The sequence below is a fragment of the Bacillus sp. SIMBA_026 genome (genome assembly GCF_046535335.1).
Lineage (GTDB): Bacteria > Bacillota > Bacilli > Bacillales > Bacillaceae > Bacillus > Bacillus velezensis.
The window spans coordinates 1834446-2063787 of the sequence record NZ_JAWRWX010000001.1; the positions used below are offsets into that span (position 1 = coordinate 1834446).

General features: G+C 46.2%; 251 protein-coding genes, 2 tRNA genes, 4 pseudogenes, 1 riboswitch and 3 other annotated features (2 of these 261 only partly in view). Of the genes and pseudogenes, 41 read left to right on the plus strand and 216 right to left on the minus strand.

What is annotated here, in order from left to right; genetic code table 11:
• The 6 genes in view from hemL to hemA are tightly spaced (at most 34 nt apart) and all read right to left on the minus strand, a layout consistent with a single transcriptional unit that may run on beyond the window.
• A protein-coding gene (gene hemL, locus SB847_RS08855; RefSeq protein WP_410561360.1) for a glutamate-1-semialdehyde 2,1-aminomutase crosses the window boundary here: on the minus strand, window positions 1-12 show its beginning. Its footprint begins 1278 nt before the window's first position; the window shows 12 of its 1290 coding nt (coding positions 1-12); its start codon is at window positions 10-12; its stop codon lies off the left edge, out of view.
• Between the two features lie 28 nt (window positions 13-40).
• Window positions 41-1015, minus strand: coding sequence for a porphobilinogen synthase (hemB, locus tag SB847_RS08860; protein ID WP_410561358.1), 975 nt, complete (start codon window positions 1013-1015; stop codon window positions 41-43).
• Window positions 1016-1020: 5 nt separating this feature from the next.
• The gene (locus SB847_RS08865; RefSeq protein ID WP_224223716.1) at window positions 1021-1800 is read right to left on the minus strand and encodes a uroporphyrinogen-III synthase; all 780 of its coding nucleotides are present in this window, start codon (window positions 1798-1800) and stop codon (window positions 1021-1023) included.
• A complete protein-coding gene (gene hemC / locus SB847_RS08870) occupies window positions 1790-2731 on the minus strand; it encodes a hydroxymethylbilane synthase (protein WP_007408155.1) in 942 nt (313 codons plus the stop codon). The genes SB847_RS08865 and hemC overlap by 11 nt, the downstream gene beginning before the upstream one ends.
• 34 nt (window positions 2732-2765) lie before the next feature.
• Complete coding sequence (locus SB847_RS08875) at window positions 2766-3596, minus strand: cytochrome c biogenesis protein (RefSeq protein ID WP_007408154.1); 831 nt, start codon at window positions 3594-3596, stop codon at window positions 2766-2768.
• A 7-nt stretch (window positions 3597-3603) separates the two neighbouring features.
• A complete protein-coding gene (hemA, locus tag SB847_RS08880; protein WP_003152628.1) occupies window positions 3604-4971 on the minus strand; it encodes a glutamyl-tRNA reductase in 1368 nt (455 codons plus the stop codon).
• A gap of 195 nt (window positions 4972-5166) precedes the next feature.
• Here hemA and SB847_RS08885 point away from each other — a divergent pair, with 195 nt between their 5' ends.
• Window positions 5167-5658 (plus strand): hypothetical protein, encoded by a 492-nt coding sequence (locus tag SB847_RS08885; RefSeq protein ID WP_265971160.1) that lies wholly within the window; start codon window positions 5167-5169, stop codon window positions 5656-5658.
• A gap of 32 nt (window positions 5659-5690) precedes the next feature.
• On the opposite strand, the gene yihA is transcribed toward SB847_RS08885, so the two are convergent.
• The 13 genes from yihA to ilvB form a co-directional block, all read right to left on the minus strand.
• Complete coding sequence (gene yihA / locus SB847_RS08890; protein ID WP_007612895.1) at window positions 5691-6278, minus strand: ribosome biogenesis GTP-binding protein YihA/YsxC; 588 nt, start codon at window positions 6276-6278, stop codon at window positions 5691-5693.
• Window positions 6275-8599 (minus strand): endopeptidase La, encoded by a 2325-nt coding sequence (lon, locus tag SB847_RS08895; protein ID WP_007612896.1) that lies wholly within the window; start codon window positions 8597-8599, stop codon window positions 6275-6277. Before lon ends, yihA begins: the two co-directional genes overlap by 4 nt.
• A gap of 198 nt (window positions 8600-8797) precedes the next feature.
• Window positions 8798-10456, minus strand: a complete 1659-nt coding sequence (gene lonB, locus SB847_RS08900; protein ID WP_007612897.1) for an ATP-dependent protease LonB — start codon at window positions 10454-10456, stop codon at window positions 8798-8800.
• A gap of 150 nt (window positions 10457-10606) precedes the next feature.
• Entirely contained in the window at window positions 10607-11869 is a 1263-nt protein-coding gene (gene clpX / locus SB847_RS08905; protein ID WP_007408149.1) for an ATP-dependent protease ATP-binding subunit ClpX, read from the minus strand.
• A gap of 271 nt (window positions 11870-12140) precedes the next feature.
• Entirely contained in the window at window positions 12141-13415 is a 1275-nt protein-coding gene (gene tig / locus SB847_RS08910) for a trigger factor (RefSeq protein ID WP_003152618.1), read from the minus strand.
• Window positions 13416-13631: 216 nt separating this feature from the next.
• Entirely contained in the window at window positions 13632-14636 is a 1005-nt protein-coding gene (gene ddcA, locus SB847_RS08915; RefSeq protein WP_012118117.1) for a DNA damage checkpoint antagonist DdcA, read from the minus strand.
• Window positions 14637-14753: 117 nt separating this feature from the next.
• Window positions 14754-15353 carry a 3-isopropylmalate dehydratase small subunit gene (gene leuD / locus SB847_RS08920; RefSeq protein ID WP_007408146.1) on the minus strand — a complete coding sequence of 200 codons (600 nt, stop codon included), beginning with the start codon at window positions 15351-15353 and terminating at the stop codon, window positions 14754-14756.
• A 15-nt stretch (window positions 15354-15368) separates the two neighbouring features.
• Entirely contained in the window at window positions 15369-16787 is a 1419-nt protein-coding gene (gene leuC / locus SB847_RS08925) for a 3-isopropylmalate dehydratase large subunit (protein WP_007408145.1), read from the minus strand.
• A gap of 49 nt (window positions 16788-16836) precedes the next feature.
• Entirely contained in the window at window positions 16837-17934 is a 1098-nt protein-coding gene (gene leuB, locus SB847_RS08930) for a 3-isopropylmalate dehydrogenase (protein WP_410561350.1), read from the minus strand.
• 20 nt (window positions 17935-17954) lie between these two features.
• Window positions 17955-19511, minus strand: a complete 1557-nt coding sequence (locus SB847_RS08935) for a 2-isopropylmalate synthase (protein WP_007612906.1) — start codon at window positions 19509-19511, stop codon at window positions 17955-17957.
• Window positions 19498-20526, minus strand: a complete 1029-nt coding sequence (ilvC, locus tag SB847_RS08940) for a ketol-acid reductoisomerase (RefSeq protein ID WP_003152600.1) — start codon at window positions 20524-20526, stop codon at window positions 19498-19500. Before ilvC ends, SB847_RS08935 begins: the two co-directional genes overlap by 14 nt.
• A gap of 22 nt (window positions 20527-20548) precedes the next feature.
• Window positions 20549-21067, minus strand: coding sequence for an acetolactate synthase small subunit (gene ilvN, locus SB847_RS08945; RefSeq protein WP_410561348.1), 519 nt, complete (start codon window positions 21065-21067; stop codon window positions 20549-20551).
• Window positions 21064-22788 (minus strand): acetolactate synthase large subunit, encoded by a 1725-nt coding sequence (ilvB, locus tag SB847_RS08950; protein ID WP_410561347.1) that lies wholly within the window; start codon window positions 22786-22788, stop codon window positions 21064-21066. Before ilvB ends, ilvN begins: the two co-directional genes overlap by 4 nt.
• Before the next feature lie 119 nt (window positions 22789-22907).
• Window positions 22908-23159: a binding site (T-box leader), on the minus strand.
• 422 nt (window positions 23160-23581) lie between these two features.
• Between ilvB and SB847_RS08955 the strand changes: the two genes are divergently transcribed.
• Window positions 23582-23932 (plus strand): DNA helicase, encoded by a 351-nt coding sequence (locus SB847_RS08955; protein WP_410561346.1) that lies wholly within the window; start codon window positions 23582-23584, stop codon window positions 23930-23932.
• Window positions 23933-23971: 39 nt separating this feature from the next.
• On the opposite strand, the gene SB847_RS08960 is transcribed toward SB847_RS08955, so the two are convergent.
• From SB847_RS08960 to SB847_RS09020, 13 genes and pseudogenes are all read right to left on the minus strand, one after another.
• Complete coding sequence (locus SB847_RS08960) at window positions 23972-24157, minus strand: hypothetical protein (RefSeq protein ID WP_007408136.1); 186 nt, start codon at window positions 24155-24157, stop codon at window positions 23972-23974.
• 250 nt (window positions 24158-24407) lie between these two features.
• Window positions 24408-24481 (minus strand) — tRNA-Arg (locus tag SB847_RS08965).
• 122 nt (window positions 24482-24603) lie between these two features.
• Window positions 24604-24677, minus strand: a tRNA-Arg gene (locus tag SB847_RS08970).
• A 113-nt stretch (window positions 24678-24790) separates the two neighbouring features.
• On the minus strand, window positions 24791-25300 hold the full coding sequence (locus SB847_RS08975; RefSeq protein ID WP_038459402.1) for a YfcE family phosphodiesterase: 510 nt from the start codon (window positions 25298-25300) through the stop codon (window positions 24791-24793).
• 15 nt (window positions 25301-25315) lie between these two features.
• The gene (locus SB847_RS08980) at window positions 25316-25912 is read right to left on the minus strand and encodes an XTP/dITP diphosphatase (RefSeq protein ID WP_108655001.1); all 597 of its coding nucleotides are present in this window, start codon (window positions 25910-25912) and stop codon (window positions 25316-25318) included.
• An 11-nt stretch (window positions 25913-25923) separates the two neighbouring features.
• Window positions 25924-26661 (minus strand): ribonuclease PH, encoded by a 738-nt coding sequence (gene rph / locus SB847_RS08985; RefSeq protein WP_044801605.1) that lies wholly within the window; start codon window positions 26659-26661, stop codon window positions 25924-25926.
• A 109-nt stretch (window positions 26662-26770) separates the two neighbouring features.
• Window positions 26771-27856, minus strand: coding sequence for a GerMN domain-containing protein (locus SB847_RS08990; RefSeq protein WP_007612936.1), 1086 nt, complete (start codon window positions 27854-27856; stop codon window positions 26771-26773).
• A gap of 105 nt (window positions 27857-27961) precedes the next feature.
• The gene (racE, locus tag SB847_RS08995) at window positions 27962-28780 is read right to left on the minus strand and encodes a glutamate racemase (RefSeq protein ID WP_410561344.1); all 819 of its coding nucleotides are present in this window, start codon (window positions 28778-28780) and stop codon (window positions 27962-27964) included.
• 7 nt (window positions 28781-28787) lie between these two features.
• Window positions 28788-29228, minus strand: a complete 441-nt coding sequence (locus SB847_RS09000; protein WP_003152580.1) for a MarR family winged helix-turn-helix transcriptional regulator — start codon at window positions 29226-29228, stop codon at window positions 28788-28790.
• A 184-nt stretch (window positions 29229-29412) separates the two neighbouring features.
• Window positions 29413-29499: pseudogene (gerE, locus tag SB847_RS09005) on the minus strand (spore germination transcription factor GerE); the annotation flags it as partial.
• A gap of 31 nt (window positions 29500-29530) precedes the next feature.
• Window positions 29531-31057 (minus strand): recombinase family protein, encoded by a 1527-nt coding sequence (locus SB847_RS09010; protein WP_071347927.1) that lies wholly within the window; start codon window positions 31055-31057, stop codon window positions 29531-29533.
• Window positions 31058-31197: 140 nt separating this feature from the next.
• Complete coding sequence (locus tag SB847_RS09015) at window positions 31198-31425, minus strand: LexA family protein (RefSeq protein ID WP_073982288.1); 228 nt, start codon at window positions 31423-31425, stop codon at window positions 31198-31200.
• The gene (locus tag SB847_RS09020; RefSeq protein ID WP_151296291.1) at window positions 31418-31645 is read right to left on the minus strand and encodes a WYL domain-containing protein; all 228 of its coding nucleotides are present in this window, start codon (window positions 31643-31645) and stop codon (window positions 31418-31420) included. The genes SB847_RS09015 and SB847_RS09020 overlap by 8 nt, the downstream gene beginning before the upstream one ends.
• A gap of 107 nt (window positions 31646-31752) precedes the next feature.
• On the opposite strand from SB847_RS09020, the gene SB847_RS09025 reads away from it, so the two are divergent.
• A complete protein-coding gene (locus tag SB847_RS09025) occupies window positions 31753-31941 on the plus strand; it encodes a hypothetical protein (RefSeq protein ID WP_410577547.1) in 189 nt (62 codons plus the stop codon).
• Window positions 31942-32053: 112 nt separating this feature from the next.
• On the opposite strand, the gene SB847_RS09030 is transcribed toward SB847_RS09025, so the two are convergent.
• Both SB847_RS09030 and SB847_RS09035 read right to left on the minus strand, forming a co-directional pair.
• Window positions 32054-32203, minus strand: coding sequence for a PhrK family phosphatase-inhibitory pheromone (locus SB847_RS09030; RefSeq protein WP_164972328.1), 150 nt, complete (start codon window positions 32201-32203; stop codon window positions 32054-32056).
• Complete coding sequence (locus SB847_RS09035) at window positions 32204-33316, minus strand: response regulator aspartate phosphatase (RefSeq protein ID WP_410577549.1); 1113 nt, start codon at window positions 33314-33316, stop codon at window positions 32204-32206.
• Between the two features lie 299 nt (window positions 33317-33615).
• Here SB847_RS09035 and SB847_RS09040 point away from each other — a divergent pair, with 299 nt between their 5' ends.
• Together SB847_RS09040 and SB847_RS09045 are read left to right on the plus strand one after the other, a co-directional pair.
• Window positions 33616-35436 (plus strand): T7SS effector LXG polymorphic toxin, encoded by a 1821-nt coding sequence (locus SB847_RS09040; protein WP_410577551.1) that lies wholly within the window; start codon window positions 33616-33618, stop codon window positions 35434-35436.
• 12 nt (window positions 35437-35448) lie between these two features.
• Entirely contained in the window at window positions 35449-35889 is a 441-nt protein-coding gene (locus SB847_RS09045; protein ID WP_410577553.1) for an SMI1/KNR4 family protein, read from the plus strand.
• Window positions 35890-35926: 37 nt separating this feature from the next.
• Here the strand turns inward: SB847_RS09045 and SB847_RS09050 are convergent.
• The 6 genes and pseudogenes from SB847_RS09050 to SB847_RS09075 form a co-directional block, all read right to left on the minus strand.
• Window positions 35927-36007: pseudogene (locus SB847_RS09050) on the minus strand (peptidoglycan-binding domain-containing protein); the annotation flags it as partial.
• 111 nt (window positions 36008-36118) lie between these two features.
• On the minus strand, window positions 36119-36520 hold the full coding sequence (locus SB847_RS09055) for a DUF1878 family protein (protein ID WP_410577554.1): 402 nt from the start codon (window positions 36518-36520) through the stop codon (window positions 36119-36121).
• Between the two features lie 18 nt (window positions 36521-36538).
• A complete protein-coding gene (locus tag SB847_RS09060) occupies window positions 36539-36994 on the minus strand; it encodes a hypothetical protein (RefSeq protein ID WP_410577556.1) in 456 nt (151 codons plus the stop codon).
• Between the two features lie 334 nt (window positions 36995-37328).
• A pseudogene (locus SB847_RS09065) lies at window positions 37329-37409 on the minus strand (peptidoglycan-binding domain-containing protein); the annotation flags it as partial.
• A 33-nt stretch (window positions 37410-37442) separates the two neighbouring features.
• Window positions 37443-37673, minus strand: coding sequence for a helix-turn-helix domain-containing protein (locus SB847_RS09070; RefSeq protein ID WP_127010282.1), 231 nt, complete (start codon window positions 37671-37673; stop codon window positions 37443-37445).
• Window positions 37674-37923: 250 nt separating this feature from the next.
• Window positions 37924-38067, minus strand: coding sequence for a hypothetical protein (locus SB847_RS09075; protein WP_164969218.1), 144 nt, complete (start codon window positions 38065-38067; stop codon window positions 37924-37926).
• A gap of 148 nt (window positions 38068-38215) precedes the next feature.
• Between SB847_RS09075 and SB847_RS09080 the strand changes: the two genes are divergently transcribed.
• Window positions 38216-38872 carry a DUF6338 family protein gene (locus SB847_RS09080; protein WP_410577559.1) on the plus strand — a complete coding sequence of 219 codons (657 nt, stop codon included), beginning with the start codon at window positions 38216-38218 and terminating at the stop codon, window positions 38870-38872.
• A gap of 218 nt (window positions 38873-39090) precedes the next feature.
• On the opposite strand, the gene SB847_RS09085 is transcribed toward SB847_RS09080, so the two are convergent.
• From SB847_RS09085 to SB847_RS09390, 62 genes are all read right to left on the minus strand, one after another.
• Complete coding sequence (locus SB847_RS09085; protein ID WP_410577561.1) at window positions 39091-40245, minus strand: N-acetylmuramoyl-L-alanine amidase; 1155 nt, start codon at window positions 40243-40245, stop codon at window positions 39091-39093.
• Between the two features lie 54 nt (window positions 40246-40299).
• Entirely contained in the window at window positions 40300-40563 is a 264-nt protein-coding gene (locus SB847_RS09090) for a phage holin (protein ID WP_410577563.1), read from the minus strand.
• Between the two features lie 15 nt (window positions 40564-40578).
• Window positions 40579-40848, minus strand: coding sequence for a hemolysin XhlA family protein (locus SB847_RS09095; protein ID WP_014470540.1), 270 nt, complete (start codon window positions 40846-40848; stop codon window positions 40579-40581).
• 76 nt (window positions 40849-40924) lie between these two features.
• Complete coding sequence (locus tag SB847_RS09100) at window positions 40925-41116, minus strand: XkdX family protein (RefSeq protein ID WP_410577565.1); 192 nt, start codon at window positions 41114-41116, stop codon at window positions 40925-40927.
• Entirely contained in the window at window positions 41106-41528 is a 423-nt protein-coding gene (locus SB847_RS09105) for a hypothetical protein (protein WP_253600232.1), read from the minus strand. The genes SB847_RS09100 and SB847_RS09105 overlap by 11 nt, the downstream gene beginning before the upstream one ends.
• Window positions 41529-41540: 12 nt before the next feature.
• Window positions 41541-42782, minus strand: a complete 1242-nt coding sequence (locus tag SB847_RS09110; protein WP_410577567.1) for a hypothetical protein — start codon at window positions 42780-42782, stop codon at window positions 41541-41543.
• A 14-nt stretch (window positions 42783-42796) separates the two neighbouring features.
• Window positions 42797-43426: a hypothetical protein gene (locus tag SB847_RS09115; protein WP_410577568.1), complete on the minus strand. Its 630-nt coding sequence runs from the start codon at window positions 43424-43426 to the stop codon at window positions 42797-42799.
• Window positions 43423-44607, minus strand: a complete 1185-nt coding sequence (locus tag SB847_RS09120; RefSeq protein ID WP_410577683.1) for a baseplate J/gp47 family protein — start codon at window positions 44605-44607, stop codon at window positions 43423-43425. The genes SB847_RS09115 and SB847_RS09120 overlap by 4 nt, the downstream gene beginning before the upstream one ends.
• Window positions 44591-44947, minus strand: a complete 357-nt coding sequence (locus tag SB847_RS09125; protein ID WP_410577570.1) for a DUF2634 domain-containing protein — start codon at window positions 44945-44947, stop codon at window positions 44591-44593. The genes SB847_RS09120 and SB847_RS09125 overlap by 17 nt, the downstream gene beginning before the upstream one ends.
• On the minus strand, window positions 44944-45291 hold the full coding sequence (locus tag SB847_RS09130) for a Gp138 family membrane-puncturing spike protein (protein WP_016938720.1): 348 nt from the start codon (window positions 45289-45291) through the stop codon (window positions 44944-44946). The genes SB847_RS09125 and SB847_RS09130 overlap by 4 nt, the downstream gene beginning before the upstream one ends.
• Window positions 45291-46259 (minus strand): phage protein, encoded by a 969-nt coding sequence (locus tag SB847_RS09135; protein ID WP_410577572.1) that lies wholly within the window; start codon window positions 46257-46259, stop codon window positions 45291-45293. Before SB847_RS09135 ends, SB847_RS09130 begins: the two co-directional genes overlap by 1 nt.
• Window positions 46243-46602, minus strand: coding sequence for a phage baseplate plug family protein (locus SB847_RS09140; protein ID WP_129003885.1), 360 nt, complete (start codon window positions 46600-46602; stop codon window positions 46243-46245). The genes SB847_RS09135 and SB847_RS09140 overlap by 17 nt, the downstream gene beginning before the upstream one ends.
• A gap of 14 nt (window positions 46603-46616) precedes the next feature.
• The gene (locus tag SB847_RS09145) at window positions 46617-47174 is read right to left on the minus strand and encodes a LysM peptidoglycan-binding domain-containing protein (protein ID WP_410577574.1); all 558 of its coding nucleotides are present in this window, start codon (window positions 47172-47174) and stop codon (window positions 46617-46619) included.
• On the minus strand, window positions 47175-51788 hold the full coding sequence (locus SB847_RS09150; RefSeq protein WP_410577576.1) for a transglycosylase SLT domain-containing protein: 4614 nt from the start codon (window positions 51786-51788) through the stop codon (window positions 47175-47177).
• Window positions 51789-51946: 158 nt separating this feature from the next.
• Window positions 51947-52243 (minus strand): hypothetical protein, encoded by a 297-nt coding sequence (locus SB847_RS09155; RefSeq protein WP_410577578.1) that lies wholly within the window; start codon window positions 52241-52243, stop codon window positions 51947-51949.
• A 100-nt stretch (window positions 52244-52343) separates the two neighbouring features.
• Window positions 52344-52739: a phage structural protein gene (locus SB847_RS09160; protein ID WP_410577580.1), complete on the minus strand. Its 396-nt coding sequence runs from the start codon at window positions 52737-52739 to the stop codon at window positions 52344-52346.
• 16 nt (window positions 52740-52755) lie between these two features.
• Window positions 52756-53790: a DUF3383 family protein gene (locus SB847_RS09165; RefSeq protein ID WP_014470554.1), complete on the minus strand. Its 1035-nt coding sequence runs from the start codon at window positions 53788-53790 to the stop codon at window positions 52756-52758.
• 4 nt (window positions 53791-53794) lie between these two features.
• Window positions 53795-54265: a phage neck terminator protein gene (locus SB847_RS09170; protein ID WP_042635086.1), complete on the minus strand. Its 471-nt coding sequence runs from the start codon at window positions 54263-54265 to the stop codon at window positions 53795-53797.
• Window positions 54222-54611 (minus strand): hypothetical protein, encoded by a 390-nt coding sequence (locus tag SB847_RS09175; RefSeq protein ID WP_103042008.1) that lies wholly within the window; start codon window positions 54609-54611, stop codon window positions 54222-54224. The genes SB847_RS09170 and SB847_RS09175 overlap by 44 nt, the downstream gene beginning before the upstream one ends.
• Window positions 54611-55114, minus strand: a complete 504-nt coding sequence (locus tag SB847_RS09180) for a hypothetical protein (RefSeq protein ID WP_410577583.1) — start codon at window positions 55112-55114, stop codon at window positions 54611-54613. The genes SB847_RS09175 and SB847_RS09180 overlap by 1 nt, the downstream gene beginning before the upstream one ends.
• 4 nt (window positions 55115-55118) lie before the next feature.
• Window positions 55119-55454 carry a phage head-tail connector protein gene (locus SB847_RS09185; RefSeq protein ID WP_410577585.1) on the minus strand — a complete coding sequence of 112 codons (336 nt, stop codon included), beginning with the start codon at window positions 55452-55454 and terminating at the stop codon, window positions 55119-55121.
• A 14-nt stretch (window positions 55455-55468) separates the two neighbouring features.
• Window positions 55469-56338: a phage minor head protein gene (locus SB847_RS09190; RefSeq protein ID WP_410577587.1), complete on the minus strand. Its 870-nt coding sequence runs from the start codon at window positions 56336-56338 to the stop codon at window positions 55469-55471.
• 11 nt (window positions 56339-56349) lie between these two features.
• Entirely contained in the window at window positions 56350-56553 is a 204-nt protein-coding gene (locus SB847_RS09195) for a DUF7302 family protein (RefSeq protein WP_016938712.1), read from the minus strand.
• Window positions 56554-56566: 13 nt separating this feature from the next.
• The gene (locus SB847_RS09200; RefSeq protein WP_014470561.1) at window positions 56567-57427 is read right to left on the minus strand and encodes a phage capsid protein; all 861 of its coding nucleotides are present in this window, start codon (window positions 57425-57427) and stop codon (window positions 56567-56569) included.
• Window positions 57428-57441: 14 nt separating this feature from the next.
• A complete protein-coding gene (locus SB847_RS09205; protein WP_410577589.1) occupies window positions 57442-58161 on the minus strand; it encodes a DUF4355 domain-containing protein in 720 nt (239 codons plus the stop codon).
• Window positions 58162-58428: 267 nt separating this feature from the next.
• Window positions 58429-59862, minus strand: a complete 1434-nt coding sequence (locus tag SB847_RS09210) for a phage portal protein (RefSeq protein WP_410577591.1) — start codon at window positions 59860-59862, stop codon at window positions 58429-58431.
• A 3-nt stretch (window positions 59863-59865) separates the two neighbouring features.
• Window positions 59866-61077, minus strand: a complete 1212-nt coding sequence (locus SB847_RS09215; RefSeq protein ID WP_410577593.1) for a PBSX family phage terminase large subunit — start codon at window positions 61075-61077, stop codon at window positions 59866-59868.
• Window positions 61064-61819, minus strand: coding sequence for a phage terminase small subunit (gene terS / locus SB847_RS09220; RefSeq protein ID WP_410577595.1), 756 nt, complete (start codon window positions 61817-61819; stop codon window positions 61064-61066). Before terS ends, SB847_RS09215 begins: the two co-directional genes overlap by 14 nt.
• Window positions 61820-61991: 172 nt before the next feature.
• Window positions 61992-62309, minus strand: a complete 318-nt coding sequence (locus SB847_RS09225; RefSeq protein ID WP_003237415.1) for a hypothetical protein — start codon at window positions 62307-62309, stop codon at window positions 61992-61994.
• Between the two features lie 167 nt (window positions 62310-62476).
• Entirely contained in the window at window positions 62477-62938 is a 462-nt protein-coding gene (locus SB847_RS09230) for a sigma factor-like helix-turn-helix DNA-binding protein (RefSeq protein ID WP_315956692.1), read from the minus strand.
• Window positions 62938-63144 carry a hypothetical protein gene (locus SB847_RS09235; protein WP_016938703.1) on the minus strand — a complete coding sequence of 69 codons (207 nt, stop codon included), beginning with the start codon at window positions 63142-63144 and terminating at the stop codon, window positions 62938-62940. The genes SB847_RS09230 and SB847_RS09235 overlap by 1 nt, the downstream gene beginning before the upstream one ends.
• A 14-nt stretch (window positions 63145-63158) precedes the next feature.
• Complete coding sequence (locus SB847_RS09240; protein WP_014470571.1) at window positions 63159-63287, minus strand: hypothetical protein; 129 nt, start codon at window positions 63285-63287, stop codon at window positions 63159-63161.
• A gap of 174 nt (window positions 63288-63461) precedes the next feature.
• Window positions 63462-63665, minus strand: a complete 204-nt coding sequence (locus SB847_RS09245; RefSeq protein WP_410577597.1) for a hypothetical protein — start codon at window positions 63663-63665, stop codon at window positions 63462-63464.
• Between the two features lie 46 nt (window positions 63666-63711).
• Entirely contained in the window at window positions 63712-64002 is a 291-nt protein-coding gene (locus SB847_RS09250) for an alpha/beta hydrolase family protein (RefSeq protein ID WP_151296268.1), read from the minus strand.
• A gap of 33 nt (window positions 64003-64035) precedes the next feature.
• Window positions 64036-64470: a hypothetical protein gene (locus SB847_RS09255; RefSeq protein ID WP_410577599.1), complete on the minus strand. Its 435-nt coding sequence runs from the start codon at window positions 64468-64470 to the stop codon at window positions 64036-64038.
• 211 nt (window positions 64471-64681) lie between these two features.
• Complete coding sequence (locus SB847_RS09260; protein ID WP_410577601.1) at window positions 64682-64921, minus strand: hypothetical protein; 240 nt, start codon at window positions 64919-64921, stop codon at window positions 64682-64684.
• A 233-nt stretch (window positions 64922-65154) separates the two neighbouring features.
• Entirely contained in the window at window positions 65155-65580 is a 426-nt protein-coding gene (locus SB847_RS09265; protein ID WP_410577603.1) for a YopX family protein, read from the minus strand.
• Window positions 65577-65909: a hypothetical protein gene (locus SB847_RS09270; protein WP_410577605.1), complete on the minus strand. Its 333-nt coding sequence runs from the start codon at window positions 65907-65909 to the stop codon at window positions 65577-65579. The genes SB847_RS09265 and SB847_RS09270 overlap by 4 nt, the downstream gene beginning before the upstream one ends.
• Window positions 65909-66508, minus strand: coding sequence for a dUTP diphosphatase (locus tag SB847_RS09275; protein WP_410577607.1), 600 nt, complete (start codon window positions 66506-66508; stop codon window positions 65909-65911). The genes SB847_RS09270 and SB847_RS09275 overlap by 1 nt, the downstream gene beginning before the upstream one ends.
• Window positions 66505-66903 (minus strand): hypothetical protein, encoded by a 399-nt coding sequence (locus tag SB847_RS09280; RefSeq protein ID WP_410577609.1) that lies wholly within the window; start codon window positions 66901-66903, stop codon window positions 66505-66507. Before SB847_RS09280 ends, SB847_RS09275 begins: the two co-directional genes overlap by 4 nt.
• Before the next feature lie 12 nt (window positions 66904-66915).
• Window positions 66916-67053, minus strand: coding sequence for a hypothetical protein (locus tag SB847_RS09285; protein ID WP_016938691.1), 138 nt, complete (start codon window positions 67051-67053; stop codon window positions 66916-66918).
• A gap of 109 nt (window positions 67054-67162) precedes the next feature.
• A complete protein-coding gene (locus tag SB847_RS09290) occupies window positions 67163-67987 on the minus strand; it encodes a DNA adenine methylase (RefSeq protein ID WP_410577611.1) in 825 nt (274 codons plus the stop codon).
• A gap of 3 nt (window positions 67988-67990) precedes the next feature.
• Window positions 67991-68248: a hypothetical protein gene (locus tag SB847_RS09295; protein WP_101605420.1), complete on the minus strand. Its 258-nt coding sequence runs from the start codon at window positions 68246-68248 to the stop codon at window positions 67991-67993.
• 12 nt (window positions 68249-68260) lie between these two features.
• Window positions 68261-68662, minus strand: coding sequence for a hypothetical protein (locus tag SB847_RS09300; RefSeq protein WP_239819260.1), 402 nt, complete (start codon window positions 68660-68662; stop codon window positions 68261-68263).
• The gene (locus tag SB847_RS09305) at window positions 68659-68889 is read right to left on the minus strand and encodes a hypothetical protein (protein WP_410577614.1); all 231 of its coding nucleotides are present in this window, start codon (window positions 68887-68889) and stop codon (window positions 68659-68661) included. Before SB847_RS09305 ends, SB847_RS09300 begins: the two co-directional genes overlap by 4 nt.
• The gene (locus tag SB847_RS09310) at window positions 68886-69317 is read right to left on the minus strand and encodes a hypothetical protein (protein ID WP_410577616.1); all 432 of its coding nucleotides are present in this window, start codon (window positions 69315-69317) and stop codon (window positions 68886-68888) included. The genes SB847_RS09305 and SB847_RS09310 overlap by 4 nt, the downstream gene beginning before the upstream one ends.
• A 31-nt stretch (window positions 69318-69348) precedes the next feature.
• The gene (locus SB847_RS09315) at window positions 69349-69552 is read right to left on the minus strand and encodes an XtrA/YqaO family protein (protein WP_003155894.1); all 204 of its coding nucleotides are present in this window, start codon (window positions 69550-69552) and stop codon (window positions 69349-69351) included.
• A gap of 80 nt (window positions 69553-69632) precedes the next feature.
• The gene (locus SB847_RS09320; RefSeq protein ID WP_196213796.1) at window positions 69633-69785 is read right to left on the minus strand and encodes a hypothetical protein; all 153 of its coding nucleotides are present in this window, start codon (window positions 69783-69785) and stop codon (window positions 69633-69635) included.
• A gap of 119 nt (window positions 69786-69904) precedes the next feature.
• The gene (locus tag SB847_RS09325; RefSeq protein ID WP_410577618.1) at window positions 69905-70363 is read right to left on the minus strand and encodes a DUF1064 domain-containing protein; all 459 of its coding nucleotides are present in this window, start codon (window positions 70361-70363) and stop codon (window positions 69905-69907) included.
• Window positions 70364-70507: 144 nt separating this feature from the next.
• On the minus strand, window positions 70508-70651 hold the full coding sequence (locus SB847_RS09330) for a hypothetical protein (protein ID WP_410577620.1): 144 nt from the start codon (window positions 70649-70651) through the stop codon (window positions 70508-70510).
• A 9-nt stretch (window positions 70652-70660) separates the two neighbouring features.
• Window positions 70661-71443, minus strand: a complete 783-nt coding sequence (locus SB847_RS09335) for an ATP-binding protein (protein ID WP_410577622.1) — start codon at window positions 71441-71443, stop codon at window positions 70661-70663.
• Window positions 71433-72392: a hypothetical protein gene (locus tag SB847_RS09340; RefSeq protein ID WP_410577623.1), complete on the minus strand. Its 960-nt coding sequence runs from the start codon at window positions 72390-72392 to the stop codon at window positions 71433-71435. Before SB847_RS09340 ends, SB847_RS09335 begins: the two co-directional genes overlap by 11 nt.
• Before the next feature lie 181 nt (window positions 72393-72573).
• On the minus strand, window positions 72574-73413 hold the full coding sequence (locus SB847_RS09345; RefSeq protein WP_205161030.1) for a recombinase RecT: 840 nt from the start codon (window positions 73411-73413) through the stop codon (window positions 72574-72576).
• A gap of 2 nt (window positions 73414-73415) precedes the next feature.
• Window positions 73416-74366 (minus strand): YqaJ viral recombinase family nuclease, encoded by a 951-nt coding sequence (locus tag SB847_RS09350; RefSeq protein WP_410577625.1) that lies wholly within the window; start codon window positions 74364-74366, stop codon window positions 73416-73418.
• The gene (locus tag SB847_RS09355; RefSeq protein WP_103041985.1) at window positions 74366-74551 is read right to left on the minus strand and encodes a hypothetical protein; all 186 of its coding nucleotides are present in this window, start codon (window positions 74549-74551) and stop codon (window positions 74366-74368) included. The genes SB847_RS09350 and SB847_RS09355 overlap by 1 nt, the downstream gene beginning before the upstream one ends.
• Complete coding sequence (locus tag SB847_RS09360) at window positions 74544-75161, minus strand: hypothetical protein (protein WP_315956707.1); 618 nt, start codon at window positions 75159-75161, stop codon at window positions 74544-74546. The genes SB847_RS09355 and SB847_RS09360 overlap by 8 nt, the downstream gene beginning before the upstream one ends.
• A 111-nt stretch (window positions 75162-75272) precedes the next feature.
• On the minus strand, window positions 75273-75473 hold the full coding sequence (locus SB847_RS09365; RefSeq protein WP_315956708.1) for a YqaI family protein: 201 nt from the start codon (window positions 75471-75473) through the stop codon (window positions 75273-75275).
• A complete protein-coding gene (locus SB847_RS09370) occupies window positions 75460-75738 on the minus strand; it encodes a hypothetical protein (RefSeq protein ID WP_315956709.1) in 279 nt (92 codons plus the stop codon). Before SB847_RS09370 ends, SB847_RS09365 begins: the two co-directional genes overlap by 14 nt.
• Window positions 75735-76307: a helix-turn-helix domain-containing protein gene (locus tag SB847_RS09375; RefSeq protein WP_127010345.1), complete on the minus strand. Its 573-nt coding sequence runs from the start codon at window positions 76305-76307 to the stop codon at window positions 75735-75737. The genes SB847_RS09370 and SB847_RS09375 overlap by 4 nt, the downstream gene beginning before the upstream one ends.
• A gap of 68 nt (window positions 76308-76375) precedes the next feature.
• The gene (locus SB847_RS09380; RefSeq protein WP_410577628.1) at window positions 76376-77074 is read right to left on the minus strand and encodes a BRO family protein; all 699 of its coding nucleotides are present in this window, start codon (window positions 77072-77074) and stop codon (window positions 76376-76378) included.
• Window positions 77075-77126: 52 nt separating this feature from the next.
• On the minus strand, window positions 77127-77267 hold the full coding sequence (locus tag SB847_RS09385) for a hypothetical protein (protein WP_016938671.1): 141 nt from the start codon (window positions 77265-77267) through the stop codon (window positions 77127-77129).
• A 54-nt stretch (window positions 77268-77321) separates the two neighbouring features.
• Complete coding sequence (locus SB847_RS09390) at window positions 77322-77555, minus strand: helix-turn-helix transcriptional regulator (protein ID WP_073981974.1); 234 nt, start codon at window positions 77553-77555, stop codon at window positions 77322-77324.
• A gap of 192 nt (window positions 77556-77747) precedes the next feature.
• On the opposite strand from SB847_RS09390, the gene SB847_RS09395 reads away from it, so the two are divergent.
• From SB847_RS09395 to SB847_RS09405, 3 genes are all read left to right on the plus strand, one after another.
• Entirely contained in the window at window positions 77748-78161 is a 414-nt protein-coding gene (locus SB847_RS09395; protein ID WP_073981975.1) for a helix-turn-helix domain-containing protein, read from the plus strand.
• 432 nt (window positions 78162-78593) lie between these two features.
• Window positions 78594-79631 (plus strand): hypothetical protein, encoded by a 1038-nt coding sequence (locus tag SB847_RS09400; RefSeq protein ID WP_239033933.1) that lies wholly within the window; start codon window positions 78594-78596, stop codon window positions 79629-79631.
• Window positions 79632-79775: 144 nt separating this feature from the next.
• A complete protein-coding gene (locus SB847_RS09405; RefSeq protein WP_016938667.1) occupies window positions 79776-80252 on the plus strand; it encodes an ImmA/IrrE family metallo-endopeptidase in 477 nt (158 codons plus the stop codon).
• Window positions 80253-80263: 11 nt separating this feature from the next.
• Here SB847_RS09405 and SB847_RS09410 read toward each other — a convergent pair whose 3' ends face one another.
• From SB847_RS09410 to sdhC, 5 genes are all read right to left on the minus strand, one after another.
• Complete coding sequence (locus SB847_RS09410; protein ID WP_016938666.1) at window positions 80264-80443, minus strand: helix-turn-helix domain-containing protein; 180 nt, start codon at window positions 80441-80443, stop codon at window positions 80264-80266.
• 120 nt (window positions 80444-80563) lie between these two features.
• Window positions 80564-81001: an acyl-CoA thioesterase gene (locus tag SB847_RS09415; protein WP_012118126.1), complete on the minus strand. Its 438-nt coding sequence runs from the start codon at window positions 80999-81001 to the stop codon at window positions 80564-80566.
• Window positions 81002-81060: 59 nt separating this feature from the next.
• A complete protein-coding gene (gene sdhB / locus SB847_RS09420) occupies window positions 81061-81819 on the minus strand; it encodes a succinate dehydrogenase iron-sulfur subunit (RefSeq protein ID WP_003152575.1) in 759 nt (252 codons plus the stop codon).
• A gap of 2 nt (window positions 81820-81821) precedes the next feature.
• A complete protein-coding gene (gene sdhA, locus SB847_RS09425; RefSeq protein ID WP_003152573.1) occupies window positions 81822-83582 on the minus strand; it encodes a succinate dehydrogenase flavoprotein subunit in 1761 nt (586 codons plus the stop codon).
• 33 nt (window positions 83583-83615) lie between these two features.
• The gene (gene sdhC, locus SB847_RS09430; protein WP_003152571.1) at window positions 83616-84224 is read right to left on the minus strand and encodes a succinate dehydrogenase cytochrome B558; all 609 of its coding nucleotides are present in this window, start codon (window positions 84222-84224) and stop codon (window positions 83616-83618) included.
• Between the two features lie 296 nt (window positions 84225-84520).
• Between sdhC and SB847_RS09435 the strand changes: the two genes are divergently transcribed.
• On the plus strand, window positions 84521-84967 hold the full coding sequence (locus SB847_RS09435; RefSeq protein WP_007612940.1) for a YslB family protein: 447 nt from the start codon (window positions 84521-84523) through the stop codon (window positions 84965-84967).
• 46 nt (window positions 84968-85013) lie between these two features.
• Here SB847_RS09435 and SB847_RS09440 read toward each other — a convergent pair whose 3' ends face one another.
• The 9 genes from SB847_RS09440 to SB847_RS09480 form a co-directional block, all read right to left on the minus strand.
• Window positions 85014-86243 carry an aspartate kinase gene (locus tag SB847_RS09440; protein ID WP_032873773.1) on the minus strand — a complete coding sequence of 410 codons (1230 nt, stop codon included), beginning with the start codon at window positions 86241-86243 and terminating at the stop codon, window positions 85014-85016.
• A 125-nt stretch (window positions 86244-86368) separates the two neighbouring features.
• Window positions 86369-86548, minus strand: a riboswitch (Lysine riboswitch).
• Window positions 86549-86609: 61 nt separating this feature from the next.
• Complete coding sequence (gene uvrC, locus SB847_RS09445; protein ID WP_410577632.1) at window positions 86610-88382, minus strand: excinuclease ABC subunit UvrC; 1773 nt, start codon at window positions 88380-88382, stop codon at window positions 86610-86612.
• Between the two features lie 141 nt (window positions 88383-88523).
• Window positions 88524-88838 (minus strand): thioredoxin, encoded by a 315-nt coding sequence (trxA, locus tag SB847_RS09450; RefSeq protein WP_003152560.1) that lies wholly within the window; start codon window positions 88836-88838, stop codon window positions 88524-88526.
• Between the two features lie 153 nt (window positions 88839-88991).
• Entirely contained in the window at window positions 88992-90482 is a 1491-nt protein-coding gene (locus SB847_RS09455; protein ID WP_101670117.1) for an alpha-N-arabinofuranosidase, read from the minus strand.
• A gap of 208 nt (window positions 90483-90690) precedes the next feature.
• Window positions 90691-91668 carry an electron transfer flavoprotein subunit alpha/FixB family protein gene (locus SB847_RS09460; RefSeq protein WP_101670118.1) on the minus strand — a complete coding sequence of 326 codons (978 nt, stop codon included), beginning with the start codon at window positions 91666-91668 and terminating at the stop codon, window positions 90691-90693.
• Window positions 91669-91699: 31 nt separating this feature from the next.
• Window positions 91700-92473: an electron transfer flavoprotein subunit beta/FixA family protein gene (locus SB847_RS09465; RefSeq protein ID WP_007612949.1), complete on the minus strand. Its 774-nt coding sequence runs from the start codon at window positions 92471-92473 to the stop codon at window positions 91700-91702.
• 13 nt (window positions 92474-92486) lie between these two features.
• Window positions 92487-93266: an enoyl-CoA hydratase gene (locus SB847_RS09470; protein WP_101670119.1), complete on the minus strand. Its 780-nt coding sequence runs from the start codon at window positions 93264-93266 to the stop codon at window positions 92487-92489.
• Between the two features lie 13 nt (window positions 93267-93279).
• Window positions 93280-93864, minus strand: a complete 585-nt coding sequence (gene fadR, locus SB847_RS09475; RefSeq protein WP_007408119.1) for a fatty acid metabolism transcriptional regulator FadR — start codon at window positions 93862-93864, stop codon at window positions 93280-93282.
• Between the two features lie 88 nt (window positions 93865-93952).
• On the minus strand, window positions 93953-95641 hold the full coding sequence (locus tag SB847_RS09480) for an AMP-binding protein (protein WP_038459415.1): 1689 nt from the start codon (window positions 95639-95641) through the stop codon (window positions 93953-93955).
• Between the two features lie 105 nt (window positions 95642-95746).
• On the opposite strand from SB847_RS09480, the gene SB847_RS09485 reads away from it, so the two are divergent.
• A complete protein-coding gene (locus SB847_RS09485) occupies window positions 95747-96424 on the plus strand; it encodes a DUF2711 family protein (RefSeq protein ID WP_410561335.1) in 678 nt (225 codons plus the stop codon).
• Between the two features lie 137 nt (window positions 96425-96561).
• On the opposite strand, the gene SB847_RS09490 is transcribed toward SB847_RS09485, so the two are convergent.
• The 5 genes from SB847_RS09490 to zapA form a co-directional block, all read right to left on the minus strand.
• Window positions 96562-96966 carry a DUF350 domain-containing protein gene (locus tag SB847_RS09490; RefSeq protein ID WP_003152541.1) on the minus strand — a complete coding sequence of 135 codons (405 nt, stop codon included), beginning with the start codon at window positions 96964-96966 and terminating at the stop codon, window positions 96562-96564.
• Window positions 96967-96982: 16 nt separating this feature from the next.
• Window positions 96983-99340 (minus strand): endonuclease MutS2, encoded by a 2358-nt coding sequence (locus SB847_RS09495; RefSeq protein WP_101670121.1) that lies wholly within the window; start codon window positions 99338-99340, stop codon window positions 96983-96985.
• Window positions 99341-99360: 20 nt separating this feature from the next.
• A complete protein-coding gene (polX, locus tag SB847_RS09500; protein WP_410577636.1) occupies window positions 99361-101073 on the minus strand; it encodes a DNA polymerase/3'-5' exonuclease PolX in 1713 nt (570 codons plus the stop codon).
• Window positions 101074-101178: 105 nt separating this feature from the next.
• On the minus strand, window positions 101179-101712 hold the full coding sequence (locus tag SB847_RS09505; RefSeq protein WP_038459421.1) for a CvpA family protein: 534 nt from the start codon (window positions 101710-101712) through the stop codon (window positions 101179-101181).
• A gap of 7 nt (window positions 101713-101719) precedes the next feature.
• Window positions 101720-101977, minus strand: coding sequence for a cell division protein ZapA (zapA, locus tag SB847_RS09510; protein ID WP_007408114.1), 258 nt, complete (start codon window positions 101975-101977; stop codon window positions 101720-101722).
• 133 nt (window positions 101978-102110) lie between these two features.
• Between zapA and rnhC the strand changes: the two genes are divergently transcribed.
• Window positions 102111-103052 carry a ribonuclease HIII gene (gene rnhC / locus SB847_RS09515; RefSeq protein ID WP_007408113.1) on the plus strand — a complete coding sequence of 314 codons (942 nt, stop codon included), beginning with the start codon at window positions 102111-102113 and terminating at the stop codon, window positions 103050-103052.
• 36 nt (window positions 103053-103088) lie between these two features.
• Here the strand turns inward: rnhC and pheT are convergent, their stop codons facing one another.
• The 3 genes from pheT to SB847_RS09530 all read right to left on the minus strand — a co-directional run bounded on the left by pheT (window position 103089) and on the right by SB847_RS09530 (window position 107659).
• Window positions 103089-105503 carry a phenylalanine--tRNA ligase subunit beta gene (pheT, locus tag SB847_RS09520; RefSeq protein WP_101670122.1) on the minus strand — a complete coding sequence of 805 codons (2415 nt, stop codon included), beginning with the start codon at window positions 105501-105503 and terminating at the stop codon, window positions 103089-103091.
• A 13-nt stretch (window positions 105504-105516) separates the two neighbouring features.
• Window positions 105517-106551, minus strand: coding sequence for a phenylalanine--tRNA ligase subunit alpha (gene pheS, locus SB847_RS09525; protein WP_130570731.1), 1035 nt, complete (start codon window positions 106549-106551; stop codon window positions 105517-105519).
• A 361-nt stretch (window positions 106552-106912) separates the two neighbouring features.
• Window positions 106913-107659: a TrmH family RNA methyltransferase gene (locus tag SB847_RS09530; RefSeq protein ID WP_410577639.1), complete on the minus strand. Its 747-nt coding sequence runs from the start codon at window positions 107657-107659 to the stop codon at window positions 106913-106915.
• Window positions 107660-107779: 120 nt separating this feature from the next.
• On the opposite strand from SB847_RS09530, the gene sspI reads away from it, so the two are divergent.
• From sspI to SB847_RS09550, 4 genes are all read left to right on the plus strand, one after another.
• Window positions 107780-107995: a small acid-soluble spore protein SspI gene (gene sspI, locus SB847_RS09535; protein WP_003152527.1), complete on the plus strand. Its 216-nt coding sequence runs from the start codon at window positions 107780-107782 to the stop codon at window positions 107993-107995.
• A 61-nt stretch (window positions 107996-108056) separates the two neighbouring features.
• Window positions 108057-109142 carry a CdaR family transcriptional regulator gene (locus SB847_RS09540; RefSeq protein ID WP_410577641.1) on the plus strand — a complete coding sequence of 362 codons (1086 nt, stop codon included), beginning with the start codon at window positions 108057-108059 and terminating at the stop codon, window positions 109140-109142.
• A 99-nt stretch (window positions 109143-109241) separates the two neighbouring features.
• A complete protein-coding gene (gene glcD / locus SB847_RS09545) occupies window positions 109242-110654 on the plus strand; it encodes a glycolate oxidase subunit GlcD (protein ID WP_015417962.1) in 1413 nt (470 codons plus the stop codon).
• Complete coding sequence (locus tag SB847_RS09550) at window positions 110651-111979, plus strand: (Fe-S)-binding protein (RefSeq protein ID WP_105937460.1); 1329 nt, start codon at window positions 110651-110653, stop codon at window positions 111977-111979. The genes glcD and SB847_RS09550 overlap by 4 nt, the downstream gene beginning before the upstream one ends.
• A 70-nt stretch (window positions 111980-112049) precedes the next feature.
• On the opposite strand, the gene cstA is transcribed toward SB847_RS09550, so the two are convergent.
• From cstA to SB847_RS09610, 12 genes are all read right to left on the minus strand, one after another.
• A complete protein-coding gene (cstA, locus tag SB847_RS09555; RefSeq protein ID WP_007408107.1) occupies window positions 112050-113846 on the minus strand; it encodes a carbon starvation protein CstA in 1797 nt (598 codons plus the stop codon).
• A gap of 110 nt (window positions 113847-113956) precedes the next feature.
• Window positions 113957-115456, minus strand: coding sequence for an arabinosylfuranosidase ArfA (gene arfA, locus SB847_RS09560; RefSeq protein ID WP_044801591.1), 1500 nt, complete (start codon window positions 115454-115456; stop codon window positions 113957-113959).
• A 16-nt stretch (window positions 115457-115472) separates the two neighbouring features.
• Entirely contained in the window at window positions 115473-116300 is an 828-nt protein-coding gene (gene araQ, locus SB847_RS09565) for an arabinooligosaccharides ABC transporter permease AraQ (RefSeq protein ID WP_007612991.1), read from the minus strand.
• Window positions 116301-116318: 18 nt separating this feature from the next.
• Window positions 116319-117260 (minus strand): arabinooligosaccharides ABC transporter permease AraP, encoded by a 942-nt coding sequence (gene araP / locus SB847_RS09570; RefSeq protein WP_007408105.1) that lies wholly within the window; start codon window positions 117258-117260, stop codon window positions 116319-116321.
• 41 nt (window positions 117261-117301) lie between these two features.
• On the minus strand, window positions 117302-118597 hold the full coding sequence (araN, locus tag SB847_RS09575; RefSeq protein WP_032873743.1) for an arabinooligosaccharides ABC transporter substrate-binding protein AraN: 1296 nt from the start codon (window positions 118595-118597) through the stop codon (window positions 117302-117304).
• A gap of 31 nt (window positions 118598-118628) precedes the next feature.
• Complete coding sequence (locus SB847_RS09580) at window positions 118629-119813, minus strand: sn-glycerol-1-phosphate dehydrogenase (RefSeq protein WP_410561326.1); 1185 nt, start codon at window positions 119811-119813, stop codon at window positions 118629-118631.
• The gene (gene araL, locus SB847_RS09585; protein WP_410561324.1) at window positions 119810-120616 is read right to left on the minus strand and encodes a sugar-phosphatase AraL; all 807 of its coding nucleotides are present in this window, start codon (window positions 120614-120616) and stop codon (window positions 119810-119812) included. The genes SB847_RS09580 and araL overlap by 4 nt, the downstream gene beginning before the upstream one ends.
• Window positions 120594-121283: an L-ribulose-5-phosphate 4-epimerase gene (gene araD / locus SB847_RS09590; protein ID WP_003152509.1), complete on the minus strand. Its 690-nt coding sequence runs from the start codon at window positions 121281-121283 to the stop codon at window positions 120594-120596. Before araD ends, araL begins: the two co-directional genes overlap by 23 nt.
• A complete protein-coding gene (araB, locus tag SB847_RS09595) occupies window positions 121276-122961 on the minus strand; it encodes a ribulokinase (protein WP_410577644.1) in 1686 nt (561 codons plus the stop codon). Before araB ends, araD begins: the two co-directional genes overlap by 8 nt.
• Window position 122962: 1 nt before the next feature.
• Entirely contained in the window at window positions 122963-124456 is a 1494-nt protein-coding gene (araA, locus tag SB847_RS09600; protein WP_410561320.1) for an L-arabinose isomerase, read from the minus strand.
• Between the two features lie 185 nt (window positions 124457-124641).
• Window positions 124642-125607: an arabinan endo-1,5-alpha-L-arabinosidase AbnA gene (gene abnA / locus SB847_RS09605; protein WP_406528335.1), complete on the minus strand. Its 966-nt coding sequence runs from the start codon at window positions 125605-125607 to the stop codon at window positions 124642-124644.
• 142 nt (window positions 125608-125749) lie between these two features.
• Window positions 125750-126835: a M42 family metallopeptidase gene (locus SB847_RS09610; protein ID WP_007408096.1), complete on the minus strand. Its 1086-nt coding sequence runs from the start codon at window positions 126833-126835 to the stop codon at window positions 125750-125752.
• Between the two features lie 183 nt (window positions 126836-127018).
• On the opposite strand from SB847_RS09610, the gene SB847_RS09615 reads away from it, so the two are divergent.
• Window positions 127019-127411 (plus strand): hypothetical protein, encoded by a 393-nt coding sequence (locus SB847_RS09615; protein ID WP_003152498.1) that lies wholly within the window; start codon window positions 127019-127021, stop codon window positions 127409-127411.
• Between the two features lie 13 nt (window positions 127412-127424).
• Here the strand turns inward: SB847_RS09615 and SB847_RS09620 are convergent, their stop codons facing one another.
• The 8 genes from SB847_RS09620 to SB847_RS09655 all read right to left on the minus strand — a co-directional run bounded on the left by SB847_RS09620 (window position 127425) and on the right by SB847_RS09655 (window position 133001).
• On the minus strand, window positions 127425-127691 hold the full coding sequence (locus SB847_RS09620) for a DUF1294 domain-containing protein (protein WP_088461280.1): 267 nt from the start codon (window positions 127689-127691) through the stop codon (window positions 127425-127427).
• A 57-nt stretch (window positions 127692-127748) separates the two neighbouring features.
• Complete coding sequence (gene rplT / locus SB847_RS09625; RefSeq protein WP_007613019.1) at window positions 127749-128108, minus strand: 50S ribosomal protein L20; 360 nt, start codon at window positions 128106-128108, stop codon at window positions 127749-127751.
• 31 nt (window positions 128109-128139) lie between these two features.
• Window positions 128140-128340 carry a 50S ribosomal protein L35 gene (rpmI, locus tag SB847_RS09630; RefSeq protein ID WP_003152493.1) on the minus strand — a complete coding sequence of 67 codons (201 nt, stop codon included), beginning with the start codon at window positions 128338-128340 and terminating at the stop codon, window positions 128140-128142.
• Between the two features lie 12 nt (window positions 128341-128352).
• Complete coding sequence (gene infC / locus SB847_RS09635) at window positions 128353-128874, minus strand: translation initiation factor IF-3 (RefSeq protein WP_071543361.1); 522 nt, start codon at window positions 128872-128874, stop codon at window positions 128353-128355.
• Window positions 128875-128932: 58 nt separating this feature from the next.
• Window positions 128933-129063, minus strand: a sequence feature (ribosomal protein L20 leader region).
• A gap of 181 nt (window positions 129064-129244) precedes the next feature.
• Window positions 129245-129928: an antiholin-like protein LrgB gene (gene lrgB / locus SB847_RS09640; RefSeq protein WP_007613020.1), complete on the minus strand. Its 684-nt coding sequence runs from the start codon at window positions 129926-129928 to the stop codon at window positions 129245-129247.
• Window positions 129929-129940: 12 nt separating this feature from the next.
• Window positions 129941-130378: an antiholin-like murein hydrolase modulator LrgA gene (gene lrgA, locus SB847_RS09645; protein WP_007613022.1), complete on the minus strand. Its 438-nt coding sequence runs from the start codon at window positions 130376-130378 to the stop codon at window positions 129941-129943.
• 129 nt (window positions 130379-130507) lie between these two features.
• On the minus strand, window positions 130508-131242 hold the full coding sequence (locus tag SB847_RS09650; RefSeq protein WP_410577646.1) for a LytR/AlgR family response regulator transcription factor: 735 nt from the start codon (window positions 131240-131242) through the stop codon (window positions 130508-130510).
• On the minus strand, window positions 131220-133001 hold the full coding sequence (locus SB847_RS09655; protein WP_032873724.1) for a sensor histidine kinase: 1782 nt from the start codon (window positions 132999-133001) through the stop codon (window positions 131220-131222). Before SB847_RS09655 ends, SB847_RS09650 begins: the two co-directional genes overlap by 23 nt.
• Before the next feature lie 186 nt (window positions 133002-133187).
• Here SB847_RS09655 and SB847_RS09660 point away from each other — a divergent pair, with 186 nt between their 5' ends.
• Window positions 133188-133982, plus strand: a complete 795-nt coding sequence (locus SB847_RS09660; protein ID WP_032873721.1) for an HAD family hydrolase — start codon at window positions 133188-133190, stop codon at window positions 133980-133982.
• 54 nt (window positions 133983-134036) lie between these two features.
• Here SB847_RS09660 and thrS read toward each other — a convergent pair whose 3' ends face one another.
• The 9 genes from thrS to SB847_RS09705 all read right to left on the minus strand — a co-directional run bounded on the left by thrS (window position 134037) and on the right by SB847_RS09705 (window position 143371).
• Window positions 134037-135968 carry a threonine--tRNA ligase gene (gene thrS, locus SB847_RS09665; protein WP_012118154.1) on the minus strand — a complete coding sequence of 644 codons (1932 nt, stop codon included), beginning with the start codon at window positions 135966-135968 and terminating at the stop codon, window positions 134037-134039.
• Window positions 135969-136378: 410 nt separating this feature from the next.
• A complete protein-coding gene (gene ytxC, locus SB847_RS09670; protein WP_410577649.1) occupies window positions 136379-137209 on the minus strand; it encodes a putative sporulation protein YtxC in 831 nt (276 codons plus the stop codon).
• Between the two features lie 65 nt (window positions 137210-137274).
• Window positions 137275-137916, minus strand: coding sequence for a TVP38/TMEM64 family protein (locus tag SB847_RS09675; protein ID WP_032874139.1), 642 nt, complete (start codon window positions 137914-137916; stop codon window positions 137275-137277).
• Window positions 137917-137947: 31 nt separating this feature from the next.
• Complete coding sequence (gene dnaI / locus SB847_RS09680; protein WP_032873717.1) at window positions 137948-138883, minus strand: primosomal protein DnaI; 936 nt, start codon at window positions 138881-138883, stop codon at window positions 137948-137950.
• Between the two features lie 24 nt (window positions 138884-138907).
• Window positions 138908-140317, minus strand: a complete 1410-nt coding sequence (gene dnaB / locus SB847_RS09685) for a replicative helicase loading/DNA remodeling protein DnaB (protein ID WP_012118158.1) — start codon at window positions 140315-140317, stop codon at window positions 138908-138910.
• A gap of 111 nt (window positions 140318-140428) precedes the next feature.
• Entirely contained in the window at window positions 140429-140887 is a 459-nt protein-coding gene (gene nrdR / locus SB847_RS09690; RefSeq protein ID WP_003152473.1) for a transcriptional regulator NrdR, read from the minus strand.
• 248 nt (window positions 140888-141135) lie between these two features.
• Window positions 141136-141516: an adenosylmethionine decarboxylase gene (gene speD, locus SB847_RS09695; protein ID WP_003152471.1), complete on the minus strand. Its 381-nt coding sequence runs from the start codon at window positions 141514-141516 to the stop codon at window positions 141136-141138.
• A gap of 238 nt (window positions 141517-141754) precedes the next feature.
• Window positions 141755-142777: a glyceraldehyde-3-phosphate dehydrogenase gene (locus SB847_RS09700; protein WP_310527725.1), complete on the minus strand. Its 1023-nt coding sequence runs from the start codon at window positions 142775-142777 to the stop codon at window positions 141755-141757.
• A gap of 207 nt (window positions 142778-142984) precedes the next feature.
• The gene (locus tag SB847_RS09705; RefSeq protein ID WP_003152469.1) at window positions 142985-143371 is read right to left on the minus strand and encodes a winged helix-turn-helix transcriptional regulator; all 387 of its coding nucleotides are present in this window, start codon (window positions 143369-143371) and stop codon (window positions 142985-142987) included.
• A 183-nt stretch (window positions 143372-143554) separates the two neighbouring features.
• Here SB847_RS09705 and SB847_RS09710 point away from each other — a divergent pair, with 183 nt between their 5' ends.
• Both SB847_RS09710 and SB847_RS09715 read left to right on the plus strand, forming a co-directional pair.
• The gene (locus SB847_RS09710) at window positions 143555-144754 is read left to right on the plus strand and encodes an MFS transporter (RefSeq protein ID WP_014305559.1); all 1200 of its coding nucleotides are present in this window, start codon (window positions 143555-143557) and stop codon (window positions 144752-144754) included.
• Window positions 144755-144812: 58 nt separating this feature from the next.
• Complete coding sequence (locus SB847_RS09715) at window positions 144813-145655, plus strand: aldo/keto reductase (RefSeq protein WP_038459459.1); 843 nt, start codon at window positions 144813-144815, stop codon at window positions 145653-145655.
• A 38-nt stretch (window positions 145656-145693) separates the two neighbouring features.
• On the opposite strand, the gene coaE is transcribed toward SB847_RS09715, so the two are convergent.
• The 14 genes from coaE to SB847_RS09785 form a co-directional block, all read right to left on the minus strand.
• Entirely contained in the window at window positions 145694-146287 is a 594-nt protein-coding gene (coaE, locus tag SB847_RS09720; protein ID WP_410561319.1) for a dephospho-CoA kinase, read from the minus strand.
• A 15-nt stretch (window positions 146288-146302) separates the two neighbouring features.
• Window positions 146303-146935: a sporulation membrane protein YtaF gene (gene ytaF / locus SB847_RS09725; RefSeq protein ID WP_003152461.1), complete on the minus strand. Its 633-nt coding sequence runs from the start codon at window positions 146933-146935 to the stop codon at window positions 146303-146305.
• 136 nt (window positions 146936-147071) lie between these two features.
• A complete protein-coding gene (gene mutM / locus SB847_RS09730; protein WP_410561318.1) occupies window positions 147072-147902 on the minus strand; it encodes a DNA-formamidopyrimidine glycosylase in 831 nt (276 codons plus the stop codon).
• A 24-nt stretch (window positions 147903-147926) separates the two neighbouring features.
• The gene (gene polA, locus SB847_RS09735; RefSeq protein WP_410561317.1) at window positions 147927-150566 is read right to left on the minus strand and encodes a DNA polymerase I; all 2640 of its coding nucleotides are present in this window, start codon (window positions 150564-150566) and stop codon (window positions 147927-147929) included.
• A gap of 246 nt (window positions 150567-150812) precedes the next feature.
• Window positions 150813-152552 carry a two-component system histidine kinase PnpS gene (gene pnpS, locus SB847_RS09740; RefSeq protein ID WP_032873702.1) on the minus strand — a complete coding sequence of 580 codons (1740 nt, stop codon included), beginning with the start codon at window positions 152550-152552 and terminating at the stop codon, window positions 150813-150815.
• Entirely contained in the window at window positions 152545-153264 is a 720-nt protein-coding gene (locus SB847_RS09745) for a response regulator transcription factor (protein WP_014418615.1), read from the minus strand. Before SB847_RS09745 ends, pnpS begins: the two co-directional genes overlap by 8 nt.
• Before the next feature lie 215 nt (window positions 153265-153479).
• Window positions 153480-154418 carry a malate dehydrogenase gene (mdh, locus tag SB847_RS09750; protein WP_003152455.1) on the minus strand — a complete coding sequence of 313 codons (939 nt, stop codon included), beginning with the start codon at window positions 154416-154418 and terminating at the stop codon, window positions 153480-153482.
• Window positions 154419-154463: 45 nt separating this feature from the next.
• On the minus strand, window positions 154464-155735 hold the full coding sequence (icd, locus tag SB847_RS09755; protein WP_007408075.1) for an NADP-dependent isocitrate dehydrogenase: 1272 nt from the start codon (window positions 155733-155735) through the stop codon (window positions 154464-154466).
• Between the two features lie 160 nt (window positions 155736-155895).
• A complete protein-coding gene (gene citZ / locus SB847_RS09760) occupies window positions 155896-157014 on the minus strand; it encodes a citrate synthase (protein ID WP_007613059.1) in 1119 nt (372 codons plus the stop codon).
• Between the two features lie 707 nt (window positions 157015-157721).
• On the minus strand, window positions 157722-157976 hold the full coding sequence (locus SB847_RS09765; protein WP_410561316.1) for a hypothetical protein: 255 nt from the start codon (window positions 157974-157976) through the stop codon (window positions 157722-157724).
• A 209-nt stretch (window positions 157977-158185) separates the two neighbouring features.
• A complete protein-coding gene (locus SB847_RS09770) occupies window positions 158186-158623 on the minus strand; it encodes a terpene synthase (RefSeq protein ID WP_130570714.1) in 438 nt (145 codons plus the stop codon).
• A 274-nt stretch (window positions 158624-158897) separates the two neighbouring features.
• A complete protein-coding gene (locus tag SB847_RS09775) occupies window positions 158898-159308 on the minus strand; it encodes a YjdF family protein (protein WP_410561315.1) in 411 nt (136 codons plus the stop codon).
• A gap of 214 nt (window positions 159309-159522) precedes the next feature.
• Window positions 159523-159699, minus strand: a complete 177-nt coding sequence (locus SB847_RS09780) for a hypothetical protein (RefSeq protein ID WP_410561314.1) — start codon at window positions 159697-159699, stop codon at window positions 159523-159525.
• 30 nt (window positions 159700-159729) lie between these two features.
• Window positions 159730-160194 carry a DUF441 domain-containing protein gene (locus SB847_RS09785; protein WP_003152447.1) on the minus strand — a complete coding sequence of 155 codons (465 nt, stop codon included), beginning with the start codon at window positions 160192-160194 and terminating at the stop codon, window positions 159730-159732.
• 97 nt (window positions 160195-160291) lie between these two features.
• On the opposite strand from SB847_RS09785, the gene ytvI reads away from it, so the two are divergent.
• Window positions 160292-161407 (plus strand): sporulation integral membrane protein YtvI, encoded by a 1116-nt coding sequence (ytvI, locus tag SB847_RS09790; protein WP_410561313.1) that lies wholly within the window; start codon window positions 160292-160294, stop codon window positions 161405-161407.
• Window positions 161408-161438: 31 nt separating this feature from the next.
• Here ytvI and SB847_RS09795 read toward each other — a convergent pair whose 3' ends face one another.
• The 7 genes from SB847_RS09795 to dnaE form a co-directional block, all read right to left on the minus strand.
• Window positions 161439-161822: an FxsA family protein gene (locus tag SB847_RS09795; protein WP_045208446.1), complete on the minus strand. Its 384-nt coding sequence runs from the start codon at window positions 161820-161822 to the stop codon at window positions 161439-161441.
• A gap of 111 nt (window positions 161823-161933) precedes the next feature.
• Window positions 161934-163691, minus strand: coding sequence for a pyruvate kinase (gene pyk / locus SB847_RS09800; RefSeq protein WP_326150451.1), 1758 nt, complete (start codon window positions 163689-163691; stop codon window positions 161934-161936).
• A gap of 39 nt (window positions 163692-163730) precedes the next feature.
• Window positions 163731-164690, minus strand: a complete 960-nt coding sequence (gene pfkA, locus SB847_RS09805) for a 6-phosphofructokinase (protein WP_007408068.1) — start codon at window positions 164688-164690, stop codon at window positions 163731-163733.
• 191 nt (window positions 164691-164881) lie between these two features.
• Window positions 164882-165859, minus strand: a complete 978-nt coding sequence (gene accA, locus SB847_RS09810) for an acetyl-CoA carboxylase carboxyl transferase subunit alpha (protein WP_007408067.1) — start codon at window positions 165857-165859, stop codon at window positions 164882-164884.
• Window positions 165844-166716 (minus strand): acetyl-CoA carboxylase, carboxyltransferase subunit beta, encoded by an 873-nt coding sequence (accD, locus tag SB847_RS09815; RefSeq protein ID WP_007613077.1) that lies wholly within the window; start codon window positions 166714-166716, stop codon window positions 165844-165846. Before accD ends, accA begins: the two co-directional genes overlap by 16 nt.
• Before the next feature lie 328 nt (window positions 166717-167044).
• On the minus strand, window positions 167045-168277 hold the full coding sequence (ystJ, locus tag SB847_RS09820) for an NADP-dependent malic enzyme (protein ID WP_007613079.1): 1233 nt from the start codon (window positions 168275-168277) through the stop codon (window positions 167045-167047).
• 139 nt (window positions 168278-168416) lie between these two features.
• Window positions 168417-171755, minus strand: a complete 3339-nt coding sequence (gene dnaE, locus SB847_RS09825; RefSeq protein WP_410561312.1) for a DNA polymerase III subunit alpha — start codon at window positions 171753-171755, stop codon at window positions 168417-168419.
• A gap of 143 nt (window positions 171756-171898) precedes the next feature.
• Here dnaE and ytrH point away from each other — a divergent pair, with 143 nt between their 5' ends.
• From ytrH to SB847_RS09840, 3 genes are all read left to right on the plus strand, one after another.
• Window positions 171899-172240, plus strand: coding sequence for a sporulation membrane protein YtrH (ytrH, locus tag SB847_RS09830; protein ID WP_003152438.1), 342 nt, complete (start codon window positions 171899-171901; stop codon window positions 172238-172240).
• A complete protein-coding gene (gene ytrI / locus SB847_RS09835) occupies window positions 172237-172740 on the plus strand; it encodes a sporulation membrane protein YtrI (RefSeq protein WP_007408062.1) in 504 nt (167 codons plus the stop codon). The genes ytrH and ytrI overlap by 4 nt, the downstream gene beginning before the upstream one ends.
• 105 nt (window positions 172741-172845) lie before the next feature.
• Window positions 172846-173037, plus strand: a complete 192-nt coding sequence (locus tag SB847_RS09840; protein ID WP_007408061.1) for a YtzJ family protein — start codon at window positions 172846-172848, stop codon at window positions 173035-173037.
• A gap of 17 nt (window positions 173038-173054) precedes the next feature.
• Here the strand turns inward: SB847_RS09840 and SB847_RS09845 are convergent, their stop codons facing one another.
• On the minus strand, window positions 173055-173996 hold the full coding sequence (locus SB847_RS09845) for a DHH family phosphoesterase (RefSeq protein ID WP_003152435.1): 942 nt from the start codon (window positions 173994-173996) through the stop codon (window positions 173055-173057).
• 116 nt (window positions 173997-174112) lie between these two features.
• On the opposite strand from SB847_RS09845, the gene SB847_RS09850 reads away from it, so the two are divergent.
• The gene (locus tag SB847_RS09850; protein ID WP_003152434.1) at window positions 174113-174415 is read left to right on the plus strand and encodes a YtpI family protein; all 303 of its coding nucleotides are present in this window, start codon (window positions 174113-174115) and stop codon (window positions 174413-174415) included.
• A gap of 28 nt (window positions 174416-174443) precedes the next feature.
• On the opposite strand, the gene SB847_RS09855 is transcribed toward SB847_RS09850, so the two are convergent.
• From SB847_RS09855 to sppA, 14 genes are all read right to left on the minus strand, one after another.
• Window positions 174444-175760 (minus strand): CBS domain-containing protein, encoded by a 1317-nt coding sequence (locus SB847_RS09855; RefSeq protein ID WP_007408058.1) that lies wholly within the window; start codon window positions 175758-175760, stop codon window positions 174444-174446.
• A gap of 138 nt (window positions 175761-175898) precedes the next feature.
• Window positions 175899-176585, minus strand: coding sequence for a metal-dependent hydrolase (locus SB847_RS09860; protein WP_160216546.1), 687 nt, complete (start codon window positions 176583-176585; stop codon window positions 175899-175901).
• Window positions 176586-176645: 60 nt separating this feature from the next.
• Window positions 176646-177413 (minus strand): SDR family oxidoreductase, encoded by a 768-nt coding sequence (locus SB847_RS09865; protein WP_410561311.1) that lies wholly within the window; start codon window positions 177411-177413, stop codon window positions 176646-176648.
• A 137-nt stretch (window positions 177414-177550) separates the two neighbouring features.
• On the minus strand, window positions 177551-177679 hold the full coding sequence (locus SB847_RS09870) for a hypothetical protein (RefSeq protein ID WP_257720510.1): 129 nt from the start codon (window positions 177677-177679) through the stop codon (window positions 177551-177553).
• A gap of 73 nt (window positions 177680-177752) precedes the next feature.
• Window positions 177753-179129, minus strand: a complete 1377-nt coding sequence (gene argH / locus SB847_RS09875; protein ID WP_410561310.1) for an argininosuccinate lyase — start codon at window positions 179127-179129, stop codon at window positions 177753-177755.
• Entirely contained in the window at window positions 179126-180337 is a 1212-nt protein-coding gene (locus tag SB847_RS09880) for an argininosuccinate synthase (protein WP_003152428.1), read from the minus strand. Before SB847_RS09880 ends, argH begins: the two co-directional genes overlap by 4 nt.
• A gap of 152 nt (window positions 180338-180489) precedes the next feature.
• Complete coding sequence (locus SB847_RS09885) at window positions 180490-181002, minus strand: MogA/MoaB family molybdenum cofactor biosynthesis protein (protein WP_007408054.1); 513 nt, start codon at window positions 181000-181002, stop codon at window positions 180490-180492.
• 99 nt (window positions 181003-181101) lie between these two features.
• Window positions 181102-182289 carry an acetate kinase gene (locus SB847_RS09890; protein WP_029326031.1) on the minus strand — a complete coding sequence of 396 codons (1188 nt, stop codon included), beginning with the start codon at window positions 182287-182289 and terminating at the stop codon, window positions 181102-181104.
• 310 nt (window positions 182290-182599) lie between these two features.
• Window positions 182600-183586: a class I SAM-dependent methyltransferase gene (locus SB847_RS09895; protein WP_410561309.1), complete on the minus strand. Its 987-nt coding sequence runs from the start codon at window positions 183584-183586 to the stop codon at window positions 182600-182602.
• Between the two features lie 61 nt (window positions 183587-183647).
• Entirely contained in the window at window positions 183648-184151 is a 504-nt protein-coding gene (gene tpx, locus SB847_RS09900; protein ID WP_007613091.1) for a thiol peroxidase, read from the minus strand.
• A gap of 115 nt (window positions 184152-184266) precedes the next feature.
• Window positions 184267-184707 (minus strand): GerW family sporulation protein, encoded by a 441-nt coding sequence (ytfJ, locus tag SB847_RS09905; RefSeq protein WP_003152423.1) that lies wholly within the window; start codon window positions 184705-184707, stop codon window positions 184267-184269.
• A gap of 12 nt (window positions 184708-184719) precedes the next feature.
• Window positions 184720-185409 (minus strand): DUF2953 domain-containing protein, encoded by a 690-nt coding sequence (locus SB847_RS09910; protein ID WP_007613093.1) that lies wholly within the window; start codon window positions 185407-185409, stop codon window positions 184720-184722.
• Between the two features lie 77 nt (window positions 185410-185486).
• Window positions 185487-185978, minus strand: coding sequence for an RDD family protein (locus SB847_RS09915; protein WP_410561308.1), 492 nt, complete (start codon window positions 185976-185978; stop codon window positions 185487-185489).
• 13 nt (window positions 185979-185991) lie between these two features.
• Window positions 185992-186999: a signal peptide peptidase SppA gene (gene sppA, locus SB847_RS09920; protein ID WP_410561307.1), complete on the minus strand. Its 1008-nt coding sequence runs from the start codon at window positions 186997-186999 to the stop codon at window positions 185992-185994.
• Window positions 187000-187180: 181 nt separating this feature from the next.
• Here sppA and SB847_RS09925 point away from each other — a divergent pair, with 181 nt between their 5' ends.
• On the plus strand, window positions 187181-187987 hold the full coding sequence (locus tag SB847_RS09925; protein ID WP_015240378.1) for an NAD kinase: 807 nt from the start codon (window positions 187181-187183) through the stop codon (window positions 187985-187987).
• Between the two features lie 16 nt (window positions 187988-188003).
• Here the strand turns inward: SB847_RS09925 and SB847_RS09930 are convergent, their stop codons facing one another.
• The 5 genes from SB847_RS09930 to SB847_RS09950 all read right to left on the minus strand — a co-directional run bounded on the left by SB847_RS09930 (window position 188004) and on the right by SB847_RS09950 (window position 194014).
• A complete protein-coding gene (locus SB847_RS09930) occupies window positions 188004-189599 on the minus strand; it encodes an amidohydrolase (protein WP_410561306.1) in 1596 nt (531 codons plus the stop codon).
• A gap of 23 nt (window positions 189600-189622) precedes the next feature.
• A complete protein-coding gene (gene mbcS / locus SB847_RS09935; RefSeq protein WP_410561305.1) occupies window positions 189623-191209 on the minus strand; it encodes an acyl-CoA synthetase MbcS in 1587 nt (528 codons plus the stop codon).
• A 148-nt stretch (window positions 191210-191357) separates the two neighbouring features.
• Window positions 191358-191579 (minus strand): alpha/beta-type small acid-soluble spore protein, encoded by a 222-nt coding sequence (locus SB847_RS09940; RefSeq protein ID WP_007408043.1) that lies wholly within the window; start codon window positions 191577-191579, stop codon window positions 191358-191360.
• A gap of 80 nt (window positions 191580-191659) precedes the next feature.
• Window positions 191660-192865: a tRNA uracil 4-sulfurtransferase ThiI gene (gene thiI / locus SB847_RS09945; protein ID WP_007408042.1), complete on the minus strand. Its 1206-nt coding sequence runs from the start codon at window positions 192863-192865 to the stop codon at window positions 191660-191662.
• A gap of 3 nt (window positions 192866-192868) precedes the next feature.
• Complete coding sequence (locus SB847_RS09950) at window positions 192869-194014, minus strand: cysteine desulfurase family protein (protein ID WP_410561304.1); 1146 nt, start codon at window positions 194012-194014, stop codon at window positions 192869-192871.
• 193 nt (window positions 194015-194207) lie between these two features.
• Here SB847_RS09950 and brnQ point away from each other — a divergent pair, with 193 nt between their 5' ends.
• Window positions 194208-195548 (plus strand): branched-chain amino acid transport system II carrier protein, encoded by a 1341-nt coding sequence (brnQ, locus tag SB847_RS09955; protein ID WP_032873674.1) that lies wholly within the window; start codon window positions 194208-194210, stop codon window positions 195546-195548.
• Window positions 195549-195660: 112 nt separating this feature from the next.
• Here the strand turns inward: brnQ and ezrA are convergent, their stop codons facing one another.
• A complete protein-coding gene (ezrA, locus tag SB847_RS09960; RefSeq protein WP_082998833.1) occupies window positions 195661-197352 on the minus strand; it encodes a septation ring formation regulator EzrA in 1692 nt (563 codons plus the stop codon).
• Between the two features lie 195 nt (window positions 197353-197547).
• Between ezrA and hisJ the strand changes: the two genes are divergently transcribed.
• Complete coding sequence (gene hisJ / locus SB847_RS09965) at window positions 197548-198360, plus strand: histidinol-phosphatase HisJ (protein ID WP_045208497.1); 813 nt, start codon at window positions 197548-197550, stop codon at window positions 198358-198360.
• Here hisJ and refZ read toward each other — a convergent pair.
• Entirely contained in the window at window positions 198350-198973 is a 624-nt protein-coding gene (gene refZ, locus SB847_RS09970) for a forespore capture DNA-binding protein RefZ (RefSeq protein WP_007408038.1), read from the minus strand. The two genes, hisJ and refZ, sit on opposite strands and share 11 nt — an antisense overlap.
• A gap of 125 nt (window positions 198974-199098) precedes the next feature.
• Here refZ and SB847_RS09975 point away from each other — a divergent pair, with 125 nt between their 5' ends.
• The gene (locus SB847_RS09975) at window positions 199099-199581 is read left to right on the plus strand and encodes a GAF domain-containing protein (protein ID WP_007613120.1); all 483 of its coding nucleotides are present in this window, start codon (window positions 199099-199101) and stop codon (window positions 199579-199581) included.
• 34 nt (window positions 199582-199615) lie between these two features.
• Here SB847_RS09975 and SB847_RS09980 read toward each other — a convergent pair whose 3' ends face one another.
• The gene (locus tag SB847_RS09980; RefSeq protein WP_061581286.1) at window positions 199616-201364 is read right to left on the minus strand and encodes a sensor domain-containing diguanylate cyclase; all 1749 of its coding nucleotides are present in this window, start codon (window positions 201362-201364) and stop codon (window positions 199616-199618) included.
• A gap of 290 nt (window positions 201365-201654) precedes the next feature.
• On the opposite strand from SB847_RS09980, the gene rpsD reads away from it, so the two are divergent.
• Together rpsD and SB847_RS09990 are read left to right on the plus strand one after the other, a co-directional pair.
• A complete protein-coding gene (gene rpsD / locus SB847_RS09985) occupies window positions 201655-202257 on the plus strand; it encodes a 30S ribosomal protein S4 (protein WP_003152406.1) in 603 nt (200 codons plus the stop codon).
• Window positions 202258-202510: 253 nt separating this feature from the next.
• Window positions 202511-203881 carry an aldehyde dehydrogenase gene (locus SB847_RS09990; protein ID WP_101670334.1) on the plus strand — a complete coding sequence of 457 codons (1371 nt, stop codon included), beginning with the start codon at window positions 202511-202513 and terminating at the stop codon, window positions 203879-203881.
• Window positions 203882-204017: 136 nt separating this feature from the next.
• Here the strand turns inward: SB847_RS09990 and SB847_RS09995 are convergent, their stop codons facing one another.
• Together SB847_RS09995 and hmpA are read right to left on the minus strand one after the other, a co-directional pair.
• Window positions 204018-204575 (minus strand): SMI1/KNR4 family protein, encoded by a 558-nt coding sequence (locus SB847_RS09995; protein ID WP_101670333.1) that lies wholly within the window; start codon window positions 204573-204575, stop codon window positions 204018-204020.
• A gap of 402 nt (window positions 204576-204977) precedes the next feature.
• Complete coding sequence (gene hmpA / locus SB847_RS10000) at window positions 204978-206168, minus strand: NO-inducible flavohemoprotein (protein ID WP_101670332.1); 1191 nt, start codon at window positions 206166-206168, stop codon at window positions 204978-204980.
• Window positions 206169-206404: 236 nt separating this feature from the next.
• Here hmpA and SB847_RS10005 point away from each other — a divergent pair, with 236 nt between their 5' ends.
• From SB847_RS10005 to SB847_RS10015, 3 genes are all read left to right on the plus strand, one after another.
• Window positions 206405-206632 (plus strand): hypothetical protein, encoded by a 228-nt coding sequence (locus tag SB847_RS10005; protein ID WP_007613133.1) that lies wholly within the window; start codon window positions 206405-206407, stop codon window positions 206630-206632.
• Window positions 206633-206801: 169 nt separating this feature from the next.
• Window positions 206802-207311: a type 1 glutamine amidotransferase domain-containing protein gene (locus tag SB847_RS10010; RefSeq protein WP_007408760.1), complete on the plus strand. Its 510-nt coding sequence runs from the start codon at window positions 206802-206804 to the stop codon at window positions 207309-207311.
• Window positions 207312-207453: 142 nt separating this feature from the next.
• Window positions 207454-207582 carry a hypothetical protein gene (locus tag SB847_RS10015; protein WP_007408761.1) on the plus strand — a complete coding sequence of 43 codons (129 nt, stop codon included), beginning with the start codon at window positions 207454-207456 and terminating at the stop codon, window positions 207580-207582.
• A 15-nt stretch (window positions 207583-207597) separates the two neighbouring features.
• On the opposite strand, the gene SB847_RS10020 is transcribed toward SB847_RS10015, so the two are convergent.
• Complete coding sequence (locus SB847_RS10020; protein ID WP_044801552.1) at window positions 207598-208350, minus strand: SGNH/GDSL hydrolase family protein; 753 nt, start codon at window positions 208348-208350, stop codon at window positions 207598-207600.
• Window positions 208351-208558: 208 nt separating this feature from the next.
• Between SB847_RS10020 and SB847_RS10025 the strand changes: the two genes are divergently transcribed.
• The gene (locus tag SB847_RS10025) at window positions 208559-208801 is read left to right on the plus strand and encodes a hypothetical protein (RefSeq protein WP_180960758.1); all 243 of its coding nucleotides are present in this window, start codon (window positions 208559-208561) and stop codon (window positions 208799-208801) included.
• 21 nt (window positions 208802-208822) lie between these two features.
• Here SB847_RS10025 and SB847_RS10030 read toward each other — a convergent pair.
• Both SB847_RS10030 and SB847_RS10035 read right to left on the minus strand, forming a co-directional pair.
• Window positions 208823-208873 (minus strand): annotated as a pseudogene (locus tag SB847_RS10030) (hypothetical protein); the annotation flags it as partial.
• Window positions 208874-209050: 177 nt separating this feature from the next.
• Window positions 209051-209920 carry a cation diffusion facilitator family transporter gene (locus SB847_RS10035; RefSeq protein ID WP_007408764.1) on the minus strand — a complete coding sequence of 290 codons (870 nt, stop codon included), beginning with the start codon at window positions 209918-209920 and terminating at the stop codon, window positions 209051-209053.
• Between the two features lie 222 nt (window positions 209921-210142).
• Between SB847_RS10035 and SB847_RS10040 the strand changes: the two genes are divergently transcribed.
• The 3 genes from SB847_RS10040 to SB847_RS10050 all read left to right on the plus strand — a co-directional run bounded on the left by SB847_RS10040 (window position 210143) and on the right by SB847_RS10050 (window position 212073).
• A complete protein-coding gene (locus tag SB847_RS10040; RefSeq protein WP_044801551.1) occupies window positions 210143-210949 on the plus strand; it encodes a TrmB family transcriptional regulator in 807 nt (268 codons plus the stop codon).
• A gap of 72 nt (window positions 210950-211021) precedes the next feature.
• Window positions 211022-211753: an AzlC family ABC transporter permease gene (locus SB847_RS10045; RefSeq protein WP_007613144.1), complete on the plus strand. Its 732-nt coding sequence runs from the start codon at window positions 211022-211024 to the stop codon at window positions 211751-211753.
• Window positions 211750-212073: an AzlD domain-containing protein gene (locus SB847_RS10050; RefSeq protein ID WP_007613145.1), complete on the plus strand. Its 324-nt coding sequence runs from the start codon at window positions 211750-211752 to the stop codon at window positions 212071-212073. The genes SB847_RS10045 and SB847_RS10050 overlap by 4 nt, the downstream gene beginning before the upstream one ends.
• A 40-nt stretch (window positions 212074-212113) precedes the next feature.
• On the opposite strand, the gene sr7p is transcribed toward SB847_RS10050, so the two are convergent.
• From sr7p to acsA, 3 genes are all read right to left on the minus strand, one after another.
• Window positions 212114-212239: a small protein SR7P gene (gene sr7p / locus SB847_RS10055; protein ID WP_007408768.1), complete on the minus strand. Its 126-nt coding sequence runs from the start codon at window positions 212237-212239 to the stop codon at window positions 212114-212116.
• Between the two features lie 119 nt (window positions 212240-212358).
• Window positions 212359-213624: a tyrosine--tRNA ligase gene (gene tyrS / locus SB847_RS10060; protein WP_101670330.1), complete on the minus strand. Its 1266-nt coding sequence runs from the start codon at window positions 213622-213624 to the stop codon at window positions 212359-212361.
• A gap of 50 nt (window positions 213625-213674) precedes the next feature.
• Window positions 213675-213907 (minus strand) — a binding site (T-box leader).
• A 53-nt stretch (window positions 213908-213960) separates the two neighbouring features.
• Entirely contained in the window at window positions 213961-215679 is a 1719-nt protein-coding gene (gene acsA, locus SB847_RS10065; protein ID WP_007408770.1) for an acetate--CoA ligase, read from the minus strand.
• Window positions 215680-215837: 158 nt separating this feature from the next.
• Between acsA and SB847_RS10070 the strand changes: the two genes are divergently transcribed.
• Genes SB847_RS10070 through SB847_RS10080 form a run of 3 tightly spaced genes read left to right on the plus strand, consistent with a single transcriptional unit; the run spans window position 215838 to window position 218302 of the window.
• Window positions 215838-216470: a GNAT family N-acetyltransferase gene (locus SB847_RS10070; protein WP_003152390.1), complete on the plus strand. Its 633-nt coding sequence runs from the start codon at window positions 215838-215840 to the stop codon at window positions 216468-216470.
• Window positions 216471-216494: 24 nt separating this feature from the next.
• Window positions 216495-217139: an acetoin utilization AcuB family protein gene (locus SB847_RS10075; RefSeq protein WP_082998841.1), complete on the plus strand. Its 645-nt coding sequence runs from the start codon at window positions 216495-216497 to the stop codon at window positions 217137-217139.
• Entirely contained in the window at window positions 217136-218302 is a 1167-nt protein-coding gene (locus SB847_RS10080; RefSeq protein WP_032873634.1) for an acetoin utilization protein AcuC, read from the plus strand. Before SB847_RS10075 ends, SB847_RS10080 begins: the two co-directional genes overlap by 4 nt.
• A 9-nt stretch (window positions 218303-218311) precedes the next feature.
• Here SB847_RS10080 and motS read toward each other — a convergent pair whose 3' ends face one another.
• From motS to SB847_RS10135, 11 genes are all read right to left on the minus strand, one after another.
• Window positions 218312-219001, minus strand: coding sequence for a flagellar motor protein MotS (gene motS, locus SB847_RS10085; protein ID WP_003152387.1), 690 nt, complete (start codon window positions 218999-219001; stop codon window positions 218312-218314).
• Complete coding sequence (gene motP, locus SB847_RS10090) at window positions 218991-219806, minus strand: flagellar motor protein MotP (RefSeq protein WP_007613155.1); 816 nt, start codon at window positions 219804-219806, stop codon at window positions 218991-218993. Before motP ends, motS begins: the two co-directional genes overlap by 11 nt.
• Before the next feature lie 68 nt (window positions 219807-219874).
• Window positions 219875-220879 (minus strand): catabolite control protein A, encoded by a 1005-nt coding sequence (gene ccpA, locus SB847_RS10095; RefSeq protein WP_003152385.1) that lies wholly within the window; start codon window positions 220877-220879, stop codon window positions 219875-219877.
• A 278-nt stretch (window positions 220880-221157) separates the two neighbouring features.
• Window positions 221158-222234 (minus strand): bifunctional 3-deoxy-7-phosphoheptulonate synthase/chorismate mutase, encoded by a 1077-nt coding sequence (locus SB847_RS10100; protein ID WP_003152383.1) that lies wholly within the window; start codon window positions 222232-222234, stop codon window positions 221158-221160.
• 235 nt (window positions 222235-222469) lie between these two features.
• Window positions 222470-222796, minus strand: a complete 327-nt coding sequence (gene ytxJ, locus SB847_RS10105; RefSeq protein ID WP_038459527.1) for a bacillithiol system redox-active protein YtxJ — start codon at window positions 222794-222796, stop codon at window positions 222470-222472.
• A 25-nt stretch (window positions 222797-222821) separates the two neighbouring features.
• Window positions 222822-223235, minus strand: coding sequence for a YtxH domain-containing protein (locus SB847_RS10110; protein ID WP_082998844.1), 414 nt, complete (start codon window positions 223233-223235; stop codon window positions 222822-222824).
• 32 nt (window positions 223236-223267) lie between these two features.
• A complete protein-coding gene (locus tag SB847_RS10115; protein WP_007408777.1) occupies window positions 223268-223690 on the minus strand; it encodes a DUF948 domain-containing protein in 423 nt (140 codons plus the stop codon).
• Window positions 223691-223845: 155 nt separating this feature from the next.
• Window positions 223846-225144 (minus strand): UDP-N-acetylmuramate--L-alanine ligase, encoded by a 1299-nt coding sequence (murC, locus tag SB847_RS10120; RefSeq protein ID WP_032873626.1) that lies wholly within the window; start codon window positions 225142-225144, stop codon window positions 223846-223848.
• Window positions 225145-225384: 240 nt separating this feature from the next.
• The gene (locus SB847_RS10125; RefSeq protein ID WP_410561296.1) at window positions 225385-227988 is read right to left on the minus strand and encodes a DNA translocase FtsK; all 2604 of its coding nucleotides are present in this window, start codon (window positions 227986-227988) and stop codon (window positions 225385-225387) included.
• A gap of 166 nt (window positions 227989-228154) precedes the next feature.
• Window positions 228155-228760, minus strand: a complete 606-nt coding sequence (gene ytpR / locus SB847_RS10130; RefSeq protein ID WP_003152375.1) for a YtpR family tRNA-binding protein — start codon at window positions 228758-228760, stop codon at window positions 228155-228157.
• Window positions 228761-228774: 14 nt separating this feature from the next.
• Window positions 228775-229342, minus strand: partial view of a DUF1444 domain-containing protein gene (locus SB847_RS10135; protein ID WP_410561295.1) — the 3' portion only. The gene runs 242 nt beyond the window's last position; 568 of the gene's 810 nt are visible here — the last part of the coding sequence; the start codon falls outside the window, past its right edge — the gene reads right to left on this strand; its stop codon occupies window positions 228775-228777.

Sequence of the window (229342 nt, forward strand, 5' to 3'; positions counted from 1 at the left end):
ATAGCTTCTCATCTGCCTCAGCTCCCGTCAAATGAAATCGTTACTCAGCAAGCCATTTTGCTGCGTCTTTTGCATGATACGTCATAATCAGATCGGCTCCTGCACGTTTCATGCTCGTTAAAATTTCCAACACCATTTCTTTTTCTTTAATCCAGCCGTTTTGGGCTGCCGCTTTCACCATGGAATACTCCCCGCTCACATTATATGCGACCAGCGGCAGGTGATGGCGGTTTTTCACATCACGCATAATATCTAAGTATGACATAGACGGTTTGACGATTAAAAAGTCAGCGCCTTCTGCCGCGTCTGATTCAGCCTCACGGAGCGCTTCCAAGCGGTTGGCCGGATCCATCTGATATGTTTTTCTGTCGCCGAACTGCGGCGTGCTGTCAGCCGCGTCGCGGAACGGACCGTAAAATTCACTTGAATATTTCACGGCATAAGACATGATCGGAATATTCGTGAATCCTTCTTTGTCGAGCGCTTCCCTGATCACTGTGACAAAACCGTCCATCATATTTGAAGGAGCGATGATGTCAGCGCCTGCTTTGGCCTGGCTGACGGCTGTCTGCGCCAGCAGCTCAAGCGACTCGTCATTTAAGATTTCTCCGTCTCTCACGACGCCGCAATGGCCGTGATCCGTGTATTCACAGAGGCATGTATCAGCGATTACGATCATTTCAGGATAATGCTTTTTAATTTCAGCAATTCCTTTTTGCACAATGCCGTGATCGTGAAAAGCCTGGGTTCCGCAGGCGTCTTTTTCTTCAGGCACGCCGAAAACGATGACCGATTTAATGCCGAGTGATATCAGCTCAGCCATCTCATCCTTCAATAAATCAAGGGATACATGGTAAACCCCCGGCATGGAAGGAACTTCTTTTTTTCCTTCAAGCCCTTCAACGACAAATAGAGGGTAAATAAAATCTGAAGGGTGAAGACGTGTTTCTCTTACTAAATCTCTCATCGCAGCGTTCGCGCGCAAACGGCGGTGTCTGTTAAATGTTTGATTCATCATTATCAATCCTTTCCCGACATGCTGCACATGACGTCCAGCATGCCTTCAATCGTATAAGTGTCAGGCACATGGGATGAGATCCCGTATTCCAAGAGCGCTTTCTCTGTCAAAGGGCCGATGCTGATATAGCTCGCACCGCTGTTTTTCCACGCTTGTTCTCCGTCTCCGACCGCGTGCATAAACGTATGGACCGCCGATGAGCTGGTAAACGTAATAAAATCAAAATGAGAGCGGGATGCAGCCCGTCTCAGCTCGTCCATGCCTTTTTCATCCTGAATGGTATTGTATAACACCCATTCCCTTATTTGATAGCCAAGCGGCTCAAGCTCCGCTTTTATGACATCGCGTGATAAATTGCCCTTTATCACTGAAATGGGTTCGGCAGCTGATGCGTGCCGTTTTAAAGTATCAGCCAGACATTCCGCCACATACTCGTCAGGCATCGCATCCGTCCGGGCTCCCCGCTCTTTCAGGGCGCGTGCAGTCTTTTCACCGACGGCTGCGATTTTTTTCCGTCCCGAAAGCGCAAGACCGTGCCGATCAAGATAGGAAAAAAAGAACCGGACACCGTTTACGCTTGTAAACACAAGCCATCCCGGCTCAGAAAGGTCTTCCCGGAGACTGTCCGCACATTCATCCGGGAGCGCTTCCTGAAAAGCGATCAGCGAAGCGGAAACAGCCGTTCCGCCGAGCGCCTCCACTTTTTTTCGGAACGGTGCGGCCTGTCTTTTGTTCCGGGTGACAAGCACGGTCTTTCCTTGTAAAGGAAGGTCATTTGCCATCCTGATCGAGCTCCTGTTTTACACTGTCGATTAATGCTTTGGCTCCTTTTTCAGACATCATCGCCGCACAGCGTTTTCCGATTTCTTCCGGATCATGTCCCGCCGCTGTTTCTTTATAAATCGTCTTTCCGTCCGGAGACGCGACAAGACCGACCAATTCAACCTCATCCCGGTCATTGACGGACGCATACCCGGCTATCGGCACTTGGCAGCCGCCTTCCATCGCGTGTAAGAAAGCCCGTTCGGCTGCCACCGTGCGCTGCGTATACTCATCGGTAAATTGCGCAAACAGCTTCAAAAGCTCCTCATCCGACTCTCTGCATTCAATGGCAAGAGCGCCTTGGCCGACCGCAGGCAGACAGCGGTCCGGTTCGAGAAATTCAGATACGACATCATCTTTCCAGCCCATTCTCGAAAGCCCCGCAGCCGCTAAAATAATAGCATCGTAATCTTCCGTTTCAAGCTTTTGAAGTCTCGTATCGATATTGCCTCTGATCCACTTAATTGTAAGGTCAGGGCGTTCAGCAAGAATCTGGGCGCTTCTTCTTAAACTGCTGGTGCCGATGATGCCCCCTTCTTTTATGTCGTCCAGCTTTTGATGCCCCTTTGAAATCAGCGCATCACGCGGATCCTCACGTTTCGGTATGCAGCCTATGACAAGACCCTCAGGCAAAACGGCGGGCATGTCTTTCATGCTGTGAACCGCCATATCAATCTCCTGATGCAGCAGCGCCTGTTCAATCTCTTTGACAAACAAACCTTTGCCGCCCACTTTTGACAGCGTAACATCGAGGATGCGGTCGCCTTTTGTGACAATCTCCCGGATTTCAAAGTTATAGGAAGGGTTCAATTCCTTCAATTTGTTAATCACCCATTTTGTCTGGGTCATAGCCAGTTTGCTCCGTCTGGAACCTACCTTAATCGTTCTCATTTTCTTTCCTCCCGAATCTGTTTGGGCGCGTGCGTTAACTGAACCAATGGAATTGCGACAGGCTTCCGAGCAGGAAGTAATTAATCATCAGCACGAGAAAACATGCTGAATTCCATAACGCCGCCACTTTTCCCTGCAGTTCCTTAATCATTCTGATATATAAATAGTAGCTGTATAAAAGCAGCACAATAAACGAACCGAGCACTTTTGAATCAAACCAGTACAGCGTTTCCAGCGACACATACGCCCAGATCACGCCTAATATCAGGCTCAACAGCAGCATCGGAACCCCGATGACATTTAAAACGTAAGCCATATAATCAAGTTTTGACAAATCTTCAATTCTCAACAGCCATTTTCCCCACTTTTTCTTCTTTAATAAAGAATATTGAAACTGATAAAGAAGCGAAAAAACAAAAGAAAGGGAAAAAGCGCCGTAAGACAGAATCGCCATTGTAATATGAATGACCAAAAGCTCTGAGACCAGCTGGCCGGAAAAAGCGGCCGAATGCTGATCCGTCGGTGAAAACGTATGGATCGCAATCATCGAGAAACCGATGACATTCGTGAAAAACACGATAAAATCAACGCGCAGAATCTGCGTGACCACAAGTGAGAGCGTGACAAGCACCCACGCATAAAAGTAAAGGGCCTCCGTAATATTCAAGACCGGAAATCTGCCCGTCTGCCACATGAAATAAGAAAGATAGACGGTTTGCAGAGTCCAGACAATAGAAAGCAACCAGAAGGCCATTTTCCCAGCCTTCCGGTTGTGTTGAAGAAAATCTATAAAGTAAAAAAGGACGCTTACTGCATAAATAACAATTGTCGCTTCATTAAGTCTTGCCATTGCTGTATCAATCATACAGCCCTCACTCACTTACAAGCGGACGTAAGCCCGTTTTTGCTTCTGCCTTTTGAAACGAATGAACCGTCTGGCGGTTATCCAGGCTTTTGTCCAGCTGGCGGCCGGCCTCTTCCTCAATATCGAAAATCTGCATAAACAGCTTCAGCTTTTCATCTGAATCCGCTTCAGCCGCAAGCTCTTTCGCTTTCAGAATCGGGTCGCGCAGCATTTGGTTAATGATGCTTTTCGTATGTTTGCTGAGAAGTTTTTTCTCTCTTACCGTCAGATGAGGCAGCTTACGCTCAATGCTCTGCATCGTATCGGACTGGATGGACAGCGCCTTTTCACGCAGCGCCGAAATGACCGGCACAACGCCGAGCGTATTAAGCCACTGCTTAAACTCAACAATTGCCGCTTCAATAAACAGCTCGACTTTTTCAGCGGTTTCACGGCGTTCTTGTAAGTTGGCTTCAACGATTCCTTCAAGGTCATCAATATCATACAGAAAAACACCTTCAAGATCGTTCAGCGCCGGATCGAGGTCCCTCGGCACAGCGATATCCACCATAAATAACGGGCGGCCTTTCCGCTGTCTGCCCGCTCTCTCCATCATTTCTTTAGACACGACGAAATCACTTGCGCCTGTCGAACTGATTAAAATATCAGCTTCAGCAAGTGCATGTTCAAGCTGGTTTAAGCTGCGCGCTTCTCCGGAGAAACGGTCAGCAAGCGCTTTTGCCTTCAAAAACGTTCTGTTGATGACCGTTACTTTGCCGATGCCCTGACCGTGCAGGTTTTCTGCGGCGAGCTCGCCCATTTTTCCCGCACCGAGAATCAAAATGTGCTTATTTGACAATGAGCCGAAGATTTTTTTCGCGAGTTCAACGGCGGCGTAACTGACGGAAACGGCATTGGCGCCGATATCGGTTTCGGCATGCGTGCGTTTGCCGACGGTCACCGCCTGTTTAAACAGCTCATTGAAAATGGTGCCGATCGTCTTTTCTGCCTGCGCCGTTTTAAAGCTCGAGCGGACCTGGCCGAGTATTTGCGTTTCTCCGATGACCATGGAATCCAAACCGCACGCCACACGGAATAAATGCTCGATCGCCGCGTCGCTCTCATAAAATTTCAGAAACGGAGACAGCTCTTCTTTCGGCAGCGAGAACCATTCGGATAAAAATGTCTTTATATAATAACGGCCGGTATGAAGCTGGTCGACCACCGCATATATTTCGGTGCGGTTGCAGGTTGACACGATAATGTTTTCAAGAACGCTTTTTTCTTCTTTTAAACGGAGCATCGCTTCTGCAAGCTCATCCGGCTGAAAACTTATTTTTTCGCGTATTTCAATAGGGGCGGATTTATAATCTACTCCCACAACAAGAATATGCATCGCTTTCATGCACCCCCGTACATCGCAATTTATTTATAATCATTCTAACATAGAATTTATTATTTAGAATGATTATAACATAGTTTCTTCGGAAAAAATGTGAACAGATTTCAAAAATGTTGTGCTATAGTATAAAAAGCTCGTTTCCACTGTAATCATCATACTAAAAATCCTTTACTGCGGGTAGGTGACAGGATGAAAAAAACATCAATTTTATTACCGGGACTTCTGCTTGCCGCTTCATTATTCGCATGGCTTCAGAGCGGACAGGTTCACCTGTTTGCGAATCAAGAGGAATGGCCGGTGCTCCTTATGCTCTTGGGCGCCATGCTCTCGTACCAGGGCAAAAAGGAAGCGGCCGGGCCTCACGTCCTGATCGGCATGCTTCTTTTCGGCATAGGTTTACACTTTTTCGCCAAACCTGAGCTCTCATGGTGGCCGGGAGATTTTGAAATGATTCTCTTCGTCTTCGGATTCTCCTTATTTGCGGCTGCCAGAAAAGAATATGTATACGAAGCGGCTGCCATGATTGGTTTTTCCCTCTTTTTATACTTCTTTAAACAAATTACGGCATGGCTGGAGTCCGTCCATATTCCGACGGAACACTTCAAAACATACTGGCCGTATGTTTTCATCGGAATCAGCCTTTTATTATTGTTTATCAAGCGGAACAAAACTATACGATAAAACCCAAAACGCACTGCGTTTTGGGTTTTTCATTACCGGCTGATCATTTTTTTAATGGCTCCCCATGCTTCATCTTTGCCTTTTTTCGTTTCAGAGGAAAATAAAATCAGCTCATCTTCAGGATCCATATCAAGCGTCTGTTTGACAACCTTTAAGTGCTTGTCCCATTTTCCTTTTGGAATCTTATCCGCTTTTGTCGCGATAACGATGACGGGAATGCCGTAATACTTCAGGAATTCGTACATGTTCACGTCTTCAGCAGACGGCGCGTGCCTGAGGTCGACAATCTGCACGCAGGCTTTCAGCTCTTCACGGGTCGTCATATAGGTTTCAATCATTCTCCCCCATGCTTCCCGCTCGCTTTTGGAAACTTTCGCAAATCCGTACCCGGGAACGTCGACAAAATGCAATTCATCATTGATGATGTAAAAGTTTAGGGTCTGTGTTTTCCCCGGTTTTGATGACGTTCTGGCCAAGTTTTTCCGATTGATTAATGAATTGATAAAAGATGACTTTCCTACATTTGATCTTCCTGCCAGCGCGATTTCCGGAAGCCCCCCATTAGGGTACTGTTCGGGTTTGACCGCGCTGATCACGATTTCTGACTTTGTGACTTTCATTTCTTCTCTCCTACTAAGGCATGTTCCAAAACGTCATCCAGGTGAGAAACGAATATAAACTTCAGTCCTTCTCTGACGCTTTCTGGAATATCCTCTATATCTTTTTCGTTATCTTTAGGCGCAATAATAGTAGTCAGGCCCGCTCTGTGCGCGCCGAGCGCCTTTTCTTTCAGTCCGCCGATCGGAAGCACACGGCCCCGCAGCGTGATTTCTCCCGTCATACCGACTTCGCGTTTTACCGCACGGTCCGTTAATGCTGAAACGAGCGCTGTGGCCATCGTAATTCCGGCAGAAGGGCCATCTTTCGGCACCGCTCCTTCAGGGACATGGATATGAATGTCATACTTCTCATGGAATTTCGGGTCGATTCCGAACTGTTCCGCTTTCGAGCGGACATAACTGAAAGCGGCCTGGGCTGATTCCCGCATGACATCTCCAAGCTTCCCGGTCAGAATCAGCTTTCCTTTTCCCGGCGACAATGACACTTCGATTGACAGCGTATCTCCGCCGACCGTCGTATACGCGAGCCCCGTGACAACCCCGATTTGATCTTCGGTTTCCGCCTGTCCGTATCTGAATATCCGTTTTCCGAGATAGTCGGCCAGATTTTTCTCTGTAACGGTAATGCGTTTTCTCTCCTCAGACACAATGGCTTTCGCAGCCTTTCGGCAAATGGCGGCAATCTGGCGTTCAAGCGTTCTCACGCCGGCTTCCCTCGTATAGTAGCGGATGATGTCCGTAATCGCCTGATCCCGAATCTGCAGGTTGCTCTTTGTGAGCCCGTGCTCTTTGATTTGTTTCGGAAGCAGGTGGTCTTTCACGATCTCCAGCTTTTCGTTTTCAGTGTAGCCTGACAGGCTGATAATCTCCATTCTGTCTCTGAGAGGTCCCGGTATGGAAGCAAGGTTATTCGCAGTCGCGATAAACAGCACTTTCGATAAATCGAACGTCTCTTCAATATAGTGGTCGCTGAATGTGCTGTTTTGTTCCGGATCCAGCACCTCAAGCATCGCCGAAGACGGATCGCCTCTGAAATCAGACGACATTTTGTCGATCTCATCCAGGAGAAAGACCGGATTTTGTTTACCGGCTTTTTTCATCCCCTGTATAATACGGCCCGGCATCGCTCCGACGTATGTACGCCGGTGCCCGCGGATTTCAGACTCATCGCGCACTCCGCCCAGTGAAATTCTCACAAAACGGCGCCCCATGCTCGTACTGATTGATTTTGCTAGAGATGTTTTACCGACTCCCGGAGGTCCGGCCAGACAAAGAATCGGCCCTTTCAGCGTTTTCGTCAGCTGTTTCACGGCCAAATACTCCAAAATCCGCTCTTTCACTTTCTCTAAGCCGTGGTGCTCTTTATCTAAGATTTCCCCGGCTTTTTTAATATCAAGTTTATCTTCTGTTTCATCCGACCACGGAAGGGCGATGAGCCAGTCAATATAGTTGCGGATAACAGAGCTTTCCGCTGAGCTTGACGGCACTTTTTCGTAACGGCTTAATTCCTTAAGCGCCGTTTCTTTGACACGCTCAGGCATACCTGCTTCTTCTATCTTTTCCGTGAGCGACTGAACTTCGCCGGTTTTTCCTTCTTTGTCGCCAAGCTCCTTCTGAATGGCTTTCATCTGTTCACGCAAGTAGTATTCCTTTTGAGTGCGTTCCATCGAACGTTTGACGCGCTGACCGATTTTTTTCTCAATCTCCAGCACTTCTTTTTCGTTATGAATGGAACGGATGACCTTATTCAGACGTTCTTTAATATCCGCCGTTTCTAAAATGTCCTGCTTGTCCTTTAATTTCAGCGGGAGATGAGAAGCGACGATATCCGCCATTCTGCCGGGCTCTTCAATATCAGTCACAGCCGCATACGTTTCTGCGGAGATTTTTTTAGAAATTTTTATGTACTGGTCAAAATGGTCCAGCAGCGTCCGCATAAGCGCTTCGTCTTCCACGTCTTTTGAATCATCCTCATGCATCAGCTGTATATCGACCGAAGTATAATCTTCGAGCTCGGTGTATTCAAGGATCTGCGCCCGCTGAATTCCTTCTACAAGCACTCTGATCGTACCGTTGGGCAGCTTCAGCATCTGTTTAATTTTTGTATAAGTGCCGACGGCGAAAATATCCTCTTCACCCGGTTCGTCTATCGAAATATCCTGCTGAGTGGCTAAAAAAATCATATGATCATGCATCATTGCCTGTTCAAGAGCCTGAACCGACTTGTCACGGCCTACATCTAAATGTAAAACCATTGTCGGGTATACCAATAAGCCTCTTAAAGGGAGGAGCGGGATGCTGCGTTTTGTATCTTCTGCCATGTGACTGACACCTCCGTGACTTTAGTATGAACCATTATAATACAACTTTTTCATCGTTGTACAATTCCGGGATCGGGCAAAATCGGCTTATCCGCCTGCCCTGTATATAAAACAGTCTCTTCGTAGTATACCCTTTCTTTCTGTTCTGAAAAAGGAAAAGATGTCCTCCATAAAAAAACCCCATTATAAAAATGGGGTTTATACGGATTCTTTATTCATTTGGATATCAAACGGTTTTTGTTCTGAAGGTGGGTCAACCAATATGACGTCCAGCACTTCCTGGAACGTTTTTACCGCTTTAATGGTGATTCCGTCTATTCGTTTCAGAATGGACTGCTGATTTTCATATGGGATAATGACCGTTTTTGCTCCGGCCTGTTTTGCGGCTTTAATTTTCGGAATGACGCCGCCGATCGGTTTGACAAGCCCCGTCAGGCTGATTTCTCCCGTCATCGCCACCGTATGGTCGATCGGGATGCGGTGAATCGCGGAAAAAATCCCCGCGGCCATCGCGATACCTGCTGAAGGTCCGTCAATCGGGCCTCCGCCCGGAAAATTGACGTGAATGTCATAGTCTGAAGGTTTGATGCCCATTGTGCGCAGAACCGTCAGAACATTTTCTACAGATCCCTTCGCCATGCTTTTGCGGCGGATCGACTTCGATTGGCTGCCGATGCTTTCTTCCTCTGCAATTCCCGTGATATTCAGGCTTCCTTTGTCCTGCGCAGGTGTGACATTCACTTCGATTTCCAGCAATGCGCCGCTGTTCGGCCCGTAGACAGCAAGTCCGTTCACGATGCCGACTTGCGGTTCATCGGCGATTTTCTGCTCATTTTTAGGTGTAAGCTGACTGGAATGAACAACCCATTCTATATCTTCTGTCGTAATTTCTTGTCTGTCCTCAGTCACCGCCATGCCGGCGGCGATCTGGATCATATTGACGGCTTCACGTCCGTTTCTCGTATATGTGGTCAGCACACTGAGAGCTTCGTCAGAAATCTCTTTCTGAATTTTGTCGGCTGCTTTTTTCGCAACGATTTTAAGTTCATCCTTTTCCAGCTCGCGGAAAAATACTTCAAGACAGCGCGAACGGATGGCCGGCGGAATTTCATTCGGCATTCTCGTTGTCGCTCCGATCAAACGGAAATCTGCCGGAAGCCCATTTTGAAAAATATCATGAATGTGATTCGGTATTTGCGTATTTTCTTCACTGTAATACGCACTGTCTAAAAATACTTTTCGATCTTCAAGCACCTTCAGCATTTTATTCATCTGAATCGGATGAAGCTCACCGATTTCATCAATAAACAATACCCCGCCATGAGCATGGGTCACAGCCCCCTGTTTCGGCTGCGGAATGCCTGCTTGGCCCATCGCACCCGCTCCCTGATAAATCGGATCATGCACTGAACCGATAAGCGGATCGGCAATCCCCCGTTCATCAAACCGCGCGGTCGTCGCATCAAGTTCAACAAAAACAGCCTGCTTTTGAAACGGTGACTGTTTATGTTTTTTCGCTTCTTCCAATACCAGCCGCGCCGCAGCCGTTTTCCCGACTCCCGGAGGACCGTAAATAATGACGTGCTGCGGGTTCGGTCCGCAAAGCGCTGCTTTTAACGCTTTAATTCCGTCTTCCTGGCCGACAATGTCCTGAAAGCTTTTCGGCCGCACCTTTTCTGATAAAGGTTCTGATAAACTGATGGCGCGCATTTTGCGCAGCTGTTCCATTTCTTTTTTTGATTCTTTATCTATCGTCACTTTTTGTGTACGCTGGTTTTTGAGCAGATTCCAAAAATATAATCCGATGACTATCCCGAAAAACAGCTGTACAAATAATGCGATCCCTGTCCAACTCATGCTGGTCCCTCCTGAAAAAACGATTTATGTATCCAATTCATTCCTCTGTCCGCTAGTATCTCCCAGCAAAGCCCGGAATAAACATTTTCAGAAGGGTCAAGACAAGAAAAAAAACCTCCTGATCAATTCGAGTCAGGAGGTTTTGTCATGTTATGCTGATGTTTTATCTTGGCCGACAACTGTGCCGTCTTTTAATACAAGACGCGGTGCTTCACCGTCTGCGACTGTCGCTCCGGTAATGACACATTTTTCAATATCATCGCGGGACGGCAGATCAAACATGACGTCAAGCATGATGCCTTCAATGATAGAACGCAGGCCGCGTGCGCCTGTTTTACGCTCGATCGCTTTTTTCGCAATTTCAGATAATGCCTCGTCTTCAAATTCAAGCTCAACATCATCAAGTTCTAACATTTTCTTGTATTGTTTGACGAGTGCGTTTTTCGGTTTAGTCAGAATTTCAACCAGTGCCGTTTCGTCAAGCTGCTCAAGGCTTGCAATGACAGGAAGACGGCCGATGAATTCAGGAATCAGACCGAAACGGAGCAAGTCTTCCGGAAGAACTTTAGAAAGCAGTTCTTCTTTTTCCAGGTCTGCCGCTTTATTATCAGAGCCGAAACCGATGACTTTTTGTCCGAGACGGCGTTTGATGATTTGTTCAATGCCGTCAAATGCACCGCCGCAAATGAACAGAATGTTCGTCGTATCGATCTGGATGAACTCCTGATGAGGATGTTTGCGTCCTCCTTGAGGCGGCACGCTTGCAACCGTTCCTTCAAGAATTTTCAGCAGCGCCTGCTGAACACCTTCGCCTGATACGTCGCGTGTAATGGACGGGTTTTCAGATTTTCGCGCTACTTTATCGATTTCATCGATATAAATAATGCCTTTTTCTGCTTTTTCCACATCATAGTCTGCTGCCTGAATCAGCTTGAGGAGGATGTTTTCTACGTCCTCACCGACATATCCGGCTTCAGTCAGAGATGTAGCGTCCGCGATCGCAAACGGCACGTTCAGAATACGGGCAAGCGTCTGGGCAAGAAGTGTTTTCCCGCTTCCAGTCGGTCCGATTAAAGAAATATTACTTTTAGAAAGCTCGACATCATCCACTTTACTGTTGGAATTGATGCGTTTGTAATGGTTGTATACCGCAACCGCAAGTGATTTCTTCGCCTGATCCTGTCCGATGACATATTCATTCAGAATCTCACGGATTTCCTGCGGCTTCGGAACGTCTTTAAATTCGACTTCTTCTTCCGTACCAAGCTCTTCCTCTACGATTTCTGTACAGAGCTCAATACATTCGTCGCATATATATACACCCGGTCCTGCAACCAGCTTACGAACCTGATCTTGCGTTTTTCCGCAGAACGAGCATTTCAATTGTCCTTTTTCCTCGTTGAATTTAAACATTCTTTCACCCCTTAATCTTGTCTCACTTTTTCTTTTACCTGAAGGGCAAAAGAAAACGGTTCTTGCTACGATCGAGTATGTATTGCATTTTACCATACTTTCCAGTAAGACGGTAACAATGTGTTTCGCACTTGCACATTCTATATGTATGACGAAAAACAGCCCGGCAATGACTATCTTGCCCCAAGAAAAAGAGTTATATCATAATTGTACAAAACAAGGCACGAATTAATCGCGCCCTGTTTTATTATGTCTATTATTATGAACCATATTAACGGTTTTCTACAAGAAAATCAATTGCTTTTCGAACTTTTAAATCTTCTTTCATCGCGTCAGTTGAACCGATTGCCTGCTTGATGTTTTCAACCGGCATGTTGTAAGCTTCAGCCATTTTAGTCAGCTCAGCTTCAACTTCTTCGTCTGTTACTTCAAGGTTTTCAGCTTGAGCGATCGCTTCAAGAGTCAGGTTTGATTTTACGCGTTTTGCGGCATCTTCTTTCATTTGCTCTTTTAACGCGTTTTCGTCTTGGCCTGAGAATTGAGTGTAAAGCTCAAGGTTCATGCCTTGCATTTGCAGACGCTGTTCGAATTCTTTCAGCATGCGGTCAAGCTCAGTGTCGATCATCGCTTGAGGAACATCAGCTTCAGCGTTTTCAGATGCTTTCAGAACAAGCTCTTCACGCAATTTAGCGTCAGCTTCGTTTTCTTTCGCTTCTTCAAGGCGTTTTTTTGTTTTCTCAGTTAATTCAGCAAGCGTTTCAACTTCTTCGTCAATGTCTTTTGCGAATTCGTCGTTAAGCTCAGGAAGCTCTTTCGCTTTGATTTCATGAATTTTCACTTTGAAAACAGCTGGTTTTCCAGCAAGCTCTTCAGCGTGGTACTCTTCAGGGAATGTTACTTCAACATCCTTTTCAGCGCCTGCTTCAAGGCCTGTTAACTGCTCTTCGAAGCCCGGGATGAATGAACCTGATCCTACTTCAAGTGAGTAGTTCTCAGCTTTTCCGCCTTCAAACGCTTCGCCGTCAACAAAACCTTCGAAGTCAAGAACGACTGTATCGCCGTTTTCAACAGCGCCTTCTTCTTTCACGACAAGCTCAGCCTGACGCTCTTGAAGCGCTTTAAGTTCGTTTTGTACATCTTCGTCAGTAACGGCAGTGTCATCTTTTTCGATTCCTAAGCCTTTGTAGTCGCCAAGTTTCACTTCCGGTTTTACAGTCACTTTTGCAGTGAAAATCAAGCTTTCGCCTTTTTCGATTTTTTCAACATCGATTTCAGGGCGGTCTACAGGCTCAATGCCGGCTTCTTCAACCGCTTTAGGGTATTCTACAGGAAGTAAAATATCTAAAGCATCCTGGTAAAGAGCTTCAACGCCGAAACGCTGTTCGAATAAACCGCGGGGAACTTTCCCTTTGCGGAATCCAGGAATAGAAACCTGTTTTACTACTTTTTTAAATGCATCATCAAGAGCTGTTTTGAACGTATCCGCATCAACTTCAACCGTTAATACGCCTTCGTTGCCTTCTTGTTTTTCCCATTTTACAGACATGTGTTTCCCTCCAAAAATCTATTCAGGTTGTGTCGGTCTTCCATTCTAAAGCAATCCGCGGCTTTGTCAAAGAAAAAACCGCTTTGAATCAGAATCATTATGTAATGAACTGGCAGCCTGTCCAACCGTAATTCTCATTTCAGTTAAACCGCTATACATAAATACAACCACTATATTATAACATAACGCCTACCGCTTTCAACTATATGGTGTGATTTACAAATAAGAAATTTCTTCAATATCCTTAATCATCGTGCAGGCTTCTTCAAGTTCGCGGCTGTCAAACTCGTACATCATATGAAGTTCCTCCGGCTCAATGTCAATACCGTGCATCTCGTAACCGACCTTATGAAGCGCCGCCGCCCATAAATCTGCGTTCAAAAACTTCGGCATAAAAGGGTGCAGGACGTACAGATGCCTTCTCCACAGCTCCTCGACGGCAGCGTATAATGTAGGGTTTTCATTGCCGAGCGTTTCATCAAGCACCCGTAGAACGCGATGCAAAATCGGAGCCGCATCAGGCTGAACCGTTTCACTCGGAACCGCGGTCATTGAATCGCCGAATTTTGTAATATGAACCGGCTTGCTGTAGTCATGCTCCGCCATCAGCGTCAAAATCATCGTCTTGATAAGCGGATGCGCGCCCGGATCTTGAAGAATTGTTTTTAAGAGACCCGTGTATTTTGCAATATTGCGGTCTTTGAGAGAATGAATCAGATTCATTTGTTCAGCGGGGCTGTTCAGCACTTTTTCCGCATCAAGAATATCCTCGTATTCCTCCTCCCACGCTTCATCCTGCTGGTCGGGATCGGTCATTTTGCGGCTGAATTCGAGCAGCCGGTAGAATTGCTCCGCACTTTCTGCGGGCAGCTGGTTTTCTTCCAGCACAGCTTCAATTGTGCTTTTGACTTCTTCATATTGTTTCAGCTGAATTAAAATGGTCATGTACACCTGCAGTACGGTGAAATAATGCCCGTACCCTTCATTCAGCATTTTCTCGCAAACTTGTTTTGCTTCTTCCAATTCCCCGAGTTCCAGAAAACAAATCGCCATGCCTAAATGTACGTCGGACTCGGTATCGCCGTGGCTTACCGCCTCTGAGAACAGTTCGAGGGCCTCCTGATACTGTTTATCCTTCATGGCGGCCATCCCTTTATCAACCAAGCGTTCTTTCAGACGGGGGAAAGGAATGATATCAGCTTTTTTCTTGTCATGCGTCATACTTTATTTCCTTTCAGGCGCTATTTTTTTCAAGTGTATCAACACGCGTCAGGAAACACAAGAAAGGATGGTGCGCACGGTGAAAAAAGCCGCCGGACAGATGCCGGTCGGCTTTTTTCAGGCTTGAAGCCAAGAACTTCTTTTCGATTCAAACTGCTGTATGTCGTCTTCCAGCAGAAGCGTTAATGAAATTTCATCATAACCGTTAATCAGCATTTCCTTCCAGTGAGGATCGACTTCAAATGAAATCTCTTTTCCTTCACTGTCGTGAATGAGCTGGTTTTCCAAATCAACCGTCATGTTAAGAGACTGATTTTCATATTGACCGGCGAGTTTTTTCCACTGATCATACGGCATACGGATGGGAAGCATACCGTTTTTAAAACAGTTTTGATGAAAAATATCGGCAAATGACGGAGCAATGATGATTTTGAAGCCGTAATCATCCAGCGCCCAAGGAGCGTGCTCACGGGATGATCCGCAGCCGAAATTCTCTCCGGCAATTAATATGGACGCGCCTTCATAGACTTTGCGGTTTAATTCAAATTCAGGATCAGGCTCACCGTTCTCAAGGTATCTCCAATCAAAAAACGCGAATCTGCCGTATCCTGTTCTTTCAATTCTTTTCAAAAACTGTTTCGGAATAATCTGGTCCGTATCGACGTTGATCCGGTTTAAGACAGCCGCTTTTCCCGTATGCGTTTTTAAAGGTTCCATCTTTTCGCGCACTCCTTACACAACTGTTTTTTCTTGATAAAACTTTCTTACATCGACGAAATGCCCGTGAATGGCCGCCATTGCCGCCATCGCCGGACTGACAAGGTGTGTTCTCGCGCCTTTTCCCTGCCTGCCTTCGAAGTTGCGGTTGGAAGTGGAAGCGCATCGTTCCCCTTCAGGCACGACATCATTGTTCATACTGAGGCACATGCTGCAGCCTGATTCTCTCCATTCAAAGCCGGCCTCGAGAAACACGCGGTGCAGCCCTTCTTCTTCGGCCTGCTGTTTCACGCTTTGAGAACCCGGCACCACAATGGCTCTGACGCTGTCGGCGACTTTTCGGCCTTTGATCATATCCGCAGCCTGGCGAAGATCGGTCATCCGCGAATTTGTACAGGAGCCGATAAACACATGCTCGACTTTAATATCTTCAATTTTTTGATTCGGTGAGATTCCCATGTATTCGTACGCGCGGATGGCTTCTTTTTTACCGTCTTCAGAATCAATCGTTTCCGGCGCCGGTATTTGGGCATCGACCGGGAGAACCATGCCGGGATTGACGCCCCATGTTACCATTGGAGAAATCTCGCTGCCGTCTAACACGATGGAATGATCGTATACGGCCCCCGGATCGGTTTTTAACGCTTTCCATTCTGCGGCGGCTTTTTCAAATTCCTCGCCTTTTGGCGCGTATTTACGGTTTTTACAGTATTCAATCGTCGTGTCATCAGGAGCGATCAGTCCCGCCCGTGCTCCCGCTTCTATTGACATATTGCAGACGGTCATGCGTTCGTCCATAGACATGTTTCTGAATACTTCCCCGGTGTATTCAATGACATATCCGGTACCGAATTTCACCCCGTATTTTCCGATGACCGACAAGATGACATCCTTAGCAGTCACTCCTTTTTGGAGCGTTCCGTCAACGCGGATTTCAAGCGTTTTCGGCCGCTGCTGCCACAATGTCTGAGTGGAAAGAACATGTTCCACCTCACTTGTGCCGATACCGAAGGCAAGCGCTCCGAACGCGCCGTGAGTCGATGTATGGCTGTCTCCGCAAACGATCGTTTTCCCCGGCAGTGTCAGACCAAGCTCAGGCCCGACTACGTGAACGATTCCCTGGTCTGCGCTGTGAAGATCCGCAAGACGGACGCCGAACTCCTCGCAATTCCGTTCAAGCGCGGTTACTTGGCGCTTTGCGACTTCATCTTTAATGTCAAAACGGTTGACGGTCGGAATATTGTGGTCCATCGTCGCGAATGTGTTCTGCGGCCGTCTGACCTTTCTTCCCTTCTGCCTTAACCCTTCAAACGCCTGAGGAGACGTCACCTCATGAATTAGGTGCAGATCAATATAGAGAAGGTCGGGTTTTCCTTCACCGCTTTTTACAACATGCCGATCCCAAATCTTTTCGATGATTGTTCGAGGCATCATCTTTGTTTCCTCCCTCTACCTATGAACTAAGACCGCTTTCTTTAAAGCGTCACACTATAGATTTTGTATTCGAGCCGGCTAATGCGGCTTTTACTTTTTCAGTAATGTCATGCGTTCCGGCATATTGGCCGTCCCGGGCGATATCACGTGTACGGCTGCCGTCTGCAAGCACCTTTGCGACCGCCTTTTCCACCGCCTGCGCTTCGTTTTCAAGTCCGAAAGATGTTCTCAAAAGCATCGCCGCTGATAAAATCGCCGCAAACGGATTGGCCATCCCTTTACCGGCGATGTCAGGCGCAGATCCATGCACGGGTTCAAACAAGTGAAGACCTGAACTTGATAAACTGGCTGACGGCAGCATGCCGAGCGAGCCTGTCAGCATGGAGGCTTCATCGCTTAAAATATCGCCGAACATATTCTCAGTTACGATGACGTCAAATTGGCTCGGAGCGTAGATGAGCTGCATCGCGGCATTATCGACAAGCATATGTTCAAGCGTCACGTCAGGAAATTCTTTTGCGATTTCCTCTGCGGTTTCCCGCCACAGCCTGCTTGAAGAAAGCACATTCGCCTTATCAACGGACGTCACTTTTCCTTTTCTGCCGGCAGCCATCCTAAAGGCTTCTCTGACAACGCGTTCGATTTCTTCTTTCTTATAAAAAAGGGTATCGACCGCTTCCTTTTCTCCCGCTTCATTGACATACTGTCTGCTCGGTTCTCCGAAGTAGAGGCCGCCCGTCAGTTCCCTGACGATTACAAAGTCGACGCCGCTGATATATTCTTTTTTCAGCGGAGATGCCTCAGACAAGCTTTCAAATACGGTCACGGGACGCAGATTGGCAAACAGGCCGAGTTTTTTTCTGATGCCGAGCAGGCCTTTTTCCGGTCTGAGCTCCGGAGGATTTTGGTCCCATTTCGGTCCGCCGACTGCCCCGAGCAGGATGGCGTCGGATCTTTCACAAAGAGCCACCGTCTCCTCAGGAAGGGGGTTTTGATGGGCGTCAATGGCCGCTCCCCCGATCAGTCCGTTTTCAAATTCAAATTCATGTCCGAATTGTTCGGCAATGCTTTTCAATACATCTGCCGCTGATTCCGCCACTTCCGGTCCGATTCCGTCACCGGGAAGCAAAGCAATGCGTTTTTTCAAATCAAACGTTCTCCTTTCTATTACGAGCCGACCGCAGTCTGTCTCTTTAATCCGTCTATATTGCAATCCAGCACCAATTGCCGGTTCACGGCGTTCAAATATGCTTTTGCAGAAGCTTCCAGAACATCCTGCGCGATTCCCCGCCCTGATGATTCTTTTCCGTTCACGGTCACTCTGACGTAAACCTGAGCCAGTGCGTCTTCGCCTTTCCGGTTGGATTGGATGCGGTAGTCTGTCAGTTCAATATTTTTATCGATGCAGCGCCCGAGCGTATTATAAACGGCTTCTACGCTGCCCGCCCCCGTTGCCGCCTCTTGCATCAGCTGTTCGTTTTCCTGATTTTTTAAAGAGACTGTTGCAGTCGGCACCTGAGACGTCCCGTAATGCACTTGCAGAGACAAAAATTCATAGCCGATTTTTTTGTCCGTCACTTTTTCTTCTAAAATAAGAGAAATCAAGTCATCATCAGTGATTTCTTTTTTCTTTTCGGTCAGTTCTTTAAACATCGTAAAATATTTATTGATTTCATCACTATCAAACTGGAATCCAAGCGTATTCAGGCGGTCTTTGAACGCGTGGCGCCCGGAATGCTTTCCGAGTACAAGTGCATCAGCAGTCACGCCGACAAGTTCCGGTGAAATGATTTCATATGTTGATTTTTCTTTCAGGAAACCGTCTTGGTGAATGCCGGACTCATGTGCGAAAGCGTTATCTCCGACGATTGCTTTGTTGCGGGGAACGGCCATGCCCGTCAGTTTGCTGACAAGATCACTCGTCCGCTTTAATTCATGAAGATTGAGAGATGAATCGGCTTGATGCGCGTCATTTCTGACATGAAGCGCAACGGCGATTTCCTCTAGCGCGGCGTTCCCGGCTCTTTCTCCTATGCCGTTAATGGCGCATTCAATTTGATCAGCGCCGTTCTCAATTGCTGAAAGTGAGTTGGCAACCGCCATTCCGAGATCATCGTGGCAATGGGCTGAGAGCTTTACCCGGCTGATATTCGGAACGTGTTCCTTCATATATTTAAAGATGTTTCCGTATTCAGCCGGCGTCAGGTAACCTACAGTGTCCGGCAGGTTGATGACGCTCGCGCCGGCATCAATCACTTTTTCCACGATTTCAGCCAGAAACGGGAGTTCGGTGCGGCATGCGTCTTCTGCTGACCATTGAACGATCGGAAAGCGTTCTTTTGCATACTTCACCATTTCAACCGCTTTTTCCTTAACCTCTTCCCGCGTCATTTTCAGCTTATGCTTCAGATGAATGTCAGAGGTGGCGATAAAGATGTGAATCCGCGGGCTGGCCCCGTCTTTCAGCGCTTCCCAGGCTGCGTCGATGTCACCTTTGACAGATCGGGCAAGCCCTGTTACCGAACAATTTTTAATCGTTCTTGCGATTTCCTGCACGGCTAAAAAATCACCTCGGGATGAAGCGGGAAATCCCGCTTCAATAATGTCCACCCCGAGTCTTTCAAGCTGCTTGGCTATCGCCAGTTTCTCCCGGGAATTAAGGTTGACCCCGGGGGATTGTTCACCGTCACGAAGGGTCGTGTCGAAAACATTAATTTTGCGCAACGGAGACCACCGCTTCCTTCTTTTTGCCTTGTTTGACAAACGGCATCATTTCACGAAGCTGTCTGCCGACCTTTTCAATCTGATGCTCGTTTTCGCTTGCATTGATCGCATTGAAGCGAGGACGGTTCACTTGGTTTTCCACGATCCATTCTTTCGCGAATGTACCGTTTTGAATATCCGTTAATACTTGTTTCATCGATTCTTTTACCTTTGCATCGACTACGCGCGGCCCTGAGACAAAATCTCCCCATTGAGCCGTATCAGAGATAGAGTATCTCATGCCCGCCAAGCCTTCTTCATACATCAAGTCTACGATCAGCTTCAGTTCGTGCAGACACTCGAAGTATGCGAGTTCAGGCTGGTAGCCGGCTTCTGTCAGCGTTTCAAAACCCGCTTTGACAAGCGCCGTTAAACCTCCGCACAGAACAGCCTGCTCACCGAACAAATCCGTTTCCGTTTCTTCCTTAAATGTTGTTTCAAGAACGCCCGCACGCGCTCCGCCGATTCCTTTTGCATAAGCAAGAGCCGTATCTTTCGCTTCGCCTGATACATCCTGGTAGATGGCAAACAATGCCGGTACGCCTGCGCCTTGTTCATATGTTCTTCTGACAAGGTGTCCCGGTCCTTTAGGGGCGACAAGGAATACATCCACATCAGCAGGAGGCACGATCTGATGGAAATGGACGTTAAATCCGTGTGCGAATACCAATGACTTGCCCGCCGTCAATTCATCTTTGATTTCAGCTTCATATACTTTTTGCTGCTGTTCATCCGGAAGAAGAACCATAATGATATCAGCCTGGGCAGCCGCTTCTCTTACCGAAAAGACTTTATGACCGTCTTCTTGGGCCTGTGTAAATGATTTGCCTTGTCTGACGCCGACAATGACATCAATTCCGCTTTCTTTTAAGTTCAGCGCATGTGCGTGACCTTGTGAACCGTAACCGATAATCGCTACTTTTTTACCTGCCAATACGTTCTCTTTGATATCACCGTTATAATATACTTTTACCATTTTAATCTCTCCCTTTTTTGTGTTATACAATTGAAATTGTTTTATTGGATGACGCCTTCTGCTGGGTTCCCCTCGCAAAAGCCGTTGTGCCCGTTCTCGCGATTTCTTTAATGCCGTAAGGTTTGAGAAGCTCTATGAGCGCTTCGATTTTATTAGATTCGCCGGTAACCTGAACGACGATGCTGTCTCTTGAGACATCAACGACGGAAGCTCTGAACGGCTCAATGATTCCATTGATTTCCGTTCTGGCCGGCGGTGCGGAAACAACTTTAATCAGTGCAAGCTCACGCTGTACGATTGATTGGTTTGTAATATCCGTCACTTTCAGGACGTCAATTTGTTTGTTAAGCTGCTTTGTCAGCTGCTCTACGTCATTTTCGCCTTCCACATGGACGACAAATGTAATCCTTGAAACACCGCTTGTTTCCGTGTGGCCTACAGTGATGCTTTCGATATTATAGTGTCTTTTTGTAAACAGGCCGGTGATCCGGTTTAATACTCCCGAGCGATTGACCACCGTTAATGTGATAATGCGTTTCAAGGTTTCACCCCCACCATTTCATGAAGTCCTTTACCCGGCGCAATCATCGGGAATACTTTTTCGCTTTTGGCGACCCGGACGTCAATAACGGCCGGTTCTTTTGATGAAAGCGCCTTTTTAAGCTCTTCTTCCGCCTCTTCTTCCGATGAAATCCGGACGCCTTTAATGCCGTAGGCTTCTGACAATTTGACAAAGTCAGGCTGCGCCGAGAATTTGGATTCAGAGTAGCGTTCTTCATAGAAGATTTCCTGCCACTGTCTGACCATGCCCAGACATTCGTTGTTCAAGATAACCACTTTGACAGGAAGATTCAGCTGCCGGATGACATCTAATTCCTGAAGGGTCATCTGAAAACCGCCGTCTCCGAGGATGGCAACGACCGTGGCGTTACGATCGGCCAGCTGCGCTCCGATAGCCGCCGGAAGGCCGAAGCCCATTGTGCCGAGCCCCCCCGAGGTCACCCACTTATCAGCCTTTCGGAAAGGATAAAACTGAGCCGCCCACATCTGGTGCTGGCCGACATCCGTCGCCACAATCGCCTCTCCATTTGTGAATTGGTGAATATACTCAATCAGCTTTTGGGGTTTTAAGCCCTCTTCTCTGTTGTCTGTATACCAAAGCGGATATTCTTCTTTCCATTCTGAAAGCTGCTGTTTCCATTCCTCTGTCTGTCCCTGTTTTCCGTTTTGCTTCAATAATTCCTGAAGGACGATTTTACTGTCGCCGACCACCGGAATCTGCGTTTCAATAATTTTTCCGATTTCAGCAGGATCAATATCGATATGCGCTACTTTGGCCGATTTTGCAAAATGCTTCAGATTTCCGGTCACACGATCATCGAACCGCGCTCCGATGCTGATCAACAAATCACAGTGGTAAAGCGCCATGTTCGCTGTGTATGTGCCGTGCATCCCCGCCATTCCCAGAAATAGAGGATGGTCTGCCGGGAAACCGCCCAGACCGAGGAGCGTGTGCGCTACCGGTATTTGCTGCTGTTCGACATAATTTTTTAAATCTTCTGAAGCTTTACCGTGCAAAACACCCGCTCCGGCTAAAATAACCGGCTTTTTCGCACTGCTGACAGCTTCCACGAGCTTTCGGATCTGCAGATAGTTAGGCTCTTTTACCGGCTGATAACCCGGAAGGCTGATCTCGTGATCATATCTGAACTCTCCTTCAAATGCTGCGACATCCTTCGGTATATCAATTAATACCGGGCCCGGTCTTCCCGTCGTGGCGATATGGAACGCCTCTTTAATTACACGGGGGAGATCTTCCGGACGGCGGACTTGGTAGCTGTGTTTCGTAATCGGCATCGTAATTCCTAAAATGTCGGCTTCCTGGAAAGCGTCGCTGCCGATGACCGAAGTGGCCACCTGCCCGGTAAACACTACGAGCGGCAGTGAATCAATCATCGCATCCGCAAGACCGGTAACTAAATTTGTCGCTCCGGGTCCTGAAGTAGCAATCACAACCCCCGGCTTTCCGGAGACTCTCGCATACCCTTCTGCCGCATGAATCGCGCCTTGCTCGTGCCGGGGCAGGATGTGAACCAATCCTGATTGATAAAGCTTATCGTAAATCGGAAGAACGGCTCCCCCCGGATATCCGAAGATCATTTCGACTTTTTCTTTCTTTAATGATTCAATCAGCATCAGAGCCCCGTTCATTGTTTTTGTACATTCGGCAGACAAAGAATCCGCCTGTACATTTGTGCCCATTTTCAGTTCCTCCTTTTCAATGTTCCCTTCTAAAATCCAATTCATAAAACGCAGCGCCGGCTGACGCAAATAAAAAAGCCTTCCCACCCACATTCAGCCAAGCATTTCATGCGATAGCCAAAAGGGGCGAAAAGGCTTTGCTTTCCGCGGTACCACCCTTGTTTACGGTCATATGCAGACCGTCTCATGGATAATGATTATCCGTTTTGATAACGAGTAAACATTGCGTTCACTCGGCCGAGTCCTACTCTTTACATTTCAGACCGGCACTCTGAGGGGAGTTCACTTTGATTTGTTTTACCGGCTCTCAGCGTTACCGGCTCTCTGTGAAAAACTTCAGCAAAGCTACTTATCCTCTTCTGCGCTTTTTATTATGGCAGCTCTTTTATTAAAAAAGAACCTTCGTTTGTTTGTTTTTTCAGTGTTTTATGATTTTTCTTTTTAGCGTGAATCATTTATTTATTTTTGTTTGAACTCATATTACGCCCGTTTGCAGACAGTGTCAACAGCATTTTTATAATTATTAGACAATTTAGATTAATCAATCTACTTTGTATACGCTTTCATTACTGGTACAAAGGGATCTGTAAATATTAAAAGTTTTTATCATTTTTTTATTAATCTCTCAAGATTACATGAAATTTTTCCGTTCATATACGAATATGTCACATTTTATTACACGATTTTTCTCTGTCCTTCCGGCATGCTTGTCAGATATTCCGTTCGATTGAACAGGCTCTTTATACAGACATACGCATACACTGTTCTTATCTCGTAAGAAATGAGTGATGTCATGAATAAGATGTTATCAGGTATGCAGGGCCTGCCTCCTGGATTTCCGCCTTTACCGGTCTTACCGCCGCAGTCTTATTATCCCCCGGTCCCGATGCATACAGCACCATATCAAGGCGGCCCTTCTTTTCAGCAGGGATTTCCGTCATCCGGATACGGACAGCAGACCCCGCAAAGCACGCTGTCATTCGCCGGACAGCAATTCGTTCCGTACCCTTATACATCCGGGTACTACGGCCAAACCTTCAGTGACGTCGGCGGAAGCCTCGGCGCAGGGGTCCATCCCGGCGCGCTCGGAGGCGGTTTCAGCGGCCATGCCGGGGGCTTCAGCGCTCCGAGCGGATTCAGATGATACAAAAACCGGTCTCACACGGCCGGTTTCTTTTCATATTCACAGAGTATAACGGTCATTCCATTGATTCATTTCCTGCTCCGTATAGTAATCAGCCCTTGAAACCTCAACAATGATTAAACCGCATTGAGTGATTAAAAATTGCTTCAGTTCCTCAAACAGCTCGTCTTTTCCGCAAAAGATCGTTTCTATATTGTGATTTTTATATGCAAATGCGTACTTCAAAAGCTAATTCCTCCTGCTGTCTTTCTATCGATTATTGACAAAATGTATGATAGAAATTAGATAATTTACCACTAAAGGGCCCCTTAAGTATCTTTATACATATATTTATTACGGTAAATATTACATTAAGTTTCATTTATATTAAAATAACTTTACAATTTTCATCGAATACGGAACTTTTGTTTCGTAAAATAAAAAATAAAATACAAAAAAACCTCAAACCCATTGTCAGGGCTTGAGGTTTTTTATACGTCCCAGGAGAGATTCGAACTCCCGACCGACGGCTTAGAAGGCCGTTGCTCTATCCGGCTGAGCTACTGGGACATGAAAAACAAATATCTGCTGATCATTTTACCATGATATCAGCGAATTGACAATATAGTCATCCGATAAAAAAGGCCAGCGGCATCAGTTTTCACTCTGATGTCACCAGCTCTTTTTTTGTACGTCCCAGGAGAGATTCGAACTCCCGACCGACGGCTTAGAAGGCCGTTGCTCTATCCAGCTGAGCTACTGGGACAGCTTTTGCTTTATGTATCAGCGACAAGATTTATTATATACAGGTTCAAATCATAAGTCAATATTTTTTTAAAAACTTTTGATGGGGAAGAATGAAATCTCCCCCATCACTTGTTAAAAACTGATTGTATTCCCCAAGTCCTTCAATTCCCGACCCGTTTCGTCGTAAAATGTCACGGCGCCTTCTCTTTCTGTAAGAGTAAGAATGGCATAGCTTTTCACATTGCGGACTCTCGGAAGACGGATGCTGCCCGGATTAATCAAAAGCTTGCCCCGGAGCACTTCACTCCCGGCAATATGTGAATGGCCGAAGCAGACGATATCCGCCCCAAGCTCTTCCGCCCGGTAAAAAACAGTTAAAAGTGACTGTTTAATGCCGTGAAGATGCCCGTGAACGGCCAGAATTTTCTTTGAACCGGCGTCCAGAAGGAGTTCATCCTGAAACCCGCCGCCAAAGTCGCAATTGCCTTTTACCGTGTGATATGGCGTAAGCGCCGGATGTGCGGCGTCAAGCTCTGAATCACCGCAATGAATCATCAGATCCGCTTCGTCTTCGTGCCGCTTTGCAATCGTCTCCAGCTCGTCTTCAAGGCCGTGACTGTCACTTATTATCAGCACTTTCATTGCATACGCTCCCCCTTATGAATCAAGCAGCTTTGACAGTTTCTTGAGCGCCTCAGCCCTGTGGCTGATTTTGTTTTTCTCAGCGCTTGTCAGCTGGGCCATGGTTTTATCTTTATCTTTTACAATAAAAATGGGGTCATAGCCGAATCCGTTATCTCCTTCGGGCCCTTCCGCGATATACCCTTCAACATGACCTTCGACCGTTTTTGTTTCCTGCCCCGGCATGCTGACGGCAAGGGCGCAGCGGAAACGGGCCGTGCGCTGCTCTTTTTCGATGCCTTTTAATTCTGACAGCACCTTATCCATATTCGCCGTATCATCTTTTGCTTCTCCGGCATAACGGGCTGAATAAACGCCCGGTCTGCCTCCAAGGTTGTCCACCGATAAACCGGAGTCGTCTGCAATGACCATTTTGTTTACGGCTTTTGCCACGGCTTCCGCTTTTAAGATGGCGTTTTCTTCAAAGGTATGTCCGGTTTCTTCAATTTCTTCCGTAAATCCGATTTCCGCCAAAGAAGAGACGCTGTAGCCTTTCGGTTCGAGTATTTCCTTGAATTCTTTCACTTTTCCCTGATTGTGTGTCGCAATAATGGCTTCTTTCACGGTGATCAGGCCTCTCTTTCTTATTTCAGTTCAGGCAATGTTTCTCCCAGCACTTCTTTTTGCTTTTGAATAAGCGTCTGGATTCCTTTTTCGGCAAGATTTAACAGTCCGTTTAAATCTTCACGGGAGAATGTGGCTTCTTCGCCCGTCCCTTGAAGCTCTACAAAACGTCCGCTTCCCGTCATGATAATATTCATGTCGACTTCAGCCGCCGAATCCTCTTCATAATTCAGATCCAAAAGAAGGCCTTCTTCTTTATCCATCCCGACAGAAATGGCCGCGAGATAATCTGTCACAGGAGAGGTTTTGATAACGCCGCTTTTTACGAGTTTGCCGATCGCAATGGCCATTGCCAAGAAGGCGCCGGTAATGGAAGCCGTTCTTGTTCCGCCGTCAGCTTGAATGACGTCACAGTCGATCCAGATCGTCCGTTCGCCGAGCTTCTCCAAATCAACGACGGCCCGGAGCGCGCGCCCGATCAGCCGCTGAATTTCCATCGTTCTGCCGGAGACCTTTCCTTTTGAAGATTCTCTTATCGTTCTTTGATTCGTCGCGCGGGGAAGCATGCTGTATTCCGCGGTGATCCAGCCTTTTCCTCCGCCGCGTAAAAATGGCGGCACCCGGTCTTCCACAGATGCATTACAGATGACCTTCGTATTTCCCGCTGTAATTAAAACAGAGCCTTCCGGGTGAGTGATAAAATCCAAATCAAATGTGATAGGGCGCAGCTCATCGTGCTGTCTTCCGTCGTGTCTCATATTTTACCTCCGATTATATGTACATAAACCTTTTGTTCCGGATTGTGAATAAAGAAAGAGGCAGCCGGAACGCTAACCTCTTTTTTACTAGTATATCAAAAATCGCAAATTAAAAACTACCCGTATTAACTTGTGACGGCCTCGAAACAGGTTTTGAAAGGGATTCTCCTTTTTCATTCACCAGTTCTGATTTTCCGTTTACTTTTATAGAAACACTTTTGATCGACGGCTGTTCGGTTAACGTGAGGACGATGCTGTCCAGTACGCCCGATGACACCATTTTTGTTTTTTCGTCGGCGCTTCCGTAAATGGAGCTGTTAAAGTCCAGTGTAACCTGGCCGTCTTTTACTTTCGGCTTGCTGAGAAGCTTAACATCGTTATTAAAGTCCGTCAAAAGCCCGCTTGCTTTGCCCGGTCCGTCGGCGAGCTGTTCAACGGCAGCGGTGATGTCATTTGTTTCCGAATTGTCAATCCGCTTTGTGACAGGCACGTAGTATTCGCTCGTCTCTGTTTCCGCCAGATAATATACAGTCAGCGGATGGGTGTCTGTCAGATCATTCACTCCGGCCGTTTCAATATTAATCCCGTCTTTTCTGCTTAAGTCACCCGTAATCGGCGTGCCGCCCACAGGCATTTCTTTCAGTTCGTGCCCGTTGATTCTGATTTTGACTTTATCTATTGAGCTGAATTGGGTAAGCGTCCATGTAATCGATTGCAGGATTTTTTGTTCGTCTTCTTTTTTATAGTTTTTAAATTCCTTCGAAAAATCAGCGACAGCAGTGCCGTCTTTTTTAATATCGACGTTTACCGTCGTATCCACAGGGAGCACCGCTCTGAAGCCGTTCGGCAGGATTTCTGACACAGGCCCTCCCTGAACTAAATACTCAAGGGCCTGCTTTGCGGTTCCCTCACTGTTCGGAAGAGGCAGTGTCTGTGCTGCGACATAGCCGTTTTTATCAATCAGATACAGCTCTCGCATGACTGTATTGGCCGGCTGGTCGGCTTTAGAAGTACCGTTTTTCTCTGACTGCTTTGGTTTTGCCTGAATTCCCGCTTCATCCTTTACATATGAAATGTCTTGAGGCGGGTCAATTTCCCCGGCTGTTTTATCGGATTGAAACAAACCGCATCCAGATAACACAAAAGCCGAAGTAAGACATGTTGCAGCAATGACTGCAGGTCCTTTTTTCAGCATACTTTTCCCTCCTAAGGCTGTTTGTACTATGATGTATACGAGCCCTATCCGGGAAATAGACCGGGAAGCGCAAAAAAACCCGCCGTAAACAGCGGGTTTTTTGATTTATTTTCTGACCGGCTCTTGAAGGGAGATGCACTCGACATGGCCGATTTCGTGGCCGAACCAGTCTTCGGCAATTTTTGCGAAGCCGTTCCGCTCTCCCGTTGTAAGAAATTGATGCTCCGGTGCATGTTTCGATTGGTTTAACAAACCTTTATAAGACAAGATGGTGCTCACTTCTCTCGCCGTCTCGTCTCCGGAGGAAATGATTTTCACATGCTCTCCCATATAGTTCTGAATCGGATCTTTTAAAATCGGATAATGCGTACATCCTAAAATCAAGGTGTCAATTGATGTACCTTTTAAAGGCTCAAGCGATGCTTCAATCGCTTCCTCCGCTGATTCCTGAAGAAACCGTCCGCTTTCCACAAACGGCACGAGCAGCGGACAAGCCGTGTTCTCAACTTGAAGTTCTGCGTTTAACCCGAGCAGCGCCTGCTCATACGCTCTGCTTTTAATGGTATTGACCGTGCCGATGACGCCGATATGCTGGTTTTTCGTGACCTTTATCGCCGTTCTCGCACCCGGCTGAATGACGCCGACAACCGGAATATCCGTTTTGCGCTGAATATCCTCCAAGGCAATGGCCGTGGCCGTATTGCAGGCGATCACGAGCATTTTGATATGGTGGTTTTCCAGCAGGTAATCGGTCATTTCCCACGTGTATTGAAGAACTTCTTCTTCAGGACGCGGGCCGTACGGGCAGCGTTTTGTATCTCCCACATAGATGATATTTTCCTTCGGTAGCTGTCTCATGATTTCCTTAGCAACGGTTAACCCGCCAACCCCGGAATCAATGACTCCTATCGGCTGTTCCAACAAAATCGCCTCATTTTCTTTTCATTTCATGCTGCAGTTTCAATAATGATTTTTCGAAAGCGGCTGTTTCTTCTTCGGAAAATGTCGCAAACATATCCCGCAAATAAGCCTGTCTTTTCAAAATCACTTCTTGGATAATGCGCTCTCCTTCAGCGAGAAGATGAATTCTGACGACCCGTCTGTCAGCCGGGTCTTTGACCCGCTCGACAAGCTTATTTTTTTCCATGCGGTCTATCAGATCCGTCGTCGTGCTGCAAGCCAAATACATTTTGCCTGATAATTCGCCTATTGTCATATCCCCCAATTCATAAAGCCATTGAAGCCCCACGAATTGCGGCGGTGTAATTGCATATTGGTTAAGGATTTCTCTTCCTTTTTGTTTAATGATCGCAGCGATATGGCGGAGTGATTTTTCGATATCCGCAACATGCTCTACAGATTTTGATGTCATTTGTCCATCCCTCACTCAAGGATCTTTCTGGGCTATGCGCTCCGTGTCTATTTTCCTTCTTTTTTTAAGAAAATGCAAGACTGACGGAGAAAAAGGAAAACCGGGATTTTACCGCATGCCCAACAGCCCGGGCGCCAACGCAAATAACCGGCTCCTTCTCGAAAAGAAGGAAAACCGGCAAGAATCAGAGCTCTAGCTCACCCATTCTAAGAAGCTCGACAACAGCTTGCGAACGCCCTTTCACACCTAACTTCTGCATGGCATTTGTTATGCATATCTTTTGCAAACATAAATGAGAATGATCACTGGAATTTATAATGAAAATCAACGGTTCCATCTTCATGAATGACCAATTTTTCGATAAGCGCATGAAACGCCTCATACAAATCCTGGTCCTTTTTCTTTAGGAGACTGAAGGCGATTTTAATGTTGGTAATGTCAATTGATTCTTCTTCTTCACGCTCAAGCAGAAACAGCTTATCATTTAACTGTTCCAGTTGATCCTCGATCTCTTTCCGCTTGGATTGGAATTCGGCTTTTGAGATCATTTGGTCTTCGAGAAATAATTCCAGCAGCCGTTTATGTTTTTTCTCAGCTGCTTCAATTTGAACTTTTGTTTCTCTGATCCGCCGTTTCTTTTTCTCTTCATAATCTGATTTCACATTCAGTTTTAACTTACGGCCCTTCTCCTTGAGCTTTTCAATGACTATTTCGCGTAAGTCTTTGTACTGGATGGGCGGGTGAGAAATACACATGTTTTTCCCTCCGCGTCGGTAGGCGCTGCACTTCACATAATTGTGCTCCACTTTTACGCCGTCTTTCTTCCTGCGTCTATAACTGAACAGAATGACCATGTTCGCGCCGCAAACACCGCATTTCATTAAGCCGCGAAGTTCGTTTTTCGGATTGAAACGCCGTTTTTTCAGCACATGCTTTTTATTATTCGCCTTTTCGTAATCTTCCAGTGTAATGATCTTCGGCGCCCAATCTTTATAAATCGTCCATTTTTCCTCTGGGTTACGGATGAATTTTTTTCGCCCCCCGATTTTCACTTGAGTATACCGGTTTGCAATGAACACACCGCAATAGATCGGATTTTGTAAAATCCTTTGAACAGTTGATAGTTGCCATCGCTCATTCTGCTGAGGCTTGGGAATATTGCCGAGCAGCAATTCTTCATTTAATTTGTGCACAACTCTCTTTTGGCCGTAACCGTGATTATTGTATAAATCAAAAATCATGCGAATCACTTTTGCTTGTTCTTCGTAAATTTCAAGAAACTTGCCGTTTTTCTTATACCCATACGGAACCCGGCCTGAATGTTCCCCGCGCCTTGCTTTCGCTGCGAGTGCGCTACTTGCTGAAACCGATATTGTCTGTGGGTATTGAGCAGCAAACATGGAAAACATTTCGAACTTCATTGAGTTTTTTCCTTCATATAAACTGTCATATCCCTCTTCCAACGTAACTACACGAACGCCGTGCGCCAGCAAAACCTCTTTTATATCCAGCGCATCCTTCAGATCCCTTGCAAGCCGGCTGATGGATTTAAATACAACCATTTTCAATTTGTGATTCTTGGCCTTGTTTAAAATTAACTGCATGGCTTTACGGTCGAGAAGAATTGTTCCGCTTATACCATCGTCCAGCTGGATAGCCTCGTCTTTCCATTCATAGTTGTTTTTTTCAATCCAGTGATGGCATATGTCTATCTGGTTTTGTATGGATGTTGTTTGGCTATCCTTTTCAGACGAAACCCTGGCATAAACCGCGTAGGGATAATCTTCATATCTGATCAATTCCTCTGTATTTTTTTCCTCAAAAAACAAAATATCACCCCGTTTGCAAAAGGTACATTTTTCAAAATTATATCATAATGGTTGCGGGCAGCCTACAACTTTAACGAACGTAAGTTCTTGTCCAATTCGTACGCTGGCCCGGAAAAAGTGCAGTCAATAGAAAAAGAGCTTCAGAATTGCTGAGCTCTTTTTTCTAATTTCAGCGTACGCGGGCAACCATTCTGCCATGTGATGTAATTCTTTTCTTTTAATTTGTCGAGATGCCCCTTTACTGTGCTCGTAGAGCTTAAACCGAGGTGTTTCATTAACTCCCTATAAGTCGGAGCCACACCGTGTTCATTAATGAAATGAATAATCGCTTGCAGTGTTTCGGATTGCCTTTTCGTCATATCACGCATGATTCCTTACCCCTTTTTTATAATTGGCCGGGGCAACGGCAAGAATATTGTCTATCCTAAATGTTTTTGTCTGCCTACTCTTAAAACAAAATGCCCGGATAAAATTCTGTTTTACCTGGCGCACTATGATGGTTCTTTTCGAGACTGTTCCATCAGCTTTTATATAAATCATGTCTAATGCTGATTTTTCATTTAACGAACGATTTAGCAATGCTTTCATGCTGCTGCCCCTCCTTATTTACTATCATATTATACGAACTTTTGTTCTATTTCAAGTTGAAAAGAGAATATTTGTTCTGGTATTATTCTCTTCAGGAGGTAATTCAAATGAATGACTTTGAGAGGAAAGTATACAGGATCATCATTAATATGACCCGCTTCGGGAAAAACCCCTCCTTGGATGAATTGAAGAGAAAAACTGGCAAGGATGAACGCACTATTCGGGAAGCAGTGAAGAACCTCATGAGGCAACGTATGCTGAAATGGGATAAGCATAAAAACAAGTGGATGTTTTGAGACAATATAATGAAGAAACTAAAATAGCTTTCCCCCTGTCTCCGCTTATTCACGCGATCTAATGGCTGCCGCTAAAAGCATAAAAAAAAGCCCTGGCTGGGGCTATTGTTTTTTATGTGCCTACTGGTCGCTCTGCTAATTTTAGAGTACCCACCGGGCGCTCTGTTATCTTAACATCCGATGATGCATGATTAATTTTGACTACAGCTAAACCACTTAACGTAACGAAGGTTAGAGCTGCACAAAGAATAATTTTTTTCAATTACAATCCCTCCAGGTGCCTCATTTTCTCCTCGGCTAAAATAGCATGTTTAGAAAATTCAAGCGCCTCTTTAAAGAGTCCATGCTGCTCACAGTGTTCTGAAATAACCAAAGAAAGATCAAAAACGCTATCAAGGTCATTTACTTCGTACAAGTAAGAAATACCACCTCGACAAGTTTCAATGCTTTTCCTCTGATCCTGTTGCAGAAGTCCGTAAATAATATTTATTTTAGCCTCATACACCTTATTCTCTTTTCGTTTAAAATATTCCTTTGTCTTTTTATAATAATATGGAATTTTATTTACATCCCCTATTTTATAAAGCTCTTTCAAAAACATATACAGGGAATTTATATAATAAACCGAGTCCCTCCACTCTTTATTTCTGATGGCCTTTTTCAAGGCATTTATACAGTCTTGGGAACGGTTTGCTGCAGAATATGTAATACTTAAATTATGATGTATTAAAGCGGTGAAAAGCGAATCGTGAAGAAGTCTCGAAATTCTGATTGCTTCTAAATAACTTTCCTCTGCTTTTTCGTAAAGTCCTAAATCAGTGTAGTTTTGACCAACAATCATAAGAGACGTGGCAAGCTTTCGTTTATAGCCTTCATTTTCTCTATAAATTTGTAGCGCATCATTGATATAATTCAAAGAAATTAGACTCTGCCGCAGCAACATATACATAGACGCCACTTTCGAATAAAATTCAGCCCGCTCTATACAATCAGGTATATCTTTCAATTTTTTCTCTGCTATTTTGAACAAAGTAATTGCTTTCTCAAAATTTCTTTTGTGCGACTCATATAACGCTTCAAATAGAAAGAAATAATATTCAATCATATGGTCTGTTTTTTTTATTTCCTCAGCGTGGTTTTCATTAAAATATGAATGAGGCGGAAGCTCCTCCCCTTTCACCTGATACAAGAGCATTTTATGCCTTTCCTCCAACAAAGAATAATACATCAAAACTTCCTGATCCTCTTCCATCTCATCAAACAATGGTTTGACCTCTTCAAAATATCTCTCAGCAGACTCAGCGTCTTGTTGTTTTATCGCGATATACCAATCATTTAATATATTTGCAACACATTCAGAAGCCAGTTTACTCATCAATAAACCCCTCTTTCTACAAATATTCTAAATTTTCTCAAACAACATTCTAGCATACGTTTAGCATAATATGTAATATATAGGAATAATTTTCGACATGCCGCAATTCTTATTTCGTTTTTACGCAATCAAAGGAAAGGGCAATTCAACCTATTTTTAATAGTTCGAATCAACGGATAATAGTAAAAATAAACCAATCCAAAAGAACTGTTTTGTATTTGGAAGTTTTGTTATGTATTTACTCTGGCTTTCATCGTGGTAAAATTTTGAATAACATTTTATCGCGAAAGGATATGATCATGAAAATCTTTGAAGCAACCACTCTGCTTTCTGCCGCCAAACAACGCGCAAACGAATACAAAGAACTCCGCAACCAAATGGTCAATCTAAAAAAAGCCTTTCAAGGCATGGCTGACATCAATGACAATGATTTCTCAGGCCAGGGCGCTGACAATATCAAAGCCTTTTTCCAAGACCATGCAAGCGTCACAGACAGCTGGCTTGACCTGATCGATATGAAAATCGCATTTCTCACAAGCCTTCCCGGCAAGGTCGAAGACGCCGGACTTTCCAATTCGCATGTGGAGGAATCATTTCTTGAGCACGAGCTCACCCATGCCCTCAGTAAATCAAAGGCGATTATGGAGGAGCAGAAAAAGGACATGCGCTCCATCCTCGGAGAGATCGAAGACATCATCTCGCTTGATCTGTTTTCAACCGAAAACACGGATCAGAAGCTCTCTTCAGCTGACAAAAAAAGAAGCGAAACAATACATAAGCTCGGCAAGCTTGATCACGATCTAATGAAAGAATACGCAGAAACCGAAGCGAACGAACAGTTCATCCAAGCTGACTTCCAGCAGCTTCAAAACGCCACGGGCAAAGGAAAAAGCGCAACTCCACTTCACTACAACGCCAAAGCGTACCGTGAAAGTGACATCCATAAGAAAAAAGGCGAAATTGCAAGACATTCGGATGCTTATTTGACGATTAAAAAGGAAGAGGCGAAAGAGCGTGAAATCAAGGATCTGAAGAAAAAGCTGGCTGATGGTGTAACCGACCCGGATAAATATTTAGAAATCGCCAAAAAGGTTGGCTATGAGAATCTCACCCCTGAACAGCTTGAATTTGTTTCATTTCTGGAACAGCGTAAAGCTTTCATGGATAACGGAAAAGAAGCATTGCAAATCATAGGTGATGGCGCCAAAGGTCTGCTTGTTGGTGTATACGATCTTGCCAAGGATACCGGTGAAGGAGCACTTCAACTCGGACGGAATATCGGTTGGACAATTGACAACTTAAACAAAGATCCTCAAAAAGTTCTGGATACTGTTCTGGAATACGACTATCTAGGTGTCTTTCAAAGTATGGTTGACACATTGAAGGATGATTGGGATAAAAAGATGATTCACGGGGATGCATATACACGGATGCACTATGTTACTTACTTGGGCGGAAGTCTTCTGTTATTGAAAGGCGGAAAGTCCTCTGTCTCAACAGGCTCAAAAGATCTTGCTAAAGTTGGGAAGGCGGCTAGCGAAAAGATTAAAAATGGCAATCCATCTGTCAAGCCTTATGCCAATAGATATACCCCTGCATTAGAAGGGATTTTACAAGACGCCGGGAATACTATTAATGTTAAAAATACGCCGCTTTTAAAGAGATTAGTTCAATCAAAGGATGATTTGTTTACTAAAGCCGCACCTTATACTTACAGAGATGAATACGGAAACATCAAAACAGTTAACTTAAAAATGGGCCATCTTAAAAACCAAAAACATCCTAAAACTGGAGTTCCATATAATAAAGACGGTTTCCCAATTTTCAAAGCAAAATTTGATACGAAGATTGATTCTAAACTTTATAAGGAAAGCGATTATTTACAATTTAAAGATGCAACCTTAAAATTAAAAGAAGAAATTGAAAGAGATCCTTTACTTAGAAATCAATTCAATGACCTTCAAATCGAAATGATAAAAGCTGGTGAAACACCAGACGGATATACTTGGCATCATCACCAAGATACAGGGAGAATGCAATTAGTTGACCAAAAGGTGCATCGGAAAACAGGCCATACAGGAGGCCGGCACCTTTGGGGTGGAGGAAGTAAGAACAGATAGGAGTTGGTCAATATGACAGAGTGGAGATTTGCCGAAGAACCCATCGGGGAAACAACTGTTAAAAAAATCGAAAAGGCTTTAGATATTAAGTTTCCAAACGACTACATTTCAACTATATTAAACAACAATGGAGCACGCCCAAGTAAAAAGATTTTTGACTATGAAAATACAAAAGGCGCAGTTTTTAATCGATTACATGGTCTAACTGAGGATAGTTCAAGTTTTATTTTAGAGGTTTTAGAAGATTATCAGGATGGAAGAATGCTTTCAGGGATAGTCCCTTTCGCCTGTGATCCTTTCGGTAATGAAATCTGTTTCGATTATCGTCAGAATAAAGAAAATCCCTCTGTGGTTTTCTGGGATCATGAAATTGCTTATGAAGACCCTGATGGAGCTTTGAGTTATATATCTGATTCATTTACCGATTTGGTTAATAAACTATACGATGAATAAAAAGATAAATCCCTCCTCATAACGAGAAGGGATTCTCTTATGTTAGTAGAGCTTCAAGCTTCGCTTTTGTTTTCGGCCCATAAATGCCGTCAGCATTCAACCCATACATGGACTTAAAAAACAAAAACCCTTCTCGTCATAAGAAGGACTTTCATTCATCATACGGCCGATACTTTTATCGTTTAAATGCAAAATCCCCCCCGCATTTGCGGAGGGACAAAAATTCTCATTAATTATCTTGCAGTAAAAATTCACAAACATTTGGCTTAATATGCTGTCTTTGAAGACTCATTAATAAATATTTGGTTTCAATTTCAGAAGAAAAGATTTTATCCTTATAACTCTCAAATTCTTTTCTTGTTGGTTTGTCGTTTTTAAAGACTTCTTCAACCGCAATGCCAAACGCATCAAACTTCTTACTCGCAGAGTTTTTTCTTAAATTGAGAGACTCTTTTTCGCCATTAAGACGATTAGAAAAGATGCTTAAAATCTCTACAGTTGCTTCGACTTGCTTCTCATTTAAGTTGTGATCTAAAGCAAACATAAAAAATGGATAATCATCACCATTTATAATTGTTTTTAATAAATAATTTTGGTACTTGAGAAGCTCTACTTCTTTTTCTAAACTCATGGAGTCACTCCTTTATCGTCATCCAATAACTTGCATAATCGCCCATGCAATAGTACGAGCAGCTGATTGCGGCAGCTCCAAATCAAAAATCATAAAATCAACCAACTTTTTCTCAATGTCACTGGAAACTTCGTCAAGGAAATCAGCCAGCTCTTTGGAATACTTTTTAACATAACTTGCATTTTTCTTGCTTAACAGACTTAGTAAATCCCCTGCTAAATCACCGCCGTATCTAAGAGCAAGAACAAGCGCATCTTTCTTCCATCCCTGTGTAGAAAATTCACCGCTTGTATTTCCAACTGATTTGCTTTTAGACTCAGCAATAGTCTGCAACTCAGTTTTTTGAACTTGGGCATACGTTAATAATTCATTACCTTTATTAGAACTTCTTTCTGCCGCAAAAGAGGTTAGTGGGGAAGCTGAAAGCATTATTGTAAAGGCTAAGCAACCAGCAAGAACTTTTTTCTTTAGCATCATTTTCTCCTATTAGTAGATGCATCTACAAGTGTTATTTGGCCCAAACAAATTATAACATTAAAATTTTACTTAAAATACATATTTTTCATAAAATACATTAAATAGTATTTTTGTCATTGTATTACCCGAGTAAAAATAAGTAAGTGTTCTCTTTAATTTATGCGATTCATTACAATACTAATACAAAAACTGGTAGCATTTATTTTGAGTCCACAACGTTGGGTTTAGGTGAAAATAAGTGAATTATAAGAAAATCACTTCCCTTATTCGTTTGGAAATCCATTGTTTATCAAAAAGGTTCGCCCTATTAAATAAAGACAGAACTCTATTTTCACTTTAATAGTGCTTCCTGTTCAGCTTTTGTTCTCGGCCCGTAAATGCCGTCAGCAGTCAACCCATACATGGACTTAAAAAACAAAAAACCCTTCTCGTCATAAGAAGGGCTTCATTCATCATACGGACGATACTTTTTCCGCTCTGCCTCTAATTCTTTTTTTAAAGCTTGTACATGTTCCAGCAAGAATAAAGCCACCGTTCCCACCTTCTTTATCACCTTGAGCCGGCCGCCGCTGACAAGCTGGCTTACGCGCTGCCGGCTAACAGAAAGCAGCTCGGCAACTTCAGCAACCGTCAAAACTTCTTCCTGGATAAACCTAATTTTTTCACTTTCTTTCATGTCGGCTTTCTCTCCACATCATAAAAAATCCTTTTAACAAAATAACCATTACAGCCAAGTATAAAACAAACGTTGTGATTTTCCCAAGGGTACCAGCTTTTTCGTAATCAATAGCCACTATACCAGCAATGATGATAATAAGAGTGGTCATATCAAACGAGCTGTACTGCTTAAAATATTTTTTCATATCGTCGTGGACGTGATATAATAATGGAGCAAGGGGATTTTCTCCCCTTGTCTCACTATGTTTTTAGCGCTTCTTGCTTACCCGGCGGGAGCGCTTTTTCATGTTCTTTTCTCGCTTTTCGCTTTCTTTCTGCCATATATCATAGATGTTTTTGATAATGGTCACGATACCAGCGATGATAAGAACGATGTTTCTGATCTCGTCCACTTTAGCACCTCCTTTCTATACTTCAATTATACAATACCTATTTACCGTTGTAAATAGGTATTGTAAAAAAACTAGAATTTTTTCATCGAACTGCTATAATTTCCTTGTTGGATTGAAAGGAAAGAGTTTATCAGGAAGAGTTCAATAAATGGGAGGTGATGATATAGATATATCAGATTTAGCAGTAAGGCTTTTGTTCTTGTTTCTCCCTGGAATAATTGGTGCAACACTCCTTGACCTATTAACAACTCATAGAAAACGACAAATGTTCCATTTCATTTTACATTCATATCTAATTGGTGTGTTTGCATATGGGATTCTTATGTTTATCGTTTATATCTGCAACCAGTTAAATGATAAACTTTATTGGAAAGTTACATTTTTAAGTTCACTGTTAAACAGCAAAGAGCAAATCAAGGTGTCCGAGGTTTTCCTCGCAACTTTAATCGGTGCAATTTTGGCAATTATCTTAGTGGTAATCATAAATAAAAAGTATATTTTCAAAGTTGCAAACCTTCTGGGAATCTCCAATAAACATGGAGAAGATGATGTTTGGGATTATATATTTAGCGATGAAAGATCAGAATGGGTTATTCTTCGCGACCGTGAAACCAATATCGTTTATCAAGGCGCCATTTCTGCTTATTCACAAAAGGACGACAAAAGAGAGCTTGTATTATCTGAGGTAAAAGTTCACAAGGACGAAGGTTCCGGAGAGCTAAAGGAGCTCTATCAGCAAAATTTTATTTATTTTAACTTTGATGTTAACTCAAAGATAGAAATTGAAATTGAAAGGGGGTGTTGACGTTGAACAAAGACACGAATAAACCTGATCCTAGAGAAATAAAACCAGGACCAAGTATCAATCATGGGTTAAAGGGTGTCCCAAAAACTCAAAGACCACCAAAGCCACCCAGCCAAAATTAATATGGTTAAACTTTTTTTACACAGACAGTCGGGATAGTCCTGACTGTCTGTTTTTTCAAAATCATAATACGGGGTTAAATAATCGGAAAGAGTTATTTACCTCAATAGCGCCTCAAGCTTCACTTTAGTTTTTGATCCATAAATACCATCAGCAGCCAGGCCATACATGGACTGGAACCGTTTGACTGCATTTGCTGTTTTCGGGCCATATGCGCCGTCGATTCCGAAATTCTTTGCATTCTTATCCGGGTAATAGTGGAGCGCCGCCAGCGCCGTCTGAATCTGTTTTACGGCCTCCCCTCGGGTTAACGGACTTGTGACTTTAAAAATACCCGCAGGTAGGCTGAATTTTGATTTTTGTTTTTTTGGCTTTGAGGCTGTTACTTTCTTCTTGCTACCGCTTTTCAGCTCATTATCACTCTTAATATAGGAGACATTCACATATCCGTGGAATGTCTGGCCTTTTGAATTGGTGTATTCAACATATCCCCATCCGTTGACAGTTGATCCAAGCTGATATTTTACAACCGTGCCATTCGGCAGGTTAAGCACCATGGAAGAAGAGGCGCTCCGTTGTGTACGTAAAACAAGGCCATCGCTTGAAACCACCGTGTTTTTGATGAATCTTCCTGTATCTGTATGGGTAACATCCGGATTTGATACAGGCACCGTTACAACCACACCATCCATTCGCTTTTCAACACGGGTCTTAAAATCGGCAAAACCTTTAGAATTGCTTACCCACGGCGCCGGGCAGATTTTATGTGTAATGTCGTAATGTCGTACAATATCATTGGATGGGTCAAGTTTATACATTTTGCACAGCTCGGCACAAACTTGTTCTGCACGGGCAATGGTATCCGGATGGAAAGTGCCGTTCTTTTCAATGCAAAGCTCCACACCGATAGATAAGAAATTTGCATTCGGCTTCAGCGCCGCGACACCTCGATAAGGCTGCCCGTTGACGAATTGCTGAACGTCATTCGCATGATAGGCCACCTCATTCAACGGAATGATACAAATAGCCTCTGTACGATCGACAAAAATATGTGCAGATGCAAACGTCTGTTTTTTCTCAGACAGATTTCTGTTCTGTGCGGGGAGCGTTTGACCAAAGTATCTATAATGATTGGCAGCAGACGCGCCGGGGTTTGCCGTGTAATGTACGGCCAGTTTCTTCACGCCGTTGTTTTTAATTCCCGGCCGCGTCCATTTATTAATATCAATATATTGGTTTTTAAATGCTGACATAAAAATCTCTCCTATTCTGTTTTGAAATATAAAAAGGCCGCCGAACGGCAGCTCTTACTTGGTTAAATCGTGCTGTTTTAAAACGGCTTTTTGCTTATGGCCTTTTTCAGTCACATAGTTGTTTTTGAACCATGCTACCAGTGACATGATGATCGCAAACCCGATGGAGCCGCCTAAATAAACCGCGTCCGCAAGGTCATTCACTTGATCATCTGCAATCGGTAGCACATCTTTACCAAACATCACTAAAACTTGGTTTACCAGAGCAATAAAAAGAAGCACAGTCCGGACGACTGTACCTTTGTCGAATTTTTTCATATGTTATTTTCCTCCTTATTTTTGCAGCAGGTTATACATGATCGCGATAGCCCCGCCGATAAATCCGGTGCTGACGGCCGTTATTATGGCTCCTGTGATGGTCCGTTTGATCCAAGTCGTATTCTCATCAATTTTGTTCAGCTTTTCGTTTAACGAAATGATTTGCTGATCATGCCTGTCTGAAGAACGCTCAAGGACACTTACCCGCTGTTCAAGAGTCTTTTGACCGGCTTTAACCTCTGTAATTTCTTTTTGTAAAGCATTCACTTCCGGTACCTCCGTCATTTGTGACATTAGTACGCCCCCCCTTTTATCTATCTCATACGCTTCACCTCCTTCGAGGCAAAATAAAAAAGCCTTATTAATTGGCTTCTGTTTGATCCTCGTATGGCTGCCCTGTTACTTCTTGAAACTGATCCGGTGTAACATACATCGCAGCCACACCCTCTTTCATATCGTCGATGGTACAATCGTTAAAACCCATTGCCTGCTTTACCATTGCGGTTGTCGCCCACTTGTAGAACAAGGCATATACCCAGAAATTAAGATTCACTGGTCACCCCTCCTTCCAATTCCAACAATTTAAGCTTTAAGGCGGCAAGCTGTTTGCCCATTGAAATATTGACTGCTTCAGCCTGCTTTCGTGCTATGATTTCATCTGTAAGCTGCATCCCAAGAGCCTGCTGGCCTTCTTCAGCTTGCTTTCTTGCAAGCTCTTCTGCTGATAGTTGTTTACCGATTGCAGAAATCTGCTCCATTAAGGGATTGGGTTCAGGAATGCCTTTGGTTTGATCAATGTACTCCCGAGTCGCAGCTTCAACCCATTCACCTTTAATCTCGTCAAATTCCGGGTCGTACATGCCAGGTTTTATTTGCGCTTTTGTACTATTCGGCGGCAGCTCTTTCCCCTCAATATCAGCTTCACCTATATACTTTTTATTCTCGTCGTAAAATAGAACATGCATATTCTCCCCTCCTTACCATAATGGGATTGGTTTATCGAATGATACCCGGGTTACCGCTGAGTTATCATTTGCCATCATACCGTCATACCTCAACTCGCCATTTGTTGTGAAAGCAAACCGGGCAGTCCCGTATGATCCAATTGTCGGAACAACAAAATCAAGTAGGCGGGTAGGTTTATATGCGAATTTTGCCACAACGGTTCCTATAGATGGCAGGGAACCGAATGATCCAGCCAGCCACAAGGTATTATTTACTACCGAAAACATAAACGGGAAACTTAAATCCTGCTTCGCCCCGTTAATAAGTGATACAGTATTCCAAGACGGTGATAAATCACCATCTGACAAAAGACGTTTCCACCCGCTCCAAGTCAGGCTGCCGTCTACATAATTGGAAAAAACATTATTTTTGAAGTCTACCGCGATTACATAACCGTATGTCCCCATTCCGTTGCTGTCTAATGAGGTTAAATGAAAAAACCCCCTTGTAGAGCTTGTGCTGGGGGCATTTACCGCTTTTCCCGTTGAATAAAAAGTGCCGAATCGCTTCCCACTTTGAACAATTTTGCTGTAAAAGTCATCTGTATCACTAATAGATACAAGAGCGCCTCCCGCGTCATCAGTTATTTTCGATAATTGCCCATTGTTCCATTTCTCCCGTTCTGCCTTTGATGTGTGGCGTTCTCCATTGTTGTCGTGTTGGCGAAACGCATAATAGTCGGCCTGTCTAACATTTTCAACGTTACTAAGCCCGATCTGGTCCTTTGTAACCTCATGAGGGTTGTTTTTATCGTCGATATGTTTATCGGCGTATTCCTTGGCATTCCTTTCGGCCGTAGCAGCTTTATTTGATGCACCTGTTGTTGTCTCCTTGGCATCCCAGTTTACGCGCTCTGTAGCTGTAATATGGCGGTCATTGTCATTGGTATGTGTATCAAAATCGACTTTGGAAGCCTGCTGCACATTGTCAACGTTACCCAGCCCCACTTGTGCTTTTGTTGTCTTGTGCGGGTTGTCAGTCCGTCTTTCGTGCTTGTCAGTATAAGCTTCGGCATCAGATACGGCTGAAGAAACATCTTCTTTCGTTGCTCCGATCGTTTGCAACTCTTTCAAAGCCTGATAGGCCGTATATTGATACCAGTTAAACCAATCGGCCGGCGGATGGTCCATCGGCTTATACCCTTGATCAATGGACGTTTGCGGCGGCCGCTGACCGGGGTTCCCCCATTCTGGTAATTCTTTTATAAAAGGCATATGCTTCACACTCCTTAAATTGGTAACGGGTAATCATCTTCTGGCCGGAAGATGCCCCCCAGGGTCCCGCCGTCTTTTCCATCAGAAGAAAACCCATATTCGCTTGTTTCTATGGTGCTGGCTGATGATGAAAAACAGAAAGTGCCGTTTAAATCCACATAAGCAACTCGAACCCCCGCAGCCACCGTTTTTTGAACGATGTTCGAAAATTGCGTTTCGCTCATTCCTACCTTACTTAATGCCTCGATCGGCGCCTTTTTCACAATGATTGCAGCTGGTTCATCCTGGTTGTTTTCTTTGCTGGTCACAATGTTTATTTCACTCGGCTTGCAGTTCAATGTTTTCGCCAGCGCTTCAATAATCCGGTTCGTTGTCCCGTCTGAGGCATTCCGGGCTACCTTTCCACGAATGAGCACGCGGTATATTTCATCAGTGGCCCGCCCCCGATCCTGGGCAACGTTATCCCCGAGAAGGTCCAGCGATTTCCCGCGCGCCGCGTCAATATCCCGCCATTGTTCCGCCGTTGTCAGTGATTTTTTTAATGCTGTCAATTGTTCATCAACAATTAAAAAAAGCTTCCCGATATTGCTCTTTTCGTCTTTCAAGAACGCATCAGTTAGCTTTCCTATTAAATCTTTGATCATATCAGATTCACCACTATTTCAGAGAAGTGAACTTGCGCAACTTCTCTCGGTTCAATTGTAATATTTGACTGACCGAGAGAAGCCGCATCTTTCCCGATTTGTATAGTCACATCTGAAACCCCATTCACCTGATATACAGCGTTAAAAAGTTGCGACAGAATAACGTCGTCACCCATCTGCGAGCCGGTAAAAGATGAACCATTTTCATCAATCCCGCCAATTTTATATACGAGATTGTTTTTGATCTGACTCACGCCGTCAGCAGGGAATGAAGCGTTTGTTTTTAAATCAAGCTGCACATAAATTTTCACTTCTTTTGCAAAATCAAATTTGACATCGTGATCCAAACCACTTGCATCCGTAATGACAACCGATTGTTCTCCGACTGTTTCAATACCTGCCGCCACGCTGTCAAACAGAGCTTGCGCCACGTCTACTTTTGTTCCCCCGAGGACATAGGCATGAATGCTTTTCGGTGGATTGCCGTCCGCATCCGTTTGCATGGTATTGTTTGCAACTATATTTGCTGAACGAACGCCCGAAACGGCAAGTAATGCCGAAATGATGCCACCATTCGTAGAAGCAGAACTGCCCTCAACAGACTTTTTAATCCGTGCCCGGAATTCTGGATCAGATTCCTCGTCAGTACCGCCGGAAGCTGCTTCCGGATTATTCACTGAATAAACGCCTTCTAACGTCTCGGCCTGTTCAGTAATGGTATTGGCCGCGACATTGTTAATAATCCCTTTAGACAGCGACACAGCCGCACCTGTTCCCGTCCCATCATACCCGATTACAACGTCCTCGATTAGTTCGAAATAAATACCGGATTCCGTTGTATATTGGGTTTGTTCTTCTATGACGAAACCGGGTTCCCCCGTAAAAAACAAAGTAGTGACCGCCTCGGCTGCCGGCTCCCGGCTTATACCGAAATTACTTCCCAACCTGTCCAACTGAACGCCCTCCGATTTACTGACAAAGCCGCTATTATAAACCCGCTCTGCAATGTCCCAAATTCCCGCCAAAAACCAAGCAAAAATACGTAGGATAATGCCTAATGGCGTTTTGCTTGACGTGTTTATATCTTCGCCAAACAGCTCCTTCGCTTTGTCCTCCATGCCGTCAAGAAGCTCCGAATAGGTCTGCCGTTGGAATCCTGTTTCATCAAGCAAGATCAACACCCCCCAGTTCGATTGTTTGGTCATCCTCTTTCTTCATTTTCAAGTGGACAGATAGGTTTCGTGTCTCTTTATCATAAGAAAACTCAACCGTTTCAACGCTCGCAATGCGCTCGTCTTGTGTCACAGCATTAATGATGTCGTATTGCGCCTCTTCTTGGTCAAAGCCTTTCCCGACAATGTTACTCCGATCCAAGCCGAAATGTTCATCCAGAGTAAATTCCCCTAACCGTGTTTTTAAGGTTAATTCGACTGATTGAGCAATTTCCTCGTTCCCCTCGACCATCTGAAGAGTGCCGTTTTCAAAACATAGATCACCGTCTACAAGCTTGAGCGTTTTCATCCTTCCCACACTCCTATGACCACCGGATCATTGATACTGTGCGTTCGTCGAGAATCAGGATCAAACGTTTTGTTTCCATCCAAGTTATCAAGGGATCTTTCAGCGAATGAAACAAAGACCGAGGAACCAACTTTTATATCAGGTTCAACATGCTTTAAAACTGGTGCATGCTCGATTAACGGGTATTCATGAAGGTATTCACCATCATTCATAAGAAACAACAATTGCAGATCAGCAGTATGCTTTTCCGCATTGTATTTCACAACGCGAGCCGGGGCCAGTGTATGGATGGATAGTTTGATTCTTTTCTCAAAAGCATCGAAAAACCTCGTCGCTTTACTCATTACATCACCTTGCATTCTGTGAAAAAGTCTCTTCCATCAAACGAATGGGTGCCTTCCTTCACTCGATATTTTCCTTTTGCTGTTTTGCTGTTGATTTCAATAATTGAAGCAACAGCGATTCGGTGCTGAAGAAGACACTTCACCTTATAACCTTTGAAATTATCTTCCTCGACCTGCTCAGGTGTTTCAATTAGCCCGGTGGCCTCTTCTAATTTGAAACGCTCATCATCGCCCTGATTAAGTGGGCGAATAACCGGTTTCCCTCGTCGATAGTACATAACGGCTCCGGCATCATGTATGACTTCTTCTAAATTATTTTCTATTAAGCCAGTCACCCGGTAACCCTTTTTGTACACCTTATTTTTCGGCAGGATAATGTTTTTCACTTTAATTCCGAGAACGCGTAGCAGTTTATCTATAATTTGCCTCGAAGTGGTTCCGGCTTTAAAAGTAATCTTCATGTATCGTTTGCGATACCTAACCTCTTCCCGCGTCCCGTAATTCCTGACAGTTTTGTACGTTCGGCCGTTTTTGTCTTTCTTGACAGTAACAACCGGCTTTGCAAGCTTATATCTTTTTTTGACGTAATATTTCTCGGCTGGATCAGCATTGGCAGTTGTCACTTTCATATGAGTATAATCGTCGCCGTCTTTTGAATAAATCGACGTTACCTTATCCAAACCGTTCCAGTTATTCAGAACCTTTGTCACTTTGCCAATCGTCAAAACGCCGTAATCGTCTCGATACCCGGCCTGAACCGTTATTGTGCTGCCTTTTTTTATCTTGTTGATCGAATCTTTGCTGAGATTGTAAATCTCAACTTTTGTTTCATTGGGTTTGAAATCATCATCGAAGGGCACTTCAAAATGAATTTCTAAATCCTTGTAATCAAATGTGGTCTGCGAACTGCCGTTATCAATGGTTATTTTGACAACCCGGCCAAACAACTTTTTATTCGTCGTCGCCAATGTCATCCCCCTCCGATCCGTCAGCTACATCATCAATAAAAAGAAACACGGTTTCCATGAAATTCTTATATGTAACCCGTGTTTCTGAATTTGATTCATCTAAAGGGATAAGGGCGGGGGCCGGCAGGTTTTCATTTACAATGTCAGTCCACAGAGGAACGTTAAGTATAAGCTTCTCGCCCAGCACGATAGGCGTCATATCCTGCTCATATAAATCCAGTGAAAAACTATCATCGGATTGATTGTAATTTATACGCAGAATAAACGTGTCATCCGCTAAATCAAATTCGAACTGCTGCGGAATATCCTCTTTATCAAAAGGAATGTAGTCCCTCGTAGCCATTTCCCGTGCCCTCCCTATTTAATCCGCATCTTTACCCCGATAGGTATTCTTCTGTCAGGCCATGGATTGAGCCGCCTCAATGCGCTGACAGTAGTTCCGTATTTGCGGGCGCAGCCCCAATACGTATCACCCTTTTTCACCTTGTGATAAATCTTGCTGGATTTTTTTGTGTTTTTTTTCTTATTAGCCTTTTTCTTTTTTCCGGCTGTTTTCACTTTCTTTTTAACCCACGGGCTTTTTGCAATGCGGATTTCTTGTAAAGAGATTGTTATCGCAAACCCGTTTGAAAATTCCCCTGTATCGCGGTCGATTTTCGTAATGATCACGTCTTTTGCGACCTTTCGCCCGGTATAGGTTAGGAGATTGCCGGCATATGCTTGCTTTTTTAAATATTCATAGTCGCTATTTGCCGTCTTCCCAAGTAAATAACCGGAAACACTTGTGGTTTCCGGTTTTCTCTGCACATGGTCGGTAATCGGCACGCCTTTTTCAACGGGATAAGATGTGACTTCCACATCCGCCCCGTCTGATTCTTTTTCGTTAACAAGATTGACCTTCCCAAGCTTCGCCAATTAATAAACCCCCTCCGCTTGAAAAAGAGCCGCCAGGCTGTCGTAAGAGTCTTCCAGTGATTGGGTGATAGCCTTTGAAATATCAGTTTCAACTTTTGCACTTCCGCCCTCAACTTTTACATTGATAGACGGGCTGAATGTAATATTTACAGACGTTCCACCGCTGCTGCTTGCTGCTTTTTCTGGTGTATATCCAGTTTCAGCCCCAAGCTCTTTGCCGAGCGCAGCATACATTCCCAGTGATTGATTACGGTAACGCGGTTCAGTCGTGATGACATATTCCCGCCAACCGTTTTCCCCGAGTGCCGCAACCTGCGGGCTATTGATTACGCCGCCTGTTGCATATCCTCTGTACGGCCCGCCGTGCGCCATTGATACCAAGCCGGGATGTTTCATGATACCGCCATATCTGCTGTTCAGATAGTTAATAGACGCTAGAATTTGATCAACCGGATTTTTAATATTTCCGTGTCCAGGTTCTTTATGGGCGTTAAAGGTGCTTGGGATGAACTGCATTAACCCCTGTGACGGGTGGCCGGCTTTTGCATTGGAATCCCAATTGTTAACAACATTGGGGTTTCCGCCTGATTCTTTCATTGCGATTGTTTCGAGTGCCCCTGCGTATTCAGGGCCTAAATGCTTAATTGACAGCGCCTGAGCTACCCACTTTTTGACGGCTTTCGAGCCGCCGCCTGAAAAGCTGGCAGAGTAACTGGACATTTTGCCTTTGACAAAACCTACAGCCTTATTTTTGACAAAGTTAAAAGCCCCTTTTGCGAGATCACCGAACGAGCCAGCCATAGAAGGTGCAGAGACACCCATTTTTTCTAACACTTTTGTTAAAAGCTTAGAGGGGTGCCCGATGTAATCAAAAACATCAACAGCAACATCTTTCACTTTGCCAGCAACGGATTTCACACCATTCCATGCATTTGTGAATATATTTCCTTCTGTGCCTTTCGCGTATGCTGGAACTCCCGCTAATGCAGCCCTTGTCTGTTTTGCAGATAAGACCGCAGTGCCTTTTGGAAGGTTCATCAGTGTATCTGTTGCAGGGCTGAGCCCTACTTGTCCTGAAGGTGTCCGATACATTTCAGGGCCAGCGTTTGCCCCTTTACCGTCTCCCAGTATCGCCGGACCTCCTGGGTGTCCTCCGGTTCCGTGTGCATATTTAGGTACTTCCCATTTTGGGATATGCTTATCTTTCAAACCGATCTTATCGAGTACCCAGTTTACTCCGCCGATTACACCATTTACGCCTTTTCCGAGTGCGCCGGAAAGTTTGTTCGCTAAGCTAGTCACACCAGATACAGCCTTGTGAGCCATGTTCTTAATTCCATCACCGATTCTGCCCGGTAATTTCTTGGCCCCGTCAACTAAATCGTTGAAACGATCCATGACTTTCTTTCGCAGATCATATGCCAATAACGCGACTTTATTTTTTATATAAAGCCATCTGTCAGTGATTGCTGCACCCATATTGCTTACAAGCTTTTTCACCATTCCTACTGCACTAGAGAAGATTTGCTTCACTCCGTCCCACATCATGCGGAAATTCCCAGTGAATAAGCCTTTGAAAACCTTCACTATTCCCATAATAATGCCGATTGCACCCTGTATGATCGCAATGATATTTTTAAGTGCAACTTGAATTATCGAGAGCACAACCGGAAACACAGCAGTCACGATATTTAGGATGAAACGGATCGCCGGAATTACAACCGTAGTAATGATGTTTGCCAAGGCTTGCAGTAGAGAAACAACAATAGGCAGCACCATCTGAATGATCTGCACAATTTGCGGAAAGACCTGCTGGACCACCTGAATTAAAATTGGTAAAGCCGCCTGCGCAAGCTGCAAAATAATATTTGCCGCTAAAGTAAGAAGCTGCGCGACAACCGGGAGGACCGCCAAAATGACCTGCCCTATGATCGGAAATACCTGTTGCACCGCAGTTAAAATCAACGGCAGAATTTGCATGGCAATTTGTCCGATTGTTGATCCGAGTAATTGAATCAGTTGAACCACAATCGGCAGAGCCTGCTGGATGATATTCATAATCAAAGGAAAGACCATCTGAATTGTCTGAACCAGGATAGGCAGAACAGTCTGGATTATCGTAACGATAACCCCTGAAAAACTGCTGACTAATTGAATGATGATAGGTAAGACCGCATTTATCACGCTGAGAATGACCGGAAAAACAGTCTGAAATCCTTGAACAAGTAACGGCAAAATTGAACTGACAATTTGCAATACACTCGTCATTAATTGCCCTGATACCTGCATCCATGCAGTTAATAGCTGCTGGATCAATGGAATCAATTGTGGGCCAATCGTTGAAAGTGTTTGTGAAACGGCTGCGGCTAAAAGAACAAGATTTCCTGTAAGCTGAATGAACGTCTGTTGCATTTGACCAGCTAATTGCTGAAATTGCGGTGTCAGTTGTGCTACCAGTTGACTGAAAACTTGCTGTACTGTCGTGATAATCGGCTGAATGGCCGTGAATACCGTTGTCAGCACAGATTGAACAGTCGCCCACGCCGAATGAATTGCACTGCTGACCGCTTGGTTTGCATCTTTCAAACGATACAAATACCCTACAAAACTGAGGATCGCCCCAATTGCTATCCCTATCGGTCCGGATACTCCCAAGAAAGAAAGGCCAATCGACGCAATAATAGGAGCAATTATTGACACAATCCCTTGAAAGCTTGATAAACCAATCTTGAGTTGATTCATAAAGCCTTTAATAAAGCTGTTCAGCCCTTCGGTTAATCCCTTTCCGAAAAAGTCGGTTACTCGTTTTCCTGCATTCTGAACAAATGAGGAAACAGTATCAACTGCCGTTTTGTAAGCAGCCTCGATCCCGGCGACCAAATGAGGGTGTGACTCGCCCAACCGATCCCATAATTTTAAGGATTCAGCTTGCATCTTATGAATTGCGGATACAGCAACCCTTTGCGAATCCTCAAACCCTTTCATAAATGCAGGTTTAAGCCCCTGTACCTCTTTAATCATGGTATGGAAGGCACTGACTACCGCAGTTTTTCCGGTATCCGCAAAACGCTTCATGGCATCCGTAGCCGGTTTGAATCGCTCTTGAAGCTTGTCAAAATTCTTGTAAAGCATATAAATGCCTGTTACAAGCAAGACAATTGAGCCAGCGACTACATAGACTGTCCCTGACATGGCAGCAAGCCCCGTTACTACCGGGCCAATGAACATCCAAAGACTGCTCAGAGCCCCGAGAAACCCATTAAATAACCCCACTCCTATTGCCAAAGGCGATAAAAGCAGGGTTAAAACAGGGATGAGCAATAAAAATCCTTGTATCATTTTCGCCAGCACCGGATGAGCTTTATTGAACTGAATGATCATCTTTCCGATCGCAGTAACGCCTTTATAAATTGACATGGCAACGGTTCCGAACACTTCAAGGGCCGGCTGAATTGCTTTTAAAAGAGTGCTGCACATTTGTTCCCAAGCCTTTGAATAACCGGGAACGGTCTGTGTGGCCGCCTTGTGTAACCCTTGGAATAGGAAAAAGTTTGTGAAGGCTGCGCCAAGCGCTACCATCTGAAAACGCATATACCCCTGTGTTATCATGGCTGTCATATCTTGAAGCTGTTTCATATTTGCAGTTGGCCCGAGCATCTTCAAGGCCAAGTGTGCCGCAGTTCCCTGCTTCGCCATATTTTCAAGGGTATTTGAGACGGCAAGCCCCGCTTTGTTGACTTGGTATAACGGGTTCGCCATCCTGTCATAATTGGCAGCAATCTTTTCCGATTGGGTTGACATTGCCATAATCGTTCCGATGGACTGCAACATACTCATGCGCATCATTTTATTATTTTTGATCATGTTGTCAGTAACCGCTTTATGCTCACGGCCTAGCCTGTACACTTCATCCATGAACTGTTCATTTGTCCCGGTCCAGTTGTCCATTTCTTGGCCTAACTGAAAGAAGCCATATCTTGCCCGTATCAGCTCGTTACGGAAACCATTCATTCCGTATCTTTCCTCATTCCAAGCCCGTCGCATTTCATTGACCATTTGAATAGTATCTGCTTCAAGTCCGCGTGTCGAGCCGCGCAAAAAGTCCATTTCCCGCCCGTAATAACGCATACCCCTGTAATCAGGGGCAGGCATGGCCGCCGCGGTTTGTGATGATCCCCCGTTAACCCGGCGCATGTCCACATTATGCAAATTGTTTCGCAGCCTATCAACTTGATCATTTGCATTGTTTAATGATGATTGGTCAACGTCGATGCTCACGCGTGACGGTATATTTTGCACTAATCTGTTCGTTTGTTGAATGGTCCGGTTAAGGCTTTCCACATGAGACGTCATAAGGTCAAATGCGGGGCCAAGATTTTCAATTGTCCGCACAGCAGTTTGTAGCGAAGAACTGTCAAGAATCATACTCATGTTCCTGAACCTTCGCTGCTCCCTGTGCATGTTGGACATTTGCGTTCGCATTTGAGAAAAATGGCCGGCCGCATTATCCGTATGATCAACAAGTCTATCAATCTGGCGATTTGCTCGTTCAAGAGGGGAGGTATCAACGTTTAATTCCACATCAATATGCGTACTCCGCAAGGCGTCTGTCAACGTTTAACCCCCCTTATTTCTTTTTGTTTCGTTTGTTTTCTTCAGCCAGATGGATGTCCAAAGCCGCATTGGCTTCGAGTAACGTATCGAGGTCCATTGCTGAAACCTCTGTGAAAGAAAACTTCTCAGACATCACAAGCCGATACATAGGCCAGTTGTCACTCGCCTTCTTTTTGTAGAAGTGTTTCGGCTTCATTTTCGGCGCTAAGAAAGGTCTGAACCTCTTTCATCAGCTCAAGGAAACCAGGTTTTTCATCAAAATAGCCATAGCTTACTTTTGGTTCAACAACTACTTCTTTCATGTACAGTTCATACAGTTTCGCAGACGAAAACATTCCTGTATTGATATTGATAGCCTCATCGTTAAATTCAATTGAACGACGCGTTCCTGGGTGTTGAAGAGTGTACTCAGTTCCTTGGATTGTTACTTTCTTTTGTTTACCGAATTTTGACATAGGTTTTCCCTCCGATTGTTTGGTTTGCATATATTGAAAAGCAGCCCGAGTGGACTGCTTTTTTGCATTTGATTTTTTTCTTTTCGACATGATTAATACCTTACTGATCTAAAACTGTATAATCGAAAACTTGAATTTCAAATTCACGATCTCCGATTTCGTCACCGAATTCAGCATCGGCAGGCTTTTTCACCATGGCTTCAGTGCCGCCGATTTTCTCCTGTCCGCCAGTAACCCATATCGGAAATGTTTTGGCCGTGTTTGCCAAGCCATTTAAATAAGGCACAAACGGCGAACCCATTGACAGAGTAAGCGTAATTGTGCCTAACGGATTGTTTTTTGTTGCAACGCTCACATCACCTTTAGCGCTGACTTTTGTTGAAAACTTTTCTTCGTCTTTAGCACACGAAACCATGGTACCTTCAGAATAACCAGTAACGATTTTCCCGTCGATATTCGTGTTGACCTCGTTCGCATCGTAAACATAAGCAGCCATTGACTATTCTCCCCCTTTAGATTGAAATTTCGCCTGTAATTGAGGCGGAATGAACCGCGCCGGCTAATTCGAACGTGAAAGAAAGGCCGTCATACACGCGATTTTTTCTGTTCTCGTCTGATACTTCAGAGCGTTTTTTTGTGCTGATTGTGTAAACGGGCAAACCGTCTTCATCAGAAGCGACAATTCCATTTGAAAAGGCTTTTTGAAGTACATTCGTAACCTGAACACTCAACAATGAAAAACCGGCATTCGAGAACGGGATTTTACCGTTATTTGAGAATGCCGATTGAATGGATGTTTCAATATTTAATTTCACCCAGTCCTTGCCGTGCAGGACGTCAATATACTCGCCTGAAGCAGTAATGCCCTCTGACGTTTCGCTGTGGCCTGCTTTGGTCACATAAGCGATAGCTCCCTCTTTGTGGAGCTTTTGCAGCTCGTCCGCTTTCAGGTCTTGCGGGGTGACTCCCACAATGTTTTTGAACTTCCAAGTAACTGAACCCACTGTCAGGGAGCCGACGGCACCAACCAGTCCGGCGTCTGGATGCTCGCTTGTTATCGGGTGATAAAAAACGATTGTCCGGTCCTTCCCGGTATAAGAAGTGACTTCTTCCCGATCTGTTACTTGCAGAACGAGGAATTTGTATGATTTTTCTTCCATCGCTTTTGCTGCTTCCAGCTTCTCGTCTGCCGTCGCATCAGCAAGAATGAGGAAGTGCCAATCATTATCAAAATACTCGTCAAAAGCATTCCGAATCGTAAATGTGGCAGCCGCTCCCGCTCCGTCGCTTTCCCCGTTTTCCGGGTTACCTCCGTAAGTACCGATGGCTACTTTTGATGGAGCATTGTCGCCCTGCGCATAAATAGCAGCAGCCTTTTTATATGCGGGTGTTCCTTCTGGGTAATCCGCTTTGACAGCTTCTATTGAGCCGTATTCTTTATAAGTGTTGTGTCCGGCAACCTTCGCAAGAATTAGGGGTGTTCCTAACCCTTTAAGATTCGACGGTTTCACCAGGTCAATTTTGACCGTTACATCACTAAGTGGCATGTGTTTAACCTCCTATGGTTTCTATTTGTGCGGAATCAAAAAACTCCGCTTGTGTCTCTCCATAAGCCGCTCGCGTTCTAAGACGCATATCAAAGCCGTGACGGCGTTCTGTGTCTATCGTGATAAATGTATCCCGATTCCCGAAGCCATCGTTTCTCACCCACGCCATGCCGTTATCATGAAGCGTTTGGCGCGCGTCAGCAGTTTTGAAGTAAGAAGCTGTTTCTTGAGCAAGAGAAATGACTTCAATGTGACTGTTTGAAATCCATGTAAAAGAAAAAACCAGCTCAATGTCTTCCGTTAACACTCCTTGTTCCTCAACACCCCTGTGTTGCGGTAAATACGGAGAAGTAACGGTATACGTGCAAAAAGGGTATTCAGGCTGTTTACCTGTCCCGTTTGCTTCGATAACGACATGGCCGGTTTTCTCTTTAATCATTCTGAGAACCGTTCTGATTATGCTGTTGTAATCCATCTGAATTGCTCACCGCCTTTAAGATATAGGAATTGAAATCGGCGTATGTCCCGTATGGCGTCATTGCTTCCACCAAAAAGGTTACTCCATCAAAAACCACTTGAGCTTTGAAAGGGATTTTCCTCTGGAAGTACAGTTGCCTGTCCATCTGTGTAAGCCGTCCGCCGGATTGATAAATTAATTGCGCCTGCAATGGGACAATAGCGCCTTTTTCTTCCGATTCCACCGGCTTGCCCTCTACCCATTTTCCGAGATCGTCATAAAACCCCTCAGACGCCGGGAGCAACAATGTAAAATCAACGCTGTATTTCTCAATCAGATCACCGAACTGAAAGTGATTTTTCATTAGCTTTCAACCTCGTAATCCATAGAACCGATCATTTCCCCGGTATCTACTAACGGATTTGAAGAGCCTTTTTCCTCCGTTGTAAAAGGATGATTGGCAGGACTCCGCAAGTCTCTTGCATAAGTCTGCAGCCGGCCCTTTGCCAGTAACCCGACCGCGTTCATGATGTCATTAATAGAATCGCCGTTCTCTATGGCTCTATTGACCAGTTCCTCTACCTTTTGTACAATCTCAGCTTCATTTTCATCCCAGCCACCCCGTAAGAATGACCGTTCAGGGATATTAATAAATTGTGTATCCTTCTTGAGATAAAGACCTTTGGCAGCAAGATAATTCCGCATGCGCTCAGTTACAGCAATACGGCAACCGAACTCGTGAACAGCCGCGATCATTTGGCGGTCGCCGTCCAGCACACCGACTTTCATTTTTCCTTTTGGTCCAAGGTTCCTAAGTAATTCCGGTATACGGTTTGTATCCCGCACCCGGATATTTCGGCGCCCCATTTGATCACCTCAATGGTTTAAAACGAATTTTTTTGTATGGCCGAAAAAAATCAAACGCAGGTTTATACCTTACGTCATCCGCCGTGTATGTCTTGCTCATTCCGCCAATTGATTCAGCCTGGACGCCTTTCGGGCTATCCCGGTCTATTTCAATCATGAGGGCAATTCCTTTCTTCACAGGACCTGGTAATGATTCAACCCCGTCTGGTCCGACAAAAGAGTTATTACACTCCTCCTTAACGAAAGAAATTGCGTCTTCAAGGTCAATTTGTAGCTTTGCATCCTGCGAGGTGTCATCCTCGGGGATTCCCAACCGTATTTTTAATTCTGACAGGTCCATTTCTCTCAGTCCTTTCAAAGCACGGGTTCATATGTCGCGAAGCACCTGCAATTTATATCATTTGAGGGATCTCCGCTTTGTCCCGGTGCCGGCGCCCTCACAGACTTGCCGTTTTTATCTTGACCGAGATCAAACAGCTCATTTACAAACCTGGCCTGGCCTTCTAAATGAACATGATCCGCGTTTCTTCCCTCACGAACCCGCTCGTCACCCATGTTGTGCCATATCTTTTTCATGGCAATACCATTGGAATCAGCTTTCGTAGCTGCGTCCAGTGTCGCTTTCTCCCGCACTCGATGCATTTCTGTTCTGGCAATGCGCTGCGCACGGTTATAACTGACGCCCACATCAGCTTCCAGCTCCTTCGCTACCTGAACAAAGCGTTTCCGCTCAATAAAGCCGCGTTCAATCGTATGATTGATCTTCTGAACTGTCTTTTTACGGTCCGTTTCGATTGCTTTGAGCATATTTTTGCTTGTGATAGTCTGCGAGATTGACGCGGGCGCCGCCCATGTGACAGGCAATTTTCCTTTCGATGAACGGGACAATTTAAAGCCGACGGCCGATAGGATACCAAGCATGAGCCAGTTATACGATGACTCGTAGGTTTCATTCAGAAAATCAAGAACAGCCGTTTTAACCTTTGCAGAAAGGGCAGTAATCAATGACGCTATATCCTTCTTAATCTGAGAAAGATCATTACTCCGATTCGCGTCAGCAAGGCTGATTTCGCGCCCTTTATCAAGCTTGACAAACAGGGCAGTCAACTTGGAAAGTATTTTTTCGGAAGTACCACGAAAAAGCCGCTTCAGCTTCCGTAAAAACTCCTGCATCTTACGGGTTAACGGCTTCAAAAGCTCTTTTTCAGTTTGTTCTTTATCCACCGCTATCCCTCCTATTCGTCAGATGCTTTTTCACCAGCGTCAGCAGATTCTTGATTCTCTTCATCTGTTGTTTTGTCCGCTGTCTTTTTGCTGTTTTTTTCAGCTTTTTTAATGGGCGACTGTACTTTTTTGTATCTGTCCTCTTTCAAAAGCTTATTACCGTGTTCATCCTCAACAAACCAAGTTGAACCGGTATCAGTATTTTGAATCCACATAAAAAAGCCCCTCCTATTGTGGACGGGCTGCGCTTAATACTGCGAGCGCTTCCGGTCTTGTTACTTTGGCGCCGTACAAGTGAAGCCCTTTTACTGCATCAGCAAAACGTTTCTCAGGGCGATAAGCCTCGACTTGGGTTGCTTGGTCTGCATAAGACCACGCCATTCCGTGGCCGGCGATAATCTTATGATTTTCTGTGCCGCCCTCTGGTTTAGAAAGTGGAGCGTTGTTTGATTTTAATACCGTGAATCCGGCCGCTTGTCCGATAACACCATTTAAAAGGCGTTGTTCTGAAGACATGTTCCCAGCCTTTACAAAACGGTCATCTTTTAGCATTAATCCTTCATACCAAGGCGTTACAACTACCCAGCGCCCCTGTTCCGGCACGTCTGCTTCATCCAATTTCACCGAAAGATCAACCAGATATTCGTACGCGTCGTTTTTTGTTGGTGAAACAACTTTTGTATCGCTGCCGATCGTATGAGCTGCATCCACATAATGAGAAGCAATATATGAATCAGCAGTATTTTTCAGAGCGTATGCTGCCTCTTGCATAGCCGCGTCCATCAACTTTGGATTTTGTTGAATTTTATCAACGTCATCAATCTGAAAGTTGAAATATTTTGACTGGTCAATGAGAAGCTTACGGCTTGTAGAATCAAGTGTTTGAGCGTTATCCATGTCTTGATTTTTAGTGTAATCGCCCACACTAACGCGCCCCATATTGTTGATTGTCACAGAGTCACCAGCAGCAGTGATTTCTCCCTCGTAATCTCTGTTAATGACTCCCGTTTGACCATAAACCAAAGTTCTTTGTAAATTGCTCAGCAGTCTTGCACTCCATAATACCGGAATAAAATTATCTAATGCCATGTGTTTTTATCCTCCTATTGATTCTTATAAAGAGCTTGGATACGATCCCAGTTTTGATTGACTTCCTCGTGACTCATCTTTTTGATGTCTTCTTCTGTTAACGGGGCTGATGCTCCGCCTGATGGTGTCGGCGTGCTGCCGTTCTTTTTGAAATGATCGTTTACGATGCTTTGTTCAAAAGTCTTGAAGGCTTCGGCCAAGGTATTCAAATTTTGTTCTGTGGTCGCATCGTCCTGACCGATAAAAAAGTCAACAAGATTAGTAGGCAAGCCCTTTTCCGTTGCAATTGAAAGGGCCGTATTTCTCAACGACTCCCGCGTTTTCTCTTGCTCAAGGTTCTGGAATTTTTCCTGCAACTCACGTAATTGCTTTTGTTCCTCTGTTTCAGGAGGAAACCGCTTTGAAATCTCTTCCTCAAGTTTCTTCGGCAACGTATTTTTCTCATACGTCTTGATCGCCTCTGTCACCCTTGCATCAGATGTTGATTGAAGCAGCTTCTTTCCCTCGTCATTTGTTTCTAGGAAAGCCCGTACTGCATCCAGCGTGAGTTCTCCGCCGCTCGGCTGTGGTGCTGGATCGTTACTGGTTCCACCTGCTGGCTGGGCTCCCGGTGTTGGATCAGCCTCGCCCCCAGGTTCGGAAAAATGCTGAAGGTTAATGCGCAGTGGCAGCCTTTCTTTTTTCATGAAATTCATTGACGGACTGACTGACTTATCCGTGTTTAATCGTTTCATTTCTGTGTGTCCTCCTTGCCCTTATCAGTTGCCGAAGCCCCTAACAAGTTCAAAAGTATTTCGGTTGCTCTTTAACGCCTACAACGCGAAAAAAAGGCATAAAAAAAAGCCACTCAAAAGAGTAGCTTGCTGCTCAATTAGTCGGAAACGTTATCTTTCTTCCCGTTCAGAAACAGTGACTTTTTTACTTCAGCATATATTTCGTCAGATTCAATCAGCAGGTTTTCGTTTTCCAGCATCCTCAACAAAGAATTAATCCTAAACTCTTCATTCAGACGGCTGTTTTTTTCTTTTGTCCTTTTGAAAAGCTTCATCATCCTCATTCACCTCCTGTTCCTCATCTTCATCCTGATTATCGTCAATGGTGTAGGCATCTGCTTCTGCTCTCATTCTTTCAATCTCAAAACGCACATCATCAATGAACGATAGTAGAGCAAGCCGCGTTTCCTCGCTTACCAGTCCTTTGAGTTCCGCGGATGCTTGAGCCTCTTCGAGAATGTTCGCAGGAAGATTCCGCTTGAATTGAAACCATAGTTTCAGATACGCGTCTTTGCCAGCCAGTATCCTTTTGGACCATGCCGAGCAGAGTATTTTATACTGATACCGGAATGCCGCGGTCATTTTACGTTCCATAGTAATTGCCTTGTGTTCCAGCGCCATAAGCTTGTACCGCATGGCAACGCCTGTAATAGTACCCCCGAAAGAGCCGTCAGAAAAATTGACTGTCTTCGCAAAACGCAAAATATTTTCTTCCAGCCGGTTCAAATGATTTTCGATCATGGCGTCGTTTATTTCCTTGGTTAAAAACTTCACGTCGCCGTTATCGTCGAAGACTTCAAACACGCCATTCTTTTTCAACTTTTCCATATCCTCATCATCGAGTGAAGCCCCTTTTACAATCAAGTATGCAAGCCGGAACTGTTCGATTTCGTTCGATGCGTCTGACAAAGTTCTGTCGTATGCATCAATTAAAGAAATGACTTTTTCAGTGTCGCCTTTCATTTCTTTATTGTTCGGAACACCAAACAACGGGCATCCATTGAAAAGATGCGGCTTCGTCTCAATAAGATCGTACTTCGCTTTATCAGACGACTTAAACGAATAAATGAACGTTTCATCGTAGAAATCAGCCCGATATGACTCGACTTTTTTGCCGCTCACCCACTCAAACACTGAATAATACCGCAAAGCATATGTGGGCTCTGTTATATCGTCTAAAGCGAGAATAATGCATTCCCACGGATCAACGTTTCGCAGGCATTCGTTTCCGTCTTCATTAACAAACAGCAGGCGGGCGCCGTAACCGCAGATGGAAGCCATTTTCCCGAGTTCGGAATCGGCGTCCTCAATGTTATTTCTCGTATTGAAAATACTCACTTGGTCTTTCAATTGCTTATCTTCAGTTTCATAAGAAATGGGATGTCCAAACATATAGCCTGTCTTAGTATCAATGATTTCAGAGTCAAATGAGTTGTTCAGCTTATTGTTTACCTTGTCATCAATACGCTGCACCTTATCGGTTCCCGCGCTGCCATAATCAATGATGGACCGTGTTAATATGGGAACGCCTGCCGGATCAGCCTTATATCTTGCATATAGCTTCATCAATTTTTCACGAACAGGGACGTGTTCATTAATCATCATCTTGATAATGTCACCGTTGATTCCACTCTGGCGAATTAGATTTATATATTCCTTCATTGGTCACTCCCCCTTTCTGTGTTTCGGCTTGTTGTGGGTATACAGAGCGTACCGGAGAGCATCCAGCACGTCGTCCCATTCCTTTACAGGGTCGCCGGTCTTTTTCTTTTGATTCCAAACATACATGAAAATTTCTTTTTTGAAGCGCTCAACCTTATCTTTCACGATGAATAATTCATTCCGCTTAAACAGCCGCGCCACTTCTTCGATACCGGATATGACCGCCTTATCAGCGTTCAATGCACGCAGTTTCTCCCTGCGGAATCGCTGAACATGTTCCGGCCGCGCAGTATCGCAGTAGAAATTGATGTTGCCGTATCGCTCTTTGATGTCCTTCGCTATCTTCACCCAGTAATCAATTTCCTCATGTCGCTTGGCATATTCTTCGAGCAAATAAAAACACCCCTGGTCATCTTGTCCGATTACAACAATAGAACCCGGATGCTCATATCCCCAGTCAACGCCCGCAAAATACTTCTTGAAATTGACGCGCCTGTTTTCCAATTCCTCAGAGCTGATATAGTGAATGTCCTTATTGAAATCCTTGTATATGACTCCTTCAGGCGCCACCCAATAACCGTGTATATCCCGATCTGTAAACATGCCACTCGGCGTCGATGCCACGATGCTCTCCACATATTCCGGATCGAGAAAATTGTTATCGAACAGCGAGAAATGAAATGACCGGATGTTCAGCCGGCCGCTCTTCAACTTTTGCCCGTCTTTGTCGATATAATCGGTTTTAACGGTGTGCATCGGGTTTTCGGGGTTTGTATCCATCATGACCACAGCGCCTTTGTAAGAGCACCGGGAAATGACTTCTTTTACAAATGAATCATGCAGGGCGGTCGCCTCATTCAGAAACGCGCCGGCTGACGTGAACCCCCGCGCCTTTTTCCATGAATTTGCGTTTGCTCCGTCAAAGCAATATACCTGATTACCGAATATCTCAACGGCGCTCGACTTATTGAGTTTCAATTCCTTGCCGAGAATCTGTTCTAAATCATTCAGAACGTTCCGCCTGATAGTTCCCAGGTTCGCCCCGCCAATAACAAAATTCAAACCCATGTTTTGATACTTGCTGACGTGAGCAAGAAACGCCAAAAGGAGCACGAATGTTTTTCCTGCCCTCTTTGCGCCGCTACAAATTAAAATTTTGGGCTGCTCTTTTATGAAGCTGTCCCAAACTTCCTTTTGCTTTTTATTCAGTTCCATCGGCATTCACCATTTTTCTCAACATTGTAGCAATCTCATTTTCTTTGGTGTTTTCGTCGCCGCCGTTAATAGCCTTCTTAGTCTTCTCGATATTCAAGCGCATTTGTTCCAATTTAAGGCGCCGCTCATCTTGCTCATGCGCCAGCTGGTCAAATTGCTTGATCAAGCTCCGGAGCTCCCCCATTGCCCGAGATTGAGCATTCAGGAATGCCGCCTGCTTATCCCATGCGAATTGTATATCGTACTGCAGCTCTTCCACAAAGTGAGCTTTTGAAAGACTGCCGTCCTCATTTATGCTGAGGTCACCTTTTATTTTAGAGACAATTTTCGTAGTATCGTTTTTATCCTGCACAAACATAATGCGTTGTGCCCGCAGAATGGCCGCGTATTGAATCTGAATTTGATCCCATATCATATCAGCAGGGGAACGCTCCTGAATCTCTTCCATGATTTCAAGCGTTTCTTCTGGCAGATACTTTGAGAAAAACCCATGCGAAACCGCGTTTCGATTTCTCTCCGGGGCGCCGCCGTTGTTCCCCAATGCATTTTTATTACCGGGTGGGGCGCCTGCCTTTTTTGTGTGCACACTTTTTTCAGAGGGTGCACCCTTTTTTCGTTCCCAACCATGCCGCTGCTTCCACGATTTAATGGTGTTCATTGACACCCCGTATTTTTCGGCAAGGTCCTTGTATTTCATGCCTTTGGCGTAATCCTTATACGCCTGAATGTGCTTTTCAGCCATCTACATCCACCGCCGCCTCCTTTTGAATTGAGTTGTTTTGGAAAAAGATATTCCCTCTAAACTGCCACCGTGCTCAAGCCGTTAACCGCCAATTGTCTATCCTGAGACTTACCGGAAGCAGTTTACAGAGAATATAAAAAAGCACTTTCACAAAAGGAAAGTGCTTGTACAATTAATTTAATTCATCTACTAGTTTACGCAATTCTTCAGCTGCTTCTTGGACACCTGACGAGTAATCTTCTTTAGGTGTGTCTGTATCACCTAAATACAAATACTTCTCTAAAAAGCTATCAATTTTCGCTTTATCCTCTACTGAACCATCTCTGTAATATGGTGAAACAGCAGCTACAAGAACGGTAAAAGCACGGCCGATTCTATCAATATAATCTGCATCAATTACACCATATAATCCACCACGACCGTTAAGGCGAAGTGCTTTTCTAGCTGCCGTCTCTAATCGCATGGATATTTGATGATTTATTAAAGCCATAGTATCACCCCCCACCTTATTATCGGTTAAGGAGTAAGAGAAAGGAACAATTCGCGAAATTTGTCGAACGAAAGCCCTACACCCAATAAGGGCATAGAGCTTAATGATCACTATATGAAATTGGTGGGGACGCAGGAATATTTCGCCTCCCCGTCCTGCCTTCCAGTTTACACTGCGGATTTTATCTGATTCAACAATTGCAAAAGCTGACACGTTTCGCACATTTGGCACAAATGGCACACAATATCATTTTTAATGCGTCTGACTGTTTCGCGGGAAACGCCAAGATGCAGCGCGATTTCACGAAACTTCATCCCTTCTAACATGCAATCAAAGACAATCCGGTTTTTTTCGTCCTCTATTTCTTCAGTAGAGCGCTCAAGAAAATCAACGATAGTTTCGTATTTACGGAGCCGCTTTTCCCGACGATCCATCTGACGTAATTCCGCCTGGCTTATTCCGGCTGATCCTCTCGGCATTCCTGCTTCGTCACCGTAAGTAGCCACAAGCTTCTGCCCGGTAAACTCCACCTTGTTAAGAATGCGGCTCAATCGACTGATCTCCCGCAGCATAAAATTATAATCACGAATCCATTCTTCGATTTCCCAAGCCATCATTTGATCAGACATTATAAACTCTCCTTTTGTCCGTAAATAGAATATTTCTCATTCCAACCGTTCTTTTTTTGTTCTGCCAGATATTCGGTTTTAGATACTTCCTGAATTGTTAGGCTGCACTTTTCCATCAAGAAACTTTTCATATTCTCGAATAAATCTTCTTTTCCGCACAAAAGATTCACGATTTTCCCATTTTGATAGGCGAATCCATACTTCACACCAAACACTCCCTTTATTTGCGCCTTAAAGCGCCGCCCTTGCCTCTTTTCAGAGTTTGCATATTTTGTCCCATCATCCGTTGCCAAAAGCGATCTGATCGCTCAGAAACATTTTTATCTGGCTCCTTTTTCTTCCGCTTCATGTCATCCCTCCTGATAACAAAAAACGGACACCAACCAGAGCGCAGAAAAAATTCTGTGCAATGATCAGTGTCCGCAGGCTTTCCGTCTTGGACTTATTTATTTTTAAGCTCCCTAGCTGGTATTCAGCAGGTTCTTTTTATTTCTTGGTATACTTTATTTTACCATGATTCGGCCTAAATATCGAAACCAAGTTGTTTCATGGCAGAGCATACCGCCAATGGCAAAACATCGCCCGGTTCTACATTTGGATTCTTTTTGAATTCCTGATAGTAAGCCACAATTAACTTTGATGATTCGGCTACCGTTTGCAAATGGAAAGGAATTATTTTTTTAAATTCATCTCGAAACATTTCTAATTCAATATCTGAAAATTTCATTGTCACTGGAACCCCCTATAATGTATCTGATAAAACCTATTTTCCTTCAGAGGCCGGCTTTCTCTTTGTATTGCTCCCAAAAGCCGTTCACTTCATCCAAGTAACTTGCAGCCTCGGGGCTTTTGCTTTCAGCCTCTTCCCGAATTGCGTCAAAAGCCTCTTCAAATTCATCGGCGGGCGTCTTTAAAATCTCATATTCATTGGTAGCGAGGGCAGTTGCAAGCGCGACAGGATCAACGCTGTTTAACGGGGCCCATTCTCCCTGCCAATTCCCTAAGCTAACACTTTTCCGTAGGCTCTCAAAAGCCGCAGCCTGTTCTTTTGTTAATTGTAGCATTGTATTTTCCTCCGATTCTTCTTTGAATTTATCTTACTTCACAATGAATTTTGCTGATTCAAATGTTCCGATATAGTTCCGCTTGCTGGAATCAGAGTAGCAGTCCAGCTGGATGACATAGGTTCCCTTTCCGGTCTTATTCCGGATCGTTTTCACGTTGAATGATTTCAGAGGCGTTGCCGTTTTGAAGCTGCCCCGCTGTACTAAATTCGTATCAGTCAGCCCGCCGCCGCTGCGCTTCTTGTATACGCCAGCCGTGTAATAAAGAGTGCTTGAGCCTTTTTTCTCAGCTTTCCAGTCCACCGTTGAGGCGCCGGCCGTGTATGTCGCGGCATCCGTAAACACCCGGCCGCTGTACCCGGATTCATTTTGCCAGCCAGACCATGCTGCGGAAGCAGACGGCGCAACGGCCGCCGCTCCCGCAAGTAATACTGCTGATAGAATGATTGATTTGAATAGTTTTTTCATTATTTCCCACCCTTTTCTAATATCTGTATTTAAACGGATTAGCAAAAACAAACACAGGTTTACGTTTATCGAATCCTATGCACAGAACCCTTTTACATCCGCAACCGCTATCATATTCTTTGTGTATGCATATCAGCGGCTTAATGTTGTTTAAATCCCATTGTTCTTTACGATGTATGTCAAAGCTTTTAAATTTCATTCCGCGCCCTCCTCACTCATATTTTTCTGAATAACTATCCCAACCGCAACGGCACTTTTGCGCGTACCATATTGAATGCCCTTCTTTATTCCGTTTCAACAGCTTCCCTGTTTTAACTGACGTTTCATACTCCACCGCCATTTCCCCATAATCAATAATCTGGTCGTTCCCGCACTCCGGGCATTCGTAAATGTCCATATGCCATAGTTCTAATTCACTTTCGCCGCAGCTAGGGCAAATAATATCTTCCATCACTCCGCGCCCTCCTTCTTCCACCTCTTTTCTTTATTGTCTATCAGAAGACCATTCCAACGCTTCTGTTAGAGCGTCGTGTAGACTTTCGTCACTTGTTTCAAATTTACAAGAAATTCCGATGTCATTGGGACAAATATCAAGTTCGAAAAGCTGTACACACCATAGTTCATTTGATGAGTAAATATTAATTTGGTGTCGCTCTCGTAGCTTCATTATTAATTCATGAGATTTCATTTCGCTTCCTCCAATAACTCAGGATTTTGGTAAACGTCGCCGATGACTTTATTTGTCGCCGTCTCAGAAAACAACGGTCTGCACTCTTCTTTTTTCTCATTGACGATGCACCATGATCCGTCAATCATTTTCACTTCGCCTATGAATGGCTGCGGGTCATACAAACCGCCGGGCGCTGTTTCCTCCTGCTGCACAATGTCTCCTGCATAAATTCGTTTCTGTCTCCCGTATGTTTGAAACTGATCAGTACCATCTAATAGAACGGATTTCCCATCTATATTAGCAGCGACTATATCCGCGCATAAACTTGCGGCATTATCTTTATACAACGTCCATTCCATACCTCTTATGAACAGGCTCAAATTCACGTCGCCCCAATAAAACATTTGTTCTCCGTTCCATACTCTGTATGCTGTTTTCATTCTAGTGAACCGTCCCAAATAAGCATTTCACTCGCCGGAACGTTGAACGTTTCCATAATCAGATGATGATCGGTTTCGCCATATTTTTTCATCACTCTTTTGTATTCACTAAGGGCATAATCACGGCTTACCTCATTGATTTCTTCATCTTGAAAATTGTCGTAATCGTCCGTGTCAGCGACGTTCTCAATGTAAATTTTCTCGGCTTCAGCCTTGTCTTCCGCTTTGAGAAGCGAGTAATATGGATTAAGGATTTCATAGAATTTCATTGTTCTTCCCCCTTCAATTGTTTGGATGTCTGAAATGATCGAGTTGTCAGTGTGGTTCATCAATACCCCTCCTGCTGCCGCTGGTGATTGACGGCGTTTTTGTCCATGTAAGCCGCTTCGATCTGTTCCAAAGTAAATCCGAAACCGATAGTTCCAATGCTCAAGAACAAGGCCCAAGCCAAACTGAAACTGGTCTTTTTAGTGTCCTGATCTTTGGACATGTAAGAATTTAATAGCATCCATTTCATTTCTAGGAACACACCTGTTAAACCGCCTTCAAATCCATTTTTCTTCATTTCGACAAACCCTTCTTTCGGTAGACTCATAGTATCTTCCCAACCTTTTTTAATGGCTATTGAAAGGAAAAAGTGGAGGCAGTCGACAAATTCTTCAAGCAAAGAATACGATTTATAGCCATGCTCAGGTTTCCATTCAAGGGCGCCTCCGTCCTCAGATGGTTTCCAGTTATACTCCGGTTCTTTCGGCAGCTGGTTATTACTCCAATGCTTGAACCAGCGTCCTTCATTTGCAAATTCAGCTAATTCAGTATCCAGAGCAACATAAGCGTTCGGCAGCAAGTCCTTCCCCTCAAGCCCCTTTTCTTTGATGATCCGATCGTCAAGCACCTTTTGCATTTCAAACATTTTTTGTAAATTCATTCCGCATCCTCCTCAGGAAAAATATCAATTTCCACTTCCGCTTCTAAAGTCCAGTAATCTGTTAAACCCGGGTAGTTCAGTTCACCATCTAAAATCGATTGGATTTTTTGAATGGCGTCGTTTGATATGTTGGCTTTTGCTTTTTCGTACCAGCCTTCGTACATATTCTCGTCTTCATCATCGAGATACTTATCAATCATCAGATCAGCGTTCGGCTTCCATTTCCTGCTGTTAATGATGACCCAAGTTTTTTCATGATGAGGCTTTCCGCCTTCTATTTCAGCTTTTACTTCGTCTACTGTATAGAGAAGTGAAGGGTTGATAGCAGTAGCGATTTTAATTTCACCGGTTAATTCAGACAGTTTTTTTGCAGGTTGCTTTAAGTTGATTTTCATTTCCTGTTCCCCCTATTTCCGCCCGCCGACGGTATTTTGTAGAAATTCATGCACATGACACATAAGCAGCATGCCGCCTGTTTCCGGTCCGTGCTTTTCACGGAAGACAGCCAATGCTTGTTCGAAAGCCTGCCTGTAATCCTGTTTCATACTATTTCCTCCTCAGCGCCCATGACGCGCCCACAATGCGGGCAGCGTGCATCTGCGCAGGTTTCTAAATCAAGTTTTTTATAATCTCAGTCCGGGCAATGGTATTCGATCATGACCGGGCCACCGAATCAAATAAGCTGAGTTGAGTGATTTTATAGTTGAACAGCAATAATTCTTCAGCTCCTCGGCTTTTTCCGGATCCGCCAACAACCTGTTTGTATGCGGAAAAGGTTTCTGACTCCCAGTTCGGGTAGATCTCGAGTATCAAAGGATCATCGTAATAAGAAAGAACCACTTTCCCTTTGACCTGATTAAGCAGCCGGGCCAGTTCCCGGTGATCCTCTTCGGTAAAGCCGCCAGCATAAAACCGCTCGCGCCCAACATATGGCGGATCCACATAAAACAGAGTATCCGGGCTATCGTATTTCTCAATGATGTTGCGAAAATCCTTACATTCGATCATGACGCCCTTCATGCGGTTGGCGAAAGACTCGAAGGCAGCGCAGGCGCTTATGTATCCGCCAGCAGGGTTCTGTCCGCTTTGTGTGCTATGCCTCCAGCCTGTCTGCGGTACTTCCTCCGCGTTCCCCTTACTAATGCCGGAGCGATTCATATAAAACCACCTGACGGCCCGGTCAAAATCATTTTGCGGATAATCTTCAGTTTTCCATTTCTCATAGAGCGCCCGGCTGTACGGAATGGATTCGCAAGCCTGCTGCATGGCCTTCGGATCCTTTCTGACTTGCATCAAGAAATTCACCACATGGCCGTCAATGTCGTTATACACTTCATGACCTATTTGCGGCTTGTTTGCTATGACATGAGCCGCGCCGCCGAAAGGCTCGACGTACACCTTATGGGCGGGCATTTTATTTATGATGTGATCGGCGTATCGACCTTTGCCGCCAAACCAGATTAACGGTGAGCGTGCCATCCCTTAACCCCCGATCAAATTCGGCAACACGGAGATAGTGAAGAAGATGAGCCCCACGCATGCCCCGACCAGCCAGATATTTGTTTTATCCCGTTTAGCGATAATGGTATCGCCAATCATTTTCAGATCGTCAGACCGAGCGACAAGCGTCGGGATGTAGTCCGGGTGAACCTTTAAAAGCTCGGCTGCCTGCTCGACGGTCATTGCTTCGTCCTTCGTGGCCTTCACGTTCCGTTGCAGTTCTACTTGTAATGGCATCATTTTTCTTCCCCCCTATATGACTGAAGCCGATACTAAAACTGTCTCCTCGACGCTTATGGTCGCTGCTTTTCTGTGAAATGTCTCACCATCTATAACAATTGATGTTTTTCTTGCTTCCTCGTATAACGACGGGAATTTTTCAACAGATGATTCAGGAACAAGCCCCCATACTTTCCATTCATCCATTGAGTTCTCAAGATCCTCGGCCTCGTAATAATGCCCCTCCCGAAATTCCTGATCTAACCATTCGTCTAATTCCAAGGAATTTTCAAATATATAGGCTTCGTCACATTCATGTTCATGAAAGACAAAGAAATATTCGAAAAAAGCGCCAGTACCGTTTGACTTAACAAAATCAACAAATTCCCGCCAGTTACTTTTCAAACCACCTTGATCAACATGTTTCACTTTCATTCCGCGTCACCTACAATCTGAAGTTTTTTATAATGAGCTACATGTCCGCAGGGATTTTCCCAAGTATGAACTTGTCCGAAGAATCCGTCCTCAGCGTGCTGCGTCAGCTGAGGATTTCCCATTTCCCCGCCACAAGTAGGGCATTCCCAAAGTGCATTAACTTCCTTGAACCCGATCAGGAAACCATTGGTATCGCGGGCGGGAATCGTTACTTTTTTTGTCTTCATTCCGCATCACCCTCCAATGCTTCTCTGGCTGTTTGCCCTCTATCAACTTCCATAAAAGAAGGGTTAAAATCGCCATAACGGTTTTCCATTTCAACCGTGGCCCATTGCGCCATGCGCATTGTTCTTCTGTATTTATTTTCATCTGCATATATTAGTAAGGCCTCTTTAAACCGCCCATTCTCCAACTGTAACCGCTGAATCTCTTCCTGAGCCTGCTGGAACTGATGAACCGTTACTTCCTGCTGGCGCTGGTGTTCCCGATTCATAGCCTGCACTATGATTACCTCTTCGGCGAGAGTAGAGATTATCGCTTGTAAGTTTTCAACAACAAAAGGAGAACACTTAGTATTGAATGAAAAAGAACATTTCCCCTCTGCATCTCTATGAAAAACAACATCGTTTGAAAAATTTATTTTATATTCTTTCATGCCCGTTCCTCCCCCGCAGGGGAAACCCCTGCTATTTGAATTTATGGCCGATCTCGTAATCACAACGAGCCAGGCCGCCTTTTATTGTTTGAATGATTGTTTTACCATGTTCCGGGGCGTCCATTAGATGAGCAGTCCCTTCGGTGCCATCTAAAACGATGATGCGGACTTTCCCCGGCTCGATGCTTTGCTGAATAGTTGTTTCATGATTTTTTATTTCTGTTGGCTTGTTCACTCTGGCCGCCCCCTGTGCTATGATAGAAGTACCAGTTCATATCAAAGCTCCGGGGCCTCAGCTTCGGTGCTTTTTTCGTTTTATGACGGCAGCCGCATCGTTAAGCCGGCAGATGGCTTTAATTCCTCGCGGTAGATGATCGGATACTTTTCGACGTAAGCTGCCAATTGCTCCGGCGTCATTTTCCACTCCTTAACTGGACCAGGCTTGTATGGATCGATTTTTTCTTGCATAGCGATAACCTCCTGAATTGATTTTGGGAATTTCTGAACCTCCAAGCTTTTTGCAATCCGCTCCCATGCGGCTGGCGCATCGTTTGTATTCGGAACAGAGCGTCATGCAGGCCATGAGCTTATCTTCTTCCTGTACCCACAACGGCCGATCGTCTGCGATTACCACGTTTTGCAGTGGTCTTCCCCGCCTTTCTTTTGAGTTTTTTCAGCTCGTCCAGCTCAATGAAGCCGAGTGCCTTATCCAGTGCCAGCACCTTGAGTGGCGTCTCGTAAAGCCGCTCGTACAACTTGCGTTTGATGGCAAATTCCTTTGTTTCTACACCCTTGATGTCAATAATCTCAATGCTTCCATCCAAGTTATGAACCTCAAAGTCTGCAATATATTCAATCTTCCGAAAAGTTTTGCCGTTCTTTTTGAATGCCTCTTGAAGCAGGAACCGCGGTTGCAGCTTGAAATCTTTGATCTGCTTGCTCACCTTGAGCCATTTCAATTGCTCATAGTATTTGGCTTCGGCCCGGCTATCGAACATGAAGCCGTCCACCTGTGTTTTTCTTGCACCGTATTTATTCGTTTGCATGTGATGCCTCCATATCTCTGACTAATTCCTTATCGGCCCGTTCCTGCGCGCCGTCGTTACCTCCCGTCAATTTGTTCCCAGTGCTGAATCTGCTTTTCTTTGTACGGCGCTGTGAGGATGATGGCCGGCAGCAGGATAACCGCTTTAAGCACTGTGCATCAGCTCCATTTGTTTGATTTTTTCCTCAAGCACCCGGATCGCCGGGGTAAGGTCCTGGCCGGTCGTTTGCTCGGCGGGCCCGAACAGATACATACCGCCGGATATCATAACGTTTGTTTTCTCTTTCATAGCAATCTCCTATTCGTATAGTGATTGGAGCAGTAGATCATTTTCCTGCTTGGCTTTTTTGCTCCTGATTTTTTCATCTGGCATACGAATTGGAAATGTCATTTTCTCAATCCGGCTGCTGATACGCCCTTCAGGATATTTAAGGTCTAATTCATCAATGCTCAGATTACTTGTGAAGATGGTCGGTTTCTTATTTTGCAGTCTGTAATCAAGAATGCGTGTGAACGTTTCCTCAACCCAATCGCTGACTTTCTCAACGCCTATATCGTCCAGAATGGCAAGATCAGCCGTTTTAACAGCCTCGATAATGTCCGAGCTTTTCACCTTTGATTCTCCATCAAAGGTTTTTTTGATTTCACCGATTAGATCAGCTGTTGATGAATAAAGAATCTTCATAGGGCTTTCCGGCTTATCATGCATTTTTATGATGGCCTTTAGGATACTTGCAGCAAGCCGGGTCTTCCCGCTGCCCTTCTCATGACTGTGGAAATAAAGTCCTTTTCCTTGCTCGCGCATCATATCGAATTTAAGCACATAGTTTTTTGAGGCCCTTTTGGCATTGGCTGCCCGCTCTTTAGAAATGTCCTGATCGTAAACATCAATTTCAAAAGAGTTTAAAGTGACATCCTTAAATTCTTCTGGTAGCCGGGCGCCGAGCAGTTTATTTTCTAGTGCCTTAACGGCTTTACAAGGACACTCTTTCATAAACTCCGTGTTTTCTTTGTGATCCTTCACCCATATGAGCCCTGAGCCGTCACATTGTTTATAAATGCAGTTTTCCTCAGAAATCACAGTGAGTGTCTCGTACCTTTCCTGAGAGGCCCTTTTCACGGGCAAGCGCTTCGAGTCTTTCAACTTCTGCGCTAGATGTGGATTGGCTTTCTCCAACTGCTTTAGGGCGGTTGCTAAACTGTTCATGATTTCCTCGTCCTCCCCGGTTCATTAATTTCATAAGTCCCTGCCGCGCTTTATGGTCACTCGTTCCCCGCAGAATACCGAGTGTGTACGCTTCTTTGCGGTCGTCGTATTTCTCGGCATGCTCCCACATAGCGTAATGAAGCTGATCGACGCTGTACTTACTCATTTTTTCAATATGGTTCGCAAGCAACTTCGCGGAAATTTTGCAATGTGAACGTGTAAGCCGGATGCAGTCAAGATATTGAACAAGTATGCCTTTTTTGATGCCTTCCGGAAGCGCGCCCATTTTAATAACCATGTCAGCGAATTTTTCAATTTCTTTTTCACTCGCCAGATTCATATTTTTTAATTCTGCTGCACTTAATGCGTCCTTCAATGTGTCTTCGTTGCTGATCTGTTGCGGCATTAAGTGATCAGCGTAATCAGGAATGTTTTTGAATTTACCTTGGTCTTGCATGTCCTCACCCTTTTTATGTTCTTGTTCCGAATCCCCGGTTTCTACTGGCGGAAATGACTCTGCTTTCTTCCCGTAATTCTTTATGTTTTGAAGCTTCTCATAATCAACAATCGTGATAATAGTTGCTTTGTTCTGCTTCATTCGTCTTGTTTTGATCAATCCTGCTGTCTCAAGTTTGCCGAGAGAGTACCGCATTTTTTTAAGATCAATAGATAGGTCCCTCGCAAGCTCCGCCACATTAATCATTGCTTCACCTGTTTTTAATGATCCAACGGGAGCGAAAACGGCCTCTTCGAGCAAACACATATAAAGAATCTTTTCGCGCCTATTTGCAAACTGCTGGCGGGGCTGAATAACATAACCCATGCCTTGCATTTCCAAGCCGCTCACCTACTTCCTTTCACACAGTGCTGTCATGCCGCTGATGCGGACTAAACGCAAGCCCGGTTCATTTGTTCGGATATAACCCTGAACATAATCACGGAACAGTTGCGCCCGGTTAGGCGCCCCTTCTGTCATCCACTTGTAACAGAAGGGTATGCTAACCTCAATCAAATGGCAGGTCATTTTCGCTAATGTCAACAGGCTTACCATCAAAAGGATCAGCATTCTGCGCGCTCGGCTTTTCCTCCGGTGCTCCGGCATCAATAATCTCTGGCTCTGCCATTTCGTCAGTAATGTCAATGCGCTCACGTTCCTCGTTATCCTCAATGACTGCCTTTTGCATTTCAATGGAGAGAATCCCCCATTTACTAAGCATGGATTTAAGAACGGTTTTAAGCGCCATTGCGTCCCAGTCCTTGCCCCAACCAAAGTCCGACTTACTAAACTTCTTTTTGTGTTTCTCTACTTGCGCCTTTGTCCAATACACTGTTTTCCGGAAACCGTTTAAAAGCTCAAAGTAAGCAGCGTAGCCAATAACCTCATCTGATTCCCGTTTTTCAAAATCAATCTCTATTTCCTCGGTTAGTGGGTTCCACTTTTGCAATTCTCCTCTATGGACAGATATGCAATTGATAGATTTATATTGGCCTGTCCGCAAAGCAAGCTGAATGTATCCCTTGTAACCAAGCTGAAATTGTGCGCGCCCTTTATACGGAACGATCCAGGCATAACCCAAGTTCTTATCCACTGGCAGATCAAGCGTTGCCGCCACCATAGCCGATGAAATTACACTCATAGGTTCTGCTTTTTGAAGAGTATTTTCACTGTTGTACAGACTTAAAATTGATGCTGTGAATTGAGACGCCCTTTTCCCTAGAACTTCTTCAAACCGGTTCATGACTGCCGGAGAAGAAAGCAGGCCCTTCATCGTTGTTCCCTGCGGCTGCCCTGGCGCGTTATTCTGTTTTTGAATGTTATTTTTAAGTGATTCATTTGTAGCCATATTTAGCTAACCTCCTTAATTCCAAAGCGTCTATATTGCACTTCTTTTGTGACTTTCTCATATACATCTGGAAACTGCTCTTTCAGTTTATTAGTGTCGATCCGGTTAGTTATAACCGGTTTCCAGCTAGTCTGATAGTTTCCAATGAATCCGTATTCTGCTTCCTTCATTTCGTGCTTGATTTGGTTTTCTAATTCTTTCGCCTGCAATTGCAATTCAGCGATGCTTTCCTTTAATTGCAAATACTGCTTTATCCGTTCACGGTTTACCGCTGTAAGATCAATAACCTTGTTGCTTTCCGTTTCCGCATACCTTTTTTTTAGATATTCTTCTGCTGCGCTTGATCCGTCCAATGCGGGAGCAACCCCACCCAACACCGAAGTATTCCAAAACTCGACTTCGGCAGTGAATATCATTTCGATTAATTCATCATCCCGCTCAATTTCTTTCCAGACGAATTTATTTCCGCCAATCAAAACAGCAAAGTATGCTTTTTTATACTCGGGACCAAGCACTCCAAGATAGTGCTGGACCTGAACAATATAGTCAGCAGGGATCTCGTCATTTTCCCATTCTTTCAAGTTGTATTCCGATGTGGTCTTACATTCCAAAATGGCCTTTTCTCCAACGATCATTCGGTCAACATTCGCCAAAATGAAATCATATTCAGGATGCTTCAGCATGGACTTTTTACGCCTAACTTTTTTCCCGCTCCGTACTTCAAATTCTTTTGCGACAATGTCCTCAAGGATTGAGCCGAAGTAAGCCGCCTCACTGGCTGACTCACTGACCGGGACTTGTCCTGTTTTGTCCAGCCATAATTCAAATGCGGTTCTCCATTTGTTTAACCCCAAGACTACGGAGGCATCTGAACCGCCGATGCCCTTCCGTCGCTCAAGAAGCCATTCGTCCCGACTCATGTCCGCTGTCGAAGCGAAAACCTCTGCTTGCATTAAATAATCCCTACCTTTCTTTTGTATGCTTCCGCACCAAGCCGCTGCCATTCTCGGTATGCGTCCATTGATGGGAAGGAAAATACCGGTTTTCCCTTACTGAACATGATTGAGCCGCCGACTTCTCTCAGGCGCTTCTGATCGTCCACCCGGTCACTGAAAGATGCTGTTACTGGTTTAGGCATCGTATCTTCCCTCCTTTTTTTCCTCGTAGAAGTTATTGGCTCTGTATACGAATCCCTCTGAATCTTCCTGCCCCCACGCATCGTTTGCAGGTTTGATTTGAACACGCGTTCCGCAGTTATCACATGGTGTAAAACGGAATCCTTGGGGGACGTGTTTTGTTTCACTTAATCCACATGAAGGGCACGAAAATCTTGTTTTCCACTTTTCACGCTCCCCCTTGTCGTTTGTAGGGAAAACAATTGGCGTCGCCAAACGGCGTTCACTGTTCAACAATTGAACCTGTCTTGGTCTTGAATTGATTTTTTCGGCAGGTTCAGCTTTTTCAGCAAGCCGATTTGTCACTGTATTTGTTGCCTCTCTCGCATCTGCCGCGCCTGCCTTATCGGTGTTTTTTTCTACGTCATCCTTTTGAGGAATAGCAGTAATAGACTCTGCTGTTTGACGGGCTGCCGTAGATATTTGTTCGGGACGGATGCGGCCAGGCATTTCATCGGCATTCATGTAAGTAATAATTTGATGGATAATTGAGCCTGCTTCCCGAGCTGTTAAACTGTCAGCTTCAAAATTCGCTTTTTTACCGATATTGTTTTCAAGGTTTAATTTGATCATTGTTATTTCCCCCGATTTCTAATTGTTTTTAGACAGGTAATTTGGTATAATTAAAGGAACATTTCTTTACCAAAAGACCTTTTGAAGTCCACTCTGCAAAGTGGGCTTTTTTTATTGTGCTGAATGAAATTTAAATCCAAGTTGCTCCTTTAAGTAGCGTTTGAGATTGTCTTGTAGAATTATCTCGCCGCAGTCGATTACATAATTATCTGCTGACGTTACTTCGTCCCCGAAAAAGTCCTTTTTTGTTTCCAGTTCAGTCGCCTTGTCATGCCAGTTGTTCAGAACCATCGGATTTTCAATATGCTGCATCAACCAAAAACCTCCTTTGAAATTCCTGAGCAGTTGCAGGACTCATATACTTAACTGGTTGTACCATCCGAAGAAACTCTCTTTTTTCGGCCTTATAATCTTCCAGTCTCGCGCTTGCTTGTTGCATCCTCGCATATGCTTTATCTGCTTGTTCAAGGTCACCGCTTATTAAAGATTTGCTGAGAATTTTCGAATATTCTTCAATCACTATCATTTCTAATTTGGCCGCGTTACGCCGCTTAACCAGCACTTTGTCATCAATCACACCAGCACCGCCTGCCTTCCCTCTTGTTTTGCCATTGCAACCTGACTCATTAGCGCCTTACGCGTCCACCTGTCGGCCAGGTCCTTCATATTCAAACCATGACTGCGGACCAGCGAATATATCAACGTTTTGTTTGCCGGGATAAGATCGAAAATCTGCTTAATATCAGCCATTGGCAGTTCTTCCGACTGTCGGCCCGGCCTATCGTTCGCCAGCCAGCGCGATAACTGCCGTGTTGCTTGCAATGCTTCTTCAAGCTGATGGATCATGTTAATTACCGCCGCGCTCGCGCTCTCGTTAAGAGCCGGGTCAATTGGCGCCGCCGCTGTCGGATGCAGTTTGAAGAGGTAATGTACGAGATCAATATGTTCGTATGCGCCGCACGCTTCAAACCACTTGATGCATAATTCCGGAGTAAGCTTGCTGAATCCATTTTCAACGTCTGAAACATACCGCTGATCCTTCCCGCCTATCAAATTACCGATCTGGTATTGTGCAAGCCCTGCCGCTTTGCGAACACTACGCATGATCCGGGGTAGATTATGCAAATTGTATGGGTTGTTCTCCATATGTTTGCCTCCTGATATATCCAGTTGTTCACTGGTAAAATTTAATTAATGAAGGAACTCGAAAGGATTTAGGAAACCTTCCGAGGAATCCAATTTTCTATATATTTGATTGCGGATAACAGCTCCCGGCGCTTTATGTCTTTGTAGCTTGCAACGCCGAACCGGTCTTTTATCTCACGGTGTATTTCTCTGAAAAGCCTGGCCGCTTCTTCCTTACCTTCCGTGATGCTATAAACCCGGCGCGCGACTACTTTTTGAAACCGGCGCTGTTCTCCGGAATCCAGGGTGATTTGCTCGTCCACTTTTTGACTGAGCTCACCGATCTGTTTTTCATGATGGAACAACACTTTTTGCATTTTTTGTTGTTGTTCTGCTGTTTGTAAAGTGAGTTTCAGCGATTCGATTCGCTGTTCTTCATCGGATAAAACTCTCGGGCCGCCGTACTGGCCTGTTTTGCGTAATGTTGGTAACACGTCATCAAACACCCATGATTCGAACTGAGTTGCGGCGGGAAGCCTTGATTTCACGATCAGCCGATACAAATTTCCCTCGTTGATAAATTTTTTCTGCTGGGTCCGATCCATTGAATCGGTGACCTCGTGAAACGCGACCCCACTTTCCAAGCAATGTTTTGATATGGCGTCATGTGGATTTGCGTAGCCGAGTGCCTCCGCAGCTTCAGTTGCGCCGAAATAGTCTTTGTTGTTAATTTGAATGATTGGCAGCTCTCCAAACTGCTTATGGGAGAAGTTTTGCAGTTGATTCATGTTGTTGTGGCCTCCTTTGCTTGTCCACCAAAAAAAGGTGAAGCAGAAAATTTTAAGCGTTTAACTTCAGGTCTTTTTTTGAAGTGAAATACGGTTCCAGAGCTTTACGGAAGCATTCTTCTCTGTCCATTGTTCCGTAATACTCTTTGCCGATTTTGATGTTCGTTGTTTTAGTCTTTGTTTGTTTAGCCATTGCGCTCACCTCACGACAGTGTATTCGTGTTGGACAGATGGACTACCCAAGGAATTACGCCGATTCCTGCGAATTATAATTCTTCAATGTGTGGCATTCATCTTCAAAAAAAAGAGTCCACTGAAAACCAAGGAGTTTTGCGATTTTTTTTGCTATATGCGGCCTTACATTCCGCTCGCCAGTCTCAATAGCTCCGTATGTTGATCTGGCTATTCCAACTTTTGAGGCGACCTGCTCTTGAGTAAGCCCTGCATTTAATCTTATCTGCTGCAACCACTCTTTTTTCATGATTCAGCCTCCCTTCATTCCACGTTGTGTGGCTTGTAAATTTATATTAAACCACACTTCGTGGAATGTCAACCATATCCCTTAAAAAACCCGAAAAAAATTCTTCATTTTGTGGCATCACTTTTAATTCCACAAAATGTAGAGTTATAATAAGTTATGATTTTTATCTTTTAAAAGATAGTAGGTGTAACTATGGCAATTAAAAATAGACTGGTGGAATTGAGGAAAAAACAAGGTCCGCATATGAAGCAAGAGGACGTCGCAAAAGCCATCGGCATAGCCCGTTCTACGTATGGAGCATATGAACAAGGTAAGAGAGAGCCAGACCATGCAACTCTCATCAAGATTGCTGACTACTACGGTGTTACGATTGACTATTTGCTGAGAGACGAGCCTTCAGAAACAAAAGAAAAAATGTACCGGGATGAAGCCTTAAAAATTTTAGAGGACCCTGATACATTAATTGCTGCTGCTGACGGTAAGATCACTGATTCTATCCTTAAGGCAGCACAGAAGATAATTGCGCAGCAATTAGAGGCAGGCCGCAAGCCAGGTGATATTCGTAATAACAAATATAAACCGGACAAGCCAACTGATGAAAGTTGATTTTTTTAGTCTGTAGTGACACAAATAATCTCATCACTTTGATAAACCAATCCTTTGTTTATCAAAAAACGACGTCTTTGTTATTTTAGTTATCTTTAGTTATTTAGTTATCTAATAGAAGAAACCCAACAAAAACGAATGGAAACTAATGTAAGTCAATCTGTGTCCCAATGTTAAATATTACAAGTGGATAAACCTACGTTTATCAAGGGTTCGCGAAATATCCCGTATCCCAATCGTGTCCCTCCCGTGTCCCAATGGTATACCGGAGTAGTACCAAAAAAATCAGAGGAAAATACGGTGTTAAATTGCATTAAAAAGCGCTTATATAGAGAGAAAATTGCCGCTTTTACAGAGAAGACAATAAAAAATTCCGGCTTCTGCCGATATAAATAAAGTGTATTCATTTCTACAAAAAAGGGGAAAATTGCTTTGAAAAAATGGTTGTTAGGTATTGGGGCGTTAACATTAAGTTTTTCTTTAGCTGCATGCAATTCTGACTCAACATCTTCTAAAGGGGATGACTCTTCGAACAAAACAAAGTCACTTTCCTTAGAAGACCAGTTAAAAAAAGATGCAAAGCCATATGATTACGCTCAAGTTAATAGCGCCGGAATAAAAAAGGGCACCAAAATTGTTATTGAAGGCGACGTAACATATGCAGATAACGTGGATGATGATGGGAAGACAGTTTCGAAGAATGTAGCGTTCACTGTGAGCAAAAACAGTGATGGTTCAGAGGCTTACACTGTCAGCAATAAAAGCTCTGACAAATTCAAACTGCAAGATACTGTTAAAATCTATGGTACATACGAGGGGCGTGAATCAGGCACCTCCATGCCTAAAGTCAAAGCCGTTGTAGTGGAAAAAGTCGATAAGAAAAAAGAGCAAGCAAAAAAAGACGCTGCAATTAAAGACAAATTCCAAAAAACAGGTGAAGGCGATATTGAAGGATTAGGGCATGTAAAGACTATTGGCATCGGGTATAGCGATGAAGTAGGTATTGACGGAAAAGACACACCACTGAAGCCTGTTAAAATGGGTGATATGAAACTGTATATCGAAAGCGTCAGAGTCTTGGAGATTACGCCAACGGAAGACGCCAAGTCCCTTTATTTTAATGATCAAGACAAGGTACGATCAGTTGTAATGGAACTGAAGGCGGAAAACACTTCTTCGAAGGATATTACATTCGATCCGAATCAATCTGTCATTGTAACAAACACAGGCGAACAAGTCGAAACTGATATGGGCTTAATGGGCGAAGTAGGCGGAGACTTTTTAGGAAAAGTAAAGAAAGAAGATCAGACATGGTGGGTTTTAAAGGATAATTCAAAGGATATTAAAAATATAAAAATGATTATTCCAGCTCCGACCGATTCCAAAACATTTGATGAGCTCGGAACAGAAAAAAGGATCGATTTCAATATTCTTAGTTTTGAGGATGCGAAGAAAAAGGACGAAAAATAAAAATTGCCCTCTTGCGGGGGCATTTCTTTTTCGCTTAAAATAGAACATATGTTTGATCCATAATTTTCAATAGGCTATTGGACACATTTACCATAGGAAGATTGTACACATTTTAATTTCCACACATTTAAGGGGGCGTTCATCTTGGTATACACAAAAAGTCATCTGGAAGATTGGATTGAAAGGCTGTATAGGGAAATAAACATTCTCCATCCATCTGACATTAATTTTGATCATATCGCTCATGCGCTGGATATTTTAATCGTATACAATCCGGTAACCAGTTTTGCGCTGCGCTTCAAGGGAATGTTCACCATTTCTTTAGATTCACGAAAGTCCAGAAAAGAACAATGGCTTGATTTTTCTCATGAGGTCTGCCACGAGTTCAGACATGAAAATAATGATAAGATCATGCCGATTTATTGGAAAGAATACTTAGAGTGTCAGGCGAATTATTTTGCATATCATTTCTGCATTCCTACATTTATGCTCCGGCAAATTGAAATCCCTCATAATCAATACTTCGCGGCGCAAGTCATTGCCGACATATTCAAAGTGCCTGAATCATTTGCGTATCTCCGCTTAAATATGTACTTAAACAAAGCCAGGCTGATCATATAAAAAGAGCCTTTTCAGGCTCTTTGTTTGCAACAGGTATGCATCTCATTTGAAATGTGATTCCGTACAGTTTTTTCACTGATAAATAGCTCGCTTGCAATTTCCTTTGTTGTCTTGTCTTGAACGAGCAATTCGAATACTTCTCTTTCTCTTTTGGTCAGCAGCGGCTTTGATTGAAAATCTTTCTCCTTCAAGTATTGTAACCCTCCTTGCTAAGGTGAGAGCGAATCTGAAACGAATGGGTTTATATAGTCAAGATATCATATGTAAAGGGCGCTTCGGAGGTGACGTCTCTCAGAGAAATAGTTATCCGTTCAGGCGAGCAGAATGCCTTTCTCCCGCTCCGTCCAGCTGACCGCTTTGCCGCTTTTCTTCGACACTTGAACCATAACGACGGAACCTGTAAAGCACGGGAGGCCCGACTCATTTTCTCCAAGGTAATGAAGGGTGACGGACGCATTTCCGGCAGCGCTTGCTTTCACATAAATCCGCAGATTTTCATACGGCATCACCTGACGCATATAGTCGCACTGCTGGCTTGCGACGACCGTCATCGTTTCCGAGTTTTGCGCCGTTATGCCTCGCTGTTTAAAATAAGCGATCCGTGCTTCTTCAAAATAGATGAAAGGGGTTACATTATTCATATGGCCGAACATATCCGTTTCTGAAAAACGAACCGATACTTCAGTAAAGAAAGAAAACGACTGTCTCCATTCTTCAAACGGGATATCAATATATTGCGGTTGTTTCATCACCTTCAGCTCCTTATAAAAAAACCTCTCCCGTGCGGAAGAGGCTCTTTTTCTCTTTCTTATACTCTGTCGCTTCCGAAGAAATTACGGAATGCTTGTAAATTGGTATCTCTGTTCAAAGCAGCGATTGAAGTCGTAAGCGGAATGCCTTTCGGGCAGGATTGAACACAGTTTTGTGAATTCCCGCAATCTCCGAGGCCGCCGTCTGTCATTAACGCTTCTAAACGTTCTGCTTTGTTCATCGCGCCCGTCGGATGGGCGTTAAACAGACGCACTTGCGACATCGGGGCAGGCCCCATGAATTTCGACTTGCTGTTGACGTTCGGGCAGGCTTCGAGGCAGACGCCGCATGTCATGCATTTAGACAATTCATATGCCCACTGGCGGCGTTTTTCCGGCATTCTCGGCCCCGGTCCCAAATCGTAAGTTCCGTCAATCGGCACCCATGCTTTCACTTTTTTCAGTGAATCAAACATTCTGCTGCGGTCAACCTGAAGGTCACGGACAACCGGGAATGTTTTCATCGGCTTCAGACGGATCGGCTGTTCCAGCTTATCAATCAGCGCCGTACATGACTGGCGCGGTCTTCCGTTGATGACCATGGAGCAGGCGCCGCATACTTCTTCAAGACAGTTCATGTCCCATGCGACCGGAGTGGTTTTCTCTCCTTTTGCATTCACGGGATTTCTGCGGATTTCCATCAGGGCGGAAATCACGTTCAGATTCGGGCGGTAATTGATTTCGAATTCTTCATCGTATGGCGCGCTTTCGGGCGTATCCTGACGTGTAATGATAAACCGTATCTTTTTCTCACTCATGATTATTTCGCCACCTTCTTCTTCGAGTAGTCGCGTTTACGGGGCGCAATCAGTGATACATCGACATCCTGATATTCAAATTCCGGAGCTTCAAACGGACCGGCATGTTTAGCCATCGTCGTTTTGAGCCACTCATCGTCATTTCTTTCAGGGAAATCCGGTTTATAGTGCGCTCCCCGGCTTTCATTTCGGTTATATGCGCCGAGCGTGATGACTCTGGCAAGCTGAAGCATATTGGAGAACTGGCGGGTGAACATCGCCCCTTGGTTGCTCCATTTTGTCGTATCGTTGATATTGATTTTCTTAAAGCGTTCCATCAGCTCTTGGATTTTGTCATCCGTTTTCAAAAGCTTGTCGTTGTGGCGGACCACCGTGACGTTGGCCGTCATCCATTCTCCGAGCTCACGGTGAAGCACGTAAGCATTTTCGTCGCCGTCCATCTTCATGATATCGGCCCATTTTTCTTCTTCTTTTTTCACATAGGAATCAAATAATGAAGAAGACAGGTCTTCCGCTGATGTTTCAAGTCCGGAAACATATTTCACCGCATTCGGTCCGGCCACCATTCCTCCGTAGATGGCGGAAAGCAGAGAGTTCGCCCCTAAACGGTTTCCTCCGTGCATTGAATAATCACATTCACCCGCTGCGAACAGTCCGCGGATGCTTGTCATCTGATCATAATCAACCCACAGTCCGCCCATTGAATAGTGAACGGCAGGGAAAATTTTCATCGGAAGCTTGCGCGGGTCATCGCCCATGAATTTTTCATAGATTTCGATAATGCCGCCAAGCTTAACGTCAAGCTCTTTCGGATCTTTGTGCGACAGATCGAGATACACCATGTTTTCACCGTTGATGCCGAGTTTCTGATTCACGCACACGTCAAAGATTTCACGTGTCGCAATATCCCGCGGCACGAGGTTTCCGTAAGCCGGATATTTTTCCTCAAGGAAGTACCAAGGTTTTCCGTCTTTGTACGTCCAGACTCTTCCGCCCTCGCCGCGCGCCGATTCACTCATCAGACGCAGTTTATCGTCCCCCGGGATTGCTGTCGGGTGAATTTGGATAAATTCGCCGTTTGCATAATAAGCGCCCTGCTGATAGACGATTGATGCGGCAGATCCCGTGTTGATCATGCTGTTTGTTGATTTGCCGAATACGATTCCGGGACCTCCCGTCGCCATAATAACGGCGTCAGAACGGAATGACTCGATTTGCATATTGGTCAGATTTTGGGCTACGATACCGCGGCACGTGCGCTCATCGTCAAGAACGGCGCCGAGGAATTCCCAGCCTTCATATTTTGTGACAAGACCCGCCACTTCATATCTGCGCACCTGCTCGTCCAGTGCGTAAAGAAGCTGCTGACCCGTCGTCGCTCCCGCGTATGCGGTTCTGTGATGCTGTGTACCCCCGAAACGGCGGAAGTCCAAGAGCCCTTCCGGCGTTCTGTTAAACATAACCCCCATGCGGTCCAATAAGTGGATAATGGACGGTGCCGCTTCACACATCGCTTTTACAGGAGGCTGGTTTGCCAAAAAGTCGCCTCCGTATACCGTGTCATCAAAATGCTCAAACGGAGAGTCTCCTTCCCCTTTTGTGTTGACAGCTCCGTTTATCCCGCCCTGCGCGCAGACCGAGTGAGAGCGTTTGACCGGAACGATGGAAAACAATTTAACGGCCGTGCCTGATTCCGCTGCTTTAATTGTCGCCATGAGGCCGGCAAGACCCCCGCCGACTACGATAATGCTTGATTGACTCATGATAGCCCCTCTCCCTCTAGTAATCTAGTTCTCTTACACAAACGCAAAAATTGCTTTTAAACCTACGTATGAAAGCGCTAAAAATATAATCAGCGTCACGTAAGTCGAAATTCTTTGAGAACGCGGCGTGACCGTGATCCCCCATGTGACCGCAAAAGACCATAAGCCGTTCGAAAAGTGGAAAATGACCGATAAAACGCCTACAATGTAAAAACCGAGCATAAACGGCGAGCTCAGAATATTCGCCATCATATCGAAGTTGACTTCAGCGCCCATCTGCGCGGCAATCCGCGTCTGCCATACATGCCAGCTGACGAAAATAAGGGTGAGAATACCAGTGACACGCTGAAGCACAAACATCCAGTTTCTGAAATAACTGTAGTGGCCAGCGTTGTTTTTCGCAGTAAATGCTATGTACACACCGTAAACCGCATGATAAATTAAAGGTAAGAAAATAATAAAAATTTCTAACGCATACCTGAACGGCAGACTGTCCATAAAGCCGGCCGCCTTATTAAACGCATCCGCTCCCCTTGCGGCAAATTGGTTGACGACTAAATGCTGGATCAAAAAGATGCCGACCGGAATAACACCGAGCAAGGAATGCAATCTTCGAAAATAAAACTCTCTGTTCCCAGACATTACTTTACCCCCTGTTTGATTTAAGTGCGAAATGTACTAAAATCTCTGCCCCCACTTCGTTTCAATTGTAAGCACTTTATTAAAATTTATTGACAATTTCATTTTACTCCTCCCTCAAAAGGGCGTCAAGAAAACGTGTACATAAATTATAATTTTCGGAATTGATTATCTGGAGGGAAAATTTTATTTTCCTGCGATATCTTTCTCACATTTTTTCGCGTGTTTTATAGGATCATCCTGTAATCCTCCCCCATGTTTAAGCTATAATAAACGAAGGAGAGAGGGGAATACATAATATGAAGAATAATTATGAAGCAGCTTTAGAACCTTTAACTGAACTCGACGTCAGCGCATACGGCTACGAATTAATCCGGGAAATCGTGCTTCCGGATATCCTCGGCCCGGAGCATTCATCCATGATGTATTGGGCGGGAAAACGCCTCGCCCGCAAATTTCCTCTTCAATCGTGGGAAGAAATCCCCGCCTTTTTTGAAAAAGCCGGCTGGGGAACTTTGACAAACGCAGGATCAAAAAAACAAGAACTGGAATTCGAACTGGAAGGACCGCTCGTATCCAGCAGGCTCAAACATCAGAAAGAGCCTTGTTTTCAGCTTGAAGCCGGTTTTATAGCCGAACAGATTCAATTGATGAACGATCAGATTGCAGAATCTTATGAACAGGTAAAAAAGAGAGCGGATAAAGTCGTCCTGACCGTAAAATGGGATATGAAGGACCCTGTATAATTGAAAAAAGGCGGTGACTCCAAGTCCCGCCTTTTTGCCTGCCCGTTTATACGGCAGACGGCTGTTTAGAAAGCTCAAACGCATCATGAAGCGCTTCGACCGCTTTCACCATATCATTTTCGCTGACAACCGCTGATACTTTTATTTCAGATGTGCTCACCATTTTGACTTGTACATTTTTTTCCGCCAGTACGGCAAACATGTCCGCGGCGACGCCGGGATTTGAAACCATGCCCGACCCGACAATGGAGACTTTCGCCAGTTTTCTTTCGGTTTCAATTTTTTCATAGTCAAGCGCGTTTTTATATTCTTCAAGCACGGCGACCGTTTGCGCGGCATCTTCCGTTTTCACCGAGAAAGAAATATCCGCTTCCCCATCGTCCGACTGTGTCTGAATAATAATGTCAACGTTGATGTTTCGTTTTGCCAGCGCGGTGAAGATTGTTGAAAGTGTTGTCAATCCGCTTGCAAGGCCTGTAACGGACACCCTCGTGATCTGGTCTTCAAATGCAATTCCTCTGACGATTAAATTCTGCTCCATTGATGATTCCTCCTCAATTAATGTTCCAGCTTCATGTTCTGTGCTTGACCGCACTTCCAAAGGCACTTGGTAGTTTTTCGCGAACTCAACCGCCCGCGGGTGAAGAACACCCGCTCCTAGATTTGCAAGCTCCAGCATTTCATCATAAGAAATTCCCGCCAGTTTTCTCGCTGACCGGACATACCGCGGATCTGTCGTAAATACGCCCGGAACATCTGTATAAATGTCGCATTTATCCGCTTCCAGCGCTGCTGCAAGAGCGACCGCCGTCGTATCGGAACCGCCCCGTCCGAGCGTCGTGATGCCTCCGTCTTCCGTTACGCCCTGAAAACCGGCAACGACTGTAATTTTGCCTTCTGCAAGCTGCGAACGAATCGCCGTGATATCAATATCCGTAATTCTCGCATTACCGTGAACGGCTTCCGTGCGGACACCCGCCTGCCAGCCCGTATAAGAGACGGCGTCATATCCTTTTTCCTGAAGCGCCATGGCCAAAAGCGAAATCGTGACCTGCTCTCCCGTAGACAAAAGCATATCCATCTCGCGTCTGCTTGGTTCAGATGTGATTTCAGCCGCGAGGTTAACGAGCGCGTCGGTTGATTTTCCCATTGCCGAAACGACGACTACGACATCATGGCCTTTTTGCTTTTCAGCAATGGCGCGATTTGCGGCATTTTGAATTTTTTCGGCAGAGCCGACGGAAGTGCCTCCGAATTTTTGTACGATAAGACCCATACTAGACCACCCTTTACATTTTGGTTCGTGCGGGTGAGGAGAAAAGAGCGTTTTGTCCACAATAAAAAAAGCAATGAGAGGAATAGCTCTCATTGCTTTTTCATATCATTACGATTGATTATGAACAACGAGATAGCCCTCCAAGAAAATGAATTCTTGACAGCCTTACATTTATTTAATGCAAGGCCAGCAAATCACACCGATGGGATGTGATACACTTCGGCGACGCTCCCCTTTCAGCCTTTTTCGCAGAATCCATCATTCTCCAAAGGCTTACTATTGAAGTTCGCACCTCTATCTTCACCATATAACACGATCTTATGAAATTAGTTCACATTCTAGCAGATTTTTCAGAAAAGCACAATACTATTTTTTTAATTTTTTAAACAGCAGCTGGGCCGCCGCGGCCGGCACACCCGCTTTTTTGATCTCGTCAAGGCTTGCTTCCTTCATCTTTTTGACAGATCCGAAATGTTTTAAGAGCATTTTTTTGCGTTTTTCGCCGATTCCGGGGATATCATCCAGAACGGATTGAAAGACGCTTTTTCCCCGGATCTGTCTGTGAAAGCTGATCGCAAAACGGTGAACTTCGTCCTGAATACGCTGAAGCAGGTAAAACTCTTGGCTGTTCCGCTCCAAAAACACCGGTTCAAGCGGGTCGCCGATCAAAAGGTTGGATGTTCGGTGTTTATCATCTTTCGCCAATCCCGCTACCGGGACATCAAGGCCGAGCTCATTCTCGAGCACGTCGCGCGCCGCGTTAATCTGCCCTTTTCCGCCGTCAATGATGATTAAATCCGGCAGCGGAAGATTTTCGCGGAGCACCCTCGTGTACCTTCTTCTGACGACTTCCCTCATTGAGCCGTAATCATCCGGCCCTGTTACGGTTTTAATTTTATATTTGCGGTATTCCTTTTTATTCGGTTTTCCGTCAATAAAGACAATCATGGCCGATACGGGGTTTGTGCCTTGAATATTGGAGTTGTCAAATGCTTCAATCCGATGCGGCGTATAAATATTCAGCGCTTCGCCGAGCCGTTCGGCTGCACCGATTGACCGTTCCTCATCCCGCTCGATTAACGAGAATTTTTCCCGCAGAGCGATTTTCGCATTTTTGTGCGCAAGCAAAAGCAGCTCTTTTTTCGGGCCTTTTTTCGGCTGATGCACGGCGGTTTCCAGCAGCTCGGTGATCATGTCCCTGTCAACGCTGTCAGGCACCAGAATTTCCTTAGGCAGAAAGTGATTGTTTTTGGAATAGAACTGGCCGATGAAGGTCAGAAATTCTTCATCCGCTTCCTGATACATCGGAAACATGCTGACGTCGCGTTCGATCAGTTTTCCTTGGCGAATGAAAAAGACTTGGACGCACATCCAGCCTTTATCGTAGGCATATGCAAACACATCGCGGTCCAGAAGGTCATTCATGGTCATTTTTTGCTTCTCCATCGTCGATTCAATGTGGGCAAGCTGGTCGCGGAATTCTTTAGCCCGTTCAAATTCAAGCTTTTCCGCCGCCTCTGCCATTTTCGCTTCGAGCTCTTTTTTGATTTCGTTATGCCCTCCCTTTAAAAAACGGGTGATGTCTTCAACAATCTCGCGGTTTGTCTCCTCAGATATATCCTTTACACATGGGGCGAGGCATTGTCCGAGATGATAATAGAGACAGACGCGGTCCGGAAGCTTTGAGCATTTCCTGAGCGGGTAAAGGCGGTCCAGCAGTTTTTTCGTTTCCCGCGCCGCCTGCACATTCGGATACGGGCCGAAATAGCGTCCCTTGTCTTTTTTGACATTCCGAGTGACAATCAGCCGCGGATGGCGTTCATGGGTGATTTTAATAAAGGGATAGGTTTTATCATCTTTCAGCATGACATTGTATTTCGGATCGTATTTTTTAATCAGATTCATTTCCAAAATAAGCGCTTCAAGATTAGAGGAAGTCACGATATATTCAAAGTCCTCAATCTCCGTCACAAGCCGTTGGGTTTTTGCGTCATGAGAACCGGTGAAATAAGACCTCACCCTGTTTTTCAAGACTTTCGCTTTCCCCACGTAGATGACTGTTTTTTGACGGTCTTTCATTAAATAACAGCCCGGCTGATCGGGAAGGAGGGCCAGTTTTTCTTTCAGTTGTTTATTCATACGTTACCCTTCCTTACATTCATTTCTCGTGTCCATTCAGTGTATCACGAACATTTGTTTTTCTCCATTCTCAGCTTTTGGAAGATCAAAAAAGGCGATTCCCTTCAAAGGAATCGCCCTGCCGTAACGGAAGCTTTCGGCTTACAGATGTTTGTTTACAAGCTCTTCAAGAGCTTCTTTCGGTTTGAAACCGACAGATGTTTCAACGACTTCTCCGTCCTTCAATACGAGAAGTGTCGGGATGCTCATGACGCCGTATTTACCGGCAGTTTCTTGGTTTTCATCCACGTCGATTTTAACGATTTTCAGTTTGTCTCCCATTTCTTGATCAAGCTCTTCAAGAACGGGCGCGATCATTTTACAAGGTCCGCACCAAGGAGCCCAGAAATCAGCCAATACGACACCTTCACTTGTTTCAGCTGAGAACGATTGATCAGTTGCTTTTACGATAGCCATTTTGTTATTCCTCCAATTGTCAAATGATGATTTTTAGTATAGCATCTCCCATTCGTTCATGCTAATTTAATGCTTATATTATTTTCTCCCGAACCCGCCGGAAATAATCTTTTTTATACAGTGTATTATATCCGGGCGGCAGGCGTTCAAAACTTAAGATGGGTCCGCAGGCAGCGTGATTAATACAACCGCCATCGGAGGAAGCTCCGCCTCAAGTTTTCCGCCCTTTTGAGCAAACCCGGAAAACGGCTTCGGTTTGACGTTTTCCGGACTGCTGAATGTATTATGGGCATTCATTTTTTCCGCGTGCAGAATCGTTCCCGAAGGCTTCCCTGTCTTTTTCATGCCCCGCAGTTCAATCTTCACATCAGCTTTGTGCAGATGATCGATATTGCAAATGCTGATATGTATGTCTCCGTTTTGCTGTTTGGACGCTGAAATGCTGACTTGCGGGAGCCGGCCGTCATTCCTTTCGTACCCGGCTGCTTTTGTTTCTGTCGCCAAAAGAGATGCGTCCTGATGCACCTTAAACATATCAAACACATGATACGTCGGCGTCAACAGCATTTCTTTCCCTTCTGTCAGGATCATTGCCTGAAGCACATTGACGGTTTGCGCGATATTGGCCATCTGTACGCGGTCTGCGTGCTGATGAAAAATGTGAAAATGCGTGGCTGCGACAAGGGCGTCGCGGATCGTATTCTGCTGATACAGAAAGCCCGGATTCGTGCCCGGCTCAGGATTAAGCCACGTGCCCCATTCATCAATGATCAGCCCGACTCTTTTTTCGGGATCGTACTGATCCATGATGGCACTGTGCCTTGTGATCAATTCATCCATATGCGCCGCTTTTTTCATCGTGATGAACCATTCATCTTCCGTAAACTCCGTCGCTGATCCTTTCCCTTTCCAGAAGTCGCCCGGTATTGTGTAATAATGCAGGCTCAGCCCGTCCATGAGATCAGCGGCTTTTTTCATTAGAGTTTCAGTCCAGCGGTAATCGTCGACATTCGCGCCGCCGGCAATTTTATAGATTTCATTACCGCTGTAATTGCGGACATAGGTTTGAAAGTTTCTGTAAAGGTCGGCATAATACTCAGGATGCATGTTTCCGCCGCAGCCCCAGTTCTCATTTCCTATTCCGAAATATTTCAGCTTCCACGGTTTTTCCCGCCCGTTTTCTTTTCTCCAGTCGGACATCGGCGTGCCCGCTTCAAACGTCATGTATTCAATCCAATCAGCCATTTCTTTAACCGTTCCGCTGCCGACGTTTCCGGCGATGTACGGTTCGCAGCCAAGCAGTTCACAAAGCATCATAAACTCGTGCGTGCCGAATTCATTGGAATCAATCGTCCCGCCCCAATGGGTATTCAGCATGGTTTTGCGTTTCCCTACGCCGTTTGCCCAATGGTATTCATCTGCAAAACAGCCGCCCGGCCATCTGAGGACGGGAATCTGAAGCTGTTTGAGGGCGTCGGCGACATCCGTCCTGATCCCGCCGGTATTCGGAATATCGGAATCTTTTCCGACCCAGATGCCCTCATATATGCCTCTTCCCAGATGTTCCGCGAAATGTCCGTATATGTTTTTATTAATGGTTCCCCGTGTGATATCAGTTTGAATGACTGCCGTATTGTGAGACAAACTTGATCATTCCTTCCCCTTAATAAGAATGAAAGCACTAGAGACAATCTATCTGGGATGAATGCTGTATGGATAAGTTTGTAAGCGCTTTACAAAAGCTTATTACATTGGTTCGTACATGTCAATCCGTTGTTTTATTAATCTATAATTTGTCCGAACTAATTAACACAAATCAAAACCCTCTGACAAATAAGCCAGAGGGTTTTGATTATGAATGAATATTGGCATTTTTAAATTCCTGGGTCAGAAGCGGAACCACTTCGAACAAATCGCCGACAATTCCGTAGTCCGCTATTTTAAATATTTCCGCTTCCGGGTCTTTGTTAATGGCAACGATGACCTTACTGTTTGACATGCCCGCCAAGTGCTGAATCGCTCCGGAAATTCCGCAGGCGATATACAAATCCGGCGTGACGACTTTTCCCGTCTGGCCGATTTGAAGGGAATAATCGCAATAGTCCGCGTCACACGCGCCGCGTGAAGCGCCCACCGCTGCTCCGAGCACGTCGGCAAGTTCTTTTAACGGTTCAAATCCATCTTTGCTTTTTACACCGCGGCCGCCTGCTACGATAATTTTCGCTTCTGATAAATCCACGCCGTCCGCCGTTTTTTTGACTACTTCTTCAATGACCGTCCGCAAATCTGCCGGAGGTGCCGCAAGCTCTTCAATATCACCCGTGCGGCTCGCGTCTTTTTCTAATGCCTGAATGTTGTTCGGACGGATTGTCGCCAAAATGAACGGATCGGTTGAAATCACCTGTTCAAAGGCTTTGCCCGAATAAATCGGTCTTGTAAAAACGATGTTGTCTCCGGTAACGCTTACATCCGTGCTGTCTGAGATCAGCCCCGTTTCAAACCGGGCCGCAAGCTTAGGTGACAAATCTTTTCCCATAGAAGTGTGGCCGAAAATGACCGCATCAGGCTTTTCATTTTCGATCAGATCCCCGAGAACCGCGGCATATCCGTCCGCCGTATACTGAGAAAGCCCCGGCGCATCGGCCGTAAATACTTTATCGGCGCCGTACTGAATGAGTTCTGGTGCTGCATCAGCCGCGCCTTTTCCCATCAGTACGCCGATGACATCTCCTCCGCCGGAAATGGTTTTGCCTGCGGCTATGGCTTCAAAGGTGACGTTCCGTAAGGCGCCGTCACGAATTTCTCCGAGTACGATCACTTTTTTTCCCATTCTGACATCCCCCAGTTTCTTTAATATCGGTTTATACGACTTTGGCTTCTTTTCTCAGCAGTGACACAAGCTCTTTCGCCTGCTCAGCGGCTTCTCCTTCGATCAGTCTGCCCGCTTCTTTTTGCGGCGGCAGAAAACGTTCGATCGTTTTGAGCTTCGGTGCGGCTTCATCTTCATCAATGTCGAGATCATCGAGCTCAAGTTCTTCCAGCGGTTTTTTCTTCGCCTTCATAATGCCCGGAAGCGACGGATAGCGCGGCTCGTTTAAGCCTTGCTGTGCCGTGATGACTAAAGGAAGTGAGGTTTTAATGATTTCGGTATCCCCTTCATTGTCTTTCTCTGCCACAGCTTCATCGCCGCTGATTGTCAGTTTTGTGATCGTTGTGACGCAAGGAATGTTCAGCAGTTCGGCAAGCCTTGGAGCCACTTGGCCTGAACCGCCGTCAATCGCGACATTTCCGCCGAGAATCAGATCATATTCCCGGTCCTTGAAGTAATGATATAAGATAGTTGAAATGGAGTATTGGTCAGGATCGCTCAGATCATCTTCAATATTGATTAACACCGCCTGGTCACAGCCCATCGCAAGGGCGGTTCTCAGTTCTTTCTCCGCATCTTCTCCGCCGACGGTTACAGCGGTAACGGTTCCGCCGTGCTCTTCCTTCAGCTGAATGGCTTCTTCAATGGCGTATTCATCATACGGATTAATGATAAATTCGGCCCCGTCCTCCTGAATCTTTCCTGCTTCAATGACGATTTTCTCTTCTGTGTCAAACGTCCGTTTCATCAGTACAAATAGATTCATAATCTTATCCCCTTTATCTTCGCCCACCGAATTGAGGCTTTCTTTTTTCGAGAAATGCCTGAATGCCTTCTTTTGCGTCATCTGATGCAAATGCTTCCCCAAAGCGCTTTGCTTCAAGCTTTAAGCCGCCGTCATAAGAATAGATCTTGTTTGAATAAAGGAGCTCAAGCAGATAAGCCATCGACTGCGGGCTTTTTTCCGCAAACTTGCCCGCGAGCGTTTTCGCTTTTTGCAGCAGCTCTTCCTCATGTTCGGCGCCTATCGTGATAAGGCCGAGGCTGAGCGCTTCTTCTCCGGTCATAGGTTCTGAAGTGCCGATCATTTCAAGCGCTTTCGCCGTACCGACGTACCGGGGAAGCCGCTGCGTCCCGGCAAAGCCCGGGATAATGCCGAGATTCAGCTCGGGCAGGCCGAGCTTTGCATCCAATGTAGCGATTCTGATATGGCAGGCCATGGCTAGCTCAAGACCGCCGCCGAGCGCAGCGCCGTGAATCGCTGCGATAACGGGCTTCGGAAACCCTTCAATTCTTTCCATCAGCTGCTGGCCTTTATCCGCCATGGCAGAAGATTGCTCAAGATTTTCAAGCGACGTAAATTCCTTTATATCGGCGCCCGCCGAGAAAAATTTTCCCTCACCGCGAATGATGATGCTTCTGACGCTGTCATCCGTTTCACACCTGTCGAACAGACCGGACAACTCATCTAAAACCGCACCGGACAGCGCGTTGGCCGGCTGATGATTAATGGTGATCACCGCAACAGATTGTTCTACCGCCATCGAAAGGCTGTTCATCCGTCAACCCCCTTTAGTTTTGATGAATTCCTGACACCAACAGCTCCAATACCTTGTCTGACAAATCCGGAAGATCATATTTCTGATCGTTCATCACCCATGTTGTCACTGTTTCATCTATCGTCCCGAATATCATCTGCCGGGCGAGGCGGACGTCGAGATTGTCTTTCCATTCCCCCGACTTGATTCCTTCGGTCAAAATGGTGTCCAGCATGTTTAAATAACCTTTTAAAATATCATTGATTTTCAGGCGCAGCTTGATATTCGACTGTCTGAGCTCAAGCTGGGTCACAATCGCGAGGTGGCGGTCATTGCCGAGCAGTGTGAAATGCTGCTTAATAACGAGAGCGAGTTTTTCTTTTGCCGTCGTTTTTTCTTTCACTTCTTCTTCCATGCGTTCAATGAACTGGCCCATCTTTTCTTTAAAAAGAGAAATGAGTATATCCTCTTTGTTTTTGAAATATAAATAGATGGTGCCGTCCGCAACGCCGGCCTGCTTGGCGATTTTGGACACCTGTGATTGGTGATAGCCGTTTTCCGCTATGACTTCTACTGCTGCATCAATAATCTGCATATACTTTGGCCGTTTTTGGTTCAATGTCATCGTTCCTTCCTTCGATAAATGAATGACTATTCATTCATAACTTCATGATAAAAAGGAATCCGGATTTTGTCAAGTTTTTCTTTTAAGGCACCTTGTTTTCACGGGAAGCATCTTCCTCTTCGACTAAACGCCTTCTTAATATTTTTCCGACGGCCGTTTTCGGAAGCTCTTTTCTGAATTCGTAAAGCTTCGGGACTTTGTACGGCGCAAGCCGCTCTCTTGCAAACGCATCAAGCTCATCGGCATCTGCCTCGGCGCCTTTTTTCAAAACGATAAATGCTTTCACCGTTTCCCCCCTGTAGGAATCAGGAACGCCCGCTACGACGATTTCCTGAACGGCTTCATGCTCATAAAGCGCCTCTTCCACCTCCCGGGGGTAAATGTTGTATCCGCCGGCAATGATGATGTCTTTTTTCCTGTCGGCGATGTAGAAAAATCCTTCCTCATCCATATATCCCATATCTCCGGTAAACAGCCAGCCGTCTCTGATGACACGCGCGGTCTCCTCCTGCTTATTCCAGTATCCTTTCATGACTTGAGGGCCTTTTACGATCAGCTCGCCATGTTCATACGGCTCCGCAAGCCCGCCTTTTTCTTCTGAATAGATTCCGGCGTCGGTATTGGGCCAGGGACAGCCGATGCTGCCGGGTTTATTTTTTCCCCAAATGAAGTTTGAATGGGTAACCGGTGATGCTTCGGATAATCCGTAGCCTTCCACAAGCTTTCCTCCGGTCACTTTTTCAAATTTCTGTTTGACCTCAACCGGAAGCGCCGCTGAACCGCTCGGACAATTTTCAATGGAGGACAGATCATATTTATTCAGCTCCGGATGATGCAACAGCCCGATGTAAATCGTCGGCGCCCCGGGAAAAACCGTCGGCTTCAGCCTGTCGATTGTTTTCAAGGTATCCAAAGGATTGAATTTGGGAAGAAGGATCATTTCACATCCCTGCATAATGGAAAAATTGAGCACGGCGGTCAATCCGTACACATGAAAAAAAGGCACGATGCCGAGCACCTTTTCGGCTCCCTTTTTCATTTTGTACATCCAGGCGGCGCACATTTCTGTATTGGCCTGAATGTTCCGGTGTGTGAGCATGACACCTTTCGGATAGCCGGTTGTTCCGCCCGTGTATTGAAGCACGGCGATGTCATGCGCAGGGTCAATATCAAATGGCTCCGCTTCCTCCGCTTTTTCGTTTTTTAAAATATCCGCTAATTTGTGAATTTGTTCGCATCCGTCATAATCAATATGAACCTGCTGTTTTTGTGTGAGCGTATACAGCATATTTTTCGGAAACGGCAAAAAGTCTTTTATACTCGTTGTAATAATGCGTTCGACGAGTGATAACGTTTTCATTTTTATCACTTTCGGAAACAGCATATCGAGGGTGATGATCACGCGCGGCGCACTGTCTTTCAGCTGATACTCAAGCTCGTGTTCCGTGTAGAGAGGATTGGTCTGAACGACAATGCCGCCGGCAAACAATACGCCGTAAAAAGCGATGACCGACTGCGGACAATTGGGCAGCATAATGGCGGCTCTGTCCCCTTTTTTCAGGCCTGTTTTGCGTAAAAAAGCGGCTAGCTTTAACGAATCTGTGAGAACGTCTTGGAATGTGAGTTTTTTTCCGAGAAAATAAATGGCGGTGTGGTTCGGGAATTGAGCTGCGGAGTTTGTCAGATTGGATGGCAGGGTTTGATCGGTAAATTCAAGCTCATGCGGAATCTCTTCGGGATATTGAGAAAGCCATGGCTTTTCAGACTGCATAATACCTCTCCCTTCTGTTTTCCTATACGCTATTATTATAGCAGAAGGGTGATTGGAATTGGAAAGCGTTTCATGTGAAATTTCGAGTTTCAGGAGGTGTTGAGTTTGCTGGAAACGCTGCATTTTGAAGAAGGAGTTCCTATCCTGCGCCAGCTGCCGAAGCCGTTTACGTCAGCCGCCTTTTTGCTCCATCCCTTTGTCCGGATGCCTGATGGGTGGGAAGAGCAAAAGCGCAAACGGCCTTATGAACATATGTATCCGAGTGATGAGGAGATCATCGCGATGGGCAGACCCGTTTCCTGGCAAACCGTCATGACCGTTTGCGGATTGCGCTCTGAAAAAGAAACGGCACTTGCGCTTATGAGCGCTGTCATGGCACTTCGGGATGAATATGCACATCCTGAATCCGCCGAGCTGTTAAATCGGCTTCATCATCCCGATCTGTACTTGCCGAGCGAGGATGTCACTTCACCATTTTTAATTCCGGGACTTTTGGATGTGTTCCGTTCAAAAGGCATAAAGCGCTGCACTTATAATGAGCCTGTCGAAGAGAAAGGCATATTTTCACTCAATCAAACGGCGGCTTCGGATGTATGCGGATTGCTGCGGGCTGACATGATCATTGCCGACGAAAAACGGCGCGTGGCTTTTATGAGCATATATGATTCTTTTACGACACTCTTTCTCATGGAAGATCAAGACATGCCGTCTGTCATCCGCGCCATGAGTTGGGAAGCCGTCATTTGCTCTGATACGGCCTGCATAAACTGGTATTCTCAATAAAAAAGGCCGCCAATTCAGTTCGGCAGCCTTTTTTCAGTATTAAGATGTCATGACCAGATAAATAAGTCCGATGAACAGAAAAATTCCCGCTGCCGACAGCAGCACTTTCGCAAGCTTCTCCATTTTTCCCCGTCCCCTTAAATCCCGGCGGCCACCACAAATGACAGGCCGACTGAGATGACAAATGAAATAAAGCCGACAGCTCTGTTATCTTTTTCAATTTCTTTATCAATTTTAAACCGGGGCGTCAGAAATTCAAAGATAAAATAGCTGATTAAAAGCATAATAAATCCGTATACGCCCCAGCCGATCATTTGCAAAAGCGAATTATGCTGGGCGATGCTGTGCTGAAAGACATTTGCGATACCGAGAATTTTCCCTCCGGTCGCCATTGCCACCGCAAGATTGCCTTTTTGGATTTCCACCCAGTTTTTATAGGATGTCACCAATTCAAACACGGTCAGAAAAATGACGAGACACAAGACGGCTACACTGTAATAAGCCGCGATTTCAACAAGCTCATTTTCCCAAAAAGCATTCATGACGTTTACTCCCTTTTTATTTTAGTTCGACAATCGTTACGCCTGATCCTCCTTCTCCCGCTTCCCCGAACCGCGAGCTTTTCACGCTGCGGTGGTTTTTCAGAAGATCCTGCACCCCTTTTCGGAGGGCGCCCGTGCCTTTTCCGTGAATGATGGACACTCTCGGATAGCCGGCAAGCACCGCGTCATCTAAATATTTTTCGACGCGGCTGAGGGCGTTTTCGTAACGCTCTCCCCTGAGGTCAAGTTCAAGGGATACGTGATAATCCTTCCCTTTTACGGCGGTGATTGCTTTTTCTTTTTTCGGTTCAGGAGCCGATTTGAGAAACTCAAGATCTTTTTCCTTCACCTTCATTTTGAGGATGCCGATTTGGACGTTCCATTCTTTCTCGCCGGTTTTCTCAAGCAGCGCCCCTTTTTGTCCGAATGTGAGCACCTTTACTTCGTCGCCCGGCTTGAGCTCGCGTTTTTTCTCTGTTTTTCTTTCCGGCTGCTTTGATTTTTCAAAAGCCGGCATCGCGTCTCCGAGACGTTTTTTGGCGTCAATCAGCTCGTGTTCCTTAAAGGATCTGTGTTCTTGCTTGATGGACCGGAGTTCGCGGATGATCTGTTCGGCTTCTTTTGCGGCGGCTTCCAGTTTTTCCGCAGCTTTCTGTTCGGCTTCTTCCATCATTTTATCTTTTTGGGCGTTCAGCTCAATGATTTGCTGCTGAAGCTCTTTGTGCAGTTTTTCTGCTTCTTTTCTGATTGATTCGGTTTCAGAAAGTTCTTCATCCGCTCTTTTTTTGCTTTTTTCAAGCGATGCGATCATCAGATCGACTTCGTTATGTTCGGCGGTCATTTCTGACTTCGCCTGGCCGATGATATGCTCCGGAAGCCCAAGGCGTCTTGAGATTTCAAATGCGTTGCTTCGGCCCGGCACTCCGATCAGAAGCTTATAAGTAGGCGAAAGCGTTTCGATGTCAAATTCAACGCTGGCATTCATGACGCCTTGTCTGTTATATCCGTATGCTTTCAGTTCCGGATAATGGGTTGTCGCAAGCACTCTGGCGTTTGTCCGGTGAACTTCGTCAAGGATGCTCATGGCAAGCGCCGCTCCTTCCTGCGGATCTGTTCCGGCACCGAGTTCATCAAACAGCACAAGACTGTTTTCAGACACGTCTTTTAAAATATTGACGATATTGACCATGTGGGATGAGAACGTACTCAGACTTTGTTCGATCGACTGTTCATCGCCGATATCGGCAAACACATTGTCAAATACGGCTGCTTCCGATCCTTCATCAGCCGGTATGTGCAATCCTGCCTGCGCCATTATCGTCAGCAGCCCGAGTGTTTTTAACGTAACGGTTTTACCGCCCGTATTCGGTCCCGTGATAACGATCGTTGAGTAATCTTCGCCCAGTTCAATATCGTTGGCCACGACTTGATCTTGGGGCAGCAGCGGATGGCGCGCTTTTTTCAGCCGGATAAAACCGTCTCCGTTCATGAGTGGTTTTGTCGCCTTCATTGCTTTTGCGTATCTCGCTTTGGCGAAAATGAAATCCAGTGTCTGCAGCACTTCCACATTTTGAGCGATTTCTTGTGTGTGTTCAGCCGTATGCTCCGTCAGCATTCGGAGAATTCGTTCGATTTCCTGTTTTTCTTTTACTTTCGCCTGCTGAAGCGAGTTGTTCATATCTACGATCGCCTGCGGTTCAATAAACAGTGTCGCACCGGATGAAGATGTATCGTGGACAATTCCGCCGTAGCTTGATCTGTATTCCTGTTTGACCGGGATGACAAAGCGGTCATTCCGAATCGTAACGATGGTGTCAGACAGCATTTTAGAAGCGGAAGATGAACGCAGCATCGATTCAAGCCGATCTCTGACTCTTGATTCAAGCGTCCTGAGCTGCGTGCGGATTCCCCTTAAAGCGGGAGACGCATGATCAAGCACTTCACCATGGTCATCAATGCAGGAGTTAATCTCCCTTTCCAAATCGCCTAATGTAATCAGCTCTTCTGCATGGGCTTGTATCAGCGGAATGCCGACGCCGTCTTCTGTCATTTGGCTGATAAAATGCTTCATTTGTTTAACGGCATACAGCAGTCCGGACAATTCGGTAAATTCCGCCGGCGTCAGCACACTGCCGATTTCCGCCCGCCGTAAAGCGGATCTTATGTCGGTCAGGCCGCCGAACGGAGCATGGCCTCTCAAGCGCATGACCGCGGATGCTTCTTCGACTTCATCCAGCTGTTTTTGGATGTCTGAGAGATCCGTCAAAGGTTTCAGCTGCAGAAGCTTCTCCCGGCCGAGCGATGAGGCGGCATGTGCGGTAATCTGTTCTTTTACTTTATGAAATTCAAGTGATGATAACACTTTTTGCTGCACGGTTTTGTGATCCTCCTTACTTAATCATTGCGCGTCAGAAATGCTTTGACCTCGTGTAGCGGCCGGGCGTTTAACACATGTTTTGTTTCCGTCCAGCCTTTGCGCGCAGCGGTCACGCCCGTTTTCATATCATCGAGCATCTCGATATTATGGGCATCGGTATTAATGACCAAAGTCACACCTTTTTCATTTGCTTTGATCAGATGCTCAGTCCGCAAATCGAGGCGCGCGGGGTTTGCATTCAGTTCAAGCGCCGTATTTGTTTTGGCGGCGAGTTCAATCAGCATGTCGATGTCGACTTCATAGCCGGCCCGTCTGCCGATCAGGCGTCCCGTCGGGTGGGCGATAATGTCCACGTGCTTATTCGTCAGCGCCTGTTCAAGCCGTTTCATAATGACATGCTCCGGCTGGCTGAAGCTTGAATGAATAGACGCGATGACAAGATCCATTTCAGACAGAACACTGTCATCATAATCGAGCGAACCGTCGGGGAGAATGTCCATTTCTACGCCTTTAAAAATATGAAAATTTTCAAATTCAGCATTTAACGCATCAATTTCTTCCGCCTGTTTTTTGAGCCGTTCGGCCGTTAACCCGTTGGCTACCTTTAAATATTGGGAATGGTCGGTAATCGCCATGTACTGATAGCCTTTTGCCATACAAGCTTCTACCATTTCTCTGATGGAAAAAGCGCCGTCACTCCAGGCTGAGTGCATGTGGAGATCGCCTTTTATCGCTTTATGCTCCACAAGGTCCGTTTCTTCCCGGTACGTGTCGACCTCCTGCCCGGTTTCTCTGAGCTCAGGAGGAATAAACGGCAGACCGAAGTGGGCGTAAAACGCTTCTTCGCTCGGGAATGTTTTGACGTCTCCCGTTTCTATGGTTTCTACTCCGTATTCACTGATCCGTTCACCGCGCTCTTTCGCCAGCTGGCGCATTTTAATGTTGTGATCTTTAGAACCGGTAAAATGATGCAGTGTGGTGGCAAACTGTTCCTCTGTCACAAGCCGGAAATCCACACTCGTCTCATATTCAAAGGTCAGGATGACTGATACTTTTGTATCCCCGCTCGCTATCACGTCTTTTACGTTCGGGAGGGAAAGAAGCTGTTCTCTGACAGCCTCCGGATGATCTGTAGCGATAATGTAATCCAGATCTTTTACGGTTTCCCGCGCTCTTCTGAGACTGCCGGCCCGGGAATATTTCTGAATATCCGTCAGCCGGGCCAAATGTTCTTCAATTACTGAAGCAATGCCGAGCGCATAGCCGATCGGAAAACGTTCCGGCTGTTTTCCGGCTTCTCCGAGAGCCTGAAGGATTTTCTCCTCCGTTTTTTTGCCGAAACCGGCGAGCCCCTGTACTTTTTGCTGCTCGCACGCTTCTTTCAGCGATTCCGCGTCATGAACGCCCAGTTCCTGATACAGCTTGGCGATTTTTTTGCCGCCGAGGCCCGGAAGCTTCAAAAGAGGAACCAAGCCTTCCGGAACTTCTTTCTGCAATTGGAGAAGCGTGCCGGACACACCTTCCTGCATATATTCACGAATGACGCCGTAAGTGCCTTTTCCGATGCCGGATATAGACATCATGTCGTCGATTTCCGACAGGCTGCGGTCATCCTGCTCAAGCGCCGCTGCCGCTTTTCGGAAGGCTGATATTTTAAACGGGTTGTCCCCTTTCAGTTCCATATAGACCGCAATCGTTTCAAGCAGCCTGATGATATCTTTTTTATGCATACTGTTAACCCCCAGTCGTTTCCTGCTTTTCATCATACAAATTTTTCTCCTCCGGCACAACTGGCGCAGAGCTTGAAAAAAACTTCTCCGGTCAAGAGAAGTTTTTTATGCCCCGTACTGGGCCCACAGTTCTTGCAGGAGCCCTGACAGATACGGCGTATGATGTGTGATGATATTTGCAAGCGTCGATTGTGCGAGCATATCCTGAAGCACGCTTACCGGCAGTACGGATGCGACGTATAACAGGATAAACGCAAATAAATAGACTTCCAGAAATCCGAGCACCCCGCCCAGCAGTTTGTTGATCTGTTTAATGACCGGAATGCTGGCGATAATATTAAGCGCCGCTCCGATAATCCGAAGCAGAATCTTTGCGATGATAAACAAAATGACAAACGCGATCGCGTTGTAATAAGCCGTCTCTACGTTTCCTTTAATAAAAGACAGAGCCGCCTGCCCGCCGGAAAAATCAGGCGCGGGTATAAAGCTCAGATGCGGGGCCAGGTTTTTGTAAAAAAGCGCCGCAAACGCAATCGAGAGGATGAAACTCGTTAAATATATAAATTGGAGGATAAATCCTCTTTTTAATCCAAGCAATGTGCCCATTAAGAGCAAAACTAAGATGATGATATCTATCATATGGTGTTCATTCCTTTTCTTTAAGCTGCCGCTCCAGTATTTCATATTTTTCTTGCAGTTTCATATAATCATGCACGACATTGACCGCAGTCAATACAGCGAGCTTATTTATATCAAGATATGGATTTTTCTCGTTGATTTCTCTCATTTTATCATCAACCACTCCGGCCACATGGCGCATGTGCGCTTTGCTTTCTTCCCCGATAATGGTGAAGTGCTGGCCGTAAATGTTTACTGTCGTTTTGGTTTTTTTGCCGTCAGACAACGTTTCTCCTCCATTCCGCGAGAATCCTAGTTCCTATCATACCACGATTATCGTTTGAATGGAAAGACGAGCCTCAGGCTGTTATGATACACTGGTATATACAGTGAAAAGTGCCAAAAAAGGAGATTATATCGTGTCCCATTCTGTTATAAAAGTATCCGCTTCCGCTATGGAACAAATGAAACAATCCTATGCCGGCTCCCTTACTCCCGCCGTTCCGCAGGGCGCCGTCTTCCAGGCTAAGCCTCCGGGCTGTACCATTACAGCCTACCGCTCGGGCAAGGTTCTCTTTCAAGGAAAAAATGCCGGCACAGAAGCGGCCCGCTGGGGAACGGCTGAGGCGCCGAAAGCAAAGAAAACCGTCAAAAAAGCGGCCGACCCGCTCTACGCTCCCCCGGCGGGCATTGCCTCCATGTCAGTGATCGGCTCTGATGAAGTCGGAACAGGCGATTACTTCGGGCCGATAACAGTTGCCTGCGCCTACGCCGACAAATCAAAGCTCTCTTTAATGAAAGAACTCGGTGTGAAGGATTCGAAGGATTTAAAAGATCCGCAGATTATTGAAATCGCCAAACTGTTAATTAAAACCATTCCTTACAGCCTGCTTGTGTTAAAAAACGAAAAATACAATCAGATGCAGGAAAAAGGCATGAGCCAAGGAAAAATGAAGGCGCTCCTTCATAATCAGGCGATTTCCAATCTGCTGAGAAAAATGAACGGCGTTAAACCGGAAGCGATTCTGATTGACCAATTCGCAGAGCCCGGCATTTATTTTAAGCATCTTTCCGGACGGGATATCGTAAAAGAAAAAACGTTTTTCAGCACGAAAGCGGAAAGCATACATCTTTCCGTCGCCGCAGCCTCTATCATTGCGCGATATTCTTTCTTAATTGAAATGGATAAGCTTTCCCGAGAGGCTGGGATGACGATTCCAAAAGGCGCGGGGCCGCACGTCGATGAAGCTGCCGCCAAGCTGATCATCAATAAGGGAGAAGGTGCGCTCAGAACGTTCACCAAACTTCATTTTGCCAATACGCAAAAAGCGAAACGCCTTGTTGAACGGAAGCGGTCATAATAAAAAAGCTTGCAGAGTGATCTGCAAGCTTTTTCTTTATCCTCTTAATACAGCCTGATACGTTTCTTCCAGCGCTTTCAGCACGTTTTCATGTACTTTTGTCACTTCTTCTTCTGTCAATGTTTGTTCAGGGTTAACATATTGGAGCGAGAAGGCGACGGATTTTTTGCCTTCTTCCATATGCTCACCTTCGTACACATCAAATACGGTGACTTCTTTCAGCAGCGCGCCGCCGGCTTCTTTGATCACGGCTTCGAGCTGTCCGCTTGTAACGGTTTTATCTGCCACAAGCGCAATGTCGCGCGTGACGGACGGATACTTCGGAATCGGCGTATACACGACAGGTTCTGTTTCCTCGGTCAGAAGCGCGTGCAGATCAAGCTCGAACACATACGTTTCTTTGATATCCAGCTCTTTTTCCATTGCCGGATGCACCTGGCCGATAAATCCGGCAAGCGAACCGTTCAATAGAATGTTTGCCGTCCGGCCGGGATGCATGTTTTTGCGTTCTGACTGGACAAATTCAACCCGGTCTGACACATTCAATTGATGCAGCAGGCCTTCAACGATTCCTTTGGCGACGAAGAAATCAACCGGCTTTTTCTCACCCTGCCATAAATTTTTGCGCCACAATCCGGTTACAGCTCCGGCAACCCGTTCTTTTTCAACCGGTTTTGTGTTTTCTTCTTTCGTCAGAAATACAGAACCCGTTTCATATAAAGCAACAGAATCAGTCTGTCTGGCCAGATTGTATGAAACGGCTTCAAGAAGATTCGGCACGAGGCTGTGTCTGAGAATGCTTCTTTCTTCGCTCATCGGCAGAGCAAGCATCGTGTTGAATGATTTTTCGATCGCAAAAGCGGCCGCTTTTTTATCATTCGTTAATGAATAAGTGGTCGCTTGTGAAAGACCCGCTCCTTCAAGGAAACGTCTCACTTTCCGGCGTTTTGCCTGATACGGTGTCAAGCCGCCTGTCGTGCCGGCCGTTTCCGGAAGCGTGGACGGAATATTGTCATACCCGTACAATCTCGCCGCTTCTTCAATCAGGTCTTCTTCTATTCTAATATCTCCGCGGCGCGACGGCACCGTTACGACGAGAACGTCTTCAGCTTCACCGACTGCAAACCCGAGGCGCTTGTAAATGCTGATGATTTCTTCTTTAGCGATTGTCATGCCGAGTACGGCGTTCACTTTTTCAACAGACACGTGAATGTTGTTTGCTTCGATTTTCAGATGGTTTTCTTCAACCGTGCCTGAGAGCACTTCTCCGCCGGCATATGCCTGAATGAGACTGCAGGCCCGTTCAGCCGCCAGCAAAACGCGGGCCGGATCAATGCCTTTTTCATATCTGGCGCTCGCTTCGCTTCTCAGTCCGAGGTCTCTCGACGCTTTGCGGACGGTCTGTCCGTCGAAATAAGCGGCTTCCAGTAAAATCGCAGTGGTGTCTTCGCGGACTTCAGACTCAGCTCCGCCCATGACTCCCGCAACGGCTTGCGCTTTTTTTCCGTTTGTGATGACCAAATGGCTGCTTGACAGCTTGCGCTCTTGTTCATCCAGCGTCACGATGGTTTCGTTTTCCGCCGCTTTTCTGACGACGACCGCTTTTGAACCGAACCGGTCGTAATCGAAAGCGTGAAGCGGCTGTCCGTACTCAAGGAGGACGAAGTTTGTAATATCCACGACGTTATTATGCGGGCGGATGCCTGCATTCATCAGTTTCGTCTGCATCCAAAGCGGAGACGGGCCGATTTTGACGTTTTTAATGATTTTTGCGGCATAATGCGGATTGGCCTGCGTATCTTCAACCTTAACGGAAACAGCATCCGCCGCTTTTTCTGCCGCTTTTTCATATGAAGCCTCCGGAAGCTTTACCTCTGCGCCGAGGATAGCCGCAACTTCATAAGCCACGCCAAGCATGTTCATCGCGTCGGCGCGGTTCGGCGTTAAGCCCAATTCTAAAATCGCATCATCAAGCTGAAGGGCCGCCATTGCGTCAGCTCCCGTTTCAGCATCATTCGGAAAAACGAAAATGCCTTCCGCATATTCTTTCGCCACGAGCTTGCTTTCAATGCCGAGCTCCTGAAGGGAACAGATCATGCCGTGAGACGCTTCGCCGCGCAGCTTGGCTTTTTTTATTTTGAAATTGCCGGGAAGCACGGCTCCGACTGTTGCAACGGCAACCTTCTGTCCTTTATCAACATTCGGGGCGCCGCAGATAATCTGCACGGGTTCCTCCGCACCGATATCAACAAGGCATTTGTTGAGCTTGTCGGCATTCGGGTGCTGTTCGCGCTCAAGCACGTGTCCGATGACAACGCCTTTTACGCCCTCCCCTTTATACTCGATACCCTCAACTTCAATACCGGCTCTCGTAATTTTTTCTGCAAGCACGGCCGGGTCGATTCCCTGCAAGTCAACGTAATCTTCTAACCATTTATAAGAAACAAACATGTGTATCCTCCTCTTACGCCTGTTTAAACTGCGAAATGAATCTGACATCATTGGTATAGAAATGGCGGATATCTTCAATGCCGTATTTCAGCATCGCGATACGTTCAACACCCATTCCGAAAGCAAAACCCTGGTATTCCTCAGGATTGAATCCGGCCATCTTCAGCACGTTCGGGTGAACCATGCCGGCGCCGAGAATTTCGATCCAGCCTGTTTTTTTGCAGACGGAGCAGCCTTGTCCGCCGCACTTAAAGCAGGTCACATCCACCTCGACAGAAGGCTCTGTGAATGGGAAAAAGCTCGGACGGAGCCTGATTTCACGATCTTGGCCGAACATTTTTTTGGCGACCAATTCAAGCGTGCCTTTCAGGTCGCTCATGCTGATTTTGCGGTCGACGACGAGACCCTCAATCTGCATGAACTGATGGGAATGTGTCGCGTCATCGTTGTCGCGGCGATACACTTTACCAGGACAAATGATTTTGACGGGGCCTTTTCCTTTATGCTTTTCCATCGTGCGCGTCTGCACCGGTGACGTTTGCGTTCTCATCAGCATTTCTTCTGTAATGTAAAAGCTGTCCTGCATGTCGCGGGCCGGATGTTCCTTCGGCAGGTTCAGCGCCTCAAAGTTGTAATAATCCGTTTCCACTTCAGGGCCTTCTTCGACGGTATATCCCATGCCGATAAATAAATCTTCAATTTCTTCAATAACGACCGTCAGCGGATGGCGTCCGCCGATGTTTACCTGACTGCCCGGCAATGTGACGTCAATCGTCTGGCTGCTGAGTTTTTTATTCATTTCTTCTTGTTCAAGCTGTTCATTTTTCGCCGTAATGGCTGCTGCAATGCGCTCTCTCACATCATTGGCGAGCGCTCCCATTTTCGGGCGCTCTTCGGCGGACAGTTTGCCCATGCCGCGGAGAACTTCTGTAATCGGCCCTTTTTTTCCGAGATATTGCACCCGAATGTCGTTAACTTCTTTTAATGAACCCGCCGCTTCTACTTTTTCTGCAGCTTCCAGTTCAAGCTGTTTAAGCTTCTCTTCCATCATGCATCCTCCTTTTATGTAAACCAAACCGTTCTATGCCTTTTTCAGAAAACAAAAAAACCCGCCCCTTGAGAGAAGGGACGAGTTGTGGCCGCGGTACCACCCTTTTTAAGGCAGACTTCATCTGCCGACAGCTTCATTGACATAACGGAAACGATCGTTCCGGTTCACCTTTACGCGCGTTTGGCGCGGTCCCGGTGACAACTCGAGAGGTGAAAATCAATTTTTGTGCTGCGATAAAAATGCTTTCAGTCAGCGGCATTTTCTCCCTGGAAGGCAGTGTGTGCAAAAATTGACGTCCTCTGTCACGGTTTTTACATTATTGCTATCTATTATAGTGAAATCCAAGGCTTTTCGCAACCTATCCTCTGAGATGATAAACGAGGATGGCGGCAGCTACCGCCACATTCAGCGATTCCGCCTGCCCGTACAGCGGAACGTACAGGTTGAGATCCGTTTTTTGCAGAAGGCCGGCGTCCACTCCCGCCCCCTCGTTCCCGACGATTAACGCGAACGATTCTTCAGGCTTCACGCTTTGATAAGCCGCACCGTTTTCAAGCGCCGTGCCGTAGATCGCGACGCCTTGTGATTTCAGCTCAGCGGTGAACTCATCAAGCGGACGTTTTAAAATGGGAATATGAAAATGAGATCCTTGTGCTGAACGCAGCGTTTTTCCATTGTACGGGTCTGCTGTTCCCTCACCAAGGACAACGGCGTCGATGCCCGCCGCATCTGCCGTTCTGATCATTGTTCCTAAATTCCCCGGGTCCTGCACGGCATCAATCAGAAGCAGCTGCTTCAGCTGATCAGGCTGCTTATCCGGCATATGGCAGACCGCGGCGATCCGCTGCGGCGTTTCTGTTTCCGTCACGGCTGAAAACGCGTCTTCGCTCAGCACGTAGCACGGAATGCTCATGTCCAGATCGGCCGGGATGGCGCTCTCATCGTTTACGAGAATTTCTTTTACCGTTCCCTTTGATTTGAGCGCTTCTTCTGCCAGATGCTCTCCTTCTATCAGAAATGTATTCGTTTTAAGTCTCTCTTTTTTTGTGTGAAGTTTTTTCCAGTCCTTCACTTTTTGGTTTTTTGCAGAGTCGATTCGTTTCACTTTATGTCTGTGCTCTCCTTTTTTCATGCATGTTGTTATTATATCTTAAGAACAGCACATAATAAACCGCGTGCGCGGTAAGAATATGCGTATCACATTCAGAAAAAAGGAGCGGTTGTAATGGATCTTAATTTACGCAACGCCGTTATTGCCAATGTAACCGGCAATAACCAGGATCAGCTGGAGCATACTATCGTTGACGCCATCCAAAGCGGTGAAGAAAAAATGCTTCCGGGCCTCGGCGTCTTATTCGAAGTTCTTTGGCAGCATGCGTCGGACTCAGAAAAAAATGAAATGCTCAAAACACTTGAAGGCGGATTAAAACCTGCGCAATAAACATGAACCGGGTGATGGGACACCCGGTTTTTTTTGTATAATAATGGCGAGGGGGATCGCCATGCAGTTACAGCCGGAACTGGCAAAGAAATTGATTGCCGAAGTCAAACATATGTACAGCCGCGAAGTGATTATTGCCGATACAAAAGGAATGATCATCGCGGGCACCAACGAGGCGCGCGCCGGATGGTTTCATGAAGGCGCACTGATCTGCGCGCGCGAAAAACGGAATGTCATCATTACGAAAGAAGATGAAAAACGGCTCGAGGGCGTAAAAGCAGGACTGAACCTCCCCGTTTTTTCAGGCCATGAAGTGATCGGAGTATTCGGCCTGACAGGAGACCCGGACGATATCCTGCCTTTCGGAGAATTGCTCAGAAAAATGACGGAGCTGTTTATTAAAGAAACGCGCCATATGGAAGAAGCGCAGTGGCGTGCGAGAATGCTTGAATCCTTTATGGTTGATTGGCTGCAGCTGAAAGAATGGTCTCCGGGCTTTTTAGAAAAAGCAAAGCTCATCGGCGCAGACCTTCACGCATACCGCCGGATCATACTCATTCAAGGCCGTTATGAGCAATATAAAGCGGAGGAGCTCGGGCGGCTCTGGCAGTACGAATGCCCTGAAGACCTGTTTGTCCGCTGGGGAAATGAACGCATTCTCATTAATCATGAAGCAAATTCGGCTTCCAAAACACAGCTCATTAAAAAGATCGGCGCCGTTTTCGGGCAGCCTGTCACCGCCGGCATCGGACGGATCGTTCCGGGAGAGCGCCTCACGGAATCATACGAACAGGCGGATAAAGCACTTTCAGCCGGTATCGGTGACAAGCAGGCCGTCTTTGAAGAAGATTTAAAACTGGATATGTGTCTTGCCGATATCACACCCCGCACGAGGTCGGAATTTTCACGGCGGGTTCTCGAGCATGTACTGGACCGGGAAGAACTTCTGGATACGCTGCGCGCCTTTTTCGACCGGCAATTATCGTTAAAGCGCACCGCCGACGACATGCATATTCATATCAATACATTGCGCTACCGTCTTTCCAAACTGGAATCACTGACAAATATGAAACTTGACCGCCCCAAAGACATAACGGCTTTTTATTTGGCGCTGCGCTTTTTAGATCAACATACAAAAAGCACGTAATCATATCATCATTTTTCATATGTTTCTCCATAGTGTGCGGAATCGTTTTTCTTTACAATTAAATGAAAACGCTTTTCTTATCAGGGAGGTTGGGAGAACATGATTTCACGAGAGGCAAAAGAAGCGTTCATCCGGACGGTCGGGAAGGAGAATTATGATGATTCGGCGGCGGGCCGTCTTGTGTATTCTTATGATGCGGCTCCTCAGCTGCAAGCCATGCCGGATGCGGTAATCGCCCCCCGCAGCGCGGATGACGTGTCCCGTATATTAACGATTTGCAGCAGGCATGACATTCCGATCGTGCCGAGGGGTTCAGGCACAAACTTATGCGGCGGCACATGTCCGTCTGAAGGCGGGCTTGTGCTTTTATTCAAACATATGAACCGCATTCTTGAAATCGATGAAGAAAATTTGACGGCAACCGTCCAGCCGGGCGTGATCACGCAAGATATGATCCGTGCGGTTGAACAAAAAGGTTTATTTTATCCGCCTGATCCGAGCAGCATGAAAATATCGACAATCGGCGGGAATATTAATGAAAATTCAGGCGGGCTGCGCGGTTTGAAGTACGGCGTCACCCGGGATTATGTCCTCGGCCTTGAAGCCGTCTTGGCTTCAGGCGATATCATCCGCACAGGAGGAAAGCTGACAAAGGATGTCGCCGGTTATGATCTGACCCGGCTTTTCGTCGGATCAGAAGGGACGCTCGGCGTTGTGACGGAAGCGACTTTAAAGCTGGTTCCGAAGCCGGAAACGAAAAAAACGCTACTTGCACTCTATGAACATATTGAAGCGGCTGCGGAATCTGTTTCTGCCATCATCGCTGAAAAAATCATTCCGGCGACACTCGAATTTCTGGATCAGCCGACACTTCAGGTCATTGAAGATTACGCCAAGATCGGGCTTCCGACCGACGCAAAAGCGGTGCTGCTGATCGAACAGGACGGTGACATCGACACGGTCAGACGCGATATGGAAAAAATCGAAGCCATCTGTAAAAACGGAGCAGCCGTATCCGTCCAAACGGCTGAAACCGAGGAAGAGGCATTCGCGCTTACAGAGGCCAGACGGTCCGCATTATCAGCCCTTGCCCGGCTGAAACCGACAACGATTCTGGAAGATGCGACCGTGCCGAGATCGCAAATTGCCAGCATGGTCAAAGCCATTAACGAGATTGCAGAAACATACGGCTTGTCCATCTGCACATTCGGCCATGCCGGAGACGGCAACCTCCATCCGACGTGCACCACCGATATCCGAAATACAGAGGAGATGGAACGTGTCGAAAAAGCTTTTGCCGCCATTTTTGAAAAAGCGATTGAGCTGGGCGGAACGATAACGGGTGAACACGGGGTCGGCATCGTAAAAGCGCCGTATTTAGAAATGAAACTGAAAACAGAAGGCATCACCGCCATGAAAGCGATCAAACAAGCGCTTGATCCCCAAAATCTGCTGAATCCGGGAAAAATATTCGCCAATTCATCAAGGAAACGCGTGGTGGTGATGAAATGACAACGGCTAAAGAGCAGAAACACATTCAAACAGAATTCAAAAACCGCATGGATGAAGGTGAATTGCTGAACTGTATGCGCTGCGGCTTCTGCCTTCCTTCCTGTCCGACCTATATCGAATCGGGATTTCAAGAATCCCATTCGCCGCGCGGCCGGATCGCCCTGATGAAAGCCGTCACTGACGGACTGATCGAGCCTGATGAAGATGTCGAGCGCTCACTTTCGCTGTGTCTCGGATGCCGGGCATGCGAGCCCGTTTGTCCGGCAGGGGTCAATTACGGACAGCTGCTTGAAGAAGCGAGGGATATCATTCATCAAAATAAAAAACATAAGCCGGGCGTGCGCCTCTTGCGGAAAGCCGCCTTCACCGGGCTTTTCCCACATCAAAACCGCATGCAGACAGCCGTGAATCTTCTCGGAATATACCAAAGATCGGGACTGCAGACCGCCGTCAGAAAAACCGGTATGCTGCGCGTTTTGCCTGAGCATCTGCGCACAATGGAACAAGTGCTCCCGCCCGCCCCGAAACGGAAAGACATGAAGGAAAGGCCGCGTTTTCTTCCTGCCGCGGGTCCCGTCCAAAAACGGGCCGCTTTTTTCTCGGGCTGCTTAATGGATACGATGTTTTTAGCGACAAATCATGCGACAACGGCGCTTTTACAGGCGGCCGGGTGTGAAATCGCGGTTCCGGACGGCCAGGCGTGCTGCGGCGCGCTTCACGGGCACAGCGGAGAAAAAGAGATGGGAAAAGAACTGGCCAAGCGGAATATCGCGGCTTTTGAAGCGCTTGACGCTGATTATATCATTACAAACGCCGGCGGATGCGGCGCCTTTCTTCAGGAATATCCCCATTTACTGAAAGATGAACCCGGATGGGCGGAACGTGCCGAACAATTCGTCCGGAAGCTCAAAGACTTTTCATCCGTACTGGTTGATCTGAAGTTCCATCAAAAAAACCTGCGGGTGCAGTCTCCTCATATCGTCACATATCAGGACTCCTGCCATCTCCGCAATGTGATGCATACGTCAGAGGAACCGCGCACGCTTTTGAAAAGCATTAAAGGGGCTGAGTACAGAGAAATGGAAAAGGCCGACAGCTGCTGCGGGTCGGCGGGAATTTATAATATAACAGAGTCAGAGATGTCTATGAAAATATTAGACAGTAAGATGAAAGCCGCCGGAAAAACGGAGGCGGCCGTCATCGTGACAGCCAATCCCGGATGCCTTCTGCAAATGCAGCTCGGCATTTTACGCGAAGGATTAACAGGCCGTGTCCGCGCGGTTCATTTGGCGGATTACCTTTTGGAAGCGGCGGATTTGTCATAAGATGAAAGCAGAGAGACCGATCGGCTCTCTGCTTTTTTTATGATTGTGCAATGTTCGGACGGCCGCGGATTTATCCGGGTATTGAAGCTTCCAGTCTGGCACTCGGATCACGCCATACATTCGCCCATTTTTTCACAGCCGCAATGATAATCACAAGCCCGAGAATGAGCATGATAATGGATAAAACGCCATTCAGCACGTTGTATCCCGCCGCTTCAGGGTTCAAATACACATACCGCACCATCCAATAACCCGCATAGTTGACGGTCACATACAAATAAGCGAGAGGAATCAAGCATGTCAGCATATAGCGCCGCTTATCCGCTATTTTTAATACGACGGTCGCACCGATAATTAAGCCGACAGACGCCATAAGCTGATTGGATACGCCAAACAGCGCCCAAATGGAACTGATGTCGCCCGAATACAGAAGATAGCCCCACAGCAGGCAGGCGAGCGCGCTTGAGAAAATCGAGCCCGGCAGCCAGTCTGTTTTTTTCAGCGGCTTATAGACCTCTCCGAAAAACTCTTGAATCAAGTACCGGGCGACACGGGTTCCCGCATCAATCGCCGTTAAAATAAACACCGCTTCAAACATAATGACGAATTGAAAAAAGTATGAAGCCAAATGACTGAAAAACGGAATCTCCGTAAAGATATACGTCATTCCGACGGCAAGCGTAACGGCGCCGCCCGTTCTTCCTTCCAGACTGAGCCCGATTTCTTTGCTCAATTCAGGCAGATGGACGACATTCATCCCGAGGGTGCGGAATATTTCAGGCGTGCTGTTAATGGCAAAATAATCGGCGGGCTCAAGAGCGGCAGCTGCAATGAGCGCCATAATTCCGACGAGACATTCCACAAGCATCGCTCCGAAAGCAACCGGCTTTATATCACTCCATTTATCCAGCATTTTCGGCGTTGTGCCGGAACCGACAAATGCATGAAAGCCCGAAATGGCGCCGCAGGCAATCGTTATTGAAATAAACGGCCAGACAGGACCCGCGATCACCGGCCCTCCGCCGTGAATAAACTCCGTTACGGCCGGGAATTTAATGGCGGGATTGACGAAAAAGACGCCTGCGATCAAAGCGGCAAAAACCCCGATTTTCATAAAACTGCTTAAATAGTCACGCGGAGCCAGCAAAAGCCAAACCGGAAGCGCCGCGGCGAAAAACGCATAGACAGGAAGCGCCACTGCAAGCGTTTTCGCATCCAGTGTCAGCATGTCCCCGAGAGCCGTTGTCTGCAGCCACGGCCCGATGACAACACCGGCCATTAACAAAAGAAACCCGACAGTTGATGCGAGTTTGAGATTGCCCGTTTTTTTATAATAGAGGCCGACCCCCATCGCGATCGGAATCGTAATCCCCACCGCAAACGTTCCCCACGGGTTTTTCTCAAGCGCGTGCAGCACAACCATGGACAGCCCCGCCATCGTGATCGTAATGATAAACAGCATCGAGAGACCCGTGCAAAAACCCGCCACTGGGCCGAGCTCTTCTTTGGCGACTTCAGAAAGCGTTTTCCCGTTTTTCCGCATTGATGCAAACAATACGACAATATCGTGCACGGCTCCTCCGATCACCGCTCCGATTAACAGCCATAAAAGCCCGGGCAGATAGCCGAACTGAGCTGCCAGAATCGGTCCGACAAGCGGGCCGGCAGCGGCGATTGCCGCGAAGTGGTGGCCGAATGACACCCACTTATTCGTCGGCACATAATCTTTCCCATCCTCAAGCACATGGGCCGGAGTCGGTGTCTGATCATTGATTTTTAATACTTTGACCATCATAAAGGTACCGTAAAGCCGATAGGCGATCGCCAAAATACATATAGACGCTATGACGATTGTAATCGCATTCATTTAATCCCAGCCCCTTTTCTCTTTTTCTAAATATTATCACAATTATCAGATAACAGTAGATGATTTTTACGTAAAAAAAAGCCGGCGGCTAAGCCCGGCTTTTCGGAACGCTATTTTCCTGATAAACGGATGACATTCCAGGACAGCGGCGTAAAATGAGCCGTTATTCCTTCGGCGTTTGCGGAAGACGTCCCGTTGGAGTGCGGAATGACTTCTTTTCTGTTTTTTTGATTGGTCGCTTTCATATCCTGATGCTCCAGCACGATATGCTCAATAATGCGGTAATCTTCAAACCCTCTCAGCTTTATCTCCGTTTCCATCAGTTCCTTGCTTTTGTTGACGGCAAAAATGGTCAGTGCTTCATCCTCTTCATGGTAAACGGCCGCGGCATCAACATACGGCACATCCGTAAAATCCGCTGAGTCGTATTTCGGGGAGGTGACCAGCAGCTTCATTGAAGTCCCTCTCCCGTAGACAGAGGCGTGCATGTAAGGGTAAAAGATCGGCTGTCTCCATGCTTCTCCGCCCTTTTCAGTCATAATAGGCGCAATTACGTTGACAAGCTGGGCGAGACAGGCGATCTTTAGTCTGTCCGCATGCTGCAGCATCGTAATCAGCAGTGAACCGATCAACAGTGCATCTTCAAAATTGTAGATGTCTTCGAGAATCGGCCGGGCCGTAATCCATGGCTCCACTTTTTTATCCGCTTCATTTGAGTGATACCACACATTCCATTCATCTAAAGAAAGGTGAATCGTTTTTTTGCTGCGTTTTTTCGCTTTCATATAATCACATACGGCTGTGACGGATTTAATAAAATGGTCTAAATCCATCGACTTCGCCAAATAGTTTTCAAGATCATTTTCATGGTTGCCGTAATACGTATGCAGTGAGATGTAATCCACATGCTCGTACGTATGCTCAAGCACCTCGGCCTCCCACTCGATGAAGGACGGCATGCCGCTGTTTGAGCTTCCGCAAGCCACCAATTCGATCGTCGGGTCCGTCCATTTCATCACCTTTGCCGTTTCAGCGGCGAGCCGTCCGTATTCATGCGCCGTTTTATGACCGATCTGCCAAGGGCCGTCCATCTCATTTCCTAAGCACCATGTTTTGATGCCGTAAGGTTTTTCATATCCGTGCGATTTTCGTAAGTCGCTCCAGTATGACCCTTCAGGATGGTTGCAGTATTCGACGAGGTTCCGGGCGGCATCGATCCCTCTCGTCCCGAGATTGACCGCCATATTCACTTCGGCGTTCACTTTTTTCGCCCACGTTAAAAATTCATTCGTCCCCACTTCGTTCGTTTCTGTCGTCTGCCATGCCAAATCAAGCCTCCGCGGGCGGTCCTTCACCGGCCCTACGCCGTCTTCCCAATTGTAGCCCGAGAGAAAATTCCCTCCCGGATAGCGGATGAACGGCACTTGCAATTCCTTGATTAACTCCTGCACGTCTGTTCTGAAGCCGTCCTTGTCGGCTTTCGGGTGTCCGGGCTCATAAATGCCTTCATACACCGCCCGGCCCATATGTTCTATAAATGATCCGTACATCCGTTTGTCCACTTCACCGATGATATATTCTTTATCTGCTGTAATCCCCGCTTTTTTCATTATTTCCTCCCTCTCTCTATCCCTTCACTCCGCCTACTGTGAGGCCGGAAATGAAGTATTTTTGGAAAAACAAGAATATGATGATCACCGGCAGTATCGCAAAAACGGACCCGGAAATCAGCATGTCATAGTTGTTGCCGTACGGACTCAGCAGCCCTGAAAGTCCGATTGGAAGCGTAAACATTTCTTTCGACCGAAGCACGATCAGCGGCCATAAAAAGTTATTCCAGCTGTTTAAAGATTGAAGAATGATCATTGCCCCGAATGCCGGTTTCATGAGCGGCGCCATAATTCTGAAAAAAATGCCGAATTCCGTGCAGCCGTCCATTCTCGCTGAATCAAGCAGATCCTTCGGAAGTCCGAGCGCATATTGCCGGAAAAAGAACACGGCGACAGGCGACACAATAAACGGCAGAATCACCCCCGTATAAGAATCGATCAAATGAAGACCCACCGTCAATTTGAACAACGGAAGCATCATCACTTCAAGAGGCACCATCATAATGATCAGCACAAGAACGAAAATAATATTTCTGCCCTTAAATTCGTAGACACCGAGTCCGTAGCCGATCAAAGAGGAAAAAAACAGCGTGAGAACCGTGGTGAGAACGCCGAGCAGCAGGCTGTTAAAAAACCATTTGAAATAAATGCTCCCCCCGTTGAACAAATAGGTGTAGTTATCAAGGCTCATCACATCCGGATCAAGACGCAGATTCAGCCCGATGCGCATCAGCTCAGATGACGGCTTTAAAGAACCGAGCAATAGACAGATCATCGGAAAGATATACAACAGGCTCAGCATGATAAAAAACAAGGTAAACGCGACTCTGTACACGGAAAACATGTGATTGTTACGCAACGCTTATCCCTCCCCTTTAAACGAACCGGACAGTTTCAGTGAAACAAGGCTGACTAGTAAGATGACAAGCAAAAGGACAATTCCGATTGCGGCCCCGTACCCCATTTCGTTGTATGCAAGCCCCTGCTGATATAAATAACCGACAAGCGTGAGGCCGATATTGCCCGGGGAATTATTCTGCCAAAGCACATAGCTTTCCTCAAACATTCTGAAACCGCCGATAATACTGATCGTTAACACATAAACGGACACCGGCTTTAAAAATGGAAGGGTAATATGACGGAACTTTTTCCACGTACTCGCCCCGTCAATTTCAGCCGCTTCATACAATTCTTTCGGCACGTTTTGCAATCCCGCCAGAAAGTAAAGAATGTTAATGCCCATCCACCTCCATGACGCAAGCAGCACCATTAAAAACATGCCGGTACCTTTGTTGTTGAGCCAGTTTTGGGGTGATGCGCCAAGCTTCATCATCAGCTCGTTTGCAAGCGACGTATTCATTTCTCCGAACATCAGACGGAAAATAATCCCCGCTACGATCGTCGATGTTAAAGCCGGTACAAACAGAGCCGATTTAAATACATTTCTGAACCTGACGAGCTTCGAATTCAGAATCACCGCCAAAAGAAGCGGCACCGGAATCAGCACGATCAGCGTCCAGAAGGTATATTCCAATGTGTTAAACAGTGCGGTGTAAAAGGTTGGATTAAGAAGAGCGGTATAATTGGAAAACCCGACAAATGTAATTTCTCCCGGCAGTATCCGCTGAAAGCTCATGATAAACACGCTGATGATCGGATACAAAAAGAAAACGAGAAACGAAATGATAAATGGCGCCGTAAAAAGATAAGGCGCCGCTTTTTTTGAATACAGCACATTGCGCCGGCGCGGCTTCTTCCGGACTGCAGAAACGGTTTGCGCTGTCTCTGTCTTTACAGGTCTCATAAAAGCTCCCCCGCTTTCACTGTTAAATAGGGCGGCTTCTCCTATTTCTCTAATTGCTCTGCCGCCTCGTCCAAGGCTTCCTTAGGTGTTTTTTCCTGCGTCTTCAGCGCATCGAACAGCACTTGTCTGACAACAAGATCAGCCGCTTTAGAGAAGTCTTCATGCAGATAAATCGGATTGATCTCATCTTTTATTTCAAGGAGCGAGGAAAAAATTGACGTACCGTTCCGGAAGAAATCCGTGTACTTGTTTTTCTCCTTCAATTCTTTTGAATCCCACACGTCCCAGCGGAGCGGGTCAAAGCCGAGCACCGTCCAAAGCTTTATGTTCCCTTCCTTTGAACCTTTCGCAAAACCGAGAAATTCTTTCGCGAGATTCAGATGTTCAGCCTGCTTCGGCACGACGGTGGCTGTTCCGCCTAAACCCGCTGATCTGTCACCGCCTTCTTTCCAGGCCGGCATAGGGTAAATCGCCATTTTTCCTTTTAAATCAGGCATATAATCGATAAACCGTCCCATGTACCAAATAGGCATCAGCACTGAGGCTGCCCCGCCCTGATTCATAAAACCGTAGTATTCTTCGCTGTGATGGCCGCCGCCGGGAGCCGGCAGAAGGGTTTTATCATTTACCATGTCCTTTACATAATTCAGTGTGTCTGTATTCGTCTTGCTGTTCAGAATCAATTTTCCGTTTTTGCTGTAGTAGCCTGACCCTTGCTGCGAAATCATGGATAGGAATGTGGCGGAGTCGTTTGTTTCAACCGTTCCCATCGGTTTCCCAGATGCTTCACGCACTTTTTTCCCTGCCCGCCGGTAATCTTCCCATGTCTTAATGGAGGCGGGATCAACGCCCGCTTTTTTCATGATATCCATGTTGTAAAACATGACGGTCGTCCCCACATGTGTATCAAGGCCGTACAATTTTCCGTTTTTGCTGTACAAGGCCAGACGCGCTTCCACAAACTTATCGCGGTCTTTTTCAATCAGCGGCGTCAGATCGGCAAGCGGGATATCCTTCCCCTTCAGAAAGTTCGAGAACCGGCTTAATTCCACGTCGGCTATATCGGGAAGCCCCTCACCCGCGATCAGCGAAACCGATAAATTATCATGCATTTGTCCATAAGGATAAACAACGGTATTCAGCTTGATTTTGCGCTCCGGATATTTCTGATTCCATTCTTTGACCATTTCCTGATAAAACTGTTCGTGCAGACCGTTAAACGTCCAAAACGTCAGCTCCGTTTCTCCCGGCCGGCCGGCAGTCCGTTCTTGTGAACAGCCGGCGGTAAACAAGAAGAGCATCATCAGCACCAAACATACAGCGGTCGTTTTTTTCATGTCATTACCCCTTCCACTTTAGGCCGCGCGGCTATAGATGCAAATGATGTGCAAAGAGTGCTGCATTTTCATTTATGATGGTTAAACCGGTATAACGGTCTCGCAGTGTGTGCGCATGCTTAAGCGCATCGCTGACAAGGTCCTGTTTTACACCGATCTCATCGAAACAGGCGGGACCTCCCGCAGATGCGAGCCACCCGGCAATTGTTTTGCCGTCGGGAAGGCCTTCATATGCAGATTGAATCGCCTCACGAAAGTGCGGCGGCAGTTCAGCAAGCTTTTCGTGACAAGCCAGTTCTTTGTAAATATCACTCAGCACCGCGCACGCACAGCCGACCTTCGCACCGTGGAGAATCGGAGGCTGTTTTGCCTTCAGCATTTCCATCTCAATCCAATGCGAGATGTGATGCTCTCCTCCTGAGGCGGGGCGGGAGTGGTCAAGCGCAAGCATGACAAGACCTGAAACGATCAGCGCTTCCATCAGTATCTGAATGCCGGCCTCCGTTCCCATGGCAATGTCAGCGCGGTGATCAATGCACTGCCAAAGCGCGTCTTTCACAAGCTTCGCCCCGGCTTCTGAGTACGGCTCACCCGCAAGCCTGCGGGAAATCTCCCAATCTGCCAGTGATGTTATTTTTCCGATCATGTCTCCGAAGCCCGCGGCTGTCATTGAACGGGGCGCTTCTTTTAATACATTCGTATCCGCAAATAAGGCGATCGGCGCTTTCGTTTGAATCGTCGTTTTGATTCCGTTTAATATGAGCGGCGCTCCAGCCGATGTAAAACCGTCGACTGACGGAGCGGTGGGGAATGAGATAAACGGCAATCCGCGCTGGCAGGCGGCAAACCGCGTAATGTCGTGAATCGTTCCTGAACCGGCCGCAATGATGACATCCGTCTCTTCCGCGAGATTGATCAGCGTATAGACCAATGTCCTCTCATCAGCTGCGGCGGTCCCGGCTTCATGCTCCGAAATGATGACTTTTGACGCTTTGATCCCGCCTGCCCTCAATTCGTCCGCAAGCAGACGTCCCGCCGCCTCGTACGTGTTCCGGTCACAGACGAGAACCGGATGATTCCAGCATTTTTTTTGCAGAAATCTGAGAAGCTCTTCTTTTGCATTCGCCCCGATCACGATATCTTCTATTTGAATCGGTGAGCGGCTGGCCCCTTCCTTGTCAAACTCGGATTGAATGTCCTCAGGAGAACGTTTCATAAAAGGATTCCCTCCTTCGCTAATCCTGTCAGGTCTTTAATAGAATCAAGGACGATGTCAGGTTCATATAGACGGGGCTCCCCAAGTTTGGCCGACCCCGTCAGAACCAATACGCTTTTCATTCCGTACAGCCTGCCCATTGCGATATCAGATTCGAGGCTGTCTCCGATAATGGCGCATTCCTCAGGGGGAAGTCCGAGCGCTTCACATGCCGCCTCAGCCATCAGCCAAGACGGTTTGCCGATGACAAGCTCCGTTTTTGCTCCGGCGGATGCTTCAATGGCCCCGATCATTCCCGCGACGTCCATGGCATGGCCGCCTTCATTCGGAAAGGAGCGGTCCCGGTTCGTGGCGATGATGCGCGCGCCGGAGGAAGCCGCCTTAAAAGCGAGATTCAGATCCTCATAGGTGACGGTTTCATGCAGGGAGATGACAAGCCAGTCTGCCGCCTGCGGGTTTTGCGCCAGGGCGACACCCGCTAAAGCGAGTTCATCAGTCAGCCCTTTTTCCCCTAACACCCACACCTTTGACATAGGATAATGCTTCTTTAAAAATGATGCCGTCACACTGGAGGACAGCACGATGTTCCGTTCATCCGTGCGGATACCGGCACCCAGCAGTTTCTTTCGGCACATTGCTCTTGATAGATTGCCGCGGTTGCTTAAAAAGACAACGGCTTTGCCCAGTGACTGAAGGGTATGAACGGCTTCTTTTGCGCCGTCAATCAGCTCCCGCCCCCTGAATACGGTTCCGTCTAAATCAATCAGAAACCCGGCTGCGTCAAGTTTGGCCATAATAAGCATTCGCCCCGTGTTTTCTGTAAAAATGCTTGTCGTGCAGCACTCTGTCGATCGGACTGAGCTGTTTGTTCAGCATAAGCGAATGGTAGGCCATTTCCGCTACCGTTTCGAGCACAACGGCGTTATGCAGGGCATTCAGCGCGTCCGTTCCCCAGCAGAACGGGCCGTGGCTGTGGACGAGGACACCCGGATTTTGTTCATACGGTTCGTTTTGAAAGGTTTCGGCTATGACTTTGCCTGTATGATATTCGTAATCTTTCACAATTTCTTCTTCATACATTTCCCTCGTGCAGGGTATAGCGCTTTCAAAGTAATCCGCGTGAGTCGTTCCGAGAGCGGGTATGTCTCTTCCGGACTGCGCCCAGCTCGTCGCCCAGCGGGAATGCGTATGAACGATTCCGCCGATCGCCGGAAACGCTTTATACAGATAAAGATGGGTCGGCGTGTCAGAAGATGGTTTCAGCGAGCCTTCGAGAATGTCTCCGTCCTCATTCAGGACGACCAGTTTGTCAGCGGTCAGCTCACTGTAATCGACACCGCTCGGTTTAATGACGATTCTCCCGCTCTCTCTGTCGATGCCGCTGACATTCCCCCATGTAAACGTGACAAGGTTATGTTCCTCAAGCTTCAGGTTGGCGGCGAGCACTTCTTCTTTTAACGCTTCAAGCATGGCGGCTCCCTCCTTTCGCAAAATCACGGTTTTTAATGGCTTTCAGGCGTTTCATCACATTGTTTTCTTTGCCGAAGTAGTGTACGAGCTCTTTATATTCCGCATATAAGCTGTCATAAATCTCAGCTCTTTCCCGGTTCGGGGCATAAAAGCCGTCTTTTAATTTCCCCATATGCGCACATGCTTCAGCAATATTGGAGAAGCCCCCGTTTTCCCGTCCCGCGGCAAGCGCTCCGAAAATCGCGGAGCCCAGTGCAGGCGCCTGCGGAGACCCGGATAATTTAATATCCATATTTGTGACGTCTGCATAAATCTGCATGACAAACGGATTTTTTTCGGCGATTCCTCCGGCCGCGTAAAGCTCTTCGACCGGAACGCCGTTTTCCCGGAACGTTTCGATAATCATCCTCGTTCCGAACGCTGTCGCTTCAATCAATGCCCTGTAGATTTCTTCCGGCTTCGTATGCAGCGTCATGCCGAGCATCATGCCCGTCAAATCGGCGTCCACCAAGGTTGACCGGTTTCCGTTCCACCAGTCAAGCGCGAGAAGGCCGCTTTCCCCGGGAACAAGTTCAGCTGCTTTTTTGCTGAGCAGCTCGTGAATGTCTATGTGTTTATCCTCAGCTTCCTTCTCATAGTTTCTCGGAACGCACGTTTTGACGAACCATTCAAAGTGGTCGCCGACACAGGACTGCCCCGCTTCATATCCCGCATATCCGGGCAAGATGCCGTTATTGACGACCCCGCACATACCGGGGACGATATGTTCTTCGTCGCCGAGCAGCACATGGCAGGTAGACGTTCCCATGATCATCAGCATTTTCCCCGGCTCTGTAATACCGACCGCGGGCACTGACACGTGAGCGTCGACATTGGCGACGGCAACGGCCGTCCCCGGCAGAAGCCCGGTCAGCTCCGCCATTTTTTCGGTCAAACCTCCTGCTTTTTCCCCGACTGAATAAATGGAGCCGCTTAATTTATCCTTTGTAATCGTTTTCATTAACGGGTTGAGCCTTTCGAAAAAATGATCCGGCGGATACCCCGTCTCCTCATTCCAGATTGCTTTGTAGCCGGCCGTGCAGTTGCTTCGCTTCAAAGAACCGCACAATTGATAGACAATCCAGTCAGCCGCTTCCACAATCCGATCTGCCGCCTTGTATATATGCGGCGCTTCTTCCGCAATTTGCATGATTTTCGGGATCATCCATTCGGAAGAAATTTTACCGCCGTATCTTTTAAGGAATGTTTCATTTGTGTCTTCGGCAATCGTGTTCAAACGGTCTGCATGTTTTTGAGCCGCATGATGCTTCCACAGCTTCACATAACTGTGGGGCTCCCTTTCAAATTCCGGCAGCATACAAAGCGGCTGCCCCGCGCCGTCTATCGGCAAAATCGTGCAGGCGGTAAAATCAATTCCTATGCCGATCACGTCTTTTGGATCAGCGCCCGCCTGCTCAAGCAGGTTCGGAATCGCCGTTTCCAGAACTTCGATATAATCGGCAGGATGCTGAAGCGCCCAATCCCGAGGGAGTTTTTCACCCGTCTTCGGCAGCGTGCGGTCGATGACGGCATGAGTGTATTCTTTTACCGCAGACGCGATTTCTTCGCCCGTGCGGACATTGACAAGCACCGCCCGGCCGGACAATGTGCCGAAATCAACACCAATCGTATACGCCATATTAATTCCCTCCCAGCCGGTATAATGCGTCATTCCATTTCAGCTCTTTTTTCAGCTCATGTATTTCGGTATTGCGGGAAATAAAGATGCTTTCAATGCCTGCCATCTCAGCCCAGTCAAGCATCTGTTCAGCCGTAAGCCGGAAGGACATACAGGTATGATGGGCGCCTCCCGCCAAAATCCATGCTTCCGCAGCTGTTTTCAGCGATGGCTCCGGCTTCCACAGCACCCGCGCCACAGGGAGATTCGGCATATCATGATCAATTTCCCTGCCTTCCGCTTCATTCAGAATGAGACGGAATCGCCCGCCGATATCAATGATGCTGGCGATGATGGCTGAACCGCCGATTCCGTTAAAGACCAACCGGGCCGGATCTTCCTTCCCTCCGATTGAGAGAGGATGGACTTCGATTTTCGGCTGATCAAGGGCGATCGTCGGACATACTTCAAGCATATGTGATCCGAGAATCATCGCACGACCCGGTTCAAAATGGTACGTATAATCTTCCATGAAGGAGGTTTGTTCTCCGTCCGCCATTATTTTCATCATTCGCACAAGGGCAGCCGTTTTCCAATCGCCTTCGCCGGCAAATCCGTACCCTTTTTCCATGAGACGCTGAACGGCAAGACCCGGAAGCTGCTTCATTCCGTGCAAAACTTCAAACGAGGTCGAAAACGCTGTATATCCGCCCCGTTCGAGAAAGGCCGTTAATCCGAGTTCAATTTTCGCCTGTTCTTTAATGGAAGCAACTTTTGCTTCATCCCGTTTTGTTTCGTCGCTGATGACATACAAGTTGTCGTATTCCTCATAAAGCGCCTCAATTTCTGCGTCGGTGACGTTGTTCATCACCTCGGTAAGATCGCCGATTCCGTACCCGTCAACCTGCCAGCCGAATTGAATGTGGGCGCCGACTTTGTCTCCGTCAGTAACCGCCACATTCCGCATATTATCGCCGAACCGGGCTACTTTAATATTCCTGCTTTCATTCCAAGCGGCAGCCGTGTTCATCCATTGCGAAATGTCATGTTTGACTTCCTCATCATCCCAATAGCCTGCGATGACTTTTCTCGTCTGCCCCATTCTTGACTGGATATATCCGTATTCCCGGTCTCCGTGAGCGGATTGGTTGCTGTTCATAAAGTCCATATCAATCGTTTCCCACGGGATGTCGCGATGATACTGGGTATGCAGATGAAGCATCGGCTTTTGAAAAGCGGAAAGACCTTCAATCCACATTTTCGCAGGGGAAAATGTATGCATCCACGTCACAACCCCGGCACAGTTTTCTTGATACTGCGCTTCCCGCAAAACCTCTCTGATTGTTTCAGATGACGTGACAACCGGTTTATGCCTGATCTTGTATCTTGATGACACCCCGCTGAGGCCGTCACATATTCCCTTTGCGTGTTTATCGACAAGCTTCAGCGTTTCCTCTCCGTATAAGTGCTGGCTTCCCGTTACAAACCAAAATTCATATTCTTTGTTCTGAAGCACATTCATTTCCCCTTCCCATCAAAATAAAGCGCTTGCATTTTTTAAAAAAATATACGTACGAATATAAACTACAAAACTTTAATCCTTTTATTTGTACGAACAATTTTATTATAGTTAAGGAGGAATCAAACTGTCAATCTTTTATTGCAAGTAAAAAAGCCGGACACACATGCCCGGCTGCTCAATTAATAGGAAGGCCAGCCTGAACTCCAATCGATATCATTGATGAGCATCTTCGGAATTCCGCTGTTTTCGGCATCATACGCATGACGCACTAAAATATTCCCGTTCACAATGTCTTGACCGCCCGGGCCTTTCCAGCGGTCATTGCCGGAGTCAAGAATCGTCCCTCCGCCTTCTGACATGCTTTTCCCGCTTTTATCGAGATATGGGCCGGTGATGCTTTTGCTTCTTCCATAAGCGATTTTGTACGTACTATTCACGCCTGAACAGCATTTATCAAACGACACCATTAAGTAATAGTAGCCGTTCTGGTAGGTAATCGCCGGCGCTTCCAAAGCTCCGCCGTTATTCGGTCTGGCAGCGATGGAATAAAGTGATCCCATCGGTTTCATTGTATTTTTATCAAGCTTTGTCAGCTTAATGCCGCTCCAAAAAGAACCGAAGGCAAGCCAAGGGTTTCCGTCTTTATCAATTGTCAGCTCCGGATCAATTGCATTGTAGTTATTGGCGCTTGTTGAACGGATGACGAGCCCTTCGTCCTTCCAGTTTCCCGAACTGAGGCTTGTAGATGATGCAAGACCGATCGCGGAGGTATTTTTGCCGAATGAAGAAACGGCATAATACAGCCAATACTTTCCGTTAAAATATTGAACATCGGGGGCCCATTGATTCAGCCCGTAATTCGGCACATAATTGCCCCACCATGACAGCGGAGAAGTAAAGATTGATTTCTGAACGGTCCATACGCCGCCGCTGCCCGCCTTTAAGACGCGAAGCCCTCTCTCCCCTTCCAAACCGGTTCCGAAAGCGTACCACGTGTTTCCTTCCTTCGCCATTGTCGGATCGTGAAGCAATTCATTTGATGCCCCCCAAAACGCGGCAGATGCCGGAGATGAAGACATCAGCAGCAGCCCGGCTGTAACGGCTGCGCACGAAAAGCGGATCATGCGTCTGAATCTGTTTTTCATTTGTAAATCCTCCCCTTTTTTAAAACGCTTTCAAAAACGTGTTGTCAGATTTTTCTATGTCTTCTCTTATTGTAGACGCAGGGCTCATATTTGTACAGACAAAAAAAAGAATCTGCTTAAAAAAGCAGATTCTTCCGTATCTTTATTGATAAGTAATACGGTCAACCGTTTCCCGATCTAATTTTTTAATCACTTCTGTGATCAATTTTACCGTATTCTCATAATCATCCCGATGCAAAATAGCGGCATGAGTGTGAATGTAGCGCGTCGCGATCGTAATGGACAGCGCCGGCACTCCGTTTGCGGTTAAGTGAATGGAACCTGAATCCGTGCCCCCTCCGGCAATGGAATCGAACTGATACGGAATTCCCGCTTCTTCCGCCGTGTTCACGACAAGGTCGCGCAGCCCTTTGTGAGATACCATTGACGCGTCATACAGAATAATTTGCGGCCCTTCGCCGATTTTGCTTTGCGCCTCTTTTTCAGAAATTCCCGGTGTATCTCCGGCAATTCCGACATCCACACCGAACGCGATATCAGGCTGGATCGTATGTGCCGCTGTTTTCGCCCCGCGCAGCCCGACTTCTTCTTGAACCGTTCCTACCCCGTATACTTCATTGGGGTGATCACTGTTTTTCAGATTTTTTAATACATCGATGGCAATCGCACAGCCGATACGGTTGTCCCATGCTTTCGCCAATAAATGCTTTTCATTGTTCATCACTGTAAATTCAAAATACGGCACAATCTGGTCACCCGGAAGAACGCCCCATTCCATTGCTTCTTCACGGCTGGACGCCCCGATATCGATGAACATCTCTTTAATATCGGCGGCTTTTTTTCTGGCGTCAGGAGGCAGAATGTGAGGCGGTTTCGAACCGATGATCCCCGTGATGTCCCCTTTTTTTGTCACGACGGTGACGCGCTGGGCCAGCATGACCTGAGACCACCAGCCGCCGACGGTTTGAAAGCGGAGAAAGCCTTTATCAGTGATTTGCGTCACCATAAAACCGACTTCGTCTAAATGCCCTGAGATCATGATTTTCGGACCGTTTTCTTTGCCGGTTTTTTTGGCGATTAAGCTTCCCAACCGGTCTGTTGTGACATCATCGGCAAATGGTTCTATGTATGATTTCATCACTTGTCTGACTTCTCTCTCATTTCCCGGTATCCCTTTTGCATCCGTTAACGCTTTCAGCATGGTGAGCGTTTCATCTAATTTTGTCATCAATAAACCTCCTTTTTTTCACTACCCTTCTTATTATACAAAACCAATGCTGAAGCATACGATTAATTCGCCTGAAAAACGGGTAAATGTTTTTATCTATTTCTTTTAAAAAAATGAAACCTTTTGTTTTGTTTTTCGTATTACATCAGATCATGACAAAGGTGAGGAGGTGCCTTCACACATATGGCCATTACAGTATTGAGGATTGTCTTGCTTGCACTTCTTATTTATTTTATTTACATGTGCGTCAAATTCTACGCAAACCCGAAAAGAAGGCTCAGACTGGCGCAATCAAAAGAGAATTTTTATTTTATTGACGAACAGAAAAACACGCGAAAAAATCTCCAGCTTACTTATAAAGGAGTGCTCTTTGAAGGAGAAAAGCATATCCCTTCCAAAGATCATCCGCTGTTTATCCATACAATATTTGTATGGACCGAAAATCCGGAAAAGCTGAACCGCTTTTCTGCAGGTGATTTTGAAGAAGTCGAAAAAAAGGTATTGGAGCGGTATCCGAATTGCAAGATTGATTGGGACCAGCCCATCAAAAAAGCGAAAAAAGCAGGCGAGCGATAAGCTCTCCTGCTTTTTATGTTTTATACATCAAATATATCAGCACAAAGGCGGCTTCAGTGAGAAAAAGCAGCGGCACCCCGTATAAAAAGGATTTGTGTTTCGTCTTATGCCTGAAGGTGCGCATGCCGATCCATACGCCGAGTGAGCCGAACATGGCGGCTGTGAGCCATATTCGTTTCTCTGATATTCTCCACCGGTGCGCCTTTGCTCTTCGTTTATCAGCGCCCATGATCCAAAAACCGTATCCGTTTATCAATACGGCGTAAATGAAGAGAGCCATTGATTGTCACCCTTTACGTAAAAAAACCGCTCCCGGAAAGAGAGCGGCTTTTTCAACTTACTTGTCTAACTGAGCTTTAGCAGCATCAGCAAGCTGATTGAAAGCAGTAAGATCGTTTACAGCAAGATCAGCAAGCATTTTGCGGTTTACTTCGATGCCTGAAAGCTTAAGACCGTGCATTAAACGGCTGTAAGAAAGACCGTTCATACGTGCAGCAGCGTTGATACGAGTGATCCAAAGCTTACGGAAATCACGTTTTTTCTGACGGCGGTCACGGAATGCATAGTTTCCTGATTTCATGACCTGCTGGTTTGCTACTTTGTATAATCTATGTTTTGAACCGAAATAACCTTTTGCTAATTTAAGAACCTTTTTACGACGCTGACGCGACACAGTTCCGCCTTTTACTCTTGGCATTATATTTCCCTCCTAATTGTTCCTTGTCCGATTACTTGATGTTAGCAAGCTGTTGTTTGATACGTTTGAAGTCTCCTGCGCTTACAATAGCACCCTTGCGAAGCTTACGCTTTTGCTTTTGGGATTTGTTGGCGAATAAGTGACTTGTATATGCATGAGAACGTTTTAACTTCCCAGAACCTGTCTTTTTAAAACGTTTAGCAGATCCGCGGTGAGTTTTCATTTTTGGCATGGGATTTCCTCCTTATTGCTTTTCGTTTTTCGGCGCGAGCATTAAGAACATGCTGCGGCCGTCCATTTTTGGTTTTGTTTCGACTGTCGCAACTTCCGCACATGCTTCAGAGAAACGGTCCAATACGCGCTGGCCGATTTCTTTATGAGTGATTGCGCGCCCTTTAAAGCGGATAGAAGCTTTCACTTTATCGCCTTTTTCAAGGAATTTAATCGCATTGCGCAATTTCGTGTTAAAGTCATGCTCATCGATCGTCGGACTTAATCTAACTTCTTTTAAGTTAATGATTTTTTGATTTTTGCGTGCTTCTTTGTCCTTTTTCTGCTGCTCGAATCTGAACTTACCGTAGTCCATGATGCGGCAGACAGGCGGTTTTGCATTTGCTGCAACTAACACAAGGTCAAGATTTGCGCGGCCGGCGATTTCAAGTGCTTCCTGACGGGACTTGATGCCGAGCTGATCGCCATTTTGTCCGATCAGACGAACTTCACGTGCACGGATACCCTCATTAACCAATTGATCTTTGCTAATAATGAGCCACCTCCATAGTTTCTTCGAATTGATTCACAACGCTTTTTGACTGCATTCTGCAGGCAAACAAAAAGTGCGGGCATGACAACACACCCACACTACGAACATCTGCATAAATAAAAATGTACGGTCAACCTGCCAACTACATGAATGTGTCAATCAGGTGAGAAGCGGGTGCCTCTGCTTGTGATTTATATTCAATTCAATAACTATTCTACACAATACCGGATCATTAGTCAAGAATGACTTCTCCGGATCAACTTTTTCATTTTAACACGATGCCGGGGTGAGCGCAAGGAAAAATGTGAAATTTCGTTCTTTGCCGCCCGCAGATGTTGCCGGACAATAAAAAACCCGGGTCTATGACCCGGGTTTATCCTCCGATGAGCTGAACGAATACCGGAATGACCAGCACCGTCACCACTCCTACGACGACAACCGCGATACTTGCCATTGCCGCTTCTACTTCCCCCATCTCAATACCGACCGCAACACCGAGTGCGTGTCCTGATGTGCCGAGAGCCAGTCCCTTAGAGATTGGATGCTTTACTTTAAACAGTTTTAAGAATAGAGCGCCCAGAGCATAGACGATAACGGCGTTGAAAATAACGGCGAAAGCGGTGATGTCGGTGATGCCGCCGATCCCTTTTGACAGCGGAAGGGCAATTGCCGTTGTCGCCGCCTGCGGAAGCATGCTTTTCATAACGGCCGCGTCAAGATGAATGCCTTTTGCGATCAAATAGACAATCGTCACTGAGCAGATAGAGCCGACAATGATAGAAGACATGATCTGCCACCAATATTTTTTCAGTTTGTCACGCTGTTTGTATAAAGGGATGGCAAAAGCGATCGTCGCGGGCTCCAGGAAGAATTTAATAATGTCTCCTCCGTTTTTATAATCTTCATATGAAAAACCGCCGAGCTTCAGAAAAAGGATTCCAAGCACCATCGCGACAAACAGCGGGGTGAAGAGGAAAAAGCCTCTCGTTTTTTTAAATAAATACGTGCCGATGCCAAAGGCCGCAAGTGAAACGACAATACCGAAATATGGACTCATCCGATTTCCCTCCTAATGCTGCACAAGTTCTTTTTCCTGATTGGAACGGCGCACCGTTTGTTTTTCAGGAGCAGTCTTCTGACGTTTTTGGCTGACAGACAAGATCAGCTGAGAAAAAAGGCCCGTCGCCCCTAACAGAATGATGGTGGCGAGTAAGATGACGAGTGCGATCTGCACGCCGTACTGCTGCATGACGCCAAGTGAATTCATCACGGAGATGCCCGACGGGACAAATAAAAATCCGATCAGTGACGTTAATGATGTTCCCAGCGTTTCTACTTGTTCAAGCTTAATCACTTTCAGACATAAGAGGACAAATAATAACACCAAACCTACTACGGAAGCGGGTATAGGAATGGGGACAATCGCTGCAATCCCATTAGATATGAGCATAATTACGGCAAAAATAAATGCTTGTGTCAGAAATCCGTACACTTTTTTCGCACTCATTTTCTTCACCTCTTTCTCTTTGTTAGGTCCATTATAAAAGAGAAATCGATATTTAAAGCGCTTTCATAGTAAACGGCTGAATATTCATTCTGAAATGCAAAAAACGGCTGCTGAAATGCAAAAGCCGCCTCATATAATATGAAGCAGCTTTTTTAAGTCCTTGGCGTATGTACGGCTGACGGGTATTTTAGAGCCGTCTTTTAAGATAAGATTGTACGTCGAATTAAACCACGGATGAATTTCCGTAATATGCTCCGTATTCACGATGAACGCGCGGTGCACTCTCAAGAAACCCGTATCAGGCAGTTTTTTCTCAATGACAGCCAAAGTTTCATGAACGGAATAAGACGCGGCAAACGTTTTGACGGAAACGTGTCCGTCCTCCATGCCGGCGAAAATAATGTCCCTTGTATCTAAAATGACAATAGATTCACCGGCTGATACAGCCAGTTTATGCGCTCCGGCTGCGGACGGCTGCTCTGAGACGCCTCCTGCCCTGTCCTGCTTCACTCTTTTAAACTTTCTGATCGTCTGGCGCACTCTTTCTTCATCAAAAGGCTTCGTTAAATAATCGAGCGCGTCGACTTCAAAAGCTTTTAAAGCAAATTGGTCATACGCCGTCGCAAAAACGACGGCCGGCGGATTTTTCATGTTTTTCAGCCGTTTGGCAATGTCAAATCCGTTTTCTCCTGACAAATCAACGTCCAAAAACAGCAGATCCGGTTTTTGATCCATCATACTGTCAAAAGCGGATTCAATATTTTCTGCTTCGTTTATGTCACTTACTTCATTCGTCCGTTTCAGCAAATAAGCTAATTCATCTCTTGCCAGCATTTCATCATCAACGATTAACACCTTCAGCATGTTCTTCTCCTTTAGTCATCAGTTTCAAAGGCAGCTCAAATGATACGTCCGTACCTTTGCCGGCCTCACTTTCCAATCGCAGGGCTGCTTTGGGGCCGAACAGCCCGATCAGCCGCTGATTTAAATTGTAAAGCGCGGTTCCCGTCCCTTCTTTAGACGGGAGCGGACGGTTTCCGAGCACGGACAGCAATTCCGGATCAATTCCCCGCCCGTTATCTCCAACCCGCATTAAAACCGACTGACGGGCGGATACCACGCTGACATTGACGGCACAGCTGTCCTGCTTTCTTGAAAATGCATGGCGGAGCGCATTTTCGACGAGGATCTGCAGCACAAAAGGAGGAATTTCGATGTCCTCCAAACCGCGTTCGATTTCAAGGCTGATTTTATATTTCCCGGGAAAACGGGCCTGCTCCAATGATAAATATGCCTGCAGATGGTTTAGTTCTTTAGAAAGCGGGATGAGCAGCTGCCTTGCCCCCTGCAGATTGGAACGGAAATAGACGCTGAGCTGCAGCAGAAGCTTCCGGGTTTTTTCCACATCCGTACGGCAAAGAGCAGAAATCGTATTGATCGCATTAAACAGAAAATGCGGATTGACCTGTGCTTGAAGCGCCTTTATTTCTGCGTCTTTCAGCAATTTGCTCTGCAGTTCCGCCTCGCCGAGTTCAAGCTGGGTGGAAAACAGCATGGCGAGTCCTTCTGCAAGCTCTTCTTCAACCCGGCTTAAACCTGACGGGCTTTTAAAGTACATTTTCAGCGTCCCGATCGTTTTGCCGTTTGACGTCAGCGGCAATACAATCGCCGCATGCAGCGGACAAGGATCGTGCGTGCATTCAATTTCTTCCTTTGATGTCGCTTTCATAATATGACCCGTTTTAATGACGCGCTTTGACAATCCGGTGATCAGGCTTTCAGACGGAATATGATGGTCGGCACCCGCGCCGACGTGCGCCAAAATCTTTTCGTTATCCGTAAGCGATACCGCGTCCGTTCCTGTTTGCCTGTGAATGATGGCGGCGACGCTTTTGCATGAGCTTTCATTCAGCCCCTGGCGGAAAAACGGAAGCGTCTGATCGGCAATCATCAGCACCCTATGGGTTTCAAGGGCTCTCGCCCGTTCTTCCTTCCGGATAATCGACTGAATGATCGAAAGAAAAATAAAAGTCCCTGACCCGTTTACCAATATCATCGGGATGCCGATGATGCTCACAAGCGTCCAAGCATCAGAAAACGGCTTGGCCATCAAGAGGATGAGCAGCATTTGCAGTGATTCCATCCCGAGTCCGACAAGCGCGGCCACCCGCGGTGTCGGCATCGCATAGCGTTTTCTGAAATACCGTCCGATCCAGCCGGACAAAATGCCCGCTAAAACAGATGAGACGGCACAGCTGACTGCGGTCGCGCCGCCGAGTGATAAACGATGCAGGCCGGCCAGTATGCCGACGCCGATCCCCACATACGGGCCGCCTAAGAGTCCGCCGATTTCAACGCCCATAATTCTTGTATTGGCAATTGAACCGGACGGATTAATTTGAAACACCCAGTCATTATTCATGATTGTATTCCGCTGAATTTCTATTCCCGTATAGTTGCTGATGATACTGAACAGCGAGAAAATTGAAATCAGCACCGCTTTGCCTTTATAGCTCTCAGGCTGCTGGAGCGCCTGTCTGAACAATCTGGTATGAGCCAGAACAAATCCCAATATGACGATAATTCCGACTCTTTCCAGCATCATGATGATCAAATGCAGCATACTTTTCACCTGTTCTTTCAAATTTTATTTTATCACGTTTCAGAGCCTGAGACAGAATCTGACACAAACCTGCCTGTTTTTTTCAAATCATCTGAAAACAAATCTTTCACAGTCTATATATCTATTGTAGAATAAACGGGAGCCTTGCGGCAGAGAGTTTCAGAATATAACAAAGAGGAGAAGATCATGAAAGCCGTATTTTTTGATTTGGACGATACACTGTTATGGGATGAAAAAAGCGTCAGAACAACATTCAGGGAAACATGTTTACAAGCGGAAAAAAAATATGGCCTTGACCCGCATACATTTGAAGAGGCGGTTCGGAAAGCGGCACGGGAATTGTATATGTCATACGAAACCTATCCTTATACGGTCATGATCGGCATTAATCCGTTTGAAGGATTGTGGGCGAATTTTTCCGAGCCGGTCAGCGAAGGATTTAAACAGCTGAATCGGATTGCGCCGGAATACAGACGAAACGCCTGGACGAACGGCTTAAAAAGCGTCGGTATAGACGATGCGGCTTACGGCGAATATTTGGCGGAGTTTTTCGCGGCGGAACGCAGACAGCGTCCGTACGTGTATGATGAAACGTTTGCGGTGCTTGATAAGCTGAAAGGTGTTTATGAATTGCTTCTGCTGACAAACGGCGATCCCAGCCTGCAGAAAGAAAAACTCGCCGGCGTTCCTGAGCTCGCGCCTTATTTTAATGAAATCGTCATCTCAGGCGCTTTCGGAAAAGGGAAACCCGACGCCTCCATATTCGAACATTGCCTCGGCCTCCTGAACCTGGAAAAAGAAGACGCCATTATGGTCGGAGATAACCTCAATACTGATATATTGGGAGCGAAACGGGCAGGCATTACGACAGTCTGGGTAAACCGGACACAAAAGAAAAATGATACGGACATTGCGCCTGATTACGTGATCAGCGATCTTCACGAGCTGTTTGCGATTATAGAGAAACAAAAAGAAAGATAATTTTATACGCAAAAAAACCCCATTCTGAATGAACGGGGTTTTTTGTATTTCCGGTTATTTTTTCGCTTCGGCTACAGCCTTTTTCACAAAATCGTCCAATGAGACGGTTTCTGATTTCTGCTCGCCGTATTTCCGGACATTTACCGCGCCGTTTTCCGCTTCTTGGTCACCGACCACAAGCATGTACGGGATTTTTTGCATTTGCGCTTCACGGATTTTATAGCCGATTTTCTCGTCCCGGCTGTCAAGCTCGACACGCAGGCCTTCGCGCTGCAGGCGCTCCTGCACTTTTTTCGCATAGTCAAGATGCACGGACGGTGATACAGGGATGACTTGGAATTGCACCGGCGCAAGCCATGTCGGAAGGGCGCCTTTGTGCTCTTCGATTAAGAAAGCAACGAAACGCTCCATCGTTGACACGACGCCGCGGTGAATAACGACAGGACGGTGCTGTTTGCCGTCTTCTCCGACGTAAGTGAGATCAAAGCGTTCCGGAAGAAGGAAGTCAAGCTGTACAGTTGACAATGTCTCTTCTTTGCCGATCGCCGTTTTCACCTGCACGTCAAGCTTAGGGCCGTAAAACGCCGCTTCGCCTTCCGCTTCATAGTAGTCGTGCCCCATCTCATCCATTGCCGCTTTCAGCATGGACTGCGCTTTGTTCCACATCTCATCATCATCAAAATATTTTTCCGTATCTTCAGGATCGCGGTAAGACAGGCGGAATGTGTAATCATTCAGGCCGAAGTCTTCGTATACGTCTTGAATCAAACGGACCGTGCGGATGAATTCTTCTTTAATCTGGTCAGGGCGGACGAAAATGTGCGCGTCATTTAACGTCATGCCGCGTACGCGCTGAAGACCTGAAAGCGCCCCGGACATTTCATAACGATGCATCGTTCCCAGCTCGGCGATGCGGATCGGGAGCTCGCGGTAGCTGTGAATGTCCTGTTTGTAAATCATCATATGGTGAGGACAGTTCATCGGACGGAGCACGAGTGTTTCATTGTCCATTTCCATCGGCGGAAACATCGTATCCTGATAATGATCCCAGTGCCCTGATGTTTCGTACAGGTCTTTGCTTCCGAGAACAGGCGTATAGACGTGCTCATAACCGAGGCTCAGCTCTTTATCCACAATGTAGCGCTCGATCACGCGTCGGATGGTCGCGCCTTTCGGCAGCCAGAGCGGCAGGCCTTGTCCGACTTTTTGAGAGTTGGCGAACAATTTTAATTCTTTGCCCAGTTTTCGGTGGTCACGCTCTTTCGCTTCTTCAAGCATCCGCAAATGCTCTTTCAAGTCATCCTTTTTAAAGAAGGCCGTGCCGTAAATGCGCTGAAGCATTTGGTTTTTGCTGTCGCCGCGCCAGTACGCGCCCGCAAGGCTCAGCAGCTTAAATTCTTTAATTTTACCTGTAGACGGCACGTGCACGCCGCGGCACAGGTCAAAAAATTCGCCCTGCTCATAAATGGAGACCGTTTCGTCTTCTGGGATGGCATCCAGCAGTTCAAGCTTCAGATTATCGCCGATTTCCGCAAACATGGCTTTTGCTTCATCACGGCTCACTTCTTTTCGGATAATCGGCAGATTTTCACCGACGATGCGTTTCATTTCTTTTTCAATCTTCGGAAGGTCATCCGGCGTCAGCGCCTGCTCCATTTCAACGTCATAATAGAACCCGTTTTCAATGACGGGGCCGACTCCGAATTTCACATCTTTATAAATGCGTTTAATCGCCTGGGCCAATAAATGCGCCGTGCTGTGCCGCATGATGTTCAAGCCTTCTTCTGTGCCTTCTGTAATGATTTCTACGGCACCGTCCTCTTGAATCGGCGTTCTTAAATCAATTTCCTGTCCGTTCAGTTTTCCGGCTAAAGACTTTTTCTTTAATCCCGGACTGATGGATGCCGCGATATCTTCTGTTGTGGTTCCTTTCGGAAATTCCTTTACCGCTCCGTCCGGAAATGTGATGTTGATCATATCTGACATCTTCGTCACTCCTTTTTTTATGCAAATCAAAAACCCCGCCCCCTATGAAAGGGACGAGGTTAAATAAACGGAATCGTGGTTCCACCCTTTTTTCCGCGCGGCCGATTGTTTCGGCACCTGCGGCTCTAAACTCTGTAACGGGAGTTCCCGTCAGCTATTACTGGCGCTTCTTCCGGCGTTCACAGCTGAAGTTCAAAGGCGGTAAAGACAATGATCCATAGCTGGAAAGCTTTCAGCCTAGGGCTCTCCTCTCTTATAAAGCCGGTATCAATGCTTCATGTCCTTATCAATACGTGTAGCAATCATTAATCTTTTATGTATTATAAAATGTCTGCGAGAAAAATGCAACTCGGTTTTCCGTCTGATTTCGCACAGACAGCCCTGCCGCCTACACAAGGCCGTCCGTGCGGCTATCCTTCCGTCTTCTCGGCTGCAAACGCGCCCAGCGGAAAAAGGCGCACCCTCTCCTGAAACACGTTTTGAATCGTTCTGGACATCATATGCTCCGGTTTGTCCGTATACAGTTCTACCGTCTCAGGCGCAATGGAGATCAGCGGCGCAAGGAGATGGGAATCTATATACATCGGGTGCTCCCGCACAAACCGTCTGTCTATGTATTTTTTCTGTTCCCGTTCTGACAAATAGCGCAGCTCCCACAGCGTAAAAGCCCGGTCATGTACGATGCGGACTTTCTTCATCCGCGGCGGATTGGATGTCACATAATCTCTCAGAGACTGGATAAAGTTTTGATATTCCTGTTCCATCCGGTATTCATCTATCGCAGCCTCCGCGTATTCTCTGAGCCGCTCATAATACCTGCCGAGCCGGAACGTCTGAAACGAACGCACGGAAAAAACACCCGCATCAAGTGAAATCGTCCGGAGCGCATCTGAAATAAACTGTGTGCGCGGCTCTTTCTTCGGCTCGAACGGATGATCATCCAACTCTCCTTCCATAATGCTGTGTGCAAGCTGAAGGATTTGCTGCTGTTCATCCTGATCGGTGAAGCAGTATGCATCCTCAATAAGCGAAAGCATATGCTCGTCTTCTTTGCATTCCAAAAAAAACCTGACAAGTATCGGCTCAATAAAGCGCTGAACGCAAAAAGCCGTTTCAGACCTTGTGATTCCGACTTTTTTTATGTCTTCACGGACAATAAAATGTCTCCGGTCGTCCGATTGCTGAATGAGATGTAAAAAAGCGGCGGTATCGTGGTCATCTTCAAAGATCACTTCAAGCATATTTGTCCCCCCTTACGGCATCTGTTACAAGTATATGGGGGATGTTTTTAAAATAGACGTAAAGGTTAGCTTTCACCGCCGAACAAATGGCGCACCTTCTTTTTAAATATAACGGGAAGCGATAAAAATACGATGTAAAGACAGATCACGCAGAGTACGGTCAGCACATTGCCGGACATAAAGCTCGCGCCGAGCACATTCAGGACGATCGTCCCCGGAATGATGCCCGCTGCGGTCGCCAAAAAATACGTCATCGGCCTGACTTTCGATAGGCCCGCGGCATAGCTGATCACATCAAAATTAACAGGCAGAATACGCAGGATAAAAATATAAAAGAAGCCATTGGTTTTCATCTGCTTTTGAATGGCTTCCATTTTTCCATGACGGTTTTTCTCATTAAAGGCAAACAGCCACGCCGCAAAAAAAGAGGCGGCGGCAGCGCCCATTGAGCCCGCCAGCGTATACACGGTGCCGAAAAACGGGCCGAACGCCAATCCTCCGGCGACGGAAACGATTGATACGGGAAACAGCACAAAAGGCCTGACGATGGAAATTCCGATAAACACAAGCGGCGCAAAAATACCGAACGATAATACCCACAGCCGGATCTCCTTAGGCGACAGATTCAGATATTTGCGGTTTGCCCACAGCAAAAGGCCCGCTCCCGCCGCAGCCGCAGCCCAAGTGACAGCCTTCTTATTCCTCATTCCCTCAAATCCTTCCCATTGGACGCCGGCATCATGAACGGCGGCGGTTTTCCCCGTCAAGACGGATGGGCGAAGCCAAATATAAAATCCGCTCCATCAGTCTTGCCGCTTTTACTTCTTCCTTTTCTCCCCGCTGTGAATACGTAAAATGATGCTTCAGCTCGTCTGGTGAAAAATTAGACGAGAAGAAAGTGGGAAGCTGCTGGCTCATTCTGTGCTGAAGCACGGTGCCGATGACCTCATCTCTGACCCAGCTTGTCATTGACTCCGCTCCGATGTCATCAAGCATCAGTACGGGCGTCGTTTTCACCATATTCAGTTTCGCCTCCAACGACTGATCCTGGAGCGAGTTTTTCAGCTCTCTGACAAATTCGGGAACATATACGATCATTGATGAATACTCTTTTTCCGCCAGTTCGTTAGCAATGGCGGCTAAAATAAATGTCTTTCCGATTCCGAATTTTCCGTACAGGTACAGCCCTTTGCCTTTTCCCGTTTCATTATAGCTCTTCAGAAAATCCGTCACATGCTGGAAAATGCCGACTCTGCTCGGATCGGTAATGTCGATCTGCTGAAACGTCGCGCCGAGAAGATCCTGCTGGATATACATGCTCTTCATCAGGGACTTTTGTCTTTTCTGTCGGTCGAGCTTTCTCTTTTCCGGACATTCGTAATATTCAATATCGATGGAACGCCCGTTGATCACAAGCTTCGGATGATAGCCTTCAAGCAGGCTGTTCGTCCGGCTGTCTTTCGAACAGAAGGCGCACTGTTTGCTTTGCTGAACGAATTCGTACAGTTTATTTAACCCTCTGTCAATCATGCTTTGATTGATTACATCTTTCTGTTCCTTCAAAAAAGCCTGGACGTCTTCGTCGGCCATGACTTGCTGCTGCATTCGTTCCAGGCGTTTTTGAAAGTCAGGTCTTTTCGTCACGCCTTCTAAGGATCGGCTGATCGGTTCCATTCAATATCACCCCGCTTCTCTGTCTCAATAGGCAGAGTATTTTTTCAGTTTTTTCATTTCTTCCATCATTTTTTTCTTCTGTTCTTCAAGATCCTGCGCGGAAAGAGCCGGCTGTTCTTGTTTCTTCCCGGTTTCTTCTTCTTTCATCCAATCAGGACGCTTTTCTTCCCGGACGGTTTTTTTGCCGCGCGCCGCGCCGTTTGTTTTGCCGTCCGCCCAATCAAGATATTGCCTGTGCTCTTCTATTGCGAGCTTCATTGCTTCCCGTACCGTTTTGACTTTCTTTCTGGCCCAGTGGGCGGCGATTTTTTGGATATAGTTTTTGGACAGCTTCATATCCGTTTTCAGCATGACATAATAAATCAGCACATTGGTGACGCCGGGCTCAAGCTTTTGTTCGAACATAATATCGGCGATAATCTGCAAGTCGGCTTTTGACGGCTCGGTGCCGTCCGCAATGTCCTGAAGAAGCTTTCTCGGTGATATGGTCTCAAGCTGTGCGATGAGTTCGCCGTTCAATGAATCGTCCTTTTCCGTCCGGTTTTCTCTCAAGGTGACAGGCTGTGTTTTATCAATCAGTTCCGGAAGCTTCCCGCTTCTTTCAATTTGGTACCAGTCGCTGGCCGCTTTCCTCAGCGCTTCGGCCGTTATCGTATCCTGTTCATTAATTGCGGTCATGACGACGTGCTGCATGGAGATAGGATCTATTCCGTATAAATATGAAAGCTTTTTAATGCTCTCCCGCACATCCTGCGTGATTGATTTGCGCGGTATCATCGTTTCTGACAGTCCCGCCATGAAAAGCTCAAAATCAAATACTTCCTCCGTCACCGTATAGGAAGGCGCTTGTCCGACAGACGCCGTCTCATAGTCCTCGGGGAGCTTCATCGCTTCTTCCATATCAGGCGTCATTTTCCATTCACTCGGCTGAAAAGAGGCAAAGGCGTGATTAAACGGACGGGTAATTTCCCTTGCGCCCGCGCCGACGGAAGGATGCGTGTAAAATTGTCTCAGCTGCTGGTATTTCGTTTTACCGACTCTGTTATAAAGAAAGACATTCAGCATGCCGTCTTCAAAAAAATCATTCGGTCTGAGCGGGGGAAGCAGCTCGTAAATAAACATCCGCTCTTTTTGCTCGGACTCCCGGATATACACTTTCAGCAGCCCGATTCCTTCAAGCTTTCCCTGTTCATGATGAATCTTTTTTAAATTTGACTGCATCATGCCCATCAGCTGCCTGTGCGTGGATTCCGCTCCCCACAAGCGGTTCTGCTCAAGCTCCCCCCATAAGGTCATATAAAGGGAGAATGCAAAAGAACCGATCAGCGGCTGGTACAGATGTGTCAAAACCTGTCTGTCGACATCCTGAAGAAGCGAACGGCTTTTGACCGTATAAGGATCTACAGGCAATACGTCATTCCAATAGTCAGCCATGATTCTCAAACCTTCCGATATGTTTCTACTCTCATTTTACACCGTTTCTGCGATCTATCAAATGCCAATTTTGCTCATGAGAAAAGAGCCAGACACAATCTCTTAGCTCTCTCAGCGTTCTTTCTTTATTAAATCTTTCAATTCATCGATAAACACGTTTATATCCTTAAACTGCCGGTAGACGGAGGCAAAGCGGACATAAGACACCTCATCGATTTTCGCCAGACGGTCCATTACCATTTCTCCGACAAGTTCGCTTTTGACTTCAGATACACCTTGGTTTCTCAGCTCTTTTTCAATGTCAAAGCACATGTCTTCCAATGTTTTTAAAGGAACGGGCCTTTTTTCACAAGCTTTAATTAACCCGCGCAGCATTTTTTCACGGCTGAATTCTTCCCGGACGCCTTCTTTTTTCACGACGATCAGAGGCATCTCTTCAAACTTCTCAAATGTAGTGAAGCGGTAATGGCAGGCTTCGCATTCCCGCCTTCTGCGGATTGATTTCCCTTCGTCCGCAGGCCGTGAATCAAGTACGCGGGAACCGTTATGCTGGCATGAAGGACATTTCAAATTGGATCAGCTCCCATCTGTTTCGTTGCTGTAATGCGGTTCGCAAGCTTCCGGTAAATGCCCGCCAACGTTTCTAGGATGAGCCTATTTGTTGGGAGAGCCGATAGACCGGCCTTATCTTTTCTATTTTACAAAAAAAATGCTTAAAGAAAAAGCAATGCTGTTTTTTTACATTAGAAAAGGAGCATCAGCTTCAAAGCGCGTAATGGCTTTTTCAGCTTAGCTCCCTTGTGTTTGCGTTTTGAAAATTACAGTACTTTCGCTTGTGCCTGTTTAATCTGTACAGGCCCCATTCCTCTCGGTATTTCAATGTTTTCTCTTGTATCTGCATGTAATGCGTCCGCAATGTAATCCGCAGCCACATTAGGATCCAGGTCTCCACAAGTATAAACATCAATGCTTGCATATCCGTGTTCAGGAAAACTGTGAATCGTTAAATGTGACTCAGAGATGATAACGACTCCGCTTACGCCTTGCGGTGCAAATTTGTGAAATGCGACCTCGCGCACTTCAGCTCCTGATTTCAAAGCAGCATTTACAAACGTTTTTTCAATAAAATCCATGTCATTGAGCTTATCAAAATCGCATCCCCACAGCTCGGAGATGACGTGACGCCCCATTGTTTCCATAATCATGGACCCCCCTTAACAAGAATTAAAAAAGTGAATTTCCGAGAACTGACCCGGCCATTTACCACGGGGGAAAGTTAGTCCGGAGAGGTCCTAACCCTTTAAGTAATTCCGAAGCAGTCACGAGCAAGAAGTTCACGAAAGATAGTATACTGTGTTTAAGTTTATTTTGCAAGGTGTGTTTTTTGCAAATATGCCGTTAAGGGTTTTTTTCTAACAAATGTCCATGATCTTTAGTCTACACAGCTGACGGGTGTTTCATTCGCGCGGCGACATGACGGATAAGATCAACGACCCGGCAGGAATATCCCCATTCATTGTCATACCAGGCGAGCACCTTTACTTTTCGGCCTTCCATCACCATCGTTGTCAGTCCGTCGATGATCGCAGAGTGTGAATTCGTATTATAATCCGAAGAAACGAGCGGCTCATCCGAATAATCAAGAATTCCGTACATCGACGTTTTTGCGGCTCTTTGGAAAGCGGCGTTCACTTGCTCGGCCGACACATCTGTTTTCAGATCGCAGACAAGGTCCACTAATGACACATTCGGAACGGGAACACGCAAAGCAAGACCGTGAAGTTTTCCTTTCAAATGAGGCAGCACGAGCGACAGCGCTTTGGCGGCGCCTGTAGAAGTCGGAATGATGGATTCTCCGCACGCTCTCGCCCTCCGCAGATCTTTATGCGGATTGTCGATATTTTTTTGATCATTCGTGTAAGCGTGAACAGTCGTCATCAGGCCGCTTTCAATCCCGAATTCCTGATCAAGCACTTTGACGACCGGCGCAAGACAGTTTGTCGTGCAGGATGCATTTGAAATAATGACATGTTCATCGGGATTGAATTGCTCTTCATTTACTCCCATGACAATGGTAACGTCTTCATTTTTGCCCGGAGCCGTTAAAATAACTTTTTTCGCCCCTGCTTCAATATGGCTCATTGCTTTTTCTTTTGAATTAAATTTCCCCGTTGCCTCTACGACGATGTCTATTCCGCATTCTTTCCACGGAAGCTCTCTCGGGTCCCGGCGATTGAACAGCATAATATGTTTTCCGTTGACGATCAGACTGTCGTCGGAGATCTCAACTTCTTGATCGTATTTGCCGTGAATTGTGTCATACTTTATCAAATGAGCAAGCGTTTCCGGGGGATAGCTTGCATTAATGGCTGTTATTTGAATTTGATCATCTTCCATTGCTTTTCTGAACACCATTCTTCCGATTCTTCCAAACCCGTTGATTGCTACTTTTACCTTCATGCTCAGGTCACCCCTTTTTAATATGCCACTCTAATTTACTTTTATTTATATATAGTATAACACATTAAAAGAAATCCGCCAGTACAACTTGATAAAAATCCACCCTTATACCGATCAATATGTTGTTCAATCGGTTTTTTTGCATATAAAATGATCTTTCTTCCATAAAAAAAGCAGGATCAGCGTCTCAGGCTGCCTGCTTTTTTCTTATATTTGTCCCGGTTCTTTAAATTTGTCATTTAAAATGCTGTCCTCTAAAACGGAGGACACCTCGCCGTACCGTTTAGCAATATGCATCGCGCCCCAGTCGCACAGCGCGTTTAAAATTCTTTCCAGACTGTGCCCGTATTCACTCAGCTCGTATTCCACTTTCGGCGGCACCTGATTGTACACGATCCGGTTGATGACGCCGTCAGCTTCCAGCTCCCGCAATTGCTGTGTCAGCATCTTCTGGGTGATGTCCGGCATAAGCCGCTTCAATTCGCTTGTCCGTTTTTTCCCGCGCATGAGGTGGCAGAGGATCACACACTTCCATTTTCCGCCGATCACTTCAAGCGCCGCCTCTACGGATATATTGTATTTTTTCTTCAGCAACGGTAATTCCTCCTCATCTATAGGAACTAAAAAGTGCCTATGGCACTTAAAAGTACGTTCTTTTCAATGACACTTCTATCGATCATAATGACATTTGCCGGCTGAAAAGGAATGTACTCTTATACTTATATCGTTTACCCGGCATCATTTCAACCATACATTATCGTTCAAGGAGGAAAACAGATGTCTTCACATCGCCAAAGCTATTTACCAGCGCTGCTGGCATTAGCCGTCAGCGCTTTTGCGATCGGCACAACCGAATTTATCAGTGTCGGGCTGCTGCCGCTTATATCTCAAGATCTGCATATACCTGTCACAACGGCGGGGCTTACCGTTTCCATGTATGCTCTGGGCGTGACATTCGGCGCGCCGGTTTTAACATCTCTCACATCCGGCATGTCACGGAAAACGCTGCTGCTCTGGGTGATGTTAATTTTTATCGCCGGAAATACACTCGCAGCGAGCGCTTCCTCAATCGGCGTCTTACTGGCGGCACGGGTTATTTCGGCGTTTTCCCACGGCATTTTCATGTCAATCGGGGCAACAATCGCCGCCAATATCGTGCCGGAGCATAAAAGAGCAAGCGCGATTTCCATTATGTTTACGGGGCTGACGGTGGCTACGGTGACCGGCGTTCCGTTCGGCACCTATCTCGGCCAGCAATTCGGCTGGAGGATTGCCTTTGCCGTCATTGTGGCGGTAGGAATCATCGCATTCCTCACAAACGCGCTTCTCGTTCCGTCGCATTTGCGCAAAGGGACGAAAACCGCATTTTCCGAGCAGGTCAAGCTCGTCACAAACGGCCGGTTATTGCTTTTATTTATTATTACCGCGTTAGGCTACGGCGGAACGTTTGTCGTGTTTACGTATTTATCTCCGCTTCTTCAGGAGGTAACCGGTTTTCAGAAAGAAACCGTCGCGGCCATCCTGCTCATTTACGGAATTGCGATTGCTATCGGAAACATGATTGGAGGCCGTTTATCAAACCGGAATCCGCTGAAAGCCTTGTTTTATATGTTCATTGTCCAGGCTGCTGTGCTGTTTGTTCTGACTTTTACCGCGCCGTTTAAAACAGCCGGGCTGATCACCATTATTTTCATGGGGCTGTTGGCGTTTATGAATGTGCCGGGGCTTCAGGTATATGTTGTGATGCTGAGTGAACGTTTTGCGCCAAGCGCCGTTGATACAGCATCAGCCTTAAACATCGCGGCATTCAATGCCGGAATCGCGATCGGCTCGTTTGCCGGCGGAATCATTACAGACTCAATCGGAATCATTCATACCGCTTGGATCGGGGCGCTGATGGTGCTCAGCGCGGTCGTATTAACCGGATGGAGCAGGAAGCTTGAAAAGCGGGACCGCACTGCTCTTGAAAGGAGGTGAGTTTTTCTTCAGCGCATTTTGATTGTTTCAACAGACAACTAATAGGAGGAATATATACATGACAACACATTTACAAGCAAAAGCAACATTGCATAACGGAGTAGAGATGCCTTGGTTCGGCATCGGCGTTTTCAAAGTAGAGGAAGGCGCGGAACTCGTCAACGCGGTGAAAACGGCATTGGTGCACGGCTATCGCAGCGTTGATACCGCCGCGATTTACGGAAATGAAGAAGGTGTCGGCGAAGGCATCCGCCAAGGACTGCAAGAAGCGGGATTAAAACGTGAAGACATTTTTGTCACGTCAAAAGTGTGGAATGCCGATTTAGGATATGAAGAAACGTTAAAAGCGTTTGACACAAGCTTAGAAAAACTCGGTTTAGATTATTTGGATTTATATTTAATTCATTGGCCTGTCGAAGGAAAGTACATCGATGCGTGGCGGGCGCTCGAAACCCTCTACAGGGATGGACGCATTAAGGCCATCGGGGTCAGCAATTTCCAAATTGACCATCTGAAACATCTCATGAAAGAAACGGAAATCAAGCCAATGATCAACCAGGTGGAGTACCACCCGCGTCTGACACAGAAAGAACTGCTTGCTTTCTGCACTGAACAAGGCATTCAGCTTGAAGCGTGGTCGCCATTGATGCAAGGGCAGCTGCTTGATCATCCCGTCTTACAGGAGATCGCTGAGAAGTACGGCAAATCAGCCGCTCAAGTGATTTTGCGCTGGGATTTGCAGAACGGTGTCATCACCATTCCGAAATCAACTAAAAAACACCGTATTGAAGAAAATGCAAATGTCTTTGATTTCGAACTGTCAGCTGACGATATGAAGCGGATTGATGATCTGAACGAAAACCTCCGTGTCGGTCCGGACCCTGACAATTTTGATTTTTAACCAGAAAAACACCGTTCGGCTTTCCGAACGGTGTTTGTTTATGCCCAGCCGCTCAATACTTCCTCAAGCTGGTGCTTTGTATATTCAAGACTGCCGCTGTTATCAATGATGGCGTCAGCTTTTTTTGTTTTGTCCGCTAAAGGCATTTGCGACGTTATCCGGCTCATCGCTTCTTCTTCTGTAAGGGAATTCCGCTCCATCAGCCGTTTGAGCTGAATGTCTGCCGGTACGGTGACGACGAGCACCTTGCCGACAAGATAATCAAGCCCGCTTTCATACAAAAGCGGTATATCCAAAACGACGAACTGCTCTTTTCGCGCAACGGCTTCATCCCGCTGTTTGAGCATTTCCGCACGTACCGCCGGATGAACGATCTGATTCAGCTTCAGACGCTTCTGTTCGTCAGTGAAAACGATAGAACCGAGTTTTTTTCTGTCAATATCGCCATTTTCCAGCAGGATGTCTTTTCCGAATGCTTCCACAATTTGTCCGTAAGCCGGCATTCCTTTTTCCACCGCCTGTTTTGCGATGACATCCGCATCAATGACTGTTATTTTTTTGTCGATCAGCATACGCGCTACCGTGCTTTTGCCGCTTGCGATGCCTCCCGTTAAACCGATGACCAAGCTCAAAAAGCCCACTCCTTCTTACATTTTCCAAATCCCGATGATAATCAGCAGGACTCCCGGCAAAAATGTCATTTTATCTATCCAATTCCATCTTGAAAGCAAATGCCCCGCGTTTATGCCGAGTGAAACAAACAGCGAGCTCATCAGCCCGACAGTCACGCTCATCATAACCGGAGAAAAGCCGAGAATGGCCGCTCCCAGCCCGGCGCCAAACGCGTCAATGGATAAGGCGATACCGAGCAGAAGCGCCTCGACTCCGTTAATGGTTCCGGATTGATCAATATCGGCGCTGGTCGGTTTTTTCAAAATGTGAATGACGATGCCGAGCGATTTCACTTCAAGATTAAGTAACGTTTTTTCATGCAATAAGTAATCCGGCTCTTTAGCCGGTTTGAAAAATTGCCAGATGACCCATGCCCCGATTCCGATTAAGATCAGTCCGCCCAGTTTTTCCGTGACGGATACGGGAAAAATCTTTGTCAGAAAATGGCCGATCAGCATGGATATAAACATCACAGAGGCTGAACAGCAAGCGATCACGGCAATCGCTTTGAACGGGATTTTCATTTTTCTCAAACCATACGTAAACCCGACTGAAAAACTGTCCAAGCTGACAGCAAAAGCCAAAAGCAGCAAAGAAACAATCTCCATATCCGTTTCTCCCTTTCTCTTGATCGGCAATTGTGACATATGCCTATTGGGTGAATCACAATATATATATGGAGAAAGGTCATCAACTGTGTTAGAAAAAAGTCATTCTGCTGCCGCCTGCTTGTACAGCTTCAGTTTATGATTTTTTTTGGCAGCGGGCGCAAAAATGCGTCCCCCTTCCGCCGACCACGATTTTAGAAATCATCGTGCCGCACGTTTTGCACGGTTCATCCTTTTTGCCGTATACGTAATGTTTGAGCTGAAACATTCCGATCTCCCCTTGAGAATTGATATAAGACCGGACGGTGCTCCCGCCCGCGTCAATCGCTTCCTGAAGGGTGTCTTTAATTTCTGTATGAAGCGTTTTTATCTGCCCGTCTGACAGACTGTTCGCTTTTATCTCAGGATGAATACGCGCCCGGAATAAAGCTTCATCGACATAAATATTGCCGAGGCCGACGACCGCTTTTTGATCGAGCAGGGCTGTTTTCACCGCGCGGTTCGTTTTTGCAAGCCGCTCTTTTAAATAAGCAGCGGTAAATGCTTCATCATCGGGTTCGGGCCCGAGCTGTGAAAGCGGTAATGCATTCAATTCCTCTCCCGGCGCAAACAAATGCATCGTGCCGAATTTCCGGACATCCCTGTAGCGGAGCTGTGTTCCGTCCGTCATGTGAAACACGACGTGCACATGTTTATCGTCAGGCTCATCGGCCTGATGAAGGCCGTATTTCCCCTCCATCCGCAGGTGGGACACCATGACATAATGATCCAGATGGAAAAGCAAAAACTTTCCCCTTCTTCCGATGGATCGGATTGTTTCTCCTGCAATCTGCCGCGCGAATTCCTCCGGCTCGGCGGGTTTTTTGATGATATTCGGCCATCTGATATCCGCCGATTCAATCGTTTTCCCCTTCACAAGACCGGTCAGAGTGCGCCGGACCGTTTCAACTTCTGGTAATTCCGGCACAATCATCACTTCCTTTTTCTCTGTTTATTTTGCATCGTACCAAGACGGCCCTGAAGCATAATCCGCCTTCAGCGGCACGTCTAATGCCAAAGCATGCTCCATCACTTCAGGAACCAGCTTCTCTAATATTTCAATTTCTTCCTTAGGCGCTTCAAAAATCAATTCATCGTGCACCTGAAGCAGCAATCGTGCCTTCAGGTTTTTCTCTTTCAGCTCAGCTGCCATGTCAATCATGGCTTTTTTAATAATATCGGCGGCGCTTCCCTGAATCGGCGTATTCATGGCCGTCCGTTCCGCAAAGCTCCGCAGGTTGAAGTTGCGGCTGGTCAGCTCAGGAATATAGCGGCGGCGCTGCATAAGTGTCGTGACATATCCTTTTTGCTTCGCTTCCTGCACCGATTCTTCCATATATGCCTTGACGCCCGGGAAGCTCTCCAAATAGCGGTCTATAAAAGCGCCCGCTTCTTTCCGGGTGATGCCGAGGTTTTGCGACAGCCCGTAATCACTGATGCCGTAAACAATGCCGAAATTGACGGCCTTTGCCTGGCGGCGCATCGCTTGTGTCACTTCATCTTCACTGACATGAAACACGTCCATGGCGGTTTTTGTGTGAATGTCCATGTCATTCGTAAACGCTTCGATCAGATTTTCATCTTTTGAAATATGCGCAAGCACCCTTAATTCAATTTGTGAATAATCGGCGGCGAAAATAAGCCAGTCCGGTTCGGACGGTACGAAAGCCTGACGGATTTTCCGCCCTTCCTCCAGCCGGATCGGAATATTTTGCAGGTTCGGATCCGTTGAGCTGAGGCGTCCGGTTTGAGTCAACGCCTGATTGAATCGTGTATGCACCTTATGAGAATCCTTGCGCGTGACCTTCAGCAGCCCTTCTATATAAGTCGATTGGAGTTTGCCGATTTGTCTGTATTGCAGAATGTACGCGACGATATCATGTTTGTCGGCGAGCTTCTCAAGCACATCAGCTGAAGTGGAATAGCCTGTTTTTGTTTTCTTTACTGGCGGCAGGCCGAGCTTGTCAAACAGAATGACGCCGAGCTGTTTTGGTGAATTGATGTTAAACGGCTCACCGGCGATGTCATGGATTTTTTCTTCATATTCTTTCAGCTTCGCCTTGAGCTCTTCGCCCATTCGCTTCAGTCTTTCAACATCCACTTTGACGCCCATTGATTCCATTTCTCCGAGAATAAGCGCAAGCGGGAGTTCGAGATCTTCATATAATTCAAGCTGATTATTTTCTTCCAAAGCGTCAAGCAGTTTGTCACGAAGGCTGTTAACGGCAGACGCTTTCCGCGCGAGATGATCAGCAAGCTCTTTTTCAGCCGGAATAGCGCGCTTTGCGCCTTTTCCGTATACCGCTTCATCTTTTGAAACGATATTCAGCCCGTATTCTTTCGCTACGCTCGCGACATCGTCGTACGAATTGCCCGGGTTTATAATGTAGGCAGCAAGAAGCGCGTCAAATTCCGTTCCCTTCAGCTCAATTCCCTGCCAGCGCAAAGCGACGACGGAACGTTTGCTGTCGAACACCCATTTTTTCATCGATTCATCTTCAGCCCAAGATTTAAAAGCTTCAGACTGAATAGCGATTTCTTTCGGAATATAATAAAGACCTGTTTCATTCACGATGGAAAAGCCAAGGATCGGTTCTTCGTGATAGTTATCACCGATTTGTTCGACGACCAAAGCGGACGGCGAAACGAGCATATCTTCGGTGATTTCTTCTGCCGTTTCGACATTGATGTCTTCAAAATTTTCTTCCGCCGTTTCCCCGCTTTCTTCACCGAGCCGCTCAAGAAGCGTATTAAAACCGAGGTCTTTAAAAATGGCAACAACTTGTTCACGGTCAAACCCTTTGTAATCTAAATCTTCGGGCTTGACTTCAATCGGCGCATTTGTCATAATCGTCGCCAGCTCTTTGCTCATCAGGGCTTGTTCCTTATATTCTTCAAGCTTTTCTTTTAATTTTTTTCCGCTGACTTCATCAATGGAATCAAGCAGTTTCTCAACCGAATGGAACTGCTTTAAGAGCTTAATCGCGGTTTTTTCTCCGACGCCGGGGACGCCCGGTATGTTATCGGATGAATCCCCCATTAATCCCTTCATATCAATGATTTGCAAAGGGGTCAGACCGTACTTTTCTTGCACGTGCTCCGGCGTGTAATCTTCCACATCGGTAATGCCTTTTCTCGTAATGGCAACGGTCGTTTTCCCGGTTGCAAGCTGGGTTAAGTCCTTGTCCCCCGAAACTACCTTTACTTCGAAGCCGTCTTTTTCAGCAGATACGGCAAGGGTGCCGATAATATCGTCCGCTTCATATTCAGGAAGCTCGTAGCGGCTGATTTTGTAGGCATCAAGGAGCTCGCGGATGAACGGCATCTGTTCTGAAAGCTCCGGCGGCGTTTTTTGTCTTCCGCCTTTATATTCTTTAAACGTGCTGTGGCGGAAAGTGGTTTTTCCCGCATCAAAAGCCACCAGCATGTGGGTCGGCTTTTCATCTTCCAGCATTTTCATTAAAATCATCGCAAACCCGTATACGGCATTTGTATGGATGCCTTTTTCATTGCTTAAAAGCGGCAATGCAAAAAACGCCCGGTATGCCAGACTGTTTCCGTCGACAAGCACTAATTTTTTTCGTTCCGTCATTCAATATCCTCCTAAGAGCAAAAGCTCGTCATTCCTCTATTTTTTAATCTCACAGCTCCTCTTATTTTAACAAAGTTCAATTTGAAAGGAAAATGAGCGAACCCCGCGAAAACGCAAAAAAGGACGGGAACAAGAAAACACGTTCCCGCCGTCAAAATTGGCTCCTTGGATGAAGGGGTTCTGTTATATCCTAACAAGATAGGTTTAACAGGTCATGAAGAAATTGTTAATCCTTTGTAAAGCTGATCACGCTTCCGGCTGCCGCTTCAGCGTCACGGTAAATACAGTGCCCTGTCCCGGCTCGCTTGTGACCTCGATTTTACCTTCATGGGCTTCTATTAAGTGCTTCACGATGGCGAGGCCGAGCCCGGTTCCTCCCGAGTTGCGGCTTCTGTCTTTATCCACGCGGTAGAATCTTTCAAATATCCGCGGGATCTCTTCCTTCTGAATGCCGATTCCCGTATCGGACACTTTGATATCGACAACGGTTTCTTTCACATGTACCGAAATCCCCACCGTCCCTTTTTCAGGCGTGTAGGTCAGGGCATTGTTCGCCAGATTCAAAAATACCTGCTTCAGCCTGTGCGCGTCACCCGTCACAAAAATCGGCTCTTCCGGGAGATCGAGCTGAAAGCTGATGCCTTTTTCCTCAGCCTTATGCCGCAAAAGCGCTTCAATTTCATGCAGAATTTTTGCAGCATCAAAGGACTCTACGCGCATCGTAAAGTTTTGCTGCTCCATCTTGGATAAATCCAATAAATCCTGCACGAGAGATTGGAGCCGCTCACTTTCTTTCAGAATGATAGACAGAAAGTCTGAAAGCGCCTTTTCGTCTTTCATCGCTCCGTCTAACAGTGTTTCCGTAAATCCTTTAATCGAGGTGATCGGTGTTTTCAGTTCATGGGAGACATTGGCGACGAAGTCCTTTCTCATCTGCTCCAATTTTTTAATTTCCGTCATATCGTGAAAGACGAGGACGATGCCCTTCCATTCATCGTCAGGGCCCATGATCGGAACGCCGTCAACTTCAAAGTAGCGCCGCTCAATGTTGATGGGAAGTCTGAGCAGCTGGCATTTTTTCGTCTCCGTCATAAAAATGTCTTCGACAAGCCGAATGATCTCCTCATGTTCAAACGCATCATGGTAAAGGCGCCGAAGCAGACGTTCAGGCTTTGTATGAAACTGCTTCGTGTATGACCGGTTCACGAGATTGATAAAACCTCTCCCGTCTATTAATATCAGACCGGATCCGATATTTTCAATAACGGTTAGCAGACGATCGCGCTGCATATCCTGCGTTCTCGTCATTTCCATTAAATCGACCGCCAGGCTGTTCATCGCACGCCCGAGACGGTCCGACCGCCTTGCGTAGCCGCTGTAGGAGCGGGCATCGTAATTCCCTTTGGACAGCTCCGTCGCCACCTTTGTCGCGGCGTCGATTGATTTTTTGTAACGGGACGTCATGTTTGTATAAAAGAAAACGATAATGATAAAAGCGGTACAAAGACTTGCTGCCAGCATGCCCCACATTTCTCCGGTAACACTTGAACCGCCGTTGATCTCAGAGGAAACGAGTACATACCCCGCAATTTTCCCGGCGTCATTTTTTACGGCAGTGCCGCGGATGACTTTGTTTTTCGACTGTACGGCTTCCTCGCTTTTATTGTGAGAAATGAACTCCTTTACGGCTGAATCATCAGCATGACTGCCGGAATGATATACGGCGTCACCCTTCTCGTTGAGCACGGAGACGTTTATACCGAGGGTGCGGCCGGCGTCACGGATTACCGTTTCATTGCTTTTATTGCCGATTCGGCCGGTGTCAAGAAGGCCCGCTATGTATACCGATTCCTTTTTCAGCTGATCCGCCGTTCTTTCTTCAGCGGATGAAGAAATAAGCTGCTGTAAAAAAAGGCCGAGAACACTGAAAACCAATATGATACATACAACGAGTAAAGCGAACAGACGCACACGGACTTTATTCATTCATTTTTGGCTCCTCCAGTTTATACCCCAAACCTCTGATTGTTTTAATATAGATTGGTTTTTTGGTATTTGATTCGATTTTGTCGCGCAGATGACTGATATGAACGTCAACAATCCGGGTATCCCCGGCAAAATCATAGTTCCAGACCGCGCTCAGCAGAAGATCTCTCGTCAGCACTCTTCCCTTATGTTTTCCCAAATACAGAAGCAGTTCAAATTCTTTAGGGGTCAATTCCAGCTGTTCTGACTTAAAGTACGCTTCGTAATGCTCCGGAAGAATTTTCAGCTCGCCGATGAGGATCTGCCCGTCCTTTTCCTCTTCTCTGCCTTGTGACAGCGAAGAAATGTCAGCCCTTCTTAAAATGGCTTTCACCCGCGCAGTGACTTCCCGCGGACTGAACGGCTTTGTCATGTAATCATCCGCTCCGAGCTCCAGTCCCAGCACCTTATCAAACTCCTCATCTTTTGCTGTCAGCATCAAGATCGGAACCATCATTTTCTGCTGTCTCAGCTGTTTACAGACGTCGATCCCGTCCACTTTCGGCAGCATGACATCCAGTACGATTAAATCCGGATTTTCGTTCTCTGCCTGCTCCAGAGCCTCTTCGCCGTCTGATGCGGTAATGACATCATAGCCGGACCGTTCCAGATTATACTGTAAAAGAGTAACGATAGATTGTTCATCATCTACAACTAAAATTTTTTTGTTCATGCTGCGCCCTCCGCTGTCTATTTTCCCCGACATCCAATTTTCTCTATTTTATGTGCTGCATATCACTTTATGATTTCATTTTATCCAATACTGCCCGTTCAGACAATTCGCCTTTTTGATCATTTTCAGAGAAAGGATCGCTCAGGGAAAAAGAAAACGCTTTCATTAATTGTAAAAAGAGGAAGGCTTCTGATTCGGAAGCCTTCCCTTTTTTCTTATGACAATACTTTCATCACGTTTTTGACAGATTCAACTGATTTACTCAGCTGCGCTTTTTCATAGTCTGTCAGTTCAAGCTCGATGATTTGCTCTAGGCCGTTTCCTCCGATAATCGTCGGTACGCCTAAGTAAATGCCTTCATGACCGTATTCGCCTTCTAAGTAAGCGATGGTCGGAAGCACGCGGCGCTGATCTTTCAAAATGGCTTCTACCATTTCAGTCAGTGACGCAGCAGGCGCGTAGTAGGCGCTTCCGTTTCCGAGAAGGTTGACGATTTCCCCGCCGCCTTTTCTTGTGCGTTCTACAATCGCATCAAGACGGTCTTTCGGGATAAGCGTTTCAAGCGGAATGCCGCCCGCATAGGAATAACGGACGAGAGGAACCATGTCGTCACCGTGTCCGCCAAGAACAAAACCGGTCACATCTTTTACAGACAGGTTTAATTCTTCAGCGACGAATGTTCTGAATCGCGCAGTGTCAAGCACTCCGGATTGTCCGATGACGCGTTCTTTCGGGAAGCCTGATTCTTTGTACACCGCATATGTCATCGCATCAACAGGGTTTGTCAATACAACGATAATGCAGTCAGGAGAATATTTCACGATCTCACGTGTGACGCTTCTCATGATTTTTTCGTTTGTAGATACGAGATCATCACGGCTCATGCCTGGTTTTCTCGCAATTCCGGCTGTGATGACGACGATATCAGAACCGGCTGTGTCCTCGTAGTTGGACGTGCCTGTGATTTTCGCGTCAAATCCTTGGACCGGACTTGCTTCGAGCATGTCTAGCGCTTTTCCTTTTGTCGGGTTTTCTAATTGCGGAATATCAACGAGCACAACGTCCGCAAGCTCTTTTTGAGCTGTAAGAAAGGCTGTTGTCGCTCCCGTAAATCCTGCTCCGATAACAGAAACTTTACTGCGTGTTTTTCCCATGATTCTCTTCTCCTTTTTTGGCTTCATTAGAAGTCTGCTTTAGGTTCAGTCCATGTTTTTGATTAGCTCTTCACCAAACTCTGAACATTTCACTTCAGTTGCACCGTCCATTAATCTGGCAAAATCGTACGTTACTACTTTTGAAGCAATCGTTTTTTCCATAGATTTAATGATCAAGTCAGCAGCCTCATTCCAGTTCAGGTGTTCAAGAAGAAGCACTCCTGAAAGGATGACGGATGACGGGTTGACTTTGTCAAGGCCGGCATACTTAGGAGCCGTTCCGTGAGTCGCTTCGAAAATCGCATGCCCTGTTTCATAGTTGATGTTCGCTCCCGGCGCGATTCCGATTCCGCCTACCTGAGCGGCAAGCGCATCAGAGATATAGTCTCCGTTTAAGTTCATTGTCGCCACGACGTCGAATTCGCTCGGACGGGTTAAGATCTGCTGAAGGAAAATATCAGCGATGCTGTCTTTGACGATGATTTTTCCTGCCGCTTCCGCGTCGCTCTGCGCTTTATCAGCCGCTTCTTTTCCGTCTTTTTCGACAATGCGGTCATATTCAGCCCAAGTGAATACTTTATCTCCGTATTCTCTTTCGGCAAGCTCGTAGCCCCAGTTTTTAAATGCCCCTTCAGTGAACTTCATGATGTTTCCTTTGTGGACAAGCGTGACAGACTTACGGCCGTTTTCGATCGCATACTCAATGGCAGCTCTGACTAAGCGGCTTGTGCCTTCTTCAGAAACAGGTTTGATGCCGATTCCTGACGTTTCAGGGAAACGGATTTTGTTAACACCCATTTCATTTTGCAGGAAGCTGATCAGCTTTTCAACTTCTTCAGAACCTTTCGCATACTCAATTCCGGCGTAAATATCTTCCGTATTCTCGCGGAAAATGACCATATCCGTATCTTCAGGACGTTTGACCGGGGAAGGCACTCCCGTGAAATATCTGACAGGGCGCAGGCACGTAAACAAATCAAGCTCCTGTCTCAGCGCCACGTTCAGAGAACGGATACCGCCGCCGACCGGTGTCGTCAGAGGACCTTTGATGGCGATGAAGTACTCTCTGATGTCTTCCAGCGTTTCGGCAGGAAGCCACTCACCTGTTTTATTATAAGCCTTTTCACCGGCATAAACTTCTTTCCATGTGATTTTTTTCTCGCCTTTATATGCTTTTTCAACAGCGGCTTCCAATACTTTAGAAGCGGCGTTCCAAATATCAGGGCCTGTGCCGTCGCCTTCAATAAACGGGATAATCGGATTATTTGGTACGTTTAATACTCCATTAGAGACTGTAATTTTTTCACCTTGTGACACAATATTACCTCCCAGTATGTAATTCATATTTAGAAAACATTTTATTTTTCTTGTATAGAAAATAAAATGACTTTTCTCAAGATTCTATCAAAATTGTAAACCAATCCGGGCTTGATTAACAAGAGGCTAACGACATGAAAATCACCAGCCTCCCGTTTGATCAGGCTCTTTCATCAATCGGAACAAAAGTCTGCTTATCCGGACCCGTGTAGTCAGCGCGCGGGCGGATGAGGCGGTTGTTATCGTACTGTTCAAGAATATGGGCGATCCATCCTGACATTCTGCTGACCGCAAAGATCGGCGTGAACAGATCGTGATCAATGCCGAGACTGTGGTATACAGATGCAGAATAGAAATCAACGTTAGGCGGAAGTTTTTTCTCCGACGTCACGATTTCTTCGACACGGATTGACATGTCGTACCATTTGCTTTCACCCGTCAGATTCGTCAGGCGTTTGCTCATTTCTTTTAAGTGTTTGGCGCGCGGGTCTCCATGCTTATACACACGGTGTCCGAAGCCCATTACTTTTTCCTTTTTCTCCATTTTGCTGCGGATATAAGGCTCGGCGTTTTCCACTTCGCCGATTTCTGTCAGCATTTTCATGACGGCTTCATTGGCTCCGCCGTGAAGCGGTCCTTTTAAAGCGCCGATGGCGGCAGTGATGCCTGAGTAAATATCGGATAAGGTGGCGACACATACTCTCGCCGTAAATGTTGATGCGTTCAGCTCATGATCCGCATGAAGAATGAGCGCTTTGTTAAACGCTTCCACTTCGATCGGAGAAGGCTCTTCACCGTTTAAGGTGTAAAGGAAGTTCTCCGCGATTCCATACTCTTCCTTCGGTTCAACAGGATCAAGTCCTTTGCGGATTCTTGAGAAAGCGGCGACAATGCCCGGCACTTTCGCCTGCAGACGGATGGCTTTTCTGTAGTTCGCTTCCGGATTCATAACATCGGCTTCACTGTCAGTCAGACCGAGTAATGAAATCGCCGTCCGGAGCGCAGCCATTGGATGTACGTTATTGAGGGGATAGGATTTGAAGTGCTCAATGATTTCTTGTGGAACGGCAGCTTCTTTCGCAAGCTGTTTTTTCAGTTCAGCAAGTTCCGTTTTATTCGGCAGGCGCAGATGCCACAGCAAATAAATGATTTCTTCAAAACTTGCATTCTCTGTCAAGTCGTCAATATCGTACCCTACATATGTAAGGGTATCGTCGATAATAGAGCTTACAGATGATGTTGTTGCTACAACCCCTTCAAGACCGCGTGTTGCTGTCATATTCAACCTCTCCTTTTCAATCAAAATTCCCCTTTAAAGAGTATATAAAACATACGGCTTACTTAAAATGAGTCATGCAAACACTCCCTTTCCCCTTCAAGAAAATGCTTACATTTCACTGGTTGCGGTTACATAACCGATATGCTTATAGAGGAACATAACAAATTCTTATAAGCTTATTTAAGTTTAAGCCTATTCTTATTATAAACAATAATCTGATTAATTTGTAGACTTTTAACTAAAAATGTTTTAAAAGCCCTATATATCAAGGTTTTGCGTTGATAAATTTAATCGCTTGCTTTCAGACGCTTTGTAAAACCATGTATTCTCATGTTTTCAATTGGGGGAGTTTTGGAGGAGACTTAAAAGGACAGGCGCGACAACTTCACCGCAAATTCCCCCTCCTTCTTTACCGGAGAAGAGGGTTATTTTGTTTACCCGACTGAATCAATGTTCGGATCAGCTTCAGAAATCCATGTCTTGGTTTTAGTTGGCTCAAATTTTCTTATATATATCTTTGTTGTTACTTCGCATTTCGCTTTTTTGTATATAACGTTCCATTTGTATTTTTCTGCGGACTTCACATAACCTGTTACCATGCTTATAAATGCAGCAGCCGCAGTCCCGCCTAAAAAGAGAAAAAACGAAAATACATGACAAAAAAAAGATGCAGCCCTAAAAAGGCCACATCTTTTTTTGTTTCGAAATCATGTTTGCAGTCGTGCAGCTAGTTGTATTACCTCGTTATCAGTTTTGGCTGCATTATGATGAAGATGAGTCGTGTTTCCAACAAAAGCAATTACACCGAACGTAATAGCGAAAGCAGAGACAGAGAAACAAATTGCTTTTTTAATATTCATACAAACAATCCCCCCGCTGTATTTGAAGTTGAGACTCCACCATGCATTCCCCTCCTCCTCTTTTGATTTATTTTCCATTAATTTCTTATTTTCTACAAACAAAAAAATACCTCAATTTCCCTAATTAACCGAAAATAACAAATATAACATCCATGACATTAAAGCACTTATATACACCCCCTTGCGGGTGCTGAACTTACGATTTTCGTCAAGTGTATTTATGCTATAAAGAGAAACTAGAAGTCTATTTTTCGCCTTAAAAAGAAGTACAGAAATTATCTTCTGTACTCCTTCAAAATCTAAATAAGAAATCAATCTTGAGATAAATAAATCCAATTTATATCGTCAAATTCTTTGATAACATAATCTGATCCTATACTACGTAAAATTCTATTAAAAAAAATGATGTCATCTTCATCATCATAATCATATAAACCCTTTTGAACATATTCTTTGATAATAAAATTCGTTAAATTTGTATGATTAACAAATTCAGAAAAGTAAGATCTTATAAAAATTGAATTATCTTCATTTAATTTTTCATCATTAACAATTGAAATCTTAAAAACGTTTAAAATCGCATTAATATCTTCTTCGTCCATATAACACAGTGGTTCTAATTTTTTGTCTTCTTCTGTAAATGGCTTTCGAGTATCTTCAATTATTACGTAAGATAAAATGTTACCATCTTTCAGCACACGAAAAACTTCTAAATCACGTAATTTTAAAGCTCTATTAAGTGATAGCATTATTTCCCCCTACTCAAATATTAAAACCCAAATACTAACCTTAGATTCTTTAGTAATTTACCTACTGTTACACCTATTTAAAGTTGCTATTGTTATCACATATGCAGGGTTCAATAATATACCAATCCAACTATATTTAGAAATTTTTTTGTTCTTTATCTAATTTTTCCTGTTTCTTTAACGCTGATTTTCATCTTTGTCTTTGGCCAATAAATGCCCGTCAGCAGTCATGCCGCTCAACTTTACAATCGAAGGGCTTCATCGGGCTCTCCAACTATTTTCCCCTATGCTTTTCTTTTGCTTTTTGTTTTCTGATTAAATATTTTTGTTCCTTTATTTTTTCTCTTTGTTTTCTATTCAGGTGTTTTTTCTTTTCTTTTCTTGCTTCAAGCTCCTGTTTTATCGCTTTTTGCGCCTTAGTTGATATCCCGATATTTTTCATCTCTTTAGAAGCTTGCCGTTGTAATCTTTTTGGGTTTAATTTCTTAGATTTTGCTTTAACACAAACCCCTTCTTGTTCAATGTGGGAGAGAGTCTGTAAAAGTTGATTATTAACAAAATGCATTATTTCTGAATCCTTTGGCTCTTGTCCAAACAAATGACGAATTGCTCTTAATTTCCCATCATTCACAACTTCAATGACTCCTACCCAAAACTGACCATCGTAGTAAACCGTTAATTTCATAACGATTCCCTCCTCCTAAAATTTACTGAAGAATGATGGACATCCCGAGGAGGGGAAGGTTACTGACATTTTAAATCATGCATCCGGACTACCAACCGAATTGTGTTTTTTCATTCTCATTATAAATTTAACAAACTTTCAAATTGAAGGAAAGGGTCTCCGCTTATTTTGACAACACTTCAAGTTTTGCTTTGGTATCAGCGCATAAATTCCATCAGCTTTTAATCCATTCATCAATTGAAATTACTGCAATCGCTGTTTTCGCTCCATGTGCGCCGTCGATTCCGAAGTTCTTTGTTACATGGTAAGCCGCTTCATTCATCGGAATAATGTAAATGGCATTTGTCTGAACTACAAAATGCGCAAGTGCAAACTCTAATTTTCTCCACAAAAAAAAGCAGCTTTACGCCGCTTTTTTACTTTACGAAGTGAATATTTTAACGATTTGCATGGCCAAGTAGGCGATTCCGGCGCCGATTAACGGGCCGACGGCGACGCCTCCGAAAAGCGCGACGGCAAGTATCGTGCCGATGACCAGCGCCGTTGTAATATGAGGGTCGTTTTCCAATAAGGTGAGACCGTTTTTGGCGATTAAGGCAACCGCGATCCCGGCACCGAGAGCGATCCACGCATAATATGATTTCATCGCTTCTCCGAGCTGTTTAAAACCGATATCACCTGTAGCAATCGGCACTAAAACGGCGATTGTAATGACGGTGACTCCCCAGTTGATGCCTTTTGACTGAATAACCGGAAATAGTTTCTGATCAAGACCGACAGCTTTTATCACAATGAGAAAGCCGACGGCAAAAAGCAATGACTGATTTTTGGCTACCAATGCGATGGCCAGCAATAATAGTAAAAATAAATTCGCCTGTGTAAACATCCTGAAAGCACCTTCTTTCATCATATCTGTATTCATATCCTTTTTTTTGACGAATAAACTAATGTAATAGGACGTGCCGACCGAGAGGAGGATCGATGTGAACCCGCACTACGCAACTGTTTTTTTCCGCGCGCTGTTTGTACTCGCTGCGGCCGGCGGCGCTTTAGCAGCCGGTTACGCCTCATTTCCGTTAACTTATCCGTTTCTGATCGCCCTTATTCTGTCATCAGCGATCATTCCCGTTGTTGACTGGCTGGACAAACTGACGGGGATGCCCCGGTCAGTCAATACAGTCATTGTCCTGGTCTTCTTTTTGCTTATTCTTCTTGGCGCGGCGACATTTCTCGTTGCGGAAATCATTTCGGGAACCGCCTATCTGGCCAAAACGCTCCCTCCCCATATCAGCGCCTTTATGACGTATTGTGAAGAGCTGTTCACTTCCCGCATTCAGCCATTGTACCACGAGCTGACCGTCCTATTTAACGGACTGGAAACCAATCAGCAGGCATCCATCGTGACGCATATTCAGACCCTCGGTGATGCAGCCGCTAAAAATGCGGGGCTGATGCTTTCACATCTTTTGGAGCTGGTGCCGAAATGGATTGCCTTCCTTCCCAATACAGCTGCCGTCTTCATTTTCGCAATGCTGGCGACTTTTTTTATGACAAAGGACTGGCATAAGCTGAAGGCGCTGCTTTATTCCATTTTTCCGGAACGGGTTTCGGCGAACGCCAAGGCCGTATCGGGAGAGCTGAAAAAAGCGATGGCAGGTTTCATTAAGGCGCAGGCCGTGCTCATACTTTTCACGATGATCATTGTCTTTATCGGACTTTTTCTTTTAGGGATTGAGCATGCGGCAACCATCGCCTTTTTTATCGGCTTGGTGGACCTTCTCCCGTATCTCGGCGCCGGGTCGGTCTTTGTTCCCTGGATTATGTATTTGGCCATTGCCGGTCAGCTTCCTCAAGCGATCGGTCTCGGTGTTTTATATATTGTCGTTCTCATTCAGCGCCAGCTGACGGAGCCGAAAATTTTAAGCAGGTCAATCGGACTTGATCCGCTTGCGACCTTAATCGCCCTGTTTGCCGGCTTTAAACTGTTCGGAATTTTAGGACTGGCTGCGGGGCCCGCGCTGCTCGTTTTCATTCAGGCCTTTATCACAACGGGGGCTTTAAAAGAAATATGGGCCTATATTACTGTTCAATCTAAATAAAAACAGCAGCCCTGTAAGAAGGCTGCCGTTTTTATTTGATAATGATCCGCTTGTTTTTTGACATTCCTCTCAGCCATTTGAACAAAAGCGGCTTCATGCGGTTCCGAGTGAACGGAATCAGAAGACAGGCCCCTGCAATATCGGACAGAAAACCCGGAAGCATCAAAAGCAGGCCTCCGAAAAAGACGCATATTCCATCAAGAAGCGCTTCCCCCGGCATTTTGCCGTGCTGCAGGTCACGCATCACCCGATGATACACATCGGTTCCCTGTCTTTTTGCCACCAAGGCGCCTAATACGCCTGTCAAAATGATGAGAAGGAAGGTCGGAAAAACACCGAGCCATTTTCCCGCCAGCAGAAACAAGCCGATTTCAATTGCCGGACACACGATAAACAGTAAGAATAACACTCTCATTTTTCTGCCCTCCTGCCCTTCTAAAAGCGCGTCACCGCCCGCATGGGAATAGGAAAATCAGCCTAAAGACAAAAGAGAAGGGAAAACCCCCCCTCTCTTTTTTAAAGCTGTTTAAAGAACGCTTGCGCGGCCTTCATACACAGCGCCGCGGGCAGCGTCAACTGTGATAACCTGTCCTTCTGTTAAAACTGAAGTTGCGTTCTCCAGACCGACGATAACCGGAATGCCCAAGCTTAAACCGACAACGGCTGCATGGCTTGTCAGACCGCCTTCTTCAGTGATGAGCGCTGATGCTTTTTCAAGTGAAGCGATCATGTCGCGGTCAGTGCTTGAAGCAACCAATACTGCGCCGTCTGTCATTTTTTGTTCAGCTTCTTTCGCATTTTTTGCAACAACGACCGGACCGAATGCAGATTTGCGTCCGATGCCTTGTCCTTTTGCGATAATGCTGCCGACAGTGTGGACTTTCATCAGATTCGTCGTGCCTGATTCACCGACAGAACCTGCTGTAATGACAATCAGATCACCGCGTTTCACGATGCCGCTGTCAAGTGATTTTTGAACCGCGTCTTCAAGCATTTCATCGGTTGAAGTCGCGTTTTGGCCGCTTGCCGGGAATACACCGAATACAAGGCCGAGTTTGCGTGATACAGACTCATTGACCGTAACCGCTACAATCGGAGCCTGCGGACGGTATTTCGCGATCATACGCGCCGTATGGCCGCTTTCTGTAGGGGTAACGATAGCTGCCGCACTCAGATTGATCGCCGTGTGCGCAACTGATTGGCCGATCGCATCGGTAATCGTCATGCCGACCTGATCTCTGCGTTTAGACAGAATTTCTTTGTAGTTCAGAGATTCTTCCGTGCGTGTGGCGATGTTAAACATTGTTTGAACCGCTTCAACAGGATATTGTCCCGCAGCCGTCTCACCGGAAAGCATGATGGCGTCTGTGCCGTCGAAAATGGCGTTGGCAACGTCACTTGCTTCAGCGCGTGTCGGACGAGGGTTGCGCTGCATGCTGTCAAGCATTTGTGTCGCAGTAATAACCGGTTTGCCGAGCGCGTTGCATTTTTTGATCATTTCTTTTTGCACGAGCGGCACTTCTTCAGCCGGAATCTCTACGCCGAGGTCTCCGCGCGCTACCATTAAGCCGTCAGATACTTCCAGGATCGCATCCAGGTTGTCCACGCCTTCCTGGTTCTCGATCTTAGGAATGATTTGAATGTCAGACGCGTTATGCTCTTCAAGCAGTTCGCGGATTTCCAGGACATCCGTAGAACGGCGTACAAATGACGCAGCGATGAAATCAACGCCTTGCTCGATACCGAATACGATGTCTTTGGCGTCTTTTTCAGTAATTCCGGGAAGGTTGACGCTGACGCCGGGAACGTTTACGCCTTTTTTATTTTTCAGCGTGCCGCTGTTTAAGATTTTTGTTTTGATTTCGTGTTTTTCCGGATTTGATTCCAGCACTTCCAATCCGATTAAACCGTCATCCAACAGGATGATAGACCCTGCTGACACGTCGTCTGCCAGGCCTTCATAAGAAACTGAGAATTTTTCAAGCGTTCCCAGCACCTGTTTCGTAGAAACGACAATTTCATTTCCCGCCTGAAGCTCAAGCGCGCCGTTTTCCATATCGTGCGTACGGATTTCCGGACCTTTCGTATCGAGGAGAATCCCCACGTTTTTGCCGAGCTTTTTGCTTGCTTCTCTGATGTTTTTGATTCTTGCGCCGTGCTCTTCGAAATCACCGTGTGAAAAATTCAGACGAGCAACGTTCATACCCGCTTCCATCAATTTTGTCAGCATTTCTACACTTTCACTGGCCGGACCGATTGTACAAACGATTTTTGTTTTTTTCAACTCGTTCACTTCCTTCTGAAATCTTCAGCTTCTTCCGCCTTAAATAGACAGTTCTTTTGAAAGCTGATACATGTTTGGTTCAACAGTATGTTTTGATTCTAAAATTTCTATAATATCATGGTCTACAAGCTTGTTGTTTTGTATACCTACGCAGCGTCCGCCTTTTCCTTTAAGCAGAAGCTCAACCGCGTAAGCGCCGAGGCGGCTTGCAAGAACCCGGTCAGAAGCGCTTGGAGATCCGCCGCGCTGGATGTGCCCTAAAACGGATACCCGTGTTTCAAGGTTCGTTTCTTCTTCGATGCGTTTTCCGAATTCAACTCCGCTGCCTACCCCTTCTGCAACGATGATGATACTGTGTTTTTTGCCGCGGTCGTGCCCTCTCTTCAAACGGCCGATAATTTCCTGCATATCGTAGTCTGCTTCAGGAATTAAAATTGATTCCGCTCCGCCTGCAAGACCTGCCCATAAAGCAATGTCGCCCGCATGGCGCCCCATCACTTCAATAACGTATGTACGCTCATGAGACGTAGCGGTGTCACGGATTTTATCAATCGCATCAATTACGGTGTTTAGCGCCGTATCAAATCCGATCGTAAAATCAGTTCCCGGGATGTCATTATCTATCGTACCCGGTACACCCACACACGGAAACCCGTGTTCCGTTAATTTTTTCGCACCCATGTATGAACCGTCTCCGCCGATGACGACAAGACCTTCAATGCCGAGTTTCTTTAAATTTTCGATTCCTTTTTCACGGCCTTCAACTGTTTTGAATTCAGGACATCTGGCCGTATACAGCTTTGTTCCGCCGCGGTGGATGATGTCACCGACCGAACCAAGCTCCAGTTTCTCTATTTTTCCGCTGATTAATCCTGAATAACCGTTATAAATTCCGTACACTTCGACGTCGTGGTAGATAGCTTTCCGCACAACCGCGCGCACCGCAGCGTTCATACCCGGGGAATCCCCGCCGCTCGTTAAAACTCCTATACGCTTCATTTCCTATTCACCTCAGCAACATATATATGTTAAACATATCATGATCATTGCCCTAAAACAATGAAAAGGGACGCCTGAGCTCCCATGAAACCTTACCTATTATACAATTAAATAAATTGTTTTTAAATAAAATTTAAGGAATATCACAAAAATCACAAAAAATAAACGTGAGCCATAGGCTTCACGTCTATTCAGTTTACCCCGATATATTGATCCTCAACCGAAACTTTCCCGATTGCTTTATATTTTTCATAGCGCTGTGAGATCAATTCTTCGGCGTTCAATTGAAGAAGAGATTTTAACGTTTCTTTAAGAATACCGTCAATGTAGCCCGCCTGCTGCTTGATATCATGGTGAGCTCCGCCCTTCACTTCTTTAATCATATCATCAATAATTCCTAATTCTAATAAATCGGGCGCAGTAATCTTCATGGTTTCGGCCGCTTTTTTCGCAAGGCTGGAGTCTTTCCACAAAATGGACGCGGCTCCTTCAGGAGAAATAACGGAATACGTCGAGTTCTCAAGCATCAGCATGCGGTTGCCCACACCTAATGCAAGCGCGCCTCCGCTGCCGCCTTCCCCGATGACGATACAAACGACAGGCACTGTCAGGCCGGCCATCTCGAACAGGTTCTTGGCGATGGCTTCACTTTGTCCCCGTTCCTCCGCCGCTTTACCCGGGTACGCTCCCTTCGTGTCGATGAAGCAGATAATCGGGCGGTTGAACTTATCCGCCTGCTTCATGAGACGAAGCGCTTTGCGGTAGCCCTCAGGGTGAGGCATCCCGAAATTGCGGACAAGGTTTTCTTTCGTGTCTTTTCCGCGCTGATGACCGATGACGGTGACCGGCATGCCGTGATATTTGGCAACTCCGCCGACAATCGCCGCATCGTCTCCGTATGTTCTGTCTCCGTGGCACTCAAAAAAGTCGGTAAACAGGTATTGAATGTAATCAAGCGTCGTCGGCCGGTCGGGAAGGCGTGCGATCTGCACTCTGTCCCACGGCTTCAGGTTTTTATAAATCTCATCCTGGAGCTTGCTGAGCCGGTCTTCAAGCCTTGCGATTTCAGCGCTTAAATCCATCTCCGAATCTTGGGTGAATTTTTTCAGTTCGGCGATTTTCGTCTGCAGTTCAATCACTGGTTTTTCAAATTCTAATCTTGCAGCCACTCATGCTCACCTCCTGTTTGGTGCATGTCCAGCAGAAATGCGAGTTTGTCTTTCATGTCGTTTCGGTGAATCACCGCATCAAGCTGGCCGTGCTTTAATAAAAATTCCGCCGTCTGGAAATCTTCCGGCAGTTTTTCCCCGATCGTCTGTTCAATAATACGTCTTCCGGCAAATCCGATCAAGGCGCCCGGTTCAGCGAAATTATAATCACCGAGAGACGCGAAACTGGCCGATACGCCGCCTGTCGTCGGATGGGTCATGACAGAAATAATCAGTCCCTGCTCCTCACTGAACAGTTTTAATGCAGAGCTTGTCTTGGCCATTTGCATAAGGCTTAAGACCCCCTCCTGCATACGTGCGCCGCCGGAAGCGGTAAAGATGATAAACGGGACTTTTTCCTCTTTTGCTTTTTCAATTGCAAGCGTGATTTTTTCGCCGACAACCGAACCCATGCTGCCCATTCGGAATGTTGAATCCATGATCGCGATCACGGCAGGGAATCCGCTGATGGTTCCTTTTCCGGTAACCACCGCTTCATTCAGCGATGTTTTCTCACGGTCTTTTTCGATTTTTTCTAAGTATTCCGGGAAACCGAGCGGGTTTTCAGATATCATTCCCTGGTTGAATTCTTCGAATGAATCTTCATCCAGGAGGCTTTCAATGCGCTGCTTTGCATTCATCGGGAAATGGTGCCCGCAGTTCATGCAGACGCGCAGGTTTTTATCTAACTCTTTTGTGAGCATGATTTTTTTACATTTGGAGCACTTTGTCATAATGCCTTCCGGAACATCATGTTTTGCCTGCTCAGACGGCACGGAAGCATATTTTTTCTTTTTTGTGAATATATCCTTTAACAAATGATTACCTCCCTTTTGTGAAGGGTTCTCTTCACTGCATGTCTTCCGATTAGATAGACTTAATAATAACTTTACCGAAACTATTGTACTTTTTTTGTCAAACGGTGTCATCCTCCATTCGACATTTTTTGCTGCAAAACAGACGGAAACGGACGGATTTCATACCGTAAAAAGCGTTGTTCAGCCTTATCTGTCAGCGTTTTCAAAAGAAATAAGGATTCTGCTGAAATTTTTTTAAGACCTGCCCTTAAAAAAATGCCAGCAGTCCGTATATTGAACAGCAGCGCGTTGTTTTTTTCCAACGCGCTGCCATTTCATTTTTGTGTTATTATTCGCCGATAACCGTGAGCTGTCTTGTTTTTTCAGCCACTTCCTCAGGATCGACCGTAATTCTGGCGACGCCCGTTTCCATCGCTGCTTTCGCAACAGCTTTCGCAACGGCAGGAGCCACACGTTTGTCAAATGGAGCCGGGATGACATAATCAGCGCTTAATTCTTCCTCTGAAACGAGGGAAGCAATCGCTTCAACCGCAGCAATTTTCATTTCTTCGTTGATGTGAGTCGCGCGAACGTCAAGCGCCCCGCGGAAAATCCCAGGGAATGCCAGAACGTTATTGACCTGGTTCGGGAAATCAGAACGGCCTGTTCCGATTACGCTTGCGCCGGCTGCGCGCGCGTCTTCAGGCATGATTTCCGGATTCGGGTTGGCCATTGCGAAGATAATTGGATCTTTCGCCATGCTCTCCACCATTTCTTTCGTCAGCGCGCCTTCGACTGATACGCCGATAAAGACGTCTGCATCTTTAATGACATCCTGCAGCGAACCGTCGTTGCGGTCTTGGTTTGTAAACTTGGCCACTTCGTTTTTCACTGCGTTCATGCCGGCAGGACGCCCTTCGTAAATCGCCCCTTTAGAGTCGCACATTACGATGTCGCGTACGCCGAAATGGTAAAGAAGCTTGATGATCGCGATGCCTGCCGCTCCCGCTCCGTTTGCCACAACTTTAATGGATGACATGGATTTTCCTGATAATTTCAGCGCGTTTACAAGTCCGGCAACGGTTACGATGGCAGTGCCGTGCTGATCATCGTGGAAAACCGGAATGTTTGTTTCTTTTTTCAGGCGCTCTTCGATAATGAAGCAGTTCGGCGCCGCAATATCTTCAAGGTTGACACCGCCGAATGTCGGTGCAAGCAGCTTCACAGTGTCAATGATTTTGTCCACATCGTTTGTGTCAAGCGCGATCGGGAATGCGTCCACGCCCGCGAAACTTTTGAACAGCACCGCTTTCCCTTCCATGACCGGAAGTGAAGCTTCAGGCCCGATATTACCGAGACCGAGAACGGCTGATCCGTCTGTTACGACTGCTACCATGTTCCCCTTCATTGTATAATCATATACTTTATTTTTATCGTCATAAATCTCTTTACAAGGCTCAGCTACTCCGGGAGAATAGGCAAGGCTTAAGTCGTCCGCGTTTCTGACTTCTACCTTTGCTTTTGATTCCAGCTTTCCTTGATTTACTTTGTGTAAATGTAACGCTTCTTCTCTTAATGACATTCTAAACACTCCTTTTAAGTACTTTGTTACATATTCTGCCGCATAGACTGGTACAATCGCTGGAGGTGAAAAATTTCAGAATCTTTAAATAAGATAGCACAATTGTTTCAATTGTATAACAAAATGATTATTGTTACCACTATTTTAACACGACGTTTTCGCGGCCCAGCAGCTCTTTTAAGCGGTATAACGCCTGATGGTCCGCCTGAATATGAAAAGTATCCGGCAGCCTGATCGTCTGCTTGTCTTTTTCATAATAAAGATAAACGCCGGTTTCCCCTTTATGCTCCAGTAAAATACGCTTCATCTTTTCCAAAAACTCCTGATTGTGCCGGCTGCCTTCGATTTTGATGTAAACAGACGGCGCTCTGTCTGCCTCCGTCTGCTCAAGAAGAGAGGCGGATGACATGATGAATTGTGTCTTCTCCTGACGCTCTTCCATTTTTCCGGCGGCGAATAAAAGCGCGCCTTCTTTTAACAGCGGAGACAGCCTTCTATATTGGTCAGGAAACACGACGGCTTCCATTTCTCCCGTTTCATCGCTTAATGTGAGAAACGCCATATGCTGACCTGTCTTTGTCCGAATCGTTTTGATGCCCGCGAGCAAAGCTCCGATTGACAGCTGCCCCTTCGGCATCTGCCGCGCTGCTGTGATCGCTTGCGCCCCCCGTTTTTTCAGGAGATCCCTGAAAGCAGATAAAGGATGGCTTGAGAAATAAACACCGAGAGCTTCTTTTTCGAACCGAAGCTTGTCCACGAGCGGAAATTCCTCAGCCTCTACATATTTTGGCTTAATGGAGAACGATTCTTCCAAAAACAATCCCATTTGGTCATCGTCTGCACGAAAAAGTTCAGCGTGCTCTAAAGCAACATCAACGGAGGCCAGCAAGGCGGCGCGATTTTGATTGAATTCGTCCATGGCGCCAGAAAATATAAGGGCTTCGATGGTTTTCCGATTCACGCTTTTTGCGGGTACGCGAAAGCAGAAATCGAAAAGATCCTCGAACGGTTTATGTGTTCTTGCTTTATAAATATCTTTCACTGCCGAGACGCCTACGTTTTTAACGGCCCGCAAACTGTATCTGACGGCTCCGTTTTCCGGCGCAAACGGAAAACCGCTTTTGTTTATTGACGGCGGAAGGACTTGAATCCCGCTCCCCTTCGCTTCATGCAGATATTGCGATATTTTGTCCTCATTGCCGATGACGCTCGTCAACAGCCCGCACATAAAATATAACGGATAATGCGCTTTTAAATAGGCGAGCTGATAGCCGATCATGCTGTATGCGACAGCATGGCTTCTGTTGAATCCGTAGTTAGCGAATTTTACAATCAGATCGTAGACCTCGTTTGCAGTGACTACAGAATACTCCTTTTTTATGCACCCTTCAACAAAATGGCTTCGCTCTCTGTCCAGAATGTCCTTTTGCTTTTTGCTGACAGCCCGTCTGAGCAGATCCGCTTCACCTAATGAAAACCCTGCCATGCGCGAGGCGATCATCATTATCTGTTCTTGATAGACGATGACGCCGTAAGTGTCACTGAGAATATTTCTTACGTCCTCGTGCGGCACTTCCACACGCGCCCGCCCGTGCTTCCGGTCGATAAATAACGGAATATTTTCCATCGGTCCCGGTCTGTATAGCGCGTTAACCGCGACAATGTCTTCCAGTCTTGACGGCTTCAGGCGCTTCAGCACGTTTCTCATTCCTGATGATTCCAGCTGGAAAATACCCGTCGTATCACCGTTTGACAATAGTGAGAACGTTTTTTCATCCTGATAAGAAATCTCAGAAAAATCAATTTTCGTATTCGTTTCTTTTTCAATCATCGTTTTTATGGATTCAATAAGCGTCAGGTTGCGCAAACCTAAAAAGTCCATTTTTAAAAGACCGAGATCTTCCAAGTGATCCATCGCATACTGCGTTAAATACACGCCGTCATGCCCTTCTTGAAGAGGGACAACTTCCGAAAGCGGCTCTTTACTGAGAACGACCCCGGCCGCATGTGTTGACGTGTGTCTCGGAAGACCTTCAATTTTCCTTGCGATCTGAAACACTTTATGAAGAACGGCGGATTCGGACAGCCGCCTGTTCAGCTGAGCGGACTGCCGCCTCGCCTCCTCAAGCGTCATTCCCGGTTTTGACGGAATCAGGCGGGCAAGCTGGTCGGCTTCTTTCGGGCTGATTCCGAACACTCTCCCGGTATCCCTTAACGCCGCCTTTGCGGCCAATGTCCCGAAGGTGATAATCTGGGCGACGTGCATGGCCCCGTACTTATTTTGTACATACTGAATGACCTCATCCCTTCTCGTATCAGGGAAATCGATATCAATATCCGGCATGCTGATCCGCTCGGGATTAAGAAATCTCTCAAACAGCAGAGAATGTTTAAGCGGATCCACGTCGGTAATGAAAAGGGAGTAAGCGACAAGCGAGCCTGCCGCGGACCCTCTTCCCGGGCCTGTCACAATGCCCTTTTCATGCGCGTACTTCATAAAGTCCCATACGATGAGAAAATAATCACTGAATTTCATGCGCCTGATGACGTCCAGCTCATATTCAAGCCGGCGGACAGCGCGCTCCTCAGGAGTGCCGAAACGGAGGCGCAGCCCCTCATGACAGATCTCCGCCAAATAGTCATCGGCTGATTTGCCGTCCGGTGCCGGAAAAGACGGAAGCTGTGTCTGTCCGAGGCTGACATCGACCCGGCATTGCCGGGCGATACGCGCGGCTGCTTCAATCGCTTCCGGATGCCGCGTGTAAAGCTCTGCCATTTCTTCAGGCGTCCTCAAGTATAAGTCCGGCAGATCCCCGCTCTGATCCTCCCACTTCTCTCCGGCTTTAATAGCGCACAGACAGCGGTACGCATCTTGATCTTCTTTCTTGATATAACGGACATCCCCCGCAGCGCAGACAGCGATTTCCGTTTCGGCTGACAGGCGGAGAATCTCTTCTGATAACGTCTCATGTCCTTTAAACGGCTGGTACCCTAAATAAAAACGGCCGTCTCCGAACAGCTCCCGGAATCCTTCGGCAGCCCGGACCGCTTCTTCAAACTTCCCGGTTTGAAGCAGGCTTTCAATGTAGCCGTTTTCACCGGGCGTAATGGCGATCAGCCCCTCACGATAGCTCTTCATCCATTTTCGCTTCATGCCGCCCTTTGCCATGGATTGCAGCGCACTTGAGATTTTCACCAGGTTCTGATAGCCGGTGTTTGTCTCTGCTAAAAGAATGAGCGGGTGTGCTTCAAGCTCCGTATCGTCCGTGTATATAGAAGCCGTCAGACCGATAATCGGCTTAATTCCGTTTGATTTGCATGCTTTATAAAACTCAATGGCGCCGTACATCACATTTTCGTCCGTCAGCGCCAATGATGAATATCCGAGTTCCTTCGCTTGTGTAACAAGCTCTTTTACAGAAGCGGCGCTGTTTAACAGGCTGTAGCCGCTATGTACTTGCAGGTGAACAAAAGACAATGCCGCCACTCCTTTCCCATACGTTCATTTTGCCTTTCTACATTATAAGACGGGTTTTCTTAAGAAACAAATGTTCTTTTTTTGACTCATCATCATACTTGTCCGTTTCGCTCAATATGATAGAAAAGTGAGGTGGTGTATATATGGATCAGGAAGCCGGATTTATGGCGAATTTCATCAGCAGTTATTTTATCGCCCTCGGTGTGTTGCTCGGCGGCGCGCTGATCGGCGGCCTCGGAGCTTATTTATCAGGCGAGCCTCCGCTGACAGCGATCACAAAATTGGCGAACAGACTGAAGATCTGGGCGCTTGTCGCGGCCATCGGGGGAACATTTGACGCGGTATACAGTTTCGAGCGGGGGCTGTTTGAAGGCAACACGCGCGACATCTTCAAACAGCTTCTTTTAATTATTTCAGCAATGGGCGGCGCGCAGACCGGCTGGCTGATTATTTCATGGCTGACCCAGGAGAATATGTCATCATGAGAATTCCCGAGTATTATAAAAAACCGGGATGGCAGCGTTTTTTTGCGGGAATGATGTGCGGAGCCATCGTCAGCTGGCTGTTCTTTCTGTTTACATACGGAACGTTTCAGGAAGAACAGGTGACGTTAATTGAAAAGCAGCGGGAGCACGCGCGGGATTTAAAAAACCAAATCTCCATCTATCAGAAGGATCTTCATAAATTAAATGAGGATAATAAGCAAAGACTTCTCATCCAAAGTGTTGATGTGAAGCTGATCAATGGGGAAAAATACAGAATCGCCCAGCCTGACAAGATGAAATTTGAGGAACAAGTGAAAGATAATATATCTGAAGTCATCACAAAGGATATTGAAAGCGTGTATAAAACAAAGGAACTTTTAAAACGGACGATTGAAAACAAAATATACACCATAAATGAGAAGGAATTTAAGGCTGAAGTAAAGGAACTGACGATTTATACGAGATTGTCTGTCGAAATTCATATTTCTTTTGCGACGTAATTATGTCATTTTTAAAAAATTTCCATAGACCTGTCGCTTTTTTCTCCGCTTTTTTATAAACTGTAGATGAGACATTTTCAATGATTCTGAAGGGAGGAAGGGAAAATGGAGGTTTTTAGTGAACGCCGCTTGGCAAAAGATCATGCAGCCCGAATCAGACAAGGCTATTCCGCATATGCAGAAACAGACACACTCGCTTCCCTCATAAAAAAAGAACTCCAAATCTGTAATCTCCGCGTCTACGAAGACCTGACTGATTTCGGCTGCTGGTTCATCCCCGTGACAGATGAACACTAAGAAAGAGGGTCTCCCCTCTACTTGTGTTCGTTACATACCTCTTCCAGATCAGCAAGAATCTGATCGGTTTCATCCCAGCTGAAGATGGATGCGCCGGCCGCAAGCGGATGTCCGCCGCCATTGTATTTCCGGGCAATTCCGTTGATGACCGGACCTTTTGAACGGAACCGGACTCTGATTTGATCGTCTTCTTCTACGAAAAACACCCAAGCGCGGATACCCGAAATATTTCCGAGTGTTCCGACAAGCTGCGACGCTTCAGAAGCGGTGGTTCCATATGTCTCCAAAATGTCTTTTTTAATGAAAACGGAAGCGACGCCGTTTTCAGACAGTGACACATTTTGATAAATAAAGCCGTTAAGCTTCACTACATTTAATTTTGTTTCATACAATTGATTGAACAGCTCTGACGATGAAAATGGGAACTCAATGAGCTCTCCCGCGTATTTTAATGTCTTTTTTGTGGTGTTCGGGAATAAGAAACGCCCCGTATCACCGACGATACCCGCGTAGATCAGCTCAGCTGCTTTCGTATTCAGTTTCCAGCCGTGCTGCTTTCCTTCCAGGTACAGCTCATAGATCATTTCGCTTACGGAGCTTGCATTCGTATCGACCCATAACAGATCGCCATACGGATCTTCATTTGGATGGTGGTCTATTTTCATGAGCTTTGCGCCGGAATGGTAGCGCTGATCGTCGACCCTGCCTTGGTTTGCGGTGTCGCACACGATGACAAGAGCATCTTTATAGGTTTCGTCATCCACCTCATCGAGGGAATATAAAAAAGACAAGGACGGCTCAGGCTGTCCGACGGCAAAAATATTTTTTTCGGGATACGTTTCCCGCAGGATTTCCGTAAGGCCGCACTGTGAACCGTAGGCGTCCGGGTCAGGCCTCACATGTCTATGTAAGATAATGGTGTCATATAATGATATGGTTCTGATCAGTTCGGATTTCATCGTTTTCTCCTTTTCGTTTTTATTCATTTAATCATACTCTTTATCCATGGAAAAGGAAAATCTTTCAGCAACGGTATAAACTGTTTTGCAAACTCATATAATGGAGGATTTCATTTATGCTGGTTTTTGTTTTTCTCATCGGGCTTTCTGCCTGCTTTTACGTGTATTACAAAGTAAAAGGAATCCAGACGAAACGGGCGCTGGAGAAGGAATGTTTTTCGGCTAAATCAAGTATGGCATTAGGCGCGCTGGTGCTTTTGTACGGAGTAAACCAAATGATTCTGTTTCACTCCGTCCTGACCCTGGTCATCGGCGGCGTCTTCATTTTAATCGGAGCAGGCAGCGCATGGGCCGGGTATAAAGCCTATAAGCATTATGAGCCCATCCATGCAAAGGAAGCGGAGAGAGACCACGCATAATGAATGCCAAGGGACCCGGGTGCGTCCCTTAACTTCTCTCCATCAGCTGCACCATGAGCATCGCTTTTGAAACGATGCCGCTTTGGCTTGACACTTCCACTTCCATTTTCCCGAATTTCCGGCCCGCCTCTAAAATGCGCGGTTTCACTTCAATGACCGACTCCATCTGTACGGGCTTCAGGAAGAAAATCGTAATGCTTTCAATGACCAGCTCGCCGCGTTTGCGGGAGCGTAAAAATCGGCTGGCGGCCTGGGTTAAAATCGTCGTAAACACCCCGTAAGAAATCGTGCCGAGCTGATTGGTCATTTGCGGCGTGACTTCATATTGATAAACGGCCGGCGTTTTGTCATCTTCCTCTTCTTTAAATCCCCTTGAAACAATATCATCCAGCTTTTCCCCGACCTGAGGCTGCTTTTGAACCATTTGAAGCGCTTTTAAGACATCCTGGCGGCTGATCATTCCGATCAGTTTGTGATGCCCGTCTGTCACCGGAAGCACTTCAATTCCTTCCCAAACCATCATTTGAGCCGCTGAGGCGACAGATGTTTTCCCGATCACCGTGACAGGGTTTTTGGTCATTACTTTTTCAATCGGAACTGACCGGTCATGCCCCGCGATATCTTTCGATGTGAGGATTCCGTGGATTTTCATCTGCTGATCGATAACCGGGAAGCGGCCGTGTCCGGTTTCATAGTTTTTTTCGTACCATTTCTCCAGCTTATCCTTAGGGGACAGCGTCACTGTCCGATCTGCGGGCGTCAAAATGTCTTCCACTAGCACAATCTCTTTTTTTATGAGCTGATCATAGATCGCCCGGTTGATCATCGCGGCTACCGTAAAGGTATCGTAGCTCGTGGAGAGAATCGGAAGCTCAAGCATATCGGCCAGCTCGATAATGCTGTCGTCGGTATTAAACCCTCCTGTTACCAAAACAGCCGCGCCCGCTTCAAGCGCCTGGCGGTGGGCGTTGATTCGGTTCCCGACGATTAACAGGTTCCCCGCCGCCGTGTAACGCATCATCGCGTCAAGCTCCATCGCGCCGATCACAAACTTATTCAACGTTTTATGCAGACCGGCTTTTCCGCCGAGAACCTGGCCGTCTATCACATTGACGACCTCGGCGTATGTCAGCTTTTCAATATTTTCTTTTTTCTTCTGTTCAATCCGGATGGTCCCCACACGTTCAATAGTGGAAACGAATCCTTTGTTTTCGGCTTCCTTAATTGCTCTGTAAGCCGTTCCTTCACTGACTTTCATTTCTTTCGCAATTCTTCTGACCGAAATTTTTTCACCGACAGGAAGCGAATCTATGTATGATAGGATTTGTTCATGCTTTGTTGCCAAGCGTTTCACCTCTAAGGACAGTCTTCTGCTTTTATTATAAGGGTACGGGGGATTCATTCGCAATGAGACGCCCGAAAAAAGGCGGCATCACAAAAAGACCTTCTGAATGCTTGATTCAGAAGGTCTTTGATACATATGTCAGGCAAGCTCAATGGTCTCGCCGACCGCCATGACTTTGCCGACGCCTCCGGGCAGACTTTCGGCGAAAGCGTCAGGGTCCTGTTCAATGACGGGAAATGTATTGTAATGAACGGGCACGACCTGTTTCGCTCTGAGCCATTCAGCCGCGAGTTTCGCATCTTCAGGACCCATGGTGTAGTTATCACCGATCGGCAGAAATGCCAGATCAATGTGATTCAGCTCCCCGATCAGTTTCATATCAGAGAACAGCGCCGTGTCCCCGGCGTGGAAAATCGTTTTGCCGTCAATCGTCAATAAAATCCCGGCCGGCATCCCCGTGTACGTAATGGTTTTGTTTTCTTCATCAGTGACCGCCGATCCGTGGAATGCCTGTGTCAGTTTCACTTTGCCGAAATCAAATTGGCGCGCCCCGCCGATATGCATCGGGTGGACCTTTAAACCTTTAAAGCCGAGATAAACGGCCAGCTCGTTCGGCGCAATGACGAGCGCATCGTTTTGTTTGGCGATCTGCTCTGTATCTCCGACATGGTCATTGTGTCCGTGAGTAAGCAGGATGACATCCGCTTTCACTTCTTCCGGTTTCAAATTTGTCAGACTGTTTCCGGTCAGAAACGGATCAAAAATAATGTTATGGGTTTTCGTTTCCACTTGAATGACAGAATGTCCGTGATAAGTCACTTTCATTGTTTTCACCTCATAAAAAATTAATATTTATCAAGTTCCCTTTTTGACAAACGAAAAAACTTACAGGGATTGATGCCTGTTAATCACATTCAGCCCGCCTGTTGCTTCAATGACCGTTCCGGTTACAAGATCGGAATCTTCTTCACATAAAAAGGCGATGATTCTCGCAATATCCTCTCCGGTTCCGGACCTGCCGATCGGCGTCTTTTCTTTGCCGATTTTCCGTCTTGCTTCCTCTATAGACGCTTCTTTCATATCTCCTACAATATCACCCGGACAGACCATATTGGCCGTAATGCCTGATTCAGCTTCTTCAATCGCAATGGTTTTCGTTAACGAAGCCAATCCGACTTTAGCCGCTCCGAAAGCGGAACGGTGAAGCCAGCCGGGGGCATGGTCCGCTCCTTGAAAACCGTATGTAATAATCCGGCCGAACCGCTGCTGTCTCATGACCGGGATAACCGCTTTAAACAGATGGAAAACGGCGCTTAAATTCCCTTCAAGCATGTCATACCATTCGTCATCGGAATAATTGGCAAGCTTTTTGCGCTCAAATATGTACGGCCCGGCATTGTTAATCAGTATGTCAATCCTTCCAAACCGCTGAAGGGCTGCATCGGCGATCCGCATGAGATCTTCTTTCCGGGTTACATCGCCCTTAACGAATTGCAATCTGTCATGGCACCCGGGATAATCCGCCTTCAGACAGGCGACCGCTTCTTCGTCTTGTCTGTAATTCACTGTGACAGAGAAGCCTTTTTCCAGAAGCATTTCAGTCACTTTTCGGCCCAATCCCTTTGTACCGGCAGTGATTAGAGCATGTCGCACATTGAATACCCTCCCCAGGCAACGTTGCCGCTTCAATAAAATCAAGACGTTTCTCCCTCTACTTTACTATAAACAAACGGCAATATCACTTTTTTACACTTCGACCGCACGAAAAAAAAGCCGTCTTTACAGACAGCTTAATTTTCTGAAGGAGCAGAGGCTTCCTCCATGCCGACATAACCGCTTTCGTATGCCTCTGAGATGAGCCTGGCCGTTTCTTCACTTTCTCTTTCATCATAGATGTAACGGTCTTGTTCTTTGCGCATTCCTTCTACCTCCCATCTTTATAGATGTAGGGTGTCTGATATGACGGGAAAATATGAAGGAAATTTCAGCAAATTAAATGCCGGCGCAGGCTTTTGCTTTTACGAGCGCCTGTTCTACCTGCTGAAAACCCGTTCCGCCGGCGCTCATTCTTTTTTCAACCGCATGATGCGGATCTAGCACGGTATAGATGTCTTCTTCAAAGAGAGTGCTGGCTTGAAGAAATTCTTCAAATGCCATATCACTTAAATAGATTCCTTTTTCAATGCAGCTGTACACAAGCTTGCCGACCACTTCATGCGCTTCTCTGAACGGCATGCCTTTTTTAGCTAAATAATCGGCAAGTTCCGTCGCGTTTGAAAAATCTTGTTTTGTCGCTTGTTTCATGATGTCTTTGTTTACTTTCATCGTTTCAATCATGCCCGTGAAAATCTGAAGGCTTCCTTCAACGGTTTTCACCGTGTCAAACATGCCTTCTTTATCTTCCTGCAGGTCTTTGTTGTAAGCGAGCGGGAGCCCTTTCATAATCGTGAAAAGCCCCATCATATCACCGTATACGCGTCCGGTTTTACCGCGGATCAGCTCCGCCATGTCGGGGTTTTTCTTCTGCGGCATCATGCTGCTTCCCGTCGCATACGTATCATCCAGTTCAATGAATCTGAATTCCTGCGAGCACCATAGAATGATTTCTTCTGATAAACGCGAAAGGTGCATCATCAGCATGCTGCTGCCGCTTAAAAACTCGAGAATAAAATCTCTGTCACTGACTCCGTCAAGACTGTTCTCATAAATGGAGTCAAAACCGAGCAGCTCCGCCGAATAGTTACGGTCTATCGGAAACGTGGTTCCGGCAAGCGCCCCGCATCCGAGCGGCGATATGTTAATCCGCTTCATAGCGTCGCGAAAACGCTCTTTATCCCGTTCAAGCATCCAAAAATAAGCAAGCAGATGGTGGGCGAAAGAAATCGGCTGAGCCCGCTGTAAATGGGTGTACCCCGGCAGAATGGTCTCGACATTGGCCTCCGCTTTTTCGATCAGCGCTTTTTGGAACTGTTCAATCAGCACGATGATATGCGAGACATGATCTTTCAAATACAAATGCATGTCGGTCGCCACCTGGTCATTCCGGCTTCTGCCGGTATGAAGCTTGCCGCCCAGCGGTCCGATTTCTTCGATCAGCATTTTTTCAATATTCAAATGGATATCTTCATAATCAACAGAGAATTCAAGCGTCCCTTCCTCTGCTTTTTGCAGGAGGATCTGCAGCCCCTGTCGGATGGCGCCTTCTTCTTCTTCCGTCAGAATGCCGCATTTTTTCAGCATTGCCGCATGAGCGAGAGACCCTGTAATATCCTCTTTGACTAAGTTTTGGTCGAATGTGATGGATGCGCCGAACTCATCGACCCACTTTTCCGGTGTTTTTTGAAAACGGCCTCCCCAAAGCTTCTTCATGCTTCAATCTGCTCCTTCTTTTTCACAATGCTGTTTACTTTTGTCGGCAGCCCCCAAAGCTCAATGAAACCGATTGCCGCGTGATGGTCAAAAGCATCGTCTTTTGTATATGTCGCAAGTTTTTCATCATAGAGTGAATATTCCGACTTACGTCCTTCTACAATGGCATGGCCTTTAAACAGCTTGACGCGCACGACGCCGGTGACGTGTTTTTGGGTTTCTTTCAGGAATGCAAGCAGCGCGTCTTTTAACGGCGAGAACCATAAACCGTTATAGATGATTTCAGACAGTTTTTGTTCAATTGCCGGTTTGAAATGGGCCACTTCTTTCACTAAAGTCAGATCCTCAAGCTCTTTGTGAGCCGTAATCAAAGTCATCGCGCCCGGGCACTCGTAAACTTCACGGGACTTAATGCCGACCAGGCGGTTCTCCACATGGTCAATCCGGCCGATGCCGTGTTTTCCGGCAGTCTCGTTCAGCTTGAGAATTAAATCAGCGAGCGGGTAGGTTACGCCGTCGATTGAAACCGGAACACCGGCTTCAAATGCTATTTCGATGATTTCCGGAACGTCCGGCGTGTTTTCAAGAGATGCTGTCAGGTCATATGCCCCTTCAGGCGGCGCCGCCCACGGGTCTTCTAATATACCGCATTCATTGGCGCGTCCCCATAGGTTCTGGTCGATGGAATACGGGCTGTCAAGATTGATCGGAATCGGAATGCCGCGGCTTGCAGCATATTCAATTTCTTCTTCACGCGACCATTGCCACTCCCGGACCGGAGCAATGACCTCCAGATCAGGATTTAATGATTTAATGGATACTTCGAAACGCACCTGATCGTTGCCTTTTCCCGTGCAGCCGTGCGCTACGGCCACCGCGTTTTCCTTTTCCGCGACTTCAACGAGTTTTTTCGCGATTAATGGACGGGATAATGCAGATACGAGCGGATACTTGCCTTCATACATTGTATGGGCCTGCATAGAAATGAGCGCGTACTCCCGGGCGAATTCTTCTTTCGCATCAATCACATAGGAATTTACGGCGCCTACTTCCAGCGCTTTTTGCTGAACGAATGCCAAATCCTTTCCTTCCCCTACGTCTAAGCAGCAGGCAACAACATCGTATCCCTGTTCTTGCAGCCATTTTATCGCTACAGAAGTATCAAGACCTCCTGAGTATGCCAATACAACCTTTTTTTGTTCTGCCATGTTAAAAGCTCCCTTTTGTATAAAAATTAGTTTTAATTAATAAAAATGCATTTTGTATGTATACACTGTAACAAGTAAATTCTGTTTTTTCAAGCCTTTTATAAAAAAAACCCCACCCAATTTTTTGAGCGGAGCAGAGCCTTTTTATACATTTATAAATCTTTTCGGATTTCCCGGAGCACATGAGGCAGTTCAGGAATAATCAGTTTACTCATCGCAAGCTTTACGGCGCCTGAGGAGCCGGGCGTGCAGAAGACTGCGGTATTTTGGATCACACCCGCTGCCGCTCTGGACAAAATGGCGGCGGAACCGATGTCCTCCGTATAGCTCAGCATGCGGAACAGCTCGCCGAATCCCGGGAGTTCTTTTGAAAACAGCGGCGTGACCGCTTCAATTGTGACATCCCTTTCGGCAATGCCCGTCCCTCCGTTTAACAGCACCGCATCTGTATATTCATCCATACAGCCGGATAAAACGGCTTTCTGCAATTCATCTTTTTCATCTTTAACAATGTCATAAGCGACCGTTTCAAATCCCGCTTCCCTGAGGAAGTCCATCATGACGCGCCCGCTTTTGTCGGTTTCTTTCGTTCTCGTGTCGCTGACTGTGATCACCTTGCAGCGCACGGCTGACGGGGCTTCTTGTTTATGTTCATGCACACTCATTGCTTCACCTCATCGTTTATGTATTAAACATATCGTAACGTTTGATTCTGGGTCATTCAATAAAAAAGCACACCCTAAAGGATGTGCTTTTTTCGATCATTACTGTGCAAGGCGGACAACGTCGCGTGCGATCATGACCTCTTCGTCAGTCGGAATGATCATGACTTTGACAGGAGAGTGAGGGTAGCTGATAAACGCTTCCTCGCCGCGCACGTTGTTCAGCGCAGGATCCCAATATACACCCATGAATTCTAAGCCGCGAAGCACGCGTTCTCTGACTTCAACGCTGTTTTCACCGATACCCGCAGTGAAAATAATCGCGTCAACGCCGCTCATTCTCGCAGCGTAAGAACCGATGTATTTATGGATTCTGCTTGCGAACACTTCAAGAGCCGTTTCCGCTCTTTCGTTTCCTTCTTTTGAAGCTTCCACGATATCGCGGAGGTCGCTGGAGAAACCGGATACGCCAAGCAGTCCGCTCTTTTTATTTAACGTATTTAATACTTCATCTGCCGTCTGATCCGTTTTTTCCATAATGTACGGAATCAATGCAGGGTCGATGTTTCCTGAACGTGTTCCCATCGCAACACCCGCAAGCGGTGTGAAGCCCATTGACGTATCAATGGATTTTCCGCCTTCTACGGCCGCGATACTTGCGCCGTTACCGAGGTGGCAGGAAATCAGACGCAAGTCTTCAATCGGACGGCCGAGAAGCTCAGCTGCGCGCTGTGTCACGTATTTATGAGATGTGCCGTGGAAACCGTATTTGCGGATGCCGTATTTCTCGTAGTATTCGTACGGAAGGCTGTACAGGTAAGATTGCTCAGGCATCGTTTGGTGGAACGCCGTATCAAACACTGCAACCGCAGGCACATCCGGAAGCACTTCTTTAAAGGCTTTAATGCCGACGATGTTAGCCGGGTTGTGAAGCGGCGCAAGTTCTGAAATCTCTTCAATCTCACGGATTGTTTCATCCGTAAGCAAAACAGAATCGCTGAATTTTTCTCCGCCGTGAACCACACGGTGGCCGATTCCGTCAATTTCATTTAAATCCTTTATAATACCGAATTCAGTCAGCTTATGAAGCAGCATCTTCACCGCAACCGCATGATCCGGAATATCTGTCACTTCTGTATTTTTTTCGCCGTTAACAGAGATTGTGAAAACGCTGTCGGCGATACCGATCCGTTCTACTAACCCTTTTGTTAGCACCTTTTCTGAAGGCATTTCGAATAACTGAAATTTTAAAGATGAGCTTCCTGCGTTAATTGCAATAATTTTAGACATAAATGACGCTCCTATCAAAATTCTTCTTCGTTTGTTCGTTCTTTTTTCCCAGACCATAACTGCAGTCCAAAAAATATCTGACTTTTCCATTTAAACATTGTCAACTCAGCATTTCAAGTCAACATCCACATTGGTACCGCTTACAATACGAAGTCGATATTTTCTGATAAATTTTATTTGTGCCAAATGGACGGCACGGCCTTACGGAATGTTATTTTCTTTCCTTAATTTGTGTTATCGTCCTGATTTCCATTCATTTTAAAAAGCAAAAGCAGCGCGGGATTTTGCATCTCACACTGCTTTTTCTCCATTATTTTTCTGTTTGAATCCATTGATCCAATTTTACCATCATCTCCCGCATCGCCTGCTGGTTCGCAAAAGAAGGAAGATTCGCCAAAAGCGCTTGTTTCGGCGGCTTTGCGTCTTCGCCTTTTTTCTGCAAGATTAAAATGCTCTTTGCCTGCGCTTCGTCTTTAAACATAGTAGCCGGCAGCTGAAGAAGGGCGTTGATATACACTTTTTCCGCAAAAAACCGCTTCAGTTTATCGCTTTGCGCGCTGTCAAACAGATGGTTCGGAATCATAAAAAATAAGTATCCGCCCGGTTTTGTATGTTTGACGCTCTGCTCAATAAATAAGTGGTGAGCAAAAGAGTGGCCTTCATCCGCTTTCAGCTCAAACGCTTCAGCGCCTTCGTCATTCGGATAGTAGCCGACCGGCAAATCGCAGATAACCGCATCGGCCGGTTCGATAAATAACGGCTGAAGACTGTCCTGGCAGAACAGCTCCATTTCTTTTTCCTGCAGATTCGCCTGAGCATAAGCGATCTTCAGAAGGACATCGTCGATTTCAATGCCGAAGCTTTTTCCCGCTTTGTCAGAAAGCTGATTTGCCGCGGTCAGCAGAAGATTCCCGGTGCCGCAGGCGGGGTCCAGCAATGTCAGGCCTTTTCGGCCGCCCGTAAATTTATTCACGAGATAACTGATGAAAAGGCCGATCGTATCAGGCGTCATCTGTCTGTTCGGATGGGACTTATCTTTGAGTCCTTTTAAAATGGCGAGCTGGAACGCCTTGCGGATCCATTCATGCTCCCATTTTCTGAAGTCTGCTTTCGCAAGCAGGCTGTTAAGCTCGCCGGTTTGCTTTTCCTGAAGCGGAAGCTGGTCGGCCTTTTCAAGAAAATACATCTCTCCCGCTTCCGCAAGCCCCTCAATATAAGAAATCTGAAGACCTTCTGCTATCACTTGGGCGGCTTCATCTAAAAGTTCATAAATCTGACCGACATGGTCATGTTGCATGCTGTTTCCTCCTTGCCATGAAAAGAGCTCCGCGGCAGCACCCGGAGCTCTTTTTCTCTCTTTACTTGATTAACGCTTTTGCAGCTTCGATAGGCTTTTCATAATTCGGGTGGTTTGTCGCTTCGCTTACGTATTCCGCGTAAACGACTTTTCCGTCCTGATCAAGGACGAATACGGAACGCGCCAAAAGACGAAGTTCTTTGATGTGAACACCGAATGCTTCACCAAATGACATCTCTTTATGATCCGATAATGTTTCAACTTTATCAATTCCGTTCGCTCCGCACCAGCGCGCTTGTGCAAACGGAAGGTCGGCGCTGATAGTATAAACGTTCACATCACCGAGTTTTGCGGCTTCTTCGTTGAAGCGGCGTGTCTGCGCGTCACATACGCCTGTGTCAATGGAAGGAATAACGGATATGATCGTTACTTTCCCTTTCATATCTGCTAATGTCTTCTCTTCTAATCCGTTTGTCAAAACCGTGAAGTCAGGAGCTTGGTCACCCGGTTTCACTTCTTGTCCGATCAGCGTCACGGCTCCGCCTTTAAATGTAATTTCAGCCATTCTGATTCCTCCCTTTATCTATGTATAGCTCTATCATAGTCGAGTTTTATGCAAACTGCAAAGGTTATGCCGCATCGTAAAAAAAGCTAACTGCGGGCGGCAGTTAACTTTTCTGTTATAAATCGATATCCGTTCTTTTTTGGTTCCGGCCTTTTTCATTCTTTTTAAACATATGCTGGATGCGTTCAATCGTTTGAGGCGCGGAGTCTAACAGTTTATCAATCAGATGGGTGTTTTCGTCTAAATGAAGCATACGCACCCCGTTTGTTCCGACAATCAGAAACGCAATCGGCGTAATGGATACTCCGCCGCCGCTTCCGCCGCCGAACGGGAGCTTCTGCTCTTTTCTTTCATCATCATCGGTTCTTTTTTCAGCCGGCTTTCCTCCAAACTCGCTTCCGCCCGCCGCAAATCCGAATCCGACCTTTGAAACCGTTAAGATTACGCTGCCGTCAGGTGTTTCAACAGGATCGCCGATGATTGTATTCACGTCAATCATTTCTTTTAAATTTTCCATAGCGGTTTTCATTAAACCTTGAATGGGATGGTCTGCCATATGCGCTCCTCCTTAAACTGATGAATCATTCTTTGAAGCAACCGGAACCGGCTGTTTCTTTCGTATGATAGAAAGTCCGTTCCGCCCGTATTTGAGCAATTTGAAAGCTGCACCTATAAGATGTCCAAAACGAAAAAAGAATATACACTGCAAATGCGTCTTGGATGCAGGCACTTGAAAAGACGGAATGACTTCGCACACCGGTTTATGTATGAAACGCAGATGATCATACAGCATCGCCGTAAGGCCTCCCTTTACGGCCCACAATCCGCCGGCGGCGATTCCCGTAACGGCGGCGTCCTTTATTCCGATAACCGTCACCCATTCGAACTTCGTAACACGGACTCCCGCAAGAAATGAGGCGCCGATTTGGCGCATCTGAAAGACTTGGTGCAGAATCATTTCTATTCTGTGAATGCTCTGTTTGACATCTTCATATGTGATTTTTTTCTTCTCTTTTTTCTGACCTTTCATTTCTGATTTCGTGTCCTGTTTGACATCAATTGACGCGTCTTCGCTGTTTACTTTAATGACGGGCAGCGTTTTTTTAATACGGATCAGCCCGTATAAGGCCGAGAGTTTAAACGTCAGTTTGTCGTTATCTTTATCATGAAGATATTCGAGCGTCAGGTGAATTTTCATCCTCATAAGCAGCCAGGCCAAAATGAGAATGAGAATAACAGCTGCTGCGGCATATCCCATAAGCTTCACTTCCTTAGCAGCATTATCGCCAAAACCAAAAAAAATAAACCCGGACGTTTATTCCGGGTTTATTGCTTTTATTTGCGGTACAGCGCTTCGTGAATCACCGTTGTGTCGGCGATCAGATCATGAATGCCCTGCTTTTTGGGCGTAAACGCAATGACGATATAGAGAATCCAGATTTTATCGATATAACGCCCCACCGCTTCTCTGAAAATGACGGTGCTCCAAGTCAGCGGCTTTCCGGGCGTCAAAGAAGTGACCTTTAACCCGAAGACCATCTTGCCGAGTGTCTGATGAAACCATTTCGTCATGAACACAAAATAGGCGAGGTAGACGATCAGGGTTGTGACGGAATAAGCTGAGATTGTAAACATTCCGCTTGTTGCCGGGAGCTTCATCAGCGTGAAAATCGGTGAAACGATGAGATGGTTAAGTCCCCAGACCACCAGCCAATCGAGAAGAAACGCCCAAAACCTGATCCAAAAGCCCGCATATGCCTGCTCGGGCGCCCTCTGTTGTTCGGCTTCCCCTTCTCTGCCGTGAAAGCCTTCGTAAGTCGCGTCCATTCTTTCTTCCCCCCTACTTTGCATAGAGATACATCATCCGCGGCGAACCGGATTGCGAAATGAGTTCTTTCATATTCAGAAAATCAACTTCGCTTTTAAACATTTTCGCTGCGCTCATGGAAAAGAGCGAGCCTAATCCGAATCCTTCCTCGTATGTGATGACTGAAGCGTTTTTCATATTTTTATGGTCCTTTTTCATCGCGCTGATCGTATCATCGTAAAAACCGAGCTCATCAACGAGGCCGATTTTTTTCGCTTGTCTGCCGTCGTAGACACGGCCGTCGGCAATTTTTTTCACATCAGATTTTGACATGTGCCGGCCTTTTGAAATGACATTGACAAATCCTTCATAAGAATCGTTGACCATTGTCTGCATGATCTTTCTTTCTTCCTTCGTCATGTCGCGGGTCGGGGACATGATGTCTTTATGCGCGCCGCTTTTAATGGTTTCAAACTTGATGCCGAGTTCATCGGCGAGCTTGGAATAATTGACGCTTTCCATGATGACGCCCAGTGAACCCGTGAGCGTTTCCGGTGAAGCATAGATTTTATCGGCGGCCGTTGAAATATAGTAGCCTCCCGATGCCGCCATGGAGCCCATGGATACATAAATCGGTTTCTTCGTTTCTTTCTTTAGTTCTTCCAGTTTTTTATGTATTTCCGCGCTTTCGTACACGCCTCCGCCAGGGGAATTGATTTTCAGTACAATTCCTTTGACGCTTTTATCTTCTTTCGCACGCTCAACCTGTTTTAAAAATGATCTGTGATCATACCCGCCTGAGCTGAGCAGGCCAGCGGACCCGCCGTTATCCTCAATCGTGCCGTCCACTTCAAGCACGGCGATTTTACTGCCGGGGATGCCCTTATCCAGTGTCACTTCTTCTGTGTCATCTGTCAGTGATGCAAAGTCAGACCCTGTATCTCCGATATTCTTCAGCACCCCGACGGTCACACTTGCAATGACTGATACGCCGAAAATGCCGAGCGCGATGACGAGCGCAATCCATCTTTTTGCATTCATTTGTTCTCCTCCTTTTCTGTCAATATTCGTACGTTCCCCCGTAAAAAAAGATTCATTTTTTTCATGAAGCGCTTTCCCTTAACGGATAAACAGGAAACATGTTACACTATTGCCACAGGTATTTTAACACAATACCTGCTGGGAGAAAAACGTAAATATGACAGCAAAGGGGAATGGGGATATGACCGATCTTCGCCGCAATGTTTATTTTTTCCACAAACAAAACAACGAAACAAAAGAACAAGTCAGCTCTTTGAAGCAGCTTGCTGAATCGCACGGTTTTACAGTTGCGGCTCAACCGGAGGATGCCGGAATTATCGCCAGCATCGGCAGCGACGGCTCATTTCTGCAAGCCGTCAGAAAAACCGGATTCCGTGATGACTGCCTGTATGTCGGCATCGCTAAAAAAGGGAAAGCCCATTTGTACTGTGATTTTCACAGCGATGAGCCTGAAAAAATGGCGGCCAGCATGACCGCGGAACAGCTTGAGGTCAGAAAATACCCGCTCATTCACGTCACGGTGGACGGCAGCAATCATTTTCACTGTTTAAACGAGGTTTCCATCCGTTCAAGCATTATTAAAACGTTTGTGATGGATGTGTTAATTGATGATCTTCATTTTGAGACGTTCAGAGGAGACGGGATGATCATTTCCACCCCGACGGGCAGCACCGCCTACAATAAATCTGTTTCAGGCGCCGTTGTTGATCCTTTGATTTCCTGCATGCAGGTATCCGAACTGGCGTCGTTGAACAACAACACATACCGTACACTCGGATCTTCGTTTATTTTAAGCTCAGACCGGAAGCTGACACTGCAGGTGGTGCAAGACGGCAATGAGCATCCGATTATCGGGCTTGATAATGAAGCGCTCAGCACGCGGAATGTCAAAAAGGTTGAGATTACACTATCCGATAAAAAAATCAAAACGGTGAAACTGAAAGACAACTCTTTCTGGGAAAAAGTAAAACGATCATTTTTATCATAAAAAAAGAGGACGGGCATCACTGCCTGTCCTCTTTTTCATATACGATACGGCCGCCGACGACGGTTTTGACAGCTTCCAATTCATGAAGCTTTTTCGGGTCCGTCCTGAACGGATCACCGCTGAGTACGGTAAAGTCTGCATCATAGCCGGGGGCGATCCGTCCGCGGCTATGTTCTTTATGGATGATGGCCGCGCTTCCCTCCGTGTAAAGCTGAATGGCTTCGTACACGGTCAGGCACTCTTTTTCATAATAGGCCGGACCTTCCGGGTGCTGCTTGCTCGTACGGAGCACAGCCGATTGAATGCCCAGAAGCGGATCGGCCGGTTCTATCGGGGCATCTGAACCTCCGGCGCACAGCAGCCCTTTTGACAGCAGTGTTTTCCAGGCGAAAGCCGTTTTCATCCGCTCTTCTCCGAGCCTGTCAATCACCCACGGAAAATCACTGGCCACAAAATGCGGCTGAAGATCAAGTCCGATCGGCAGCCGGGCGGCTCTTTCAATCAATCCGTCATCTAATACTTGCGCATGAATGAGCCTGTCTAGCTGTCCGGGCTTTGCCGGGTATCTTTCGATAACATCCAGCACCTTTTCAAATGCAAGGTCGCCAATCGCGTGCACGGCGATCTCCATCCCTTTCTCTCTCGCTTTATAAACAAGAGCGGCAAGGGTTTCGTCATCATGCACCTGAACACCGGAAACTGACGGATCATCGTGATAAGGCTTTTTCAATAGAGCGGTTCTGCCGCCGAGCGCGCCGTCAGCAAAAATTTTCATCGCTCCGTATTCCAGATAAGGTCCGGTCGATTTATCCAGAGCGCTCCAGCTGTCGACGGCTTCGTGATGTACGAGCAGATGGGCGCGAAAAGGATAAAGGCCGCTGCCGGTTAATGACTCGTACGCGGCAACGGGAACGGACGCGTCTCCGTAGTATGCCAGATCTTCTGAATGCCCGCCGGTCAGGCCTTTTGACCAGCAGTCCGTAATCGCCGTTTGAAGCGCGCGTTTGACATAGTGAAGTGAGACGGGCGGCAGGGCCTGTGTCACAAGCTCTTGGGCTTTATCCAGCAGGAGGCCTGTCGGACCGGTGCCGTCCCGGACAATAATTCCGCCGTTTGGATCAGGTGTTTCGGTTGTAATTCCCGCCGCGCGCAATGCGGCCGAATTAACCGCCGCGGCGTGCCGGCATACCCGCTTCAGCAGGACGGGGCGGTCGGGAAAGAGCGGGTCAAGGTCATGCTTCGTGACGTAAACCGGCCGTTCAAACAGATTTTCATCCCAGCCTTCGCCGATCAGCCATTCGCCATCTTCCAATTCACGCTCTGCTTCTTTTGCAACCCGCAGTATCGCTTCTTTTGACGTCAGCTGCGACAAATCGAGGCGAAGCTGTTTTTCCCCGTGTCCGATTAAATGCATATGACTGTCCGTAAACCCCGGGAACATGACAGCTCCATGTAAATCGATCTCATCCGTATCAGGCGAACCGTATGTTCCTTGGAGCTCCCGGAAGCTGCCCGTCTGTCTGACGACGCCTTCTTCGGTATAAACAGCTTCAGTGACATGATTCTTGTCCAGCATTGTATAGATGGTGCCGCCGTGCCAAATCGCTTTCATCCCCGCTCACCCTTTATCCCGTATTATGCTTTTTTATCAGCCTTCAGCCGTTCTTCACGCTGTCTCAGCTCCACACGTCTGATTTTTGCGGACGCCGTTTTCGGCAGGCTTTCGACAAACTCAATTTCTCTCGGATATTTGTAAGGCGCCGTAATCGTTTTTACGTGGTTTTGCAGTTCTTTGACAAGTTCGTCACTGCGCTTTTCATCGTCTTGTAAAACGACATAAGCTTTTACGATTGAACCTCTGATTTCATCCGGGCTCGCCACGACGGCACATTCTTTCACTTCCGGATGCTTCACGAGCGCGTCCTCTACTTCAAAAGGCCCGATTGTATATCCGGAGCTGACGATGATGTCATCATTACGGCTCTCAAACCAAAAGTAGCCGTCCTCGTCTTTTTTCGCGCGGTCTCCTGTAAGAAAGTAATCTCCGCGAATCTGCTTTTTCGTTCTTTCAGGATCTTTATAATATTCCTTGAATAAAGCCGGTGTGCTCAAATGCACGGCGATATCGCCTGTTTCACCAGTTTCGCATATTTCGCCTTTATCGTTTATAATCTCCACTTGATTTCCAGGGGTCGGTTTGCCCATGCTTCCCGGCTTAATATCCATATCCTTCAGGACGCCGACTAACAGGGTGCTCTCCGTTTGGCCGTATCCGTCTCTCACTTTAATGCCGAAATGCTTCCGGAATACGTCAATGACTTCCCGGTTTAATGGCTCACCCGCAGAAACTGCGCTGTGAAGGGCAGAAAGATCATATTTGTCCAACTCCTCCACTTTTGCCATCAGGCGGTATTCCGTCGGGGTACAGCAGAAGACATTTACTTGATGGCGCTCCAGCAGCTCTAAATACGTCTTGGCGTTGAATCTGCCGTGATAAATGACTCCTGTCGCGCCGCTTCCCAGAATTGCGAGCAGCGGGCTCCACACCCATTTCTGCCAGCCGGGCGCCGCGGTGGCCCACACTGTATCGTCTTCAGAAATATCCAGCCATGCACCGGCTGATGTTTTTAAATGGGCAAAGGCCCAGCCGTGTGTATGTACAACGCCTTTAGGCTGACCGGTCGTGCCTGAAGTATAGGACAAAAACGCCATGTCTTCTCTTGTTGTATCAGCTGTTTGAAAACTGTCTCCGTCCGCTTCAATCGTTAGGAGGTTTTTCCAGCCGACATTATTTTCACCGATTGACAATGTCACCAGCTGCTCGGTATTCACCTCGTCAAACGCGTTTATAAATGAAGGATAAACGATAGCGCCTTTCACTTCGGCGTGTTTGATCCGGTATTTAAGGTCTTTGGCGCGCAGCATTTCCGAGCAAGGAATGACGACCATCCCCGCTTTTAAGATCGCTAAATAAACGGCATACGCTTCAAGCACTCTCGGAACCATGACAATCAGCTTATCGCCTTTTTCAAATCCGAGACCTTTCAGGCGGGCTCCGATTTTATTCGTTTCTTCCATCAATTTTTCATACGTCCAGACTTTCTTGCCGCCTGTTTGATCTTCCCATATAAGCGCGTTCTTCTCTTTGGAACGGCTGAACTTTTCGATTTCATTTACAAGGTTATAGTTCTTTGGGGCGATTAAATCTTCTCGTTTTAACACGAACAACTCCTCACTTTCTTTCCCCATTATACATAAACATAGGCCATTACAATAAAAATATGCATAAATTGCTTCCCGCCTTCTATCTATACTCATGAAAAAAGAGCGGGGAATTCCCCGCTCTCTTAGCCATTATGTGAAGTTGTGATTAAAACTGCTGCTGGCTGCTTCCGCCCATGCTTTGCTGAGCAAAAGAGACAAGACGTTTTGTGATTTCTCCACCGACAGAACCGTTAGCGCGAGAAGTTGTTTCCGGTCCAAGGTTTACACCGAATTCAGAAGCGATTTCATACTTCATTTGGTCGATAGCTTGAGCAGCGCCTGGCACTAAAAGCTGGTTGCTGTTTCCGCTGTTTGATTGTTGTGACATGTGTATCACCTCCTTGTGAGTATAGAATGTGATAAAACACATGTCTTCATTCAAAAAAACTTTGGTAATTGTATACAGTTTTAAAACAGGCCGGCAAACTTATCGTGAGCTTCCTGCTCTGAGTAAACAGTGATGGTTTCGATGCCGGCAGCGGCCTCTGCAATCAGCGGTTCAAAATCAACGAAGCTTTCGAAGTGCTCGATTTTTTCTTTTTTCGGGCGTGTTTTCGGACTTGGCGGCGTAAAGATGGTGCAGCAGTCCTCAAACGGCTGAATGCTTGTTTCATACGTACCGATTTCTTTTGATTTCTCGATGATTTCTGTTTTGTCCATTCCGATTAAAGGGCGCAAAATCGGCGTTGCCGTCACGGCATTGATCGCATACATGCTTTCAAGCGTCTGGCTCGCTACCTGCCCGAGACTTTCTCCCGTAATGATCGCGAGCGCTTTTCGTTCTTCTCTGATTCTGTCCGCGATTTGCAGCATAAGACGCCGCGTCGCCGTCATCGTATAGTTCTCCGGGATTTGTTTTTGGATGAGTTCCTGCGTCTTTGTAAACGGCACGATATGAAGCGTCATACTGCCGCCGAACTTTGCAAGGCATCCCGCAAGATCCATGACTTTCTGCTTTGCACGTTCACTCGTATACGGCGGACTGAAGAAATGTACGGCTTCAACAGATAATCCCCGTTTCATCGCGTAAAAACCGGCGACCGGACTGTCAAAACCGCCGGAAAGCATCAGCATCGCTTTACCCGCGGAACCGACAGGAAGGCCTCCGGCGCCTTTTTCGTTACGAATAGTCAGGAATGTCGCTTCCTCCCTGATTTCAATCCGAAGCGGAATATCGGGATGTTTCACATCGACGGTTAATCCATCCGTGTTTTTCAAAATATGGCCGCCGATTTCAGCGTTCATCGCATTCGTATCTAATTCAAACTGCTTGTAAGCCCGTTTGGTCTCGACCTTAAACGTATTCCCCGGTTTATATTCGCCTTCTATCGCGGCTAAAGCCGTTTTTTTAATGTCTTCCAGCTTGCTTTCGCATTTAATTGCGAGACTAAAGCTTTGAATGCCGAATATATTCTTTAATAAGGAACAAATTTCCTCCGGGTTTTCTCCATTAAGTGTAATTGACATCCGGTCCCGGTTTGAAAAGTATTTTACTTTTTTATAATCCTTTAATACCAGGCGGATATTCTGTTTTAATCTTTCAATAAAACTGCGTCTGTTTTTTCCTTTTGTGGATATTTCACCAAAACGGATTAAAATATGATCGTAATTCATATGCTACCTCATCATTTTTTTTAGTTTTTGAACAGCCGGCGCCAGCGCGGCCATAAACGGCTCCGTGATGTCAGCCGTATGGCTGAAGTTCAGGCTGACTCTGATGCTGCTTGATGCAATCTGTTCGCCTTTATTCATTTTCAGAAGAACACGGCTCGGTTTGTGCTCTCTTGCCGAACATGCCGCGGTTGTGGAGACATATATTCCTTTTTCCTCAAGCATGTGCAGCAGCACTTCCGCCTTCACGCCCGGAACGGAAAAATTAATGATATGCGGCGCGCTGTTTTCAGCGGGGGTGTTGATGACGACCCCGTCCGTCCCGCTCAGCCTTTCCATGAGCGCATTCTTGGCAGCCTCCATGGAAGAAAGCCGCTCATTCATGTCACGCGCGGAAAGATTGATCGCCTTCGCAAGGGAAACGGCGCCTGCCGTGTGTTCCGTTCCGGCGCGGACGCCTTTTTGCTGCGAGCCGCCCGTTATAAGCGGAATGAGCCGCGTTCCTTTTTTGACGATAAGCGCTCCGGTTCCTTTTAAGCCGTGAAACTTATGCCCTGAAACGGTGCAAAGGTCAATGCCCGCTTCTTCTATAGACAGAGGAACTTTATGAATACCCTGCACATGATCAACATGAAACAGAATATTCCGGTGCTGCTTCAAAAGCCCGCCGATTTCCTTTACGGGCTGAATGGAGCCGACTTCGTTATTGACATGCATGACGCTGACGATTATCGTATCCGGCCTGATAGCCGATTTGACGTCTTTCAAAGAAACGAAGCCGTTTTGATCGGCCGGAAGATATGTGACTTCAAAGCCGAACAGCTCTGTCAGCTGATCAAGCGTCTCCGTCACAGAAGGATGCTCAATCGCCGAAGCAATGATATGTCTTCCTTTACTCATGTTTGCCCAGGCTGCTCCCTTTAACGCCGCGTTATTCGCTTCAGTCGCGCCTGATGTAAATACAATATCATAATTTTTTAAACGCAAGGTTTTTTTTATTTGCTGAGCGGCCGCTTCAAGGAGCTGTTCCGTCTCAGTTCCTAACTGGTGCAGAGACGAAGGGTTGCCGAAATAACGGCTGCTCGTCTGTTTATACACTTCCAAAACCTCTTCATACGGCTCGGTCGTTGAGCTGTTGTCTAAATATATCATTTTTTTTACTCCTTTAATGAAAACGGTACATCGTATGATATTTATGCTACCATAACAAAAGTAAATATAAATTCGCAATAAATCGAGTATTGACTTCTCTGTACATTGCCATATAATAAGTAATGTTCGTTTTGTTATATTATCTGACAATTAATTGACAGAATATTTCAACATAGTATTTAGGAGGATTTTTATGAAACACTCACTACCTGTCAAAGATACCGTTATTATCGGTTTCATGCTTTTCGCACTTTTTTTCGGGGCAGGAAATATGATATATCCGCCGGAGCTCGGGCAAGCGGCGGGGCATAATGTCTGGAAAGCGATGGGCGGTTTCTTACTGACCGGCGTAGGTCTGCCGCTTTTGGGTATTATCGCCATCGCATTAACGGGCAAAGACGCAAAAGGGCTTGCCGATAAAGCTCATCCGGTATTCGGGACTATTTTCACCGTTGTGCTTTATTTATCAATCGGGCCGCTTTTCGCGATTCCGAGAACCGGAACCGTTTCATATGAAATCGGTGCAGTTCCGTTTTTAAGCGGCATTCCGGAAAGATTATCTTTATTTGTTTTCACGTTGATCTTTTTTGCTATTACGTATTATTTAGCTCTTAATCCTTCCAAAATCGTTGACAGAGTCGGAAAGATTTTGACTCCTATTAAATTCGGTATTATTTTAATCATCGTCGTAAAAGCCATTGTCACTCCGATGGGCGGACTGGGCGCCGTACATCAGGCATATTCCGGAACGCCGGTGTTCAAAGGATTTTTGGAAGGCTATAAAACAATGGACGCGCTCGCCTCAATCGTCTTCGGCGTCGTTGTCGTCAACGCTGTTAAAAGCAGGGGCGTCACCCAGCGTAAAGCGCTCGCGGCCGCTTGTATTAAAGCGGGTCTTATAGCTGCGGCAGGTTTGACATTCATTTATTTATCTTTGGCCTATTTGGGAGCAACAAGCACGGACGCTGTAGGTCCGATCGGCGAAGGCGCAAAGATTTTATCAGCTTCATCAGATTACCTGTTCGGTTCACTGGGAAACATCGTTCTCGGCTCTGCCATCACCGTTGCGTGTTTAACGACAAGCATCGGGCTTGTCACATCTTGCGGCGAATATTTTTCAAAATTGATTCCCGCTTTATCATACAAAATGGTGGTTACGATTGTCACGCTGTTCAGTCTGGCGATTTCAAATTTCGGACTTGCTGAGATTATTGCATTTTCAGTTCCTATTTTATCAGCGATTTACCCGCTGGCGATTGTCATTATCGTCCTTTCCTTTATTGATAAAATCTTTAAGGAAAGACGGGAAGTCTATATCGCCTGCCTGATCGGAACGGGGCTGTTCAGTATCTTGGACGGTTTGAAGGCAGCAGGCATTCCGCTCGGATCATTAGATTCATTCTTAAACGCAAATCTTCCGCTTTACAGCATGGGAATCGGCTGGGTGCTTCCGGGCATTGCCGGAGCGATCATCGGCTGCATCATCACGTTTTTTACCAGCCCGCCCATCGAATTAAATAAAGCAAAATCGTAACATTCAGCGCTTGCGGCTTTACGTATATCAGCCGCAGGCGCTTTTATATTCCGTGAGAAACTAAAAAACTGCACCTCTGATTTCCATCAGGGTGCAGTTTTTGCTTATGCGTCTATGAAGCAGATTGATCAGCTTTAATTTTTTTCACGGCGCCGGGAGCTGCTTTTTCAACAGCATCTGCCGCCATCTCATAAGCTTCATTATAGCTGTAAGCGTAAAACAGCCGTTCCGCTTCTTTCAGCTGTTCGGATAAAATATGATTCTGGCTTCGGAAGCGGTTGCCGTACTGGATGATCCGCTCAATCAGCTTCACCTGAATCACAAGATCTTCCGCCTCTTCGCTGACTTCCTCAACTGCCTTTTCGGCTTCGGTCAGATGTTTGGCGGCTTCCTCCATATTCAGCGGCAGCACTTCCAATTGGCTGACGGTTTCTTCTATATGATGATTTGCCGTTTCGAGCTTGTCCTTGACTTGTTCAGGAATACCCGGCACGTTGCTTTTTTGCAGCATTCGGGCCGTGTCAGAAATGGTTTTCCGAAGATGCATCAGCGTTTCCCGCGCCTGCAGTTCTTCTTTTCTGAGCGCCTGCAGATTTTCACGGTATTCGGCATGTTCTTTCTGAGCCTCTTCCATCTGCTTTTCGATGGCCTCGACTTCTTCAATCAATAGAGAGTAAGCGACATGCTCACCATCAAGCTTTTCTCTCGCCTGCTCAAGGAGCCGGCCGATCGTTTCCAGCTGTTTTTCGAAGGCATGCTGTCTGCCGATTTCACCCGCCGTCAGCTGATAGCTTTCCTTGACGAGCTCCGTTTCGGTTTTTGTGCGGTCTTTTTCTTCCTCAAGCTTTTCATACGCGATGATCAGCTCAGGCATTTTGCTTAATACGGACTGTCCGGCTTCCACTTCGCCTTCCAGCTGGTCATACATCGATTGAATGGTTTCATCAATCAGCTGAAGAATGGCGGACGCTTCGTCGACATCCAATTCTTCCAATAGCGCGTTTTCGGCCCGTTTCAATTGATTTGTGAGTGTATCCAGCTCTTTTTCGATTTGAATATGCTCTAATTTGTAGCCTTTTTCCGTCATTTCCCGGTAGCCGTCTTTCAGCTTGGCAATTTGGTTCGGCACGGTCTGTTTACAGTCCGCAAGCAGTTTCGGAACGTCATCTATGTATGTCTGAAGCTGATCCAGTCTGCGGTCCTGTTCAAGCAGCACTTTTCTCGCTTTGATGTAATTGCCGCTTTCCGTCTCTTCTTCGAACTCTTTTATGCCGCTCCAGATTTCGTCGAGATCCGTCTCCAGGCTGTTATAAAGCTCTCCGTAGAGATGGCTGTACGCCAAAAGGTTTTTTCGCGCTTTTGAATACCGCTCACGCACCTGTTCAATCTCTCCGCGGCTTTTTTCCTCGCTCGTCACAAGGTCGCTGATCTCACGCAGTATGCCTTCTATATTTGATTCGGCTGCAGTGAGAAGGTCGTCGATGTGGACAAGCACCTGATTCGCTTTTTTAAACCGGTATTTGTCGGCGTTCTCTTCGGCATCATAAAGGAGCTCTTCTACTTTCGGCAGATGGGCTGTGACAATTTCATCCCACTCTTCGCGCCATCTTTCAAAGAACTCTTCCGTCTCTCCGGTCATTTTCAGATGTTTGATCTTGGACATTTCTTCCACTATCGAACGGTTTAAAATTTCAATCTTCCATGACTCCAGCCGGTCAATTTCCGTATAAATTTTTTTCCTGAAAAAGTAGCCCGCCGCAAAGAGCGCGAGCAGTATAACCAATAATCCGATGACTAACTCCATAATGAGCCCCCTTGTTGTTCTCTTAATCTGTCAGGGTGTTTTATGTATTCAGAAAGATTTCAATATATGTATTGAGAAAATCTGTCGTTTTCATTGTTATTATGATACCATGTAACCAACATTTTTTGACCAGAAATCAAAAACTTTTTGCATAATTTCGGCAGGATTCTGCAATTTTTTAATGGAGTGACACAAATGGAAAAACGAGACGCTCATATCCACACGCCTTTTTGCCCTCACGGCTCGAAGGATGCGCTGAAACAATATGTCGAAAAGGCCCTGGAAAGAGGCTTTGACTCGATCACATTTACAGAGCACGCCCCCCTTCCTCCGTCATTTCAAGATCCCGTACCGCTTCAGGACAGCGCGATGGATCTCAGACAGATGGAGGTTTATTTGGAGCGGCTGTCACACCTGAAAAAGGAATACGATGGACAAATCAGCATTCTGACCGGGCTGGAAACCGATTTTATCACAGGGTATGAAGAGGAAACCGCGGCGTTTCTGAACACGTACGGCCCCTCACTGGATGACGGCATTTTATCCGTTCATTTTTTGAAGACCGGTCCGTCTTATATATGCCTGGATTTTGACGAGCACGCCTTTCAGCAGCTTGCCGACCGCTTCGGAAGCGTTGAAGCCGTATATGAACAATACTATGAAACTGTGTATTCTTCCATTGTAACACCGCTCGGCCCCTTTAAGCCAAAACGGGTCGGCCATATCACGCTCGTCAAAAAATTCGCGCGCCTTTTCCCTTACAGCATGTCACCTCAAATAAGAGAGCTTGCGGCCCGCTGTCTTGACGCCGTGAAAGAACACGGAATGGAGCTGGATGTGAATACATCCGGGCTCAGAAAGAAATTTGCCGGGGAAGTATACATGGAGGATTGGATGGCTGAGACGGCGAAGCAAAAAAAAATCCCGCTCATATTCGGGTCGGACGCCCATCAAGCGGAAGATGTCGGCAGTTCCTACGAAACGTACAAAAGCATCATTACTTCATAAGCGCCGCATCAGGCCGTCGGAACACGCTTTCGATCCAGATCTTCACCTCTTCAAAATACCTTTTATAAAAGTACGGTTCATGAGGCTGCATATAGAGCACCTCCGTAATGTATTGGGGCTGAAGATACGGCATCATCAAGAGGGATTTCAATTGCAGAATAAAATGCGGCACGGGCAGCGTCAGCCGTCTGTGGCGTGACTGCCCTTCTTCAATCACCAGCTGGAAAATATATTTTTCTTTCATTAAGTAAGTAGACATAATTTCCCTGATCAGCACGGAATCAATCGTCACTTCCCGGTACACAAACCGCGTTAATTGACGGTTATCGTGCTGATAGGATAAAATATCGAAAATTACCCGCAGGATGCGTTCCTGCGCGTCTTCACCGTTCATACTGACGGCGGCTTTTTCCAGCGCTTCAGTATAGCCTTCGTAAAACTCGGAAACTAAATGTTCCATTAATCCGCCTTTCCCTTTAAAATAGTAGGAGATGTGCGCAACATTTACATCAGCTGACTTTGCGATTTCACGGACGGACGTGCCGGAATAACCTTTTTGGTTAAACAGCTGGACAGCGGCGTTAATAATTTTGTCTTTGGTGCTTACTTTCATACGGCTCACCCCTTTATGTGTAACAATTCAAGCAGAAAGGCGCCGTTCCTGTAAGAACTTCTCGACAAATGCCGGCAGAACGGCCGGAACTTTGTTTGATATTATAGAAAAAGTGAGGGTTTTCCATGTTTCATGTCGAAAAACAATCCGGAGATAAAGAAAAAAGTTATCAGCTTCTGCTTAAACAGCTCGAAGCCATGACAGAAGATGAAACGGATGCGATCGCAAATTACGCGAATGCGTCAGCGCTTTTATACCATTCATTACATGAAGTCAACTGGGCAGGGTTTTACTTCGCTAAAGAGGGCGAGCTCGTGCTCGGACCGTTTCAAGGACTTCCTGCCTGTGTGCGCATTCCGTTCGGCAGAGGCGTATGCGGGACTGCCTACTCTAATGGCTCGGTGCAGCGGATTGCCGATGTGAATGCGTTCCCGGGACATATCGCCTGTGACGCGGCTTCCCAGTCAGAAATCGTCCTCCCGATCCGCGTAAACGGTGAAGTGATCGGTGTGCTGGACATTGACAGCCCCGTGAAAAACCGTTTTGATGAAACGGACGAAACCTATTTGGCAAAGTTTGTTGAAACGCTTGAAAAACGATTAGGATAAAAAAAGGAGCCCGGCCGGCAGGCCGGCTCCTTTTTTATGTCGTCGTGCTGTTTTGATGGATGATCAGCCGGTTTTTGCCGTTCCGTTTGGCGATATAAAGCGCCTCATCCGCTTGCTGAACGAGCAATTTCAACGGCATCGGGCCGGTCTTTGACCAGCAGGAAACGCCGCAGGAAATCGTCACGCGCGGCTCGGTGTTTTCCCGGATGGCGCGAACCAGCCTTTTAGCGATGCGTTCTCCGGATGACACGTTGATATTCGGCAGATAGACAGCCAGCTCCTCGCCCCCCCACCTCGCAGCGACATCATGCTCACGAATATGGTTCTTCATAACGGAGGCCACCTGAATCAGGATCGAATCTCCCGTTTGATGACCGTATGTATCATTAATATTTTTGAAATTATCGATATCAACGAGGATGAATACACCCCGTTTATGAATTTTCATGCTGTATTGAATTTTCTCATCCAAATAGGTTCTTGAATACAGCTCCGTCAGCTGGTCTGTCTGAACAAGATGCTCAAGCCTGTCGCGCAGCATGGAGTTCGTAACCGCCAATGTCGCATGGTGAATGAGCGCTTGAAAAAGCTTATACATTTCAAACGTAAAAGCATACAAATCCTTTTTCAATAAAATCGCGAAACCGAAGACGGTGTCATTTTCGATCATCGGCACCGCCATCAGCGAGCCGAAACCGTTTTCGCCGAATACAGTCTTTCCGCTGCCGATAAACACGCCCTTTTCTCCCTCGAACAGCTTTTCTTTCACAATGCTGATATAGGGGTTCGCACGTTCTGTCTTAAAAAAAGCGGTATGTCCCGGAAGCAGATTTTGCGTCTCAAAATGATCAATATGAAAAAAAGCCACTTCTTCCGCATGAAACGATTGGGTCATAATGGCGGCGAGCTCCCGCATCGTATCAGTGAGTCTGAGGCGCTGATTCAGCTGGCGCGATGTTTCATTAATGAGCTCCAGATTCGCAATGCTTTTTTTCGATTGCTCATAGAGCTGCGCATTTTCAAATGCTTTTCCCGCTGCGCCCGCAAGCAGCAGCATTTCACTGAGAGTACTGCACGAAAGAACGGCATCCTGCAGCCCCTCTGTCTTCAGAACCCCGTAAGTCCCCTGCTGGCCTTTGATCGGCAGATAAGCAGATGACCTGCCTTTTCTAAGCAGTCTCCCCGATAAATAAACCTTCTGGGCAGACGGATCGGCATCTTTTCCGTCCATATGTAATTCTTTTGCGGGAAGCTGTCTGTCCGTATCCTGATCCTGCGTGATAAACAGTGAAAAACGGAAAGACCGGAAAGCCGTACTCAAACTTGCCTGCAGTTTTTCCAAAACCTCATTTTGGTCCAAAAGCGAATGGAACATTTCTGTCATTCTGTGAATTTTCCGCTGATGCTTCGTTTTGTCAAACAGCCCGCTTTGTCTCACAGATTGATTAATAAACTGAGTAACGATCTCAGGCAATGATTCCGGGATCGGCAGCCCGCCTTCCGAGCACAGATAAAAGGATCTGCCGGACGTCTGATTCCTGATCATAAAACGGCCGTCACTCTCTTTCAGCGGAGCATAGTGCGGTTCATCTTCTGTTTTTATGGTGAAACGTGTTGATTCTGCCGGTGAAAGGGTCAATGAAAGAGATGTAAAGCAGGATTCTAGAGCTGAGGCCAGCCATAACAGCGAGTCGGATAATGAGACGGATTCAGATTTCGTTAAGAAAAAAGAAAGCATTTTCTGATGAAAGGCCGTCACTTCATCAATTGTTTGTTTTTTCATTTTTATCACCTAAACATGTACTACTCATTTTTGTACATTATATCATAAACCGGCACTCTTCATGGAGAAATGGTTGACGGCGGCGGGGAAAAATCATATAATGTTCTTTGTGTGAAATATTGCAGCCTTTTTGTTCAGCTTCTGTGTTTGCATTTTGTTCCTTAGCTGTAAGGTGTATCGTGTAACTCTCTGCTGCTGGAGCGAGGATACATGAAAACAAAATGTGCACGGTCGGATCGAACAGACGGTTTTTATTTTCCACAAAATAAAACCAAAGGAGGAGTCACATTATGGCTCGCTATACAGGTCCATCTTGGAAACTGTCTCGCCGTTTAGGAATCTCTCTTAGCGGTACAGGTAAAGAATTAGAAAAACGCCCTTACGCACCAGGCCCCCACGGTCCGGGACAGCGTAAAAAACTATCAGAATACGGTTTGCAATTGCAAGAAAAGCAAAAACTTCGTCACATGTACGGTGTAAACGAACGTCAATTCCGCACATTGTTTGACAAAGCTGCAAAAATGACTGGTAAACACGGCGAAAACTTCATGATTCTTTTAGATGCACGTCTTGATAACGTTGTGTACAAGCTCGGTCTTGCGCGCACTCGCCGTCAAGCTCGCCAATTAGTTAACCACGGTCACATCCTTGTTGACGGAAGCCGCGTTGACATTCCGTCTTACCAAGTAAAACCTGGTCAAACAATCGGTGTTCGCGAAAAATCAAGAAACCTTTCTATCATCAAAGAATCTGTAGAAGTAAACAACTTCGTTCCTGAGTACCTTACTTTCGACGCTGAAAAGCTTGAAGGTACATTCACTCGTCTTCCAGAGCGCTCTGAGCTTGCTCCGGAAATTAACGAAGCGCTTATCGTTGAGTTCTACTCCCGTTAAGTAAAACGCTCTTTAAAGAGCATTGGATTAAACCCCGGACATGTTGTGATAACAATGTTTCCGGGGTTTTTCTTTTGGGCTGTCGAATAATGGACAGATGCTCCCTCTCTTTATTAAAAAAAGCCCCTGTCCGGGGCTTTTTTTATGTGCCTACTAGCTTTTCAGCTATATGTACATTAGAAAATCCCATTTGACAAGCAGAAGAAATTTTCCACATAATAAATCACCATACCTTACAAAAAGGAGAGACGAAATGAACAGCATCCCCTCTATCGTCAGCAAGCACAAAGCCTATTTTGCGGCGGGGCATACGAGACAGCTAGAAATGAGACTGAACATGCTGCAAAAGCTGAAACAAGCCATCAAAACACAAGAAGCCGATATAACAGCCGCTCTCTATCAGGATCTCCACAAATCCGAACAGGAGTCGTACACAACAGAAATCGGAATTGTACTGGAGGAAATCAGTTTTGTGATGAAGCGGCTGGGAAAATGGATCAAACCGAAACGAGTCAAAACGCCTCTGACTCACCTAGGCTCGAAAAGCATCATTATCCCTGAGCCATATGGAACCGTTTTGGTGATTGCGCCTTGGAATTATCCCTTGCAGCTGGCGCTTTCACCCTTGATTGGAGCCATTGCGGCCGGAAACACAGTCGTTCTTAAACCGTCAGAATACACGCCGGCGGTTTCCGCTGTTCTTTCCAAACTCATCAGCAGCGTTTTTCCGAGTGACTATGTCGCTATGGCGGAGGGCGGGCCCGACGTCAGCACTGTGTTATTACAGCAGCCCTTTGACTATGTTTTCTTCACAGGAAGCGTTGCCGTGGGAAAAATCGTTATGGAGGCCGCCTCCAAACAATTAATTCCCGTTACCTTGGAGCTCGGCGGCAAAAGTCCCTGCATTGTCCATAAGGATGCTGATATACAGCTTGCCGCCAAACGCATCGTCTTCGGGAAATTTACAAATGCAGGGCAAACCTGCATCGCACCGGATTATTTATTTGTCCACCAAGATATCAAAACGAAGCTCATAGAAGAAATGAAGCATGCGATCAGTGAATTTTACGGCCCTCAGCCTGAACAAAATCCGCAGTACGGCAAAATCGTCAGTGAACGCCACTATCAGCGGCTGCTCAGCTTTCTGAATGATGGCGTCCCGCTTACAGGCGGACAATTTAATCCTGATCACCACAAAATAGCGCCGACGATTCTAGATCAACTGAAGGATGACTCTCCAGTGATGCAGGAGGAGATTTTCGGACCGATTCTTCCGCTGTTTACATACGGCGATATCGATGAAGTCATCGAGAAAGTCCAATCACGCCCAAAGCCGCTCGCCCTGTATCTCTTCACCACAAACAAAGAAACTGAGCGCGCTGTTTTAGAGAACCTGTCGTTTGGCGGCGGCTGTGTCAATGATACGTTAATGCACGTCGCGACACCGTATTTGCCATTCGGCGGCGTCGGGGAAAGCGGCATCGGCAGCTATCACGGATTTGACAGCTTTAACACGTTTACGCACAAAAAAAGCGTCGTCAAACAAACGAACCGCTTCGACTTCGCTTTCCGTTATCCTTCTTCCAAAAACGGGCTGCGAATGATTAGGAAAATACTTAAATAAAAAAGCGCAGAGTATCTGCGCTTTTTATAAATCCTCTATACACCAATTAATCGGTTCGTCTTCCAAATTAAACCTATTTTAAAAGTTCAAATCGAAGTCTAATAGTAAAAATGAACCAACCCAACTGTAGGAAAGGTTAATCCTCTTCACCCTGGTGAGTCCTATAATAATTTTCAGCAGTATAGATATTCCACTCCCAAAAATTTGCTCCTTGAGACAAAATATACCTATCTAAAAATATCTCAAAATTAAGTTGCATTGGTTCATACTCAATAAATCCGCGGAACCATAAATAGTTTGGATTTGTGGACATTTTGGTTTTGTTAATTAACAAATAACATCCGTCTAACAGATGTGCGACGGGAATAAACTGAGGCTCTAAAAAACCATTTTGCATATACTTTTCAATCTCTTCTACATTAAGAATATGCAAACCCCCACCCACATTCTCACCGTAAATCAACAAATCAAATATTCTGGCTCCGTTATGCAATTTTAAAAAGGTTTTATAATCTTCAGGAAGTGAGACTTTTATTTTCTTCTCAAAACTCTCAATCTCCAGATCTGTTGCACCTTTAAAGAAAGTACATTCTGTTTCTAAAAGAGCTCCTTCATTCCCTAAAATTTTCAAGCGGCCTTTTTCATCAATTAATTCTTTTAGACCTTGGAGCGTTTTTTCAACAAAAACTGCCATTGAGCCACCTCTTACTTATTAATATTTATCCCACCAAGGATTTAAAAGGTTGTGATCCGTTCTGTGATTCCATTTTTCTCTTTTATCGACAGGTACAACCGGGAAATTTGCCGGTAAGGGCATTGTTTTTTTCTGTGAGTATTTATTATCTCTGGATACAGCATTGCTATTTTATTCGCAAGAGCAGGAGCCAATGTTCCAGTTGAAGTATCAGGAAGTGAACCATTCCAGCCGGCTACCGAAGTATGTTGGGACATAAAAAGCTTTGTCTATTTATGATACTACGACGTTGAATATGATTTACCTGCTTGAAAATACTATAGACTGGAATGAGAAGGACGTTTAAACATATAAAGACAGTCTGTTAAACAGACTGTCTTTTCTTGTTATGATTTTGCTGCGTCACACCATACTCAGCTGCGGTTCAAATAATTCATAGTGAATGGATTCCGGCGGTGTATTGAATTCAGAAATCAGCTTTTTCATTTCTTTAATGAACGACGGTGATCCGCACAGGTAAAAATCAGCATCTTTATCTGTCATCACTTCTTCTAACAGCTGTTTGTCAATCCGGCCTTCCCGAAAACGAATGTTTTCTGAACGGTCTTGTTCGGACGGCTCGCTGTAAATAAAGAGGGTGTCAACGGATGAGTGTTCCGCGGCTTCTTCAGCTTCATGCCGCAACGCATGATACTCTCCGCTCCTTGCCGCATGGATAAAGAGAACGTTTCGCTGCGGCTGGGTTTTGGCAACCGTCTTTAACATGCTGATCATCGGAGTAATTCCGACACCGGCACTGATGAGAACGAGATTCTTTTTGGAATCAGGGTCTAATACGAAATCCCCGGCCGGAGCGCTGATCTCAATTGAATCCTTTTCGTGTAATTGGTCATGCAGATATGAGGAAACAATCCCTTCTTTTTTCACGGAAATCCGGTAATAATCCTTACCGGACACGTCGGATAAGCTGTACTGGCGGATATGCGTATAGCCCGTGTCCGGAATGTATACTTTTACACTGATATACTGCCCCGCTTTGAATTCGGGGAGAACTTGTCCGTCTTCCGGTTTTAAATAAAACGACGTTATCTCTTTGCTTTCTTTTACCTTTTTATCAATTGTAAATGCCTTATAGTCTTTCCAGCCGCCTTTTTGCGTTTCCGCTTGTTCATACATGTCCTTCTCAATTCCGATAAAAGCGTCTGCAATGACGCCGTATGCTTTTTCCCATGCCTGAATGACCTCAGGAGCAGCCCCGTCTTTTAGCACATCCTTTATCGCGATTAGCAAGTATTTTCCAACGATTGGGTAATGCTCGGGCTTAACACCTATACTCCGGTGTTTATGGCTGATTTGTTTGACGACGGGAACGATGTTTTCCAGCCTGTCAATATTGGCTGCGGCCGCAATCACAGCATTCGACAAGGCCGTACGCTGTGTTTTTTTCTTTTGATTCGTCTGATTAAAGATATTCAGCAGCTCAGGGTGATGCTGAAACAGGAGGTCATAAAACCGGCCTGTGATTTCTTCACCATGCTCTTCTAAGACCGGCACTGTGCTTTTAATGATTTCAATCGTTTTTTCATCGAGCATTCTGAAATCCCCCTAAAGATGTATGCATCTCGATTGACCTGAGAAAAGAATCGTTTTTGAATTCTTTTTTATAGATTTCCCCGCTCAAAAAGGGTTAGCCATTCCAATTTGAGGCGGATTCAGGAAAAACCAGAAAAACGAAATTGCATATGAAAAATTGTGGACTTGCCATGGGGTACTTGTCCGATGCAAAATCCCCCTTTTCAGCATTTAATAAAGTACGGGAGGTGAGATGAATGGGTAAAAAATCGAAAGTGTATTACTGTGACCCTAAGTATATTGTGACTGACAAGTATACTGACAAAGAAGTGGTTTACGTCCATCCCATCAAACACATTAACAGAGAGCATATCCGTTATGTTCCCCGCCACGTGTATCAGGAGGAAACAATTCACGAAGTCATTGATCCGGGCGATCCGGGGAAATGCGGGTGTAAAAAGAATAAAAAAAGACACAAAAAGTAATTGGTTCGATTTCTTGCCTTATCTCAGGTTAAACACGTAAGTTTCAGCAGACCTCCGTACCTTTTGGCTCCTCTTTTTCAGAGGGGTCTTTTTTCATAAGCAAATACGTTGTGAGGCGGCAATCCGCCTGATATTCTTGTCATATACAAATTCACAGGAGGCATGATGTATGAGCAAAAAAATCGCAGTTCTGATGACAGATCAATTTGAGGATATTGAATATACAAGCCCGGCGGAAGCATTTAAAGAAGCGGGCCACAGTGTGGTGACAATAGATTTGGAAGCAGGGAAAGAAGTGACGGGCAAGCACGGTGAGAAAGTAAAGATCGATCAAGCGATCTCAGACGCAGACGCCAAGGAATTCGATGCGTTATTGATTCCCGGAGGCTTTTCACCGGATCTTCTGCGCGGAGATGACCGCCCGGGTGAATTCACTAAAGCATTCGTGGAAAATCAGAAACCCGTTTTCGCGATCTGCCACGGCCCGCAGCTGCTGATTGATACCGACCTTCTTAAAGGAAAAGATATCACGGGATTCCGCAGCATCCGCAAAGACTTAATCAATGCCGGCGCACATTATAAAGATGAAGAAGTCGTCGTAAGCCATAACATCGTAACGAGCAGAACACCTGACGATTTGGAAGCCTTTAATCGTGAATCATTGAACCTGCTGAAATAAGAGAAAAAAGCACAGACCCGTTCAGTCTGTGCTTTTTTATGGACTCTTAAAGAAACACCGTTCGTTTAGACCTATTCTCCGGCCCATCCATAATAAGTAAAATAAAGAGAGGATGTTTTAAAACCCGACGGGAGGTTCACTTATGTGGATGATCATTTTGCTGCTTATCATTTTAATCGGTTTTACCGGTAATATCGTCTCGCTTTTGAGAGCGCAAAAACACGCATCTCAAAGAATAATTGAGCTTTTAGAAAAGCAAAGCCGAAAATAATCTGTTAGCGCTGTGTTACCCATAATAGTAATAATAATTCCGGCAGATTTCCTGAAATATGATTTGATGCCCTTTCTCGTTCGGATGAAGACCTTCTGACATGCACATGCTGCGGAAAGCGGGATTATACGGGTCGATGAGATCGGTATCAAACAGATCGGCATACGGTACAGAGAGGAGTGTGCAGGCTTCTTTTTGGGCTTTCACATAGTCAGCCAGCTTCAGGCCCAGTTTATTTTTATCAGTATCACGGCGGACGATTTTTCCTTTTGATATTTTTGCTTGTCTCGTTGGGGTCACCACAATGATGCTCGCGCCTTTATTTCCGCTCCGCAGCTGCTGGATCACTTGGCAGAAGCCTCCGTAAAATGTGGTGATATCCTTTTCATCTGTGCCGATGGGAATGTGGTTGCACCAATCATCATCTGTTCCCTGGACAATGATGACATCATGTCCCTTTGTTTTAAGCGCCTGCTGATAAATGTTATCGCTTCCGTTGTTGCTCATATTAACGCCGCTGACAGACAGATTGGTTATTTCAGCGTTTGTCCGGTCTTTCAGAATGTCACCAAAGCCGTATTCCGCACGCAGCCCCCGGGCGACGCTGTCACCTAAGATCGCGATTTTTGAAGCCTTCCTCAGCCTGCTTATGCTGATGAAGTCAACGCTGATATGCCCGCTGTCCGTGATATGCAAAAGCTTGCTGCTGATGTTTGGCAAAGAGACTGTCTTTCCTTCAGAGTTATAAAAATCCTCATTCAGTTTCATTCGGCGTCATCCCTTCCTTTTTATCCTCCGGCATCTTTTTTGGCATGAAAAACGGACACGAACAAACAGCGCTATGTTGTCAGTTCAGTGTCCGCAGATGATGATACTGGATCTTTTATGCAGTTCTCTTGCCATTATAGCAGATCTCCGTTACTTGTAATAGAGTCTGCAGTCAGCATTTAAAACAGCGTTTGCGGGTGCGTTTTTGATGGGACCGTCTGCTGCGGGAACGGTGTGTCCGGTGATGCGTCCGTCTTCTGCTGCGGGAACGGTGTGTCCGGCGATGCGTCCGTCTTCTGCTGCGGGAACGGTGTGTCCGGTGATGCGTCCGTCTTCTGCTGCGGGAACGGTGTGTCCGGTGATGCGTCCGTCTTCTGCTGCGAGAACGATGTGTCCGTTTTCTGCTGCGGGAACGGCGCGAACATTTTTTAGAAACCGGTTCTTGGTATAAATACTCCCCTAAACCTTCTCTTTCCGCAACGGCAACTCCATGTTCAATTTCTTTAACAGAAATAGCGTTCAATTCTGTTCACCTCCCTTTTTCTTTACAACATAACGTATGAAATGAACCCCTCACGTGTATAAGCTTCTCTCTCATATGAGCGAGAAATGGTCATTTACACAACAAAAAGACCCGTGTAGACGGACCTTTCTGTAAAGAGGACATTTTGCCGGGAACAAACGCAAACATAAGATCGATTTATTTCTTCCTCTCGCTCTCCGGCTCGGGGTGAATCATTACCTGTGCTTGTTTGAATTCATTCGTAATATCTCTTTCAATGCGGTCACACAGGTCGTGCACGTCTTTAATCGTCACGTGAGAGGCTACGACCAGGTGAAAATCAATATACTCCTGCGGGCCGGAGCGTCTTGTACGAAAATCGTGAATTTCAATAAATTCCTGTTGAAATGTTTCAATAATCTTTAAAATTGTTTTTTCTTCCTCTTCCGACAAACGGGTATCAATCAGCGGCGGGAATGCTTCTTTCATTAACTTAAACGCTTCATATATGATATACACCGCCAGCACCATACCTATAATGGGATCAAGTATGTACCACTCCGTTAAGGTAACGACCAAAAGGCTTGCCGCTACGCCTAATGATGTGTACACGTCAGTCAGTAAATGCAGGGCATTTGATTTCATTGCCACGGAATTAACCTTTTCGGCTTCTCTTTTTACGAACTTCGAAACGATCAAATTAATGAGAGCCCCCGCAAGCATCACAACAATTCCCAATACAGGCAGATGAACCGGCGCGGGGTTGACCAGTTTTTGAACGCATTCATATATCATCCAAATCCCTGCCGCAAAAATCAGAATCGTCTCGATAGTCCCCGACAGATTCTCGACTTTTCCATGACCGTACGGATGCCCTGTATCAGCCGGCTTTTTTGAAATCCTGACGGAGATAAAGGCAATGAAGGCGGCGATCAAATCTAAAAAAGAATGAATGGCTTCAGAAAGTATCGCGACAGATCCGGTTATTATCCCCACCACTATTTTGAGCATGACGACCAGGGAATTGCTTATAACCGATAAAAAAGCGATTTTAGAGGTGTTTTCCACCGTGATCCTCCTCTTTTTGACTTCTTGAATTTATCGTATCAAACGGCATTCGTGTGGGTCTACGGCAACGTTTTTCACAAAAGCCATACATGTAACTCACCATAAACTAAGTTGGAAAGCGACAAAACGGGCGCACCTTTCTTTCAGCACTCAAGTCCCATTGACAAGATATAACCGCTTACATTATAGTAGTTTCATGAATAACCACTACGGAGGATGTTTATGGAGGATGTTCTGAAAGAATTACAGAAATTTGGATTTTCTCAATATGAATGTAAAGCATATATCGGCTTGTTGAAACACTCGCCTGTTACCGGATATGAAATCAGCAAAAGGTCAGGCGTCCCCCGCTCAATGATCTATGAAGTATTGGGGAAATTAGTTGATAAAGGCGCTGTCCATATTGTGCCGTCTGATCCGGTTACATATGCCCCGCTGGCCGGAAAAGAATTAATCGACCGGCTCCGGCACGATTTTGAGAGCTCATTCGGCTACCTTGAGGAAAAGTTATTGGCGCTGGAAAGCGAGCAGGAGATGAATGTCATCCGCCGCATCAGCACGAATGATCATGTCATCAATGAGATGAAGGATATGATTGAAAAAGCCGAGGAAGAGTTGTGGCTGTCTGTCTGGGAACAGCAGATTCCCTTTATTCAAGAAGCCGCTAACAAACGCGCCGCCGAACAATTGCCCGTCTTTTCGATTGTGTTTGGCCCTCCGGAAGTGAAGCTCGGAAATACGACACATCATAATATGTCTCCTGAAGTGGCGGAGAAACGGATGGGCGGAAGATTAACGATAGCTGCCCGAGATAATAAAGAAGTCTTAATCGCCAATTTTTCTCCGCAGACGAATGCCTGGGCCATTAAATCAGAAGATCCCGCTCTCGTTCTCGTGGCTATGGAATATATGAGGCACGATCTGATGTTCGCGGAGCTTGTGAAAGAAGTAGGGGCTGAGAAAGTTGAAGGCCTGATGAAACAAAACCATTCGTTATTTCATGTCGTCACCGGAAATCGGTTCATTTAAATGTGAACCGTATTTTCTTTGATTTTTTCATTAGTCGTTATCATTATAATCTCTATGAAAGGAGTATAAAAAATGATTAACACAGAAGTGCAAAAAACCGCCGTTTCCCGGGAAATGAACGATACGTTTTTACAGGGGGTGCGGGATTGTGTGCCTACGCTGCTGGGCTATATGAGCATCGGTTTTGCTTTCGGCATCGTTGGCGTTGCCTCTCATCTAAGCATTCTTGAAATTTGTTTGTTATCCTTGTGTGTCTATGCCGGCGCCGCCCAATTTATTATTTGCTCACTCCTTGTTTCCGGGAGTCCGATTTCCGCCATTATTTTAACGACGTTTATCGTCAATCTGCGGCACCTTCTGCTGAGCCTGACTATCGCACCTTATTTCACGAAATACTCTTTGCTGAAAAATATCGGCTTCGGGGCTTTGCTTACTGACGAATCTTTCGGAGTAGCGGTGAACAAAGCGGCTCAGAACGGCAGGTTATACGATAAGTGGATGAACGGCCTCAATATAACCGCTTACATGTGCTGGGTTATTTCCTGCGTGATGGGCGGGCTTCTCGGACAATGGATATCTGATCCTTACGCGCTCGGCCTGGACTTTGCTTTGCCCGCTATGTTTGCGGCGCTGCTTGTGCTGCAATTACAGTCGTCCGCTTCGGAAAAGCTGAAGCACAGCCTCTCCTTAATTCTCTATATGATCATTTTTATGGTCTTGTTATCGTATTTCGTCCCGTCACACATCGCGGTTATCGCCTCAACCGTGATTGTGGCAACGATCGGGGTGGTGACGGACAAATGAGCATCAGCACACAAATGATCTGGATTATACTCGGCTGCATGGTTGTTACACTCGTGCCGCGCATTGTTCCGTTTATATTTGTCCGGAACATTCAGATGCCTGAATTGGCTTTAAAATGGCTCTCCTTTATTCCGCTTTGCATTTTGACGGCTCTGGTAACGGAAAGCATGATTGTGAAAACAAACAGCGCTTTGACCTTTGATTGGCAAGCAATGATCGTTCTCATCCCGACATTGCTTTGCGCGATGCGGACAAAAAGCTTATCCATCACGGTCATCACAGGAGTCGTGCTGATGGCCGCGGTCAGGCTGATATGGTGACAATCAAAAGCCTCCATTCCTCAGAATGGAGGCTTTCCCTTTATGATGTCGGATTTTCTTCTTCCGTCTCTGATTCCTCGGCTTTGGCTTCGGCGTTTATGCTTTGCTGCTGTTCCCAATGATCCCGCTGCAATCTTTCTTTTGCGATGGTAAACATGAAATTCACGGCGAAGCACCCCTTCCCTGTTTTGCTTATACTATGTACTGTACTCATTTCCCCGTGCAGTATTCACAAAACATAAAAAAGCAGCCTGCCGCATTGAGCGGCCGGACTGCTTTTTATTTTCAGTACGTGATCAGGAAGTATTTTTTCTTTCCGCGGCGCAGTACGGTAAATTGATCTTCAATGCGGTCTTCCGCAGTCAGAAGATGCCCGATGTCCGTCTGGCGCTCGCCGTTAATGTAAACAGCTCCGTTTTGAATGTCTTCGCGGGCCTGCCGTTTTGAAGGCGACAATTTAGATTCCACAAGCACGTCTACTAAAGACAGTTCTTCAGAGCGGTCTTTTTCAAACGAAGGTACATCTTTAAATCCTACCTTGACGTCTTGAGCGGAAAGCTCTTTAATATTGCCGCTGAACAGCGCCTGGGAGATATGAACGGCCTGCTCAAGCGCTTCGCGGCCGTGTACAAGAACAGTCACCTCTTCAGCGAGACGTTTCTGCGCTTCTCTTTTCTCAGGAGCCGTCTCCGTTTTTTGAGCATAAGCTTCAATTTCCTCTTTTGATAAGAAAGTAAAGTATTTTAAATATTTGACGACGTCGCGGTCATCTGTATTGATCCAGAACTGGTAGAATTCGTACGGCGATGTTTTTTCTTTATCAAGCCAAATGGCGCCGCCTTCCGTTTTGCCGAATTTCGTGCCGTCAGCTTTTGTGACGAGCGGAATGGTAAGACCGAAAGCTTTTGCCCCTTCTTCTTCTGATTTTCTGATCAGTTCAAGACCGGCCGTGATGTTGCCCCACTGGTCACTGCCTCCGATTTGGAGTTTGCAGTTCTTTTCTCTGTACAGATTCAGAAAATCGTAGGATTGCAGGATCATGTAGCTGAATTCCGTGTAAGAAATTCCGGTTTCAATCCTTGAGCTTACAGTATCTTTCGCAAGCATGTAGTTGATTCCGAAGTTCTTTCCGACGTCACGGAGAAATTCAATAATGCTCAGCTTTCCGATCCAATCAAAGTTGTTCGCTATGACAGCGGGGTTTTCTTCGGCCTCGAAATCTAAAAATCGGGAAAGCTGATTTTTAATTTTTTGAGACCATTCGACAACGATATCCTGAGTATTTAACGTACGTTCCGCTTTTTTGCCACTCGGATCGCCGATCAGTCCCGTCGCGCCGCCTACAAGCGCAATCGGATGGTGGCCTGCAAGCTGGAAACGGCGCAGTGTCAATATCGGCAGAAGGTGTCCGATGTGCAGGCTGTCAGCCGTCGGGTCAAACCCTGAGTATAAACGGATTTTTTCTTCGTTCAGCTGTTTATTCAGTCCTTCTTCATCCGTCATTTGCTGGATTAAGCCGCGGAATGATAAATCCTCTAATAAGTTAGTCATTTTGTCTGCTCCTTTGTTTATGAAAATAAAAAACGCCCCTTCGTTTAAAACGAAGGGACGATATAATCGCGGTACCACCCTACTAATAAAAGCATAAAAAAGCTTTTATCACTCTTTTTGATAACGGACCGTGTCCGTTCTTTCACTACTGAAAGCCTTGGAAGGGCTTTGTTCGCAAAAGCGGTTCATGAGTGTATTCGGCATATCTTATGTGCTGATTTTCACCGGCCATCAGCTCTCTTGAACAATCAGATACCCTACTTGTCTCAATCAAAACCTTTTCGTATGAAGCTTACTCATTTTTAACATAAATAAGATACGATGTCAACGCCGTCTTTAATCTTCCATTGTGGACAGGTCGCCTGCCGGCAGGTTCAGCTCCCATGCCTTCAGCACACGTCTCATAATCTTTCCGCTCCGTGTTTTCGGAAGTTTATCTTTGAATTCAATTTCCCGCGGTGCGGCATGCGCGGCAAGCCCCTGTTTTACAAAGAGGCGAATGTCCTCCTTCAGCTGATCGGATGGCTCATGCCCTTCTCTGAGCGCGATAAACGCTTTAATAATTTCTCCCCGGACAGGGTCCGGCTTTCCGATGACGCCGGCTTCGGCAATCGCCGGATGTTCAACAAGTTTGCTTTCGACTTCAAACGGGCCGACGCGCTCGCCGGATGTCATGATGACATCATCGACTCTGCCTTGGAACCAGAAATAACCGTCTTCATCCATATAAGCAGAATCTCCGGAAACATACCAGCCGCCCGGCATGAAATAAGAATCATATTTCTCTTTGTTGTTCCAAATGGAATCCATCATCGACGGCCAGCCCTTTTTAATGGCGAGATTTCCCATCCGGTACGGCGGAAGCTCATTTCCCTGATTGTCAACGATCGCCGCTTCCACTCCCGGAATCGGTTTCCCCATTGAGCCCGGCTTGATCTCCATGCAAGGATAATTGCAGATGAGCTGTCCGCCCGTTTCTGTCATCCACCACGTGTCGTGGATGCGCTTGCCGAATACTTTATGTCCCCACTTGATGACCTCGGGGTTCAAAGGTTCTCCGACACTCAGGACGTGACGAAGTGAAGTAAGATCAAATTTGGATGCCATTTCATCTCCGGCGCCCATAAGCATTCTGAAAGCCGTCGGAGCGCTGTACCAGACGCTGACACCGAGCTTCTCAATCGTGCCGTACCAGTTTTCCGGACTGAATCTGCCGCCTACGATCACATTCGCCGCTCCGTTCAGCCACGGCGCAAATATCCCGTACACCGTCCCGGTCACCCAGCCCGGGTCCGCAGTGCACCAGTAAATATCGTCTTCTTTAAGATCAAGCACCCACTTGCCGGTCTGGTATTGCTGAATCATGGCTTCATGAACGTGGAGCACACCTTTAGGCGTTCCGGTAGATCCTGATGTGTAGTGAAGCAGGTAGCCGTCTCTTCTGTCCATCCATTCAATATCAAGTCTCGTGCTTTCTCCCTCAGCGGCTTTATCATAATGGATGATTTTATCTCCCGCTTCTTTGCTGCCGCCGACAATGAAAATATGCTCGAGGTCGGGCAGGCTGTCCGCCGGAATCCGTTCGGCCAGTTCAGGTGTCGTCACGACAACCTTCGCCTGGCTGTTCAAGAGGCGGTCTTTGACGGCGCCTTCCATAAACGCTTCAAATAAAGGACCGGCGATCGCACCGATTTTAATTGCGCCGAGCATGATAAAGTAAAGCTCCGGCGAACGCGGCATGAAAATAAAAACGCGGTCCCCTTTTTCCACGTTTCCATACCGTCTCAGTACATTTCCCGCCCGGTTCGATTCCTCCATCATTTCTTTAAATGTGTATTTTTCATCCCGGTTTGCGTCCTTGTAATACAGCGCTACTTTGTTTTTTCGAAATGATTCGGCATGACGGTCAATCGCTTCGTACGCCGCATTCAGCTTCCCCGTCTGATGCCAGGAAAACGCCGCTTCGACCTCTTTCCAATCGAAGCTTCGGTACGTTTCCTCATAATTTCGCAGATGATAATTCCCCTTTTCCGCCGGCAACGCTTTCAAATTCATGCAACATCCCCCTTTGCTTATCTATAGACTAATTATAGTAGATGTTCACAGTTTTCTCAATTTTTAAAATATAAATTACAACACTATTGAAAACGCTTTATATTTTGTTATGCTTAAGAGAGATGTGTTTTTATTAAGAACCGACAGGCGGTGAATCAGTGAAACATCATAAAACGTACCATTCTTCATCAATTCAGACAGCAGCCGGCCCTCTATTGGTAGAAGGGCCCGTTCCTCCAAAGGACCTAGCACAGTATGAGTTTCATGAAGGCCTGACAGCCTTTCGCCTTCCTCATGAACAGCACAAAGCGTTAATCGAGATCGCCGGGCTTCCTGAAGGTCGGATCATTATCGCCAGGGACGGACAGACGATTATCGGCTATGTGACGTATTTATATCCTGATCCGCTTGAACGGTGGTCTGACGGCAATATGGAAGATCTCCTTGAGCTCGGGGCGATCGAGGTAGCTCCCGGCTACAGGGGCTGTTCTGTCGGAAAAACGTTGCTGACAGTCAGCATGATGGATGAACAGATGGAACGCTACATCATCATGACGACGGAATATTACTGGCATTGGGATTTAAAAGGAATGAAAAAAGATGTGTGGGAATACAGAAAGATCATGGAAAAGATGATGAATGCCGGGGGTCTTGTCTGGTTCGCAACGGATGAACCGGAAATCAGCTCTCATCCGGCCAATTGTCTGATGGCCCGCATCGGCAGGCACGTCAGTCAGGAGTCAATTGAACAGTTCGACAGGCTTCGTTTTTATCAGCGATTTATGTATTGACTGACATACAAAGGGGATAAAAAGATGATTGCAGAACAAATCATGAAACGGGACGTCATCACCGTCTCAAAACACGACTCCATTGAAACAGCCGTCCGTAAAATGAAGGTATATCATATCCGCCATCTCCCTGTCATCGACGACGAACTGCACGTCATCGGTATTGTCACAGACAGAGACATTAAACAGGCCGGCCCCGGCAGCTTTGAACAAAAGGAACGCGGCGTGTTTCTGACAAACAAAGTGGAGACCATTATGAAGCGGAATGTCATCTGCGCTCATCCGCTTGACTTTGTGGAAGAAATATCCGCTTCCTTTTATGAGCACGGCATCGGCTGTCTGCCAATTACGGTAAACCATAAGCTGACGGGCATTTTAACGAAAACCGACGTGCTCCGGACTTTCGTCAGCCTGACAGGCGCGGCCCAGCCGGGATCACAGGTGGAAATCCTGGTGACGGATATGACAAAAAGCCTTGCTGATCTCAGCTGCATGTGCCGTGATCTTCAGCTGCAAATCCTGAGTGTGCTCGTCTATCCCCATGATTCCGCCGGGTCGAACATTCTCGTCTTCCGGGTGAAGACGATGAATCCGCTCCCTTTTATCCGTGCCGTTCAAGAAGCCGGATACAATGTCTTATGGCCGAAACATTTGAGGGATCAGCCATGAGAGACAGCGTTTTTGTTTACTCGCCTTCTTATCAGACGTATCAATTTCATCAGGATCATCCGTTCAATCAGCAGCGCGTGCTTTTAACATACGATCTGCTTCAGGCGGCGGACGCGTTTGACGAGGGAGACATCGTCACTCCGCGCACGGCCGCTAAAGAAGAGCTGGCTCTCGTTCATACGGAGGATTATATACAGGCGGTGGAACTAGCGGGTGCCGGCCGGCTCCCTGCCGCAGAAGGAGAAAGCTACGGTCTCGGAACGGAAGACACCCCCGTTTTTGCCGGCATGCATGAAGCCGCGTCACTTCTGGTGGGCGGCACCTTAACGGCGGCTGATTATGTCATGACGGGACAAGCCAGGCACGCCTGCAATTTAGGAGGCGGCCTTCACCACGGCTTCCGCGGCAGGGCCTCAGGCTTTTGTATCTATAATGACAGCGCCGTGGCCATCCAATACATCCAGAAGAACTACGGGGCAAAAGTGTTATACATTGATACAGACGCCCATCACGGCGACGGCGTTCAATTTACGTTTTACGACAGGTCTGATGTCTGCACTGTTTCTTTTCACGAGACCGGGCGTTATTTATTTCCCGGGACGGGACAAGTACTGGAAAAAGGAAGCGGGCAAGGCTACGGCTATTCTTTTAACATTCCGCTGGATGCTTTCACAGAGGACGATTCCTTTCTTCACGCTTACAATACGGCCGCCTCAGAAATCGCGGCCTTTTTTAAGCCGGATGTGATTCTTACCCAAAACGGTGCCGACGCCCATTATTACGACCCATTGACACACCTGTCCAATACAATCTCCATTTATCAGGAGATCCCGCGGCTCGCTCATTCATTAGCCCATCAATATTGCAGCGGCAGATGGATCGCGGTCGGCGGCGGCGGATACGATATTTGGAGAGTCGTCCCGAGAGCATGGAGCCGCATTTGGCTTGAGATGAAAGGGATTGATCCCGGGGAGTGCATACCGCAGAAATGGATCGATAAATGGCAAAAGCACTCCCCATGCACGTTGCCCGCTTTTTGGAGTGATCCTGAACAATTATATCCTCCGATTCCCCGCAAAGAAGAAATTTCAGAAAAAAATGCCCAAACCGTGGAAAAAGCACTTTTTGCCATCCGGTCTGAGCAGCGGTATAAAACAAAATAAAAAACGACCTTATGAGGAGGTCGTTTTTTTGATCACAATTTCTACACGGCGGTTTTCTTTCATATGTCCGGGACTTTTGTTGTCCTTCACAGGTTTCGTATCCGCATACCCGGCAGAGATAAACCGTTTGGCGGAAAAGTCTTCATTCGCGGTAAAATACCGGATCACACTCGCCGCTCTTGCAGACGACAGCTCCCAATTTGACGGAAATTGATAGGTGGAAATCCGGCGGCTGTCCGTATGGCCTTCTACCTGTATGTCATTCGGAATTGTCTTTAAAAGCACCGCGATCTGATGCAGAACCGGCTCGGCGTTTTTCAGCACATCCGCTTTTCCTGTCTGAAACAGAACGGCCTCCTGCAGCACAAGAACCACTCCGCGCTCATCGCGCTTCGCCGTCAATTTCGAACTCAAATGATGCGCTTTTATGTATGTCTTCACGTTTTGTAACAGCAAATCCTGTTCTTTATTTTCGTTTGCTTTGTCTGATGACGCCGGTTCACCCCCGCTGCCGTTTGTATGAATTGATGAAACGGCAGATTGAAATTTTTCCGCGTCTATTTGCGACATCGAAAAAAGCAATATAAAGAACACGAGAATGAGCGTGATCAAGTCAGCGAACGTCACCATCCATCTCGGTGAACCGCCGGAATGTTCCGGTTTGTTTCTTCTTTCAAAACGCTCTTTTCTAAGCTTCATGGACAGCGCCCTTTTTCTTGTTCGCAGGCTGTCCTTTACGCCAGTCTTCTCTTGAGCTGAAGACAACGAGCTGACTTTCGAGGTTGCGGGGGTTTTTGCCCGATTGGATGCCGACAACCCCTTCGATCATGACCTGTTTGATGAAAATTTCACTTTCCGTTTTTTCTTCAAGCTTTGCCGCGATTGGGATAAACACCAAGTTGGCAAGCAGCGCTCCGTACAGCGTCGTCAATAGCGCAACGGCCATGTTCGGTCCGAGGGTATGCGGGTCATTTAAGTTTTTGAGCATGAGAACGAGCCCGACGAGCGTCCCGATCATTCCCCAGGCGGGTGCGAAATCACCGGCTTTTTCAAAAACGCGTCTTCCTTTTCTGTGTCTTTCTTCCATCGCGGCGATCTCAGAATCCATCACCAGCCGGATCGTTTCCTCGTCCCAGCCGTCAATCGCAAGCAAAAGCCCTTTTTTTAAAAACGGATCCTTGATCTCACGCGCCCGGTCATCCAGAGACAGAAGCCCCTGCCTGCGCGCCTGCTCCGAAAGGCTGACAAATACTCTGACAAGCTCTTTCACATTGTCATCCTGACGGGAGAATACCTGTTTCAGAACAGAAGGGGTTTTCTTTAAATCCCTCGGCGGAAAACTGATAAAGATCGCCGCAGCAAGGCCGCCTGTGACGATTAAAAAAGAAGTCAGATCTAAAAATGAACTGATTCCCGCCAGTCCCGTCCCTGACAGAATACCGATTGCGACAATAATACAGCCTAACATAAAGCCAACGGGCGTCAGATAATCAAAACGTTTCATATCTTCTCCTTACTCAAGTAAAAAAGCAAGATTCCACCCCTCAGAGTGAAGCTTGCTTTTCCGTTTTTTTATGACTTGGTTGATTGTCTTAATTCGATGCGGTGAGGCAATTCGACGATATGCTCTTCAACCGGCTCTTTGTTCATCAGTTTTGTCAAAAGTCTCATCGCCACGGCGCCGATATCGTACGTAGGCTGCACGACTGTTGAAAGCTGAGGGCGGACCATCAGGCTCAATCTCGTATTGTCAAAACCGATAATATCAAGATCATCAGGTATCGAAAGACCTTGATCTTGGGCCGCATGGATAATGCCGAGGGCCATTTCATCCGTCGCAGAAAGAATCGCCGTCGGTTTCCGGTCAAGGCCCATCAAGCTTTGAAGCGCCTCCATACCGGAATCATAGGTGTAATCGCCTTCCGCTACGAATTGCTCGTTAAACGGAATCGCCGCTTCTTCAAGCGCCCGTTTGTACCCTTGCAGTTTTTTCGAACGGTTGATCGGCTCTTGCATCGGTCCGGAGACGAATGCAATATCGCGATGCCCTTTATCAATGAAAAGCTTAACGGCATCATAAATCGCCTGTTCATAATCAATGGCGACAGAAGGCGTCTCGCCCTGTTCTTCCACTGATGCCGCCAAGACGATCGGCACAGGAGAGCGCTTAAATTCTTCGACATGCTCGTCCGTAATGTTGCCGCCCATAAATACGATACCGTCCACTTGTTTGCCAAGCATCGTATTTAACAGATGCAGTTCTTTCTCAAGATTTTGGTCCGAGTTGCTTAAAATAATATTATATTTGTACATCGTCGCGATATCTTCAATTCCACGCGCAAGTTCAGAGTAGAAAATGCTTGAGATATCAGGGATGATGACGCCGACCGTTGTCGTTTTTTTGCTTGCAAGCCCTCTTGCCACCGCGTTCGGGCGGTAGCCGAGCCGGTCAATGGCTTCCAATACTTTTTTTCTGGTCGTCGGTTTTACATTCGGGTTGCCGTTCACGACGCGGGAAACAGTCGCCATACTGACATTTGCTTCTCTGGCCACATCGTATATCGTAATGTTGCTCACTGAAACCACTCCTTTTACTGGATACACTTATCCTTATCTATAGCATAAACACTTTATGTAAAGAAATGTCGTACGATTTCGCATTCTGTCGTTTATGATTGTAAGCGTAAGTCAGTAGTGTACATTATTTTTCATTATTCATCAAATTTAAATATCTCTCATGAAATTATACACGTTTTTCCCAGTGATGAAAACGTTCACTTTCATTTTATAATTAAATAAAATGAAGATACGAAAAAAAGCCGCGCGAGGCGGCCTTTAAAGAGCGGAACGTTGTATTATGCTTTTACTTTCAGCATTGGCTTTAATTCGTTCAGCCATTTCTCGAATTCAGGTATATCCATCTGCTGCGCAGAGTCTGAAAGGGCAACGGAAGGATCAGGGTGAACTTCGGCCATCACGCCGTCAGCGCCGATCGCAAGCGCCGCTTTTGCTGTCGGAAGCAGGAGATCGCGGCGGCCTGTTGAGTGTGTGACGTCAACAAACACCGGCAAGTGAGTTTCCTGTTTCAAAATCGGCACGGCAGAAATGTCGAGTGTGTTTCTCGTTGCCGTTTCGTACGTTCTGATTCCGCGCTCACAAAGAATGATTTGGTCGTTTCCTTGTGACATGATGTATTCAGCTGCATTGATGAACTCTGAAATTGTTGCGGCAAGACCGCGTTTTAACAATACCGGCTTTTTAACGGAGCCGGCCGCTTTCAGCAATTCAAAGTTTTGCATGTTCCGCGCGCCGATCTGAATGACGTCAATGTAATCAATCGCTTGCTCAATGTGTGCGGGCGTTACGATTTCACTGATCACCGCGAGGTCATATTCATCAGCGACGCGTTTAAGAATTTGCAGGCCTTCTACGCCGAGACCTTGGAAATCATACGGACTTGTGCGGGGTTTAAACGCGCCCCCGCGCAGGATTTTAATGCCTTGTTTTTTCGCTGCCGCCGCTACTTCGGCAACCTGCTCATAGCTTTCTACGGCACAAGGTCCGACGATGAATCTCTGATCGCCGTCACCGATTTTTTCACCTTTTATGTCAACGATCGTATCTTCTGCTTTTTTCTTCCGGGAGACGAGCAACGCTTTGCTGTGGTCCTCTTCTTGAAGTTCAAGTCCGGCTTTGAAAATTTCTTTGAAAATATGCTGGATCGTTGAGTTTTCAAATGGGCCGTCATTGCTTTCAATTATGCGGTTAAGCATTGTACGCTCTCTGACAGGGTCAAATCGGTTGACACCCTGTGCTTCCTTTGCTTTACCGATTTCTTTTACAACGGCTCCGCGTTCATTGATTAATTTAAGGATTTCTAAGTTTAGTGCGTCTGCCTGCTGTCTTAGGCTCTCTAATTCCTTGTTGCTCATCTTTTTCATCCCTTCTATGCTATGTTTTATTTTAATGGTTAACATGCATCTTACTACAGTTATGCGAAAATAGGAATATGAAATAATAAATTTTTTCACATTCGGCTTTATCACAAAAACGCTTTTAAGCTTTTATGCGTTGAAGCGGTATATATTGATATCCTACATGATCCGGATGAAATGATCAATAGTTTTTTTCAAAAAAAAACCGCCGGTATCAACCGGCGGCCAGCAATTATGAAAGGTGCTGCTCTATTGCGTTTTTTGTGATTTGTGAATGAGACGCGTGCCATTTCACTTCGCCGTTTGAAATGACGAATACTTGCGGACTTTCATGTTTCACGCCGTATGTCTCGGCGATATAGTTTGAAAGCGGCCGGCTGTCCTGCACCTGCAGGTAATAAGAAGGCACTTCCGAATGCGCCGATGCAAAGGCGTCAAACTCCTGAAACGCGGCTTGGCTGATCGGGCAGGTTGTGCTGTGTTTCAAAAACACGAGCGTGTTTTCTTTCTCAGCGGCATTTTTGAACTCTTCTTCAGACGATATCAGCTGTTTTGTCATGTCGGTTATCTCTCCTTATTGAAGATCAGCGATTTGCCTGACCGGCTTTTTCCCCGGCGTCTTCCGCTTCGGCCTTGATGCTTTGGGCCGTGTCCTGCATTTCGCTTCTCGCCTCTTCGGCTTTCTCGGTTAGTGTGCTCTTAGAACGGTCTTTTAAATCCTTCACTTTATTCATAATCTGGCCTGACTGATCAGCTACCAGCTGGGTGATATTAGATGTTTTGTCCTTGGCGATGCTGACATATTGAGAGCCTTTTTCTTTCGCGTCGGCCGTCATTCTGTCCGTCTTATCCTTTAACGCAGAAGCCTGACTGCCGAGATCGTCGCGCAGCTCCTTGCCTGATTTAGGCGCCAGAAACAACGCCGTTGTCGCGCCGATAATTCCCCCGATCAGCGTTCCGATTAAAAAATCCTTACTATTGATTCCATCTTTGCTCATTATGATTCCTCCTTAGTGGATTTTTCTTATGATTAAAGCGATGTTTTTTTCTTTTGCTTCCACTTGTCCCATATTTCCATAGCGGCCTGGCTCCAGGTGACAACCTGACTGATCTTATCCTGATTCTCTCTTACAGAGGCCGTAACGGAACCTGCTGCCTGCTTTATGGATGTATTAAACTGCTGGACGGAAGTTCCCACTTCCTGGACAGCATGGACAACCGTATTTAATTTCTCTGATTTTTCCTGAATGTCTTCCGCGAGACGGTTTGTCTTATGTAACAGCTCGGTTGTCTCTGCGGTAATGCCTTTCATCTGCCCTTCAAGGCCGTCTAAAGTCGATGCTACGTTTGTTAAGGTCATCTGCACGGACTTTAATGTTTTGGACAGATAGATGACGAGGATGAGAAATGCAACGGCAATGAGTGCGACGCTTAAGTAAAGAATGATGATCATCTAATACCTCCTTAATGCAGGATATAGTGGTATATACCCAATTCTTAAAATGATAAACATATATGAAAGATCTGTATGTATACTATTTCTCCGTTTCTCGGTAAATCCCTTTGCAGCACGCACAAAAAAGCAGTGAGAGCCCCACTGCTTTTTCGTTACGCTATGACGTTTTCATAGGCTCTCATATATTTTTGAATGTCTCCGGCGCCCATGAAGATCAGCACTGCGCCTTCATGCGCTTTTAACACGGATGTGTCATTTTCTTCAATGAGTTCTGCGTTATCGATTTTTTCCTGAAGATCCGTGATCGTGAGCTTGCCGACGTTCTCGCGGGCAGAACCGAAAATGTCACACAGATACACGCGATCGGCCGCGCTTAAGCTTTCTGCGAATTCATCCAAGAATGATTGCGTCCGTGTAAACGTATGCGGCTGAAATACCGCGATGATTTCACGTTCGGGATATTTTTGGCGCGCCGCCTCAATCGTGACTTTGATTTCAGTCGGATGGTGGGCGTAGTCGTCGATCAGCACCTGGCTGCCGATCACTTTTTCATTGAATCTGCGTTTGACGCCGCCGAATGATTCAAGTCCGAGCTTAATCATGTTCACGTCTATCTCTTCATAGTGGCAGAGCGCAATGACCGCTAAGGAATTGAGGACATTGTGATGGCCGTATGCCGGGATGTAGAACGTATCGTAAAACGTATTGCGGACAAAGACGTCAAATGTCGTGCCTTCCGTATTTTTTACGATGTTTCTCGCTTGAAAATCGTTTTCTTCTCCCGTGCCGTAATACACGACAGGCACATTGGCGTGAATTTTCGGCAGGTACTCGTCATCACCGCAGGCAATGATGCCTTTGTTGACTTGAAGCGCCATGTTTTGGAAAGCATCAAACACATCGTCAATGTTAGCGAAATAATCAGGGTGGTCAAAATCAATATTCGTCATAATCGCATAATCAGGCTGATAGCTTAAGAAATGACGGCGGTACTCGCAAGCTTCAAATACAAAGTATTCGCTGCTTTCATTTCCTCTGCCCGTTCCGTCCCCGATAAGAAACGAAGTCGGCTTCGCCTGCTGCATCACGTGTGCCAAGAGGCCCGTTGTGGACGTCTTGCCGTGTGCGCCCGTTACCGCGACACTTGTATATTTTTTCATATATTCAGCTAAAAATTTATGATATCTGATGACAGGAATCCCTTCAGCGAGCGCCTTTGCGATTTCTGGATGAGAATCAGGGAATGCGTTTCCGGCGATTACCGTTAAGCCGGGTTTGATGTTATCGGCGCTGAACGGATAGATCGGGATATTTCTTTTTTCAAGGGCAGCCTGAGTGAAAATCTGCTTCTCGATATCCGATCCCTGCACCTGATACCCTGTATCATGCAGGATTTGAGCAAGCGGGCTCATACCTGTCCCTTTTATTCCAACAAAATGATAAACAGTCATAATCGTACCTCCAACAAACGTCTATCTGTTCCCCAGTATATGACGCTCATTTCATTTTGCGACCGCCGCGGGCAAAAAGCCCGCACAGCGGCGCTTCCATTTATTTTTACGTTATCGTCAGTATCTGTAACTTTCTTTTTGATTAAACCTGCCGCATGATATTTCAGCGCGTGACAGTGATGCAGTTTTGATGGTCCATCCACTATCATACCATGTTTGTGAGAAAAATGAACGATATTCTTATTCTTGAGCAATGTCAGCGGCTGTAATCAGCACTTCACGGGGTTTGCTGCCCTTCGCTTCTGAGATCATGCCTTCGGCTTCCATCATGTCAATCAGCCTCGCAGCGCGGTTATATCCGATTCTGAACCTTCTTTGAAGGCTTGAGGTGCTGGCGCTGTTTTGCTCCACGACGAATTGGCACGCCTCAGGAAACAGTTCGTCTTCTTCCTTGAGGGCGGTTCCCTGCCTGATCAGTTCTTCCTGTTCAAACAAATAAGAAGGCGGCAGCTGCTTTCTGACATGAGAGACGACGCGGTCAATTTCTCTGTCGGATACAAAGTTGCCTTGCAGGCGCACCGGTTTTCCGGTACCGTTTTCCCAGTACAGCATGTCGCCTTTTCCGAGCAGCTTTTCCGCTCCCGCCATGTCGATGATCGTTCTGGAATCTACCTGGCTTGAGACGGAGAATGCAATCCTCGTCGGTATGTTTGCCTTAATCATTCCGGTAATGACATCGACAGACGGACGCTGTGTCGCGACAAGCAGATGAATGCCACAGGCTCTCGCTTTCTGCGCGATTCTGGCAATGCTTTCTTCCACATCGTTCGGCGCGACCATCATTAAATCGGCAAGCTCATCAATGACCACTACGAGGTACGGGAGTTTTTCGCCTGTCTTATGATCGGCGGTTAATTCATTAAAGCGGCCGATATCTCTCACACCCGAATGGGCAAACAGTTCATATCGCCGTTCCATCTCTTCCACAACCCATTTTAATGCGGCGGTCGCGGCTTTGGCGTCCGTGATGACGGGACTGACCAAATGCGGAATTTGGTTATAAGGGGCAAGCTCGACCATTTTCGGATCAATCAGAAGCATTTTGACATCACTCGGATCCGCCTTATAAAGCAGACTGACCAAAATGGTATTGATGCAGACGCTTTTTCCCGATCCTGTCGCACCCGCTATCAACCCGTGCGGCATCTTTTTCAAATCAATGACGACCGGGTTTCCGGAAATATCGACACCGAGCGCGGCTGTAAGCGGAGACGGATTCGTCCTGAAAGCGGCGCTTCTGATCATCTGCCTTAAATCGACGACTTTGCTTACACGGTTCGGAACTTCAATGCCGATCGTGTTTTTACCGGGGATCGGCGCCTCAATCCGAATATCCTTGGCAGACAGGCTCAGTTTTATATCATCTGCTAAGTTTGTAATTTTGTTCACTTTCACTCCGGGCTCAGGATGCACTTCAAAACGTGTGACGGACGGGCCTTGTGTGACATGAACGACTTGGGCGCGCACATTAAAGTTTTTCAGTGTAACGTTTAAAAGCTCGCGCTGTTCTTCAATCCACGATTGGTCGTCATGTCTTTGCGCCGGCGGTACGTCCAGAAGCGACAGATTCGGAAAGACATAGCTCGCTCCGCCCTCCGGCGTCTTCGTCTGCTTGTGTTTATCGCTTTTAAGCATCATGACGTTAAACGGAACATTGCGCTCTTTCGGCCGCTCCGCTTTTCTCACAGTCTGAGGCTGTCCGGGATGCTCCGTTTTTTCTTCGGCAGGCCGGGACGGGGCATCGGCCGTCTCGATGCTTGCAGGTTCAGGCTCGGGCTCTGAATGCCGCGTGACTTCATTGTACTCAGGCTGAGAGTCTGCTTCCTGTTTCGCGTCGGTTTCAGCTGATTCGGGCTTGTCTTCAGACTGCGGCTGAACTTCCTCATCGTATCCGGGTTCTGTGTATGTATACACCGGTTCTTCTCCGGTTTCAAAAGGCGGTGCTTTTTCCGGCTCAGACTCCTGATATTCCTCCTGCGGCGCCGCTTGTTCCTCTGTGTTTTCAGCCGTTCGGGATGCTTCATACTCAGGCTCTTCAATAGGCTGCGGGCGGGTTTGTTCATGCTCTTGTTCTTCTGTAAAGCCGGCAGACTCCGCGCTTTCCGTGTGCTCCCGCTCTTCAGCCTGCTGCGGTTCTGGTGCTGCAAACACTTGCTCTTTTGCATTCTCAGCCTCGGTGTGAAGCTCCTCTTTTTTAACGGCCTGGATTTCTTCCGTTTCTTGTTTCACAAACGGGTCTGGCCGGTCATTCGTCTGTTTTGTTATGCCGGATGTTGTGCAGACGGGCTCTTTTTCGGTTTCCTGACCGGCTTTTGTCGGAACAAATTGCTCCTCTGACAGCAGTGTTACGTTCTCTTCACGCCGCTTTTCGGAAATAGGCGCTTTTTTTATGCTGTGCTGAGATTGAAAGCCGTAAACCGGTGAAGGAATGGATGACGGTTTAAAGGGCTTTTTCACCGTATCAGGCTCTTTATGTGTATGCTGTTTCCGCTCGGTTTGCTCCTTCCCGGCGGCATAATCCCGGGACGGCTGGCGGCGTTCGTGCCTTTCCCGCTGTCTTTGGTTTTGCTCCGTTCGCTTATAGCCGTCCGGAACGACGGGGAAGCGGAAATTCCCTTTCGGATATTCGTAATATATTTTAGGATCTTCCATGCGCGTGAATTTGCCTTCTGGCTGATCCGGTATCTGCTGTTTCGGGATTTGGGCATGCGTGTTCGGTTCACGTTCATGCTCTTCTTCTTTTTCACCTAAAAATAAGTCAAAAAATTTATTCAGCCAACTCATGTTTAATCACTCTCTAACTCCCTTTTTAGTAGTCTGGGACGATATTAGTATACCATTGCCGGGCGGCTCAGAAAAGATTAAGCTCCCAACTGAAGAAAGCCGTTAAGCAGGCCTGCTTAACGGCTTTCTCTCACATCATTCGATTCTGTGCGCTTATTTATGGGAGTTAGAATTGAAATGCTTCGCCGGCCTCGCGGCTGTCTTCAAGAACAAGAATCCCTTTTTCTGCCGGCGCATCCGGCAAAGCGAGTTCTTTCGCGGAGCAGATCATGCCGCTTGACGGAACGCCTCTTAATTCAGCGTCTTTAATCACAAGCCCGCTCGGCATTACCGCGCCGACTTTAGCGACGACGACTTTTTGCCCTTTGTCCACGTTCGGCGCGCCGCAAACGATTTGAAGGGTTTCCTCTCCCACATTCACTTGGCAGATATTCAGTTTATCCGCATTCGGATGTTTTTCTTTCGATTCAACGTGACCGACAACAAATTTCGGAGAAAGGTCAACCGTCAGCGTTTCTGAGACGCCGTTTCTGTTCAGTATTTCATTCACATCCTGAACGAATGTCTCAGACAAAGCGACGGGGCCGTTGTCCTCAATCTGTAAGTAAGAAGACACGTTAAAAATGTTAAAGCCCGTCGTTTCTTTTGTTTCTTTGTTAAAGATTCTGACGACATCGCCTTCTCTTTCATAGCCGATTTCTTCGCGTGCTGCATCTTTAAGAGAGATCAGAAGCGTATCTCCCACACCTTCTTTATTGTAAAAAGCGTTCATAAGAAAAATCCTTTCTAATCCTTTTTCGGCCGGCTTTTCGCCATGATAAACACAGGTTCCAGTCTGCCTTCATTATACAGAAATGAAAGGGCCGTAATCGGCACCGTGCCGCTTGCAAAGAAGCTCATGGACATTTGCCCTAAAATATCATAACCCGATTCATTTCGAATGTCAGCAAGTATTAATACATCCTGGTGCGGGACGGAAATCGCCAATTCGCCTTCAGCGGCCTGCTTGTATTCATGAAGAATCGAATCATTGAGAATCCGGCTGGCGTCATAGCCGTCATTCGCCCTGAAAAAATAAAAATAATTGTCCGCAACCCTATCCTGTTTCACGACCGAAGGAAGAGAGCGGAGATTGAATGACGCCGTCTCCCTGATGCGTTCTTTTGTCCAGTTTTCTTTCTCGAGCATCCGGCTGTCAATTAAGCGGTACGTCTTACCGAGGTCAAGCGCGTAGTAGATTCTTGTTTCGGCCGTATGGTCATCATACACGAGCGGAATGCCGTCGCTCGTTTGATCGGGAAATGATGTGGAGCGGATGACCGGATAGATTCCGGCTTCCTTTCCGGACATCTCC

Bases quoted from the DNA above. Each gene is read 5' to 3' on its own strand.
- hemB (WP_410561358.1), bottom strand. From the start codon at position 1,015: ATGAATCAAACATTTAACAGACACCGCCGTTTGCGCGCGAACGCTGCG.
- SB847_RS08865 (WP_224223716.1), bottom strand. From the start codon at position 1,800: ATGGCAAATGACCTTCCTTTACAAGGAAAGACCGTGCTTGTCACCCGG.
- hemC (WP_007408155.1), bottom strand. From the start codon at position 2,731: ATGAGAACGATTAAGGTAGGTTCCAGACGGAGCAAACTGGCTATGACC.
- SB847_RS08875 (WP_007408154.1), bottom strand. From the start codon at position 3,596: ATGATTGATACAGCAATGGCAAGACTTAATGAAGCGACAATTGTTATT.
- hemA (WP_003152628.1), bottom strand. From the start codon at position 4,971: ATGCATATTCTTGTTGTGGGAGTAGATTATAAATCCGCCCCTATTGAA.
- SB847_RS08885 (WP_265971160.1), top strand. From the start codon at position 5,167: ATGAAAAAAACATCAATTTTATTACCGGGACTTCTGCTTGCCGCTTCA.
- yihA (WP_007612895.1), bottom strand. From the start codon at position 6,278: ATGAAAGTCACAAAGTCAGAAATCGTGATCAGCGCGGTCAAACCCGAA.
- lon (WP_007612896.1), bottom strand. From the start codon at position 8,599: ATGGCAGAAGATACAAAACGCAGCATCCCGCTCCTCCCTTTAAGAGGC.
- lonB (WP_007612897.1), bottom strand. From the start codon at position 10,456: ATGAGTTGGACAGGGATCGCATTATTTGTACAGCTGTTTTTCGGGATA.
- clpX (WP_007408149.1), bottom strand. From the start codon at position 11,869: ATGTTTAAATTCAACGAGGAAAAAGGACAATTGAAATGCTCGTTCTGC.
- tig (WP_003152618.1), bottom strand. From the start codon at position 13,415: ATGTCTGTAAAATGGGAAAAACAAGAAGGCAACGAAGGCGTATTAACG.
- ddcA (WP_012118117.1), bottom strand. From the start codon at position 14,636: ATGACGCATGACAAGAAAAAAGCTGATATCATTCCTTTCCCCCGTCTG.
- leuD (WP_007408146.1), bottom strand. From the start codon at position 15,353: ATGGAACCTTTAAAAACGCATACGGGAAAAGCGGCTGTCTTAAACCGG.
- leuC (WP_007408145.1), bottom strand. From the start codon at position 16,787: ATGATGCCTCGAACAATCATCGAAAAGATTTGGGATCGGCATGTTGTA.
- ilvC (WP_003152600.1), bottom strand. From the start codon at position 20,526: ATGGTAAAAGTATATTATAACGGTGATATCAAAGAGAACGTATTGGCA.
- ilvB (WP_410561347.1), bottom strand. From the start codon at position 22,788: ATGGGCACAAATGTACAGGCGGATTCTTTGTCTGCCGAATGTACAAAA.
- SB847_RS08955 (WP_410561346.1), top strand. From the start codon at position 23,582: ATGAATAAGATGTTATCAGGTATGCAGGGCCTGCCTCCTGGATTTCCG.
- SB847_RS08975 (WP_038459402.1), bottom strand. From the start codon at position 25,300: ATGAAAGTGCTGATAATAAGTGACAGTCACGGCCTTGAAGACGAGCTG.
- rph (WP_044801605.1), bottom strand. From the start codon at position 26,661: ATGAGACACGACGGAAGACAGCACGATGAGCTGCGCCCTATCACATTT.
- SB847_RS08990 (WP_007612936.1), bottom strand. From the start codon at position 27,856: ATGCTGAAAAAAGGACCTGCAGTCATTGCTGCAACATGTCTTACTTCG.
- SB847_RS09000 (WP_003152580.1), bottom strand. From the start codon at position 29,228: ATGACATCAAAATCTGTAGAGCATGTTGCGGATATCGAAAAATCACTC.
- SB847_RS09015 (WP_073982288.1), bottom strand. From the start codon at position 31,425: ATGCGTGATATGACGAAAAGGCAATCCGAAACACTGCAAGCGATTATT.
- SB847_RS09020 (WP_151296291.1), bottom strand. From the start codon at position 31,645: ATGAAAGCATTGCTAAATCGTTCGTTAAATGAAAAATCAGCATTAGAC.
- SB847_RS09025 (WP_410577547.1), top strand. From the start codon at position 31,753: ATGAATGACTTTGAGAGGAAAGTATACAGGATCATCATTAATATGACC.
- SB847_RS09035 (WP_410577549.1), bottom strand. From the start codon at position 33,316: ATGAGTAAACTGGCTTCTGAATGTGTTGCAAATATATTAAATGATTGG.
- SB847_RS09040 (WP_410577551.1), top strand. From the start codon at position 33,616: ATGAAAATCTTTGAAGCAACCACTCTGCTTTCTGCCGCCAAACAACGC.
- SB847_RS09045 (WP_410577553.1), top strand. From the start codon at position 35,449: ATGACAGAGTGGAGATTTGCCGAAGAACCCATCGGGGAAACAACTGTT.
- SB847_RS09055 (WP_410577554.1), bottom strand. From the start codon at position 36,520: ATGAGTTTAGAAAAAGAAGTAGAGCTTCTCAAGTACCAAAATTATTTA.
- SB847_RS09060 (WP_410577556.1), bottom strand. From the start codon at position 36,994: ATGCTAAAGAAAAAAGTTCTTGCTGGTTGCTTAGCCTTTACAATAATG.
- SB847_RS09070 (WP_127010282.1), bottom strand. From the start codon at position 37,673: ATGAAAGAAAGTGAAAAAATTAGGTTTATCCAGGAAGAAGTTTTGACG.
- SB847_RS09080 (WP_410577559.1), top strand. From the start codon at position 38,216: ATGGGAGGTGATGATATAGATATATCAGATTTAGCAGTAAGGCTTTTG.
- SB847_RS09085 (WP_410577561.1), bottom strand. From the start codon at position 40,245: ATGTCAGCATTTAAAAACCAATATATTGATATTAATAAATGGACGCGG.
- SB847_RS09090 (WP_410577563.1), bottom strand. From the start codon at position 40,563: ATGAAAAAATTCGACAAAGGTACAGTCGTCCGGACTGTGCTTCTTTTT.
- SB847_RS09095 (WP_014470540.1), bottom strand. From the start codon at position 40,848: ATGACGGAGGTACCGGAAGTGAATGCTTTACAAAAAGAAATTACAGAG.
- SB847_RS09105 (WP_253600232.1), bottom strand. From the start codon at position 41,528: ATGCATGTTCTATTTTACGACGAGAATAAAAAGTATATAGGTGAAGCT.
- SB847_RS09110 (WP_410577567.1), bottom strand. From the start codon at position 42,782: ATGCCTTTTATAAAAGAATTACCAGAATGGGGGAACCCCGGTCAGCGG.
- SB847_RS09115 (WP_410577568.1), bottom strand. From the start codon at position 43,426: ATGATCAAAGATTTAATAGGAAAGCTAACTGATGCGTTCTTGAAAGAC.
- SB847_RS09125 (WP_410577570.1), bottom strand. From the start codon at position 44,947: ATGAAAACGCTCAAGCTTGTAGACGGTGATCTATGTTTTGAAAACGGC.
- SB847_RS09130 (WP_016938720.1), bottom strand. From the start codon at position 45,291: ATGAGTAAAGCGACGAGGTTTTTCGATGCTTTTGAGAAAAGAATCAAA.
- SB847_RS09140 (WP_129003885.1), bottom strand. From the start codon at position 46,602: ATGGCTACGAGGGACTACATTCCTTTTGATAAAGAGGATATTCCGCAG.
- SB847_RS09155 (WP_410577578.1), bottom strand. From the start codon at position 52,243: ATGTCAAAATTCGGTAAACAAAAGAAAGTAACAATCCAAGGAACTGAG.
- SB847_RS09160 (WP_410577580.1), bottom strand. From the start codon at position 52,739: ATGGCTGCTTATGTTTACGATGCGAACGAGGTCAACACGAATATCGAC.
- SB847_RS09165 (WP_014470554.1), bottom strand. From the start codon at position 53,790: ATGCCACTTAGTGATGTAACGGTCAAAATTGACCTGGTGAAACCGTCG.
- SB847_RS09170 (WP_042635086.1), bottom strand. From the start codon at position 54,265: ATGGATTACAACAGCATAATCAGAACGGTTCTCAGAATGATTAAAGAG.
- SB847_RS09175 (WP_103042008.1), bottom strand. From the start codon at position 54,611: ATGAAAAATCACTTTCAGTTCGGTGATCTGATTGAGAAATACAGCGTT.
- SB847_RS09180 (WP_410577583.1), bottom strand. From the start codon at position 55,114: ATGGGGCGCCGAAATATCCGGGTGCGGGATACAAACCGTATACCGGAA.
- SB847_RS09185 (WP_410577585.1), bottom strand. From the start codon at position 55,454: ATGGACCTGTCAGAATTAAAAATACGGTTGGGAATCCCCGAGGATGAC.
- SB847_RS09195 (WP_016938712.1), bottom strand. From the start codon at position 56,553: ATGTGGATTCAAAATACTGATACCGGTTCAACTTGGTTTGTTGAGGAT.
- SB847_RS09200 (WP_014470561.1), bottom strand. From the start codon at position 57,427: ATGGCATTAGATAATTTTATTCCGGTATTATGGAGTGCAAGACTGCTG.
- SB847_RS09205 (WP_410577589.1), bottom strand. From the start codon at position 58,161: ATGAAACGATTAAACACGGATAAGTCAGTCAGTCCGTCAATGAATTTC.
- SB847_RS09210 (WP_410577591.1), bottom strand. From the start codon at position 59,862: ATGAAGGAATATATAAATCTAATTCGCCAGAGTGGAATCAACGGTGAC.
- SB847_RS09215 (WP_410577593.1), bottom strand. From the start codon at position 61,077: ATGGAACTGAATAAAAAGCAAAAGGAAGTTTGGGACAGCTTCATAAAA.
- terS (WP_410577595.1), bottom strand. From the start codon at position 61,819: ATGGCTGAAAAGCACATTCAGGCGTATAAGGATTACGCCAAAGGCATG.
- SB847_RS09225 (WP_003237415.1), bottom strand. From the start codon at position 62,309: ATGGCTTTAATAAATCATCAAATATCCATGCGATTAGAGACGGCAGCT.
- SB847_RS09230 (WP_315956692.1), bottom strand. From the start codon at position 62,938: ATGTCTGATCAAATGATGGCTTGGGAAATCGAAGAATGGATTCGTGAT.
- SB847_RS09240 (WP_014470571.1), bottom strand. From the start codon at position 63,287: ATGAAGCGGAAGAAAAAGGAGCCAGATAAAAATGTTTCTGAGCGATCA.
- SB847_RS09245 (WP_410577597.1), bottom strand. From the start codon at position 63,665: ATGAAATTTTCAGATATTGAATTAGAAATGTTTCGAGATGAATTTAAA.
- SB847_RS09250 (WP_151296268.1), bottom strand. From the start codon at position 64,002: ATGCTACAATTAACAAAAGAACAGGCTGCGGCTTTTGAGAGCCTACGG.
- SB847_RS09255 (WP_410577599.1), bottom strand. From the start codon at position 64,470: ATGAAAAAACTATTCAAATCAATCATTCTATCAGCAGTATTACTTGCG.
- SB847_RS09260 (WP_410577601.1), bottom strand. From the start codon at position 64,921: ATGGAAGATATTATTTGCCCTAGCTGCGGCGAAAGTGAATTAGAACTA.
- SB847_RS09265 (WP_410577603.1), bottom strand. From the start codon at position 65,580: ATGAAAACAGCATACAGAGTATGGAACGGAGAACAAATGTTTTATTGG.
- SB847_RS09270 (WP_410577605.1), bottom strand. From the start codon at position 65,909: ATGAACCACACTGACAACTCGATCATTTCAGACATCCAAACAATTGAA.
- SB847_RS09275 (WP_410577607.1), bottom strand. From the start codon at position 66,508: ATGAATTTACAAAAAATGTTTGAAATGCAAAAGGTGCTTGACGATCGG.
- SB847_RS09280 (WP_410577609.1), bottom strand. From the start codon at position 66,903: ATGAAAATCAACTTAAAGCAACCTGCAAAAAAACTGTCTGAATTAACC.
- SB847_RS09285 (WP_016938691.1), bottom strand. From the start codon at position 67,053: ATGAAACAGGATTACAGGCAGGCTTTCGAACAAGCATTGGCTGTCTTC.
- SB847_RS09290 (WP_410577611.1), bottom strand. From the start codon at position 67,987: ATGGCACGCTCACCGTTAATCTGGTTTGGCGGCAAAGGTCGATACGCC.
- SB847_RS09295 (WP_101605420.1), bottom strand. From the start codon at position 68,248: ATGATGCCATTACAAGTAGAACTGCAACGGAACGTGAAGGCCACGAAG.
- SB847_RS09300 (WP_239819260.1), bottom strand. From the start codon at position 68,662: ATGAAAGTGAAACATGTTGATCAAGGTGGTTTGAAAAGTAACTGGCGG.
- SB847_RS09305 (WP_410577614.1), bottom strand. From the start codon at position 68,889: ATGAAGACAAAAAAAGTAACGATTCCCGCCCGCGATACCAATGGTTTC.
- SB847_RS09310 (WP_410577616.1), bottom strand. From the start codon at position 69,317: ATGAAAGAATATAAAATAAATTTTTCAAACGATGTTGTTTTTCATAGA.
- SB847_RS09320 (WP_196213796.1), bottom strand. From the start codon at position 69,785: ATGCAAGAAAAAATCGATCCATACAAGCCTGGTCCAGTTAAGGAGTGG.
- SB847_RS09325 (WP_410577618.1), bottom strand. From the start codon at position 70,363: ATGCAAACGAATAAATACGGTGCAAGAAAAACACAGGTGGACGGCTTC.
- SB847_RS09330 (WP_410577620.1), bottom strand. From the start codon at position 70,651: ATGAAAGAGAAAACAAACGTTATGATATCCGGCGGTATGTATCTGTTC.
- SB847_RS09340 (WP_410577623.1), bottom strand. From the start codon at position 72,392: ATGGGTTATGTTATTCAGCCCCGCCAGCAGTTTGCAAATAGGCGCGAA.
- SB847_RS09345 (WP_205161030.1), bottom strand. From the start codon at position 73,413: ATGGCTACAAATGAATCACTTAAAAATAACATTCAAAAACAGAATAAC.
- SB847_RS09350 (WP_410577625.1), bottom strand. From the start codon at position 74,366: ATGCAAGCAGAGGTTTTCGCTTCGACAGCGGACATGAGTCGGGACGAA.
- SB847_RS09355 (WP_103041985.1), bottom strand. From the start codon at position 74,551: ATGCCTAAACCAGTAACAGCATCTTTCAGTGACCGGGTGGACGATCAG.
- SB847_RS09360 (WP_315956707.1), bottom strand. From the start codon at position 75,161: ATGATCAAATTAAACCTTGAAAACAATATCGGTAAAAAAGCGAATTTT.
- SB847_RS09365 (WP_315956708.1), bottom strand. From the start codon at position 75,473: ATGCAGCATATTGAAAATCCGATGGTTCTGAACAACTGGCATGACAAG.
- SB847_RS09375 (WP_127010345.1), bottom strand. From the start codon at position 76,307: ATGGAGAACAACCCATACAATTTGCATAATCTACCCCGGATCATGCGT.
- SB847_RS09380 (WP_410577628.1), bottom strand. From the start codon at position 77,074: ATGAATCAACTGCAAAACTTCTCCCATAAGCAGTTTGGAGAGCTGCCA.
- SB847_RS09385 (WP_016938671.1), bottom strand. From the start codon at position 77,267: ATGGCTAAACAAACAAAGACTAAAACAACGAACATCAAAATCGGCAAA.
- SB847_RS09390 (WP_073981974.1), bottom strand. From the start codon at position 77,555: ATGAAAAAAGAGTGGTTGCAGCAGATAAGATTAAATGCAGGGCTTACT.
- SB847_RS09395 (WP_073981975.1), top strand. From the start codon at position 77,748: ATGGCAATTAAAAATAGACTGGTGGAATTGAGGAAAAAACAAGGTCCG.
- SB847_RS09415 (WP_012118126.1), bottom strand. From the start codon at position 81,001: ATGAAACAACCGCAATATATTGATATCCCGTTTGAAGAATGGAGACAG.
- sdhB (WP_003152575.1), bottom strand. From the start codon at position 81,819: ATGAGTGAGAAAAAGATACGGTTTATCATTACACGTCAGGATACGCCC.
- sdhA (WP_003152573.1), bottom strand. From the start codon at position 83,582: ATGAGTCAATCAAGCATTATCGTAGTCGGCGGGGGTCTTGCCGGCCTC.
- sdhC (WP_003152571.1), bottom strand. From the start codon at position 84,224: ATGTCTGGGAACAGAGAGTTTTATTTTCGAAGATTGCATTCCTTGCTC.
- SB847_RS09435 (WP_007612940.1), top strand. From the start codon at position 84,521: ATGAAGAATAATTATGAAGCAGCTTTAGAACCTTTAACTGAACTCGAC.
- SB847_RS09440 (WP_032873773.1), bottom strand. From the start codon at position 86,243: ATGGGTCTTATCGTACAAAAATTCGGAGGCACTTCCGTCGGCTCTGCC.
- uvrC (WP_410577632.1), bottom strand. From the start codon at position 88,382: ATGAATAAACAACTGAAAGAAAAACTGGCCCTCCTTCCCGATCAGCCG.
- trxA (WP_003152560.1), bottom strand. From the start codon at position 88,838: ATGGCTATCGTAAAAGCAACTGATCAATCGTTCTCAGCTGAAACAAGT.
- SB847_RS09460 (WP_101670118.1), bottom strand. From the start codon at position 91,668: ATGGGAAAAAAAGTGATCGTACTCGGAGAAATTCGTGACGGCGCCTTA.
- SB847_RS09465 (WP_007612949.1), bottom strand. From the start codon at position 92,473: ATGAATCTATTTGTACTGATGAAACGGACGTTTGACACAGAAGAGAAA.
- SB847_RS09470 (WP_101670119.1), bottom strand. From the start codon at position 93,266: ATGAACAGCCTTTCGATGGCGGTAGAACAATCTGTTGCGGTGATCACC.
- SB847_RS09480 (WP_038459415.1), bottom strand. From the start codon at position 95,641: ATGCAGTCTGAAAAGCCATGGCTTTCTCAATATCCCGAAGAGATTCCG.
- SB847_RS09490 (WP_003152541.1), bottom strand. From the start codon at position 96,966: ATGAATGCTTTTTGGGAAAATGAGCTTGTTGAAATCGCGGCTTATTAC.
- polX (WP_410577636.1), bottom strand. From the start codon at position 101,073: ATGCATAAAAAAGATATCATCAGGCTGCTTGAAACGATTGCGGTCTAT.
- SB847_RS09505 (WP_038459421.1), bottom strand. From the start codon at position 101,712: ATGATAGATATCATCATCTTAGTTTTGCTCTTAATGGGCACATTGCTT.
- pheT (WP_101670122.1), bottom strand. From the start codon at position 105,503: ATGTTTGTTTCTTATAAATGGTTAGAAGATTACGTTGACTTGCAGGGA.
- pheS (WP_130570731.1), bottom strand. From the start codon at position 106,551: ATGGAAGAGAAGCTTAAACAGCTTGAACTGGAAGCTGCAGAAAAAGTA.
- sspI (WP_003152527.1), top strand. From the start codon at position 107,780: ATGGATCTTAATTTACGCAACGCCGTTATTGCCAATGTAACCGGCAAT.
- SB847_RS09540 (WP_410577641.1), top strand. From the start codon at position 108,057: ATGCAGTTACAGCCGGAACTGGCAAAGAAATTGATTGCCGAAGTCAAA.
- glcD (WP_015417962.1), top strand. From the start codon at position 109,242: ATGATTTCACGAGAGGCAAAAGAAGCGTTCATCCGGACGGTCGGGAAG.
- SB847_RS09550 (WP_105937460.1), top strand. From the start codon at position 110,651: ATGACAACGGCTAAAGAGCAGAAACACATTCAAACAGAATTCAAAAAC.
- cstA (WP_007408107.1), bottom strand. From the start codon at position 113,846: ATGAATGCGATTACAATCGTCATAGCGTCTATATGTATTTTGGCGATC.
- arfA (WP_044801591.1), bottom strand. From the start codon at position 115,456: ATGAAAAAAGCGGGGATTACAGCAGATAAAGAATATATCATCGGTGAA.
- araQ (WP_007612991.1), bottom strand. From the start codon at position 116,300: ATGTTTTCCGTGTACAGAGTCGCGTTTACCTTGTTTTTTATCATGCTG.
- araP (WP_007408105.1), bottom strand. From the start codon at position 117,260: ATGAGACCTGTAAAGACAGAGACAGCGCAAACCGTTTCTGCAGTCCGG.
- araN (WP_032873743.1), bottom strand. From the start codon at position 118,597: ATGAAAAAAACGACCGCTGTATGTTTGGTGCTGATGATGCTCTTCTTG.
- SB847_RS09580 (WP_410561326.1), bottom strand. From the start codon at position 119,813: ATGAAACGTTCTCCTGAGGACATTCAATCCGAGTTTGACAAGGAAGGG.
- araL (WP_410561324.1), bottom strand. From the start codon at position 120,616: ATGCTTATTATGGCCAAACTTGACGCAGCCGGGTTTCTGATTGATTTA.
- araD (WP_003152509.1), bottom strand. From the start codon at position 121,283: ATGCTTGAAGCGTTAAAAGAAGAAGTGCTCGCCGCCAACCTGAAGCTT.
- araB (WP_410577644.1), bottom strand. From the start codon at position 122,961: ATGGCGTATACGATTGGTGTTGATTTCGGCACATTGTCCGGCCGGGCG.
- abnA (WP_406528335.1), bottom strand. From the start codon at position 125,607: ATGAAAAACAGATTCAGACGCATGATCCGCTTTTCGTGCGCAGCCGTT.
- SB847_RS09610 (WP_007408096.1), bottom strand. From the start codon at position 126,835: ATGACAAAATTAGATGAAACGCTCACCATGCTGAAAGCGTTAACGGAT.
- SB847_RS09615 (WP_003152498.1), top strand. From the start codon at position 127,019: ATGGCCATTACAGTATTGAGGATTGTCTTGCTTGCACTTCTTATTTAT.
- SB847_RS09620 (WP_088461280.1), bottom strand. From the start codon at position 127,691: ATGGCTCTCTTCATTTACGCCGTATTGATAAACGGATACGGTTTTTGG.
- rplT (WP_007613019.1), bottom strand. From the start codon at position 128,108: ATGCCAAGAGTAAAAGGCGGAACTGTGTCGCGTCAGCGTCGTAAAAAG.
- rpmI (WP_003152493.1), bottom strand. From the start codon at position 128,340: ATGCCAAAAATGAAAACTCACCGCGGATCTGCTAAACGTTTTAAAAAG.
- lrgB (WP_007613020.1), bottom strand. From the start codon at position 129,928: ATGAGTCCATATTTCGGTATTGTCGTTTCACTTGCGGCCTTTGGCATC.
- lrgA (WP_007613022.1), bottom strand. From the start codon at position 130,378: ATGAGTGCGAAAAAAGTGTACGGATTTCTGACACAAGCATTTATTTTT.
- SB847_RS09650 (WP_410577646.1), bottom strand. From the start codon at position 131,242: ATGCTGAAGGTGTTAATCGTTGATGATGAAATGCTGGCAAGAGATGAA.
- SB847_RS09655 (WP_032873724.1), bottom strand. From the start codon at position 133,001: ATGCTGCATTTGATCATCATGATGCTGGAAAGAGTCGGAATTATCGTC.
- SB847_RS09660 (WP_032873721.1), top strand. From the start codon at position 133,188: ATGAAAGCCGTATTTTTTGATTTGGACGATACACTGTTATGGGATGAA.
- thrS (WP_012118154.1), bottom strand. From the start codon at position 135,968: ATGTCAGATATGATCAACATCACATTTCCGGACGGAGCGGTAAAGGAA.
- ytxC (WP_410577649.1), bottom strand. From the start codon at position 137,209: ATGCTTGAAGTGATCTTTGAAGATGACCACGATACCGCCGCTTTTTTA.
- SB847_RS09675 (WP_032874139.1), bottom strand. From the start codon at position 137,916: ATGAGGAATAAGAAGGCTGTCACTTGGGCTGCGGCTGCGGCGGGAGCG.
- dnaI (WP_032873717.1), bottom strand. From the start codon at position 138,883: ATGGAACCGATCAGCCGATCCTTAGAAGGCGTGACGAAAAGACCTGAC.
- dnaB (WP_012118158.1), bottom strand. From the start codon at position 140,317: ATGGCTGACTATTGGAATGACGTATTGCCTGTAGATCCTTATACGGTC.
- speD (WP_003152471.1), bottom strand. From the start codon at position 141,516: ATGGAAACAATGGGGCGTCACGTCATCTCCGAGCTGTGGGGATGCGAT.
- SB847_RS09700 (WP_310527725.1), bottom strand. From the start codon at position 142,777: ATGAAGGTAAAAGTAGCAATCAACGGGTTTGGAAGAATCGGAAGAATG.
- SB847_RS09710 (WP_014305559.1), top strand. From the start codon at position 143,555: ATGTCTTCACATCGCCAAAGCTATTTACCAGCGCTGCTGGCATTAGCC.
- SB847_RS09715 (WP_038459459.1), top strand. From the start codon at position 144,813: ATGACAACACATTTACAAGCAAAAGCAACATTGCATAACGGAGTAGAG.
- ytaF (WP_003152461.1), bottom strand. From the start codon at position 146,935: ATGGAGATTGTTTCTTTGCTGCTTTTGGCTTTTGCTGTCAGCTTGGAC.
- polA (WP_410561317.1), bottom strand. From the start codon at position 150,566: ATGACGGAACGAAAAAAATTAGTGCTTGTCGACGGAAACAGTCTGGCA.
- pnpS (WP_032873702.1), bottom strand. From the start codon at position 152,552: ATGAATAAAGTCCGTGTGCGTCTGTTCGCTTTACTCGTTGTATGTATC.
- SB847_RS09745 (WP_014418615.1), bottom strand. From the start codon at position 153,264: ATGAACAAAAAAATTTTAGTTGTAGATGATGAACAATCTATCGTTACT.
- mdh (WP_003152455.1), bottom strand. From the start codon at position 154,418: ATGGGAAAAACACGCAGTAAAGTTTCTGTTATCGGAGCAGGATTTACG.
- citZ (WP_007613059.1), bottom strand. From the start codon at position 157,014: ATGACAGCAACACGCGGTCTTGAAGGGGTTGTAGCAACAACATCATCT.
- SB847_RS09770 (WP_130570714.1), bottom strand. From the start codon at position 158,623: ATGCTATCACTTAATAGAGCTTTAAAATTACGTGATTTAGAAGTTTTT.
- SB847_RS09775 (WP_410561315.1), bottom strand. From the start codon at position 159,308: ATGAAATTAACGGTTTACTACGATGGTCAGTTTTGGGTAGGAGTCATT.
- SB847_RS09785 (WP_003152447.1), bottom strand. From the start codon at position 160,194: ATGTTTACACAGGCGAATTTATTTTTACTATTATTGCTGGCCATCGCA.
- SB847_RS09795 (WP_045208446.1), bottom strand. From the start codon at position 161,822: ATGAGAGTGTTATTCTTACTGTTTATCGTGTGTCCGGCAATTGAAATC.
- pfkA (WP_007408068.1), bottom strand. From the start codon at position 164,690: ATGAAGCGTATAGGAGTTTTAACGAGCGGCGGGGATTCCCCGGGTATG.
- ystJ (WP_007613079.1), bottom strand. From the start codon at position 168,277: ATGTCATTAAGAGAAGAAGCGTTACATTTACACAAAGTAAATCAAGGA.
- ytrH (WP_003152438.1), top strand. From the start codon at position 171,899: ATGGATCAGGAAGCCGGATTTATGGCGAATTTCATCAGCAGTTATTTT.
- ytrI (WP_007408062.1), top strand. From the start codon at position 172,237: ATGAGAATTCCCGAGTATTATAAAAAACCGGGATGGCAGCGTTTTTTT.
- SB847_RS09840 (WP_007408061.1), top strand. From the start codon at position 172,846: ATGGAGGTTTTTAGTGAACGCCGCTTGGCAAAAGATCATGCAGCCCGA.
- SB847_RS09845 (WP_003152435.1), bottom strand. From the start codon at position 173,996: ATGAAATCCGAACTGATCAGAACCATATCATTATATGACACCATTATC.
- SB847_RS09850 (WP_003152434.1), top strand. From the start codon at position 174,113: ATGCTGGTTTTTGTTTTTCTCATCGGGCTTTCTGCCTGCTTTTACGTG.
- SB847_RS09860 (WP_160216546.1), bottom strand. From the start codon at position 176,585: ATGAAAGTGACTTATCACGGACATTCTGTCATTCAAGTGGAAACGAAA.
- SB847_RS09870 (WP_257720510.1), bottom strand. From the start codon at position 177,679: ATGCGCAAAGAACAAGACCGTTACATCTATGATGAAAGAGAAAGTGAA.
- argH (WP_410561310.1), bottom strand. From the start codon at position 179,129: ATGAAGAAGCTTTGGGGAGGCCGTTTTCAAAAAACACCGGAAAAGTGG.
- SB847_RS09880 (WP_003152428.1), bottom strand. From the start codon at position 180,337: ATGGCAGAACAAAAAAAGGTTGTATTGGCATACTCAGGAGGTCTTGAT.
- SB847_RS09885 (WP_007408054.1), bottom strand. From the start codon at position 181,002: ATGAGTGTGCATGAACATAAACAAGAAGCCCCGTCAGCCGTGCGCTGC.
- SB847_RS09890 (WP_029326031.1), bottom strand. From the start codon at position 182,289: ATGTCTAAAATTATTGCAATTAACGCAGGAAGCTCATCTTTAAAATTT.
- SB847_RS09895 (WP_410561309.1), bottom strand. From the start codon at position 183,586: ATGCAACATGACCATGTCGGTCAGATTTATGAACTTTTAGATGAAGCC.
- tpx (WP_007613091.1), bottom strand. From the start codon at position 184,151: ATGGCTGAAATTACATTTAAAGGCGGAGCCGTGACGCTGATCGGACAA.
- ytfJ (WP_003152423.1), bottom strand. From the start codon at position 184,707: ATGGCAGACCATCCCATTCAAGGTTTAATGAAAACCGCTATGGAAAAT.
- SB847_RS09910 (WP_007613093.1), bottom strand. From the start codon at position 185,409: ATGGGATATGCCGCAGCAGCTGTTATTCTCATTCTCATTTTGGCCTGG.
- SB847_RS09915 (WP_410561308.1), bottom strand. From the start codon at position 185,978: ATGGACGCGACTTACGAAGGCTTTCACGGCAGAGAAGGGGAAGCCGAA.
- sppA (WP_410561307.1), bottom strand. From the start codon at position 186,999: ATGAATGCAAAAAGATGGATTGCGCTCGTCATCGCGCTCGGCATTTTC.
- SB847_RS09925 (WP_015240378.1), top strand. From the start codon at position 187,181: ATGACCGATCTTCGCCGCAATGTTTATTTTTTCCACAAACAAAACAAC.
- SB847_RS09930 (WP_410561306.1), bottom strand. From the start codon at position 189,599: ATGAAAGCGATTTGGCACGGCGGCACCATCTATACAATGCTGGACAAG.
- SB847_RS09940 (WP_007408043.1), bottom strand. From the start codon at position 191,579: ATGTCACAACAATCAAACAGCGGAAACAGCAACCAGCTTTTAGTGCCA.
- thiI (WP_007408042.1), bottom strand. From the start codon at position 192,865: ATGAATTACGATCATATTTTAATCCGTTTTGGTGAAATATCCACAAAA.
- SB847_RS09950 (WP_410561304.1), bottom strand. From the start codon at position 194,014: ATGATATATTTAGACAACAGCTCAACGACCGAGCCGTATGAAGAGGTT.
- brnQ (WP_032873674.1), top strand. From the start codon at position 194,208: ATGAAACACTCACTACCTGTCAAAGATACCGTTATTATCGGTTTCATG.
- ezrA (WP_082998833.1), bottom strand. From the start codon at position 197,352: ATGGAGTTAGTCATCGGATTATTGGTTATACTGCTCGCGCTCTTTGCG.
- hisJ (WP_045208497.1), top strand. From the start codon at position 197,548: ATGGAAAAACGAGACGCTCATATCCACACGCCTTTTTGCCCTCACGGC.
- refZ (WP_007408038.1), bottom strand. From the start codon at position 198,973: ATGAAAGTAAGCACCAAAGACAAAATTATTAACGCCGCTGTCCAGCTG.
- SB847_RS09975 (WP_007613120.1), top strand. From the start codon at position 199,099: ATGTTTCATGTCGAAAAACAATCCGGAGATAAAGAAAAAAGTTATCAG.
- SB847_RS09980 (WP_061581286.1), bottom strand. From the start codon at position 201,364: ATGAAAAAACAAACAATTGATGAAGTGACGGCCTTTCATCAGAAAATG.
- rpsD (WP_003152406.1), top strand. From the start codon at position 201,655: ATGGCTCGCTATACAGGTCCATCTTGGAAACTGTCTCGCCGTTTAGGA.
- SB847_RS09990 (WP_101670334.1), top strand. From the start codon at position 202,511: ATGAACAGCATCCCCTCTATCGTCAGCAAGCACAAAGCCTATTTTGCG.
- SB847_RS09995 (WP_101670333.1), bottom strand. From the start codon at position 204,575: ATGGCAGTTTTTGTTGAAAAAACGCTCCAAGGTCTAAAAGAATTAATT.
- hmpA (WP_101670332.1), bottom strand. From the start codon at position 206,168: ATGCTCGATGAAAAAACGATTGAAATCATTAAAAGCACAGTGCCGGTC.
- SB847_RS10005 (WP_007613133.1), top strand. From the start codon at position 206,405: ATGGGTAAAAAATCGAAAGTGTATTACTGTGACCCTAAGTATATTGTG.
- SB847_RS10010 (WP_007408760.1), top strand. From the start codon at position 206,802: ATGAGCAAAAAAATCGCAGTTCTGATGACAGATCAATTTGAGGATATT.
- SB847_RS10015 (WP_007408761.1), top strand. From the start codon at position 207,454: ATGTGGATGATCATTTTGCTGCTTATCATTTTAATCGGTTTTACCGGT.
- SB847_RS10020 (WP_044801552.1), bottom strand. From the start codon at position 208,350: ATGAAACTGAATGAGGATTTTTATAACTCTGAAGGAAAGACAGTCTCT.
- SB847_RS10025 (WP_180960758.1), top strand. From the start codon at position 208,559: ATGGGACCGTCTGCTGCGGGAACGGTGTGTCCGGTGATGCGTCCGTCT.
- SB847_RS10040 (WP_044801551.1), top strand. From the start codon at position 210,143: ATGGAGGATGTTCTGAAAGAATTACAGAAATTTGGATTTTCTCAATAT.
- SB847_RS10045 (WP_007613144.1), top strand. From the start codon at position 211,022: ATGATTAACACAGAAGTGCAAAAAACCGCCGTTTCCCGGGAAATGAAC.
- SB847_RS10050 (WP_007613145.1), top strand. From the start codon at position 211,750: ATGAGCATCAGCACACAAATGATCTGGATTATACTCGGCTGCATGGTT.
- tyrS (WP_101670330.1), bottom strand. From the start codon at position 213,624: ATGACTAACTTATTAGAGGATTTATCATTCCGCGGCTTAATCCAGCAA.
- acsA (WP_007408770.1), bottom strand. From the start codon at position 215,679: ATGAATTTGAAAGCGTTGCCGGCGGAAAAGGGGAATTATCATCTGCGA.
- SB847_RS10075 (WP_082998841.1), top strand. From the start codon at position 216,495: ATGATTGCAGAACAAATCATGAAACGGGACGTCATCACCGTCTCAAAA.
- SB847_RS10080 (WP_032873634.1), top strand. From the start codon at position 217,136: ATGAGAGACAGCGTTTTTGTTTACTCGCCTTCTTATCAGACGTATCAA.
- motS (WP_003152387.1), bottom strand. From the start codon at position 219,001: ATGAAGCTTAGAAAAGAGCGTTTTGAAAGAAGAAACAAACCGGAACAT.
- motP (WP_007613155.1), bottom strand. From the start codon at position 219,806: ATGAAACGTTTTGATTATCTGACGCCCGTTGGCTTTATGTTAGGCTGT.
- SB847_RS10100 (WP_003152383.1), bottom strand. From the start codon at position 222,234: ATGAGCAACAAGGAATTAGAGAGCCTAAGACAGCAGGCAGACGCACTA.
- ytxJ (WP_038459527.1), bottom strand. From the start codon at position 222,796: ATGACAAAACAGCTGATATCGTCTGAAGAAGAGTTCAAAAATGCCGCT.
- SB847_RS10110 (WP_082998844.1), bottom strand. From the start codon at position 223,235: ATGAGCAAAGATGGAATCAATAGTAAGGATTTTTTAATCGGAACGCTG.
- SB847_RS10115 (WP_007408777.1), bottom strand. From the start codon at position 223,690: ATGATCATCATTCTTTACTTAAGCGTCGCACTCATTGCCGTTGCATTT.
- murC (WP_032873626.1), bottom strand. From the start codon at position 225,144: ATGACTGTTTATCATTTTGTTGGAATAAAAGGGACAGGTATGAGCCCG.
- SB847_RS10125 (WP_410561296.1), bottom strand. From the start codon at position 227,988: ATGAGTTGGCTGAATAAATTTTTTGACTTATTTTTAGGTGAAAAAGAA.
- ytpR (WP_003152375.1), bottom strand. From the start codon at position 228,760: ATGAACGCTTTTTACAATAAAGAAGGTGTGGGAGATACGCTTCTGATC.